This is a genomic window from Pseudomonas gorinensis (assembly GCF_042015035.1).
Lineage (GTDB): Bacteria > Pseudomonadota > Gammaproteobacteria > Pseudomonadales > Pseudomonadaceae > Aquipseudomonas > Aquipseudomonas gorinensis.
Window position 1 is genome coordinate 3,775,890 of record NZ_CP167125.1, and the last position, 230,686, is coordinate 4,006,575.

Annotated in this window: 190 protein-coding genes and 7 pseudogenes (2 of these 197 only partly in view); 79 read left to right on the forward strand and 118 right to left on the reverse strand. The window is 60.2% G+C overall.

Features of this window, described 5'->3' with window-relative positions; genetic code table 11:
- The 11 genes from AB7933_RS17245 to AB7933_RS17295 all read right to left on the reverse strand — a co-directional run.
- Positions 1-323, reverse strand: partial view of a PepSY-associated TM helix domain-containing protein gene (locus AB7933_RS17245; RefSeq protein WP_196448527.1) — the 5' end (the start) only. It extends 508 nt beyond the left edge of the window; the window shows 323 of its 831 coding nt (coding positions 1-323); the start codon lies at positions 321-323; its stop codon lies off the left edge, out of view.
- 11 nt (positions 324-334) lie between these two features.
- Entirely contained in the window at positions 335-475 is a 141-nt protein-coding gene (locus AB7933_RS17250) for a PepSY domain-containing protein (RefSeq protein ID WP_196448528.1), read from the reverse strand.
- On the reverse strand, positions 462-851 hold the full coding sequence (locus AB7933_RS17255; RefSeq protein ID WP_090515957.1) for a PepSY-associated TM helix domain-containing protein: 390 nt from the start codon (positions 849-851) through the stop codon (positions 462-464). The genes AB7933_RS17250 and AB7933_RS17255 overlap by 14 nt, the downstream gene beginning before the upstream one ends.
- Positions 852-1,129: 278 nt before the next feature.
- Positions 1,130-1,288 carry a TonB-dependent receptor gene (locus AB7933_RS17260; RefSeq protein ID WP_023628987.1) on the reverse strand — a complete coding sequence of 53 codons (159 nt, stop codon included), beginning with the start codon at positions 1,286-1,288 and terminating at the stop codon, positions 1,130-1,132.
- Between the two features lie 1,462 nt (positions 1,289-2,750).
- On the reverse strand, positions 2,751-3,611 hold the full coding sequence (locus AB7933_RS17265) for a TniB family NTP-binding protein (RefSeq protein WP_024075431.1): 861 nt from the start codon (positions 3,609-3,611) through the stop codon (positions 2,751-2,753).
- A complete protein-coding gene (locus tag AB7933_RS17270; protein ID WP_024075432.1) occupies positions 3,608-5,425 on the reverse strand; it encodes a Mu transposase C-terminal domain-containing protein in 1,818 nt (605 codons plus the stop codon). Before AB7933_RS17270 ends, AB7933_RS17265 begins: the two co-directional genes overlap by 4 nt.
- 232 nt (positions 5,426-5,657) lie before the next feature.
- On the reverse strand, positions 5,658-7,076 hold the full coding sequence (locus AB7933_RS17275; RefSeq protein ID WP_024075433.1) for an aldehyde dehydrogenase family protein: 1,419 nt from the start codon (positions 7,074-7,076) through the stop codon (positions 5,658-5,660).
- A 249-nt stretch (positions 7,077-7,325) separates the two neighbouring features.
- A complete protein-coding gene (locus AB7933_RS17280; RefSeq protein ID WP_024075434.1) occupies positions 7,326-8,102 on the reverse strand; it encodes an alpha/beta fold hydrolase in 777 nt (258 codons plus the stop codon).
- A gap of 24 nt (positions 8,103-8,126) precedes the next feature.
- Entirely contained in the window at positions 8,127-8,636 is a 510-nt protein-coding gene (locus AB7933_RS17285; RefSeq protein ID WP_024075435.1) for a cytochrome P460 family protein, read from the reverse strand.
- Between the two features lie 24 nt (positions 8,637-8,660).
- A complete protein-coding gene (locus AB7933_RS17290) occupies positions 8,661-9,734 on the reverse strand; it encodes an alpha/beta fold hydrolase (protein ID WP_024075436.1) in 1,074 nt (357 codons plus the stop codon).
- Positions 9,735-9,797: 63 nt separating this feature from the next.
- Positions 9,798-11,165, reverse strand: a complete 1,368-nt coding sequence (locus tag AB7933_RS17295) for an epoxide hydrolase family protein (RefSeq protein WP_024075437.1) — start codon at positions 11,163-11,165, stop codon at positions 9,798-9,800.
- Positions 11,166-11,793: 628 nt separating this feature from the next.
- On the opposite strand from AB7933_RS17295, the gene AB7933_RS17300 reads away from it, so the two are divergent.
- Positions 11,794-11,982, forward strand: a complete 189-nt coding sequence (locus tag AB7933_RS17300; protein WP_024075438.1) for a ribbon-helix-helix domain-containing protein — start codon at positions 11,794-11,796, stop codon at positions 11,980-11,982.
- A 21-nt stretch (positions 11,983-12,003) separates the two neighbouring features.
- Here AB7933_RS17300 and AB7933_RS17305 read toward each other — a convergent pair whose 3' ends face one another.
- Entirely contained in the window at positions 12,004-13,665 is a 1,662-nt protein-coding gene (locus tag AB7933_RS17305; protein ID WP_024075439.1) for a SulP family inorganic anion transporter, read from the reverse strand.
- A 176-nt stretch (positions 13,666-13,841) separates the two neighbouring features.
- On the opposite strand from AB7933_RS17305, the gene AB7933_RS17310 reads away from it, so the two are divergent.
- The gene (locus tag AB7933_RS17310) at positions 13,842-14,072 is read left to right on the forward strand and encodes a hypothetical protein (RefSeq protein WP_041160937.1); all 231 of its coding nucleotides are present in this window, start codon (positions 13,842-13,844) and stop codon (positions 14,070-14,072) included.
- Positions 14,073-14,211: 139 nt separating this feature from the next.
- Here the strand turns inward: AB7933_RS17310 and valS are convergent, their stop codons facing one another.
- The 6 genes from valS to AB7933_RS17340 form a co-directional block, all read right to left on the reverse strand.
- Complete coding sequence (gene valS, locus AB7933_RS17315; RefSeq protein WP_024075440.1) at positions 14,212-16,779, reverse strand: valine--tRNA ligase; 2,568 nt, start codon at positions 16,777-16,779, stop codon at positions 14,212-14,214.
- Positions 16,780-16,898: 119 nt separating this feature from the next.
- Positions 16,899-17,720: an oxygen-insensitive NADPH nitroreductase gene (gene nfsA / locus AB7933_RS17320; protein ID WP_024075441.1), complete on the reverse strand. Its 822-nt coding sequence runs from the start codon at positions 17,718-17,720 to the stop codon at positions 16,899-16,901.
- 130 nt (positions 17,721-17,850) lie between these two features.
- Positions 17,851-18,699 carry an alpha/beta fold hydrolase gene (locus tag AB7933_RS17325; protein WP_024075442.1) on the reverse strand — a complete coding sequence of 283 codons (849 nt, stop codon included), beginning with the start codon at positions 18,697-18,699 and terminating at the stop codon, positions 17,851-17,853.
- Positions 18,700-18,711: 12 nt separating this feature from the next.
- On the reverse strand, positions 18,712-20,004 hold the full coding sequence (locus AB7933_RS17330; protein WP_024075443.1) for an NAD(P)/FAD-dependent oxidoreductase: 1,293 nt from the start codon (positions 20,002-20,004) through the stop codon (positions 18,712-18,714).
- A gap of 57 nt (positions 20,005-20,061) precedes the next feature.
- Positions 20,062-20,484, reverse strand: coding sequence for a RidA family protein (locus AB7933_RS17335; protein WP_024075444.1), 423 nt, complete (start codon positions 20,482-20,484; stop codon positions 20,062-20,064).
- A 35-nt stretch (positions 20,485-20,519) separates the two neighbouring features.
- Complete coding sequence (locus AB7933_RS17340) at positions 20,520-21,659, reverse strand: tyramine oxidase subunit B (RefSeq protein WP_024075445.1); 1,140 nt, start codon at positions 21,657-21,659, stop codon at positions 20,520-20,522.
- A gap of 186 nt (positions 21,660-21,845) precedes the next feature.
- Between AB7933_RS17340 and AB7933_RS17345 the strand changes: the two genes are divergently transcribed.
- From AB7933_RS17345 to AB7933_RS17365, 5 genes are all read left to right on the forward strand, one after another.
- Complete coding sequence (locus AB7933_RS17345) at positions 21,846-22,673, forward strand: helix-turn-helix domain-containing protein (RefSeq protein WP_024075446.1); 828 nt, start codon at positions 21,846-21,848, stop codon at positions 22,671-22,673.
- A 146-nt stretch (positions 22,674-22,819) separates the two neighbouring features.
- Positions 22,820-23,566, forward strand: a complete 747-nt coding sequence (locus AB7933_RS17350) for a response regulator (RefSeq protein ID WP_024075447.1) — start codon at positions 22,820-22,822, stop codon at positions 23,564-23,566.
- Positions 23,563-24,639: an ATP-binding protein gene (locus AB7933_RS17355; protein ID WP_024075448.1), complete on the forward strand. Its 1,077-nt coding sequence runs from the start codon at positions 23,563-23,565 to the stop codon at positions 24,637-24,639. The genes AB7933_RS17350 and AB7933_RS17355 overlap by 4 nt, the downstream gene beginning before the upstream one ends.
- A 254-nt stretch (positions 24,640-24,893) precedes the next feature.
- Entirely contained in the window at positions 24,894-25,292 is a 399-nt protein-coding gene (locus AB7933_RS17360; protein ID WP_024075450.1) for a hypothetical protein, read from the forward strand.
- Complete coding sequence (locus AB7933_RS17365) at positions 25,265-26,185, forward strand: ABC transporter six-transmembrane domain-containing protein (protein ID WP_024075451.1); 921 nt, start codon at positions 25,265-25,267, stop codon at positions 26,183-26,185. The genes AB7933_RS17360 and AB7933_RS17365 overlap by 28 nt, the downstream gene beginning before the upstream one ends.
- A 12-nt stretch (positions 26,186-26,197) precedes the next feature.
- On the opposite strand, the gene AB7933_RS17370 is transcribed toward AB7933_RS17365, so the two are convergent.
- From AB7933_RS17370 to AB7933_RS17410, 9 genes are all read right to left on the reverse strand, one after another.
- Complete coding sequence (locus tag AB7933_RS17370) at positions 26,198-27,139, reverse strand: helix-turn-helix domain-containing protein (protein ID WP_024075452.1); 942 nt, start codon at positions 27,137-27,139, stop codon at positions 26,198-26,200.
- Positions 27,140-27,216: 77 nt separating this feature from the next.
- Complete coding sequence (locus tag AB7933_RS17375) at positions 27,217-27,996, reverse strand: 2-keto-4-pentenoate hydratase (protein WP_024075453.1); 780 nt, start codon at positions 27,994-27,996, stop codon at positions 27,217-27,219.
- A complete protein-coding gene (locus AB7933_RS17380) occupies positions 27,993-29,600 on the reverse strand; it encodes a bifunctional 3-(3-hydroxy-phenyl)propionate/3-hydroxycinnamic acid hydroxylase (RefSeq protein ID WP_024075454.1) in 1,608 nt (535 codons plus the stop codon). Before AB7933_RS17380 ends, AB7933_RS17375 begins: the two co-directional genes overlap by 4 nt.
- Before the next feature lie 61 nt (positions 29,601-29,661).
- Positions 29,662-30,264 carry an amino acid synthesis family protein gene (locus tag AB7933_RS17385; protein ID WP_024075455.1) on the reverse strand — a complete coding sequence of 201 codons (603 nt, stop codon included), beginning with the start codon at positions 30,262-30,264 and terminating at the stop codon, positions 29,662-29,664.
- 14 nt (positions 30,265-30,278) lie between these two features.
- On the reverse strand, positions 30,279-30,737 hold the full coding sequence (locus tag AB7933_RS17390; protein WP_024075456.1) for a VOC family protein: 459 nt from the start codon (positions 30,735-30,737) through the stop codon (positions 30,279-30,281).
- Between the two features lie 11 nt (positions 30,738-30,748).
- Entirely contained in the window at positions 30,749-31,789 is a 1,041-nt protein-coding gene (locus AB7933_RS17395; protein ID WP_041160939.1) for a WD40/YVTN/BNR-like repeat-containing protein, read from the reverse strand.
- 12 nt (positions 31,790-31,801) lie between these two features.
- Positions 31,802-32,596, reverse strand: a complete 795-nt coding sequence (locus AB7933_RS17400) for an SDR family NAD(P)-dependent oxidoreductase (protein WP_024075458.1) — start codon at positions 32,594-32,596, stop codon at positions 31,802-31,804.
- Positions 32,597-32,623: 27 nt separating this feature from the next.
- Positions 32,624-34,114: an aldehyde dehydrogenase family protein gene (locus AB7933_RS17405; protein WP_024075459.1), complete on the reverse strand. Its 1,491-nt coding sequence runs from the start codon at positions 34,112-34,114 to the stop codon at positions 32,624-32,626.
- Between the two features lie 11 nt (positions 34,115-34,125).
- Positions 34,126-35,667: an acetolactate synthase large subunit gene (locus tag AB7933_RS17410; protein ID WP_024075460.1), complete on the reverse strand. Its 1,542-nt coding sequence runs from the start codon at positions 35,665-35,667 to the stop codon at positions 34,126-34,128.
- A 248-nt stretch (positions 35,668-35,915) separates the two neighbouring features.
- On the opposite strand from AB7933_RS17410, the gene AB7933_RS17415 reads away from it, so the two are divergent.
- Positions 35,916-36,674, forward strand: a complete 759-nt coding sequence (locus AB7933_RS17415) for an IclR family transcriptional regulator (RefSeq protein WP_024075461.1) — start codon at positions 35,916-35,918, stop codon at positions 36,672-36,674.
- A gap of 10 nt (positions 36,675-36,684) precedes the next feature.
- Here AB7933_RS17415 and AB7933_RS17420 read toward each other — a convergent pair whose 3' ends face one another.
- The 3 genes from AB7933_RS17420 to AB7933_RS17430 all read right to left on the reverse strand — a co-directional run bounded on the left by AB7933_RS17420 (position 36,685) and on the right by AB7933_RS17430 (position 40,971).
- Positions 36,685-38,010: a hypothetical protein gene (locus tag AB7933_RS17420; protein ID WP_024075462.1), complete on the reverse strand. Its 1,326-nt coding sequence runs from the start codon at positions 38,008-38,010 to the stop codon at positions 36,685-36,687.
- 3 nt (positions 38,011-38,013) lie between these two features.
- Positions 38,014-39,444 (reverse strand): aldehyde dehydrogenase family protein, encoded by a 1,431-nt coding sequence (locus AB7933_RS17425; RefSeq protein WP_024075463.1) that lies wholly within the window; start codon positions 39,442-39,444, stop codon positions 38,014-38,016.
- 78 nt (positions 39,445-39,522) lie between these two features.
- The gene (locus AB7933_RS17430; RefSeq protein WP_024075464.1) at positions 39,523-40,971 is read right to left on the reverse strand and encodes an APC family permease; all 1,449 of its coding nucleotides are present in this window, start codon (positions 40,969-40,971) and stop codon (positions 39,523-39,525) included.
- A gap of 529 nt (positions 40,972-41,500) precedes the next feature.
- Between AB7933_RS17430 and AB7933_RS32505 the strand changes: the two are divergent.
- The 3 genes and pseudogenes from AB7933_RS32505 to AB7933_RS17440 all read left to right on the forward strand — a co-directional run.
- Positions 41,501-42,508, forward strand: a pseudogene (locus AB7933_RS32505) (HAMP domain-containing protein); the annotation flags it as partial.
- Between the two features lie 315 nt (positions 42,509-42,823).
- Positions 42,824-43,366, forward strand: a pseudogene (locus tag AB7933_RS32510) (methyl-accepting chemotaxis protein); the annotation flags it as partial.
- A gap of 64 nt (positions 43,367-43,430) precedes the next feature.
- Positions 43,431-44,924: an MFS transporter gene (locus AB7933_RS17440; protein WP_024075466.1), complete on the forward strand. Its 1,494-nt coding sequence runs from the start codon at positions 43,431-43,433 to the stop codon at positions 44,922-44,924.
- Here the strand turns inward: AB7933_RS17440 and AB7933_RS17445 are convergent.
- Positions 44,921-46,369 (reverse strand): APC family permease, encoded by a 1,449-nt coding sequence (locus tag AB7933_RS17445; RefSeq protein WP_024075467.1) that lies wholly within the window; start codon positions 46,367-46,369, stop codon positions 44,921-44,923. The genes AB7933_RS17440 and AB7933_RS17445 overlap by 4 nt on opposite strands.
- 222 nt (positions 46,370-46,591) lie before the next feature.
- Positions 46,592-47,566, reverse strand: a complete 975-nt coding sequence (locus AB7933_RS17450; RefSeq protein ID WP_024075468.1) for a helix-turn-helix domain-containing protein — start codon at positions 47,564-47,566, stop codon at positions 46,592-46,594.
- Between the two features lie 192 nt (positions 47,567-47,758).
- Here AB7933_RS17450 and AB7933_RS17455 point away from each other — a divergent pair, with 192 nt between their 5' ends.
- The 3 genes from AB7933_RS17455 to AB7933_RS17465 all read left to right on the forward strand — a co-directional run bounded on the left by AB7933_RS17455 (position 47,759) and on the right by AB7933_RS17465 (position 51,263).
- Positions 47,759-49,135 carry an aspartate aminotransferase family protein gene (locus tag AB7933_RS17455; protein WP_024075469.1) on the forward strand — a complete coding sequence of 459 codons (1,377 nt, stop codon included), beginning with the start codon at positions 47,759-47,761 and terminating at the stop codon, positions 49,133-49,135.
- Between the two features lie 27 nt (positions 49,136-49,162).
- Complete coding sequence (locus AB7933_RS17460) at positions 49,163-50,617, forward strand: aldehyde dehydrogenase family protein (RefSeq protein ID WP_024075470.1); 1,455 nt, start codon at positions 49,163-49,165, stop codon at positions 50,615-50,617.
- Positions 50,618-50,699: 82 nt separating this feature from the next.
- Positions 50,700-51,263 carry a cytochrome b gene (locus AB7933_RS17465; protein WP_024075471.1) on the forward strand — a complete coding sequence of 188 codons (564 nt, stop codon included), beginning with the start codon at positions 50,700-50,702 and terminating at the stop codon, positions 51,261-51,263.
- 65 nt (positions 51,264-51,328) lie between these two features.
- Here AB7933_RS17465 and AB7933_RS17470 read toward each other — a convergent pair whose 3' ends face one another.
- Positions 51,329-52,558 carry a hypothetical protein gene (locus AB7933_RS17470; protein WP_024075472.1) on the reverse strand — a complete coding sequence of 410 codons (1,230 nt, stop codon included), beginning with the start codon at positions 52,556-52,558 and terminating at the stop codon, positions 51,329-51,331.
- A 49-nt stretch (positions 52,559-52,607) separates the two neighbouring features.
- Between AB7933_RS17470 and AB7933_RS17475 the strand changes: the two genes are divergently transcribed.
- Positions 52,608-52,730: a hypothetical protein gene (locus AB7933_RS17475; RefSeq protein WP_024075473.1), complete on the forward strand. Its 123-nt coding sequence runs from the start codon at positions 52,608-52,610 to the stop codon at positions 52,728-52,730.
- 147 nt (positions 52,731-52,877) lie between these two features.
- On the forward strand, positions 52,878-53,615 hold the full coding sequence (locus tag AB7933_RS17480; RefSeq protein WP_024075474.1) for a DUF4198 domain-containing protein: 738 nt from the start codon (positions 52,878-52,880) through the stop codon (positions 53,613-53,615).
- Between the two features lie 112 nt (positions 53,616-53,727).
- Here AB7933_RS17480 and flgG read toward each other — a convergent pair whose 3' ends face one another.
- From flgG to AB7933_RS17495, 3 genes are all read right to left on the reverse strand, one after another.
- Entirely contained in the window at positions 53,728-54,513 is a 786-nt protein-coding gene (gene flgG, locus AB7933_RS17485) for a flagellar basal-body rod protein FlgG (RefSeq protein WP_024075475.1), read from the reverse strand.
- Positions 54,514-54,593: 80 nt separating this feature from the next.
- Positions 54,594-55,910: a flagellar hook protein FlgE gene (gene flgE / locus AB7933_RS17490; RefSeq protein WP_024075476.1), complete on the reverse strand. Its 1,317-nt coding sequence runs from the start codon at positions 55,908-55,910 to the stop codon at positions 54,594-54,596.
- A 177-nt stretch (positions 55,911-56,087) separates the two neighbouring features.
- A complete protein-coding gene (locus AB7933_RS17495; RefSeq protein ID WP_024075477.1) occupies positions 56,088-56,714 on the reverse strand; it encodes a dTMP kinase in 627 nt (208 codons plus the stop codon).
- Between the two features lie 912 nt (positions 56,715-57,626).
- Here AB7933_RS17495 and AB7933_RS17500 point away from each other — a divergent pair.
- The 6 genes from AB7933_RS17500 (at position 57,627) to AB7933_RS17525 (ending at position 64,396) form a co-directional block, all read left to right on the forward strand.
- Entirely contained in the window at positions 57,627-58,478 is an 852-nt protein-coding gene (locus tag AB7933_RS17500) for a sugar phosphate isomerase/epimerase family protein (protein WP_024075478.1), read from the forward strand.
- Between the two features lie 13 nt (positions 58,479-58,491).
- Positions 58,492-59,544, forward strand: coding sequence for an isopenicillin N synthase family dioxygenase (locus tag AB7933_RS17505; protein ID WP_024075479.1), 1,053 nt, complete (start codon positions 58,492-58,494; stop codon positions 59,542-59,544).
- Between the two features lie 77 nt (positions 59,545-59,621).
- Complete coding sequence (locus AB7933_RS17510) at positions 59,622-60,425, forward strand: ABC transporter substrate-binding protein (protein ID WP_041161208.1); 804 nt, start codon at positions 59,622-59,624, stop codon at positions 60,423-60,425.
- 115 nt (positions 60,426-60,540) lie between these two features.
- Entirely contained in the window at positions 60,541-62,049 is a 1,509-nt protein-coding gene (locus AB7933_RS17515) for an amino acid ABC transporter permease/ATP-binding protein (protein WP_024075481.1), read from the forward strand.
- 237 nt (positions 62,050-62,286) lie between these two features.
- On the forward strand, positions 62,287-63,777 hold the full coding sequence (gene arcD, locus AB7933_RS17520; RefSeq protein WP_024075482.1) for an arginine-ornithine antiporter: 1,491 nt from the start codon (positions 62,287-62,289) through the stop codon (positions 63,775-63,777).
- 76 nt (positions 63,778-63,853) lie between these two features.
- Entirely contained in the window at positions 63,854-64,396 is a 543-nt protein-coding gene (locus AB7933_RS17525) for an Hsp20/alpha crystallin family protein (protein WP_024075483.1), read from the forward strand.
- Positions 64,397-64,483: 87 nt separating this feature from the next.
- Here AB7933_RS17525 and AB7933_RS17530 read toward each other — a convergent pair whose 3' ends face one another.
- The 7 genes from AB7933_RS17530 to AB7933_RS17560 form a co-directional block, all read right to left on the reverse strand.
- Complete coding sequence (locus AB7933_RS17530) at positions 64,484-65,665, reverse strand: ABC transporter permease (RefSeq protein WP_236645981.1); 1,182 nt, start codon at positions 65,663-65,665, stop codon at positions 64,484-64,486.
- Complete coding sequence (locus AB7933_RS17535; RefSeq protein WP_024075485.1) at positions 65,623-67,110, reverse strand: efflux transporter outer membrane subunit; 1,488 nt, start codon at positions 67,108-67,110, stop codon at positions 65,623-65,625. Before AB7933_RS17535 ends, AB7933_RS17530 begins: the two co-directional genes overlap by 43 nt.
- Complete coding sequence (locus AB7933_RS17540; RefSeq protein ID WP_024075486.1) at positions 67,110-67,997, reverse strand: efflux RND transporter periplasmic adaptor subunit; 888 nt, start codon at positions 67,995-67,997, stop codon at positions 67,110-67,112. The genes AB7933_RS17535 and AB7933_RS17540 overlap by 1 nt, the downstream gene beginning before the upstream one ends.
- Positions 67,994-68,713 carry an ABC transporter ATP-binding protein gene (locus AB7933_RS17545; protein ID WP_024075487.1) on the reverse strand — a complete coding sequence of 240 codons (720 nt, stop codon included), beginning with the start codon at positions 68,711-68,713 and terminating at the stop codon, positions 67,994-67,996. The genes AB7933_RS17540 and AB7933_RS17545 overlap by 4 nt, the downstream gene beginning before the upstream one ends.
- A gap of 115 nt (positions 68,714-68,828) precedes the next feature.
- A complete protein-coding gene (locus tag AB7933_RS17550) occupies positions 68,829-69,083 on the reverse strand; it encodes an Lpp/OprI family alanine-zipper lipoprotein (protein WP_024075488.1) in 255 nt (84 codons plus the stop codon).
- A gap of 102 nt (positions 69,084-69,185) precedes the next feature.
- Complete coding sequence (gene polX / locus AB7933_RS17555; RefSeq protein ID WP_024075489.1) at positions 69,186-71,006, reverse strand: DNA polymerase/3'-5' exonuclease PolX; 1,821 nt, start codon at positions 71,004-71,006, stop codon at positions 69,186-69,188.
- Positions 71,003-71,641, reverse strand: a complete 639-nt coding sequence (locus AB7933_RS17560) for a c-type cytochrome (protein ID WP_024075490.1) — start codon at positions 71,639-71,641, stop codon at positions 71,003-71,005. Before AB7933_RS17560 ends, polX begins: the two co-directional genes overlap by 4 nt.
- 141 nt (positions 71,642-71,782) lie before the next feature.
- On the opposite strand from AB7933_RS17560, the gene AB7933_RS17565 reads away from it, so the two are divergent.
- The gene (locus AB7933_RS17565; RefSeq protein ID WP_024075491.1) at positions 71,783-73,150 is read left to right on the forward strand and encodes an erythromycin esterase family protein; all 1,368 of its coding nucleotides are present in this window, start codon (positions 71,783-71,785) and stop codon (positions 73,148-73,150) included.
- Between the two features lie 17 nt (positions 73,151-73,167).
- Here the strand turns inward: AB7933_RS17565 and AB7933_RS17570 are convergent, their stop codons facing one another.
- From AB7933_RS17570 to groL, 5 genes are all read right to left on the reverse strand, one after another.
- Complete coding sequence (locus tag AB7933_RS17570; RefSeq protein ID WP_024075492.1) at positions 73,168-73,875, reverse strand: phosphoribosyltransferase; 708 nt, start codon at positions 73,873-73,875, stop codon at positions 73,168-73,170.
- Positions 73,876-73,932: 57 nt separating this feature from the next.
- A complete protein-coding gene (locus AB7933_RS17575) occupies positions 73,933-74,817 on the reverse strand; it encodes a universal stress protein (protein WP_024075493.1) in 885 nt (294 codons plus the stop codon).
- A 114-nt stretch (positions 74,818-74,931) separates the two neighbouring features.
- The gene (locus AB7933_RS17580) at positions 74,932-75,471 is read right to left on the reverse strand and encodes a hypothetical protein (protein ID WP_306418524.1); all 540 of its coding nucleotides are present in this window, start codon (positions 75,469-75,471) and stop codon (positions 74,932-74,934) included.
- 191 nt (positions 75,472-75,662) lie between these two features.
- Positions 75,663-76,220, reverse strand: a complete 558-nt coding sequence (locus tag AB7933_RS17585; protein ID WP_024075495.1) for a nitroreductase family protein — start codon at positions 76,218-76,220, stop codon at positions 75,663-75,665.
- A 92-nt stretch (positions 76,221-76,312) separates the two neighbouring features.
- Entirely contained in the window at positions 76,313-77,932 is a 1,620-nt protein-coding gene (gene groL, locus AB7933_RS17590; protein ID WP_024075496.1) for a chaperonin GroEL, read from the reverse strand.
- 244 nt (positions 77,933-78,176) lie between these two features.
- Between groL and AB7933_RS17595 the strand changes: the two genes are divergently transcribed.
- Positions 78,177-78,674 carry a BCAM0308 family protein gene (locus AB7933_RS17595; RefSeq protein ID WP_024075497.1) on the forward strand — a complete coding sequence of 166 codons (498 nt, stop codon included), beginning with the start codon at positions 78,177-78,179 and terminating at the stop codon, positions 78,672-78,674.
- An 11-nt stretch (positions 78,675-78,685) separates the two neighbouring features.
- Here AB7933_RS17595 and mgtA read toward each other — a convergent pair whose 3' ends face one another.
- A complete protein-coding gene (mgtA, locus tag AB7933_RS17600; RefSeq protein WP_024075498.1) occupies positions 78,686-82,273 on the reverse strand; it encodes a magnesium-translocating P-type ATPase in 3,588 nt (1,195 codons plus the stop codon).
- 232 nt (positions 82,274-82,505) lie between these two features.
- Between mgtA and AB7933_RS17605 the strand changes: the two genes are divergently transcribed.
- Positions 82,506-83,075: a GNAT family N-acetyltransferase gene (locus AB7933_RS17605; protein ID WP_024075499.1), complete on the forward strand. Its 570-nt coding sequence runs from the start codon at positions 82,506-82,508 to the stop codon at positions 83,073-83,075.
- Here the strand turns inward: AB7933_RS17605 and AB7933_RS17610 are convergent.
- The 8 genes from AB7933_RS17610 to AB7933_RS17645 all read right to left on the reverse strand — a co-directional run bounded on the left by AB7933_RS17610 (position 83,053) and on the right by AB7933_RS17645 (position 92,325).
- Positions 83,053-84,783: an HAD-IIB family hydrolase gene (locus tag AB7933_RS17610; RefSeq protein ID WP_024075500.1), complete on the reverse strand. Its 1,731-nt coding sequence runs from the start codon at positions 84,781-84,783 to the stop codon at positions 83,053-83,055. The genes AB7933_RS17605 and AB7933_RS17610 overlap by 23 nt on opposite strands.
- A 76-nt stretch (positions 84,784-84,859) precedes the next feature.
- The gene (locus tag AB7933_RS17615) at positions 84,860-85,558 is read right to left on the reverse strand and encodes a dienelactone hydrolase family protein (RefSeq protein ID WP_024075501.1); all 699 of its coding nucleotides are present in this window, start codon (positions 85,556-85,558) and stop codon (positions 84,860-84,862) included.
- Positions 85,559-85,738: 180 nt separating this feature from the next.
- Complete coding sequence (locus tag AB7933_RS17620) at positions 85,739-86,845, reverse strand: NAD(P)H-hydrate epimerase (protein WP_305451973.1); 1,107 nt, start codon at positions 86,843-86,845, stop codon at positions 85,739-85,741.
- Positions 86,846-86,859: 14 nt separating this feature from the next.
- Complete coding sequence (gene adhP / locus AB7933_RS17625; protein WP_024075503.1) at positions 86,860-87,894, reverse strand: alcohol dehydrogenase AdhP; 1,035 nt, start codon at positions 87,892-87,894, stop codon at positions 86,860-86,862.
- 64 nt (positions 87,895-87,958) lie between these two features.
- Positions 87,959-89,395 (reverse strand): NAD(P)(+) transhydrogenase (Re/Si-specific) subunit beta, encoded by a 1,437-nt coding sequence (locus AB7933_RS17630; RefSeq protein WP_024075504.1) that lies wholly within the window; start codon positions 89,393-89,395, stop codon positions 87,959-87,961.
- Between the two features lie 9 nt (positions 89,396-89,404).
- Entirely contained in the window at positions 89,405-89,746 is a 342-nt protein-coding gene (locus tag AB7933_RS17635) for an NAD(P) transhydrogenase subunit alpha (protein ID WP_024075505.1), read from the reverse strand.
- Positions 89,743-90,879 carry an NAD(P) transhydrogenase subunit alpha gene (locus AB7933_RS17640; RefSeq protein ID WP_024075506.1) on the reverse strand — a complete coding sequence of 379 codons (1,137 nt, stop codon included), beginning with the start codon at positions 90,877-90,879 and terminating at the stop codon, positions 89,743-89,745. Before AB7933_RS17640 ends, AB7933_RS17635 begins: the two co-directional genes overlap by 4 nt.
- Before the next feature lie 63 nt (positions 90,880-90,942).
- A complete protein-coding gene (locus AB7933_RS17645) occupies positions 90,943-92,325 on the reverse strand; it encodes an NAD-dependent succinate-semialdehyde dehydrogenase (RefSeq protein WP_024075507.1) in 1,383 nt (460 codons plus the stop codon).
- Between the two features lie 398 nt (positions 92,326-92,723).
- On the opposite strand from AB7933_RS17645, the gene AB7933_RS17650 reads away from it, so the two are divergent.
- Positions 92,724-94,577, forward strand: a complete 1,854-nt coding sequence (locus AB7933_RS17650) for a response regulator (RefSeq protein ID WP_024075508.1) — start codon at positions 92,724-92,726, stop codon at positions 94,575-94,577.
- A gap of 281 nt (positions 94,578-94,858) precedes the next feature.
- On the opposite strand, the gene AB7933_RS17655 is transcribed toward AB7933_RS17650, so the two are convergent.
- The 3 genes from AB7933_RS17655 to AB7933_RS17665 all read right to left on the reverse strand — a co-directional run bounded on the left by AB7933_RS17655 (position 94,859) and on the right by AB7933_RS17665 (position 98,008).
- Entirely contained in the window at positions 94,859-95,548 is a 690-nt protein-coding gene (locus tag AB7933_RS17655; RefSeq protein ID WP_024075509.1) for a BON domain-containing protein, read from the reverse strand.
- A gap of 121 nt (positions 95,549-95,669) precedes the next feature.
- The gene (locus tag AB7933_RS17660) at positions 95,670-97,052 is read right to left on the reverse strand and encodes an MBL fold metallo-hydrolase RNA specificity domain-containing protein (RefSeq protein WP_024075510.1); all 1,383 of its coding nucleotides are present in this window, start codon (positions 97,050-97,052) and stop codon (positions 95,670-95,672) included.
- Positions 97,053-97,087: 35 nt separating this feature from the next.
- Entirely contained in the window at positions 97,088-98,008 is a 921-nt protein-coding gene (locus tag AB7933_RS17665) for a universal stress protein (protein ID WP_024075511.1), read from the reverse strand.
- A 294-nt stretch (positions 98,009-98,302) separates the two neighbouring features.
- Between AB7933_RS17665 and AB7933_RS17670 the strand changes: the two genes are divergently transcribed.
- The 3 genes from AB7933_RS17670 (at position 98,303) to AB7933_RS17680 (ending at position 101,305) form a co-directional block, all read left to right on the forward strand.
- Positions 98,303-98,950: a BON domain-containing protein gene (locus AB7933_RS17670; RefSeq protein WP_024075512.1), complete on the forward strand. Its 648-nt coding sequence runs from the start codon at positions 98,303-98,305 to the stop codon at positions 98,948-98,950.
- A 79-nt stretch (positions 98,951-99,029) separates the two neighbouring features.
- Positions 99,030-100,871 (forward strand): ATP-dependent zinc metalloprotease FtsH, encoded by a 1,842-nt coding sequence (gene ftsH / locus AB7933_RS17675; RefSeq protein ID WP_024075513.1) that lies wholly within the window; start codon positions 99,030-99,032, stop codon positions 100,869-100,871.
- An 8-nt stretch (positions 100,872-100,879) separates the two neighbouring features.
- Positions 100,880-101,305: a potassium channel family protein gene (locus tag AB7933_RS17680; protein ID WP_024075514.1), complete on the forward strand. Its 426-nt coding sequence runs from the start codon at positions 100,880-100,882 to the stop codon at positions 101,303-101,305.
- Positions 101,306-101,316: 11 nt separating this feature from the next.
- On the opposite strand, the gene AB7933_RS17685 is transcribed toward AB7933_RS17680, so the two are convergent.
- Positions 101,317-103,686 carry a phosphoketolase family protein gene (locus AB7933_RS17685; RefSeq protein ID WP_024075515.1) on the reverse strand — a complete coding sequence of 790 codons (2,370 nt, stop codon included), beginning with the start codon at positions 103,684-103,686 and terminating at the stop codon, positions 101,317-101,319.
- Between the two features lie 261 nt (positions 103,687-103,947).
- Here AB7933_RS17685 and fnr (AB7933_RS17690) point away from each other — a divergent pair.
- A pseudogene (fnr, locus tag AB7933_RS17690) lies at positions 103,948-104,687 on the forward strand (fumarate/nitrate reduction transcriptional regulator Fnr).
- A gap of 15 nt (positions 104,688-104,702) precedes the next feature.
- A complete protein-coding gene (locus AB7933_RS17695) occupies positions 104,703-105,686 on the forward strand; it encodes a zinc-dependent alcohol dehydrogenase family protein (protein WP_024075517.1) in 984 nt (327 codons plus the stop codon).
- A gap of 38 nt (positions 105,687-105,724) precedes the next feature.
- On the opposite strand, the gene AB7933_RS17700 is transcribed toward AB7933_RS17695, so the two are convergent.
- The 3 genes from AB7933_RS17700 to AB7933_RS17710 form a co-directional block, all read right to left on the reverse strand.
- The gene (locus AB7933_RS17700) at positions 105,725-105,979 is read right to left on the reverse strand and encodes an Lpp/OprI family alanine-zipper lipoprotein (RefSeq protein ID WP_024075518.1); all 255 of its coding nucleotides are present in this window, start codon (positions 105,977-105,979) and stop codon (positions 105,725-105,727) included.
- A 106-nt stretch (positions 105,980-106,085) separates the two neighbouring features.
- Positions 106,086-107,006 carry a universal stress protein gene (locus tag AB7933_RS17705; protein ID WP_024075519.1) on the reverse strand — a complete coding sequence of 307 codons (921 nt, stop codon included), beginning with the start codon at positions 107,004-107,006 and terminating at the stop codon, positions 106,086-106,088.
- A gap of 47 nt (positions 107,007-107,053) precedes the next feature.
- Positions 107,054-107,968: a universal stress protein gene (locus tag AB7933_RS17710; protein WP_024075520.1), complete on the reverse strand. Its 915-nt coding sequence runs from the start codon at positions 107,966-107,968 to the stop codon at positions 107,054-107,056.
- 210 nt (positions 107,969-108,178) lie between these two features.
- Here AB7933_RS17710 and AB7933_RS17715 point away from each other — a divergent pair, with 210 nt between their 5' ends.
- Positions 108,179-109,081 carry a GGDEF domain-containing protein gene (locus AB7933_RS17715; RefSeq protein WP_024075521.1) on the forward strand — a complete coding sequence of 301 codons (903 nt, stop codon included), beginning with the start codon at positions 108,179-108,181 and terminating at the stop codon, positions 109,079-109,081.
- Between the two features lie 9 nt (positions 109,082-109,090).
- Here AB7933_RS17715 and AB7933_RS17720 read toward each other — a convergent pair whose 3' ends face one another.
- The gene (locus tag AB7933_RS17720) at positions 109,091-110,047 is read right to left on the reverse strand and encodes a class I SAM-dependent methyltransferase (protein ID WP_024075522.1); all 957 of its coding nucleotides are present in this window, start codon (positions 110,045-110,047) and stop codon (positions 109,091-109,093) included.
- A 113-nt stretch (positions 110,048-110,160) separates the two neighbouring features.
- Here AB7933_RS17720 and AB7933_RS17725 point away from each other — a divergent pair, with 113 nt between their 5' ends.
- The 10 genes from AB7933_RS17725 (at position 110,161) to AB7933_RS17770 (ending at position 122,053) form a co-directional block, all read left to right on the forward strand.
- On the forward strand, positions 110,161-110,970 hold the full coding sequence (locus AB7933_RS17725; protein WP_041160942.1) for an ABC transporter permease: 810 nt from the start codon (positions 110,161-110,163) through the stop codon (positions 110,968-110,970).
- A complete protein-coding gene (locus AB7933_RS17730) occupies positions 110,960-112,216 on the forward strand; it encodes an ABC transporter ATP-binding protein (RefSeq protein WP_024075524.1) in 1,257 nt (418 codons plus the stop codon). The genes AB7933_RS17725 and AB7933_RS17730 overlap by 11 nt, the downstream gene beginning before the upstream one ends.
- Before the next feature lie 17 nt (positions 112,217-112,233).
- Positions 112,234-113,520 carry a polysaccharide pyruvyl transferase family protein gene (locus AB7933_RS17735; protein WP_081329283.1) on the forward strand — a complete coding sequence of 429 codons (1,287 nt, stop codon included), beginning with the start codon at positions 112,234-112,236 and terminating at the stop codon, positions 113,518-113,520.
- Positions 113,517-114,242 (forward strand): 2OG-Fe(II) oxygenase, encoded by a 726-nt coding sequence (locus tag AB7933_RS17740; RefSeq protein WP_024075526.1) that lies wholly within the window; start codon positions 113,517-113,519, stop codon positions 114,240-114,242. The genes AB7933_RS17735 and AB7933_RS17740 overlap by 4 nt, the downstream gene beginning before the upstream one ends.
- Positions 114,184-116,283, forward strand: coding sequence for a glycosyltransferase (locus tag AB7933_RS17745; protein ID WP_236645982.1), 2,100 nt, complete (start codon positions 114,184-114,186; stop codon positions 116,281-116,283). Before AB7933_RS17740 ends, AB7933_RS17745 begins: the two co-directional genes overlap by 59 nt.
- Positions 116,284-116,287: 4 nt before the next feature.
- Positions 116,288-117,400, forward strand: coding sequence for a non-hydrolyzing UDP-N-acetylglucosamine 2-epimerase (wecB, locus tag AB7933_RS17750; protein WP_041161220.1), 1,113 nt, complete (start codon positions 116,288-116,290; stop codon positions 117,398-117,400).
- Positions 117,391-118,485, forward strand: a complete 1,095-nt coding sequence (locus AB7933_RS17755; RefSeq protein WP_024075529.1) for a glycosyltransferase — start codon at positions 117,391-117,393, stop codon at positions 118,483-118,485. The genes wecB and AB7933_RS17755 overlap by 10 nt, the downstream gene beginning before the upstream one ends.
- 48 nt (positions 118,486-118,533) lie before the next feature.
- Complete coding sequence (locus AB7933_RS17760) at positions 118,534-119,499, forward strand: glycosyltransferase family 2 protein (protein WP_227496798.1); 966 nt, start codon at positions 118,534-118,536, stop codon at positions 119,497-119,499.
- Between the two features lies 1 nt (position 119,500).
- Positions 119,501-120,355 carry an NAD-dependent epimerase/dehydratase family protein gene (locus AB7933_RS17765; RefSeq protein WP_024075531.1) on the forward strand — a complete coding sequence of 285 codons (855 nt, stop codon included), beginning with the start codon at positions 119,501-119,503 and terminating at the stop codon, positions 120,353-120,355.
- A gap of 375 nt (positions 120,356-120,730) precedes the next feature.
- Positions 120,731-122,053: an OprD family porin gene (locus AB7933_RS17770; protein ID WP_024075532.1), complete on the forward strand. Its 1,323-nt coding sequence runs from the start codon at positions 120,731-120,733 to the stop codon at positions 122,051-122,053.
- 48 nt (positions 122,054-122,101) lie between these two features.
- Here the strand turns inward: AB7933_RS17770 and AB7933_RS17775 are convergent, their stop codons facing one another.
- From AB7933_RS17775 to AB7933_RS17785, 3 genes and pseudogenes are all read right to left on the reverse strand, one after another.
- Positions 122,102-122,686: a methyl-accepting chemotaxis protein gene (locus tag AB7933_RS17775; protein WP_256581238.1), complete on the reverse strand. Its 585-nt coding sequence runs from the start codon at positions 122,684-122,686 to the stop codon at positions 122,102-122,104.
- A 3-nt stretch (positions 122,687-122,689) separates the two neighbouring features.
- Positions 122,690-123,457: pseudogene (locus AB7933_RS17780) on the reverse strand (PAS domain-containing protein); the annotation flags it as partial.
- Positions 123,458-123,581: 124 nt separating this feature from the next.
- Positions 123,582-124,070, reverse strand: a complete 489-nt coding sequence (locus AB7933_RS17785) for a winged helix-turn-helix transcriptional regulator (RefSeq protein WP_024075534.1) — start codon at positions 124,068-124,070, stop codon at positions 123,582-123,584.
- A gap of 107 nt (positions 124,071-124,177) precedes the next feature.
- Here AB7933_RS17785 and fabF point away from each other — a divergent pair, with 107 nt between their 5' ends.
- The 3 genes from fabF to AB7933_RS17800 all read left to right on the forward strand — a co-directional run bounded on the left by fabF (position 124,178) and on the right by AB7933_RS17800 (position 127,959).
- Entirely contained in the window at positions 124,178-125,446 is a 1,269-nt protein-coding gene (gene fabF / locus AB7933_RS17790; RefSeq protein ID WP_024075535.1) for a beta-ketoacyl-ACP synthase II, read from the forward strand.
- A gap of 72 nt (positions 125,447-125,518) precedes the next feature.
- Positions 125,519-125,899 carry a RidA family protein gene (locus AB7933_RS17795; RefSeq protein WP_024075536.1) on the forward strand — a complete coding sequence of 127 codons (381 nt, stop codon included), beginning with the start codon at positions 125,519-125,521 and terminating at the stop codon, positions 125,897-125,899.
- Positions 125,900-125,979: 80 nt separating this feature from the next.
- Positions 125,980-127,959 carry a peptidase U32 family protein gene (locus AB7933_RS17800; protein WP_024075537.1) on the forward strand — a complete coding sequence of 660 codons (1,980 nt, stop codon included), beginning with the start codon at positions 125,980-125,982 and terminating at the stop codon, positions 127,957-127,959.
- Here the strand turns inward: AB7933_RS17800 and AB7933_RS17805 are convergent.
- Positions 127,937-128,839 (reverse strand): DMT family transporter, encoded by a 903-nt coding sequence (locus tag AB7933_RS17805; RefSeq protein ID WP_024075538.1) that lies wholly within the window; start codon positions 128,837-128,839, stop codon positions 127,937-127,939. The two genes, AB7933_RS17800 and AB7933_RS17805, sit on opposite strands and share 23 nt — an antisense overlap.
- Before the next feature lie 109 nt (positions 128,840-128,948).
- Here AB7933_RS17805 and AB7933_RS17810 point away from each other — a divergent pair, with 109 nt between their 5' ends.
- Positions 128,949-129,392, forward strand: coding sequence for an Lrp/AsnC family transcriptional regulator (locus tag AB7933_RS17810; RefSeq protein ID WP_024075539.1), 444 nt, complete (start codon positions 128,949-128,951; stop codon positions 129,390-129,392).
- Between the two features lie 389 nt (positions 129,393-129,781).
- Positions 129,782-130,240, forward strand: a complete 459-nt coding sequence (locus tag AB7933_RS17815; protein WP_024075540.1) for an REP-associated tyrosine transposase — start codon at positions 129,782-129,784, stop codon at positions 130,238-130,240.
- Positions 130,241-130,485: 245 nt separating this feature from the next.
- Here the strand turns inward: AB7933_RS17815 and xylB are convergent, their stop codons facing one another.
- The 6 genes from xylB to AB7933_RS17845 form a co-directional block, all read right to left on the reverse strand.
- The gene (xylB, locus tag AB7933_RS17820; RefSeq protein WP_024075541.1) at positions 130,486-131,946 is read right to left on the reverse strand and encodes a xylulokinase; all 1,461 of its coding nucleotides are present in this window, start codon (positions 131,944-131,946) and stop codon (positions 130,486-130,488) included.
- 16 nt (positions 131,947-131,962) lie between these two features.
- Complete coding sequence (locus AB7933_RS17825; protein WP_024075542.1) at positions 131,963-132,955, reverse strand: LacI family DNA-binding transcriptional regulator; 993 nt, start codon at positions 132,953-132,955, stop codon at positions 131,963-131,965.
- 21 nt (positions 132,956-132,976) lie between these two features.
- Positions 132,977-133,909, reverse strand: a complete 933-nt coding sequence (locus AB7933_RS17830) for an ABC transporter substrate-binding protein (protein ID WP_024075543.1) — start codon at positions 133,907-133,909, stop codon at positions 132,977-132,979.
- A gap of 34 nt (positions 133,910-133,943) precedes the next feature.
- Positions 133,944-134,912 (reverse strand): ABC transporter permease subunit, encoded by a 969-nt coding sequence (locus AB7933_RS17835; protein WP_093235470.1) that lies wholly within the window; start codon positions 134,910-134,912, stop codon positions 133,944-133,946.
- 13 nt (positions 134,913-134,925) lie between these two features.
- Positions 134,926-136,458 carry a sugar ABC transporter ATP-binding protein gene (locus tag AB7933_RS17840; RefSeq protein ID WP_024075545.1) on the reverse strand — a complete coding sequence of 511 codons (1,533 nt, stop codon included), beginning with the start codon at positions 136,456-136,458 and terminating at the stop codon, positions 134,926-134,928.
- A 154-nt stretch (positions 136,459-136,612) separates the two neighbouring features.
- On the reverse strand, positions 136,613-137,164 hold the full coding sequence (locus tag AB7933_RS17845) for a cytochrome b (protein ID WP_024075546.1): 552 nt from the start codon (positions 137,162-137,164) through the stop codon (positions 136,613-136,615).
- A gap of 181 nt (positions 137,165-137,345) precedes the next feature.
- Between AB7933_RS17845 and AB7933_RS17850 the strand changes: the two genes are divergently transcribed.
- From AB7933_RS17850 to AB7933_RS17880, 7 genes are read left to right on the forward strand one after another with little or no spacing between them, the layout of a single operon-like run.
- Positions 137,346-138,023, forward strand: a complete 678-nt coding sequence (locus AB7933_RS17850; protein ID WP_024075547.1) for a thermostable hemolysin — start codon at positions 137,346-137,348, stop codon at positions 138,021-138,023.
- Positions 138,013-139,491, forward strand: coding sequence for an AMP-binding protein (locus AB7933_RS17855; protein ID WP_024075548.1), 1,479 nt, complete (start codon positions 138,013-138,015; stop codon positions 139,489-139,491). Before AB7933_RS17850 ends, AB7933_RS17855 begins: the two co-directional genes overlap by 11 nt.
- Positions 139,488-140,162 (forward strand): TenA family transcriptional regulator, encoded by a 675-nt coding sequence (locus tag AB7933_RS17860; protein WP_024075549.1) that lies wholly within the window; start codon positions 139,488-139,490, stop codon positions 140,160-140,162. Before AB7933_RS17855 ends, AB7933_RS17860 begins: the two co-directional genes overlap by 4 nt.
- A complete protein-coding gene (locus AB7933_RS17865) occupies positions 140,149-140,958 on the forward strand; it encodes an SDR family oxidoreductase (protein ID WP_024075550.1) in 810 nt (269 codons plus the stop codon). The genes AB7933_RS17860 and AB7933_RS17865 overlap by 14 nt, the downstream gene beginning before the upstream one ends.
- Positions 140,955-141,599 (forward strand): tetratricopeptide repeat protein, encoded by a 645-nt coding sequence (locus AB7933_RS17870; protein ID WP_024075551.1) that lies wholly within the window; start codon positions 140,955-140,957, stop codon positions 141,597-141,599. Before AB7933_RS17865 ends, AB7933_RS17870 begins: the two co-directional genes overlap by 4 nt.
- 11 nt (positions 141,600-141,610) lie before the next feature.
- Positions 141,611-142,273, forward strand: a complete 663-nt coding sequence (locus tag AB7933_RS17875; protein ID WP_024075552.1) for a response regulator — start codon at positions 141,611-141,613, stop codon at positions 142,271-142,273.
- Positions 142,270-143,649 (forward strand): ATP-binding protein, encoded by a 1,380-nt coding sequence (locus AB7933_RS17880; protein ID WP_024075553.1) that lies wholly within the window; start codon positions 142,270-142,272, stop codon positions 143,647-143,649. Before AB7933_RS17875 ends, AB7933_RS17880 begins: the two co-directional genes overlap by 4 nt.
- Here the strand turns inward: AB7933_RS17880 and AB7933_RS17885 are convergent.
- The 3 genes from AB7933_RS17885 to AB7933_RS17895 are packed head-to-tail and all read right to left on the reverse strand — an operon-like array spanning position 143,642 to position 146,197.
- Complete coding sequence (locus AB7933_RS17885; protein WP_024075554.1) at positions 143,642-144,880, reverse strand: MgtC/SapB family protein; 1,239 nt, start codon at positions 144,878-144,880, stop codon at positions 143,642-143,644. The genes AB7933_RS17880 and AB7933_RS17885 overlap by 8 nt on opposite strands.
- Positions 144,877-145,092, reverse strand: coding sequence for a hypothetical protein (locus AB7933_RS17890; RefSeq protein ID WP_024075555.1), 216 nt, complete (start codon positions 145,090-145,092; stop codon positions 144,877-144,879). The genes AB7933_RS17885 and AB7933_RS17890 overlap by 4 nt, the downstream gene beginning before the upstream one ends.
- 31 nt (positions 145,093-145,123) lie before the next feature.
- Positions 145,124-146,197: an NAD(P)-dependent alcohol dehydrogenase gene (locus tag AB7933_RS17895; RefSeq protein WP_024075556.1), complete on the reverse strand. Its 1,074-nt coding sequence runs from the start codon at positions 146,195-146,197 to the stop codon at positions 145,124-145,126.
- A 244-nt stretch (positions 146,198-146,441) separates the two neighbouring features.
- Here AB7933_RS17895 and AB7933_RS17900 point away from each other — a divergent pair, with 244 nt between their 5' ends.
- From AB7933_RS17900 to AB7933_RS17910, 3 genes are all read left to right on the forward strand, one after another.
- Positions 146,442-147,365, forward strand: coding sequence for a universal stress protein (locus AB7933_RS17900; RefSeq protein ID WP_024075557.1), 924 nt, complete (start codon positions 146,442-146,444; stop codon positions 147,363-147,365).
- Between the two features lie 205 nt (positions 147,366-147,570).
- Positions 147,571-148,320, forward strand: a complete 750-nt coding sequence (gene fnr / locus AB7933_RS17905; protein ID WP_024075558.1) for a fumarate/nitrate reduction transcriptional regulator Fnr — start codon at positions 147,571-147,573, stop codon at positions 148,318-148,320.
- A gap of 99 nt (positions 148,321-148,419) precedes the next feature.
- Entirely contained in the window at positions 148,420-148,986 is a 567-nt protein-coding gene (locus AB7933_RS17910; protein ID WP_041161222.1) for a GNAT family N-acetyltransferase, read from the forward strand.
- 71 nt (positions 148,987-149,057) lie between these two features.
- Here the strand turns inward: AB7933_RS17910 and AB7933_RS17915 are convergent, their stop codons facing one another.
- The gene (locus AB7933_RS17915; RefSeq protein WP_024075560.1) at positions 149,058-150,056 is read right to left on the reverse strand and encodes a succinylglutamate desuccinylase/aspartoacylase domain-containing protein; all 999 of its coding nucleotides are present in this window, start codon (positions 150,054-150,056) and stop codon (positions 149,058-149,060) included.
- Positions 150,057-150,470: 414 nt separating this feature from the next.
- Between AB7933_RS17915 and AB7933_RS17920 the strand changes: the two are divergent.
- Positions 150,471-151,010 (forward strand): annotated as a pseudogene (locus AB7933_RS17920) (TetR/AcrR family transcriptional regulator); the annotation flags it as partial.
- Here AB7933_RS17920 and AB7933_RS17925 read toward each other — a convergent pair.
- The 5 genes from AB7933_RS17925 to AB7933_RS17945 are packed head-to-tail and all read right to left on the reverse strand — an operon-like array spanning position 150,966 to position 156,242.
- The gene (locus tag AB7933_RS17925; protein ID WP_024075562.1) at positions 150,966-151,964 is read right to left on the reverse strand and encodes a DMT family transporter; all 999 of its coding nucleotides are present in this window, start codon (positions 151,962-151,964) and stop codon (positions 150,966-150,968) included. The pseudogene AB7933_RS17920 and the gene AB7933_RS17925 sit on opposite strands and share 45 nt — an antisense overlap.
- Positions 151,961-152,659, reverse strand: a complete 699-nt coding sequence (locus AB7933_RS17930; RefSeq protein WP_024075563.1) for an ABC transporter permease — start codon at positions 152,657-152,659, stop codon at positions 151,961-151,963. The genes AB7933_RS17925 and AB7933_RS17930 overlap by 4 nt, the downstream gene beginning before the upstream one ends.
- Positions 152,660-152,666: 7 nt before the next feature.
- Positions 152,667-153,371, reverse strand: coding sequence for an ABC transporter permease (locus AB7933_RS17935; protein ID WP_024075564.1), 705 nt, complete (start codon positions 153,369-153,371; stop codon positions 152,667-152,669).
- Positions 153,371-154,210, reverse strand: coding sequence for a transporter substrate-binding domain-containing protein (locus AB7933_RS17940; RefSeq protein WP_081329285.1), 840 nt, complete (start codon positions 154,208-154,210; stop codon positions 153,371-153,373). The genes AB7933_RS17935 and AB7933_RS17940 overlap by 1 nt, the downstream gene beginning before the upstream one ends.
- A 37-nt stretch (positions 154,211-154,247) precedes the next feature.
- Positions 154,248-156,242 carry an aminotransferase class I/II-fold pyridoxal phosphate-dependent enzyme gene (locus tag AB7933_RS17945; protein ID WP_024075566.1) on the reverse strand — a complete coding sequence of 665 codons (1,995 nt, stop codon included), beginning with the start codon at positions 156,240-156,242 and terminating at the stop codon, positions 154,248-154,250.
- 168 nt (positions 156,243-156,410) lie between these two features.
- Here AB7933_RS17945 and AB7933_RS17950 point away from each other — a divergent pair.
- A pseudogene (locus AB7933_RS17950) lies at positions 156,411-156,529 on the forward strand (transporter); the annotation flags it as partial.
- A gap of 15 nt (positions 156,530-156,544) precedes the next feature.
- Here the strand turns inward: AB7933_RS17950 and AB7933_RS17955 are convergent.
- From AB7933_RS17955 to AB7933_RS17965, 3 genes are all read right to left on the reverse strand, one after another.
- Positions 156,545-156,685: a hypothetical protein gene (locus AB7933_RS17955; protein WP_024075567.1), complete on the reverse strand. Its 141-nt coding sequence runs from the start codon at positions 156,683-156,685 to the stop codon at positions 156,545-156,547.
- 11 nt (positions 156,686-156,696) lie between these two features.
- Positions 156,697-156,909, reverse strand: a complete 213-nt coding sequence (locus tag AB7933_RS17960) for a hypothetical protein (protein WP_024075568.1) — start codon at positions 156,907-156,909, stop codon at positions 156,697-156,699.
- A gap of 71 nt (positions 156,910-156,980) precedes the next feature.
- A complete protein-coding gene (locus tag AB7933_RS17965) occupies positions 156,981-157,526 on the reverse strand; it encodes a hypothetical protein (RefSeq protein ID WP_024075569.1) in 546 nt (181 codons plus the stop codon).
- 677 nt (positions 157,527-158,203) lie between these two features.
- Here AB7933_RS17965 and AB7933_RS17970 point away from each other — a divergent pair.
- Together AB7933_RS17970 and AB7933_RS17975 are read left to right on the forward strand one after the other, a co-directional pair.
- On the forward strand, positions 158,204-159,613 hold the full coding sequence (locus AB7933_RS17970) for a circularly permuted type 2 ATP-grasp protein (RefSeq protein ID WP_024075570.1): 1,410 nt from the start codon (positions 158,204-158,206) through the stop codon (positions 159,611-159,613).
- 2 nt (positions 159,614-159,615) lie between these two features.
- Complete coding sequence (locus AB7933_RS17975; protein ID WP_024075571.1) at positions 159,616-160,566, forward strand: alpha-E domain-containing protein; 951 nt, start codon at positions 159,616-159,618, stop codon at positions 160,564-160,566.
- A 308-nt stretch (positions 160,567-160,874) separates the two neighbouring features.
- Here the strand turns inward: AB7933_RS17975 and AB7933_RS17980 are convergent, their stop codons facing one another.
- Entirely contained in the window at positions 160,875-163,787 is a 2,913-nt protein-coding gene (locus AB7933_RS17980) for a hypothetical protein (RefSeq protein ID WP_024075572.1), read from the reverse strand.
- 267 nt (positions 163,788-164,054) lie between these two features.
- On the opposite strand from AB7933_RS17980, the gene AB7933_RS17985 reads away from it, so the two are divergent.
- A complete protein-coding gene (locus AB7933_RS17985) occupies positions 164,055-164,201 on the forward strand; it encodes a hypothetical protein (protein ID WP_024075573.1) in 147 nt (48 codons plus the stop codon).
- Positions 164,202-164,520: 319 nt separating this feature from the next.
- Here AB7933_RS17985 and AB7933_RS17990 read toward each other — a convergent pair whose 3' ends face one another.
- The gene (locus tag AB7933_RS17990) at positions 164,521-168,183 is read right to left on the reverse strand and encodes a hypothetical protein (protein WP_024075574.1); all 3,663 of its coding nucleotides are present in this window, start codon (positions 168,181-168,183) and stop codon (positions 164,521-164,523) included.
- 268 nt (positions 168,184-168,451) lie between these two features.
- On the opposite strand from AB7933_RS17990, the gene AB7933_RS17995 reads away from it, so the two are divergent.
- Entirely contained in the window at positions 168,452-169,963 is a 1,512-nt protein-coding gene (locus AB7933_RS17995; RefSeq protein WP_024075575.1) for a hypothetical protein, read from the forward strand.
- Positions 169,964-170,102: 139 nt separating this feature from the next.
- Here AB7933_RS17995 and AB7933_RS18000 read toward each other — a convergent pair whose 3' ends face one another.
- Entirely contained in the window at positions 170,103-172,355 is a 2,253-nt protein-coding gene (locus AB7933_RS18000; RefSeq protein WP_024075576.1) for an ATP-dependent DNA helicase, read from the reverse strand.
- Positions 172,352-174,001: a VRR-NUC domain-containing protein gene (locus AB7933_RS18005; RefSeq protein ID WP_024075577.1), complete on the reverse strand. Its 1,650-nt coding sequence runs from the start codon at positions 173,999-174,001 to the stop codon at positions 172,352-172,354. The genes AB7933_RS18000 and AB7933_RS18005 overlap by 4 nt, the downstream gene beginning before the upstream one ends.
- Before the next feature lie 187 nt (positions 174,002-174,188).
- Here AB7933_RS18005 and AB7933_RS18010 point away from each other — a divergent pair, with 187 nt between their 5' ends.
- Positions 174,189-174,413: a YgdI/YgdR family lipoprotein gene (locus tag AB7933_RS18010; RefSeq protein ID WP_024075578.1), complete on the forward strand. Its 225-nt coding sequence runs from the start codon at positions 174,189-174,191 to the stop codon at positions 174,411-174,413.
- Positions 174,414-174,917: 504 nt separating this feature from the next.
- Here AB7933_RS18010 and AB7933_RS18015 read toward each other — a convergent pair.
- The 8 genes from AB7933_RS18015 to AB7933_RS18050 form a co-directional block, all read right to left on the reverse strand.
- On the reverse strand, positions 174,918-176,342 hold the full coding sequence (locus AB7933_RS18015; RefSeq protein ID WP_024075580.1) for a lipase: 1,425 nt from the start codon (positions 176,340-176,342) through the stop codon (positions 174,918-174,920).
- A 40-nt stretch (positions 176,343-176,382) separates the two neighbouring features.
- The gene (locus AB7933_RS18020; protein ID WP_024075581.1) at positions 176,383-177,720 is read right to left on the reverse strand and encodes a TolC family outer membrane protein; all 1,338 of its coding nucleotides are present in this window, start codon (positions 177,718-177,720) and stop codon (positions 176,383-176,385) included.
- A gap of 2 nt (positions 177,721-177,722) precedes the next feature.
- Positions 177,723-179,015 carry an HlyD family type I secretion periplasmic adaptor subunit gene (locus AB7933_RS18025; RefSeq protein ID WP_024075582.1) on the reverse strand — a complete coding sequence of 431 codons (1,293 nt, stop codon included), beginning with the start codon at positions 179,013-179,015 and terminating at the stop codon, positions 177,723-177,725.
- 97 nt (positions 179,016-179,112) lie between these two features.
- Positions 179,113-180,840 carry a type I secretion system permease/ATPase gene (locus AB7933_RS18030; protein ID WP_024075583.1) on the reverse strand — a complete coding sequence of 576 codons (1,728 nt, stop codon included), beginning with the start codon at positions 180,838-180,840 and terminating at the stop codon, positions 179,113-179,115.
- A 103-nt stretch (positions 180,841-180,943) separates the two neighbouring features.
- A complete protein-coding gene (locus AB7933_RS18035; RefSeq protein WP_024075584.1) occupies positions 180,944-181,312 on the reverse strand; it encodes a protease inhibitor Inh/omp19 family protein in 369 nt (122 codons plus the stop codon).
- A gap of 49 nt (positions 181,313-181,361) precedes the next feature.
- Positions 181,362-182,795 (reverse strand): serralysin family metalloprotease, encoded by a 1,434-nt coding sequence (locus AB7933_RS18040; RefSeq protein ID WP_024075585.1) that lies wholly within the window; start codon positions 182,793-182,795, stop codon positions 181,362-181,364.
- A 372-nt stretch (positions 182,796-183,167) separates the two neighbouring features.
- On the reverse strand, positions 183,168-184,271 hold the full coding sequence (locus AB7933_RS18045) for a P1 family peptidase (RefSeq protein WP_024075586.1): 1,104 nt from the start codon (positions 184,269-184,271) through the stop codon (positions 183,168-183,170).
- Positions 184,272-184,280: 9 nt separating this feature from the next.
- Positions 184,281-185,645, reverse strand: a complete 1,365-nt coding sequence (locus tag AB7933_RS18050) for an APC family permease (RefSeq protein ID WP_024075587.1) — start codon at positions 185,643-185,645, stop codon at positions 184,281-184,283.
- A 200-nt stretch (positions 185,646-185,845) separates the two neighbouring features.
- On the opposite strand from AB7933_RS18050, the gene AB7933_RS18055 reads away from it, so the two are divergent.
- Complete coding sequence (locus tag AB7933_RS18055; RefSeq protein ID WP_024075588.1) at positions 185,846-186,631, forward strand: helix-turn-helix transcriptional regulator; 786 nt, start codon at positions 185,846-185,848, stop codon at positions 186,629-186,631.
- A gap of 506 nt (positions 186,632-187,137) precedes the next feature.
- Here AB7933_RS18055 and AB7933_RS18060 read toward each other — a convergent pair.
- From AB7933_RS18060 to AB7933_RS18075, 4 genes are read right to left on the reverse strand one after another with little or no spacing between them, the layout of a single operon-like run.
- Positions 187,138-188,217, reverse strand: coding sequence for a polyamine ABC transporter substrate-binding protein (locus tag AB7933_RS18060; RefSeq protein WP_024075589.1), 1,080 nt, complete (start codon positions 188,215-188,217; stop codon positions 187,138-187,140).
- A gap of 60 nt (positions 188,218-188,277) precedes the next feature.
- A complete protein-coding gene (locus tag AB7933_RS18065; protein ID WP_024075590.1) occupies positions 188,278-188,619 on the reverse strand; it encodes a cupin domain-containing protein in 342 nt (113 codons plus the stop codon).
- A gap of 26 nt (positions 188,620-188,645) precedes the next feature.
- On the reverse strand, positions 188,646-190,052 hold the full coding sequence (locus AB7933_RS18070; RefSeq protein WP_024075591.1) for an NAD(P)/FAD-dependent oxidoreductase: 1,407 nt from the start codon (positions 190,050-190,052) through the stop codon (positions 188,646-188,648).
- 49 nt (positions 190,053-190,101) lie between these two features.
- Positions 190,102-190,911, reverse strand: coding sequence for a helix-turn-helix transcriptional regulator (locus tag AB7933_RS18075; protein ID WP_024075592.1), 810 nt, complete (start codon positions 190,909-190,911; stop codon positions 190,102-190,104).
- A gap of 256 nt (positions 190,912-191,167) precedes the next feature.
- On the opposite strand from AB7933_RS18075, the gene AB7933_RS18080 reads away from it, so the two are divergent.
- Entirely contained in the window at positions 191,168-191,440 is a 273-nt protein-coding gene (locus tag AB7933_RS18080) for a DUF1652 domain-containing protein (RefSeq protein ID WP_024075593.1), read from the forward strand.
- 72 nt (positions 191,441-191,512) lie between these two features.
- On the opposite strand, the gene AB7933_RS18085 is transcribed toward AB7933_RS18080, so the two are convergent.
- Complete coding sequence (locus tag AB7933_RS18085) at positions 191,513-193,960, reverse strand: UvrD-helicase domain-containing protein (protein WP_024075594.1); 2,448 nt, start codon at positions 193,958-193,960, stop codon at positions 191,513-191,515.
- A gap of 218 nt (positions 193,961-194,178) precedes the next feature.
- Between AB7933_RS18085 and AB7933_RS18090 the strand changes: the two genes are divergently transcribed.
- The gene (locus AB7933_RS18090) at positions 194,179-194,874 is read left to right on the forward strand and encodes a pirin family protein (RefSeq protein WP_024075595.1); all 696 of its coding nucleotides are present in this window, start codon (positions 194,179-194,181) and stop codon (positions 194,872-194,874) included.
- Between the two features lie 482 nt (positions 194,875-195,356).
- Here AB7933_RS18090 and pgm read toward each other — a convergent pair whose 3' ends face one another.
- The 4 genes from pgm to AB7933_RS18110 all read right to left on the reverse strand — a co-directional run bounded on the left by pgm (position 195,357) and on the right by AB7933_RS18110 (position 201,692).
- Positions 195,357-197,000 carry a phosphoglucomutase (alpha-D-glucose-1,6-bisphosphate-dependent) gene (gene pgm, locus AB7933_RS18095; protein ID WP_024075596.1) on the reverse strand — a complete coding sequence of 548 codons (1,644 nt, stop codon included), beginning with the start codon at positions 196,998-197,000 and terminating at the stop codon, positions 195,357-195,359.
- A gap of 106 nt (positions 197,001-197,106) precedes the next feature.
- Positions 197,107-198,513, reverse strand: coding sequence for a PLP-dependent aminotransferase family protein (locus tag AB7933_RS18100; RefSeq protein WP_024075597.1), 1,407 nt, complete (start codon positions 198,511-198,513; stop codon positions 197,107-197,109).
- Between the two features lie 36 nt (positions 198,514-198,549).
- Entirely contained in the window at positions 198,550-199,965 is a 1,416-nt protein-coding gene (locus AB7933_RS18105; protein ID WP_024075598.1) for a hypothetical protein, read from the reverse strand.
- Between the two features lie 713 nt (positions 199,966-200,678).
- A complete protein-coding gene (locus tag AB7933_RS18110; protein ID WP_024075599.1) occupies positions 200,679-201,692 on the reverse strand; it encodes a zinc-dependent alcohol dehydrogenase family protein in 1,014 nt (337 codons plus the stop codon).
- Positions 201,693-201,958: 266 nt separating this feature from the next.
- Here AB7933_RS18110 and AB7933_RS18115 point away from each other — a divergent pair, with 266 nt between their 5' ends.
- On the forward strand, positions 201,959-202,873 hold the full coding sequence (locus AB7933_RS18115) for a LysR substrate-binding domain-containing protein (protein ID WP_024075600.1): 915 nt from the start codon (positions 201,959-201,961) through the stop codon (positions 202,871-202,873).
- Positions 202,874-203,070: 197 nt separating this feature from the next.
- On the opposite strand, the gene AB7933_RS18120 is transcribed toward AB7933_RS18115, so the two are convergent.
- From AB7933_RS18120 to AB7933_RS18130, 3 genes are read right to left on the reverse strand one after another with little or no spacing between them, the layout of a single operon-like run.
- The gene (locus AB7933_RS18120) at positions 203,071-204,138 is read right to left on the reverse strand and encodes an SAVED domain-containing protein (protein WP_024075601.1); all 1,068 of its coding nucleotides are present in this window, start codon (positions 204,136-204,138) and stop codon (positions 203,071-203,073) included.
- Entirely contained in the window at positions 204,138-204,401 is a 264-nt protein-coding gene (locus tag AB7933_RS18125; protein ID WP_227496797.1) for a Mov34/MPN/PAD-1 family protein, read from the reverse strand. Before AB7933_RS18125 ends, AB7933_RS18120 begins: the two co-directional genes overlap by 1 nt.
- Positions 204,398-204,658 (reverse strand): hypothetical protein, encoded by a 261-nt coding sequence (locus AB7933_RS18130; RefSeq protein WP_236645983.1) that lies wholly within the window; start codon positions 204,656-204,658, stop codon positions 204,398-204,400. The genes AB7933_RS18125 and AB7933_RS18130 overlap by 4 nt, the downstream gene beginning before the upstream one ends.
- Positions 204,659-205,011: 353 nt before the next feature.
- Here AB7933_RS18130 and AB7933_RS18135 point away from each other — a divergent pair, with 353 nt between their 5' ends.
- The 4 genes from AB7933_RS18135 to AB7933_RS18150 are packed head-to-tail and all read left to right on the forward strand — an operon-like array spanning position 205,012 to position 212,789.
- Positions 205,012-206,268 (forward strand): hypothetical protein, encoded by a 1,257-nt coding sequence (locus AB7933_RS18135; RefSeq protein ID WP_017530618.1) that lies wholly within the window; start codon positions 205,012-205,014, stop codon positions 206,266-206,268.
- Positions 206,265-208,181 (forward strand): caspase family protein, encoded by a 1,917-nt coding sequence (locus AB7933_RS18140; protein WP_017530617.1) that lies wholly within the window; start codon positions 206,265-206,267, stop codon positions 208,179-208,181. The genes AB7933_RS18135 and AB7933_RS18140 overlap by 4 nt, the downstream gene beginning before the upstream one ends.
- 11 nt (positions 208,182-208,192) lie before the next feature.
- Positions 208,193-209,173: an AAA family ATPase gene (locus AB7933_RS18145; RefSeq protein WP_017530616.1), complete on the forward strand. Its 981-nt coding sequence runs from the start codon at positions 208,193-208,195 to the stop codon at positions 209,171-209,173.
- Between the two features lie 7 nt (positions 209,174-209,180).
- Positions 209,181-212,789: a response regulator gene (locus tag AB7933_RS18150; protein WP_024075602.1), complete on the forward strand. Its 3,609-nt coding sequence runs from the start codon at positions 209,181-209,183 to the stop codon at positions 212,787-212,789.
- 836 nt (positions 212,790-213,625) lie between these two features.
- Here AB7933_RS18150 and AB7933_RS18155 read toward each other — a convergent pair.
- Positions 213,626-213,772: pseudogene (locus tag AB7933_RS18155) on the reverse strand (glutathione S-transferase); the annotation flags it as partial.
- 278 nt (positions 213,773-214,050) lie between these two features.
- On the opposite strand from AB7933_RS18155, the gene AB7933_RS18160 reads away from it, so the two are divergent.
- From AB7933_RS18160 to AB7933_RS18170, 3 genes are read left to right on the forward strand one after another with little or no spacing between them, the layout of a single operon-like run.
- Positions 214,051-216,471, forward strand: coding sequence for a TerB N-terminal domain-containing protein (locus tag AB7933_RS18160; protein ID WP_024075603.1), 2,421 nt, complete (start codon positions 214,051-214,053; stop codon positions 216,469-216,471).
- The gene (locus tag AB7933_RS18165) at positions 216,468-217,763 is read left to right on the forward strand and encodes an ATP-binding protein (protein WP_024075604.1); all 1,296 of its coding nucleotides are present in this window, start codon (positions 216,468-216,470) and stop codon (positions 217,761-217,763) included. Before AB7933_RS18160 ends, AB7933_RS18165 begins: the two co-directional genes overlap by 4 nt.
- A 43-nt stretch (positions 217,764-217,806) precedes the next feature.
- Positions 217,807-219,978, forward strand: a complete 2,172-nt coding sequence (locus AB7933_RS18170) for a DEAD/DEAH box helicase (protein ID WP_041161223.1) — start codon at positions 217,807-217,809, stop codon at positions 219,976-219,978.
- A 77-nt stretch (positions 219,979-220,055) separates the two neighbouring features.
- Here the strand turns inward: AB7933_RS18170 and AB7933_RS18175 are convergent, their stop codons facing one another.
- The 5 genes from AB7933_RS18175 to AB7933_RS18195 all read right to left on the reverse strand — a co-directional run bounded on the left by AB7933_RS18175 (position 220,056) and on the right by AB7933_RS18195 (position 226,127).
- Positions 220,056-221,096 carry a hypothetical protein gene (locus AB7933_RS18175; RefSeq protein ID WP_024075606.1) on the reverse strand — a complete coding sequence of 347 codons (1,041 nt, stop codon included), beginning with the start codon at positions 221,094-221,096 and terminating at the stop codon, positions 220,056-220,058.
- Positions 221,096-222,580, reverse strand: a complete 1,485-nt coding sequence (locus tag AB7933_RS18180; protein WP_024075607.1) for a hypothetical protein — start codon at positions 222,578-222,580, stop codon at positions 221,096-221,098. The genes AB7933_RS18175 and AB7933_RS18180 overlap by 1 nt, the downstream gene beginning before the upstream one ends.
- Positions 222,581-223,387: a hypothetical protein gene (locus AB7933_RS18185; RefSeq protein WP_024075608.1), complete on the reverse strand. Its 807-nt coding sequence runs from the start codon at positions 223,385-223,387 to the stop codon at positions 222,581-222,583.
- 10 nt (positions 223,388-223,397) lie between these two features.
- Complete coding sequence (locus AB7933_RS18190; protein WP_024075609.1) at positions 223,398-224,831, reverse strand: hypothetical protein; 1,434 nt, start codon at positions 224,829-224,831, stop codon at positions 223,398-223,400.
- An 855-nt stretch (positions 224,832-225,686) separates the two neighbouring features.
- Positions 225,687-226,127 carry a hotdog fold domain-containing protein gene (locus tag AB7933_RS18195; protein ID WP_024075610.1) on the reverse strand — a complete coding sequence of 147 codons (441 nt, stop codon included), beginning with the start codon at positions 226,125-226,127 and terminating at the stop codon, positions 225,687-225,689.
- A 162-nt stretch (positions 226,128-226,289) separates the two neighbouring features.
- On the opposite strand from AB7933_RS18195, the gene AB7933_RS18200 reads away from it, so the two are divergent.
- A complete protein-coding gene (locus AB7933_RS18200; protein ID WP_024075611.1) occupies positions 226,290-226,910 on the forward strand; it encodes a TetR/AcrR family transcriptional regulator in 621 nt (206 codons plus the stop codon).
- 6 nt (positions 226,911-226,916) lie between these two features.
- Here the strand turns inward: AB7933_RS18200 and AB7933_RS18205 are convergent, their stop codons facing one another.
- Complete coding sequence (locus tag AB7933_RS18205) at positions 226,917-227,711, reverse strand: SDR family NAD(P)-dependent oxidoreductase (RefSeq protein WP_024075612.1); 795 nt, start codon at positions 227,709-227,711, stop codon at positions 226,917-226,919.
- Between the two features lie 395 nt (positions 227,712-228,106).
- On the opposite strand from AB7933_RS18205, the gene AB7933_RS18210 reads away from it, so the two are divergent.
- From AB7933_RS18210 to tcuB, 3 genes are all read left to right on the forward strand, one after another.
- Positions 228,107-229,042, forward strand: a complete 936-nt coding sequence (locus AB7933_RS18210) for a LysR family transcriptional regulator (RefSeq protein WP_024075613.1) — start codon at positions 228,107-228,109, stop codon at positions 229,040-229,042.
- Positions 229,043-229,213: 171 nt separating this feature from the next.
- Entirely contained in the window at positions 229,214-230,665 is a 1,452-nt protein-coding gene (tcuA, locus tag AB7933_RS18215; RefSeq protein WP_024075614.1) for an FAD-dependent tricarballylate dehydrogenase TcuA, read from the forward strand.
- Positions 230,652-230,686 carry the beginning of a tricarballylate utilization 4Fe-4S protein TcuB gene (gene tcuB / locus AB7933_RS18220; protein WP_024075615.1) on the forward strand. Its footprint extends 1,123 nt past the window's final position, so 35 of the gene's 1,158 nt are visible here — the first part of the coding sequence; the start codon lies at positions 230,652-230,654; its stop codon lies off the right edge, out of view. Before tcuA ends, tcuB begins: the two co-directional genes overlap by 14 nt.

Genomic DNA, 230,686 nt, shown 5'->3' on the forward strand with positions numbered 1-230,686 from the left:
GGGTCGTTGCGCAGTAGCTCGCCGGTACTGGCCTTGAAGTGAATGCCCTCCCCGACCAGCGCCACACGATCACTGCCGGCGCGGTAGATGCTGACGTAGCCGTTGGCGTCATTTAGATGCTCGATAGTCAGCAGCCCGACCTCTCCCGGCATATCGCGCGTAGCCCAGATGCGCTTGGCCTCGGCCACCATGGCATTGGCGGAGGCCATCTTCGCGGGCACACCGGCCTCATCATGGGGCAAGCCGGTATGCGCCGCCTCGATCACCTCATGCCGATTATGCAGCGGTTTGAGCAAGGTCCCGGAGACCGGGAAGTAGTACATCGACGCGAAGATCACCAACCGGTGAAGGCAAAAAAGAAGTGGAACGGCAACGCCACCACGCCAGTCATGTTATGCAGGTCCAGCGCGCTGCGCTGGGTCCGCTTGCGCGGACGGAAGGTGAAAAACTCCTTGAAGATCTTACGATTGATCATCCGCTGGGTCCTTTGGCTGGTTGGGGATACCAAACTCGCCACCAATGCTCAGCACGGGATCTCGGTGGGTGGTGTAGGCATAGAGCGAGACCATGGGCATGGTTTCCGGCGCCGGCAGGTCGCCGATTACCCGCCCTTTGGTTGCCGCCATATCCACCGGATGCGGTTTGAGATCGGCAAATACCTGTTTCAGCAGGTTGTTGTAGGACGGCATAGGCTGCGGCTCGAAGCGCGTATCGGGGATCGCCCAACGATCGATCTCGCGGTCGAACACCGACAGTGCACCGAAAAAGAAGACGACCATCAGCACGAAGCCCAGCACCAAACCGAACCAGGTGTGTACCCAGGCCATGGATTGGCGAAAGTTGTTCAGCATGGCTCTGCTCCTATCCGATGATCATGCGCTGCAGCTGCCAGGCAACAGCCAGCATCAAGACGCTGCCGAGCGCCAGTACCATCGAGACCCGCCACAGACTGGCTGCGGAAACAGCGCGAGATACAGGACGAAGGCCAGCATCATCATCGCCTGCTCGGCGGCATGGTAATCGACCCCAACCCCATTCAGCGCCGCCACGCCCTAGACGAATGCATAGCAGCCGAAGATCGCGGCCAGAACACGAGATACCACCACAACAGGAGCCATTACTGACAGGCTCACCAGCTGTAGCTCAGCTTGGCGGTGAGTTCTCGGCCCGGATTGTAGTAATCCGCAGTTCCGGAGCCCACGACATGCTGCTCATCCAAAAGATTACTGACATTGACCGCCAGATCCGTGTCCTTGGCAATCTGGTAATTGAAGGCTGCATCAAACAAGGTCGTCGCCTCGCTCTCGCCGGTGTCATTGAAATACCTTGAACTGAACCGTCAGCCCAAGCGAAAGAGCAGGATTGCGCTGTTCTGGAAATCCAGCCAAGCTCTTCTGAGGAAACGAATAGCTGCGGAGTCGTGGGTATGCCGTTCTCTCCAAAGCAGCCATCGCTTAGCACCCAAGCATGCAAAAAGATCAGCATAGACGCTCGCAGGTATGACGCAGGAGGGGCAAGGCGCAAATATATAAACTGCTTTATATCAATAATATACAGGTCTTATGTCCTGATTTTCCTTAATCTCGGCATAATCCTTACATTAACTAGCAGGAAATTAAATGTTAAAAGCCCTGCGTGCATCTAGCATGTGGAGTTTTTCTCCTTGCAGCCAGCCGGCAACGATAGGCATGCGCATTTAATAGCTCATTGTGAGTATCCGAATAGACGCTTGCCAAGGACACCATCTTGAACATACGAATGTTCTTGAAGTTGAAGATGGCGATCTAGCAACGGAAAATCTTTCCTAGGGAAACCCCCTAAAAAACGGTACAAGGTTTCATAGCCTGCCCTGTTGATATATGGAAAAATCGCTGCCTTATGCAGGTCTCTTGGGATCAGCATCCCGCCCCTTCTTTTCTCACACAGTTTAGTAAATATCAAAAACCTTGAGTAGGGGATAATCTCCAGTAGTGATGCGGTTAAGACCAAACTACCAAATCTACTTGATGGATCGGCCGTGGACGCCCCCAATAATATACTCTGCTCAAAAGAGCTTGCGTCGGGTGCTCGTGCATCTTTCCTCGTTTGCAAGTGGATTCTAGCGATTCCGCCTCTACTACCACGAAAGGGACATTGAAGGAAAATATTGAATAGCCTATAAAATAAATCGTGCAATGTAGGTTGTTGATTGTCTCTACTGATCAGAGCATGCTCAATCTTTGTGAAGGTACTTGAGCAAAAACGAAAGAATAGAGTTTCCTCTATGGAGGCATTGTTTGATATCGAATTGCAGCTTTGGACAAACGCATCCCATGCCCTTGAGTAACGCGGTGTATCAACTAGTCTCACCAACTCTCGATCATGGGCAGCGCAGACACAAGAATAAATGTAACACCAGTCCTTCCGCCATATAGGCAAACGACCATTCGCCACATCATCGCGTAAGCAATCAGGGCAAAAAAAACGGCGATACCTCCATTCGACTAATTTATCGCCTCGAAGGCAAAAAAAATTTCGTAATAGTTCAGGGGTAATGTCCCCGGCTACACAACTTAATCGCTGGCTGGCGGATAAGAATTCTGAGTCTGGGTCCGAATATTTGATCTCCACACCCTCCCACCAATACGCTGGGCGTTCTGTTGATGATAATCGAGGGAAGCCAGCGGCGTTTGGATTAATGCTGCATCGAAACAACCAAGATGAAAGTGTTTCTTCAGAACTTGGTGTTGGCAAGCCAGAGAAACTCACTACTAATAGCCCCAAGGATTCTTGTTTGCTCGCCGCAGCATATCAACATCCACCTTCTCCCCCCCCATTTTTATGGCATAACAGGCAGCCGCCCTTATCAATTCGAGTGTTTTGTCCATGCGCCCATTCGACATAGATAAAATAGTGCCTACCATCTCCTCAGAGTACAAATGTGATGGCTGTTTTAGCGGTAGGGACTCCTCTACCTCCAAGAGGAATGACCTGAACTCCTCACTCTCTATCCAGTCATCAAGAGCAACTTCGTGAAAACGTCTCTTAAATTCATAATTGGATTTAAGTGCGTTGCGCGCACTAGCAGTGCCAAAGCAAAATAGTTTCAATCCATATTCAGGGCCGAGCAGCTTTTTAAGAATAGACATGTTAAAACGCTGCTCTTGCTTCGAGCGTAGCAGTGCATCATGAAACTCGTCGATCACCAGCCCCCAAATTTGCCTCAGCCTAATAACCTCTCTAATCTCGCTTGGCAGGTCAGAGCTACTTCGGCGACTTGAGCCAGAGCCAACTGGTATTCCGAGCGCTAAAGCTATCTCATCTTTAAGGCTTTTTTTGGTATCTATTTCTGGGGATGCAGCCAAGGAGACAAAAATCAACCCTGCACTCCTTTTTACATGGTTTGGAATCTTAGATATTATAGCCGTCTTTCCAGAGCCACCTGGGCCAACCACAAGCAAAGCAGGCGCACTCATACGATCTGGTACATCCGCGATATTATTCATCATGCGAAAAACAGCTGCACTAGAGTTATTGTTCACCCATATTTCTTGATGAATTAAGGCTATTCGCGTATCAATATTAGAAGACAAATATTTTCTGATGTCCGACCGGACGTGCTCATCACTCATGACTCATCCCCAGGTCGAAATTTTTTTGGAGAGGCTGAATAATTTGGCTTGATATGTTCCCTGTCAGCGTTAAAGCTACTACTTCTAGGATTTGGATTTGCCTCAGTATAGACTTTTTCAGCGGCCTCTCGGCGTCTTTCCTTCTGCGTTAACTTTTTACTTTCCTCTTCAATTTTTTGCTTCCCTCTGTAGGCTTTTAACCCGCCATCACTATCTATGGCTCCGATGCGGACTGGGTGACGATAGAGCTTGCCGGCACGATATTCCTCATAGGTAGGAGCCTCAACGGTTACGTCAGACAGGTGTATTGGGCAAAATTGGCCATCCAATTTCACCCATACAACATTCATATCGTACGGGTCATATTTGACTATGACATTTCTAGTCCCCACATGAGACCCCAATATAGGATCCCAATAAACTTGGCCATGCAAATTAATGCCACCAGGATTAATTTTTCGGTCTTCTTGAGGCATGAACCAAATCTTTAATTGCTCGGAATTCAAGCCTGCCGGGGGGTAAGGAAGCCCTCCGTTGGGCGCGAAATAGTTTGTCCACGCTTGTCGCGGGCTACACTTTAATGCGCTATGAACTGTTGAGTGATAGACAACTACTTCGCGAGAGAACCAGCGAAAAAAATCAGAGAAGGTCATGGTTGCATTTCTTTCGCTGTTAAGTCCTCTGCGCGCAACAGAATTTGACATTGTAGTCCCCGGCAAGAAATGCACCTTAGTAGTCATGAACGTGCCTATCAGCCGTTCAACATGACCGCCAAAATGTTTTCTTCCTACAGGTCGGTATTCGGGGGAAATCCCAAAAGATTCACACCCTACTTTAAATTTTGGGCTGGTGAACTCTGCGGCATTGTCCATATGAAGGACTTCAGGCTTTCCATAGTAGGGGTAGTCTTCTGGATCCAAGCCAACACTTGCCGAAAAGTTTACTTTAGGAAGGACAGAATGACTAAGAGCGCAAGCCACTGAAACAGTAGACGGGACGTAAAGGCTAAGATAGTAACCAAGAATAACCCTGGTATAGACATCAATTACAATTGTCAGCCACGGGCGTCCAATAATATTTATGCGATCATCAGCCAACAGAATTATATCGACGAGGGTGTGATCCATCTGTACCCATTGCAGCGGCCTTTCAAGATTTTTTTTACCCGGGCGAGCTGAAAATTCTTGCGTCGCGGCATCAGGACCTTCTTTAATTCTCATTCTTGTTTTTTCTGAGAGGATTAAGCGTACACGCCTCAATACCGTATCTTTGGAAGGGCATGAAAAACCTTGCTCCTTACATGCAACATCCACCTCGCTCCACACTTTGCTGTAGCTGGCTCCTTTCGACTTGAATTTTTTAGCAGCCTTGAAAATTATGACCTCAACCGACTCATCCAGTCTCGTAACGCCTTTCTTGACACCCCGTGTCTGCGCAATTAAAGATAGTGGGCCTACGTCAGCGTCAAAAATTTTAGCCAAACGATAGAAGTAACTCTTTGATACACCCAGTAAAGAACAGTACTTAGTGACTACCCCTCCCTCAACCTTCCACTTTCTGATAATTTCAAAACGCTCAGCTGCCAATGAAAGTTGATCAACGGTGTAATCATTGACATTCAAACCCTCCCCATGATCACTACCATTAATTGCCGTAACACTAGGGATTCGCTGAATGTCGCGCGCCGACACCAGTATTACTTCACCAGAGTCGACAATTGTTACCCTTATCGTTTTGTCACTAAATACCTGTTTGACTTTCGCAACTTTTCCCTTGGCGACAATGAGTTCCCCAGGGGTTAGCTGATTTGCCATGGATGTACTCTCCACAACGCTAATCTAGGCGAAGTCTGCCGAGCGGCGACTTACATCAGTCTCTATCAACGATCGAAATTGGCTGCCGAACACGATACGACGTCACGTTCAAAAAATAGACTATTGCTAGCTTTTCTGCCGCGTCAGTCTATTTTTTAAAAGTTAATCAAGGTATGTGATTGATTATTAGAGATAAATGATATTCTTTTTTTTGATCGGGCATCACACCAGGCTAATCGGACACGATGCTTTTGGCCTCAAGAAACGCTTCCAGCCCAAAGACTCCAAACTCCCGACCGACACCGGACTGCTTTACCCCGCCGAACGGCGCCAGCAGCTCTGGCGAAATTCTGTTGATCAACACCGAGCCGGCCTGCAGTTGGGTTGCCAGGCGTTGGGCACGTTCCAGTTGCCGGGTAAACACATAAGCTTGCAAACCGTAGATACTGGCATTGGCAATAGTGATCGCTTGTTCTTGCGAGTCATACGCAATGATCGATAGCACCGGGCCGAAAATCTCCTCTTGCGCGATGTCCATGTCACTGCTGACGTCGGCAAAGACCGTAGGCCTGACGAAATAGCCCTTATCCAAGCCGGTCGGTCTGCCCTCCCCGCCGATAATCAACGTCGCGCCTTGCGCCTGCCCGCGGCGGATGAAAGCTTGTACGCGGTCGAATTGGGCGCGATTGACCAGCGGCCCGAGCGCAGTGGCCGGATCCTGCGGATTGCCGACGACCATCGCTCCAACCAGGCTTTTGACGCGGTTGATAATGTCCTCGGCGTGCGTGCGTGGCACCAGCAGACGTGTGCCGGCGACACATGCCTGACCGTTGTTCATGAACGCAGCATTCAGAGCCAGGGGAATGGCGATGTCGAGATCGGCGTCATCCAGGATGATAGAGGCCGACTTCCCCGTGAGCGACAGACTCACTCGCTTCATGGTCTCGATTCCGGCGCGTGCAATGAGCTTTCCGGTGGCGGTGGACCCGGTGAATGAAACTTTCGCGATGAGTGGGCTGGCGCTGATTTCGTCACCCACATCACTGCCGCGTCCCAACAGAATGTTGAAAACCCCTTTGGGCAACTCTGCGCGATGCAACGCTTGGGCGAGCACGGTGGTCTGCAAGGGGCTCAACTCGCTCGGTTTGATGACCGAGGCACAGCCAGCCGCAATGGCCGATGCCGGTTTGCTGCATATCGTCCCGGCGGTGCTGTTCCAGGGGGCAAACAGCGCCGCGACTCCGACCGGCTCCATCACCACGGTAGCGTCACCGACCGAACGACTCAGGTCGAAGTGTTTCAACACCTGCGCCGCATTGGTAAATGACTGCGAGGCGTAGCGACTGACCCATTGCGCACGGGCAAACGGCGCACCGTACTCCTCGATGGCGGTATCGCGAATTTCATTCGTGCTCGCCAGCACGGCAGCCTGCAACTGCTCGAGCATGTCGATACGCTCGGCCTTGGAGGTGCGGCCCATCGCGACTTGAGCACGCGAAGCCGCCGCGATAGCGTGCTTGGCATCTTCACGATCAGCCAGGGTGAGCGTACCGATGACCTCCTCGGTAGCCGGATTGATGCATTGCACCGTTTCATTGCCCTGAACGGGAACGAATGCTCCATCAATGTAACTGTGATTGATCTTCCACATCGTGGCGTACCTGATTGATTGCGGTTGCCCGCGATAAGCACAACGCCCGGTATGCCCAGGCGTTGGCCTCGTCGTCGCCCCACCCTCTCCTGCTTTTCAGCCGGGCATCGGCTCACGTGCGCCCCTCCGGATGACGGGCGCGCAAATCTGCAGCCTCCCGAATGGGCCCTCTTTGGAAAGGTTACTTACGAAACACGGAGGGTGATGATCAGAGCGATGTCTCCCCACTGCCGCTTCGCCCTTGGCGTGTTACTTCGCCGTGGCGGCTTTTTCGATTAGGCGGGCAACCGGTTCCGGGTTCGATACCATCACGACATGTGAAGCGCCCTTGACCACTTCCACGGCTTTGGCAGCGGCGCGCTTGGCCATGAACGCCATGGCTTGTGGTGGAATGTTCTTGTCCTTGTCGCCGTAGATGTACCAGGACGGAATATGCTTCCAGGCAGGGCTGCCGGACGCTTCGTTGAGCGCCGCTTCCGTTACCGGACGTTGGGTGGCGGCCATCAATGCCGCCTCTTTCGCGGGGACGTCCGCGGCGAACTGGTTGTGAAATTTGTCCTGCTGGATGTACAAGTCCTTGCCCCCATCGGCCAGTGGTACAGGCGCAGCCAGCGTTGGGCCCAGCGTGCTGCCTGGGAATTTGCCGGCCAGCCCGGCGACGGTTTCCCCGGCCTCAGGTGCAAACGCACTGACGTAAACCAGGGCTTTGACGTTGACATGATCGTTGGCCGCATCACTGATAACGTTGCCGCCATAGGAGTGGCCGACCAACACCACCGGCGAATGAATGCTCGTCAGCAATGCCGAGATTGCCGAACCATCGCTCTTTACACCGCGCAATGGGTTGGCAGCGGCAACCACCGGGTAACCGTCCTTCTCGAGAATCTTCACGACGCCATTCCAACTCGACGCATCGGCAAAGGCGCCATGTACGAGCACAATCGTGGGTTTTTCAGTTTGCGACCAGGCGTGTGTCGCCATGCTCAGGCTGACGGCGACGGCCAGTGCGGTTAATACTTTTTTCATTGCTAACTCCGGGTTTGACGGGAATCAGGGGGCGAAGCGAGTGAAGACAAAGTCGTGATTCCGCACTCGCGCCTGGTGACAGGCGAAGCAGGTTTCGTGTTGGGCTTCATCGGCCGGTTTACCGTTGATAAACCGCCCGAATCCCCAACCACCGGTTGCTGCATATTTTTTCGAGTCCTTGACCATCACCTGCACGGTCGTGGCCGGCCCCGGGATGGACGCCGGCTCGAATTCCGGGGACTGCACATGTTTCCAGGCCAGCTTTACCAGCACCGTGCCATCGGGGAATGGCAGCGTTGAGTCCTGATAAGCCTTGATGGCCGAGTCATTGCCCAGCACGGCTCGCAGTTCATTCAGGGGGGCTGCTTCCTGCGCCGGCGCAATCAGCGGCCATAGGCGGTAGTTTTCAGGCAATTTCACGCCATAGATCGGTGAGGCGTCGCCAGTACTGGCGTCGCCCGAGGCAACACCGGTAGCGGTCAACGCTGCGATTGCAATGGCAGCCGACATCGCGGCAAGAAATTTCAGCTTCATCATCGCCATCCTCTCAGCCGGTGTTCAAAGATGATCGGCATCGATCACCGCCTGGGCGAAGGCTTTCGGCGCTTCCTGCGGCAAGTTGTGACCAACACCGCCGGTGAGCAATCGGTACTCATACTTGCCAGTGAAGCGCTTGGCGTACGCTTCGGCAGGTGGGTGCGGTGCGCCGTTCGCATCACCTTCCAGGGTGATGGTGGGCACGCTGATGGATGGAAATACCGCGAGTTTCTTCTCCAGCGCGTCGTATCTGGCCTCGCCCTTGACCAACCCCAGGCGCCAGCGATAGTTGAAAATCGACACGGCCACGTGATCAGGGTTTTGCAAGGACGCCGCGCTACGCTCATAAGTGGCGTCGTCGAAATTCCACTGTGGCGACGCCAGCTTCCAGATGAGCTTGGCGAAGTCATGGGTGTTTTTCTCGTAGCCCAGGCGCCCGCGCTCGGTCGCAAAGTAGAACTGGTACCACCACTGCAGTTCGGCGGCTGGCGGCAATGGCGCCTTGCCCGCCTCTTGGCTGCCTATCAGGTAACCGCTCACAGCGACCAGGGCTTTCACTCTTTCCGGCCACAGTGCGGCAACGATATCTGCAGTGCGGGCGCCCCAGTCAAACCCACCCAGCACCGCCGTCTTGATCTTCAGCGCGTCCATGAAGTCGATCAGGTCAGTCGCCAGCGCGGCAGGTTGACCATTGCGAACTGTCTTGGCCGAGAGAAAATGCGTATCGCCATAACCCCGCGCAGAAGGGATCAACACTCGATATCCCTTGTCCGCCAAAGCAGGAGCGACATCAGCGTATGCGTTGATATCGTAGGGCCAGCCGTGCAACAAAATGACCACAGGGCCATCGGCTGGGCCGAGTTCCGCGTAAGAAATGTCCAGCAGCCCCGCTTTCACATGCTTAAGAGCACCGAGAGAGGTGTGGGCTCCCGGCGTGATAGCCCCAATGGTGGACGCGGGTACATCAGCCGCGCTGGCTTGGGAAAAACCGACAACCACCGCTGCGAATTGCAGCGCCGCTGCTGCCAACAGCGATGGGGCAAGACCCCGCAGGCGGCTGGATTTATTTTGGTTGTTCAGCAAGGTCATCTCCATGGTGCTTCTCCGTAGCGAGCCGCCGAATAGCGGCCCGGTTGTGTTGACTGGATTGTGTGTGAGCTACTGGGCTGTCTTCGTTGCGCTCAGCTTGGCGCGCAGCGGCCGGAAGGCCTCCCGCAACTCTTCGCTGAACAATTGAGGTTGCTCCCAGGAAGCGAAGTGGCCGCCCTTGTTAACCTGGCTGTAGTAGGAAAGTGATGGGTAAGCGCGTTGCGCCCAGCTTTTTGGCGCCTGATAGATCTCGTGCGGGAAGACCGTGATCGCCACCGGCACCTTGATGCTTGCGGTGTTCTGCGCGGCAGCGCTGAAATTGTTGTTGTTGTTTTCCCAGTAGAAACGCGATGACGATGCGCCTGCGTTCGTCAGCCAGTACAGGCTGATATCGTCCAGCATCTCGTCACGGGTCAATACACGTTCAGGCTGACCATCACTGTCCGTCCACGCGGCGATTTTTTCGTACATCCACGCCGCAGTACCGGTAGGCGAATCGGCCAGCAGGTAACCGATAGTCTGCGGGCGCGTAACCATCATCGCGCCGTATGCTGCATTGCGGCCGAAGAAGGTGCTCAAGGAATCAAACGCCTTGCGTTCAGGCTCAGTGAGCCCGACAGGGGCCGGGTCACCACTATTGATCGGCTTGACCAATTCGGGCGGGATGGTGGCCGGCATGTTCAAGTGAATGCCCAACAGACCCGGCGGATTCAGGCGGCCTAATGCATCCGATATCACCGAACCGTGATCTCCGCCCTGGGAAACATAGTGGGTATAACCCAGACGCTTGATGAGCACATCCCAAGCCTTCGCGACTCGATCCGGCCCCCAGCCCAATTCAGTTGGCTTACCGGAAAAACCGTGTCCCGGAATCGATGGAATGATCACGTCGAACGAATCTTCAACCTTACCGCCGTAAGCAACGGGATCCGTCAGCGGGCCGATAGTCTTCAGGAACTCAAACTGTGAGCCTGGCCATCCGTGTGTCAGAAGCAGCGGCATCGCGTTGGGGTTTCGCGAGCGAACATGGATGAATTGAATATCGACGCCGTCGATAGTCGTGATGAATTCAGGCAGCGCATTGAGCTTTGCTTCGGCCTTGCGCCAGTCATAGCCGCTGCCCCAATACTTCACCAGCGCCTGGACCTGGGCCAACTGCACGCCTTGGGAAACGTCATTGACGGTCTCTTTGTCCGGCCAGCGGGTCGCCGCAATGCGCTTTTTCAGATCGGTCAATTGAGCTTCATCGACGTGAATTCGATAAGGTCGAATCGATTCGGGATTGGTCGAGGCCGAGCTGGCAACTGACGCATCGGCGGCCGGGCCAGCAGCCCAGGCGCCACCGCTGCCGGCTATCAGGGCCAACCCCAAAACGCCCATTCTCACGGAAGAAGCCAGACAATGGCGCCAGGTGAAACCGAACGTAGCTGCAGGCATTTTGAATTTCCTATAAGTCATTGGTCGACAACGTCGCGAAACGCGCAGAGATAGCCGCGAGTTAAATGAGTCATCCATTGGAGAAGGTTTGCGCCTTCTCGATGGGTTCATTTAAAGCCCCGCAGGTATCCCGTATGTGTCATCAACCGACTTAAAAGAATCGCTGTGTATCTATCCAAAGCGCAGATACAAAACAATACAAACCGACCACTCGCTCATCAGAAAAACATAAGGGCTTTTCAGCCCATCAAGCCCGGCAAAGGGCATCGAGACCGCGTCGATTGCCAGGCGGCATGACTACCCAAGGAACGGGCAGAGACCCCGCTCAACATTCGTAAAGCGCTAAGAGTCACTAAACGTGAGCCGAAGAAAATCCAGTGCGCGCGGTCGATGAACTCGATCTGGGCGTACTGGGTTTTGAGGGTATCGATCCTGCCACAACCGGTCGTCCGGTCTACAACCGATCCGCTGCGCCAGGCGCTCGACAGAGATAGCTCTGGAGTCTTTCCGGTGGCACATGACCGATCACAATCGACCTGCCGAACGCCCCTCAGTCGTAACAGTGACAGCACCGGACAAGGCAATTACAATTTGATTAACATCCAGCGATTGAGTGATTGAATACCCCATGGAAAGCAAGACTGCGCGCCTCACTGTGCTCATCGATCCCATCAAGAAAAAGGCGTTCGAGGAGCTCTGTGCAGCACAGGATTTGACGCCTTCGCAGGTGGTCCGTCAGCTGGTTCGTGACTACCTGGACACCCACGGTGCCAGCTATTCGACCAAAAGCAAGTACGCCACCAGCAACAAGTCATAACCGAACATGGGCAGTTAGCCTCTAGAGGGTCGATGTGTCCTCCACGAGACTGACAGCTTTCGCCAGCGCGGTGTTGAAGTCGGTGTGGTAATGCTCCGCGCCGATTTCTTGCAAGATGCCCACCCTATTGAGCTTGTTGAGTACCTTCGTATTCGCCTCGCAGAGTTTCACCACGATATGCCGCTTGTGCAGTTGCTGGATGACTTCTTCCAACACCTGTAAGCCCGTGATATCCATAAACGGTACGCGCTTCAAACGGATAATCAGCAGGCGCGGGTCGGTATGAGTCTGTGCAAGGACACGCTCGAACGTCTCGGCCGCCCCAAAGAACAGCGGCCCCTCAATCGTATAGATCAATACCCCCGGCGGCAGTTGAGCATGGCCATTAGCTTTCAGCTCTTCTTCAAGCTCGTACTCGACGACCTGTTGCACCTCCACGGATGAGGCCATGCGGCGTATGAAGTGCAGCATCGCCAGAATGACGCCGATATTCACGGCGATCACCAAATCACTGAACACGGTGAGGCCGAAGGTGATGAGCAGGATCGATACGTCCGCGCGCGGGGCTCGCTGGACCATGCGCTTGAAATGCTTTAGCTCGCTCATGTTGTACGCGACCACAAAAAGTATCGCGGCCAGTGCGCACAGCGGGATGTTTGAGGCCAGAGGGGCCAGAAACAGAATAATCAGCACCAAGGTGACTGCGTGCGTAATGCCGGCCAGCGGGCTTGTGCCGCCGTTACGGATATTGGTGGCCGTGCGGGCAATGGCCCCGGTAGCGGCGAAGCCGCCGAACAAAGGCGTGACCAGATTGGCCACCCCCTGACCGATCAGCTCCTGATTGGAGTCGTGCTTGGTACCTGCCATGCCATCGGCCACCGTCGCGGACAACAGTGATTCGATTGCCCCAAGCATGGCGATAGTGAACGCCGGACCAATCAGATCGATGACCCGCGACAGCGTGATTTCAGGCAGTCTCAACGCTGGCAAACCTTGAGGTATGCCACCAAATGCACTGCCAATCGTGGCGACCCCGTCGAAGTGAAAGGTGGACTGGATCGCTGTCGCGACCGCCATGGCGATCAGTGGGCCAGGCACTTGTTTGAGACCGGGAATTCTGGGCGCAGTGATGACCAGTAAAAGGCTGAGTACCGCCAGCAGGGTCGTGGCCATATGAAGATTCGGCAGGGCCTGGAGCAGATGCCAGAGCTTTTCATGGAAGTGCTCTCCTCCGACCTTCGGTAATCCGAAAAAGTCTCTCCACTGCCCGACCCAGATGATCACGCCGATGCCCGCAGTGAATCCGACGATCACCGGGTCGGGGATAAACTTGATGATTGCACCGAGCCGGGCCATCCCCAGCAGTAACAACATGCCCCCCGCCATCATCGTGGCGATCTGTAGGCCGTCAACACCATGCTCGGCCGTGACGCCCGCAAGAATCACGATGAACGCACCTGTCGGCCCGGCAATCTGCAAGCGGCTTCCGCCAAAGAGCGAAACCAGCAGGCCACCGATGATGGCGGTGTAGATGCCTTGCTCAGGTTTGACGCCAGATGCAATGGCAAACGCCATGGCCAGCGGGAGTGCCACGATCCCGACGATCACGCCAGACATCACATTGCGAAGCCAGTGTCCTCGTCCCAACAACCCCGCCTTCCATGCCTCACCTATCGCAATCATGGCTAGCTCCTCAGTGGATGCATGTGCATAATATTAACATCCAGTGATAATTGAAATCCCCTGGCGCCACTGCTTCGTGCGGCTGGAGATGTCTAGGGTGGAAGCTCAGAGGGAGCTGAGCGAGCATGCACTGCCAATAGAGAATTTTTGAAAACGCGCGTAGCGTGGTGACAGACATGAATCGTCAAGCTGTGAAAACCAAACATGCCGAAGGCGTGACCTTCGACACGCATGTGATCGCAAACCCAACCAACCCCAAGGAGTGGATTGTGTTCTTCAAGAAGGACGCCGGGAGAAGTTATTTTTTGGTTGATGACAACGAGGAGGTCGAGTCTTTCGGGCATCTGGATGACTTGGTCGCAGAACTTCGCGACTTGGGCCTCAAGGCGGCTGAAATCCACTTTTAACCCTGGGGACTTCATGCAGCCAACACGCCGTCCCTGTTCCAAGCCCTTCAAAGCCCAAGTGTTTGCTGGACGACTATAGACGTGCTCGCGAAGCGATCTCCTTGATCGCTCCGCGAATTGACTTGCCCTCAGGTCTACGTCACTTCAGCCATACATCGACCCGCTGCTCAGTTCCCTCTATAAACACCAAAGCCTCAACCTGACCTGCTTCGATCAAGTCCTGGCGAACGCCTTTTATCCTTTCAAGCTGCACAGCCCCGTCAACCAGTTCAACACGTGCTACCGAAGCCTTCATGGATTGGCGGGCGTCAGATTTTGCTTTGCGAATCGCAGATAGCACGGCACTGACACTCATCAATAAGCTTTCAATAGACGCGTCAGGACAAGCATCCCCTTGCGGCCAAGGCGCATTGTGCACTGAGCCGCAATTCCAGGATTGCCAGACTTCCTCACATACAAATGGCAGAAATGGCGCAAACAGTCGCTGCTGCACGCTCAGTGCATGTGCAAAAGCATTACGGGCCGAATGGCCTTCTGGTCGATAGGCGCGACGCTTGACCAATTCGACGTAGTCATCGCAAAACCACCAGAAGAACCCTTCGATACGTGACAACGCCACGCTATAGTCGTACGCCTCCAACGCACACGTAGCATCATGGACTACGCCGCCCAGGCGTTTGAGCATGGCCTGATCCAGCGGCTGGTCGATATCCCCGTTGTCATCCTTTGCAAAGCCTTGAACCAACCTCGATAGATTGAACAGCTTGACGGCCAAACGGCGGCCGATCTTCATCTGCTGTTCTTCAAAGGCTGTATCACTGCCGAGCCGCGCTGAGGCTGCCCAGTAGCGCACACCGTCACTTCCATACTGGTCGAGCAAGGCTTGTGGGGTTACCACGTTACCCTTGGATTTAGACATTTTCTTACGGTCGGGATCAAGGATCCACCCAGAGAGCGCGACATTACGCCATGGCACGCAACCGTGTTCAAAATGGCTGCGTACCAGTGTCGAAAATAGCCAGGTGCGGATGATGTCGTGACCTTGAGGCCTGAGATCCATGGGGTATATTTTGGCGAACAACGCGTCGTCCTCTCCCCAGCCTCCGGCGATCTGAGGCGTCAGCGAGCTGGTGGCCCACGTATCCATGATGTCCTGTTCGCCGACAAAACCATTCGGTTGACCACGTTGCTCGGGGCGATACCCAGGCGGAGTATCCAGGCTCGGATCAACGGGCAGGCTTTCCTCACAGGCAATAATCGGCGCGCTGTAGTCTGCTTCGCCTTGTGCATCCAGCCTATACCAGAACGGAATTGGTACGCCGAACGTACGCTGGCGACTGATGAGCCAATCTCCGTTCAAACCGCCTACCCAATGCTCGTAACGCCTGAGCATGTGCGGCGGATGCCAGTCCAGCGTCTGGCCTGAGGCACGCAACAAGTCCTGCAGGCTTGCGTCGCGTCCGCCATTACGCAAGTACCATTGCCGAGTGGCAAGAATTTCCAAAGGCCGGTCGCCTTTCTCGAAAAACTTTACCGCGTGTTGAATCGGTCGGGGTTCATCCTGCATGGCGCCGCAGTCGCGCAACATCGACACGAGCTGTGTGCGAACCTGGGACAAATTACGGCCAGCCAGGCCTGCATAGGCCTGTTGGCTGCGGGGTGTCGTCAACCAGGGGGGCGTCTCAAGCAACAGGCGCCCATCTTTTCCCAGTATTGACCGCGTTGGCAACTGCAACTCCCGCCACCAGATCACATCGGTAAGATCGCCAAAGGTGCAGACCATCACCAAACCGGTGCCCTTGTCAGGATCGCCCAAAGGGTGTGCCAGCAGCGGTACGTCCACGTCAAAAATCGGCGAGCGCACGGATTGTCCGAACCGCGCCTTATAACGAACGTCGTCCGGGTGAGCCACCAGCGCCACGCATGCCATCAGTAGCTCAGGCCGAGTGGTAGCCACCCTCAATGGGGCGCCATCAGCCGTCTCGAAACGGAGTTCGTGATACGCACCCGCGATCTCACGCTCTTCAAGCTCTGCTTGAGCCACGGCTGTCTGGAACGTTACGTCCCACAGGCACGGGGCTTCCTGGCTATAAAGTTCGCCACGCTGATAGTTACGAAGCAAAGCGCGCTGACTCGCTCGTTGGGAGCGCTCATCAATGGTGGCATATGAAAGGCTCCAATCAACGGACAAGCCCAGTTGCACGAAGAGTGCACGGAACGCTTGCTCATCAATGGCCGTCAGTTCGTGGCACAACTCGATGAAGTTGCGCCTACTGATGACAGTAAAGTCACCTCGCTTTAATGGAATGGGCTCAGGTGGCCTGAAACCAGGCTGATAAGCTGCCAGCGAGTCGCAACGTACGCCATAGAAATTCTCGACCCTGCGTTCGGTCGGCAAGCCGTTGTCGTCCCACCCCATGGGGTAGAACACAGCCTTACCTCGCATGCGCTGGTATCGAGCGATGATATCTGTATGGGTATAGCTGAAGACATGACCGACATGCAGCGAGCCTGAGGCCGTCGGCGGGGGTGTATCGATGGAGAACACAGCGTCGCGTTGGGCTGTGTGGTCAAAGGCATACGTGCCTTCGAGCTGCCAACGTTGAGACCAGCGTGTTTCAAGGTTTTCGAGCGAGGGGGTGACAGTTTGATCGTTTAGAACTTCATCACGTTTAACGGTGACATAGCATCCTCCTGTTAATATCAAAGGGCACGACAGTGAGTGCGCGCCGGGCTGATTTTATATTGAATCGCCTTTGAAAAGTAAACCCCCTAATCCAGTGAGATCAGTCTGAACAAGGACATCCCTGGTTTTGTTTTAATGGCTCAGCGAAGCCCAAATCCCATTCGTTTCAGCTCTTCCACCAGCTCTTCTCGCCCATGGAGGTTTGCGACACTGCGAAGCCTATTGACCACCTGCTCCGACCACCCGGACGCCTTCATGCCCTCACGTTGGTAGAAGGCGCCCAAGCGCTCATCGTATTGAGCGACCGCAGCCACATCTGTCGCTGCCGAATAGGTCTCATGGTGTAGCACGGCGCGTTGCGGGAGCCTTGGCTTCACTTCCGCTGGCCGTTCGGTAGAGGGGTGGCCGACACAAAGGCCGAAAACGGGATAGACCTGCGCAGGGAGACCAAGCTCCTTGGCCACGCCTTCAATGTCGTTTCGGATGGCGCCAATGTACACACTGCCCAGCCCCAGCGATTCCAGGGCAACCACGGCGTTCTGAGCCGCCAAGGCGGCGTCGATCGTGCCGAGCAACAGGCTCTCGAGGTAAGGGACGGCTTCCAGCTCCACCTCTTGCTGCTCAGCCACTCGAGCGATCCGGGAAAGGTCAGCAAGCCAGACCAGAAACAGAGGCGCCTGGCGGATATAGGCCTGGTTTCCCGCCAGGGACGAGAGACGCGCCTTGCGGTCGCTGTCCTGAACAGCGACGACGCTCCAGACCTGCAGGTTTGACGAGGTTGAGGCTGATTGCGCCGCGGCGACCAGGGTCTCGAGGGTGCCGTCAGGCAGTGGCTGATCAGTAAAGGCACGAACGCTGCGATGGTCGAGCAGCAGGTCGATCGTCTCGTTCCAGGGCTTGAGGGGCGAGATGTCCGCCGCGCCATAGCGGGCAGCCAGTTTCGATTGGGCGTTGGCTGTCATTCGATATCTCCAAATAGAAATCGAGGCTACCAAATCCCCGGCAGCGCAGCACGCCTCCCGGGGGAAGTTTCATCTACCACGCAAACCAAACCGATCCACACAGGTACGTTCAGTGTGTCAGCCAAACCGCTCACTGACCTGCATGCACCAGGCCGCTCAAAAAGCCGGCGACCAAACGATTGAACACTTCGCCTTGATCATCATGAACATAGTGACTGGCATCCGCCACTTCCACGGCTTGGACGTGCGGGTTGCTGGCGCACATGGCCTGCAGCATCACAGGGGGTAGAAAGTCCGAGCGGCCACCGCGAATGAACAGGCTTGGGCAATCCAATGAGCGCACCGCCGGCCACAAATCAGTGGGTTCGATACTCAGTCGTGCCTCGGCAATCCCTTGCTGATCATGGCGCCAGCCAATCACTCCGTCGCGCTCCTGCATCGAATGCGCCAGCCTTGATTCCACGCCCTCCTCCGACAAACCTGGACGTGAGGCCTTCCAGAATGCACGGGCCGCGTCCCAGCTTTCGAACTGCAATGGCGTCTGGGCCATCTCGCGACGAATACGCGCAGCGCCATCGCCTTGGGTTGAAGATCCGGGGCCGATATCCTCGATCAGCAAGCCCATCAAGCGTCCCAGGTGTTGCCGCGCATACTCGAGGGCGTTGGCGCCGCCCAATGAGTGGCCCAGCAATACAAAACGCTGTAGGCCAACATGCTCGATCAAATCCTCCAGATCCTCGACATACGATTGAGTGTGGTAACTGGCGGGTTCGGCCCAGTCGCTCAGCCCCCGGCCGCGCTGGTCCAGGGCATAGACGCAGTAGCCCTCCCCCAGGGCCTGTACCAGCGACTCCCAGGTCTGTGCATAGGCTCGCAAGCCGTGCAATAGCACCAGGGGCACGCCTGTCGAGGCGCCCCAGCGCAAATAATGCAGGCGCAAGCCCGAACGATTGGTGAAGAAACAGCTCTCAGCAGGCATGGCCTTGCTCCTTTAGAAACGGTCGAAGCGATAAGGGCTCGGGTCAATGATCGGCGTATGCCCACTGACCAGGTCCGCCGCGAGATGGCCCGCCGCAGGCGACGTACCGAACCCGTGCCCCGAGAAGCCGGTGGCCACGGTCAAGCCTGGGATCTGCGCTACCGGTCCGATCACCGGATTGGAATCGGGTGTCACGTCGATAGTGCCCGCCCAGGCATGCGCGATCCGGGCCTGTTCGAACACCGGCCAGGCGGCAATCAGATTGTTCAGCGCGTCGTTATTGAGCTGCGGATTGGCGGCCGGATCCTGCACCCTGATGCGCTCGAACGGGCTGACACTGTCGGCGTGCCAACGACGTGCCAGCATCAGGTCGTTAATAAACGGCTTGCCCAACGACACATTCAGCACGCTGCGTTGCGCACGAAACTGCGGCATATATTGCTTGGCAAGCAACAGGTGGTCGAGGGTCAGGAAAGCATCCAACTTGCCGCGCTGGGTAATGATGAAACCGCCGTCCTTGTGCTTGCGAAACGAAAAATCCGGGGCGCCGACGGCAATCTGCGTCGGCCCTTCCATCGGTTGGGTACGCAGCACAGAGCAGGTCAAGGGCAAGGTCGGCAACGACACCCCCAGATTGCCCAGAAAGCGACGGGACCACATGCCGCCTGCGAGCAATACGTGATCACAGCGAATTTCACCTTTTTCCGTGACCACGCCACTGACCGCACCTGCGGACATCTGCAGCGTACGCACCGCGCACTGCTCGATGATCACTACGCCCATGGCCATGGCGGCGTTGGCGATGGCGCTGCTGGCCAGCGTCGGTTCCGCACGTGCATCGGAGGGTGTAAAAATACCGCCGGCCCAGTCACCCACGCCGCCCGGCACCAGCGCATCAATCTCACGCTTGCTGAGCAACCGCGAATCCAGCGACAAATGCTCTACCGACTTGAGCCAGCTCTCATGCATTGCCATTTGCGCCGGGGTACGGCCTAAAAACATGATGCCTTCCTGGCGATACCCCACATCCGCCCCTACCCGCTCAGGCATCTGCGCCCACAAGCGGTCAGCGGCCAGGGCCAGCGGTATGTCGGCCGCGTGACGGCTGGTTTTGCGCACCCATCCCAAGTTACGAGATGACTGCTCGGCGGCGATCCGGCCTTTTTCCAGGACCACCACCGCGATATTGCGCTCAGCCAAGGCGAGCGCAGCCGTCAGGCCGATGATCCCGCCGCCAATGATGACGACGGACGTCGCGCTGGGAAACACGGTGGAGGTTGTGACGGGCGCTATTATCGGTGCCATGGTCAAGACTCGGTTAGCGAATTAGGGAAGCCACGCATGCACATCGCCACGTGATGATTATTGCGACAGGCGAATGACGTCGACCTGCGCCTTCGAGGCGTTGCGATACGCAGTCACTTCCAGCTCAACCTTGTAGACCGTCGAGCCCAGTGGCGGGCAGGTAACGGTGCTGGCCGGATCGACACCGCGAAACTTTTCGCCGATCAACCCCATCACGGCCGGCACGTCCTTGGGGTCCTGGATAAACACCCGCGAACACACCACATCGGCCAGGCTCGCATCGACTGCCTTCAGGGCTGACTCGATGTTGGCAAACACCTGGAGAGTCTGCTCCAGGACATCTTCGGGAATCAGCTTGGTCTGCGGGTTACGGCCCGCGGTGTTGGAAACGTAGATCCAGTTGTCCACGGCGACCAGGCGCGAATAGCTGGCCTGGTCTTCGAATGGGGAACCGGTCTTGAGCTTGGTGATTTTTGTCATGTCGGATATCTCGTCAAATGGGATGAAGATGAGGCTTAGCGCAGTACCGGGGTTTCCCACAGGTTCAACGTCACGCCGATGCCTTTTTCGATGGCGTTGCGATACACGACCGTGCCCCAGGCCACGTCTTCGACGGGCATGCCGCCCACCGACATGATGATGATTTCTTCATCGTTTTTGCGGCCTGGTGCGGCCCCGGCGATGATCTTGCCGATGTCCTCGACTTCATCGAGTTGCATCTTGCCCTCGGCAATCATGTCCATGAAGCGCACGCCAATCACCGGCACGTTGTGATGCGCAGGCTTGGGTAACTCTTCGAACCAGGCCTGGTACAGACCGGTGTTGTCCAGCACCTTGCGCACGTCGGGTTCTTCCATGCCTGCGTCCAGCGAGCAGGCCGCCGGCATCGCGAGGAACGCACCTGGCTTGACCCATTCGCGCCGCACAATTGGGTAGGTCGACGGGTCACCCGTTTCCCCGGAGCTACAATAAGTAACAAGGTCCGAGTCGCGGACCACCGCTTCAAGGGTATCGACCACGGTAATCGTGGTGATCTGCGGATAAGTTTCTTTGACCCACGCGATAAAGTTGTCGAGGCTCTTCTGGCCACGCCCCTTGATCTTCAGGGTGTCGATATGCGGGCATACCGCGATGAATGCCGCCAGCGTGGTCTTGCCCATGACACCCGGGCCAAGCAGCCCGACGACTTTCGAGTCCTTGCGTGCCAGGTGGCGTGCGCCCACGCCAGGAATCGCACCGGTGCGGTATGCGGACAACAGGTTGGCCGACATGTGCGCCAACGGCGCGCCAGTGTCGGGATCATTGAGCGTGAACATCAGGATGGAACGCGGCAGGCCTTTTTCGCGGTTGGCGATATTGGAGCCGTACCATTTCACGCCGGCAGTGCAGAAGCTGCCGCCCAGGTAGGCCGGCATCGCCATCATGCGCCGGTCAGCCGTGGGCTTGGGCATGTTCGGGAACGGCGAATCCTGCGGGAAAATCACCATCGCACCATGGGAATCATTGTTCGGGCCGGCCATGCGGTAGTCACCGGCATACAGCAAGCCGAACATCTCCTCCATGGTATTCACGCAGGCCAGCATGTCGGTCACTCCCGCGCGGATCATGTCCTGCTCGGAGAGGTAGATAAAGTCGATTTTTGTAGTTGTAGACATAGTTATTCTCGGACTGAAGGTGATATCACTGCGGTAGGCGCAGCTCCACGCTGTCGAGATCGAGTATCAGGCGGGAGATGTTGGCGGTATTGTAAATTTCGGACATGCCGCTCAGTCTGGTAGGACGATAGTTGGCGCGATAAATGCGTTAAACTTCCCGTAGCGCTGCCTTCCCAAGGTGCAACCATGATCAAACAGAACGTGCCGACTCCCCGGCACCACACCGCGAACGAACAGCCTTGGTTCGTGCTCAACTCTTCACGCTATTCGGTGATGCCTTGCGCACATCCGGCGATTTCGCACTTCTATGCCTTCGATGTGGCGCAATCGGCCAACCTGCTGGCCGTCCCGGACGGCTGCGTAGATATCTTGTTCGACTGTGATGCGACGCGCCCTACCGCGCGGATCTGTGGCACGCCGTTGGTTGCCCAGGCGGTCGAGTTGCACCAGCACCACCATTACTTCGGCGTACGCTTCTCACCGGGCGTTATTCCGGGCTTCGTCAATGTGCTCGCAGAAGAGTTGACCGAACGCGAACTGGACCTGCTGGAGGTCTCCGAGTTCGCCCAACGCATCTTCGAAAGCATCGTCCAGACACCGCTGCTGGGCGATCAGATGCGACTGTTCAACGACTACCTGACCCCACGCCTGATGGGCAAGACCTCGAAACTCACCGCCATGATCATCCAGCAGGCGATGCGCCATCGCGGCGATATTCGCGTCCAGCAACTCGAAGACCTCAGCGGCTACACCAGCCGCACCTTGCACCGCCAGTTCAACCAGGACACCGGTATGTCACCCAAGACGTTTTGCCGGATCATCCGCTGCCAGGCGGCCCTGGACACCCTCAATACCCAGCACGATGTGTCGTTTTCGCAGTTGGCCCTCGACCTGGGCTTTTCCGATCAATCTCACTTCCTGCGCGACTTCAAGAAACTGGTCAGCACCACCCCCTGCGACTACCAGCGCAAGATGACGCAAAACGCCTACAGCGACAGGATCAGCTACGCCTGATCAGGCTGTTGGCAAATAAACCCGCGTCTCCATCGTTTCTCCATAAAACCTCCCATAAAAGCGCATGCTCGTGGTGCACAGTAGCCTTCGTCGTTACAGGGTAATTCGCCATACTGTAATGACCGAACAGCACGACCGAGCCAACCATGACTGAATCGCACCTTGAATCGACGCCAACGGACTTCGCGGATAAACGCCAGGCGTTGATATTGATCGCTGAAGACGAGCCCGAAATCGCCGACATCCTGACGGCCTATCTCAAGCGCAGTGGCTTCCAGATCGCCCATGCCCTGGATGGGCGCCGTGCCCTTGAACTGCATCAATCGCTCAAGCCCGACCTGGTGTTGCTGGACGTGCTGATGCCGAAACTGGACGGTTGGATGGTACTGGCCGAGATCCGCCACCGGGGTACCACGCCGGTGATCATGCTGACCGCCCAGGACCAGGACGTGGATAAGTTGATGGGGCTGCGTATCGGTGCCGACGACTACATTGTCAAGCCGTTCAACCCCGCCGAAGTCGTCGCCAGGACCCAGGCAGTGCTGCGTCGTTCGCTCGATCATGGCTACGGTGCGCGCCAGAGTGTGCTGCGGGTAAATGCCTTTGAAATCGATATCGACAGCCATGAAGTCAATGTGCAGATCGGGGCACATAAGCATTCGCTCAACCTGACCGTGACGGAGTTCAGGCTATTGGCACAGCTGGCCAAGGCGCCCAAGCGCGTCTTCAGTCGCGCTGAATTGCTGGCCCTGTGTTCGCCCGAGAGCGACAGCCTGGAGCGTACGGTGGACAGCCATATCAGCAAGTTGCGGCGCAAAATCGAAGACCTGGGTCTACAGGGCGTACCGACCAGTATCCGTGGGGTCGGCTACCGGTTCGGGAACAACCCATGAAGATCGCCAACAGCTTGAGCCGACAGATCATCTTGTCGATGTCTACCGTGGTGCTCTGCGTGATCGCACTGTCGGTGGTCGGTTCCTACGTGTTTTACGCGCTGCTCTGGATGTTCTGGCCGCCGTCGGATCTGGACATGGACGAATGGCTGCCCTCCGGCATGGAGTGGGCATGGATGGCACTGATCACCTGCATCAGCCTGGCGGTGGGGGCCGTGGTGGCGATCAAACTGTCCCGACGCATTCTGATGCCCTTGAACTCGGTCGCGGCCAGCCTGCGCCGCCTTGCCGACGGTGACCTCGATGCCCGGGCGACGGCCTCCGACCGCTCATTGGCTGAGGCCTCCCTGTTAGTGGATGACTTCAACAGTATGGCTAAACGCTTGAAACGCATGGCGGAAGAACAGTCTTTCTGGAACGCCGCGATTGCGCATGAACTGCGCACCCCGCTGACCATCCTGCGTGGCCGCTTGCAAGGGTTGGCAGAAGGCGTGTTCACGCCGGACCAGGCGCAGTTCTACAGCCTGCTGAACCAGGTGGAAGGCCTGACGCGCCTGATCGAAGACCTGCGGGTCGTGGGCCTGGCGGACAACGGCTACCTCGAAATCCAGATCCAAAGTGCCAACCTGGCCGAGGAAATCGAGGCAGACGCCCGCCTGTTTGAACCAGGCCTTCTTGCCGCCGGGTTCGTGCTGCATCTGGACCTGCTCGAACGGCCCATCCAGTGTGATCCGGCCAGGATCCGCCAAGCGTTGCTGGCCATGCTGGACAACCTGAAACGGCATGCAACCCCAGGCAATGTCACGGTGCGCCTGAGCAGCCAGGATGGCCTGAATGCCCTGAGTGTCGAGGACGAAGGCCCAGGGATTGAAGAAGCGTTTGCAGCGCACATCTTTGAGCCGTTCCAGCGCGGGGAAAGCTCGCGATCCCGCGCCCAGGGTGGCAGCGGCCTGGGGCTCGCCGTCGTGCGCGCAATTGCCCTCTCCCATGGGGGCAGCGTGACCTGCCGGAACCTGGACAACGGCGGCACCTTATTCGAACTGAGCTGGCCCGACCAACTGGTCGCCATCTAAACCCCAACCGTCCCGGGTGACGACATGCGCTTGTCTATTTTTAGAGTCAATAGCGTTCAGCAGTACCGCCACTTTGCCTTACTCGACACACAGGGACGCTGTATCGCTTTCAAGAGCTGCGAAGGGACTCCACAGAACGGCGAATGGGTGCAAGTCAACGAAGTCAACCTGGCCTGGTTGTACAAGGCGCTGCCTGCGCACGCCTTGGCCAGGTCAAACACCCGCACTTTGTAGTTCAGCCTGGGATTGCATGTATGTCTACTAACTATCGCGATCGAAACTTGATTGACGTGACCCTGCTTGAAGACTCCGTACGGCTCTATAGCGCGAAGCTCAGGAGGCTGCAACGTTTCTGGATTCCCTTGCAGAAACAGGCGCCCCGGCTGGTGCTGTCACTGTGGATCCTCGGTGTTATCGCCTCGCTGGTCAGCCAGTCCTATTACCACTGGCTGTTTACCGCGCCTGCCATTTGCCTGTTGATCATCCTGGAAATCGTTATCGAAGAAGTGCAGATCGACTTGTTACTGATGACCGAGGAGACACGTTATCTGCTCGACGTCACCCACGGTCTGTATGCCGGAACCCTGAGTTCCCACCCCCGTACTTTGCACAAACCAGGTGGCCCATGCCCTCCGTCACACCTCCACTACTGATTGAGCACAGCCGCAAGCTCGGTCAACAGTCCGCCAGCCAGACGCTCAAGGCGATCGCCAAGGCCTATCCCGGTAAGTTGTTTTGTACCCTGTCGCTGGTGGCGTTGGAAAACGCGCTGCTGCTGGCCTACCCGTTGTTTGCTGGGTTTGCCGTAGACGCCATGCTCCGTGGCGACGCCGGCAACGCCTTGTTCTATGCCGCCGTGGTATTGGGCTTCTGGGTAGTGGGCGCGGCCCGACGCGCCCTCGACACCCGCACCTTTACGCGTATCTACGCTGACCTTGCGGTACCGGTGATTCTTAACCAGCGCCTGCAACGTCATAGCACCTCGAAGGCCGCCGCACGGGTGGTATTGGCACGGGAATTCGTCGATTTTTTCGAAAAACACGTGCCCACGATTGCCACGGCGCTGGTCTCGATCATCGGCGCGGCCGCGATGTTGCTGGTGATTGAGCCTTGGGTCGGCCTGGCGTGCCTGGTGGCGCTGGGGCTGTGTCTCGCGGTGGTGCCAGGCTTTGCGCGGCGCAACCAGCGCTTGCATGAGCGCTTGAACAACCGCCTGGAAAAGGAAATCAGCCTGGTGGAAAAGGTCGGTGCCCACACCTTGCGCCGTCACTATCAGGTGCTGTCACGGCTGCGTATCTGGCTGTCGGACCGTGAGGCCATCGCCTTCCTCACCATCGGTATCCTCGCGGCCTTGCTGTTTGTGGTCGCCATCAGCCAACTGGCACTGGCGCCTGCGGTGAAGGCCGGGCATATCTATTCGGTGATGACTTACCTGTGGACGTTCGTCAGTTGCCTGGATGAAGCCCCCAGCGTGGTCGACCAATTGGCTCGGCTCAAGGACATCGGCAAACGCGTGGATCCGGGGTTGGATGAGGCGTCTACCTGATCCTTCGTCTGTTCAGACGATCGCCCGCTGGGTTTCCGACGGTGACTGGCCAAACAGTGCGCGGTAATGCGCGGCAAAGTGGCTCAGGTGGAAAAAGCCCATCGTCACCGCTACATCGCCGACGTTTTGGCTGCAGGCCGGCGTAGCGATCAGGCGTCGACGCACCGCATTCAGGCGCAGGTTTCGCAGGTACTCAACCGGGCGCATGCCGGTCACCGCCTGGAAACTGTTCTGCAGGGTCCGCCGGCTCACCCGCAGCTGTTCGCACAGGTCGAGAATGCTCAATGGCGTATCGCCGCTGGCATCGATCAACTCCTGACTACGCTTGACCAGGTAGGCACTCACGGCGAAATTGCCGCGCCGGCAACGCACCTCATCGGTGGCGTTGCTGAACAGGTCCAGGAAGGCGCCAAGCAGTTCGTCTTCGAGCATCTTTTCGGCGCTCGTGCTGATAGCCTCCGTCTGTTGCAATAGGTGACGAAACAGTGGGTAGATACGCCGCCGTATCCGCAGCAGTAACGCATCGTCCACGCAAATCTGAGAACGGGTGGTTATGCGTTTGAGCTGGTCACTGGACAACTCGAAGGCCGCCAGTTTGGCAAAGCGTACGGTGTCGACGTTAAGCGCGAAGAAATCTGTGCCTTCGGGCGCATGCAACACAAACTCCTCGCCGTCACGCAACAGCACCACGTTGTGCGCCCCCACCTGCTGCCCCTGTACGACCGGCGCACTGCCCAGCGACATGGCCACGCACAGTCGCCCTGTGGGGGCAAAACCGCGCTGCACCACGCGTTTGTCCAGCACTTCCTGGAAGATCTGAAAGCGCTCGGCCGACAACTGGCGCAGCCCGCTCGTCAGGCAACCACGCCCCAGTTGGTCATACACTTGCCGCCAGCCCTGAATGGAGCCGGCATGCAGTTGAGGGTCATTGAAGGTTCGAACTTCAGCAAGCATGGTCGTCGTTCCTCGGGGGCCCCGTTGTCGTCATTGGCCTGAAGGGGACTGAAGTCATCCTTGACGGCAGCGATGGTTCACACCGCGGTTTTGTCCGTGGTGAAAAGCAAAGCCAGTTCCGTGCCAAACATATGCAGGCGGTACGTGGCAGGCTGGATATCCATCGGCGCCAGCAACGCACCGGACAGCACCACCTGCCCGGCCTCCACCGGCTGACGGTCGGCCAGCAGGCGGCGAATCAGCCAGCAAAGGTTGGTCAGCGGCGGGTCCTCGCGGCCCTCGGTATCGCCTTCGCCACAGAGCGCGCCGGTACATTCGAGGCGGTACGCCACATTGGCGTGCTTGACAGGGTCGAACGCGATTCTGGGGCCCAGGCAATAAAGGCCCGCCGCCGCGTTATCGGCGAGAAAGGCCCCCACCCCGAACGTCCAACCCTGCCAACGGCAGTCGGCAATCTCGAACGCCGGTGCCACCTCGGCAATCGCGTCCAGGATCTCCTCATCGCTGTACTCGCCCGGCGCCAGGCTGCGCCCCAACACAATCGCCACCTCGATCTCCAGCTTGGGCTGGATCAACCGCGACAGCGCCACCGCTGTGTTCGGCTGTACGCACATCTGGTCGGTCAGGCCGCCATACACCGGTTCGTCAATGCCGAAGCGCCGTTGCGCGGCGCTGCCGGCGAAGGCGATCTTCCAACCGCTCAGTTGTTCGCCCAAGGCCTGGCGCAAAGCCAGCCCCTGGCGTTGCAGCGCGTACCCGGCGTTCAGGTCCAGCGCCTCCGGGGGGAGCGGCGCAATGGCTTGCACCCTGCGCATGGCCTGGTCCAACTGGCTCAATACGCGATGATCGGCAGTCATGACAGCTGCTCCGCTAACTTGCGCAACACCGATTCAAGCCGCTCAGGCGTGGTAATGGCGGCGACAAACCGATCCGGACGCACCACAACGACGCAATCGCGCACCCTCGAGAACCATTCGCCGAGGCGGTTATCCACGTCCTCCACGCTGATGGCATCCGTGGCCGTCAATGGCTGGTTGCGCCCCATACCACTGCGCGAACGGTTGACCTGGATAAAGCGCGTGTCCCAGCGTGCCCAGAACGTGGCCATTTCTTCGCTCAGTTGCGCGCGCGGATTGACCCGATAACCCAGCACCGCATAGGAATTGCCAAGCACATCATCAAGACGCCGACGCTGCCCCTGGGCATCTTCGATATACGGCTGCACAAACAGCTGGCCGACCAGGTCGTCTTCGCGCAGTTCGGCACGTTCGTGATAGACCAACCCTTTGGTGATGGTGGCCTTGGGTTTGAACTTGAACTCCAACAGGTGCGAGCGCAGGTTATCTACGCTGTTCACCGCCTGGAACAACCAGTCACGCACGCCGGCCATCAACGGGTTGGTCAGCCCCAGTACCGTGCCCATATTGTCGGCCAGGGCGACCAGTTCGGTGGCGTGCCCACGACGTTCCTGGTCATAGGTGGCGAGGATCCCATGGGCAGCGCGCCCGTGGATGATCGCCGCCAGTTTCCAGGCCACGTTGGCCACGTCACGCAGCCCGGAATTGAGGCCCTGCCCGGCCCACGGTGGCGAAATATGTGCGGCATCGCCCACCAGCGCCACGCGCCCTTGGACGAACCGCGCCGCCACGCGGGAATGGTGGGTGTAGGCGCGGATACGGATGATGTTCAACGTGTCCACCGCGTCGCCGATATGCCCACGAATCAGATCGCGGATGGTGCTCTCTTCGCACATCTTCGCCTCGTCTTCGCCCTCCATCAGCATGAACTCCCAGCGCCGCTGCTGGTACGGCAGATAGATGCATACGAATGGCCGCTGCGGGTCAGCGTGCAGCGCGGTATAAGGCGCATCCAAGGTGTCATTGGCGGTGTCGACCACTACCCATTTTCGCGCATGGGTCAGACCGATCAGTTCAACACCGAGCTTTTTGCGTACGGTGGAGCGCCCGCCATCGGCGCCGATCACGTAATCGGCGCGCAGTTGGTAGACCTCGCCCTGGGCATCGCGCACCTGCAAGGTCACGCCCTCCCCATCCTGCTCCAGCTCGAGCATTTCATGGCCTTGGCGCAACACCACACTGCTGCGCTGCCCGAGCGTTTCGCGCAGCGTGCCTTCGAGCAACTGCTGCATGAAGATGTTGCGCATCGGCCAGCCGTAATGGGCGGTACTCGGCTTGACCTCGGCAAAACACACGCCGCGTGCGTTGTAATAGCGCAGCGGCACATCGCAGATCATGTCGCGCACCGCCAGTTCAGCGATGCCGATTGCCTGGAGAACGCGCAGCGCTTCATCATCCATGCCCACCGCGCGGGGGTAAGGCAATATGCAGTCGGCAAGCTCAAGGACGACGCAGTCGACACCGTACATTCCCATATAGTGCGCGGCCGTAATGCCGTTGGGGCCACCGCCCACGATGACAACTTGGGTCTTCTCCTGCTTCATCGCTATTCACCGCTTTTTTTGTTGTGGTTTGAGTCCAGCACCGCTTGATCCTGCGCGCTTATCAGTGCAGACCGTCAAGGCCTTTTACGTCTTCGGCTTTCAGCCCGCCCAAGCGTGCATGCAGGCGTCCGCGCGTGGCGAAGGCCCAGATCACGACGATCTCATCCGGCGAAGGACCGTCGCCGAAGGTCAGCGAGAAACTGTCGTAGTGCGAGCGCACGTACAACGCGTCCTTGTGCGCCAACGGCACGTCGATGGTCGAACCTGGGCCACCACGCTTGCCGGTGGACGGCACCCACGATTTGCCGCCGCCCAGCGCGACGCGAATCGGATCGGCGGCCGGGTTGGTCAGGAACGCATTACCGTGCTCGTACTCGCCTGCGCTGCCCACCAGGATAGCCTTGCCATAGCTTTGAATCTGGCGCGAACCGGCCAGTGCCTGGATGCGCCGGCCAAACTCTTGACCCAACAGCGGCGACGGCTCGATCAATTGCGACAGGTCTTCACTGTAGCGGCCGGCATATGGGTTGGCGATCACAGCAGCGACGGCGTATTTGAACACCGGCTCGCCATCGGCCAACTGCCCGGTTTCATTGGCCAGGGTCTCTTCAACGAAGCTGTACCATTTGCGGATGTGATAGCTGGCGAAATTTGCGGTTTTCATCAGTGTGCCTCTATTCAAAGGGGTTCGAGTGGATCAAGCGTGATGTTGCGACTCGGCGCACCGGCGGCCTTGAAGCGGGCCTTGCCACACGCATCGTCATGCTCGGTTTCAAGAAAGAATTCCATGCGATTGCAATCGGGGTCGTTGAAATACAGGCCGTTGCCGATTTCGTGATCGGTGATCTTCACCACCTCGACGCCCTTGCTCAGCAACATCCCGTACAGCTGACGCAAGGTTGTCATGTCCCCGGCGATTTCCAGGCCGTAGTGTTGCAACCCGAGCCCACCTTGATGGGCACCCGGTTCGGCACGAATCAAGGCGATGTCGTGGTGCTTGCCCCCAAATGCCATCATGACCCAGCTCTCGCCTCGGGCACTTTCGTGCATGCCCAGGATGTCGGCGTACCAGCGTGCCGATACGTCAGGGTCACTGACCCAGAGCGATAAGTGAGTACGCAGGATCTCGACCTTCATGGCGGTATTCCTCAGTGTTTTTTGACGATGGATTGGTGCCCGGACTTGATCTGCGCAACCGCAGGCGTCCAGAGCACATCAGCGATCTCGCTGAATTCCCGCCAATGCTTCTGCCAGCCGTCACCGCCGTTGTCGGAGGTGAACAAATGCCCGTACTTGGTGCCCGCCACGATCTGGCGCGGGTTGGCCGGGTTGAAGGCAATCGCCCAGACGCAGGAGTTGGGCTGCTGTGGCAGCGGCAGCACGGTCCAACTGAGCGCGGCATCACGGGAGACCAGAATCTTGCTGGTGGTGCCCGGCGTACCGTCGGAAATACTCAGGTACAGCTCGTTCTGTGTGCCCAACGGCGCGTTCATGGCGCGTATGTAGTACAGGCCGAAGGCTTCCCGGCCGATAATGCCGGTCCAGGTCAGTCCTTCATCCAGGCTGCGATAAACCGCATTGACACAGACCACCACGATGACTTTCTCGCCGTGGTTGGGCAGTACCAGGATGTTGTGGATGTCCGAGTTGTAGTCCCACAGCAGCCGGTCGTCGATGCGTGCCCAACTGTCACCGCCGTCGCGGGAATGAAACAACCCGCCCTCCTCCAGGCCGAACCACACCTGGTTGCGGTCGGTGGGGTCATAGGCGAAGGCCAGCAGGCGTGGACGGCTGACGCCGTCGCAGAACTCGGGAATCTCCACCGGGGCGCGATCCCAGCTGGTGCCGCCGTCCAGGGTGCGCCAGAGCACAGCGCGCGAAGGTGCACCCGTGCCGACGAAAATCCGCTGTGCATCCTGGGGATCCACCGCCACCTTCCAGACGGTCTCGCCGTTGAACGGTGAGTCGACCTGCTGCCAGTGCCCGCCGGTGTCATGGCTGACGCACAAACCGATATCGGTGCCGGCATAGATCACTTCCGGCGCGTCGGGGTGCATGCTCAACGAACGGGTGATCGCGTCAAACTCCAGGTCCTGCCCCAGGCCCAGGCGATGCCAGCTCTTGCCGTCGTCGGCACTGCGGATCACCGCTTGGCCGACGGTGGCGACTAAAAGGGTTCCGTTACTCATCACAGATGCTCCTCAGATATAGATGCCACGGGTCAAACCACCGTCGATACCGATGGACTCGCCCGTCACAGCGGCGGCCTTGGGCGACGCGAGGAAACCAATCAACCAGCCCATTTCAATCGGTGCCAGGGTGCGGCGAATCGGCGTTGCGTCGATGTAGGCCTGTTCGACCTGCTCCGCAGTCTTGCCTTGCTTGACCGCTTCGCGCTCGTACAGCTCTTGGATATGCGGGGTGTCCACCACGCCAGGGTGAATCAGATTGACCGTGATGCCCGAAGGGCCGAGCTGGTCGGACAAGGTTTTAGTCATATGCGCGATCGCCAGGTTGCGCATGCCCGACAACACCTTGCTGCTGCGCCCGGTGAGCCCGCCGATGTTGATGATGCGACCGAAGCCGCCCGCCTTCATGTGTGGGGTCACGGCCTTGGCGCAACGGAAGTAACCGATCACCTTGGTGTTGAGATCCGACAGCAGCTCATCGTCGCCGGCATGCTCGATGTCATTGCGCACGACACCGGACGGCGCCGCGGCACCGTTGACCAGGATGTCGATACGGCCGAAATGCGCGTACGCCGCCTCGACCATCTCCGACACAGCCTTCATGTCATTGGTGTCGCAGAACAGCGGCAGTACTTCATTGCCGGTCTGTGCGCTGATTTCTTCGGCTGCCAGTTGCAGGAACGCCATGCGCCGCGCGCAGATCACCACCTTGCAGCCTTCCTCGGAGAGAAAACGTGCGACTTCCTTGCCGATGCCCATACCACCACCGGTGACAATGGCCACGCGGCCTTTCAATTCCAGATCCATAGCAATTACCTCTTGTGATTATTCAGTTCAGGCCAGATCGACAAACACACTCTTGGTCTCGGTGTAGGCATCGATCACGTTTTTACCCATCTCCCGGCCCCAGCCGGATTGCTTGTAGCCGCCGAACGGCGATGCCGCGTCGACCACGTTCCAGCAGTTGATCCACACTGAGCCAGCCTTGAGCTGCGCCGCCACGCGGTGTGCCGAGCGCAGGTCGCGGGTCCACAGGCCGGCCGCCAGGCCATATGGCGAATCATTGGCGCGCAGCACCAGGTCGTCGATTTCGGTCCAGCTCATGACGGTCAGCACCGGCCCGAAGATTTCTTCGCGGGCGACACAGGCACGCTCGGCGCGGTCAAGAAAAACGCTGGGCGCAATGAAGTGGCCGCGCTCCAGGTGGGCTGGGCGATCGCCACCGCAGATCAGTTCGGCGCCCTCCTCCTGGCCGCGTTGCAGGTAGCCCTTGACCGTGCTGAGTTGGCGCCCCGACACCAGCGGCCCCATGCTGCTGGCCGGGTCCAGGCCGTTGCCGAGCACATGGGCGGCGGCATGCCGCTCAAGCTCTTCCAACACCTGGTCCAGCACGCTGGCGTGCACGTACAACCGCGAGGCCGCGGTGCAGACCTGGCCCTGGTTGTAGAAAATCCCATCGGCGGCACCTTTGGCGGCGCGCACGATATCGGCGTCCGGCAAGATGATGTTCGGCGACTTGCCGCCCAGTTCCAGCGAGACTTTTTTCATGTTGCTGGTGGCCGCTTGCGCGATCAGCCGGCCGACCTGGGTCGAGCCGGTAAAGGCAATCTTGTCGATGTCGGGATGCTGGGCCAGCGGCGCGCCTGTTTCGGCGCCAAGGCCGGTGATCAGGTTGACCACCCCGGCCGGGAACCCGGCGGTCTCGATCAACTGCACCAAGCGAATCGCCACCAGCGGGGTCTGTTCGGCAGGCTTGAGCACCGCCACGCAACCGGTCGCCAACGCTGGGCCGAGCTTCCATACACACATGTTCAGCGGGAAGTTCCACGGCACGATCAGCGCACAGACCCCTACCGGCTCACGCAAGGTGTAGTTGAGCATCGGCGCGCCGCTGGCCGGCGATACCGGCAGCGTGCTGCCTTCGATCTTGGTCGGCCAACCGGCGAAGTAACGCAGGATGGTTGCCGCACTGGCGGCTTCACCGCGAGCGGCAGCGATAGGCTTGCCGTTCTCCAGGGTGATCAACTGCGCCAGCTCCTCGCGGTGCTGGTCCAGCAGGTCCGCCAGGCGGAACAGCAACAGGCCGCGCTGGGCGGGAGACTGCAGCGCCCAGGCGCCGGTGAATGCGGCGCGAGCCGCGGCGACCGCTGCATCCACGTCACGCGCATCGCCTTGGGCGACTTCGGTCAGGGTTTCTTCAGTCGCCGGGTTTTCCACGGCAAACCGTCGGCCAGCGGCCGCGTCCTGCCAACTGCCGCCGATAAACAAGCGGCCCGGTTGGGACAGAAAGGCCTGGACAGCGGGTAGCACTTCGAACTGTTTCATCATCGACTCCTTCACAGCGCCATTTCGATCAGGCAAGGACCACCGTCGGCCTTGGCATTGGCCAGTGCCCGTTGCAGTTCGGCATTGGTTTGCACCGTGCAGGCCGGTACGCCGTAGCCTTTTGCCAGGGCTTTCCAGTCAATGCGCGGGCTGTCGAGTACGGTCAGGCGCAGGGCTTGCGGGTCCATTTCGGTCATGCCGAAACGACGCAACTCGTTCTGCAAAATCGCGTAGCGATGGTTAGCGGCAATCAGGATCACCACCGGCAACTGCTCGCGGGCGATGCTCCACAGGGTTTGGATGGTGTACTGCGCACTGCCGTCCGATTGCAGGCAGAACACGCTATTGCCGCGTTCCGCCAAGGCGGCGCCGAACCCCACCGGAATACCCTGGCCAATCGCGCCACCGGTATTGGTCAATACCCGATGCCGCGCGGCACGGGCGGAGGCGGTGAAGAAGGGATAACCGCAGGTGCCGCCTTCAACCGAGACAATGCTGTCGTGGGGCAGTGACGCGGCCAGCACTTGGCCGATGGACTGCGGCGTCAACTCGGCGTGGCCGGGCGGCAGTTCGATACCCTCCGGGGTCGGTACGTAGGCGGGTGCATCGAGGGCATCGGCCAACGCCGTCAGCGCGCCGGCGACATCGTCACCGACTTCGGCCAACGTCAGCAGGCGCTCACGTTCGGCGAGGCGCGACGGGATGCCTTCGTAGCCAAAGTAACTGATGGGTTCGGGCACGCCAGCACACACGACCAGGTCGTACTGCTCAAGAATTTCAATCGCCACTTCCGGGAAATACGGCAGGCGATCCAGATCCGGCAAACCACCGCCACGGTAGCTCAGGCGCGGAAAGGTCTCGGCAAACAGGCGTACACCCGGCAGTTGCGCCAGGCGCCCCGCCGCTTCCAGGCCCGCAACCGACAAACCCTCATCGCCGACGATAAACACCAGCCGCTTGCCGTCACGCAATGCCTGCGCCACGGACTCGACCCGGTCACCGGCAAATCGGCGAACCGGCGCGCGCAACGGTGCGAACACACCGTTGTGGGTCACCGCGTGAGCTTGCAGGTCCATGGGCAAAATCAAACTGGCGATCTGACCTTTGGCCTGCCACGCCGCGCGTACCGCTTCCTGCAAATCCTCACCGATACCTGCCGCCGTGCGCGAGGTGCGCACCCAGCCCGAGACAGTGCCGGCCAAGGCCTGGATGTCACTCGCCAACGGTGGGTCGTAGTTCACATGCCATGAGGCGTGATCGCCGATGACGTTAACGATGGGCGTATTGGCCCGACGTGCGTTGTGCAGGTTGGCGATGCCATTGGCAAAGCCGGGGCCCAAGTGCGTCAGGGTCATCGCCGGCTTGCCGGCGATACGGCCATAGCCGTCCGCGGCGCCCGTGCAGACCCCTTCGAAAAGCGACAGCACCGGCTTGAGAGCAGGTGCGCTGGCCATGGCGGCCACCAGGGGGATCTCGGTGGTCCCGGGGTTGGCGAAGCAGTACTCGATACCGCTTGCCGCTGCCGCATTCACTATCAGTTGCGCACCATTCATTTTCAGCCCTCTTGCTTGAGCATTTGCAGTGATGAGATTTATCACACAAAAGCCTACGAGCAACAAGCATTTTATTAGTGTATTTCTCAATAATTGAGATAAATGCAATTTTAATCAGGGAAAACACCTGCCCAAGATTGCGTTTTTCTCTCACTGAGGTAGTGTTGCTCCAGCGCTTGGGGCTCGCGTGGGTGGCCGGATCCCTGCCGGTACGCAACAACCGCCCTTCCCTTTCTTTTAGGAACACAATGAGCAGCCTGAGCAAATTGCTGAGTATCCTGGACCTGTTTGGTCCACAGACGCTGAAGATCGAACCCGACACCATCGCCGAACGCATGGGCCTGTCACGAGCAACCGTGTACCGCTACGTCAAGGACTTATGTGACGCCGGTATGCTCACCCGCGTGGACGCCGGCAGCTACGGCCTGGGGCCGCGTGTGATTGAGCTGGATTGGATGATGCGTCAGTACGACCCGATCCTTATCGCCGGACGCGAGTTGATGCACGAGCTGTCCGCACAAACGGGCCTGGCGGTGTTTGCCAGCGTGTTTTACGACGGGCGCATCATCAACACCTATATCGCCGAACCCACCGACACCTATCACTTTGCGTTCGGGCGCGGGCAACCGTTGCCGTTTTTCCGCGGGGCGCAATCGAAGGTTCTGATCGCCTTCCAGAAAGGTCGCCGCCTGCAACGCTTGTTCGACGAGCACATGGCCAACGACCCGGACAGCCCGTATGACTGGGCAAGCTTCTCCAAGGCCGCGAAAAAAATCCGCAAGGACGGTTACTGCCTGACCCATGACGAACTCAACCTGGGCCTGACCGGTATCGCCGCGCCGATCATCCAGGCGGACCTGGACGAGGTGGTCGGCAGCCTGTCCGCCGTCGGCAGCAGCCAGAGCTTCAAGCTGCTGCGCCAGGAAACCGTGATCGAAATGGTCATGGATACCACCCGGCGCATTGCCGAAAACATGCGCAACCCGCCGAGCAGCACCACGGCCTAGCCCGTCACGCTCAGAACGGTACGGCCACCGACAACTGGCTATACAGGTTGGTGCCATTGCCGCCGACTTGATTGCCACCGGTGGTCGAGTCCTGGTTGGGTTTGTAGAGCCCCACCAGCGGGGTGATGATCAAGTGCGGGTTGACGGCCCACTCGGCATACACGTCCAACTCGCGGCCATCCAGGTTCAGCGCATTGCTTTTACGCACGGTGGCGTAATCGAAATACAGCGCGCCCAGGCTCAGGTTTTCCAGTGGGGTTGCCTTCAACCCGACATGGTGGATGCGCGTATTGGTGTTGAACGGCCCGGCGTAATTACCGGCCACTTCGCCCTGGAACCAGGTGCCGTAGCCTGTGCTCAAACCGGTGAACAGCGCATCCCAGTTCTGCGAATAGCGGGTGTAGCGATAAGTCACCTTGGGGGCCCAGGCGGTATCCGCGAAGGTGTAGCCGGCTTCGCCGTACCAAGCCTTCTCAGGCCCCGTATCCTTGTCCTGCCAGGCGTACTCGAACGCCAGGCTGACGTTCTTGATACCTGCATCGCCTTCACCGCGCACGCTGTAGATGTTCATGCCCTTGCGCTGGCGCTGAAAGTCGCTGGCCCATTGATCGTTCACGTCGAGGCCATGCACCCAGGTCAAGCCGAGCGTCCCCGGTTGGGCGGTGTAATCCAGGGTGCCGGCGGCCAATTCGGTCTCGGCCTGGATGCGGTTGTCCGACTTGAGCCACAACACGCTGCCATGCAGGCCATCCTGGCCACCCAGGCGCAACACGGCGGTCTGATCGAACGAGTGCCGGGCCGCCAGGTAGTAAGCGCCACCACGGTTCAAGCTGCCATCGGCCGGGCCCTTGCCCGGATTCAGGCCGTCATCGTTGATCAGGAACCCTCGACCGACCTTGACCACTTGGCGTCCGCCGGAAATATCCACGCCGTCTTTGCCCAACAGCGGAAACAGATCACCGGAGCGCCAGCCCAGGTAGGCGTCTTCAATCTTTGTTGTACGCTCGGTACCGACGCTATTGCCCCCCGAATCACCATCACCCCACGTGGCGGAGCTGACCAGGGCGAAAGCCCCATAGGCAGTGCCATTGCCGGCCAGGGACTGGTCGCCGCTCAATCCATACTTGATGAAACCTTCGCGCCAGGTGGAACCGCCCGATGTGCCGTCATAGTTCTTGCGGCTGTTGAACATGCCGAACACGGCGGTCATGTCGGCATTGAGATGCCGGCCCTCATCGCTGTACAACTCATAGGCGTGCACTGGATGGATGACGCCAAGTGCCAAGGTGCACACCAGCGTGCAACCGAATACGGGATAACGTGTTGGAGTGTGCATGGTTCAAACGCCTTGTTCAGTGGCGCGCTTGCGCACAAACAACAGTTGCTGGCCGGTGAACTCCAGCAGCCCCTCAAGGCCGAACTCGACGCCAAACCCCGACATCTTGCTGCCGCCAAACGGCGTGTTCGGCTGGATCTGTGCGTGGCAATTGACCCACGCAACCCCGCTTTCCAGGCGACTGGCCAAGGCCTGGGCCTGCTCGGTATCTGGTCCCCAGACCGATCCGCCGAGCCCCATGTCACCGGCATTGGCGCGGCGCAGCACATCCCCCACGTCCCGGTAAGCAATCAAGGGCAGCACGGGGCCAAACTGTTCCTCGTCCACCAGGCGATGCCCGTCGGTAACGTCCGCAACCAGCGTGGGCGGATAGAAAAACCCAGGCTTATCCAGGCGCGCACCGCCGCACAACACCCGTGCACCGTTTGCCCGCGCGTCGGCGACCAACGCCTCCACCAGTTCCAGTTGCTCAAGGTTCTGCACGGGCCCGAAGGTCACACCGGCCTCCAGACCATCCCCCACCACCTGGCGCGCGGCAATGTGCGTCAGCGCATCGGCAAAGGCCTGGTACTGCGACTCGTGGATATACAGGCGCTTGAGGGCCGCGCAGGTCTGGCCCATGTTGAGAAAGGCCGCCTGGAAGATCTCCTCGGCCACCGCCTCCACCGACGTTCCTGGCAATACGATTGCCGCATCGTTCCCGCCCAGCTCCAGGGTCAGGCGCTTGAGGTTGCTGGCGGCGCCACGCATCACGCTCTGCCCGGTAGCGGTAGAACCGGTAAAGACAATCTTCTGGATACCGGGGTGCGAGGTGATCGCGCTGCCGAAGCCCTGCTCACCGGTCACGCAGTTGATCACGCCCTGAGGCACGTGACGGGCAATGATTTGCGCCAGACGCAAGGTGCTCAGCGGCGTCAGGCTCGACGGTTTGCTGATCACGCAGTTACCGGCACGCAGCGCCGGCATGATGTGCCAGACGGCGATCATGAACGGCCAGTTCCAGGGTGTGATCGACGCCACGACACCCAAGGGTTTACGGTGCAGTTCGACGCGTTGCGTGGGGGTTTCCTCCACCAGTTCCACCGCGATCTCCTGAGCGGCCGCGTAGCGGGTCCAGGCAGCGGCCCCCATGACCTCGGAAAACGCCAGCTCCAGCGGTTTGCCTTGCTCCAGCACAATCAGCCGGGCCAGTGAATCGGCCTCCTGCTCGATATCCGCCGCAATCGCCAACAAACGCTCACAGCGGTCAGGGTGGCTGCTGTGGCGCCAGCTTTTGAATGCCTGCTGCGCAGCGTCGACTGCCTGGTCGAGTTGCCCCAGGGATCCTGCCGGGCATTGGGCAAATGCGACACCCGTGGCCGGGTTGATCACGTCAAACTGACCTTGTTCGCCGGCCACTTGAGCGCCATCGATGAGCATCTTGTAGTTGTGCATTTGAAACCTTCCTTTCACGTGCAGACCCACCCTGTCGAGCAACGACAGGCGGTAATTGTCTGATTAACTGGAGCGTTCTTAGAGCTTGTGGCTGCCCAAGGCGAGAAACCGTTGCGGGGAGATCCTTCGCAGCCGCGCGGCGAGCACGATGCCGATGATCAGGGCCGCGGGAATAATCGCGCAGAGGCTGTATGACAGCAGTTGGCTGGCACCGGTCAGTACATCGAAATGCACCACCGCCAGCACCAGCACCAGGAACAACGCCAGGCAGGAGAAACCGGGCAGGATACGTCCGCGCAAGAGCCCGACGTTAAGCTCGGGATGGCGATGGAAGTAGACGCACACCGCCACAGAGGTCAGTGCCATCAGCAAAATCACGCACAGCGTGGCCAGGTTGGACAGCCAGGCAAACAGTTGCAGGATCGGATCGGCATCCATCGCGGCGAAAATCAGCACCACCACCGCTGCGATCAGGCTCTGCAACGCCGAGCCCATATGCGGGCTCTGGTGCACGCGGTGGGTCGTGCCCAGCAGGCTGTGCAACAAGCCATCACGGCCGATGGCATAGAAGTAACGCGCGGCGGCGTTGTGAAAGGCCAACAGGCCGGCATAGATACTGACCATGAACAGCACGCGAATGATCTGGGTCAGTTGCGGCCCGACAAAGTGGTCGGACATGCCGTAGATAAACGTGGTCGGGTCCTGCAAGGATTGCAGCAGCGGCACGATCTTGTCCGAACCCACGCCCACCACCATCGACCACACCGACAATGCGTAGAACGCCCCAATCAGCAACACCGAGCAGTAAGTCGCAATCGGAATGGTGCGCTTGGGGTCCTTGGCCTCTTCGCCGTAGATGGTCGTGGCCTCGAAGCCGATAAAGGCGGCGAAACAGAACAGCAGGCCGATTGACGGCGTGCCACTGAACACATGACTACTGCTGAACGAATCAAGGTTGATGCCGCTGTCGCCGCCGGACTTGAGGATGGCGAAGTCCAGGACCAGGATCGCCAGGTATTCGGCGATCACCATCACCGACAGCACCCGTGCTGACAGGTCAATCTTGCGATAGCCCAGGATCGCGATGCTCGCCATCGCCATCAGCGAGTAAGCCCACCAGGGCAACGCCAGGCCGAAGGCAGCCTCCATGGTGCCGCTGACCACCCCGCCGAACATCCCGTACAACCCGACCTGCAGGATGTTGTAGGCAAACATCGCCAGCACCCCGGCGGCACCGCCCGCCAGGCCACCCAGGCCTCGGGACGTGAACGCGTAAAAACCACCGGCATTGGTCACGTGGCGCGACATGGTGGTGTAGCCCACCGAGAACGCCAGCAGCACCAGCAAGGCGAGGATCAGCAAGGCCGGGGTACCGGCACCGTTGCCCAGCATGATGCCGATGGGGAAACCGCCGGCGATCACACTCAGCGGGCTCGCCGCCGAAATCACGAAAAAGATAATGAAGCCCACACCCAGGGCACCACGCTTGAGCTCCGTGGAGCTGTTGACCGGGATAGATACACTCATGTTGTTGACCTTATTCTATGAGGCAGTCGCTTTAGGGTTGGCCCGACCACACCGCATCGGCACCGGTTAGCGTTTTGTTTTAGTTGCGCGCTGAATTTGATCCTATGCCCGCCCTTGAGCCGCTCGCTATCCCAAATCGGTAGCATCCGAAGCCCCGCCCCAAAACAGGTCGAGGCGGCACGCTCAATCCCGGCGCAGTTGCCGATTTGGGATAGCCGCCTGGCCTGTCATGCCTGCAACCTAGCCTCAGCCGTGCTATGCCCGGATGCCGGCAACCAGAATAAGAATGAGGGCTCGCCCCCCAGCCCATCATCGCGAAGCCCACTTGTAGGACGCCCCGACCATGCATCTAGCTCACCTCACCATTCAATGGCGTATCACCCTGCTCAGCGGGCTCTGCCTGCTGACAGTAGTGGCGGCCCTGATTGGCGCCAGCGCGTATCAGAATCAAGCCAGTGCAAAGCTGCTTAAAGAGCAGAGCAGCGAGTTGCTCGCCCACGCTGCGCTGGAGCGCTTGCAGGCCCAGGCCATGGCGCATGGCCAACAGGTGGAGCGCTTTTTCAGTGAAACCGCGCTATATGGCGAAGGGTTTGCGCAACAGGTTCTGCAACTGCGCGAGCAAACGCTCAACGGTCGCCTGACGGTCGCGCAATTGCGCGAAGCCCTGATCAGCAGCGCCCGCGAAGCCCTGAAACAGCGCGAAAAAGTGCTCGGCCTGTACGTCATCATGCTGCCGGATGCGTTGGCCGGCACTGACGCCGCCTGGCGCGACCAACGCGCCATGGCAGGCAATGAAACCGGGCGCTTCGCGCTGTATTGGTCACAGAGTCAGCCGGGGCAACTGGTGCAAGAGGTACTGAGCGAGGCACAAATCGCCGCGAACACCGCGCCCCCCGGCAGCGAACCGGGAAACGCCTGGTACGCTTGCCCTCAAGCACAAAGACGGGTGTGTGTGGTCGAGCCGTACACCATCGAAGTGGAAGGCCAGAAATCCCTGATGAGCAGCATTTCCATCCCCTTGATCGTCAACGGCAAAGTGCTCGGTGTGGTGGGCATGGATATTAGCCTCGACACCCTACAGAAGCTGGCTGCCGACCTCGGTCAGGACCTGTACCAGGGCAACAACGAAGTCACCATTATGTCGGCCGCGGGCCAAGTGGCAGGACGCAGCGGCAACGTCTCGGGGGACACGCTCGATATACGCCAGCCCCTTCAGCCCGTGGCGGGCAACCCGGCCTGGCAACTGGAGATCAAGGTTGCGCAAGCACGGGTGCAGGCGTCTGCCCGACTGATGCAAAGCGAACTGGACGCTAAAAGCCGCGAGGCCAACTGGCTTAACCTGGGCTTGGGCATTTTTGCCAGCATCCTGGGTATGCTGCTGATCTGGCTCGCCGCTTACGGCGTGACACGTCCATTGATCAAAATGGCCGAGCTGCTCGATGCCATTGTCGAAGGTGACGGCGACCTCACCCAGCGCCTGCCCGCCGGCAGGCGCGACGAGTTGGGGCATTTGGCCACTGGGGTCAATCGCTTCCTGGACACGTTGCAGCCCATTATTCGCGATATCCAGACCGCGTCGATGGACACCCGAAACAGCGCCGATACATCGTCAGGCATTGCCCGCGAAGTCAGTGTTGGCATGCAGCGTCAATACCGCGAAGTCGAGCTGGCGGCGACCGCTTTGCACGAAATGAGCGCCAGCGCCCAGGAAGTGGCACGTCACTCCCACAGCGCCGCCAACGCAGCTACCACCGCAGAAAGCGCGAGCCGATCAGGCCAGGCGGTGTTCTCAACCGCCGAGCGCGGCATTGAGGCCCTTGATCAGCGCCTGGAAACCACCCTCCAACAAGTCAACGCGCTGGCCCATAGCAGCGCCCAGATCGGCCAGGTACTGGACGTCATCAGCGCCATCGCGCAGCAGACCAATCTGCTGGCGTTGAATGCAGCCATCGAAGCGGCCAGGGCCGGCGAACAGGGCCGTGGTTTCGCGGTGGTGGCCGACGAAGTCAGGCACCTGGCGAGTAACACCCAGAGCTCGGTCGAACAGGTACGCACGGTGATCGAAACCTTGCAACAGCTGAGCCAGGATGTGGTGCACAGCACCCAACTAAGCCGCGAACAAGCCGGCGGCAGCGTGATCCAGGTACAACAAACCCGGGTGGCGCTGGAGAGCATTTCGAAGGCCGTGGATGTGATCGAACAGATGAATCAGCAGATCGCCAGCGCGGCACTGGAGCAAAGTGGCGTGATAGACGATATCAGCCATCGGGTCAGTGACATTCGTGGCATCAGCGAAACACTCGCCGGCCGGATGAACGAGGCGTCGGAGGCCAGTGATTTACTGCATCAAATGGCCAATCACCAGCAGCAACTGGTCAGGCACTTCCGCGTGTAAAGGGTATGTCGCCTGACTGAGCTACAGTGGCCGCCCTCCCATTCGCCTTCAATGAGCACCACCCATGACTTTTTCACGCCGCTGGCTGATCCTCGCGATTATTTCCAGCGCATTGCTGCTTATCGTCATCGACATGACGGTGCTCTACACCGCCCTGCCCACGCTGACCCGAGAGCTGAATGCTTCAGCCTCGGAAAAGCTCTGGATCGTCAACATCTATGCGCTGATCGCCGCTGGCCTGCTGCTGGGCATGGGGACACTCGGTGACCGTCTCGGGCACAAACGCCTGTTCATCGGCGGGCTCGGTGTGTTCGGCCTGTTCTCGCTGATGGCGGCGTTTTCAACCTCCGCCGCTGTATTGATCGGTGCACGTGGTTTCCTCGCAGTCGGCGCGTCGATGATGATGCCCGCCACGCTGGCGATCGTGCGGGTGACGTTCACCGACCCGCGTGAACAGGCCATGGCGTTCGGCATCTGGGCCTCGGTGGCGTCAGGCGGCGCGGCGTTCGGCCCGGTGATCGGCGGTTTGCTGCTGGAGCATTTCTGGTGGGGCTCGGTGTTCCTGATCAACGTGCCGATTGTGCTGGTCGCGTTGGTCGTCGGCGCGCTATTGATCCCGAATAACCCCGGGGATGCGAGCAAACGCTGGGACTGGCTGGGATCGCTGCAGGTGATGATCGGCTTGATCAGCGTAGCGTATGCGGTGAAGGAACTCGGCAAGCGCACGCCCTCTTTCGAAGGCATGCTGATCGCACTGGTGCTGGGCGCGCTGTTCCTGACGCTATTCATTCGGCGCCAGCGCCGCGCGATCCAACCGATGCTCGACCTGGCGCTGTTCAGTTCCTCCGGTTTCAGGAACGCGGTGATTGCGGCGGTTGTGTCGGCTGCTGCGTTGATCGGCATGGAGCTGGTGTTCAGCCAACGCCTGCAACTGGTGCTGGGCCTGTCGCCACTGGAAGCCGCATTGTTCATCCTCCCGCTACCGCTGGGCTCGTTTATCTCCGGGCCGCTTGCCGGTTACTACCTGCCTCGCCTGGGGAACCAGCGGATGCTGTTCTGGACGCTGCTGCTATCCGCGGCGTCGATGCTGGCTTACCTGCTGTTGTATGAGGCGGCGGTGTACCTGCAACTGATCGTTCTTGGGCTGCTGGGGCTTACCATTGGCGCAGCACTGACGGCGTCGTCCAGCACCATCATGCTCAGCGTACCGGCCGATCAGGCCGGCATGGCCGCCTCCGTCGAGGAGGTGTCGTTTGAATTGGGCGGTGCCGTCGGTGTGACGCTGTCGGGCAGCCTGTTGTCGGCGATTTATGCGTACTCGGCGGGCCTGGCGATTCCAGCGTGGCTGAGCCGCAATCCCGCGACATTCGACAGTCTGGACGATGCGCTGGTGGTCGCCGAAACCTTGTCGCCCGAAGGCGCCGCGATGCTGCGCGCATTCGCCCGCTCGGCATTCGATGCGGGCTTTGTTGCGGTGCTGGTGGCGTCGGCAGCGCTGCTTTTGATCGCAGCGCTGCTGGTCAAGCTGAGCCATCAACCACCGCGGGCCGCGCCTTAGAGCTTGTGGCTGCCCAAGGCCAGGAACCGCTCTGGCGATGCCTTGCGCAACCGCGCCGCGAGGAATACGCCGCCCAGCAAGGCCAATGGAATAATCGCGCAGAGACTGTAGGACAGCAATCGGCTGGCGCCGGTGAGCACGTCGAAATGCACCACGGCAAGGATCAGCACTGCCAACAGGGCCAGGCAAGAGAAACCGGGGAAAATCTGCCCACGCCAAACCCCGACCTTGAGCTGCGGTTGACCTCGGAAGTACATCAGCACCGCTGCCGAAGTGAGCGCCATCAGCAAAATCACGCAGAGCGTGGCCAGGTTGGACAGCCAGGCAAACAGTTGCAGGATCGGATCGGCATCCAGCGCAGCGAAAATCAGCACCACCACGGCCGAGATCAGGCTCTGCAACGCCGAGCCCATATGCGGGCTCTGGTGCACGCGGTGGGTCGTGCCTAACTGGCTGTGCAGCAAACCGTCACGGCCGATCGCATAGAAGTAGCGCGCGGCGGCGTTATGAAAGGCCAACAGCCCGGCGTAGATACTGACCATGAACAGGACACGGATAATCTTTGTCAGGTGCGGGCCGACAAAGTGGTCGGACATGCCATAGATAAAGGTGGTCGGGTCCTGCAAGGCCTGCAGCATCGGCACGATTTTATCCGCGCCCACGCCCACCACCATCGACCACACCGACAATGCGTAGAACGCCCCAATCAGCAACACCGAGCAGTAAGTCGCAATCGGAATGGTGCGCTTGGGGTCCTTGGCCTCTTCGCCGTAGATGGTCGTGGCCTCGAAGCCGATAAAGGCGGCGAAACAGAACAGCAGGCCGATTGACGGCGTGCCACTGAACACATGACTACTGCTGAACGAATCAAGGTTGATGCCGCTGTCGCCGCCGGACTTGAGGATGGCGAAGTCCAGGACCAGGATCGCCAGGTATTCGGCGATCACCATCACCGACAGCACCCGTGCTGACAGGTCAATCTTGCGATAGCCCAGGATCGCGATGCTCGCCATCGCCATCAGCGAGTAAGCCCACCAGGGCAACGCCAGGCCGAAGGCAGCCTCCATGGTGCCGCTGACCACCCCGCCGAACATCCCGTACAACCCGACCTGCAGGATGTTGTAGGCAAACATCGCCAGCACCCCGGCGGCACCGCCCGCCAGGCCACCCAGGCCTCGGGACGTGAACGCGTAAAAACCACCGGCATTGGTCACGTGGCGCGACATGGTGGTGTAACCCACCGAGAACGCCAGCAGCACCAGCAAGGCGAGGATCAGCAAGGCCGGGGTACCGGCGCCATTGCCCAGCATGATGCCAATGGGGAAACCGCCGGCGATCACGCTCAGCGGGCTTGCCGCCGACACCACGAAGAAGATAATGAAGCCCACACCCAGGGCACCACGCTTGAGCTCCGTGGAGCTGTTGACCGGGTTAAATACACTCATGTTGTTGACCTTATTGTATGAGGCAGTCGCTTTAGGATCGGTGCAGCCGGCTACGCAGCGTCACCAAACAGCTTGTCGTTCTTATTGCACGCTGGCACTGATCCTATGCCTGCGCCGCAACGCCCCGATATCCCAAATCGGTAACTCAAGCACCCACAGCGAAGCTCCTGCGCATTCAGAGCTGATGACGCAGGCTATTTCAGGTCTTTCTAGCGTTGTTTGTCAGGCCCGCACACAACTCGTGATGGCGGCGCGGGCAGTCTGGGATGGCAATTCCGCGAACAGCTCTTGGTATTCCGCGGCAAAATGGCTCAGGTGATAAAAGCCCCACTGGGCCGCGGCATCGCCAATCGACAGCTCGCAGGCGCGGGTAGACATCAAGGCTCGACGGACACCGTTAAGCCTCACGGAGCGCAAGTAATTCAGTGGAGTGGTCTCGGCGACCGAGCGGAAGCTGTTCTGCACCGTGCGTCGGCTCACCTGAAGGCGTTGGCATAAATCGATCACGCTGGGCACGTTGATCATTTCGCCGGTCGCCAGGCGGTGGCATTTCTCTACGATAAAACTGCGCGTGGAGCTGGGACTGCGCTGTTGCTTGTCGCAGGCTGGGTCGATCATCAGTTGCAACAACTCGCTGAGCATCGCCTGCTCCAACGCCGCCTCGCGCTCTTGATCCAGCGTGCTATCGAGATCTTCGTACACCAGTGCCTGGGAGAAAAGCGCCAGCAATCGGCGCCGGGCCTGTGCAAATCGCTGGGGGGAAACCCTGATCACCGGCTGGCGCAGCAACCGGTTGAGTTCCTTCGCCGAAGCGGTCTGCTCCAACGCCTCATCGAATAATTCACGCTCGAAGGTGATGGAAAGCAGCTCCATGCCCATCGGCATATGGAACATGAATTCCTCGCCGCCATGGAGAAAGAACAGGCTGCTGTCATCTACCTCGCGCCCCTGCATGCGAATCGATCCCGGGACGTTGATCGGCACGGCAAAGCACATCTTGCCTTTAGGCGCCACGCCGTTCTGTACCACGCGCTGGTTGATCTGTTCGAGAAACAGGTGGCAACCCGAGGTTGTCAGTTGCATCAACGTGCTCTCGGCGCAGCCCGAGGTTAACTGGCTGTAGTCCTGGTTCCACTGCTGGATGGTGGCTGCATGGACATGGATATCGCGAAAATGGCTGATCGTTTGGTTTTTCATTGGGACATGCCTCTACCAATATTTTTGTTTTTTTTAGATCGGCGATCCAATTGATAGTCGCACATCGCAAAAGTCCTGCAAATTGTTTATGTGCTGGAATGCAAGCAAACCATGTGCCGATTCGGGATACCGGCCTGGAACGCGCGCCGGAGATGATCGGCACACTTAAATAGACATTCCAGAGAGACCGTCATGAGTGAAGCCAAATTTCAATCCCTGCACTTTGCAGATGCCCCGCAGATTATTTCCGGCGAACTGCCCGGCCCCAAGACCCGCGAAGCCCTGGCGCTGTCGGCGCGCACCGAGTCGATGGCGCGCGGCGGCGGACGTATGCCGGTGGCCATGGACCGTGCCTTCGGTGCGACCTTCAAAGACCCCGACGGCAACACCTACATCGACCTGTCCGCAGGCGTCGGTGTCAGCAGCGTGGGCCGCTGCCACCCCAAAGTGGTGCAAGCGATTCGCGAACAGTCCGAAGTGCTGATGCATGCCCTGGAAATCAACAGCACCCGGCGTACCGAGTTGGCTGCCAAGCTTTCCGAAATCGCGCCCGAGGGTTTGCGTGGCGACTGCGTTACCTTCTTCACGCAAAGCGGCAGTGATGCGTTGGAGGCGGCGATCAAGTTCGCCAAGCGCGTCACCGGGCGGCACCAGATCATCGCCTTCCACGGCGGCTACCACGGCGTGTGGCACGCTTCCGGTTCGCTGACCACCGGCACGGCCTACCGCAAGGGCTTTGGTGCCCAGATGGGTGGGGTGATTCACGCGCCCTACCCTTACGCCTACCGCTTCCCTTTCGACACCACCCACAAGAGCGCCGAGCAGATCGCTGGTGAGTACATCGACTATCTGTTGAACACCCCCTACACCGCGGCCGATGACGTGGCTGCCGTGATCGTGGAGCCGGTACAGGGCGAAGGCGGCTACGTGCCACCCTCTGCGGAGTTCCTGCAACTGCTGCGCAAGGCCTGCGACCGCAGCGGCACATTACTGATTGTCGATGAAGTGCAATCGGGTGCCGGTCGCACCGGCAAGATGTGGGCGGTCGAACATTCCGGCGTGAAGCCCGACATGCTCACCTTCGGCAAAGGCATCGGCAGCGACCTGCCCATGGCCGGCCTGATCATGCGCTCGGACCTGGCGGCGCAGATTCCCGACGGTTCCATGCCCAACACGTTCGCCGCCAACTCGTTGTCGGCCGCGGTGGCACTGACCAACATCAGCATCCTCCAGGACCCGGACCTTGACCTCCTCAACCGCGCCCACACCCTGGGCCTGGAGGCACAGGCGCATATTCGCGCCTTCAACAGCCCGTTGGTCGGCGAAGTGCGCGGGCGCGGCCTGATGATCGGTATCGAACTGATCGAAGACCCACTCACCAAGGCGCCCCTGGCGGGCGAGAAGATCGGCCAACTGATGGGCTACCTGCTCAACCACGGTGTGCTGATGATTCCATGTGGCCGCTACAGCAACGTCATGCGCGTCATGCCTTCGCTGACCATATCTCGCGAGCTGTTCTTCAAGGCCCTGGATATCTTCGGCGACGCCCTGGCTTCTCTCAAAGCATGACCTTGCCCATTACTCGAGGACCGCAATATGACTGAGCACTTGAATCATTTCATCGAAGGTGTGTCCTGCGAAGCCTTCGACCGTCGTCGTATCAACCTGGTCAACCCCGTGAATGAACAGGTGTACGGCAGCTCCGCGCGAGGCACCCGCGAGGATGTCGACCGTGCGGTGGCCGCTGCACGCCAGCAACTGGAACGCGGCGAGTGGAGCCAACTCGACGGCGCCGCGCGTGGCCGACTGTTGTCGAAACTGGCCGACCTGGTTGAGCGCGACACTGAACTGCTGGCCGATCTGGACGCCAACGCTATCGGCCGCTCCCCCATCGAGCCGCGCCGGATGGACCTGCCCAACGCGATCGCCAACCTGCGCGCCGCCGCGGGCTGGGCCAACCAGCTTGAAGGTCGCACCATTCCCACCGGGGGTTACTTCGGCACCAAAACCCTGTCTTACACGGTGCGCGAGCCGGTCGGCGTGGTGGGTGCCATCGTGCCCTGGAACTCGCCGTTGATGATCACGGTGTGGAAGCTCGCTGCGTTGCTGGCGGCGGGCTGTACCGTCGTGGTCAAGCCATCGGAAGAAACCCCGCAGTCGGCTCTGCACCTGGCGCTGCTGGCGCAGGAAGCGGGCTTCCCGGACGGCGTGATCAACGTGGTCACCGGCTACGGCAATGAAGTGGGGCGCGCCCTGTGCGAACACCCGGATATTGCCAAGATCAGCTTCACCGGCAGCCCCGAGGCTGGGCGTGAAATCCAGCGCACCGCCGGTGTGTTGTTCAAGCGCGTGGCCTTGGAATTGGGCGGCAAGAGCCCGCAGATTGTGTTCGATGATGCGTCCTTCGACGACGCCCTGCGCGGCTGTACCCTCGGCCTGTTCGCCAACCAGGGCCAGGTGTGTGCGGCCGGTTCGCGGATCCTGGTGCAACGCAGCCTCGCCGACCGTTTTGGTGCAGCGCTGGCCGAAGCCGCACAGGCAGTGAGCGTGGGCGACCCTCGCGAGCCCGGCGTACAGATGGGGCCGGTGGCCAAGAAGGCTCAATTCGATCGCGTCAACCGCTACATCCAACTGGGCATCGACCAAGGCGCCACGCTGCTGGCCGGCGGCGTCTCGGCACCCAAGCAGGGCTGGTTCGTGCGTCCGACGATCTTCGCCAACGCCCGCAACGACATGGAAATCGCCCGGGATGAGATCTTCGGCCCCGTCGGCACGCTGATTACGTTCGACAGCGAAGACGAAGCGGTCGCCCTGGCCAACGACAGCAGCTACGGCCTGGCGGCCACGGTCTGGACCAGCGACCTGGTACGAGCGCACCGCGTTGCTGCGGCGGTGAAAGCTGGCGCCGTGGGCATCAACTGCTGGAGCCCATTGGACGCCAACCTGCCTTGGGGCGGCGTCAAGACCAGCGGTATCGGACGTGAAGGTGGGTTCAGCGGCGCGCTGGCCTACACCGAGGAGAAAGTCATCACCGTCCTCCTGCCCGCCTGAGCCTATTCGTTGTCCTGACCGAGCCACCCTCCAACGTTGAGGGTGGCCATTCAACCGTGCATCGATCCGTGGAGAACCTGACATGAACCCAATAGATCAACCGACAATCGATCGGTACCCGACCTCCCTGCGCGTGTTGCACTGGGTGCGTGCCGTGCTCGTGCTGGGCCTGCTCTGGGCCGGCTGGCATATGACTGGAATGAATGATGAGGTGGCGAGCAAATTCGAGCTGTATTACCCCTGGCACAAGTCCTTCGGGGTGTTGACGTTCCTGGTGGTCCTGACTCAGCTCGCCGTGCGCTTTCGCACCCCCAATTTGCCGCAGCCGCTGGAAACCCTGGCGGGCTATGAAAGGTTCCTGTCACGCCTGATTCAGCGCGCCATGTATGTGCTGTTGGTGATCGTGCCGTTGATGGGGTACTCCATGTCGAGCACGTTCACCATGAGCGACGGCGTGTTCTTTTTTGGGGTTAACCTGCCCGAGCTGTTGCCAAAGAATGACGATTGGTTCGTCGTGTTCCAATGGCTGCACAAAGTCCTCGCCTATAGCTTGCTTGTCCTGATCGTGCTGCATGTGGCGGGCGCCCTCAAGCATCGCTTCTACGACCGCGACCCGCGCAACGATGTGCTGCGCCGCATGCTCTGAATGGATGAGGCGTTGACGCAAAACGTCAACGCCTGCCTGGCCCCGCAACAGCCCTCAATGACAACTCAGAACGTCGCCCACACAATGAACTGCATGTACGTGTTGGTCGACGCGCTGCCGCTCTGCCCGCCCCCGTTGCCTAACCACTTCTCAGGTTTATAGAGGCCGATCAACGGCGAAAGCGTGATGTTATCCGTGACCATCCAATCCAGAAACAGGTCGACCTCCCGCGCCGCGAAGTCCCGTTCATTGCGACGGGACAGTTGATGGTAGTCGAAGGCCATCGCGTTCAGGGTCAATTTCTCGGTGGGCCGGACAGAGAGCAGCACGTCGTTGATCTGCATATTCGACGTCACTGAACCGGCGTAGTTGGACGCGACTTCACCCTGGTAGCGTTTGCGAAAGCCGCCCTGGAACAGGAAGTCCCATCCTTCGGAATAGCGCGAATAGCGATAACTGACCGTCGGCTGCCATCGCACATCGGTGAAGGTGTAGCCCGCGTCGAAGAACATCGCCCGCTGTGAACCGGAACGTTTTTCCTGGCGCGCCACCTCGAATGCGAAGTCGGCGTTCTCAATCCCGGCGTTGCCCTGCCCGCGAATGCTGTAGACATTCATGCCCTTGCGTTCAAGCCGATCTGCGAAGGCATATTTCTCATCCACATCCAGGCCGTGTATGTAGGTCGAACCGATCGAACCGATGGCGGTGGTGTAGTCGATAGTGCCCACTGCCAGTTCGGTCTTGGACTGCCCGGGGTTATCGGATTTCAACCATATCAAGCTGCCGTGCAGCCCTTCCTTGCCGCCCAGCTTCAGCACCGCCGTGTTGCCAAACGCCAGGCGTTGGCCAAGGTAAAAGGCGCCCCCCCTGTCGAACCGGCCATCGCGCACGCCCTCGATGGGGTTGAACGCCTTGCCTGGGTTGTAGCCATCATCGGTGATCAGGAAACCGTCCACCGTCACCAACTGGCGACCGAAAGAGAAATCCACACCGTCCTTGCCCAGGGCGGGCAGCAGGTCGCCTGATCTCCAGCCGAGGAAAGCATCTTCCACGTCAGTACGGCGCTCATTGCCCGCGGTGATCGCCCCTGCGTCCCCGTCGCCCCAGGTGCCGCTGCTGAGCAGGCTGAAACCGCCATAGACGGAGCCCGCGATGATCTTGTCGGTCGTGCCGTTGAGGCCATATTTGGCGTAGCCCTCCTGCCAGCGCATGCTGCCGGGCTCTTTCTCCGGGTCACCGACGTAGTTACGGGTACTCCATAAGTGGGCGCCTGACGCCAGGATTGCCCAGGCCATCAAGGACGGCGGCGCACGCCTGCTGATCCTGGATATCGGCAACCCGGGCATGCTTGCCAACGCAGCCAACGGCTACGAAGCGCTGCTGAGTTCCAACCTGGATGCCTTGCTGTCGGCCTTCGCGCCGGCCGGCGCTCCCGCGGCTGGCGTTCAAGCCGCGACGCCGCAGTGATCAACGTCGACCCTGGAGACTCAAGCCTGATGAAAACCCGAGATCTGGCCCACCCGCTACTGCTGGCAGGTGCCCTGCTGTTCTGCCAGGCCGCCTTGGCCCACGGCCCCGTTTTCGACTGCTATATCGAGCACGACGACTGGGTGAATGTACGTGGACGAAACGGCGCTGCCGCGCGCGGACAACCTGGAATTCGCCATCGTATTCACCCACCCGTTCTCTGCCGGGCCGACGATGAACATGGGGCAGCCCCTCGTCTTCAGCCAGGTCAGCGCTCACGGCGGGGAGAAAATCGACCTGCGTAAATACCTGCGACCCGTGCAGTGGCAGAGCCGCGATAATCAGGCGAACGCCTATCGTGCATCGATTCCACGGGAATTGGTGCGCTCCCTGGGGGACCATGTCTTTGTACTTGAACCCGAGCCCTACCTGGAAACCGCCGAAGACGTGTATATCCAGCAGTTCACCAAGCTGATCGTGAACGTCGGTGGCGTACCCGGCAACTGGTCGGAACCGCAAGGCCTGCCGGTTGAAATCCAACCCTTGAACAAGCCCTATGCCAACTGGACCGGCGGCGTGTTCCGCGCCTTGGTGCTGGCCGACGGCGAGCCCGTGCCGTTCGCCGAGATCGAAATCGAATACCTCAACCATGCGGTCGATATCAAAGGCAACGCCTTCGGCCAGCAGGACTATGTCACGGCCCCCCAAGCCTCGTTCAAATCCCTGAGTACCTATTCGGATGCCCAGGGCGTCGTCACCATCGGCCTTCCCCGTGCCGGCTGGTGGGGAATTGCAGCGCTGAACATTGGTAAGACTAAAACCTATAAAGGCAAGCACATCTCCCAGGACGCGGTGCTGTGGGTGCAGGCCAAGGATATGAAATAACCTGCTCCAGGGCAGGGCTCCTTGACGGCGCCCTGTCCTGCCTGCCACCCATGATGCACCTCCAGCATCGCCCCTCGTATTGCGCTGCAACCGTGCTCAAATCCAACCACCATCAGAGCTTCTGGGTAAGGTTGCTCAGCATCCCGTCAGCCGCCTTGATCACCTTGGCGTTCATTTCGTATGCACGCTGCGTCGTGATCATGTTGACCATTTCTTCAACCGTGCTGACGTTGGACGTTTCCAGGCTGTTTTGCAAAAGGGTGCCCAACCCCGCCAGGCCAGGCGTACCGACCTGCGGGGCCGAGCTGGCCGCTGTTTCGAGAAACAGATTGCCGCCGATCGCCTGCAGCCCCGCCGGATTGATGAAGTCAGCCGTTTGAATATTGCCGATGACCTGGGTCGCCGGGTTCCCGGCCACACTGATGGAGACCGTGCCATCGCGGCCAACCGTGAAGGTCTGGGCGTTGGCTGGAACCACAATGGCAGGCTCAAGCGCAAAGCCGTTCGCATTCACGATGCGGCCATTGGCGTCCAGGTGAAACGTGCCGTCGCGCGTATAGGAAGTCGTGCCATCCGGTTGCTGGATCTGGAAAAAACCGCGACCGTTGATCGCCATATCCAAGGGTTGCCCGGTGGCCTGCAGACCGCCCGCCGAGAAGTTTTTCTGCGTGCCCACAATGCGTACGCCGGTGCCCGTTTGCAGGCCGGAGGGCAACTCGCTGTTTTGTGTGGACGCTGCACCGGGCTGTCGATGAGTCTGGTACAGCAGGTCCTGAAACTCAGCGCGGTCACGCTTGAAACCGGTTGTCGAGACATTCGCAAGGTTATTGGAAATTGTAGTGAGGTTGGTGTCTTGGGCGGACAGACCCGTCTTGGCTACGTAAAGGGCTGGAAGCATGTTGACTCCTGAGCGCGCGACTCAGCGCACACTACCTGGCTGATTGATGGGGATTGAGAACGGCACGACGGGTGAGCGAGTTACTTCATCTGGATAACGGTCTGGAGCAATTTGTTCTGGGTCGTCAGGGTCTTTGCATTCGCCTGATAATTGCGTTGCGCTTGGATCAGGTTGACCAACTCATTGGTCAAATCGACGTTGGACGCCTCCAGCGAGTTGGACACGATTACCCCCGCAGAGTCCGCCCCAGGCGCGTCGATTCCGGGTAGGCCCGAAGCGAATGTCTCCTTCCATCGCGTTCCACCCGCAGGTTGCAAGCCCTGCTCATTGGTGAAACTGGCCAGTGCCACTTGGCCAATCGCCTTGGTTTGCCCGTTGCTGAAATTCGCATTCATGATGCCGGTGGCGTCGATCGTCAGGCCGCTGATCTGCCCGCTGGGATAACCGTCCTGCGCCGGCGCCGTATGAGTAGACGCGGCCGCGAACGAAGTGGTCTTGCCAAAATCAAGCGCTATGCCCGGCACGGCCCCGCGAGCGCCGTTAAGACTCCAGCTCGGTGGATGACCGCTGGCGTTGTTCATCACGCCGGGTCGCCACCCCGTCAACGTCAGCGTGTTTCCGGTTTTGCTCCAGCCTGTCCCCGCCGTCAGCGAGCCGAGGGTGCCGTTGGCGTTAAACGTGAGGTCGGCTTTGAGGCCCACGGGGGGTTGCTGAACAGGATCTGCCGGGCTGCGCCCGTCGATGAAGGTGTGTACCGTCCATGAGTTGGCGAGCGGAAGTTTGACGTAATACTGTTCCATGGCGTGCCTGTTGCCTTGTGAGTCATAGACAGGCGTGGCGACCATGTGGTTGTAACTGTTGGGATCTGCGGGATTAAATGTCGCCACGCTGGGGAGGCGTTGCGCTGAGTTCAGATTCACGGTCTGTTCGACACGCGTGGTGGCGTGAGGTGCAAGGTGGGACTTGTCGATCTTCAGATCAGCCAGCGCACCCTTGGCGATATTGCCGTTGAGATCCGCGCCATAGCCTTGAAGACGGTGGCCGGTGTTGTCGACCACAACGTTCTCGGCATTGACCTTGAACGCACCCGCCCGTGAGTAACTCAGTGATCCATTGTCGCCCAGCACAAAAAAACCGCTCCCTCGAATGCTGAGATCAAGGGCGTTACCGGTATTTTTGAGGTCACCTTGGTTGAACTGCTGGGAGACATTCGCCAGGCGCACGCCCCGGCCTATCGCACTGCTGACCGTCCCCAGCAGTGTTGTTGAATAGACATCGGCGAATTCAGCACGGGACGATTTGAACCCCGTGGTTGCCACGTTCGCGATGTTGTTGCCAGCCACGTCCAGTTGCTTATTGGCTGCGTTAATACCGCTAAGACCGTTAGTGAAAGACATGAGCCACTCCTCTGTGTAAGGAGCGATTGTACGGACGGGGTGTGGAGACTCAGCTGAGTGCGTGTGGAGGAACGGTGGAGATCACCGACCCAGACGCCGAGCCAGATCATCCAGAAGCCAGCGACCGGCTTTGCCCAAGGCACGATGTGCAGGTGTGCGGTGTAGGTCTGCACGCCGTTATCCACCTGGCCCCAGCCCTATCAAAGGGTAAATCCTGGAAATCACCCGCCTCGTGGCCTCTTCGATCGTTCCTTCATTGCGGCATAAAACCCAGTCGTTGTCGGCCATCGCGCGTTCAAACGCCTGGGTACAGGCACTATGTTCTTCCAGTGTCTGGGTCACTGTACTGCCCAGCCCACGCCGTCGCGCGGCTGCCCTGCCCCATGAAATCTCGGGGGCGGTGACAACGCCGACATGCAGGTCTGGCACTCGCACGTTTCGATCGATGTTCAATTGCAGGATATGTGCAAACGGGATTATCCGGCGAAACGCGGCATCGGAGGGGTACCAGCGGTCTATCAAAATGATGCTGCCTGGCGGCTGTTTATCCAGCACGTGCCGGGAGATCCAGGCACGGCTATCAGCAAAGCGCTCACACACCTCCCATTCCAGATCCCGGTTGGGGTCCCTGACGAGTTGGTTGACGAGGGCCATTGTTTCACCCCTGGAGGGATCGCTTTTTTTCTCGCACAGGCGGATGACCTTTTGGTTGTCTGCCCTCAGTACTTTCGTCACGGCCTCCAGCAACGTGGTTTTGCCGGCGCCCTTGGGGCCATCGAGAGAAACAAACAGCGGACGATTCATATTCCAGACAACGATTGATAGACGGTTTTTTGGGCCCTGTTCGTTCGCCGGAACGGCTTGGCGCGACGACGCGAATCGAGTGAAGGGGGCTGATGAAAAGGTATTGATGAACACTCTAACCTGGTTTCTGGCCAAGGGTTCTCAAAATCCTGGGTTACAGCCGATCAAGCACACGCCTCTTCTTCATGACCCGGCTCAGGTCGAGAACGGGCCCATCGCGGGGCAAGCCCTAATGCCGTTCAGTTGAGCGTACATCGCCTTCTGTAGGAGCGAGCTTGCTCGCGAAAAACCTCAACGATAACGCGTGTTGCCTGAATCAACGCGGCGCCTGTGAGTGCTTCGCGAGCAAGCTCGCTCCTACAAAAAGCCTTAACTGAACGGCATAAGGGCAAGCCTTAATGCCGTTTCAATTAAGCGTACATCGCCTTCTGTAGGAGCGAGCTTGCTCGCGAAAAACCTCAACGATAACGCGTGTTGCCTGAATCAACGCGGCGCCTGTGGGTTCTTCGCGAGCAAGCTCGCTCCTACAAAAAGCCTTAACTCACTGAGGTTGTCACCCTGCTTGAAAGCTACCTTCACAGGCCGACGGAGAATTGAGGAGAGGCACTTGAAGGTTTCTTAACGACTGGCTTGCCACTGGGCCGATCCGGGGCCTTTGAAGCCCTCCTCCCCCCTAATTCTTCCTATAGACCTGCGCGCAATAGTTTAGAAATCTCTGAACTATCTTTTTGCGCTGCCCTATTCTTTTCGCTCCTCGCCCTTCCCTATCATCGACGCCAATAAAGGAGCCCTCCCCTAGAGATGCGGCCCGAAGTTTGCCTTTTCTGATAGTCACTGCCGTTTGTCGTGCGTTTCGGTTTGCGCCGCAACGCCGCTGTGTCAATCACACGAAGGATTCTTTGGGGCACATCGATGAAACTGGAAATATTCCGCACGCTGTGGGGCTACACCGCAAGCAAGGCGCAAGCGCTCGAGGAGTTGCTTGAGGCCGGTTTCGATGGCATGGAAGCTCGCCTGCCCATGACCGCCAGCGAGCGTGCCGAGTTCGCAGCCTTTCTACGCGCTAACCATGTCAGCTATATCAGCACCGTCTTCAGCGCCTACGACGTCCTGCCGGAACAATCGGCGAGTGTCGACGAACACCTCCTGGACCTGGATAAGAAGCTCAGTTGGGCCGCCGAGTTGTCGCCGCGCTTCGTCAACCTCCTGGCGGGCAACGACCGCTGGCCACTGGCACAGCAAGTCGACTTCTTTGGCCGCGCCATGGACCTCGCGCGCAAGCACGACCAGGTGTGTGCTTTTGAAACCCATCGCGCTCGCTCGTTGTTCAACCCGTGGGTCACCCTCGAGCTGATTCGTCAACTGCCGGACCTGCGCTTCACCAGTGACATCAGTCATTGGGTGGTCACCTGCGAGCGCCTGCTCAACGATCCGTTCGACGACCTCAGCGCCTTCGTCGAACGCGTTCACCACATTCAGGCCCGGGTCGGTTATGACCAAGGGCCGCAAGTGCCCCACCCCGCCGCCCCCGAGTACGGCCCAGCGCTGGCCTTCCATCAGCAACATTGGGAGGCCGTCTGGCGCGCCCAGGAACTCCGCGGCTATCAAATCAGCACGCTGACACCCGAGTTCGGTGCCGACGGCTATCTGCATCACCTGCCCTTCACCAATGTACCGGTAGCCGATCTGTGGTCGCTGAACGTGTGGATGGCAAACACCGAGCGCGAGCATTTCCGGCGTTTCACCTGCGCCTCAACCCGATAAGGAGCGTTCCCTCATGCCTGACAAAACGCCCAAGAGCGCCAACTTCAGCCGCATTCCGGTGGTGGACATCGCCGGGCTTTACAGCGACGACATCACACAACGCCAGGCGGTCGCCGAAGAACTCGGTAACGCCGCCCGCGCGGTGGGTTTTCTGTACATCAAGAACCACGGCATCGCGTCGTCACTGATCGACGGCTTGCGCCACGCGGCGAAGGCGCTGTTTGCGCAATCGCTTGAGTACAAGATGCAGCATTACATCGGCACTTCCCGCAGCCACAAGGGGTTTGTGCCTGAAGGTGAAGAGGTCTATGCCAAAGGCAAACCGGATCACAAGGAGGCCTTCGATATCGGTTTTGAAGTGGGCGAAGACGATCCGCTGGTCATTGCCGGAACGCCGTTGATCGGCGCCAATGAATGGCCCGACCTGCCGGGTTTCCGGCCCGCGGTCGAAGCGTATTACGCAGCGGTGTTCGCATTAGGTCGTCGCCTGTTCAAGGGCTTCGCACTCGCATTGGGCCTGGATGAAGACTATTTCGACGCGTTGGTCACGCGCCCACCGTCGAAGCTGCGGCTGATTCATTACCCATTTGATACGGCGGCACAAGACGCGCCAGGCATTGGTGCGCATACCGACTATGAGTGCTTCACCATTTTGCTCGCCGACAAGCCAGGCCTCGAGGTGATGAACGATCAGGGGCAATGGATTGATGCGCCGCCCGTAGACGGTGCGTTTGTGGTCAATATCGGCGACATGCTGGAGGTCATGACCGCGGGGACGTTCGTCGCCACGGCTCACCGAGTGCGCAGCGTCAGCGAGGAGCGCTACTCCTTTCCACTGTTCTACGCGTGCGACTTCCACACCCAGATCAAGCCGCTGCCGCAATTTCTGGCGGGGGGTGAGGATTACGAGGAAATCACCATCGGCGAACACATGTTCGGCCAAGCGTTGCAGACCTATCAGTACCTGCGCCGCAAAGTCGAACGCGGCGAACTCAAGCTGTATGAGAAGGCACGCAAGCCCTCCAGCTTCGGCCACCTGAAGAACCAGGCGCAGAACGCGTCCTGATGCAACCCTCGACCGGTTCCAACAACCCTGTTTTAAAACCCGCCCAGTCCTACTTTACCGACGTGGAGTCATCGATGATGCGCAATCCAATGAATAATGTTGTTCGCTTGACCCTGCTTGCCGTCGCAATCCTGGGTTCGACTGGCGCCCATGCGGCGACCACGGTGACGCCCGGCATACTCAAGGTCGGCATGGAGATCACCTATCCGCCCTTCGAGTCCTACGACGAACATAAAAACGTCGTCGGCTCCGACCCCGAACTTGCGCACTTGCTCGCCAAGCACCTGGACCTCAAGGCTGACTTCGTTGACACCAAGTTTTCCAACCTGATCCTCAGCCTGAACGCCGGTCACTACGATGCGATCATCTCCGGCATGTACATCACTCCCCAGCGGCAGACTCAAGCGCAAACCATCGCATACGCCAAGACCGGTGCCGCAATCATGGTGCTGAAGGACAGCCCACTGAAACCGAAAGTACCGGAAGACCTTTGTGGCCTGAAAGTCGGCCTGGAAAAAGGCACCACGTGGGTGGCGCAGTTCAACACGCTCTCGACTGACTACTGCACCCCGAATAACAAGGGCGCGATTATGGTCAGCGAATTCCCGTCCGCCCCTGAAGTGACCCAAGCGCTGCTCTCCGGCAATGTGCAGGCTCAGGTAGAGATCGACGGCGCCGCCGGCATGATCGCAGAACGTACCAAGGGCCGCGTGGTCGTCAGCACCGAGCACTCGATCTACCAACAGACGCTGGGTATCTACGTCAAGAAAGGCAACGACGCGCTCTATCAGGCACTGCTCAAGGCCTTCGATGCGACGAAAGCGTCGGGGGAATACGCCACCCTGTTGAAGAAATACAACCTGGAAGCACCGACTAACTGACTCAGTACAGCCATGGCCTTCTGTAGGAGCGAGGGGGACGCCTAGTTCCTACAGAAGGCCATGGCTGACTGGCATTGGGGTAAAGCCCCGTCGGCGCGAGCAGTTGGAGATACACATGCAATTTGAATGGCCCTACTTTTTTTCTCTGTTTTCAGTCTCCGACTTCTGGAGCGCCTGCGTTACCGTGGTGCAGCTCAGCACGCTGGCCTGGTTCATCGGCATGCTATTGGGGTTCCTGCTGGCCTCGGCCAAACTCTCGGCCACGCGTTGGGTCAGCGTGCCGGCGTCGATTTATATCTGGTTCTTTCGCAGCGTGCCGCTGCTTGTCCTGGTGGTGTTCGTCTATAACCTGCCGCAGATGTTCCCGGTCACCCGTGAAGTACTCTCCAACCCCTTCTATTCCGGCCTGTTGGCCCTGGTGGTCACCGAAGCGGCGTACATGGCGGAAATTCACCGTGGCGGCTTGATATCCGTTGCCAAAGGCCAGAAAGAAGCCGGCCGCGCGCTGGGCATCGGCCTGCTCGGGCTACAGCGTCTGATCGTGATCCCGCAGGCGTTTCGCATTTCCCTGCCGACGCTGATCAACGAATATATCACCGTGGTGAAACTGACCTCGCTGGTCTCGGTGATTTCCTTGACCGAACTACTGACCGTAGGCCAGCGCCTGTACGCGCAAAACTTCCTGGTCATGGAAACCCTGTCGGCGGTGGCGGTGTATTACGTGCTGATCGTGACCGTGCTGGGCTGGCTGTTTCATTGGCTGGAACAACACCTGGAACTCAACAACCGCAAACCACACACCCTGGATGACATCAGCGTGCAGCGCCTGCGTGCGTCACAGGTGGCCCCGCCTTCCACGGGCGCTCGTACCGCGTTGGGAGCCGGCTCGGCGCCCGCCCTGCAACTGGTCGATATTCACAAGCGCTACGGCCAGCACGCGGTGCTCAAGGGCATCAACCTGAGCATTGATGTGGGTCAGGTGATTTCCATCATCGGCCCGTCGGGATCGGGAAAAACCTCGCTGATTCGAACGATCAACGCCCTGGAGAGCATCGACCAAGGCGAGATCATTCTGTTCGGCGAAAGTTATATCCACGCCGGTGACAACCCCCATGCGCAACAAGTCCGCCGTGGGGTGAAGCGCATCGGTATGGTGTTCCAGAGCTTCAACCTGTTTCCACATCGCACCATTCTCGACAACGTCACGCTTGCACCGCGCTATCACGGCGTCGACACGTTCGTCAGTGAGCAGCGTGCCTACGCCCTGCTGGACAAGGTCGGGCTGCTGGCGCACGCGCAAAAATACCCGCACCAATTGTCTGGAGGCCAGCAACAACGGGTGGCAATTGCCCGCGCATTGGCCATGGATCCCCACATCATGCTGTTTGATGAGCCAACGTCAGCCCTCGACCCGGAACTGGTGGGCGATGTGCTCAAGGTGATCGGCGACTTGGCCAAAGACGGCATGACCCTGTTGATAGTGACCCATGAGATGGACTTCGCCCTGTCAATTTCCGACCGGGTGATTTTCATGGAAAACGGTTTGGTTGCGCTGGATGCGGCGCCCGAGAGCATTCGTGCCGATCAGTGCGGGGACAGAATCAGGCAATTCATGCAGGTTTGAAGTCGACGGTCTAAAACGCGAGACGGTGGGTGGCTTACACCCTGCGCAAGCCAGCGGGACCCAGATCAGCGATTTTTTTTATAAACCCATTCAATCAGTTAGGTATTCCCACTGACCCGACGACACCTACATCTGATTTAAATCAACCAGGCCCTGGCCCTTCACGCAGAAATTAAGCGCAGCAGTCGCACCTTCGTACTCGATGGTGCAGAAACGCTAGTTTCCTGGAGGTTCGTCATGGCTACGCATCTACAAGGCTCCCAACCGATCGCCCCGCCGTCTGCCCAACCCGTTGCGGGCAGTCTGCACAAGGTTGAACCCAAGCGCCTGTCGTTGAGTCTGTTGATCGCCCTGGTGGTCGGCTCGATGATCGGCAGCGGCATTTTCAGCCTGCCACAAAACATGGCGGCCGGTGCGGGCGCTGGCGCGATCCTGATTGGGTGGTTGATCACCGGCGTCGGCATGCTGTCGCTGGCCCTGGTCTATCAGACCCTGTCCAACCGTCAACCGGCGCTGGACAACGGCGTATTTGCCTATGCCCGTGCGCTGGGCGGTGAATACCTGAGTTTCAATTCCGCCTGGGGTTACTGGATCAGTGCCTGGATCGGTAACGTCAGTTACCTGGTGATCCTGTTCGCGGCCCTGAGCTACTTCTTCCCGCTGTTCGGCGATGGCAATAACAAAGCCGCGATCGCCGGTGCATCCGTGGTGCTGTGGGCGTTGCACTGGATGATCCTGCGGGGGGTGCGCACCGCTGCCCGCGCCAACGCGTTGACGACCCTCGCCAAGATCGTGCCGTTGCTGCTATTCATCGGCCTGGTGATCGCGGCGTTCCAGCGTGAGACCTTCAGCGTCGACTTCTGGGGCGCACCCGCCTTGGGCAGTACGTTGGATCAAGTCAAAAGCACCATGCTGGTGACTGTCTGGGTGTTTATCGGGATCGAAGGCGCCAACGTGTTTTCTGCCCGGGCTGCGGAGCGCGCGAATGTCGGGCGCGCCACGGTGATCGGTTTTGTTATCACGCTGTTGCTGCTGATCGCGGTGTCGTTGCTGTCGCTGGGGGTTCTCAAACAACCGGAACTCGCTGCCCTCAAGAACCCATCGATGGCGGGTGTACTGCAGGTAGCGGCCGGGCCATGGGGGGCGGTGCTGATCAGTATCGGCTTGATCATTTCGGTGGGCGGCGCCCTGCTCGCCTGGACGCTGCTGGCCGCCGAGTCGGTATTTACGCCGGCCAAGGAAAAGGTCATGCCGGGCGCGCTGGCCACGGAAAATACCCAGGGCGTGCCCGCCAATGCGCTGTGGCTGACCAACGGCTGCATCCAGGTATTCCTGCTGTTGACCCTGTATTCGAGCGCCAGTTATCTCGCGCTGATCTCCCTGGCCACGTCGATGATCCTGGTGCCCTACCTGTTCAGCGGCCTCTATGCATTGAAACTGACCTGGCAGGGCACCACCTACGCCGGCCACCGCGCCCTGCAACTGCGCGACATGGCCATCGCGGCGGTCGCCACGCTGTATTGCGTATGGCTGCTCTACGCCGCCGGGCCTAAATACCTGCTGCTCAGCGCCCTCCTCTACGCCCCTGGCTCGTTGATCTACCTGGGCAGCATGAAAGCCCGTCAGGGGCAACCGCTCAGCGGCCCTGAAACCGGGCTGTTGATCATCATCTGGGCGGCCGCTGCCTACGCCGGCTGGATGCTGTGGTCGGGGACACTGACCTTGTAAGAGACCCCGTGTTCTGTCCTGGCAGGCCACGCCATGGATCTGCGTTGCCTGCCTTCTATCTGAGAGGAGTATCAAGATGAGCAATTCCGCAAAAAAAATGCCGGTCACGACCGAACATAAATCCGACCGGCTCCCCATGACGACAGACCTGTGGCGGCCACTGGAAAAACTGCGGCAACAGGTAGACCACCTGTTTGAGGACTTTAATCTCGGTACCAGCCTGTCGCCCTTCAGCCGGGGCCTGTTCGACGTTGAACCGTTCTGGCGTCGCGAGCTGATAGGCCATGGCATGCCCGCCGTGGACATCACCGAGAAAGACAAAAGCTACGAAATTACCGCCGAAGTGCCCGGTATGGACCAGAAAGACATTGAGGTCAAACTGTCCAATGGCAGCCTGATCATCAAAGGCGAGAAGCAGGAGGACAAGGAAGAAAAACGCAAAGGCTACCACCTTAGCGAGCGTCACTACGGTTCCTTCGAACGGGTGTTCAACCTGCCTAAGGGAATTGACGCCGATAAGATCGACGCGAGTTTCAGCAAGGGTGTGCTGAGCATCTCGTTGCCGAAAAAGCCTGAAGCCATGAAAGCGGATAAGGTCGTGCCGATCAAGGGCGAGTGAATCCCAGGCCATCTTGCCCCTCGCCGGGAAACCGGCCAGGGGCTTTTTTTGTGTACGCTCCGGCGTGGCCACCGCGCTGCATGCGCCTCAGCCGCGAAAGATATCGTACGGCTCAATCCTCAGGACCTTGCGGATCCCCAGGTAACTGGAAAATCCCGCGATCAACAACACCATGCCAAACGCCAACCCGAGGTTCCAGAAGGTGATGATCGCCGCGTAGTTAGGCAAGTAAGTCCGCGTGACGCTGATCAGCAGGGTCACCAGGGCGATGCCCAGGCCGTAACCGGTCATGGCGGTAAACAGTGCCATGAACAGGATCATGTACACCAACTCCCGGCTCTTGGCGCCAATGGCTTTGAGGGCGGCGAACTTGTCCAGGTTCTCCAGGATGAAGGTGTAGAACGTCTGGCCGGAAATCGAGAGGCCGACCAGAAAGCTGATGACGGTCATCAGCAGGATGCTGGTCCCCACCCCGGTCTGGTAGATGTAGAAATCGGCAATGCGCTGGTTGAATGCCTCCTTGGTCAAGGCGACATAACCCAGGCGGGCCACTTGCTGCTCGATCGCGGCTTCAGCCGCACGGCTCCTGGGCTTGAGCAAAATGTAGGAGACCGTAAAACGGGTGGTCGGAATGTACTCGATGGCTCGCCGGTAGGTGGTGTACAGCGTCGGTACGCCAGTCAACCCGCCGACCAGGACTTTAGCGATGCCCACGATAGTGCCGCGGTGATCGTTGAGTTCGAACGAGGTGCCGATACGGGGGTTGCCCAGCTTCGAAAACTCGGCATCGTGGACCATGATGAAGGCATTCTCGGCGTAGATGTCCTCGATGGCCCCCTGCTCCAACGCCGGGCGGCCAAACAGGCTCGTATCATCCAGGCCGATCACGCTGACGCCCTGGTACGTCCCGTCGGCCAGCCGCACCTGTGCACTGCCAATGAAAATCGGCACGGCATATTCAACCTCGTCCATGCTGCGCACCGCATCCAGCAAATAGTCCGGCAGAGGAATGACGATGGTGGGCGTGTTGACCGACGGATCGATGATCCACATGGGCGCCCCGATGTTGGTGACCGTCGAATACGCCCGATTCAGAATGCCGGCGAACATCGCGGTCATTTGCATCATCAGGAACACCGAAAAGGTGATCCCGACCAGCAGCGCAGAGAACTTGGCGCGATCATTCACCAGCAGCTTGTAGCCGATGCGCAGGATGCCGGCGTACTTCATGGCGCCGGCCTTTGCGCTGCCGCGTCCGGACGGTTCCACCACCCGCCTCCCAGGGCGACGAACAACCCCACCGTGTCCTGGTGACGTTGGGCCAACGCCTGCAAGTAAGCGATGTTCACCTGGTGCAGTTGCACGTCGGCGGCCAACAGCTCCAGGTAGGTCACCAGGCCCGCGCGGTAGTTGGCTTGCAACAAGCGCAATGCCTCCTGCGCCGTGGCTTGTGCCTCGGCTTGTTTTTGCACGGCCTGGGCATCGAACTCCAAGGCCTTGAGGGCATCGGCGACTTGCGCGAAAGACGCCAGCACCACCTGCCGATAATTCGCCGCCGCTTGCTGATACGCATCGATGGCGGCCTGGCGTCCGTACCACAGGCGCCCGCCCTGGAACACGGGGATATCCATCGAAGGCCCGACACTCCAGAAGCGTCCGGCGCCGGCGAACAGGGAACCGGCGGAAGCCCCGGCGGTACCGTAGGTACCCGTCAGGCTGAAGCTGGGGAACATCGCCGCCGTCGCCACCCCGATATCGGCGCTGGCCTGGTGCAGCTGCGCTTCAGCGGCGAGGATATCCGGGCGCTGGCGCACCAGCATGGAAGGCAGGCTGACGGGCAGGTCCTTGGGCAGGGAAAGTCCGCTCAGCGGGATGTCGGGAAGGAACAGTTGGCTGGGCATCGCGCCTTCAAGCGTGGCGAGTAGATGCTCGGCCTGACTGACTTTCTGCTTCAACGCCGGCAATGACGCCTCATTGCTGGCGATCAGGCTTTGCACGCTCAAGCTCGAGGAATACGGCGCCGTACCACTGCGTACCTGGGCCTGGGTCGATTGAAGTTGCTGCTTTTGCAGCTCAATCAGTTGCTGCGTGGCTTCGATTTGCGCGGTATAGGCCGCACGCGCGATGGCCGTATTGACCACATTGGCCGTCAACGTCAGGTAGGCCGCCTGCATCAGCCACTGTTGCTGGTCGACCTGCGCTTGCAGGCCCTCAACGGTGCGCCGCTCACCGCCGAACACATCCAGCGTGTAGCTGATGGTGCCGCTCAAAGTCAGCACATTGAAGACCGAGCCGGGCGTCGACTGGCCTTGCTGAATGGGCGCACTGCGTTCCCGGCCGGCACCGAAGTGGGCATCCAGCTGCGGGTAGAACACCCCATATCCGGCCATCAGCGTGTCCTGGCTTCGGCGCAGACTGGCCTCGGCGCCCTGCAAGGTCATGTTGTGAGCAATCGCCTGGTCCACCAGTGCGTCCAGCGGCGCGGACTGAAACAAACGCCACCAATACGGTGACACCTCACTGCCCGGCAAAAACCGTTGTTCCTGCCCCTGCGCCGCGACCGTACTCGGCTGCGCATCGCGCAGGTAGCCGGATGGCGTGGGAGCCGGCGGGCGTGAAAAGTCCGGGCCAACCGTACAGGCGCTGCCCAGCATCAGCAGGCTCAGGGCGAGCCAACCGGCGCATACGCGGCCAAACCAAGCGAGCCTGTGCATTATTTCTGACCTATGAAGACATCCACCAACTGTCCTGGATACACCCTCGGCAGGTCTTTTTTATCAAACCGGAAAATCACCGCCAGCACCCTCAGGTCGACTTTTTCCTGGCGCTGATTGGACAACTCGATCTTCGGCGATACGTAAGGCTGCAAGCGCACGAACTCCAACGGAACCTTGATATCCGTGCCGTGGATCAGCATCTGCGCACGCATGTGTTCGGGGGCCGGCAGCCGGGCAATCAGGATCTCGTCCACGTAGCAGCGAACGGCCAGATACGCCTGGTCGGCACTCATGACCACCAGCGGGCTGAACCCTTGGGTGTAGGTGTCGTAGGCACCTTGGGACGACACATAACTGCCAACGGTGCTGTTGATCGCCAGGATGACCCCGCTCCTGGGGGCCTTGATCACGTATTGCGCCAATGCCGCGGCGGCCACGTTGAGCGATGCCTGCGCCTGGGCCGCCGTGCCCTTCGCGGTATCGAGGGTGTCCTTGCTGATCGACTTGGGATCCAGCGCATATGAGGCCAGGCGTTTGTTGTACTGATCCCGCGCCGTGCTCATATTGGCTTGCGCCAGTTCGAAATTGGCGCGGGGCAATGCGTCATCGATCATCACCAACGGTGTGCCGCGTGTGACCGTCTGCCCCTCGCGCACCAGCACTTGCGTGACCGGCCCGGCGACCTGCGGATAGATCACGATATTGCTGCCACCGGACTGCTCGCTTTCGATGATGCCGTTGGCATAGATGGCGCTCTCGTAGCTGCTGCTCGCCGGCGCAAAGGCCGGCGGCAGCGTTTGAGGGGTGCGTCCGAACAGGTAGGCGGCGACCAGCCCGGCGAGCACGCCGAGTATCGCCAGCGCAAACAGGATCGGCTTTTTCACAGCGCAGCCCTGGTGGGCTCGGAGATACGGCCGTCTTCCATATAGATGATGCGGTCGGCGTACTCGTTGATCCGCGCATCGTGGGTAACGATCAGGATGCAGCGCTGCTGATTGAGGATTTTTTCCTTGACGAAAGCGATGATCATTTTCCCGGTGTCGCCATCCAGGGACGCCGTGGGCTCATCCAGGATCAATATCTGCGGGGCACCGACAATCGCTCGGGCGATGGCGACACGCTGCTGCTCGCCGCCCGACAGTTTGACCGGCAGGATGTCCCCGCGGTCCTTGAGCCCGACGACCTCCAGGCTTTGCCTGGCCTGCGCAATTGCGTCATTCCAGTCGTGGTGCTGGAGAATCAAGGGAATGGCCACATTTTCAGCGGCGGTCAGCCGCGCGAAGAGATGATAGTCCTGGAACACGAAGCCAATGCTGTTGAGCCGCAACTCGGCCAACTGGTCGGTGCTCAGGCTCCAGATATCCTGCCCATTGATCGTCACTGTGCCGGCGTCGGGGCGCAATATCCCGGAGATCATGCTTAACAGGGTGGTTTTGCCACTGCCGGAAGGCCCGACGATAAAGACCATTTCGCCAAACTGCGCGACCAGCGCCACCTGATCGACCGCCGTCATGCGCGCACTGCCCTCGCCAAACCATTTACTCAGACCGTTCGACGCGATGGCCGGGTGTGCGGCGGCAGTGGTGGGGACGCTACTCATGACTTCTCCTGCCCTGCCCGGCACCGGTCGGAATACCCAACCCTGTGTCGCTGCCGCCCGCGTTGGAGCGGCCTTGCAGCAAGCCCGACGAGGCGTCGGGTGCTGCAACCGTTCACTACTTGCGGCTCGCCTTTTCGAGTACCCGGCTGGCACGCTCATTGGCTTGGTCGGCGGTCTGTTGCGCTTGATTGGCGGCTGCCGCCGCCTGCTCGGCTTTGGAGTAGGCTTCATCGGCCCTGGCTTTCGCCGACAGCGCATTGCTTTGGGCCGACTCCAGGCGCGCATCCAGCTCTTTGGCGGACTTACTACTGCAACCGGCCGACAGCGCCAACAGGATGCTGAGCAACACAACGGGTAAACGCATATTCATGGGAATCTCCTTGAAGGTCATGGCAGGAAAGCACCTGCTGCGGTTCAAGTATCCGGCGCTGTGGTGGTGGCACTCTGATTTTTGTCAACTATCGACCAACAATCAGTCCCTGGCCGCGTCGGCGCGCCCTCCCCGCGCCTTGGCCAATAAAGACTTCAGCGCCCTCAGTGAGCGGGTATTGAGTACGTCATCCTTACCTAGCCAGGCACGCCGGGCTTGAGCGACGCCGTAGCGCAAATACGAAAAATCCGTGGCGCGATGGGCATCCGAATTGATGCTGATAAGCACGCCCTGGTCTTTGGCGTATTGGCATTGCAGATCGAACAGGTCCATGCGTTGGGGTTGCGCGTTGAGCTCCAGGCAGCAGCCGCGTGCGGCGGCGGCCCTGATGATGGCCGACAGGTCCATATTCAACGGCGCGCGTTCATTGATCAGGCGACACAACGGGTGCGCCAGAATCGTGAAATAACGATGATCCATGGCCCTGAGCAGGCGTTGAGTCTGTTGGCGCAGTGTCAGGCCGAAATGGGAGTGGACCGCCCCCACCACAAGATCCAGGCGCCCCAGGATCGTATCCGGTAGATCCAGGCTGCCATCTTCGAGAATCTCGACTTCCACGCCCTTGAGCACGGTGATGCCCTGAAGGCGGGCGTTGAGTGCATCGATCTGGTCGATCTGCTTCAACAACCGCTCGCCAGCCAGACCATGGGCCACTGCGAGTGCGCGGGAATGGTCAGTGATCGCCAGGTATTCCAACCCGGCTTGCTGCGCGGCCAATGCCATCTGTTCCAGGCTATTGCCGCCATCGGAGTCAAGGCTGTGCACGTGCAAATCACCCTTGAGGTCACTCACCTCCACGAGCCTCGGCAAACGCCCGCTGAGTGCCGCCGCCACTTCACCGCGATCTTCACGCAACTCCGGCGTGATCCAGCGCAACCCGAGCGCCTGATAAACAGACACCTCCGTGGCCCCCGCCAGCCGCTCCTGCCCCTTGAACACCCCATATTCATTCAGCTTGAGCCCTAGGTCCCGCGCCTGCTTGCGGATCGCGATGTTATGCGCCTTGCTGCCGGTGAAATACACCAGCGCGGCGCCCAAGTCCGCGGGTTTGACGACCCGCACATCCACTTGCAGACCGGAGTCCAGCACGACGCTGGCCCGTGTACGACCTTTCACCAATACGGTGGAAACCTCCGGGTGCTTGACCAAGTGCGCCGTGACACCCACCGAGGGCGCAGCGGTCACCAGGATGTCGATATCCCCCACGGTGTCGCGCATACGCCGCAGACTGCCAGCCAACTGCGCATCTTCGACCCCAGGCAGTTGGCGCAAGTATTCGATCAACCGCAGCGCCACGGGCTCGACAACCGCCAGCGGCAATCGGCGATCCTTTCCGAGCCCCTTCTGCGCGGCGCTCAATAAGCGCGCCTCCAGCCGTTCGCCAAAACCGGGAACGTGACGGATATGACCCTGCTGGGCGGCCTCGCACAGTTGCTGCGCGGTGGCGATGCCCAGGTCATGGTAAAGGTGCTTGATGCGTTTGGGCCCCAGGCCGGCGATGGACAGCAACTCCACCAGCCCAGGCGGCAATGTCGAACGCAAGCGCTGACGCAGGGCACAATTGCCGGTCGTGGCGATTTCACTGATCTTGCCCGCCAGGTCCACGCCAATCCCCGGCAGTTTTGGCAAGGGTTCGCCACGTGCGATGAGCGGCGCCAGTTCGACCGTCAGCGCCCTCACGGTGCGCGCCGCCACCCGGTAAGCACGGATGCGAAACGGGTTGGCGTCATCGATCTCGAGCAAGTCGGCGATATCGTCAAACACCGCGGCAATCTCATCGTTACTGATCGCCTGCGAGCGTTCGGCCGTGGGGGTCGGCGCGCCGAGCAACGCTTCCCGAGGCGGTACAGCCGTGAGTTTCATGGCCCCAGCCTCGCCATGTAATGCGCGACCGCCTCGGCATCGGCGTCCGACAGCGTATGCGCAATCTGGCTCTCCAGGTCCCCCCGCTCGCGCAGGTCAGCCTGTTGAAACACCTTGATCTGGCTGATCAGGTAGGCGGCATGCTGGCCGGCCACGCGCGGTGTCCGACCTTGGCCCTGCCCCTCGCTGCCATGGCAGGCGCTGCACTGGGCGATACCGGCTGCCGGCACGCCGTGGCGAAAGATCCATTCGCCCCTGGCATCCGGCGTTTCGCTTTCTGCCTGCATGGGCCGCTGCTTTGAAAAATAGTCCGCCAGGTCAGCGATCTGCGCGTCGGTCAAATGGGTGAAGCCCCACATGTACTGAGTCGTGGCCTTATCCATGCGCACATGGCCTTTGAAATCGGCCAACTGGGCCTTGAGGTAGTCTTTTTGCTGACCGGCCAACTTGGGAAACGACGGCGACACCGACTCCCCCGTCAGCCCGTGGCACAGGGAACACACGTCGTTCACCAAGGCAAGCGCGGGCATGGACGCGGTTTTTTGCGATGCCCGATCACGGGTGCCGGAACAGCCCACAAGCACCACCACGCAGACGGCAAGCGCCAGGTGTGATCGGTTGATAGAGCACCTCATGGCACATGCCTCCATGATCAGCGTCGGTTGTCGGCGCGTAGCGGGTTCAAACACCTTCGCTCAAGGTCGTGCAGGCTTTATTGACAAAACTCAATGATTCGCCTGGGTCAGGGTATAGGAATAGACAAACCCTGGATGAGGATGACGGCCGTGAACACACCCGCCCAACGCCTGCTGGATAAACACTATGGCGCGGCCGACAGGGCGGCCATCGTGCCGGTTCTGCGTCAATTTGCCGAGCCACTGCCGGCACTCGATGCGGTGGCGTTTGGTGAACTGTTCGATCGCTATGGGGAGGCGCGGGTGGTGCTGATTGGCGAGGCCAGCCATGGCACCAGCGATTTCTATCGAACCCGGGCCGCCATCACTCAACGGTTGATCGAGCGGCACGGCTTCACCATCGTCGCCGTGGAGGCCGACTGGCCCGATGCCGGCCATGTCGACCGGTATGTCCGAGGGTTGGCCCCGTCGGCGTGGACCCGCCACATCTTCAGCCGCTTCCCGACCTGGATGTGGCGCAACGCTGAGGTCAAGGCCTTTGCCCATTGGCTGCATCGCTACAATCATCAACGCGCCAGCGAAGATCGCGTCGAATTCCGTGGCCTGGATGTGTACAGCATGCGCAACTCGATTCATGAGGTGCTGCACTATCTGGACAAGGTTGATCCGCCATTGGCCGTGGAAGCACGACGGCGCTATGGCTGCCTGACGCCCTGGCAGGATGATCCCGCGTTGTACGGTCACTTCGTCGAACGCAACGGCCTGATGCCCTGTGAACCTCAGGTGGTCGAACAACTCAACGTGATGCTGGCCAAACAATTGGCCGGGCTTATCCAGGATGACGAAGGGTTTTTCAATGCCGCGCAAAATGCCCGGGTGGTGCGGGCAGCCGAGCAGTATTACCGTGCCGTTTATCGTGGTTCGACCGCTTCCTGGAACCTGCGTGACCGCCACATGTTCGACACCCTTCGCGCCCTGCTTGAGCATCGTGGGCCACACGCCAAAGCCGTGGTCTGGGCGCACAACTCCCATATCGGCAATGCCGCGGCGACGGAAATGGGCTGGAAGGGCCAGTTCAACATCGGCCAGCTCTGCCGCAGCGCCTATGGGCGCAATGCGGTGTTGATCGGCATGAGCACCGACCGTGGCCAAGTGGCGGCGGCCGATGACTGGGACGCCGACATGCTCATCAAGGAGGTGCGGCCCTCTCGTCCCGACAGTTGGGAGCATCAGTTCCTCAAGGCCGGTGTGCCGGCGTCGCTGACCGACTGGCGCGACCCGCAGCGCAGCGAGCTGCGCACCGCGTTGTCCAATACCCTGCTGGAACGTGCCATTGGGGTGATTTACCGCCCCGACACCGAACGTGACAGCCACTACTTCGAAGCGGTACTGGCCGAACAGTTCGACGCCATGATCTGGATCGAGCAAACGCAAGCGGTGAAGGCCCTGGCACTGCCCAAAAGCGAACACCTGGAACCGGAGGACGAAACCTTTCCGTTCGGTGTATAGGGTTCGCTCCTCGCGGTTCAGGTTTCGAGGCGGTTCTCCCCCGAGTGCGCTTCAGTCGATTCGCGTTGCCAGGCCAGCTGCAATAACTTGATGACCTCTTGATCGGTGAGCTGCGGGAAATTCGCGTACCAGTAACCGATGGACATCATCCGCTCAGGCGTCAGCGGGCAGATCACTTCATTGACGATACAGCGCAGGGTCTCCACCGTCTCCAGCGGCGCTACCGGCACCGCCACGACGATACGCGCCGGGTGCTGCAACTGCACCGCCTGGACCGCGGCGAGCATCGAGGCCCCCGTCGCCAGGCCGTCGTCGATCAGGATGACCACCTGATCCTTCAGTTGCAGCGGCGCTCGGGCGCCCCGGTAAACCTGCTCACGGCGCGATAACTCGCGTGTTTCGCGGGCGACTACGGCGTCGTAACGGTCTTGATCAATCGGATGATCGCGCAGCATCTCTTCGTTGCGTATATGGATACCGCCACTGGCAATGGCGCCCATGGCGAATTCCGGATGGGACGGCATGCCGAGCTTGCGTACCACGAGGAGGTCCAGACGCACCTGCAGCGCGGTAGCCACCTCATATGCCACGGGGACTCCGCCACGGGGTAAGGCGAGGATGATGACGTCGGCTCGACCTGCGTATTTGAGCAACGGCTCCACCAGGCCTTGACCGGCCACTGACCGATCGGGCCAGAGGGTTTGCAGTGAAGGGCTATGAATCATGGGGCACCTCATCAGACGCTAGCGCCTGTTGGTTGATTACACCGGGCCTTCGCCGCGCTAGACCGCCAGTACGCTGCAAGGCACTTGGTAGAGGATGTGTTCGGTGGTACTGCCGAGCAGCTTCTCGATGCCGCGGTACTGGACCCGGCCCATCACGATCACATCCACCTGGTGTTCCTTGGCGAATTGACTCAGCACCGCAACCGGGTTGCCCGACACGAAGTGATGACGGTCCGACGGCACGCCATAACGTTTGGCCAGTTCGAGGAATCTTTTTTCCTCGTTGCTCGCCAGCTCCTTGCTGAGGTTGGAAAGCGCCATACCGCCCATGTCGCCCATGTACAGCGCGGACATATCGCAGGCATACAGCATGTGCAGCTCAGCATTGCATTGCAGTGCCAGGTTGATGGCCTGATCAATGATGCGCGCGTTCAGCTCGCTGTTCGCCTGCTGGATATCCGACACGTCAACCGCAGCCACGACGATACGCGGCAAGGCATGGTCCCGGCCGCCGACCAGGTACACAGGAATCGGGCACTCGCGCAGCAACTGCCAGTCCAGCGGGGTGAAAAACGCGCGCCTGAGCGCAGACTCGTGCTGCACCTGTTTGATCAACAGGTCGGGCTGCATCTCGCTGACGTAATCCAGGATGTCTCGCTTGATGTCAGTGGCCCATGCCACCTGCGTGGTCACGTTCAGGCCAAGCGCGTGGAGACTCTTGACCTGGGCTTCCAGCCAGTGGTGGTGATCCTCGAGGTAGCTTTCGCGGGCTCGGTCGCGCACGTCGCCTTCCAGCAACGCCAATATTTCCACCGGTTTTGCCAACGCGGCAATGTGCAGGCTCGCGCCACTGGCCTTGGCCAGGGCACCGGCATGGGTAATCGCCGAGGCATCCCGCAGGGCGGGGTTGATGATCAGTAACAAGCAGGTGTATTGGCTCATGATCGATCTCCAGACAGGAAGGAAAAACCACCCCGGCGCTTCAACGTATCGGGCCAGGCGGTATCGCGGGAACCCTGCGCAATGTTCATGATGTTCACCCCATGGCGCCGCGCATTACTCTAGGGGCTGGCTTATCTGGCAGGGCATGTCGTTGGTTGTCGGCCATGACATCTGCATGGGCATGTGCATGGGCATCTGCCACGCAGCCTGACCGGCCATTCTGCGGTGCATCACGCGCCAGAACAGGTCGAAAATGGTTTTTTGCTGCACGTCCAAGGCGTCATAAAAGGTCTGGGTCCGAGCCTGGGCGGCATCCAGGCGCACCAATTGCGCCTGCATCCAGTTGGTTTGCACACGCAGGCGCTCGATGCCGTTTGCCATCCGTTCAGGCGTCGTTTGATTGTTCGAAGCCTGCCTGGCCGGCGCTTGGTCACTGTCGGCGGCCCTGCCCTTGTCGGCTTGCTGATTGGCATCGGTGATGACGCCCGATGCCCAGGTTTCCCACGCGGGCATTTGTTCCGGCTTGAGCATCAGCTTGCCCTTGAGGTCGTCCAGGGTCCGCTGCGTGTGCTTGACCCAATCGAAACCAGCGGCGTGATGAAACATCGGACCAGGACCGGGGCCCGGCATCACCGGGTTGGCGAAGACGCTCATGGACGGTAACAGCAGAATGCTTGCCGTGATCAACAAACACTGGCCAATCAAGCGCGGTCTGTTCATTTCAGTTCATCTCGACGTTATGGGGCATTTCAAGCATAGGAGCCGCCCTGGCAACGGAGCTGATCCACATCAGAAAACCCATAGACAAACCCGACGCAGGATCGACCGTGGCTGCCGCCCTCTGATCAGCCTATCCAGTGAATGGACGGCGCCTTGTGCGCGATAGGCGCGGGCGCAGACTTTGGATGACCGACGATGATTGGGGCCACAGGCGTCCATTCGGCGGGAAGCCCCAATGCGTGCTTACCCTGCGGCGTATTCAGATAGCCCTGGGCGAAACCGATCCAACAGGTTCCAAGCCCCTCGGCATAAGCCGCCAGCATCAGGTTCTCGGCAGCCAGGGCGCAGTTTTCAATACACTGGTTGGGCTCGTTACCGGAGATCAGTACCAATACCGGTGCGTGGTAGAAAAGCTGAAAGTCTTCATCACTGAGCAACGTTTGGAAGTGACTGGAGTGCTCTCCCACCGGAGTCGTGGCAAGCACCCAGGCCTTGGCTTCCTGGGAAATCCGCTCCAGCAGTGCCTGGTCACGGATCACCGTGAACGTCCAGGGTTGTTGGTTCATCGAGCTGGGCGCCTGGACGGCGGCGTCGATCAAACGAAGAATGAGTTTTTCATCGACGGCTTCTGTCGTGTAGTCACGTGTCGAGCGCCGGCCGGCAATGGCTTTGGTCAGGTTCATGTGTGCGGGCCTCCATGAGGGTGTTTCACCACGGTGTCCGCCTGGACGAACGCTCGGGTGACTCGAATAAAAAACCAGGCGCGCCCCGGCGTTCAAGCGTCCGGGAACGACGGTTGGGCTGGCGCTTCTTTTTCTGGGATATCGGTGATGGTGGCCTCGGTCAACAGCAGGATACTGGCCACTGACACCGCGTTCTCCAAGGCAATACGCACGACTTTGGTCGGGTCGATAATGCCGGCTTCATACATGTCGACATACGCATTGGCGGAGGCATCAAAACCAATGTTTCCGGGCTCCGCCAGCATGCGCGCAACGACCACGCCGGCGTCTACCGCCGAGTTTTCCGCAATGCGCCGCGCCGGCGCTTCCAACGCCCGGCGCAGTATCTGCAGGCCGGTGCGCGCATCGCCCTCCACCTGGGTTTCATCGGCGGCGATCAGCGGCACGGCCTTGAGCAGCGCGAGGCCGCCGCCGGGGACAATCCCTTCGGTGATGGCTGCACGGGTCGCCGAAATCGCATCGTCCAGGGCGTCCTTGCGCGCTTTCATTTCAGCCTCGGACGGCGCGCCGACGCGGATCACCGCGACGCCGCCGGATAGCCTGGCCAGCCGCTCCTGCAGCTTTTCACGGTCATATTCGCTGCTGGTCGCCGCCATTTGCCCGCGAATCTGTTGCAGGCGTGCGTCGATGGCTTTGCGGGTACCGGCGCCGCCGATCAGCGCGGTGCTGTCCTTCGAGACCACAACCCGATGCGCGCGGCCCAACTGTTGCAGTTGGACCTGCTCGAGGCTGATCCCCAGTTCGTTGGAGATCACCGTGGCGCCCGTCAATACGGCCATGTCCTGCAGCATGTCCTTGCGTCGATCGCCAAAGCCAGGGGCCTTGATCGCCACGGCTTTAAGCACGCCGCGAATGTGGTTGACGACCAGGGTGGTCAGGGCTTCACCTTCGATGTCATCGGCGATCAATACCAGGGGCTGACCGCTTTTGGCGACCTGTTCCAACAACGGCAGCAAGTCTTTGAGTACGCCGATCTTGTGGTCACAGAGCAGCAGGCAGGCATCTTCGAGTTCGACCTGCATCTTTTCGGTGTCGGTGACGAAATACGGCGAGACATACCCCCGATCAAAGCGCATGCCTTCCATGACCTCGACCACCGTTTCAGTGGTCTTGGACTCTTCGACGCTGACCACGCCCTCGACCCCGACCTTTTCCAGGGCGTCAGCCACCAGTTGCCCGATGACGGGATCGTTATGGGCTGACAGCGTCGCGACCTGGGCCTTCTCCTTGGGCGTACTGACGGGGCGAGACTGCGCGGCAAGTGATTCCACGACCAGCAACAGGCCACGGTCCAGGCCGCGCTTGAGGTCGATCGCGCTGGCCCCGGCCACCACGTTGCGGATGCCATCGGCCAGGATGGCATGGGCCAGCACCGTTGACGTGCTGGTCCCGTCGCCGACTGCCTCACCCGTGCGCTCCGCGGCCTGGCGCAGCATCTGCGCGCCGAGGTTCTCCTCGGGGTCTTGCAGGTCAACGCGTTTGGCGATCGTGACCCCATCATTGCAGACCGTCGGGTTTCCCCATTTATTCTGCATCAACACCGACTTGGACTTCGGCCCCAGCGTTACGCGCACTGCGTCCGCCAATTGGGTGGCACCACTGAGGATTTTTTCGCGAGCAGGCGCGCGAAACACGATTTTACTGTGAGCCATCAGGGGGGCTCCTCTCATGTCGACGGAGCCTGCATGCTTGTCTGAAGCGCCGGCAACCAAGTTGACTTTTATCAACAAAGTCACACGCCTTGCCGACACGGGTCGCGAAGCGCTCACCGACTGTCGCCGGGCGCTCCCCGAGTTGATAAAAATCAACGCGCTCGATGGCAAACAGCGTCCAAATCAACCCGTGAAATCCACGCGGCCTTCATTACTTTTTCCTCGATGCGCCAGGAGAAACGCCATGGACAAATATCAGCAGAGTCAGAAAAACAAACTGTTCAAAACCCAGGCCCATGATCCCTATTGCCTGCAGCGGGTTGAAGGGGCGGCTATGTGCCCGCAGTGCGACGCGGTGTATGAAGCCGGTAACTGGCATTGGAACCGAGCTGAAAATACCGGGGTCCACAACGCCCAATCCGTGACCTGCCCTGCCTGCCGCCGCATTGCGGAGAATGCCCCCGCCGGCACTGTGACGCTGTCGGGCAGCTTCTTGCGAAAGCACTATGACGAAATCATCCACCTGATCAAAAACACCGAAAAAATGGAAGCAACGGAGCACGCGCTGGAGCGCATCATCCACCTGACGGATAGTGAGGACGACCTGGTGGTGACCACCACCGGGATTCATCTCGCGAATCGCCTGGGGCATGCGCTGGAGGCTGCGTTCAAAGGCAAGGCCCAATATCGCTACGGCGACACTCAGTACGGCCTGAGTGTTACGTGGACACGCAATGAATAGTCCCGACGCGGTTAACGCAACGCCGTATCGCGAGCGCGACTCAACCGCTGGCGATGGTAAAACAGCCGCTTGACCCACTCAGCCGCACCCATGTAGACCAGGCTGATTGCCAGCACTGTCAGCAGGATCGGCAGTGGCAAAGGCACCAGCCCGAACCACGGCGCTATCGGGCTGTAGGGTAACCCGACAGCCAGCAGGCCGATGGCCGCGGCGCTGCCCAGCAGCAGGGGCGCCGGGCGGCTTTGGTAGAACGGCCTGTAGGTGCGCACGATGAATATGGTCAGCAGTTGGGTCAGCAGCGACTCCACGAACCAGCCACTGCGAAATACCTCGGGGCCCTTCTGCGCCATCAGGTACAGGGCCACGAAGGTGAGGACATCGAACAGCGAGCTGACCAGCCCGAACACCACCATGAAGCTGCGGATCTCGCTGATGTTCCAGCGGTGCGGGGTGCTTTCCCATTCACGGTCAACGTTGTCGCTGGCGATGCCCATGGACGGAATATCGGACAGGAAGTTGTTGAGCAGTATTTGCTTGGCCAGCATCGGCAGGAACGGCAATACCAGGGATGCCAGGGCCATGCTGATCATGTTGCCGAAGTTGGCGCTGGAGACGATCGAGATGTACTTCAAGGTATTGGCAAAGGTATGCCGGCCCTCCTCGATGCCTTCGCGCAATACGTCAAGGTTGTGCTCCAGCAACACAAAGTCGGCGGCTTGCTTGGCCACGTCGGCGGCGTTGTCCACGGAAATGCCGATGTCGGCCACTTGCAGTGCCGGCGCATCATTGATGCCATCGCCCATATAGCCGACCACATGCCCGGTCTTTTGCAGGGCGCGGATGATGCGTTCCTTCTGGTTGGGGTCGACCTCGGCAAAGAGCATGGTCAGCGGCGCCAGGTGCATCAACGCTTCGTCCTTCATGCTGGACAGTTCGGCGCCGGTGATGATGCGTTCCACCGGCAGGCCCACTGCCGTGGCCACATGCCGGGCGACCAGATGACTGTCGCCGCTGATGATCTTGACCTGCACCCCCAACCTGTCGAGGCTGGCGAGGGTGTCCTTGACCCCCGGCTCCGGCGGGTCGAAGAACAACAGAAAGCCGCGAAAGGTCATCTCGGTTTCCACCTCCCGGCCATAGTGCGGCTGGTCCGGCACGGCCCGCGTGGCCAGGCCCAGCACCCGGAACCCCTGCTCGCTCCACGCCGCGAAGCGCTGGGCGATCGTCGCCCGTTCGGCCTCGGTCAGCGCCAGGTCCTGCGCGCCGTGACGCACCTGGGTGCAGACTTCGAGCACGTTATCCAGCGCGCCCTTGGTCACCACCAACCGCTCGGCCTCAGGTGCATGGGCGACCACCACGCTCAGGCGCTTGCGCACGAAGTCATACGGCACTTCATCGAGCTTGCTGGCCGCGGGGCACGGCGCCAGGGTTTTACCGGCCAGGGTAATGGCCTCGTCCATCGCGTTGCGCATGCCGGTCTGCAGGCTGGCGTTGAACACCGCCAATTGCAGCACAGGGGTGGCGGGATGGCCCTCGACATCCATGGCGCCGTCCAGCACCACGACACCGCGGGTCAAGGTGCCGGTCTTGTCGGTACACAGGATGTCCATTGCGCCAAGGTTTTCAATGGCATTGAGGTGACGCACGATCACGCCCTTGGCCGCCATGCGCTGCGCGCCCTTGGCCAGCGTAATGCTCAGGATCGCCGGCAACAGTTCCGGTGACAGGCCGATGGATAACGCAATCGCAAACAACAGGGTGTCGAGGGTCGGACGGTGCAGCAGGATATTGATGCCGAACACCACGATGGTGATCACCAGCATCACCCGCAACAGCAGGCCGCCGAAGCGTCGCAGGCCGCGCTCGAACTCGGTCTCGGGCGGGCGCAGCGCCAGGGTCTTGGCGATACGGCCGATTTCACTCTGCGCGGCATAACGCGTGACGAGTACCTCGGCGGTACCGCTGCGCACCGAGGTGCCCATGAACACGCAATTGTGGCGCTGCCCCAAGGTGGCATCCGGCGCGCAGTCCCCCGCCAGTTTTTCCACCGGGAAGGTTTCGCCCGTCAGCAGGCTTTCGCCGATAAAACAGTCGAGTGCCTGCAAGATTCGCCCGTCCGCCGCGATCAGGCTGCCCGCGCTGAGCAGCAGAATGTCCCCTGGCACCACCTCGCTGGCGGCAACGTCCACGGGTTTGCCCGCGCGCCGCACCGTGGCGCGTAGCGCGATCTTGCTGCGCAGTTGTTCCACCGCGTGGCTGGCGCGGCTTTCATACCAGGCGCTGAGTACCGCGCTGATCAGCACAATGCAGCCAACAATCGCCGCATCCAGCCAGTCCCCCACCACCACGGCCACCAGCGCACCCACCATCAGAATCAACACCAAGGGCGTGCGCATTTGCTCCAGCACCAGCCTGCCCAGGCCTTGCGGGCGGTCCTTGGCCTGGGGCGGGGCCCTGCGCAGGCGGGCGCGGGCCTGGGCATGGCTCAAGCCTTGGGGCGTGCTGTGCAGGCTGCTCAATACCTGGCTGAGCGCTGGGCTCCAGTAATCGGCGTCGACCAAGTGCACGGGTTGCCTGGCGGAGGACTGCCATTCCCGATGGGCCAGCCAGAGGCCCGGCAACATCGGTAACCAGAAGGTCAGGCCCCGGAATAACAAGGTGGCGGACAGCGCCACGGCAACATTCACCCCCACCCAATGCAGCGTCACTACCGCCGCGGCTTCGAACGCGCCAAGACCGCCCGGCACAATGCCGATACTGCGCAGCACACTGGCAAGCATAAAGCCGGCAAACAACCCCAACGGCGGTGCGGACACCCCCAGCGCACGCACCAAAACCCACAAGGTGGCGCTGTCCAACAGGATGATTGCCAGTTCCAGCACGGTAATGCGCCACAGCAACCCTCGGCTGCGCACCAACTGGCGGTCGGCGCCCGTGAGCAATGAAACGATCCTGGCAACCATCGCAAAGCGTTGCCCCGGTAAACGCGCCGCCAGGTGAGTACTACCGGCCAGCCTGGGCGTGACGACGGCCAATACCAGGCTGACGGCGACAAACACCAGGCACGTCGTCATCACCGTGGGTGTCGCATGCCCCTGCAAGACCACCACCGGCAACGCCACGCCGACCGACAGCGCATACGCGAGGAAATAGCCGGATAAATCCAGCACCAGGCTGGCCAGCACCACCGGTTTGGCAAACCCCAGGCGCACAAACGACGCCACCACTGCAAAAGCGCCACTGATACCGGAGGACGGCAGGGCTTGATCGACAAACAGCTTCATCAGGCTGAGCTTGCCCGCGTCCCACAGCGACAGACGGTGTGCCCCGGCCTTGAGCACCAGCCGAAACACCTGCCCCTGCGCCATATACGTCAAGGCTTGCAAACCCAGCGCAGCCAGCAGCCACAACGGTTCGGCCTGGGTCAGTAACTGGGTGAAGGATTCAACGTCGGTGAACTGCAACGCCACGCCGACCACGGTCGCAAACATCGCCGCGCCCAACAGCCAGGTCAGCCACAGCGCAGAGCGGCTGTAAGGCTGTTTTTCTTCACGCACGGGGGGATGGGTGACACCTGGAATGGACGGTTTGACAGACATGCCGTGCCCCGGATCGAACCAGCGGAGTGTCCGATTCTGCCGCGGCGACCAGACGTGCGTTTGATTCAGGTCAAACACCCCGGATTGACCGTGCCGCTATCGGGATGGCCGGGCCCTTTGCACCGGGCTTTGTGACTTTAATCAATAAGCCCGCGCTGCCGAAGCCGCACTGTGATGCAGGTCGTTCCGCGAGGCCACCGACTTCACTACCTGCCCTGCACTGGAGCCCCCCATGCTGACCAACCCGCACACTGCCGCGCTCATCGCCGAGATGGATAAAGCGTCACCCGAAGAGCACTGGCTGGAGAAACTGCGCGACGGAACGCATGTGCTGATCCGTCCGCTGTCGACCGACGATCACGCACGCCTGCTGCGCTTCTTCCAGCGTTTGTCGCCGCTGTCACTGCGCTTCCGTTTCCTGGGGGCGGTGACCCATGTCGACGAGCGCATCATCGACTCGCTGCTGAGCGTCCCGGGGGATATCAGCCGGGGTTATCTCGCCTTGATCCACCATGACGGCGAATTGCAGGTCATTGGCGTCAGCCGCTACAGGCAAGCCATGGATAGAGACGACTGCTGCGAATGCGCGGTCGCCGTCGCCGACCCCTGGCTACGCAAGGGGCTGGGGCATTTATTGCTGGGGCACCTGATTGATGCGGCCAGGCGCAACGGCTTCAGCGTGATGCGCTCGACGGATTTATCGACCGATTACCCGATTCATGGTTTGTATAAGCAGTCGGGGTTTACCTCGGTGTACCAGGGGCGTGATTTCGATCGCATTATTCATGAGTTGGCGCTGTGACCGGGGCGGCTCCCGGCGCATCAACCTGCTCAAGGTGGTAGCGCGATTGCACGAGGCGGCTGATCTGTTCCAACGCCACCTGGATGGATACCGCGTCGTCGTTTTCAATCAGGCGGGTTTTGTTGGCCAGGACATCGTCGCGAATCACCTCGCGGAACCAGTTGGAAAAATCCCCAGCCCTTCGATGTTCGCCAAACGCCCGAGCGTCCAGCTGCGCCAGCGCGGATAGAAACTCCGTCAGGTTGGACGCGTGCTTGCCCAGCGCGGGAAAGTAAAACGCGCGCCATGCGCCGACATTGCCGGCAGCGTATTTGCCGCTGTGGCGGTGATGCTTTTGATGCGGCTGCAACTGCTCCAGAAGCACAACCGCTTCACCCTGATGAAGGTCCCAGAGGCATACCGGTTCAAGCCCCGGTGGGTGTGCCGGGAACGCGGGGCACGTTCGCTGCGTGTGATGGGCGAAGCGTTGGACCAATTCCCTCGCGGTGCTGCCCAGGGTCACCAGCATATCGACCCCTTCGAGCAACGCCGGGCAGACTTGGTCGAAGTCCAGGGCCACGATGATCGCCCCCATATTGGCGAGAAACCCCAAGGGCCACACCGCGCGCTGAGGCAGCATGTAGTGGGCTTCGTCCACGATCAGCCAGTAGGGTCGACCGGATGTGCTCCGTAGACGCTGGATAAACGGCAGCAGTTCGCCAAACAGTTGCACCCGGGCGGGCGGGTCCAGGGCGAGCGTGCTCACTACCACGTTGAGCCGGGCCTGTAACAGAAGGCGCAGTGATTCTTCTGTCGTGGGGGGCGTGGTGAGGCCGCCCACGGTAACCGCGTCCTCCAGGCACAGGTAATCGCCCTCGGGATCGATGATGCAGAAATCCTGGCGCGCCTGGACCATGCGTTCTGTCAGCCAGGTCACGTAGCTCGATTTGCCGCACCCCGAATTACCAATGATCAGCAACACCGAGCCTGGCGGTAGCCAGACCGGACGCTCATCGTCGGTCTGGCCCAACTGCAAGCCGATGCGTTCGATCTTGCCCAGCGCCGCGTCTTGTTGCAGCAGCCTTTCTATCAGCTCGCAGACACCCCGACCATGATCCTGTGTCAGGCAGATATCAGCGCGCGCCTTGATCGATTCAATGGCATTGCTCACCGCCGCCGCACAGCCGCAGAGTGCCAGAAACGCGTGGTCATTTTCAGCATCGCCCACCCCCACCACGTTCAGCTCGCAGATCCCCAGCCTCGACAACGCGGCACTCAGGCCCGAGGCTTTGTTCACACAGGACGGCAAGATCATGATCGCATCCTTGTTGAAACTGATCTGCAGCTCCAGGCCAAGCTCGCGGATGGTACTGATCACCGCCTCTTCGAACGGGTGCCAGGTGGCGACCACGGACCGGCCGACGGACAAGGGCGACACCCCCTTTTCGCGCAGGCGCCCCACCAGTTCGGTCGAGGCGGGATCTGCGATGAGTTCCTCGGTATCGGTAGTGGGGTCATACAAGAGCGCGCCATTTTCCGCGACGACCAGGTCGAACAGCGACAGTTGCGCAAAGTGGTGCTTGAGCGCTTGCAACTCGCGGCCGGTAATCAACAGCAGCTTGCGACCGCTGTGTTTCAGGGCGGCGAGCGAGGCACAGACTTCCGGTGGGACGCTGCCGTTTTCGGCAATAGTGCCGTCATAGTCGACCGCCAAGGCTAAGAAGTGCATGGGTGCTCCTTGAGGAGTTGACCTCGACAAAAACCGGCCGATTGGTGGGCCATCGCTCAGGGCGCGAACTTCACGTTCAGGGCCTATGGAGGGGTGGGCAAGGGTTCGGGTGCAGGTACTTTTCAAACCAATTGCCGGTCAACCTCGCCACGTCCGCCAGGGCGCCTGGTTCTTTGAACAGATGGGTGGCCCCTTTCACGACCTCCAGGTGTTGCGTGCAGTGCAACGCCCGGCAGGTCTGTTCATTCACGTGCAGGATCACCGGGTCCTGCGCGCCGACCACTTGCAAGGTGGGCGCCCTGACCCGGCGCAACGCCTGCGCCGCGAGATCGGTGCGCCCTCCTCGGCTGACGACCGCCTGGACCGTGGCCGCACGGGTGGCGGCGACCAAGACGGCGGCCGCGGCCGTACTGGCGCCGAACAACCCCAGGGCGAGCGGGCGTAACTCGGCATCGTGGGCAATCGCCTCGATGACCCTGGTCAGTCGATCGGCGAGCAAGGAAATGTCGAAGCGCAGCACGCCGGTCAGGTTATCCCAGCGTTGCTCGGTCCGCGTCAGCAGGTCGAGCATCAAGGTCCCCATGCCGTGGCGAGCCAGGTACTCCGCAATATAGTGGTTGCGCGGGTTGGAATGGCCCCCGCCGCTCCCATGCACCAGAATGACCAGGCGCTCGGTGCCTGGCGGCAATCGCAAATCACCTGCCAGCTCAAAGCCGGAAAAGTTGAACTTCCTGTATTGGAGCCCAGAGACCGTAACGCCAGCGGGAGAAGCCATTGGTTGAATACCTTCGTATGTAATCTTTTGGGGGGGGCAAGGTACTTCAGACGTGGCTTCATCTTTGTTCTTTCATCAAGTCGATCACCCTGCCGACCTGGAGCCGCTGCGGGCTAACTTGCCTTTTTTTGGCAAGCGCTCCTTGATAAAAATCAAACCCGCGCCGATCGAGGGGCCAAATCAATTGACCAGGCCACGCAACAGCACGGGCAGCACGGCCGGCCAGTCTTGTGCCGAGAACCCCGGACCGAACTCGGCAATGGCCGCGCCGTGCAGCCACATGCCCGCCGCTGCCGCCGACAACGCCGGCATCCCCTGGGCCTGCAGGCCATGAATGATCGAGCGCGATACGACGCTGGCACCCGCCCGGTTCGAGGGTGTATTGCTGTTGATGATGGCTTGGCCATCCGGCGCAGCAATGACCGTGTCACCACCTTCAAGGACCACCACCCTTGAGCAGGACTGGGCAGCGGCTCGAGTGCGGGTCAGCGAGTCGCCTGAAAACGCGAATTTCTGTCGGAATTCGTCCTCGTCGAGGGGCAGCACGCCGGCGCATCGGGGGGCACGATCCTGGGTGGCGATGGGCGGCAAGTCGCTCAGCCACAACCGGGGATGGTTCTCATAGGTCTGGGGGACGAGGGTGTCGAGCACCGTTTCGGGGGTACCGATATCGGCAACGACGACATCGCCACACAGTGCCCGCCCAGGTTGCAACAGATGGCCCGGTTTCTTGCGAAAAAACGGCACGGTCAGCACGGCCGCGACCGCGCCCAGGCTTTCACCGGTATCGCCCATGACCCCGCTGGGTATATCGATCGCGATAATCGGAGCATTGCCACGGCCCGCGGCGGTCAGCGTCTCGAGGACCGGCCCTTGCAGGGCGCGGGCAAGGCCGGCGCCGAACACCGCGTCAACGATCAGTTCGGCCCCCTCGAGCACCGCTGGGCTCAGCGTGTGAACCGCGCCCTGCCAGCGTTGTGCGTGCTGCTTGGCTTCGCCCTTCAGGGCCGATGGATCGCCCCATATGGCCAGCGTCACCGGCCAGCCTGCCTCGGCCAGACGATGCGCGGTGACAAAGCCATCCCCTCCGTTGTTGCCCGGCCCGCAGAGCACCACCAGCGGCCTGGGCGTCCAGCGGCGCTGGATTTCGCGCGCCACGGCCTCACCGGCATTGCTCATCAACGCGAAAGACGACACGCCAGCGACAACCGAGAGCCGGTCGGCTTCCGCCATCTGACTCACCGTCAGCAACACGCTCTGGCGCCGATCTCTGTCAAACGTATGCATGCTTTTTCACGCTCTCAACGGCCACTGAAATCGATCACCACCCGCGCGGGGACATCGCCATGCTCAAGGCGCTCGAACACCTGGTTGATCGCAGACAACGGCTGCAGTTCAATGTCGGCCTTGACCTTGCCCGCGGCGGCGAACGCCAGCGCCTCCGCCATGTCCTGGCGATTGCCGACGAACGAGCCGCGCACCGTAATGCAGTTGGCGACCACGTCGAACAATGCCATGGGAAACTCGCCAGGGGGCAAGCCGACGAGCACGCAGGTCCCCAGTTTGCGGGTCATCGCGACGCCTTGCTTGAACGCGCCGAGCGAAGGCGCGGTAATGAGCACCCCATGGGCACCGCCCTGGGTGGCGGCAATGACCGCGGCCACCGGGTCCGCACCTTTGGCGTTCACCACTGCTTCAGCCCCCAGTTGCGTGGCATGGGCCAGCTTGCGCTCGTCGATGTCGACGGCACACACCCGCAGCCCCATGGCCTTGGCGTACTGAACCGCGAGATGGCCCAGGCCGCCCACCCCGGAAATGACGATCCACTGCCCCGGCCGCACATCCGCCTCCTTGATGCCTTTGTAGGTGGTCACCCCGGCGCAAATGATCGGCGCGGCCTCACACGGTGTCAGGCCGGCGGGGATATGCGCCACATACTCAGGGTCTGCCAGTATGTATTCGGCAAAGCCACCGTTGCGCGTGTAGCCGCCAAACTCGGCCTGGGCGCAAACGGTTTCCCAGGCTTGCAGGCAGTATTCGCAATGGCCGCACGCCGAATACAGCCATGGCACCCCCACGCGCTCGCCCTTCTGTACGGCCGTCACGCCTTCGCCCAGCGCCACCACGATGCCGATGCCCTCGTGTCCAGGGGTAAAGGGTAAGGAAGGCTTGAGTGGCCAATCCCCCCGCGCCGCATGCAGGTCGGTGTGACACACCCCGCAGGCTTCCACTTTAATCAGGATCATCCCCGGCCCCGGTACCGGAATATCCACCTGGCGCATGACCAATGGTTGTCCAAATGACTCGACGACGGCGGCTAACATCTTACTGTTCATCTCGCGACCCTCTTGCAGAGTGGTGTTTGCCGGCCCGGCGAGTGCCCGGCCAGCCCGAAAAGCCTTAACCCAAACCTCTGACCGCCTCGATCATCTTGACCAGGACAGCCTGTGCATCGCCGTACACCATGTTGCAGTTTTCTGCGTAAAACAGCGGGTTCTGAATACCCGCGTAGCCCTTGCCTTCCCCGCGCTTGACCACATACACGTGATGCGCCTTGTCCACGTCCAGGATCGGCATGCCATAGATGGGCGATGCCTTGTCATTGCGTGCCGCGGGGTTGACCACGTCGTTGGCGCCGATGACCAGCACCATATCGGTGTCGGGGAAGTCGGTATTGATGTCTTCGAGCTGGAAAATCAGGTCGTAGGGCACCCCCGCTTCTGCCAGTAACACGTCCATTTGCCCCGGCATGCGCCCCGCCACCGGGTGTACCGCGAAACGCACAAGGACACCGTGGGCCTGCAACAGCTTCACGAACTCATAGAGCTTTTGCTGGCCCTGGGCGACAGCCAAACCATAACCCGGCACGATGATGACTTTAGCGGCGTAGCGCATGGCGACCCCGGCATCACTGGCGGCGGTCGGCTTCAGCTCGCCCGTGATCACCGCGCCTTTGCGAACGGGCTGATCACCAAAACGGGCAAACAACACATGCGCCACCGTGCGATTCATGGCGTTGGCCATCAACAATGTAAGCAACACACCGGCGGCGCCCACCAGCATGCCCGCGATCATCATGGCCGGAACCTGCAACACAAACCCTTCGAGGCCGACCGCCAGGCCGGTAAAGGCATTGTAGATGGAGATCACCACCGGCATGTCGGCACCGCCGATGGGCAACGTCATCAACACGCCAAACAGCAACGCCCCCGCGAAGAACCCGGCGATCAACCAGGGCACATGGCCAGGCACGCCGTCTGCCGCCTGCATGGCGAGCATCAGCCAGCTGCCGGCAGCCAGGGTCAGCAGCATCACCGCCGCGTTGATCAGTTGCAGGCCCTTGAGGCGCAGGGGTTTATCGAGGCGACCATCGAGCTTGGCCCAGGCGATCAACGAACCCGATAGCGAAACCGCGCCGATCAGTGCGCCGAACAACGTGCCGGCCAAGGTGGGCAGGTCGAGCGCCCGCGCGCCGAACAGTTCCATGGCCGCGATGGCGGCGGCGGCGCCACCGCCCATACCGTTGTAGATCGCGACCATCTGCGGCATGGCGGTCATTGCCGCCTTGCGCCCACTCCACCAGGCAGCGCCACCGCCCAGCAACAAGGCCACCAGCGCCAGGCCGATGTTGGTGGGCAGATGCGGTCGTGCCGCCTCGCTCACGGAAAACACATAGAGGAAACTCACGATCACCGCGCCCGCCATGCCCCACCCGGCCACATGGATACCGCCGGGGGCCGTGACAGGCGACGACATGCGCCACAACCCGAAGAGCAGTAAAAACGCGGCGAAGAAGTACACCAGCCCTATCAGCCATTGCGACGTCATCATCAACATGATCAAACCTCAGGCCTTCTCAGCCTTGCGGGTGGCGGAGTGATGGGCTTTGCGCCGCTTGGGCTCCGGCGCGCTGGTCTGGAACATGGCGAGCATCCGGCCGGTGACGGCGTACCCGCCCGCTGCATTCCCCGCCCCGAGCAGCACCGCGACGAACCCGGCCACTTGCTCTGGCAGTGTCGCGGCGTCGAGCAAGCCGATCAGGCCACCGATCACCACGATGCCGTGGATAAAGTTCGAGCCCGACATCAACGGTGTATGCAGGATCGCCGGGACCCGGCCAATGATGACCCAGCCGGCAAACGCGGCGAGCATGAAAATATACAGGCCGATAAAACCAACGTTGCTCATGAGGTTTTCTCCTTGGGCGCATCTGTCGGGCTCAGCGGTGGCATGAGTTTGCCGGCGTGGGTGAGCGCCGTTTGCGCCAGTAACGGATCGTCCCAATCAATGTGGATGACGTTGTTTTTCAACATCAGCGCCAAGAGGTTGAACTGGTTTTTCGCATACAGCAGGCTGGCGTCCTGGCTCAAGGACGAAGGCAGGTTCAACGGCGCCAACAGCGTGACCTGACCGACCTTGACGGTCTGGCCGGGGACGCAGCCCTCGCAGTTGCCCCCGCCTTCGGCGCCCAGGTCGACGATCACGGCGCCAGGCTTCATCCCGGCGAGCTGTGCGGCGCTGATCAGGCGTGGCGAAGGCCGCCCCGGTACGGCCGCCGTGGTAATCACCAGGTCTGCCCGTTGGATATGCTCAGTCAGCACGAGCGCGACCTGGTGTTTTTCCGCGTCACTCAACTCCCGTGCATAACCGCCTTTGCCCCGCGCATCGACCCCCACGTCGACAAAACTGGCGCCCAGGGAGCGCGCCTGCTCGGCGGTTTCCGGGCGCACGTCGTACCCTTCGACCACCGCGCCCAACCGATGCGCGGTGGCGATGGCCTCCAGCCCCGCGACACCCAGGCCCAGCACCAGCACCCGAGCAGGCCCGACGATGCCGGCCGCGGTGGTGACCTTTGGCAGTATGCGAGACAGATGCACCGACCCCAGTTGCACGGCGTAGTACCCCGACAATGCCGATTGGCTGGACAACGCGTCCATCGACTGGGCCCGCGTGGTCCGCGGCAGCCGCTCCATGGCAAAACACGTGATTTGGCGCTCCAGCAAGCGTTGCACCAGGGCCGGGTTGTTCTGCGCATACACAAAACACAGGAGCAGCGAGCCCGGCTTCATTTTGCCGACCACCTCCTGCGAAGGTGCCTGCACGGCGAGGACCACATCGGCCTCATGCAGCCACTGCCCGTTGCCGGAGACGAACACCACGTCCGTATAAGCCGCGTCGGGCAGGAAGCTCGCGTCCCCTGCCCCCGTTTGCATATGCAGCTTGGCGCCCAATGCACATAACTTCGCACACAGGCTCGGTACCAGGGCCACCCGCCGTTCGTGCGGGTGGGTTTCTTTCATCACAGCCACATTGACGTACATCGCGCGCTCCATGGGGGGCGCCCGCCTGTGTGCGCGCGCCCGGGATAGGGACGGGATAAGGCTTCAGACCGGTGCCTGGGCCGACACGTAACGCACGAGTTTCTTATTGACGAACTGTTGGATGCCCATGTCGCCCAGTTCGCGGCCATAGCCCGAATCCTTGATACCGCCAAAGGGCAGTTCGGCATCGCTCCAACTGATGTTGTTGATAAACATCATGCCGGTCTCGATCCGGCTGGCCACCCGACGTCCCCGCTCCACATCACGGGTGAACACCGACCCGCCGAGGCCAAAGTCGGAATCGTTTGCCAGGGCGATCGCGGCTTCTTCGTCCTTGACGCGGAAAAACAGCGCCACGGGGCCGAAGAACTCGTCGCGGAATGCCGGATTGTCGGGGGCGATATCGGTGAGGATGGTCGGGGTCATGAATGAACCGGCGCGATCGATACGCCCGCCCCCCAGCAGCACCCGTGCCCCGTGGGCCGTCGCCGTGTGCACCTGGCCAAGTAACTGCAACAAGGCGGCTTCCGAAGACAGCGGGCCCAGGGTGGTGCTTTCCTCCATGGGGTCACCGGGTTTCAAGGCCGCAAGCCCGGCCTTGAAGCCTTCCAGGAAGGCATCGGCCATGGATTCGACGACAATGAAGCGTTTTGCCGCGCAGCAGGTCTGCCCGCAGTTATACATCCGCCCCCAGATCGCCCATTTGATCGCCAGGTCCAGGTCAGCGTCCTCAAGCACAATGAACGCATCGCTGCCCCCCAGCTCCATGGAGGACGGCTTCAGGTTCTGTCCCGCCCACGACGCCAGGCTGCGGCCAGCGGCGACACTCCCGGTCAATGCCACCCCACGCACACGCGGGTCGTCCACCACCTGCCTGGACTGCTCGTGGGATATCAGCAGGTTGGTATAGAGCCCCGCCGGTGCGCCGGCTTCGAGCAGGACCTGCTCAAAGGCAATCGCACATTGCGGCACACAACCGGCATGCTTGATCACCAGCACGTTACCGGCCATCAAGTGCGGGCCCGCCACGCGCGCCAACTGATAGAAGGGAAAGTTCCACGGTTCGACGCCGAAGACCACGCCGATGGGGCTGCTCTCCATATGCGCCTCGCCCGCACTCGGCTCCAGCGCCTGCGGCGCCAGGAAGCGCTCGGCGTTCTTGGCGTAGTACGCCATGATATCGGCGCTGAACTTGACTTCGCCGCGGGCCTCGTTGATTCGCTTGCCCATCTCCAATGTGATCTTACGGGCCAGGGTGTCGAAGCGCTGATGCATCAATTCAGCCGCTTTGGCGATGACCGAAGCGCGCTGGGCATACGTCTTGGTTTTCCACGTCGCGTAGCACTGCGCCGCGACGGCCAGTTTGCGCTCTAGTTGCTCAGCCGTCAGCGTATCGAATTGTGCGAGCAACTCGCCGTTGTATGGATTGATCGTCGTGTAAGCCATAACGGTTGCCTTCCCCTCAAATTGAGTCATTCAACGCAGAGCGCACGGCCTGCATCCGCCCTGCCCATAAGCCTGGATTACGATGGTCGCTATGGGGGCAGGTGACTAGCGTCGGAATCTACCCATAAGCCTTTATCAAGGGCTGCTGGCGGGTGATGGCCGAGCACCTTAACGGTGCCGGGGGCGCACTTCGGTGGTGCGCAGACGAGCGAGTTGACGTCTCGCACAGGCTGGTGTCGCGCTTCGTCTTTACGCGCTGTCGATTGGCGCCAGGCAGAAGGCCCTGGGAGGGATGGGAGCTCGGAAAATACTTACATAGATCAATTAAAGCGTCGGACAAAACGCATAGGATTGCGCGGCAGGCAACGCACCATCGGGTCTTGTCAGGAGGGTTAGTCATGCACGTCAACCAATCCATGTCGGAGGACGCCTTACCGCACACGGTATCTGGGAGTGCACCGCCTGCGGCTCAACAACCCTTGGCCCTCAAGACCACGCCCAGCGTCGAACGCTTGCGCGGTATCGACCAGACACTTCGCCAGACAGCACAGTTGGTCTCACTGATCACGGGGCAGCTCGAGGCGAATGAGCTGAATCCGGCGACACCTGCCCAAGGGCTGCTTGAACAGTTGGATGCCACGGTGGAGCACTTGTTGAGCCGGTTCAACACCCCGCTCGACCTGCCCTCCTCCCTCACCGAGAGAGATCGGCATGATGCCGTGGACTTCCCCGTGCAAACCCTGTTCAAGGCACTGGCCCAAGACTGTTTACCGTTGGCCGTCGCCCGGCGCATCAAGCTGCGGATCGTGCCGTGTTCGGCATGGGTCAGGAGCCTTCCCGAGGGCCTCAGGCAAGTACTGAGCAGCCTGATGTACAACCTCATGCACGCGAACCGCAACAGTCGCCTGACGCTGGGCGCCCGGCGCCATCGGCAATGGCTGAGCCTGGAACTGTGGTGTTCGGGCTGTGAAAGCCGCGAGGCCGCCTTGCGCATCGTGTCGATGCCTGTGCATGCGCCCTTCCTGCCGGATGCCTATGGCCGCGCGGGCGCGCTTTCAACCTATGAGTTGAGCGCAATGCTGGGGGCGCAGTTGCAGGTCCGGTACGCGCCCGGAAAAGCCACGCTCATTTCCATCAGCGTACCGTCAGCGCGGTCGTCGGTACGCCCAAAAACCGCGATCAAACCGCCGATCACGGCGTCCCATCGGCTGTTGCTGGTTGTCGAGCCGCAGGCCCTGCTCCGCGAGATGCTGTGCTGCGGCTTAGGTTCGTTGGGCTATCAAACGGCTGCGGTCAGTGATGGTGCCGCCGCGTTGGCGTGGCTGGCACGCTCAGGTCTCCAGCCCGACCTGGTCTTGACCGAACATGCGCTGGCCCCCGCCATGGACGGTGTGCAGTTGGTGCAGCGACTGCGCGATCAATTCAACCGAACCACGCCGGCTATCGTACTGACCGCCGACACCCAGCGGCAGGTTGCCCACGCGGTCCTCGCCGCCGATTGCATGCTGCTGCGCAAACCCGTGAGCTTGAATACGCTGCGCGCAACCCTTGGTACCGCACTGAGCGCGGCAGCCACAGGCCATTCGCCAGGTGCCCTGCCGGTGTCTTCGGGCGCGGTGATCTACCTCGTGGACGAGGACGAGGCGTTGCGCAACAACTTGCGCAGGGTATTGGAGGCCCAAGGTTACCCCGTGCGTGACGCTGCTGGCGCCGAGCAGTTTTTCGAGCGCTATCCCGGCGATCAACGGGGCTGCCTGGTGATTGAAGCACGCCCCTCCGGCATCAGCGGGCTGGAGGTGGTTGGGCGTCTGAGGGCACGGGGGGACGAGTTGCCCATCATCATGATCAGTGGCAACAGCCGCGTCGCGGATGTCGTGGATGCGATGAAGGCCGGCGTGTGCGACTTCATCGAAAAGCCGTTCCGTTACCAGCAGCTATTGACCAGCCTGACAAACGCCTTGGCCAACCAAGCGGATACCCAGGGCTTCAAGGCGCTTCGCCAGGCCGCCATTGACCATATCAGTCACCTGACTCCCCGCCAGCGCCAAATCATGGAGATGGTCCTGGACGGCCACCCCAGCAAGAACATTGCGTTCGAGCTGGGTATCAGCCAAAGGACGGTTGAGAAGCATCGCGCGTCGATCATGAGCCGGACCGAAGCCAAATCGATTCCCGAACTGGCTCGCATCGCCCTGGCGGCCGGTGAAAAAGCCCTTTCAGCCGCGGTTCATGGCAAAGGGCTCACCCCGTGAGCATGATTTTCAGGCCCTGACAAATTCCCCTGTGGCGAGCGGGCTTACTGTGGTGAGCGGGCTTGTCTGTGGCTAGCGGGCTTGTTGTGGCGAGCGGGCTTGCCCCGCGTTGGGCTGCGCAGCAGCCCCAAAGCCAGGCACTGCGGTGCGTCAGTTAAAAACCCATCGCCGGTAATGGGGCCGCTTCGCGCCCCAACGCGGGGCAAGCCCGCTCGCCACAGACAAGCCCGCTCGCCACAGTAAGCGCGCTCGCCACGGAGGGCGATCCGCTGCCCCGTGAGTCAAGCCGCGCCACCTGGGCCATTCGTTTGTTGGGCGGTGGGCGCGACCACCAGGTTGTCGACAACCTTCTGCACCCCGGCCGTGCTCGAGGCCGTCAAACGCGCCATGTCGCGTTCGGGAAGCGACCCGACAACGCCCGAAAGCGTGACGTCCCCGCCGTCCACGCGCACATCGATACCGTGGGCGTCAATAATCGCTCTGCGGCGAAACGCTGATTCGATATCGGTCTTGATGGTTTGCGCAGAGGCATGGGTCTTGACCACGATATCGTTGCTGATCCCCTTGATCCCCGGCAGATAGCGCACTGCATAGCCTGCCGCCTGGCGCTGATGCTCCGAATCGACTTCACCGCTGAGCACCAGCCAGCCATCCGTCACACTGATGTTGACGCGGTGTTCCGCCAGCGAGGTGTTCCCTTGCAACGCTGAAGCGACCGCGGCGACCAGATCGCTGTCGGTACGCACATGGCTGGAAGGCAGAACCACGTCGATGCGGTTGATCAGGTCCACGACGCCAGCCACATGCGCCACAGCCTGTTCGGCGTGCCAGCGCTCGGCATGACTGGTGACATTGCCAGAGAGCGTGACGATACCATCGGACACCTGGACCAGAATCTGATCGGCTTTCAGCGCCAGGTCCCAGTTCAGTTCGTCGATCACCTGCTGCCTCAGCTTTTCATCGCTATTCATAAAAAAGCTCCGGAATGTTTGCAAACGTCTCAAGCCGCCCAAGCGTAGCGCGTTGCCACCCGCCCGAGCAGGTCGGAAAGTACCTATTCCAAGCACTACCCAGACGCCGCACGTACGTGCGCTAAGCGCTCAATTGCCGCTCCACGGCGGGCAGTTCCACACAGTCCCGATACTCAGGTACCGACACCGACCAGCCCAGCTCCTGGCTGATGCGCCGGCGCAGCACATCCGAGGCGTTGGGTTCACCGTGGACGACATAGGTATGTTTCGGCGCGCGCTTGAAGCCGCGCAGCCATTGCATGATTTCATCGGCATCAGCGTGAGCAGAGAGGGTTTGCATGGGCACGACCTCTGCGCGGATCGGCACGTCCTGGCCATGGATACGGACCGACGGCGCGCCAGCGACAATCTGTGCGCCGCGTGTGCCACCGGCCTGGAAACCGGGGACCAACAGGGTGTTGAGTGGGTTGGGCGCCAGCGCCTTGAGGTGGTGCAACACACGCCCACCGGTGGCCATGCCACTGGCAGCAATGATGATCGCCGGGGTGCGTTGCTGGTCCAGGTCAATCGACTGTTGCACGGAACACACGAAGTGCGTGCCATCGCACATGCCCTGGCACTCTTCCAGCGACAACCGATGCTCCGACCGAAAGCGCTGGTACAAACGGGTGACGTCCGTTGCCATCGGGCTATTGAGGTAGATCGGCAGGTCCGGGATCGCATGCCGTTGTTTCAGGCGATACAAGTGATACATCAGCAGTTGCGCGCGCCCGACGGCAAACGACGGTACCAGGGTGATGCCGTGGCGCAGCGCGGTGCGGGTGATCACTTGCGCCAATTGTTCCTCGGGCGGCTCCACGGGGTGTTGACGATCGCCATAGGTCGACTCCACCAGCAGATAGTCGGTTTGCTTGATGGTTTGCGGGGCGAACATCAAGGGATCGTTCGGGCGCCCCAGGTCACCGGAACACACCAGCGTGACGCCATCGGCAACGATTTCGATCGTCGCCGCACCAAGAATATGCCCGGCATCACGCAGCAGGATGCTCAAGCCTGGGGCAATCGCGACGCGGTGCTGCAGTTCGATCGGCCGCAGCAGTTTCAATGCCCGCTCGGCGTCCTGTTCGGTGTAGAGCGGCAAGGCCGGAGTGTGCTTGGAGAACCCGTGGCGGTTGGCGAACTCGGCCTCTTCTTCCTGCAAGCGGCCGCTGTCGCGCAGCAGGATTTTGGCCAGTTCACAGGTGGCGGGCGTGGCGTATACGGGACCGCGATAGCCATTGCGTACCAGCAGCGGCAGGTAGCCGCTGTGGTCCAGGTGGGCATGTGTCAGCACGATAGCGTGCAGGTCGCGCGCCGGCAGCTGGAACGCATCCCAGTTGTGCAGGCGCAGTTGCTTGTAGCCCTGGAACAGGCCGCAATCGACCAGAATGTGCAGGTCTCGATGCTCCAGCAGGTATTTGCTGCCGGTGACCGTGCCAGCGGCCCCCAGAAATGTCATGCGCATGCTTGTCTCCTTGATCGTTTAAAAAATGGGCCGTTTCAATCAGACCGGGGCAGCGGCTTGACGATCATCAAACTGCAGGACGTGCGGTTCAGCACGCTTTCGGCGGTGCTGCCCAGCATCCGATCGAGCCGGTCGCGATAGACCGTGCCGAGCACGACCACATCGAATGCATGCTGGCGGGCGAACTGGCTGATCACTTTGTGGGGCATGCCGCTGAGCACATGTTGGCGTTTTTTTTCGATGCCATGGCGTTCGGCAAGCTCATCAAAGGCTTCCGCCTGGGCGTCGTTGACGGCTTCGCTCAAACTGCTTTCCAGGCTGTGGGTAGGCACGCTCAGGGCCGTATCGCCCACCACCGCCCAGTTGCTGACATTCAACAGATGCAGTTGCGCTTCGCAGGCCCGCGCCCAGGTGGACGCCATTTCGACGACGCGCTCGTTCAGCCCGAAGGTCAGCTCTTCCAAGTGCGACAGATCAACGGCGGCGAGCACTTTCAACGGCTTTGGGCGCTTGGCGTTGGTCACCAGGTGCAGGCAGGCCGGGCAGTCGCGCAACAACAGCCAATCCAGGGGGCGGTGGAAGGTGCGCTCGAGCGCCGAAACATGTTCCACATCCTTGACCACCAGGTCTGGGTGGAAGTCGTTCACGTAGTCCAGCACCTGCGACAGGCTTGGCTTGGCCCACACCACCTCACTGGTCATCTGCAACCCGGTGCGCCGCAGGAAACGTATCTGCTGTTCCAGCCAGTGACGGTGGACCTGCAGGTAGCCTTCCCTGGCCTGGGCCATCGCGTCATGGTCAAACACGCCAGCCAGCGCCAGCGGCGTGACATAGTCGAACGCCACAATATGCAGCAATGCCCCACTGGCAGTGGCCAGTGCCTGAGCCCTATCAAAGGCCGGGGTGCGCGTCATCTCGGAGGGTGCGATCAATAAGATACGTTTGAGTTTGAGCATCACATACCTCAATCCGGGCCGGCGTTACCGCCTGACTGCCACTCAACTGCCTGTCGAGCCCCATGCCCCCTTCATCCAGATTGAAAAGTCGTGGTTGAAGTATCAGACCCGGAAAGGTACGCACTCTGACTTTTGTCAAATAATGGCTGGCTTTCACGCAAACCGTGGATCGACCTGCGGCTCACTCACCCCTTGTTGATATAGCTCAATGATTTCCCGTGGCGCGGGCGTAGAAACCAGTGACTGGCCACTGACGGCCCGTCATGAGCCACGAACTGGACGGAGGACACCATCATGAGCGACTTGAGTTTGCGCAAAGCCATTTTGGAAGAGCTGGAGTTCCAACCACAGATCGATGCAGCCAACATCGGTGTTGCCGTGGAAAAAGGCGTAGTCACGCTGACCGGACATGTCAGCAGTTATGATCAAAAAGTCCGCGCCGAACGCGCGGTCAAAGCCGTCAAAGGCGTGCGCGCCGTCGCCGAGGAGATCCAGGTCCGGCTGAACAAAGGCGCCGGCACTGCGGACGACACCATCGCCGCCCGCGCCCTGAGCATCATCAGTTGGAGCGCCGACGTGCCTCCCAATGCCGTTAAAGTCATCGTTCAACACGGCTGGATCACCCTTGAAGGGGAAGTTGACTGGCAATACCAGAAGGAAACCGTAGAAAAAGCGGTGCGCAAGCTATCCGGCGTACTCGGCGTAGACAATCGGCTGACCCTGAGCCCCCGAGTGGACATCGTCGATATCCGCAAACGCATCGAAGAAGCGCTCAAGCGCAATGCCGAAGTGGACGCCAAGGATATTCACGTCAGGGTCGACGGTGATGTGGTCAGGCTCGACGGCAAGGTGCACCTGTGGCGTGAGCGCAAGCTCGTGGAGCGGGCGGCCTGGTCGGTGCCTGGCGTCAGGCGGGTGGAAGATCACTTGCTGCTTGCATGAGGTGAGGAATGCCCCTGGGTATCAACCGGGGCATTCAACGGTTGTGTCTGCTTTGCGTGCCTTTTTTTGAGTCAAGGTCATGAAAAAGAACCATCAATGGAACCTGTCTTACTTTCTGACCGCGTTTGTCGTGTTCACCGTTGCGCAGTTTCTGTGGACGGAGCATCGGGTGGTGCAAAGCATCCCCTACAGTCAGTTTCTGCAATTGTTGAACGAGCAGAAAGTCAGCGACCTGCTGGTCGAAAAAGACCAGATCAGCGGCAAGCTGCAGGTACCGATCGATGGCCACAACCTGTTCTCCACCGTGCGGGTCGACCCCGCGCTGGCCGCGAACCTGGCGCAATCGGGGGCGAGTTTTACCGGGGTCAATGACAATACCTTTTTGAACGGCCTGCTGGGCTGGCTGCTGCCTTTTGTCCTGATCATGGTGGTCTGGCACTTCCTGTTTCGCGGCGTCGCGGAAAAACAGGGCCTTGGCGGGCTGATGAACATCGGCAAGTCGAGGGCCAAGGTGTTTGTCCAACGGGACACCGGGGTCACCTTCGCGGATGTCGCCGGCATCGACGAGGCCAAGGCCGAACTGGTGGAAATCGTCTCGTTCCTCAAGGACAAGGACAAGTACGCACGGTTGGGGGCGCATATTCCCAAAGGCACGCTGCTGGTCGGCCCGCCAGGCACCGGCAAGACCCTGGTGGCCAAGGCCATTGCGGGCGAGGCCGGGGTGCCGTTTTTCTCGATCTCGGGTTCGGAGTTCGTCGAAATGTTCGTGGGCGTCGGCGCCGCGCGGGTCCATGACCTGTTCGAACAGGCGCGGGGGGCCGCCCCCTGCATCATTTTCATCGATGAGCTGGATGCCTTGGGCAAGATGCGCGGCGTCGGGGTCCTGGGCGGCAATGACGAAAAAGAGCAGACCCTTAACCAGCTGTTGGCCGAACTGGACGGCTTCGACCCCCGTGAAGGCGTAGTGCTGCTGGCCGCGACCAATCGCCCGGAAGTGCTCGACCCGGCGCTGTTGCGCGCCGGCCGGATCGACCGCCAGGTCCTGATCGATCGCCCCGACCGCAAAGGTCGACAGGCGATCCTCAAGGTCCACCTGCAAAAAATCACCGTGGACCCCGCGCTCGACAGCGAACAGATTGCCGACATCACCACCGGTTTCACCGGCGCCGACCTGGCCAACCTGGTCAACGAGGCGGCGATTGTGGCCACCCGCCGTGGCGCCAACACGGTCGGCCTGGAGGATTTCACCGCGGCCGTGGAACGTCTGGTCGCCGGCCTCGAACGCAAGAGCAGCGTGTTACGCCCGGAAGAACGCCAGGTCGTGGCCTACCACGAGATGGGCCATGCCCTGGCGGCGAGTCACCTGCCGGACATGGACCCGGTGCACAAGGTCTCCATCGTGCCGCGGGCCATTGGCTCCCTGGGCTACACCTTGCAACGCCCGACCGAAGACCACTTCCTGATCAGTTGCCAGATGCTCAAGGACCGCATGGTCGTGCTGATGGCCGGGCGTGCCGCCGAGTTTCTGATTTACGGTCAGATCTCCACCGGGGCCGCCGATGACCTGGCCCACGCGACGGATATCGCCCGGCAGTTGGCGACCCGCTTCGGCATGAGTGCCGAACTGGGTCAAGCAGTGCTGGAGCGCCAGAATATGACGTACCTGGGTGAGCGCATGCAGGGCAGCGGCGAGAAGGATTATTCGGAGCAGACCGCCAGGGAAGTCGACCTGTGTATTCGTGCCCTGCTCGATGAAGCCTATGGGCGCGCCAAGGTCCTGCTCCAAGCGCACCGCGCCGACCTGGATGCCGGTGCGCACTTGTTGATGCAAAAGGAAAGCCTGACCCCGGAGGACTTCGCGCCGCTCATGCCGCAGCAGCAACGGGCACCGCTGAGCATCGGTTCCGACGCCCCCCACTGAGGCTTGCCATGCTGGCTGTCACCCTGATCAACATGCTGGTGGTCATCCTGGCCGTGGTCATTCACTACGAATGCCTGTTGCGGCTGAACGACTGGCTGCCGCGGCTCAGGGTCTGGAGCCGCTTCAGGATGGTCATCGGCGTCTTTGGTGCCCTGCTGGCGCACGCGATCGAAGTGTGGTGCTTTGCGCTGGCTTATTACCTGATGACGCGCTATGGCGAATGGGGCCGCCTGTCGGGGCGCTTCGACGGCTCGTTCATGGACTGTGTGTACTTTTCCTTTACCACCTACACCACGATCGGTTTCGGTGACATCACCCCCGTGGGCCATCTCAAGTACTTGACCGGCCTGCAAGCGCTGACCGGTCTGGTGCTGATCACCTGGACAGCTTCGTTTCTGTTTCTCGAAATGCAGAAGTACTGGAAACGCAAGTAGCGGCCCCTCCACTAGGTGGCCGGCGTCCATTGCCAGTTGAGGACTTCGGGCAGGTCTTCGCCATGCTCGATCAGGTGCAACTTGTGTTTCTCCATCATCGACCAATAGCGCGATTGTGCGGCGTGGCGTTGTTCCTGCAGGCGAGGTACACGCTCGACGACGTCCAGCGCCAATCGGTAGCGATCCAGGTCGTTGATCACCGCCATGTCGAACGGCGTGGTGGTGGCGCCCTCCTCCTTGAAGCCACGCACATGGAAGTTGTCATGATTGGTGCGTTTGTACAGCAACCGGTGTACCAGCGCCGGGTAGCCGTGGAAGGCAAAGATCACCGGTTTGTCGGGGGTGAACAACACATCGAACGCGGTATCCGACAGGCCATGGGGGTGCTGGGACGGCGATTGCAATACCATCAGGTCCACCACATTGACGACCCGTACCCGCAGGTCCGGGACGTACTCGCGCAACAAGGTCACGGCGGCCAGGGTTTCCAGGGTCGGCACGTCTCCGGCACAGGCCATGACCACGTCCGGGTCCTGATCGTCGCGGCAGGCCCAGCCCCAGCGACCGATCCCCGCCAGGCAATGACGCACGGCCGCGTCGATATCCAGCCACTGCCACTCCGGTTGCTTGCCCACCACAATGACATTGATGTAATTGCGGCTGCGCAGGCAGTGATCGGCCACCGACAACAGGCAGTTGGCGTCGGGAGGCAGGTAGATACGCGCCACGTCGGACTTCTTGTTCGCGACCAGGTCGATAAACCCGGGGTCCTGGTGGGAGAAGCCGTTATGGTCCTGGCGCCACACATGGGAGGTCAGCAACAGGTTGAGCGAGGCCACCGGCTTGCGCCAGGGCACGCCGGCAGCGGTTTTCAGCCATTTGGCATGCTGGTTGACCATGGAATCGACGATATGGATAAACGCCTCATAGCACGACAGCAAGCCATGGCGCCCGGTCAGCAGATAGCCCTCAAGCCAGCCTTCACAGACGTGCTCGCTGAGGATCTCCATGACCCGCCCCGAAATCGCCAGGTTCTGGTCGTCGGCCTCCAATGGGTCCATCCACGCCTTGGCGGTGACCTCGTAGACCGCGTCCAGGCGATTGGAGGCGGTTTCATCCGGGCCGAACAGGCGGAAGTTGCCGGCACCCTGGGCATTTTTCATCACGTCGCGTAGAAAAAAACCCAGGACCCGAGTGGCCTCGGCGCGACGGCAACCGGGCACTGGCAGTTCGACGGCGTAATCGGCAAAGCGTGGCAAGTCGAGCGGGCGCAATAACAGCCCGCCGTTGGCGTGGGGGTTGGCGCTCATGCGGCGGTGTCCGGTGGGCGCCAGGGCCGCGATTTCCGGCAGCAAGGCCCCGTCGGCATCAAACAATTCGCCGGGGCGATAGCTGTTCAGCCACTCCTCCAGTTGCTGCACATGGCCCGGCACCTGGAAGTTGGCCAAGGGGACCTGGTGGGCGCGCCATGTGCCTTCGACCCGGCAGCCATCGACAAATGCCGGCCCGGTCCAGCCTTTGGGCGTGCGTAATACCAACATGGGCCACAGCTGGCGCTCCGGCGCCGCGTTGCGCCGTGGCTGGCGAGCTGCGTGCTGGATCTCGCGGATCTTCAGCAGCAGGGTGTGCAAGGTGCGGGCCAGTGCTTGATGGACCTGCGCCGGTTCATCGCCTTCTACGAAGTAGGCATCGTAGCCATACCCATACAGCAGGGCTGACAGCTCTTCTTCGCTGATCCTGGACAGAACGGTGGGGTTGGCAATCTTGTAGCCGTTGAGGTTCAGGATCGGCAGCACCGCGCCATCACGCGCCGGGTTGATGAATTTATTGGCGTGCCAACTGGCGGCCAGCGGGCCGGTTTCGGCCTCGCCGTCACCGATCACGCAAGCGACGATCAGGTCCGGGTTATCAAACACCGCGCCATAGGCGTGGGCCAGGCAGTAACCCAGTTCACCGCCTTCATGGATCGAGCCTGGGATCTGTGCCGAGACATGGCTGGAAATGCCATAGGGCCAGGAAAACTGTCGAAACAGGCGCAGCAACCCGTTGGTATTGCGCTCCACGGACGGATAGCACTCGGTGTAGGTGCCCTCCAGGTAGGTCTGCGCGACGACCGCCGGCCCGCCATGGCCAGGCCCGGCGACGAACAGCAGGTTGACATCGTACTGGGTGATCAGGCGGTTGAGGTGCGTGTAGAGCAGATTGAGCCCCGGCGTCGTGCCCCAATGCCCCAGCAAGCGCGGCTTGATGTGCGCCTGGGTCAAGGGAACCTGGAGCAAGGGGTTGCTCTTCAGGTAGATCTGCCCCACCGCCAGGTAATTGGACGCGCGCCAATACGCGTCCAGCCCTTCCAGTTCCTCGGCACTCAAGAAATCGCTCATAACCCCCTCCCTCCGCCCAGGCTCGAAACATGGATTGTCATTCGTCGATTCTGTGGGCCTCGAATGCGCGAGACTTGATGTACGTCAAGTCTTGAAGCCGGGGCTCAAGCTCAATGAACGTGGGAAGCGGGCAGACCGAACAAAGGGTGCAGACAGTGCCATTTCCCTTTCGTCCCTACACTCAGGCTCAGGCCTGGACGGAGTGCATGTATGACAGTCCATCATTTGTTTGTGGTCGACAATCCGACGGCCTTACGTTCCATGCCTCAAGTGCGCCCGCAGCCACTTCGCCCCCTCAAGACGAAGTGCTCCGACTGCGCCCTGTCGGCGCTGTGCCTGCCGATCGGCCTTGGGGGGCACGAGGTGGCGCAACTGGACACGCTGGTCGCGCAACGCTTCAAGGTAAAAAAAGCGCAGCCCTGTTCCGTACAGGCGATCCGCTGCGCTCGCTGTACGCGGTGCGTATCGGTTCATTCAAGACCGGCATGGTCTCGGTCGACGGCCGTGAACAGGTCACCGGCTTTCACATTGCCGGCGACATGCTCGGCCTGGACGCGATCAGTGCCGACGCGCATGCCTGCACAGCGGTGGCCCTGGAGGACAGTGAGGTCTGCCCCATCCACTATACCCACCTGGAAAACCTCGCCCGCCAGTTGCCTTCGCTGCAGCACAACCTCACCCGGCTGTTGAGCCGTGAAATCGTGCAGGATCACACCCTGCTGATGCTGATTGGCAAGATGAACTCCGATGAGCGCCTGGCGGCGTTCCTGCTGAGCCTGTCGCAACGCTTGAGTGCTCGCGGGTATTCCGCCCGGCACTTCGTGTTGAAGATGCGCCGCGAGGAAATCGGCTCCTACCTGGGCCTGCGCCTGGAAACCATCTGCCGTGGCATCGCGCACCTGCGCGATCAGGGCTTGGCCCATGTCGAGGGGCGAAATGTCACGATCCAGGACCCGGAGGGCCTCAAGCACCTGGTCGCAGGCTGTCATCGCCCCCTCTAACGCTGGAGATGCGTCATGCGTGCCATGGTCCTGCACACCCCCGGCCAGCCGTTGCAACTTGAGCAACGGCCGATCCCGACGCCTGCCGCCGGGCAACTGTTGATCAAGGTGCTGGCCTGTGGCGTGTGCCGTACCGACCTGCACCTGGTGGACGGTGAGTTGCCGCAAGCGCAACTGCCACGGGTGCCGGGCCATGAAATTGTCGGAGAAGTGACCGCCGTGGGCGCTGCTGTTGACGCGGGTTGGATCGGCCGGCGCGTGGGGGTGCCCTGGCTAGGCTGGACCTGTGGCACCTGTGACTTCTGTCGCAGCGGCCGCGAAAACCTTTGCGATCGGGCGCAGTTCACCGGTTGCCAGCTGGACGGCGGTTACGCCGAATACACGCTGGCTGACCCACGCTTTTGCCTGCCGATTCCCGCCGACCTTTCCGATGTTCAAGCCGCGCCGTTGTTGTGTGCCGGGCTGATTGGCTTTCGCGCCTTGCAGATGGCTGCCGACGCCCGCCACCTGGGGCTTTACGGCTTCGGTGCGGCGGCGCACCTGGCGATTCAGGTCGCCCTGGGCCGTGGGCAAACCGTGTACGCGTTCACCCGCCCGGATGACAGTGCCGGCCAGGCGTATGCCCGCTCCCTGGGCGCGGTGTGGGCCGGCCCTTCGGACCAGGCCCCTCCTCACCTGCTGGATGCCAGCCTGATTTTCGCCCCCGTCGGCGCCTTGGTCCCGCTGGCGTTGGCGGCCACCGTGAAAGGCGGCTGTGTGATTTGCGCCGGGATCCACATGAGCGATATTCCGGCCTTTCCCTATCGGTTGCTGTGGGGCGAGCGCAGCGTTCGTTCGGTGGCCAACCTGACGCGGCACGACGGTGCGGCATTTTTCGAAACCTTGCAGCACACGCCCGTGCATTGCGACATCACCCGCTTTGCCCTGGAGGAGGCCAATCAAGCCTTGGCGCATTTGCGTTCGGGGCAGTTCAACGGCGCGATCGTGCTGACGCCATGAACGGCGGCGCGCCGGCCGCCGAACACAGGCCGCGCCGGCTATTTCTTGGTGGCGGTCGTCAGCATGCGGATCGCCCGTTCATTGGCTTCGTCCGCGGTGCGCTGGGCCTGGCTGGCCAACGCCGCCGCCTGTTCGGCCTTGAGGTAGGCTTCATTCGCGCGCAGGCGCGCCGTGGCGGCCGTGTTTTCCGCGGCTTCCAGGCGCGCATCAAACGTTTTGGCGGCTTGATGACTGCAGCCGGCGGAGGTTGCCAGCAATACTGCCAGCAGTGAAATGGACAGGTATTTGTTCACGGTGCATCCCTCGTTTCAGGTCATTGATCGATCAGCGGCATTCGTTTCCAGTATCTGGCGCGGGGCCTGTGTCCCTCTGATCTTCGTCAACAAGTGGACAGTCGCCCTACCCGTCGATGCTCGCTGGCGGCTGCCTGATCGCCAGAATGCTGCCCGGTACCGAATACAAAGCGCGTTCGGTGTTGCTGCCCACCAGTCGGTCGAACCCGACCCGGTGAACGGTGCCCATGACCACCACATCCGCCAGGTACTGCTCGACAAACTCCTGGATCACCGGCACCGGTTGGCCCATGACAAAGTGCCGCCGCTCCGGTGGCACCCCATAGCGGTCGGCCAACGACACGAACGCCTGATGCAGGGACTGGCGCAACTCTTCGACGAAGTCCACGCTCCAGCCGCCCATCACCAGCGGCGCGTCACCATTGAACGCGGGCGACAGGTCGTAGGCGTACAACAGGTGCAACGGCGCATCGCATTGCAGGGCTAGGGCGTAGGCGCACTGAATGATGGTGTCATTCAAGCCGCTGATCTGCGTGTCGGGATCGAACGGATCAACCGCTGCCACTACGCGGTGGGGCAAGCCATAGCGGGCCTCGCTCACCAGGTGCAGCGGCGTTGCGCACTCACGCAGCAGTTGGCAGTCAAGGGGGGTGATGAACACGCGTTTGAGCAGGGGTTCGAGCTTCACATCCTTGATCACCAGGTCCGGGTTCAAGTCAGCGACGGTGCGCAGGATGTCGAGCAAGGGGTGGGTGGTGAATACCAGTTCCACCGAGACCTTCAGCGCTGTGCCGCCCAGGCGCTGGATTTCTTCGACCAACCAGTGGCGATAGCGGCTCAGGTAGTCCTGATACACCGACTCGTCCACGCGCTCCTCCCACAAGTGGATAATCGGCGCGGGTTCGATGAACGCCCGCACATCGAGGGTCGCGTTACACGCCTTGGCCAGTGACACCGCCCGGAGCAGCGCCGGGGAGTGATACAGCGTGCGATCAGTGATCAGCAGCAGACGTTGGTACTGGCTCATTTCACACCTCTTCGGGCGCCGGCCACGTTGGCGGCGGGTTCAATGGCTCAACCCCGTGCGGGTTTAATCGCCCACACACTGCAGGGCGCGCGTTGCAGCAGGCTCTCGGCGGTGGTGCCGAGCAGTTTGTCCAACCCCCAGTGCTGCACGGTCCCCATCACGATAATGTCGCTCTGATGCGTGTGGGCGAAGTCGCAGATGTTGAACAGCGGTACGCCTTCGATAAAGTGGCGCCGTTCAACCGGAATGCCCTGGCGCTCGGCCAGGGACGAGAAGGCTTCGTGCTGTGCTTCGTTGAGCGCCTCATAGAGCCCGGCCGCCAGGGGAACCGCGCCAAAGCCCATGTCCTTGGCGTACACCGCGGCCCAGTCATACACATGCAGCAATTCCAACTGCGCCTCACACTGGGCCGCCAGCTTGACCGCGGCTTCAACGATCTGGTCGTTAAACACCTGGTCCTGTTCCTCACTGCGCAACACGTCGACAATCGCCAGCACCTTGCGTGGCAGCGGATGGCGTGAATCGGTGACCAGGTGCACGGGCACCGGGCAGTCGCGCAGCAGTTGCCAGTCCAGCGGGGTAAAGAACACCCGTTTCAACGCCGGCACTTGCTCGGCATCCTTGATGATCAGGGCCAGCGACATTTCGTTGACGAAGTGCAGGATTTCCTCATAGGGATGCTGCACCCACACCACCTCGCTGGTGACCACCACCCCGTGTTTGCTCATCTGCCCGGCTTGCTCGGCCAGCCAGTGACGGTGTGCGTCCAGGTAGCCTTCGCGGGCCTTGCTGATCTGTTCGGGGGCGAACAGGCCCGCGACCGCCAGGGCCTGCAAATAGTCGAATGCCACGATGTGCAACGGCAGGTGCATCGCGCGCGCCAGTGCGGCGGCACGATCGAACGCCGGTGTGTGCGTCATGGCGGAAGGGGCAATCAACAGTAAACGTTGGGGCTGCAACATGGGGCACCTCGGCGCGCGGTCATTTCACGACGTGACTAGACCTACAGAGTGAGCGTTTCGAGGCGCCATCGATTGATCTTTGTCAGTTTCACGCCGGCTTTTTCGCTGGGCAGGGGCCGATAAAAGTTGATGTTGATCAACCGCAGCCTGGTGCTTTGCCCCTAGCCTGAATCAGGGCCTACGGCATCATTGGCGGTATCGGAGGGGGCAATGAACCACGAAGATCAGCAAGTATTGGTCAGGGCATTGGACGCTGCGACGAACCCGGTATTGATCACCGAGCGCACAGGTTGCATCGTCTGGATCAATAAGGCGTTCTGCCTGCTCAGCGGCTACTCCAAGCCGGAACTGGTGGGGAAAACCCCTCACCTGCTGACCTCCGGCCGGCACACCACCACGTTCTATCGAGAACTGTGGATGACCATCCTCGCCGGCGTGACCTGGCAAGGCGAGATGGTCGAGCGCCGCAAGGATGGCGGCAGTTGTACGGTCAACCAGGTCATTACCCCGGTCCTCGATCCCCACGGGGTGGTGACGCATTTCATCGCCATCCTGCACAACTTCAACGTCATGGACGAAGAGCGTGCCTACATGCAACACCTGGCGTTCCACGACGCCCTCACCGGCCTGCCTAACCGCAACCTGTTCACGAACCTGCTCGATCAAGCGATCAAGCATGCGGCAAAGCAGCGTCGGGCCCTGGCGTTGATGTTCATCGATGTGGACCATTTCAAATCGGTCAATGACACGTTGGGCCATGTCTGCGGCGACAAACTGTTGATTGCCGTGGCCGAACGCCTCGGCCAGACCGTACGCCGGTCTGACGTGGTGTGCCGGCTGAGTGGCGACGAGTTCGCGGTGCTGATCAATGGCATGGACCAGGCCGAACAGGTCGAAGGGTTGGCCGGCAAGCTGATCGCCGCGATCGACCAGCCGTTCATGATCGACAGCCATCGGGTGAGCACCCACATCAGCGTGGGCATCAGCCGCTACCCGGCGGATGGCGCGTGTGTCGAACAGCTGCTGGCGCGGGCGGACGACGCGATGTATCAGGCCAAGAAAGGTGGGGGTAATGCCTGTCGCTTGAGTTGGCTGCAAGGGCCTGTTGAATAGGCGACCGGCTCAGGGCGTGGTGTCGGCGGCACGCTGACTGCGCCCGTCGTACTCGAACCAGAAACTGGCGCCGCCGCTTTCGCAGCGACCCCGCATCAATTCCGTGAGCAGTTGGTCATTGAAATGCTTGTGGTAGGCGCTGCCGAACAGCAGCTTGGTCCGCGGGTTATCGATCAGCAGCGCAAGCAGCAGATACTGTTCGGTCCAATAGATCTGATGATCGATCGCCCAGTGCTGCGGCAGGCCGAACGGCAGGAAGACGTCATGGACATGCACCGTGATTTTGCGCGTGATCCGCGGCAATAAGCGCAGGTAGATGTGCGCACAATCGCTGCCGGTCTTGACCGTATGCGTGGAGTCGATGAACAGGATATCGCCGTCTTCGAGCATCGCATTCAGGGTGTCGGCGGTCACGTCTTGAGCGCGTTGTGTGTGCAGGTCCAGCGCGCCCTCCTGGCCGAGTGCAGTGATGAAGGGACGCGGAAACGGTTCGATACAGCGCAAGCGGCCCATGCCGTTATGACCCAAGGCTTCCAAGGCAATCAGCGAGGAAAAGCCACTGCCGATCTCGACAATGTTCTTCGGGCGTATACGCCGGATATACGCGTAGTAAGACATGGCATCGCTGTACATGAACTGGCCGTTTTCCCAGAAGTACGAACGACAGGTGTGCATATTCCCGGCATGGGCCGGCGTGAAGTCCTGTGAGTAAGGCAACAGTTCGAGCAGTTCAGCCCGCAGGTTTTCCGGCTCGAATATCCCACAGTTCAAATAAGGCGGTGTTGACTCCGTGTACTCGTAGGCGCTCAGCGTCTCGGCGATAGAGGGCGTGTTCGAATAGAAATTAACCGGAATCAGGTTAATCCCGAGCGCTTGCAGTCGTTCTCGGTCTTGCTGGTGTCCCCACAGCAGTTTCTGCATCACCGGTAGAGCGGCATTGAATTCCCTATCGGTTACGCGCGTCATCTTGTGTATTTCCTTTTATGAACTACTTTTAGTCGATTACCGCCCTCTCTCCAGGCCATACCTTTGATGACCCCGAACAACGCACGCCATATTAGGGACACGACTTGCCAGCTATGATCAAGGCGTCAGGCGGTTTTTTTTCCAGCCCATGGAGGTACCGTGAGCTGCTGATATCGATGATCAAGCGCGATGTGCTCGGCCGTTACCGGGGCTCGGTGCTGGGAGTGCTGTGGTCTTTCCTCAACCCCCTGCTGATGCTGCTGGTGTACACCCTGGTTTTCAGTGTGATGTTCAAGCAGCAGTGGCAAGGCGGCAGCGGATCGCGTACGGAGTTCGCACTGCTGGTGTTTGCAGGGTTGCTGGTCTTCAACATCTTCGCGGAATGCGTGCAGCGCGCGCCCAGTTTGATCCTGCATAACACCAACTACGTCAAGAAAGTGATATTCCCCCTGGAGATACTGCCTTGGATGTCCCTCGGCTCGGTCCTGTTGCACGCGACGGCGAGCCTGCTCATCTGGTTGTTGTTCCATTTCCTGTTGATCGGCACTCCGCCCGTGACCGCGTTGTTGCTGCCGCTGGTGTTGTTGCCGTTGATACTGTTTTCCATGGGTATTTCATGGCTGCTGGCCGGCCTCGGGGTGTACCTGCGAGACGTCGGTCAAGTGGTGAGTGCCTTCACCACCGCCCTGTTGTTCGTGTCGGCGGTGTTCTACCCGGTCAACGTATTGCCTGAAGCGTACCGCTCGCTGTTGTTGCTCAATCCGCTGGCGATGCTCATCGAGCAGGCGCGCGACGTGCTGTTCTGGGGTGTGCCCATTGAACCGCAGTCCTGGGCGATCAGCCTGGTGACATCGTGTGCGGTGGCGTGGGTGGGCTTCCAGTGTTTCCAGTGGATGAGAAATGGATTTGCCGATGTCCTCTGAGGTTGCCGTACAGATAACAGGTTTGGGTAAGTGCTTCCGGATATACGACAAACCCCGAGACCGGCTGAAGCAATTGCTGTTGCCCGGCGGTAAACCGCTTTACCGCCCGTTATGGGCTGTCAAAGACGTCGACCTGACCATCCTCAAGGGGGAGACGATCGGCATCATTGGCCGCAATGGCAGCGGTAAATCCACCCTGTTGCAACTGATCTGTGGGACGCTCGGCGCGACCACCGGATCCGTGGTGTGCCACGGCCGTATTGCTGCGCTGCTTGAGCTGGGCTCCGGGTTCAATCCCGATTTCACGGGGCGTGAGAACGTCTTTCTTAACGGGGCGATATTGGGGCTCAGCCGCGCCGAGGTCGAAAAACGTTTCGATGAAATCACCCACTTCGCCGCCATTGGCGACTTTATCGACCAGCCGACCCGGACGTACTCCAGCGGGATGCTCATGCGCCTGGCGTTCGCGGTCTCCGTATGGGTGGACCCCGATATCCTGATCGTCGACGAAGCCCTCGCCGTTGGCGACGCTTCCTTTCAGTTCAAGTGCTTGCAGCGCCTTGAAGTGCTGGCCGAGCGCGGCACGACATTACTGTTCGTTTCCCACGACATGAGCATGGTCAAGCGCTTCTGCAAGCGGGCGCTCTACCTTCGTGGCGGCGAAGTCCGCGCCAACGGGCGGCCCGAGGACGTTGCCGAGCGCTACCTGCTGGATATGCGTGATGAGCAGCGCCGCGGCGCCAGCGAGGATACCGTGGCCGTCGTGCCCAAGGTGCATTTGAGCAAGGCGGACGGCATCGCATTCGGCACCGACGAAGGCGGCATTCTGAGCGCCTGCTTCACCAACACCGGCAGCCTGCACTCCACTTTTGTGCATGATGAAGTGATTGAGTTGAGGGTCGAGGCTCGGGTGCGGGAGTCGATCACGCTGCCCAGCCTGAGTATCACCATCCAGGAACCGCGCTTGCTGGTGATTGGCGGTGCCAACCTGGCCCTTGTGCTCGAGCAACCCTGTGACGGTTGGTGCAAGGCCCACCTCACGGCCAGGTTCCGCTCGCGCTTTGCCGCCGGCAAGTACCACATCACGTTGAAACTCATGAATGGCCATACCGAGGAAAGCGCTCACTTGATCGAGAAACAGGTCGCGCTCCTGACCTTCGACACCCTGACGCTCGACAGCGATTTTCTCGGCATCGTCGACCTCGGTATCGAGGCGATAGCCCCTACAGAGCCCACAGCCCAGTGAACAAGGACACCACTCGCGTGCATAACGATAAAGACAACGTCTGGCAGATAGCGATTCACGGCACATTTGACGTGGAGAACTACGGCGACCTGTTGTTCCCGATCATCGCCGAGGCAGAGCTGGCCCGGCGCCTGGGCGCGGTGAATATGCACCGGTTTTCCTATCACCGGAAGTCCGCACGCAAATGGCCCTATGCCGTGACCTCGTTGACCGAACTGCCTGCGCTTGCCCACCAGATGGATGCGACGCTGATCGGCGGTGGCTTTATCATCCGATTCGACAAGTGTGTCGCCGACGGTTACCTGCCCCCCGATCCGTCTATCCATCACCCCACCGGGTATTGGCTGGTACCCGCGCTGATGGCGTTGCAAAACGGCGTGCCACTGATCTGGAATGCCCCCGGCATGCACTGCAATGAAATCCCCGAATGGGGCCGGCCGCTGTTGGCGCTTGCTGTCGAGCACAGCCCCCATGTCAGGGTACGGGATGCTTTGACACAAAAGGCCCTGCAAACATTGAGCGCGCATGCCGATATCAAGGTACTGCCCGACACGGCCTTCGGTCTGGCCCAGGTACTGGATGTACACACCCCGTCGGCTGAATTGCGCGATATTTTCAGGCGCTACGACCTGGCAGGCCCCTACGTGGTCGTACACGCCACCCAAGGCTTGCAGAGCTTTCTCGCGCTTTGGCGCAGCAACAGTGATGTGTTGGCCGGGGTGAAATTACTGGTCCTGCCCATTGGACCGGTCCTGGGCGATCACCCGTCAGCCCTCGGGGCACCGCTGGACCGCGCAGTCACCCTACCGTTCTGGCCGTCGCCGTTGCTGCTGGCCGAACTGATTGCGCACTCGGCAGGCGTGGTGGGCCACAGTTACCACCTGGCAATCAGCGCAATCGCTTTCGGCCTGCCGGTCTTCTGCTCAGCGGACCTGGAAGTCGGCAAATTCACGGCCTTGCCTGCCTACGGGCGGGTCTTCCAGTTGCGTCATGACCAGACGTTGGACCCGCAGTGGCTGGTCGATCAACTTGGCAGGCGGCCCCTCTCCGCTGCCACTTGCCAAGCCGTCGAGCAGTTGCGTGAACACTGGGACCAGGTGGCGCGGCTCATCGTTTCCCGACGGGCGGCCGCCCCGGAAGTCATCAACCGCCTCTGGCAATTCCTGCCCGCACTGCTCGAAAACATGCAAGGGCCACAGCAGGCGGCGGTGGAAACCCCGCGCCCGTTGGCGCAGGCCACGCAGCCCGATTGGCGCAGCGCCTACCACCGCTTTAAACGACTGATTTCAAGGAGCACGTCATGATCAACCTGGAGAAGATCGCCCGTCATCACCTGCACCACCAACCGTTCCGTTGGGCCCAGGTCGACGGTTTATACAGCCCGCAGGACGCCGCGGCACTGGCCGAGACCTACCCCTGCGATCATTTCAAAGTGGTCAAGGGCTACGGCGGAGAAAAGGACTACGAGTACGAAGCCAGGCAATTGATCGCCATGACCACCGGCCAAGTGGTCAACCCTCAGGCCCTCAGCCCGCATTGGATGGCACTGGCGCAGGATCTGCGCTCATCGGCCTACCGCCAGGCATTGAGCGCATTGACGGGGCTGGACCTGAGTGTCGCGCCCATGGAAGTCAACCTGTTCCATTACGGTCCCGGCGCCAACCTTGGCCCGCATCCGGACCTGGCAGACAAGGTCGTCACCCATATCCTCTATTTCAATGACAGCTGGAACCCGGCGCGCGGCGGTTGCCTGCAAATTCTCGGTTCCAGGGACCCCGACAGCGTCTTCGAGCAGATTCCTCCCGTGGTCGGCAACTCGGCCGTACTGGTGCGTAGCGACACCTCCTGGCATGCCGTGTCACGGGTGGTCGACGACAGCCCGGTTTCCCGGCGCAGTATTACCGTAACGTTCTATCGCCCGGGCTCGACCAGTTCCATGTGGCCAGAGGGGGACGACACCCCGCTGCATGACTACTCGCCCCATCGCCAAGGCGTTACGCATGGCGGAGCGGATTGGTATGCGTAAGGTGGCGACAGCGCTGATGACGGGTCTGCTCACGTGGCTGCGTGGGTTGCCGTTGCCCCCTTGGCTGCGCAGGCGCCTGAGCGTGATCTACCGTGGCGCCTGGTTCCGGCCGGTGCGTCGGTTAAGCCAGTGGCCGCAGGTGCGCGAAACACCCCCGGTCAAGCAGTTGCAACTGCTCGCCGACACCCAGTACCCGGACTACATCATCTGGGGGGTGATCGACTGGAGCTTCCGCCATCAGCGGCCGCAACAACTCGCCCAGGTACTGAGTGCCAGTGGGCGACGGGTGTTTTATGTCTCCAGCACGCTCAAGGCCTCGAATCAGCCAGGTTTCTCCATCTATCCGCTCAATGAGAGGGGGAACCTGTTCGAAGTCCAATTGCACCTGAGCGACCCGCCTTCCATTTACTCCACCGTCCCCTCATCGATCCAGGTGGCGCAGCTGCGCTATGGGTTGGGCGAACTCTTGCTGTGTACCCGGCCCCGCGCGGTGGTCGGGATCGTGCACCACCCTTTCTGGCTTGACGTGGCCAAGGCCGCGCCGAATAGCCGCATGGTCTATGACTGCATCGATCATCACCAAGGTTTCAGCAACACCGATGCCGGCATTCTGAAGCTTGAGCAGCAGTTGGTGCTGGAGGCCCAGGCAACCGTGTTCACTTCCGACCGGCTCGCCCAGCAATGGGGGCAGACGCCCTCCGCGCAGCGCACGGTGATTCGAAACGCGGCGGACTTCGGTTTTTTTTCAAGGCGCCCCGTCTCGCTGTTCAACGACCCGCAAGGGCGCAAGATCATCGGCTATTACGGCGCGATTGCCGAATGGTTCGATACCGAACTGGTTTCAGCCATTGCCGATGCCTTTGCGCACCACCTGGTGCTCCTGGTCGGTGAGGACACCACCAACGCCCGGCATAAGCTGCGCCACCATCCCAATGTGCAATTCACCGGCGAGGTCAGCTACAGCACCCTCCCCAGCTACTTGTATGCGATGGACGTGTGCCTCCTGCCGTTCCAGGTCATACCGTTGACCCTGGCGACCAACCCGGTGAAAGTCTACGAATACCTCAGCGCCGGCAAGCCGGTGGTGGCCATCGATTTGCCAGAAACCCACCAGTTTGGCGCGCTGATACGTCGGGCCCAAAACCCGGCTGAATTTATCGACGGTATTGCCCACGCACTGGCCGAACCACCTGACGAACACCGTGCGGCGCGCCAGGCGTTCGCCGCCGCCCAATCCTGGGAACAGCGCCGTGACGCCTTGCTCAGCGTCACCGAACCCCAGCACGTGCCGCGCGAGATCAGTGTGATTGTGGTGACCTACAACAATCTGGCCCTGACCCAGGCATGCCTGGCCAGCCTGACCGCCAATGCCCAGGCCGCCGCGCTGGAAATCATTGTGGTCGACAACGGCTCCAGCGATGGCACACCGGCGTTTCTCGATCAGTGGGCCAAGGCCAATGGACAGGTCGTCATCCTCAATGCCGACAACCGTGGTTTTGCCGCCGCCAACAATCAGGGGCTGGCAGTGGCTACCGGGGACTACTTCGTACTGCTCAACAACGATACCCAGGTGACCCCAGGCTGGGCAGACACCCTGCGCAGGCATCTGGACCGCAACCCCGGTATCGGCCTGGTCGGCCCCGTCACCAACAATATCGGCAACCAGGCCAAGATCGATCTTACGTACTCACTGGCAGACATGCCTGATCGGGCCTGCGGGTATACCTACAGGCACCTGGGAGAGTGGTTCGTACTGCCGACCCTGGCTTTTTTCTGTGTGATGTTGCGACGCAGCACCTATGCTCAAGTGGGACCGCTGGACGAAGCGTTCGGCTGTGGCTTCTTCGAAGACGACGACTACTGCCGGCGCGTCGAGCAAGCGGGTTTTTTCAATGCCTGTGCTCGGGATGTGTTTATCCACCATCACCTGTCGGCGAGCTTCAACCTTATGGATATTGACCAACGCCAGGCCCTGTTTGATCGGAACAAAGCGATCTACGAGAAAAAATGGGGCACCTGGATACCCCACCGTTATGGATAACGACATGCCCGTAAGCAAGATAGTTGTAGTAGTGGGCACGCGACCGGAAGTCATCAAGATGGCCCCGGTCATCCATGCCCTCAAGCGTTCGCCCCAGTTCGCCTGCCACGTCGTCGCCACCGCGCAACACCGCGAACTGATGGACCAGGCATTGCGCGAGTTCAATATCGAGCCCGACCTGGACCTGGACCTGATGCAGCCCCAACAGTCGCTCAGTGCCCTCACCTGCCGCCTGCTGACGCAGGTCGAGCGACTGCTGCTGGAGTGGCGTCCGGATGCCGTGCTGGCACAGGGCGATACCTCGACGGTATTCGCCACCGCCCTGTCGTGTTTCTACCAGCAGGTTCCTTTTGGCCACGTGGAAGCCGGGTTACGCACTGGCGACCTGGGCAATCCGTTTCCCGAGGAACTGAACCGGACAGTCACCAGCCGCATTGCCAAATGGCACTTCGCACCGACCCCTAGGGCTCGCGGCAATTTGTTGGGCGAAGGCATTGCCCCCCAGGCCATCCACCTCACGGGCAATACCGTGATCGACGCGCTGCACCAGAGCCTTCGCCGGGGTGACGAACCGACCGAGGGCGCCCTCGACGGTGAACGCCGCCTGCTGGTGACCTTGCATCGCCGGGAGAGCTTCGGCGCGCCCCTGCTCGACATCTGTACCGCAATTCGCCACCTGGTCGACCGCAATGAAGATTTGCGCGTGATTTTCCCGGTGCATCCGAACCCCAGCGTCAAAGTGCCTGTCGAGGCGGCGCTGGGAGGACATCCACGGATCGAGCTTTGCCCGTCCCTGGGCTACCACCACTTTATTCGCGTCATGAAGAGCGCCTTCCTGGTACTCAGCGATTCGGGCGGCATTCAGGAAGAGGCGCCGGCCCTGGGCGTGCCCGTGCTGGTGTTGCGCAACGAGACCGAACGCCAGGAAGCCATAGAGCATGGCATGGTGAAGCTGGTGGGTACCCGAACTGCCGATATCGTCCAGGCAGTGCAGCATCTGCTCGACGACGAGGGGCTCTACTCGAGCATGATCAAGGATCAATCCCCCTATGGGGATGGCATGGCCGCAGAGCGGATCGTGCAGGTATTGACGGCGCATTTCTCCACATGCGCCTGATCTATCTCTCACCGATGCGCTGGCATAGCTTCAGCCAGCGACCCCATGAACTGGTGCGCTGCTTCCATGAAAAAACCGGCGCCCCCGTCCTTTGGATAGACCCCTACCCCACGCGTTTTCCGACACTCAGCGATTTCAGAAGGCTGCGGCCTGCACCTGCCGTCGCACAGGCGCCCTTGCCGGCATGGTTGACCGTGCTCGAGCCTCGCGCCTTGCCAATCGAGCCGATGCCTGGCTCAGGCTGGATCAACCGCCCGCTCTGGCAATCGCTGATTGTGAAAGCGCGGGAGTTTGCGCAACAGCCCACGGTGCTGGGAATTGGCAAGCCTTCGCACCTGGCGTCGAGACTGCTGCAGGAGCCTGTTTTCGAAGCCAGCTTTTACGATGCCATGGATAATTTTTCCGAGTTCTATACAGGGCTGTCACGCCGGGCCATGGAACGCCGCCAACGCCACACGGCTCAATCGGTGTCCACGGTACTGGCTTCTTCCTCGGCGCTGCTGACGCAAATGCTGGCCTGCTCGGACAACGTCAAGCTGCTCGGCAATGCCTGCGCCATCGAGCGCCTGCCCAGCCGCCAGCATTCGCATGCAGGCCGAGGGAATACACCCGTCCTGGGCTACGTCGGCACCATCGCCAAGTGGTTTGCCTGGGATGTCGTGATTGCCCTCGCCGAGGCGTTTCCGCATGCCGACATACGCCTGGTCGGCCCGCTGCACACCCCTGTGCCTGCTGGTCTGCCCGGCAACATCCACTTGAGTGGCGAGGTATCCCACGAGGACGCCTTGAAAGCCATGGCGGCGTTCGATGTCGGGTTGATTCCCTTCACCAGCGACGCGCTGACACGGTATGTCGACCCGATCAAGTACTACGAATATCGGGCGCTTGGCCTGCCAGTGATCAGTACGGTATTTGGCGAGATGGCCCACCGAGGTACGTGCCCGGGCACTTTTCTCGTGGAGGGGCCCGGGGACATCCGGCAGGCCATGGACAAGGCGCTGAACTTCAATGAATCAGACGCATACACGCGCAGGTTTCGCCACGAAAACTCCTGGACGACTCGATTTTCCGTGGCGATACCTTGAGCGACCGGGCGTGTACGTGAATCGATAACCAGACGGGACGAACAGGGAGTGACACCGTTGGAAGTACAGGAAGTACAGGTTTTCGATACGCAGGCCAACGCGCCGCCAACGCGCGAATGCGATGTGATCATCGTCAATTACAACGCGGGGGCCCTATTGCAGGCATGTGTGAAGTCGGTGCTTGACGCCGGTGCAACCCGAGTCATCGTGGTGGATAACCACTCCCATGATGACAGCCTGGCCAGGTTGCTGAGCACCTGTGCGGTGGGCGATGCCCTGCACATCATTCGTAACGATGCAAACCTGGGCTTCGCCGTTGCCTGTAACCAGGGCGCACGGCTTGCAAGTGCACCCAACCTGCTGTTCCTGAACCCGGACACGGTTATTGCTCCGCAAGCCATCGAGCGTTTGCTGACGGCCTTGCACGGGGCGGCCGATATAGGTGCGGTAGGCGGCCTGCTGTGCAATCTCGATGGTACTGAGCAGGCCGGTGGCCGACGCGTATTTCCCACGCCCAGGCGCGCATTCATGCGGGCGTTCGGGCTGTCGCGTCTGGCCAGGTTCTGGCCAGCGCTGTTTTCCGACTTCCTGCTGCATCAGGAAGCCCTGCCCCCGCAGCCCATTGCTGTCGAAGCCATTTCCGGGGCGTGCATGTTGGTCAAGCGCGAGGCGATCGAACACATTGGTTTATGGGACGAAGACTATTTTCTGCACTGCGAAGACCTGGACTGGTGCATGCGTTTTCACCATGGTGGCTGGAACGTCCTGTTTGTACCGGATGCCCAGGTGACGCATGTGTTCGGAGGCTGCAGTCGGAACCGCCCGTATTTTGTGGAGTGGCACAAGCACCGTGGAATCCTGCGGTTTTACCGCAAATTCTTCCGCCGGCAATATTCAGTGTTCTTGTGGGTGTTCGTGGTGATTGGCGTCTGGTTTCGATTCGGCCTGATGGTCGGGCGTCACGCGTTCACCCGGTGTCTGGCGGCGTTGAACAACCGCCCCAGGGAGCAATGAGGTGCGCATCGGCCTGCTCGGTGGTTCCAGCTTCCTCGGTGAGCATCTGTTGCGGGCCCTGGCGCGGGAAGGCCATCAGGTCGTCGCGTTCAGCCGTCAAGGCGGCAGACCCTGCCAGGAACACGTGACCTGGCTGCCGGCCGAGACCTGGCCGGAGCTATGCCTGGACGCGTTTGTTTCGCTGGCCCCGGCCTGGGTGTTACCTGACTACCTGGAACGTTTGGCCAGCGCTCACGTAAAGTGCGTCGTGGTCCTGTCTTCGACAAGTCGCTTTACCAAGCAAGCCTCGCCTGATCCTCGCGAGCGTGCCCTGGCGCAACGCCTGGTCAATGCCGAGCAACGCTTGCAGCAGTGGGCGGTCGAACACAACACGCAGTGGGCTGTTCTACGCCCGACCCTGATCTACGGGCATGGGAAGGACAAAAGCATTTGCGAGATAGCCCGGTTCATTCAGCGCTACGGTTTCTTCCCGTTGGTCGGTAACAGCGTGGGCCTGCGTCAACCGGTCCACTGTGACGATATTGTCCAGGTATGCGTTGCCGCCCTGGAAACCAGGGGCTGGCCAAGTGGCAGCTACAACCTGTCAGGCGCACAAACCTTGCCCTACCACGCCATGGTCAGGCGAGTGTTCCAGGCCGTAGGGCGGCCGGAACGGACGCTCAACGTTCCGGCCTGGCTATTGCGCCAGGTGATCGCGCTCGCACGCTGCCTGCCGCGTTATCGCCACCTTTCAAGCGCCATGGCGCAGCGCATGAGCCAGGACCTGACCTTTGATCATTCAGCGGCGCGTGAACAATTCGGCTTTGCGCCGAGGGCGTTTGATTTGAGCGCTGAAGACTTGCCCCCCGTCGGCTAAAAAACCTGCGCCTTGAACTTGGCAGCGAGCTGCCCGACATAAAGGCCGCAGAACTTATCGACCAACCAAGCACAGAAAAAATCCGCCGTAGCGACTACGGCGGCAACCAAAGGTTTTTGTCGAAGCAGAGCGGCTAAGACAGCTTCAACGCTACACCCATGACCGATTAAAAAACGTGAAGTTTAATTAATCGAGTTTAATCAAATGCCGGCTGCAGGCCGCGGAAACTGTGCTTAGAATCGGCTTCGACAAACACGTCGAGCACAATAAAAACCAGTCTCTCTTACCTGAAACATCTGCCCAATAAAACTTCATGCGCCCTGTAAAAAGTGCGGTGTTTCTGTGCGCGTCAATCATTTCGGGGAAGTAAATAACATGGTCAAACAGTGGAGCCTGTTAACACTGGCGATATGCGCCAGTATCAGCCAGGTGGCCCTCGCCGAGTCCGTGACGGACCAGGCCGACGCCAAAGGTTTTATCGACGGCAGCAGCGTCACCGGGCTGTTGCGCAATTACTACATGAACCGCAACCGCGAAGGTGGCCGGGCCGACAACCGGGACTGGACTCAAGGCGCCATGCTCAATTACGCCTCGGGCTTCACCCAGGGCACCATTGGTTTTGGCGTGGATGCCTACGCCTTTGGCGGTTTGAAACTGGACGCCACGCACCAGGATGCCGGTACCGGTAACTTGCCGACCGACCGCCACGGCGATCCGGAAGACGCCTATGGTTCCGTGGGGGCTGCGGTGAAGGTGAAAATATCCAAGACCCAACTGAAATTCGGCGACATGCAACCCACCGCGCCCGTCTTCGCCACCGGTGGCACTCGCCTGTTACCGCAGACGGCCACCGGCTTTGACCTGACCAGCAGTGAAATCGCGGGGCTGGACCTGGAGGCCGGGCACTTCACCAGCACCAACAGTGGCATGACCAGCAACCATGACCACGACATCTACGCCACCTACGCCAACGTGCCGGCTTCCAGTGCGAGCTTTGTCGGTGGCAAATACACCTTCAGCCCGTCGCTGAGTGCAACCGTGTATGCCGGTGAACTGGAAGATATCTGGCGCCAGTACTACACCAACCTCAACTATGTGCTGCCGTTGGGGCATGACCAGTCGCTGGCGTTGGATGGCAACCTGTATCGCACCCTCGATACGGGCAGCGCCAAGGCCGGAGCGATCAACAACACCACCTATTCGCTGGCGGCGGCCTATTCGTTCCTGACGGCCCATACCCTGACGCTGTCGTTCCAGAAAGTGCATGGCGACACGCCGTTCGATTACATCGGTACCGGCAACAACGGCGCGGGTGAAGGCGGCGATTCGGTGTACCTGGCCAACTCGGTGCAATGGGGTGACTTCAACGGCCCAGGCGAGCAATCCTGGGGGATTCGCTATGACCTGAACCTGGCCAGCTACGGCGTGCCGGGCTTGAGCTTCATGGCCCGCTACATCAACGGTTCGGACATCGATGGCACCCACACGCCGGCCAACAGCGCCTATGCCGGTGATTACGGTGCCGATGGCGCGCACCACGAAACAGATGTGGAAGCCAAATACGTCGTCCAGAGCGGCCCGGCGAAAAACCTGTCGCTGCGCGTGCGCGATGCCATCGTGGCGTCGAATGCCGACCAAGGTGACGGCAACTTGAACGAACTGCGGCTGATCGTCGACTACCCGTTCACCCTGTTGTAAGCGGCGGCTGCGCGCCGGCCAGCGTCATCGCTGGCCGGCGCACAGCGGCTAACCCACCCAGCCGACCGCTGTTTTCGGAATCACTTCCGACTCATCCATCTTGGACGCAAACATACTCACGGCTTTCACCGCGTCACTGGTGCTGGTGCGGATCTGCAGGATCACCGAACCCGCCTGGTCAGCCAGGCTGACCCCACGCTGCGCGCCTTCCTGGGTGGCATTCATGCTGGTGACTGCATCTCGGGTCTCCGACAGGATCATGCCGATCATCTCGGCGATCTCCGCCGTGGAGCGGCTGGTGCGTCCCGCCAGCTGCCTGACCTCGTCGGCCACCACGGCAAACCCGCGGCCCTGGTCGCCGGCCCGTGCCGCCTCGATGGCGGCGTTGAGCGCCAGCAGGTTGGTCTGGTCGGCGATGCCGCGAATGGTGTTGACGATAGCGGTGATCTGCTCGGAACGATCGCCCAGTTGCCCCACCAGTCGCGCCGAGGCACCAATGTGCTCGGCAATCCGGCGCATTTCCGTGGCCGTGTCGTGGATCACCTGGGTACCGTGCTCGGCGAAGCGTTCGGTTTCGGACGAGATATGGTAGGCACGGGAAGCGCCACGCGAGTCTTCCTCGAACTTCTCCACCCGTTCAGTGATGTCACTGGCAAACTTGACGATCTTGACCAGTGTGCCGTCGCCGTCGTAGACCGGGTTGTAACTGGCCTCCAGCCACGCGACACGGCCATGCTTGCCGAGGCGCTTGAATTGCCCAGTGAAGAATTCACCGTTGTTCAAGCGGCGCCAGAAATCGGTGTACTCGCTGCTGTTGATCAGGCTGGGCTCGCAAAACAGGCGGTGGTGTTTGCCTTTGATTTCGGCCAGCGTATAGCCCATGACGTGCAGAAAGTTCTCGTTGGCGTCCAGTACCTGACCGTTCAAGTCGAACTCGATCACTGCCATTGCCCGGTCCACTGCGGCCAGTTTGCTGCGGGTCGCCGCCTCCTGTTCGACTTTGCTCGTGACATCCAGGGCGTACTTGACCACTTTCAGCACTTGGCCACGCTCATCCAGCACCGGGTTGTAGCTGGCTTCCAGCCAGACGGTCTTGCCGTGGGCATCCACCCGCTTAAAAGTGCCCGACACGAACTTACCGGCCTTGAGCTCACCCCAGAACTGGCTGTAGGCCGGGCTGTTGGTCAGCGCTGGCAAGCAAAAGTCACGGTGGGATTTCCCCGCCAACTGGTCGCGGCTGTAACCCAGGGTTTTCAGAAAGTTGTCGTTGGCACGCAGTACCTTGCCGTTGAGGTCGAATTCGACCACTGCCATGGAGCGTTCCAGGGCGCTGATCAGTCCTTTGAACTCGGTGACTTCGGCCGTCCTGGCCGCCAGTTCGGTTTTGAGCGTTGTGTTGAACATGACGTACCTCAGCCGTGCGGAAAAAACCTATGTCTTCATTCGCTATCGGCTGGGAAATACGCGACTTAACCGCGCAAAAATGATTATTTTCTGACGTCAAGTTTTTTGCGCGAGCCGGCATGATTCAAGGCTTTGCGGCGAGCGAAGCCAACCGCTCACGCATGCCGGTGCTGGCCGCCGGGCCGGCCTGCAACACACAGCGATCCAAGGGCACGATGTGGCCCTCGGCGCTCGCCAGCATAGGCTGTAGCGGTCGCCCGGTGTCCCGCTCGACCAACTCGACACTGGTGCCCTCTTCGGCGTAATGCCGGTTGCCCCACGCCACCAGCGACATCAGCACCATGCGGAAATCCTCACCCTTGGCGGTCGGTACATATTCGTAGCGCGGCGGCCGCTCGCTGTAGGCCCTGCGTTCCAACATCCCCGCCTCCACCAACGCAGTCAGGCGGCGCGTGAGCATGTTGGGAGCGATGCCCAAGCTGCGCGAAAACTCATCGAAGCGGCGCAGCCCCTGCAGCGCGTCGCGCATGATCAAAATGCTCCACCACTCCCCTACCCGGTCGAGGCTGCGGGCGATGGGGCATTCGTCGCGGGTCAGGGACTTGCGTTGCATAAAGGTTCCTAGGGGCCGGTGCAAAGTTGTGTGACGCCATGTTACTTTCATCATGATAGTGACGTCCATAGGGTCTTAACCCTCAATGCAACCGGAGTCGATTGATCATGAGTAAACGTATCGTTGTGACAGGCATGGGTGCGCTGACACCGTTGGGCGCTGACGTGGAGTCAACCTGGAAACGCCTGTTGAACGGGCAGTCGGGCATTCGTCGCCTGCCTGAAGACCTGATCGGCGACCTGGCCATCAGCATCGGCGGCCAAGTGCAGAGTGTGTTGCAGGACCCCGAAGCCGGGTTCGATCCTGATCGCCTGTTGGCTGCAAAAGAGCAGCGCAAGATGGATCGTTTTATCCTGTTCGCACTGGCGGCCGCCGATGAAGCGTTGAAGCAGGCCGGCTGGGCACCGAAGACCGTGCAGGAGCAGGAACGCACCGCAACCATCATCGCCTCGGGCGTCGGCGGCTTTCCGGCCATCGCGGAGGCGGTACGTACCACCGACAGCAAGGGGCCGCGACGCTTGTCGCCGTTCACCATCCCATCGTTCCTGAGCAACATGGCCGCCGGGCATGTGTCGATCAACTATGGCTTGAAAGGCCCGTTGGGCGCACCGGTCACTGCCTGTGCGGCGGGTGTGCAGGCCATTGGCGACGCCGCGCGGATGATCCGTGCGGGCGAAGTGGACGTGGCAGTGTGCGGGGGAGCCGAAGCGGCGATCCACCGGGTCAGCCTGGCCGGCTTTGCGGCGGCACGGGCCTTGTCCAGCGACTTCAACGACGCCCCCGAGCGCGCCTCGCGCCCGTTCGATCAGGCACGCGACGGCTTTGTCATGGGCGAAGGCGCCGGCCTCCTGGTGATCGAAGAGCTGGAACACGCCCTTGCACGCGGTGCCCAGCCGATTGCCGAACTGGTGGGCTACGGCACCAGTGCCGATGCGTACCACATGACGGCTGGCCCGGAAGACGGTGACGGCGCGCGCCGGGCGATGACCCAGGCGCTGCGTCAGGCGGGCATCGAGGCGTCCGAGGTGCAGTACCTGAATGCCCACGCCACCTCGACGCCGGTGGGCGATAAAGGCGAATTGGCAGCCATCAGGACCGTGTTCGGTGACGGTGGCCGCCTGGCAATCAGCTCGACCAAGTCCGCCACCGGCCACTTGCTGGGGGCTGCGGGCGGCATCGAGGCCATCTTCACCGTGCTTGCCCTGCGCGATCAGGTAGCCCCGGTGACCCTCAACCTGGAAAACCCGGATGAACTGGCCGCCGGGTTGGACATGGTGCGCGCAGATGCGCGGCCAATGGCGATTGAATACGCGCTGTCCAACGGCTTCGGCTTTGGTGGCGTGAATGCCAGCGTGCTGTTCCGCCGCTGGGTATAAGCCGGCGGTTTGCCCCTGGGATTATTTTCGGGGACCATGGCGCCTTTCTGTCACTGCCAACAAGAGGCGCCCATGGCTAACCACGACCTGTCCTACACCCCCGATCCGGATGCCGACTCGATTTCCTCAGATGTCGTCGGCTTCAACGGCATCCTGGTCTCCACCCAGATCCCGACCCGCGCCGACGGCAGCCTGGAACTGGGGGATATCACCCTGCAAAGCGAATGCACCCTGCAAGCGTTGAAAGTCGCCCTGGAAAAGGCCGGCAGTTCCATGGACCGAGTCATGCACCTGACCATCTACCTCACGGACATGGCCGATCGCGGTGCATTCAATGAGGTCTACAAGCGCTTTTTCGCCAAGCCATGGCCCGTGCGCGCGGCGGTTGGGGTGGCTGCACTGGCGGTTGAAGGGATGCGCGTGGAAGTCACGGCGATGGCTGCCAAAGCCTGACAGCCCTGTGGTAGATGCCGGTCAGGCGTTTCGCAGCTACAATGCCCGCCTCGACCGTGACAAGCCTGACTAAAAAAACTATGTCCTTGCCCAAGCATCACCTGGAATTGCTCAGCCCTGCCCGCGATGTCGCCATCGCACGCGAGGCCATCCTGCATGGCGCCGACGCCATCTACATCGGCGGGCCCAGCTTCGGCGCCCGCCACAATGCCTGTAACGACGTGAGCGATATCGCTCACTTGGTCGAATTCGCCCGGCGCTACCACGCCCGTGTGTTCACCACCCTCAACACCATCCTGCATGACAACGAACTGGAACCCGCGCGCAAGCTGATCCATCAGCTCTACGACGCCGGCGTCGATGCGTTGATCGTGCAAGACCTGGGCGTGATGGAGCTGGATATTCCGCCCATCGAACTGCACGCCAGTACCCAGACCGATATCCGTACCCTCGGGCGCGCCAGGTTTCTTGACCAGGCGGGTTTCTCGCAGCTGGTCCTGGCCCGTGAGCTGAACCTGCAGGAAATCCGCGCCATCGCCGATGAAACCGATGCCGCCATCGAGTTCTTTATCCACGGCGCGCTGTGCGTGGCGTTCTCCGGGCAGTGCAATATTTCCCACGCGCAGAATGGCCGCAGTGCCAACCGTGGCGACTGCTCCCAGGCCTGCCGCCTGCCATACACCTTGAAAGACGACCAGGGCCGCGTCGTGGCCTTTGAAAAGCATCTGCTGTCGATGAAAGACAACAACCAGAGCGCCAACCTGCGCGCCTTGGTGGAAGCCGGTGTGCGTTCGTTCAAGATCGAAGGCCGCTACAAGGACATGGGCTACGTGAAGAACATCACGGCCTATTACCGCCAGCGTCTCGACGAGATCCTCGAAGACCGTCCGGACCTGGCCCGCGCGTCCAGCGGCCGTACCGCACACTTCTTCCTGCCCGACCCGGAAAAAACCTTCCACCGTGGCAGCACCGACTACTTTGTCAGCGACCGCAAGATCGACATTGGCGCCTTCGACACCCCGACCTTTACCGGCCTGCCGGTGGGTGTGGTGGAAAAAGCCGGCAAGCGCGACTTGCAAGTGGTCACCCACGAGCCGCTGTCCAACGGCGATGGCCTCAATGTGCTGGTCAAGCGTGAGGTGGTCGGGTTCCGCGCCAATATCGCCGAGCCCAAGGGTGAATTCGAGGAAGACGGCGAGAAGCGCTACCGCTACCGCGTCGAGCCGAATGAAATGCCGGCCGGCCTGCATCAGTTGCGCCCGAACCACCCGTTGAACCGCAACCTGGACCATAACTGGCAGCAGGCGTTGCTCAAGACCTCGGCCGAACGCCGTATCGGCCTGTCATGGGTCGCACGTTTGCGCGAAGAACAGCTGGAAGTCACCGCCACCAGCGAAGAAGGCATCCGTGCCAGCGTCACCCTGCCCGGCCCGTTTGGCGTGGCCAACAAACCGGAACAGGCGCTGGATACCCTGCGCGACCTGCTTGGCCAACTGGGTACCACCGAGTATCACGCCACCCGTATCGAGCTGGATGCACCCCAGGCGTTCTTCATTCCCAACTCGCAGCTCAAGGCATTGCGCCGCGAAGTGATCGAAGCGCTGACCGCCGCCCGTGTTGCCGCACACCCGCGTGGCGGGCGCAAGGCCGAGGCCACGCCGCCGCCGGTGTACCCGGAAGCGCACCTGTCGTTCCTGGCCAACGTGTACAACCAGAAGGCTCGCGACTTCTACCACCGTCACGGCGTGAAGCTGATCGACGCGGCCTTCGAAGCCCATGAAGAGACCGGCGAAGTGCCGGTGATGATCACCAAGCACTGCCTGCGTTTCTCGTTCAACCTGTGCCCTAAACAGGCCAAGGGTGTCACGGGCGTGAAGACCAAGGTTGCGCCGATGCAGTTGATTCATGGCGACGAAGTGCTGACCCTGAAGTTCGACTGCAAACCCTGCGAGATGCACGTGGTGGGCAAGATCAAGGGGCACATCCTTGGACTGCCGCAACCGGGCAGCGTGGTGGAGCATTTCAACCCGGAAAACCTCATCTATCAGGGCACACACTGACCCTGTGGGAGCGGGGCCACCACCAGCCCCGCTGCAACCCCGCCGCTGCCAGCAGAATGGCCGCTACCCCGAGCCATTGCAGCCAGCCCAGGCGATGCCCGAAGGCAATCCAATCGACGAAGATCGCCGCAATCGGGTAGATAAACGACAGTGCGCCGGTGATGGCGGTGGGCAGTTTCTGGATCGCGCCATACAGCAACACATACATCAACCCGGTGTGCACCACGCCGAGCGTCGCCAGTGCCGCCCAGGCGTTGGTGGTGACCGGCAAGCTATGCCAAGGCACCAGCGGCGCCAGCAGCAGTGCGCCCGTCGTCACCTGGATCAACGCCATCAAATGCGGCGGTACGTCCTTCAAACGCTTGATGATCAGCGCGGCAATCGCGTACAGCAATGCCGCGCCCAGCGCCAAGGCGATGCCTGCCAGGTAATCGTCGCCGGTTGGCTGGTCGCCATGGGCGGTGACAATCGCCAGCATTCCCAGGAACGCCACGCTCAGCCACGCCAGTTTCTGCACGGTGATTTTTTCACCTAGAAACACGGCCGCCAGCATCACCAGCATGAACGGCTGCACGTTGTACACCGCCGTGCTGATGGCGATCGATGCGCGGGAATAGGATTCGAACAACAGCAACCAGTTGCCGACGATGGCCACGCCACTGAGCATCGCCAAGCCCAGCTTGGCCCAACTGAGCAGGTCCAGCCGCAGGTAGCCCAGCAGCGCGCACACCAGCAGCAGCGTCAGCCCGCCGATCAAACAGCGCCAGAACACCACTTCGATGACCGACACGCCCGACACCAGCACAAACCAGCCGATGGTCCCCGAGATCAGCATGGCGGCGACCATTTCCCACGACCCGCGACGGATGGATGTATCCATGATTGAAGCTCCTCAAGTGAGGCTCAATTATGGCAATCTGCTCGTGATCGGCTCCAGCGACTAAAAAAGGCAAAAACCCGAAATTACCTTTTCTTATTAGGCGAACTCCATGATCGACACCATCGACCAGCAACTTATCGCCGCCTTGATGGATGACTCGCGGTTGTCCCTCAAAGCCCTGGCGGGCATCACCGGCCTGTCGTCGCCCAGCGTCGGCGAACGCCTGCGTCGCCTCGAAGAGCGTGGCGTACTGACCCACTACACGGTCGATATCGACCCCAGGCATTTTGGCTACCTGCTGCAAGCCATCGTGCGCATCCGCCCCCTGCCCGGCAAATTGCAGGAGGTGGAGCGCCAGATCCAGGCGATCCCGGAATTCACCGAATGCGATAAGGTCACGGGCGAAGATTGTTTTATTGCCCGCTTGCATGTGCGCACCATGGACCATCTCGACAACCTGCTGGACCGGATCAACGCCTACGCGGAAACCAATACCGCCATCGTCAAGAAAACCCCGGTGAAACGGCGCCTGCCGCCGCTGGGCAACGACTGAACCGTAACAAGCCGATTCCTGCACCTGGGGGGGCTGTGGCAAGCGGGCCTGTTGTGGCGAGCGGGCTTGTTGTGGCAAGTGAGTCTGTTATGGCGAGCGGACTTCCTGTGGCGAGCGGGCTTGCCCCGCGTTGGGCTGCGAAGCAGCCCCAATAAGGCCACCGCGCTTATCCAGGTACATTAAATCGCCAGGTTTTGGGGCCGCTTCGCGCCCCAACGCGGGGCAAGCCCGCTCGCCACAACAGGCCCGGCCCACTCACAACAGACCCGCTTGCCAGAATAAGTCGTGTCCGCCTGTTGCAATGCAATAAAGGGATACGCAACTCAAGTCAGCTATTTCGCCTCCGCTGCTAGCGTGAAAGCTTCTTATCTACGCGAAGGAGCAACGGATTGCCTCGTCAGCCAAACTCTCACCTATTGCGACGTGGTCGCTATTCAGAAACCGGCCGGGCCTATCTGGTCACCGCTGTCGTGCATCACCGCCACCCATTGTTTCGCGACTTTCACCTGGGGCGGTTATTAGTCGCCGAACTCAAGAGAGTTCATGATTCAGGACAGGTCAATTCCCTGGCGTGGGTGATCATGCCGGACCACTTTCATTGGCTGTTCGACCTCAACGGTACGACGTTGCCTGATGTGATGCGCCAGACCAAGTCGCGCAGCACCTTAAGCATCAACAAAGCCCGTGGCAGTCGGGAGAAATTCTGGCAGCGTGGCTACCACGACCGGGCGGTGCGGGCTGAAGATGATATTCGGAAAATGGCACGCTATATCGTCGCCAACCCCCTGCGAGCAAGGTTGGTGGAGCGGATTGGCGATTATCCGCTTTGGGATGCAACCTGGTTATGACCCCGCTCGTTGTAATAACGGGACTGGTGTGGCGAGCGGGCTTGTTGTGGCAATGGGGCTTGTTGTGGCGAGCGGGCTTGCCCCGCGTTGGGCTGCGAAGCAGCCCCAATAAGGCCACCGCGTTTATCCAGGTACATTAAATCGCCAGGTTTTGGGGCCGCTTCGCAGCCCAACGCGGGGCAAGCCCGCTCGCCACAACAGGCCCGCTCGCCACAGGAAGCCCCCTCGCCACAACAAGCGCCGTATTAGTCGTGAAGGGCTTTTGCCGCGTTCAGCAGCCCCTGGAACTTGCGATAACGGGCTTCCAGCATCGGCTGCTGTGTCAGGTCAGGCGCGTACCGCGTTTTTACCGGCATGCCCGCTTCCAACAGCGCGGCGCCTTGCCCTATCGCCAGGAATCCCAGCTTCGCCGCGCCCACGCAAGCGCTCAATTCGCTGCCGTGCAAGGTGTAGATTTCACGCCGCAGGATATTGGCCAGCAACTGCGCCCAATACTCACTGCGCGCACCACCGCCCACCAAGGCGCACGAGGTCACGTCGGCGCCGGTCGATTGCACCGCGTGCAACGCGTCCAGCAAGCCGAAACCCACCCCTTCCATCACTGCGTAGCCGAGCATCGCCGGGGTGCAGTCATGGCCCAGGTTCATGAAGCCGCCACGCAGCAGCGGATCGTTATGGGGGGTGCGTTCACCCGCGAGGTACGGCAAAAACAACGGTGTGTCCAAAGGCACCGGCTGCCCGATGGGCAACTGCGCCTGCACCTGGTCCAATAGTGTTTGTTCATCTGAATGCCCCGTCAGTCGCGTCACCCAGCGCAGGCAACTGGCGCCAGCCAGCATCGCGCCCATGGTGTACCAGCGATTAGGCAGCGCATGGCAGAAGCTATGCACGGCGCTGGCCGGGTTGCCGGCCGCATGGTCGGTGATGGCGACAATCGCCGCGCTGGTGCCCAGGGTAATGAAGCCATCACCGGCGTTGATCGCGCCAATGCCGACCGCTGCGACAGGGTTATCGCCACCGCCCCCGGCAATCACCACGTCAGTTGATAAGCCCAGCCCCGTGGCCGTCAACAAAACGCTCGCCGCGCCCCCCTCCACCAGCCTGGGCAGTTGCTCAGGCGTAAGGCCGGTCGCCCGCACCATCGGGGAAAACCATTCCCGTCGTGCCACATCCAGCCATAACGTACCCGCCGCATCGGACATCTCGCTGATGCGCTCGCCACTCAGGCGCAGGCGCAGGTAATCCTTGGGCGACAGCACGCAATCAATCGCCTGGAACATCTCGGGTTCATGCTGTTGCAGCCACAGCAGTTTCGGCGCGGTCAGCCCGGCCATCGGCAGGCTGCCGGTGACGTCGGCAAAGCCGCTCCCGAGTTGCGCGGCTTCGGCCACGGCGCGGGAGTCGTCCCACAGGATCGCCGGGTACAACACGCGGTTGTCCGCCCCCAGCAACACCGCGCCATGCATCTGCCCCGACAGGCCGATACAGGCCACGCGTGTAAACGCCTCGTGTCCGCGCAGTTGCACCAACGCCTGCAAACAGGCTTGCCACCAGTCTTCCGGCGCCTGTTCAGACCAGCCGCTGTGCCGCCGCGACACGTTCAAGCGCACGCCGGCATGGGCCAGCACCGCACCACTGGCGTCCATCAGGATGGCTTTGAGTTCCGAGGTGCCCAGGTCGATGCCGAGGGAAACAGGACGGTTCATGCGTGTGTTATTCCAATCAATGACAGCCACAGGAGTTACGTAACTGCAGGGTCGGCGCCAGGCGCACACTCTGGAGGGGTGCGTCAGGCGACGCCATACGTTGCAGCAACAGGTCGACCGCTCGGGCGCCGAGGGCCTTGACCGGCTGCGCGATCAGGCTCAGGCGCGGCACGAAAAAGTCCGCCCAGTCAAAATCATCAAAGCCCACCAGGGCCATTTGTCTCGGCACTTCGAGCTGCGCGTCACGCAAGGCGTGCATCGCGCCGAGGGTCATCAGGTTATTGCCGGCCATGATCGCGGTGGGTGGCGCAGCCAGGCCCAGCAACTGCACGGTGGCCTGGCGCGCCGGCTCGCTGTTGGAACCGCCATTGACCAGCAGCTGCGGATCAAACGCCAGCCCTGCCGCGTGCAAGGCGGCGCGGTAACCGGCGACCCGTTCATCCGTGGTGCTGAACCCCGTACGCCCGGCAATAAACCCAATCCGGCGATGCCCATGGGCGATCAAGTGCTCAATCAGCGCCTGAGTGGGTTGGGTATTCTCGACCCCGACCTGGTCAAAGTGCTCGCTCATCATCCGATCCACCAGCACCGCCGGTATCTCGTTGGCCTTCAGGTACTCCAGGGCCAGCGAGCCGTTCGACGGCGCCAGCACAATGCCGTCGACGCGTCGGTGATGCAGCGCCGTGACCACCCGCAGCTCCTGCTCGGGGTCATCATGGGTGTCGACGAACAGCATCATGTAGCCGTGTTTAGCGCACTCGGTTTCAATCGCGTGCACCGTCTCGCTGAAGTAATGGTTGGACAGCGCCGAGATCGCCACGCCGATCGTGCTGGTGCTCGAGCGTGCCAGCGAGCGTGCCAGGGTGTTGGGGATGTACCCCAACTCCTGGATCGCGCGCTGTACCGCCTGCACCGTGGCCGGGCTGACTTTGCGGGTGCCGTTCAACACATGTGACACGGTCGATGTCGACACCCCCGCCCTGCTTGCGACGTCATCCATGGTGACCACGGCGCCGTTCCTCTCAATGAATCAATGTTTGCTCGACCAGCCGCTGTAGGTGCCGACGTTGTCACGGGTGATCAGTTTGGGCGTGAGCAGGGTCACCGCTTCGGCCGGGGCCTTGTCATTGAGCAGGTCATTGCCGATGTTCACCGCTGTCTGCGCCATGGCCCACGGGTCCTGGCTGGCGGATGCCTGGATCTGTGTGTCGGTCTTGAGCGCATGTTCGATATCCGGCGCGCCGTCCACCGACGTAATGATGATGCCGCTGCGCTTGAGCTGCTTGGCCGCCAGGTCGCTGCCGATGGCTTGCGGGTCGTTGATCGCGAACAGGCCGTCGATGCTCGGGAAGCGGGTCAGGTAACCCTGCATGGCGTTCAGGCCGCCTTCGCGCGAGCCCTTGCCGTCCTGGTCGTCGGACAGCACCTTGATGTCGGGTGCCGCGGCCAGGGCGGCCTTGCAACCTTTGACGCGATCGGTCACCGCCGTGACTTGCGGGCCGTTCTGGATAATCACGTTGCCCTTGCCCTTGAGCTTGTCCACCAGGAACTGGCAGGCCAGCTTGCCGGCTTCGACGTTGTCGGTCTGCACGGTGGCATTCACGCCCTTGGCGTCCACGTCCACGGCCACCACGACAATACCGGCGTCGCGCGCTTTCTTGATCGCCGAGGCCATGGCAGAAGGGTCGACGGCGTTGATCAGGATCAGGTCGACCTTGGACGAGATGAAGTTGTCGATCTGCGAGAACTGCTTGCTCAGGTCATAGTCGGCCGACACCGAGGTCACCTTGACGTCGGGGTTCAGGGCCTTGGCCCTTGCGGTTGCGCCGTCGGCCAGGGTCACGAAATACGGGTTGCCGAGCGAGCCCATGCTGATGCCGAGGGCTTTGAGCTCACGGGCTTCAACGGCTTGGGACATCAGGGCGGCCAAGGCCATGACGGGGAACAGATGTTTAAGGTTCATGCGGGTCTCTCTTGTGATTGTTGTATGAGTGAATTCAGGTGCGCGCACCGGATTGGCGATAACGATCCAGCGCCACTGCGCCGATGATCACGATGCCCTTGATGATGTACTGCCAGATATCCGACACCCCCAGCAGCACCAGGCCATTGGTGAGTACCGCAATGATCAGGGCGCCGATCAACGTGCCGCCGATGGTGCCGACCCCGCCGGTAAAGCTGGTGCCGCCGAGGATCACGGCGGCAATCGCGTCCAGTTCATAGGATTGCCCCAGTTGCAGGCCGTTGGCGGCGAACAGGCGCGAGGCGCTCATCACCGCACCGAGCCCGGCCAGCGCACCGGACATGGCATAGACAAACAGCAGCACTTTCCACACCTTGATTCCGGAGAGCCGCGCCGCTTCGGGGTTGCCGCCCACCGAATAGATCTGCACGCCCATCACGGTGCGACGCAGGATGAACCACGACAGGGCCACCACCGCCACGGCGATCACCACCAGCCACGGCACGCCGAGGATCGAGTCATTGCCGATAAAGGCAAAAGGCAGGTCGGGGTTGAACACCGTCTTGTCATCGGCGAGCAAGCGCGCCAGGCCGCGCATGGCGGTCAAGGCCCCGAGGGTGACGATAAACGGCGGCAGGCGCATGAAGGCAATCAGCCCGCCGTTGACCAGGCCCAGCAACAGGCCAAAGCCGATACCGGCGGCGATACCGAACATGCCGAACTGCGGCGACATCGACGCCTGCAACGCCACCACGGCCGACGCCGCCAGGATCGCCCCCACCGACAGGTCGATGCCCGCCGTGAGGATCACAAAGGTCATGCCCGCTGCCAGCACCACATTGACCGACGCCTGCTGGGTGATGATCGACAGGTTCTGCATCGTCAGGAAGTTTTCACTGGCCAGGGCAAAGCCCACCAGCAGCAGGATCAGCACCGGCAGCATGCCGACCGTGCGCATCAGCCCTCGGACGCGTTCGGCCTTGCCGACAGCCGGGAGGGTCATCGTGTTGTGTGAATCAGCCATGGGCAACCACCTGATCGCCACCAGTGGCGAGGTCAATAATACGTTCCTGGGAAATGACGTGGCCGGAAGCCCCGCCGACTTCGGCCACCAACTGGCCTTCGCGCATGATCAGCACACGGTCGCAGGTGCCGATGATTTCCGGCAATTCGCTGGAGATCACCACGATGCCGACGCCCGCCTGGGCCAGTTGGTTGATGATGCGGTAGATCTCGGACTTGGAGCCGATGTCCACGCCCCGCGTCGGTTCGTCGAGGATCAGCACATGCGGCTTGACCTCCAGCAGCCGCGCCAGCAAGACCTTTTGCTGGTTGCCACCGGACAACGCCCCCACATTGACCTTGCCCGAGGCCACGCGGATCGACAGTGACTTGATCGCGTCATTCGAGCGTTGCGCGGCATGCCGGCGATCGAGTACGCCACCGGCATGGGCGTCGGGCACACAGGCACAGACATTGATGTTGTCGGCCACGCTCATGTCGAGGAACAGGCCCTGGGCCTTGCGGTCTTCGGTGAGGTAGACCACGCCGGCCCGAATCGCATCGGCCGGGTTGCGCAGTTGGGTCACGCGCTCGCCCACCACTTCCAGGGTGCCGGAGGTGCGCGGGTCGGCGGCGAAAATCAGTCGCGCCAGTTCGGTGCGCCCTGCCCCGACCAAACCGGCAATGCCCAGCACTTCACCGGCATGCAGGTCGAAACTGCAATTGCGCACGCGCTTGCCATCGGCCATGTCACGCACGCGCATCACCACGTTGCCGGGGTTATAGGCCGCGTGTTCCTTTTTGTAGAAACCGGAGAGGTCGCGGCCCACCATCATTTTCACCAACACCTCGGCCGACAGCGCGTCGCGGGTCAATTCGCCGATGTATTGGCCGTCGCGCAGCACCGAGACGCGGTCCGACAGCTCATAGATCTCGGCCATACGGTGGCTGATATAGATGATCGCCAGGCCCTGGCTGCGCAGTTGCTTGATCAGCGCGAACAGGCGGTCGGTCTCGCGGGACGACAGCGGCGTGGTCGGCTCGTCCATCACCAGCAACTTGGCGTGGGCATGCAAGGCGCGGGCGATTTCCACCAATTGGCGCTCGGCGATCGACAGGCTGCTGACCTGGGTTGCCGGGGTGAACTCGGCGCCCAGGCGTTGCAGCACCTCGACGCAACCGGCCTGCATGCCCTGGCGGTCGATGGTCCAGCCACGACGCAGTTCCCGGCCCAGGTAGATATTCTCGGCCACGCTCAGGTTCGGGCACAGGCTCAGTTCCTGATAGATCACGGCGATGCCGAGGGCTTTGGCGGTGGCGGGCGTGAAGGTGGCGACACGCTGGCCGGCGATGCGGATTTCGCCGCCGGGATCGGCCTGGTAGGCGCCGGAGAGGATTTTCATCAGGGTCGATTTGCCGGCGCCGTTCTCCCCCATCAAGGCGTGGATTTCGCCGGGGTAGACCTTCAGGCCGACATTCTTGAGCACACGCAAACCGTTGAAGGTTTTGCTGATGCCCTGCATCTCAAGCAAGGGTTCAAGGCTCATGACTGAGCTCCTGGTTTTATTATTTTTGTCTATCGACCCCTTGGATCAGAGCCGATTGCCACCGACTCTAATCAGATACATTTACTTACGCAAGCGCTTGCGTGCGCCGTTTGTCGCTAGAAGAAACGTTTCATCAAGCGCTTTAATCGCAATTTCAGCCTTTGTAGCGTTTCGGCAGCATGCGCACCAGGGTGTTATCACGCACCCAGTAATGGTGGAACAGCCCCGCCGCCGCGTGCAGGCCGATCAACCAATAGCCGGCGCTACCCAGCCACTCATGCCAGTGCTTGAACTGCCGGGCCAGGTCCGGGTCCGGTGCGACCAGCGAGGGTAAGCCGAACTCGAAATACGGCACCGGCTTGCCTGCGGCATTGAGCATCAGCCAGGCCAGCAGTGGCGTGATGATCATCAGGCCGTACAACGCCAGGTGCATCAGGTGCGATGCAGCCGTTTGCCAGGCGGGCGGTCGCGGCACAATCGCCGGGCGTGGCGCCAGGCGTCCCAGCAGACGCAGCCAGACCAGCACGAATATGCCAATCCCGAACAGCGCATGGCCACCGAGGAACACGCCCTTGAGCGCATGCCCGCGGGGCAGCAGGCCTTTGATTTCGATACAGGCGTACACGCCAACGAACAGCGCGAGCATCAGCCAGTGCAGGCTCATCGACAGCCTTGCGTAGCGCGTTGTCATCTGGTTTTCGGTCATGGGAAAGGAGCCTTATGCAGGAAGGGTGGCCGGTCTCGGCCTCGAAGCGTCGGCGTCACCCTGCCTGCGAAGTCTTAAGGCAGTCTGAAGATCGGCCGATCGATCATTTTCACCACCTTCAGACTTCGTTAAGAAATGCCTCCGATACTCCACCCAACTTCACTTGGGAGACGTATCGCCAATGCCCGACATCGATTGGAGCGATCGCTTGCCGCTGCTGTTTGGCCAGGCCGACAGTACGCCGCTATGCCTCGCCCGTGCCCTGCCCCAAGACCCTCAGCGCGCGGAATTCGAGGCGTTTATCCAACAGCGTTTTCGCATTGCCCACGGCGCCGATATCCGCCACTTCATGCCGCAGTTGTTTGGCGTGAGCCAGGCCAACGGTGAACTGTGTGCCGTCGCCGGGGTGCGCCTGGCGAACGCAGAACCGTTGTTCCTGGAACGTTACCTGGACCATCCGATCGAGCCACTGATCAGTGCCGCCGCCGACCAACCGGTGGAGCGCGGGGCCATTGCCGAAGTCGGCAACCTGGCCGCCAGCGATACCGGCAGCGCCCGCCTGAGCATCATCGCCATCACCTGGCTGCTGGCCATGGGTGGCCTGGAGTGGGTGGCGTTCACCGGCAATATCGGCCTGGTCAACAGCTTCCACCGCCTCGGCTTGAAGCCGGTCACCCTGTGCGCCGCCGACCCGCAGCGCCTGGGCGATGACCGCCATCACTGGGGCAGTTACTACGAAAGCCAACCTTGGGTGCATGTCGGCAATATCCGCGCCGGCTTTATCCATTTGCGCAACATGGGCCTGTTCTCACGCCTGGGGTTGCCTACCACGATTGAGGACGCCAGCCATGTCGCCTGAAACCCGCCGCTTCCACGCCGTGCTTCGCGGTTACGCCGAGCGCAATGACGGTGCTATCGCCTTGTGGGGCGACACCTTGAAGATGGATTACACCTCACTGTTCGCCGAAGTCGAGTACCGCCGCGAACGCCTGCGCGACGAAGGCGTGAAAGTGGTCGCCCTGGCCTTGGACAATGGCGTCGAGGCCATGCTGTGGGACCTGGCGGTGCTGTTCGAGGGGCTGACCTGCCTGACCCTGCCGCCGTTCTTCAGCCCGGCACAGCGCGCCCACTGCCTGCAACAAAGTCACGCTGAGCGGGTGCTCGCCGAGCCCCACCTGGAGGCTGAACTGCTCGCCAGTGGCTACCGTCAATCCGGCGAATTCTGGTGCCGTACGTTTGAAGGCCGCCCTTCGATGCCATCGGCTACCGCCAAGCTGACCTTCACCTCCGGCACCACCGGGGCGCCCAAGGGCGTGTGCCTGAGCGCCGACAGCCTGTTGCGGGTGGCCCGTGAGTTGTACCAGGCCAGCCACGTCACCGACCCACGCCATCACCTGGCCTTGTTGCCCATTGCGATTTTGCTGGAGAACCTCGGTTGCTACGCCGCGCTGTATGCCGGCGCCACCTTGAGCCTGCCCAGCCAGAAGAGCCTGGGTATCCAGGGCGCCAGCGCGGTGGACGCAGCGCAATTGCTCGGTTGCCTGGCGGCACGCCAGCCCCACAGCCTGATCCTGGTGCCGCAGTTACTGTTGATGTTGGTCATCGCCGCCGAGCAAAAGGCATTCAGCCCCCTGGGGCTGCGCTTCGCCGCGGTCGGCGGTGCGCGTGTGTCCAAGGCCTTGTTGCAACGGGCGCACCACTTGGGCATGCCGGTGTACGAAGGCTACGGGCTCTCGGAATGCGCTTCGGTGGTGTGCCTGAACCGCCCTGAGGCCAACCGGCCGGGGAGTGTCGGCCGGCCCCTGCCCCACGTGGAAATCCGCCTGGCCGAAGACGGTGAAGTGCTGATCAAGGGATCGACCCTGCTCGGCTACCTGGGCCAGCCCGGCCAGCCCGAACAATGGTGGCCCAGCGGCGACCTGGGCGCCTTCGACGAAGACGGTTTTCTCTACCTCAAGGGCCGCAAGAAACATCAGTTCGTCACCAGTTACGGGCGCAACGTCAACCCGGACTGGGTCGAGGCCGAGCTGACCCAGGGCGGGGTCATCGCCCAGGCGTTCGTGTACGGCGAAGCACTGCCGCAGAACCATGCCCTGCTGTGGCCCCATCGCGCCGACTGCAGCGACGCCCAACTGGCCGCCGCCGTGGCCGAGGCCAATAGCAGCCTGCCGGACTACGCCCAGGTGCATCGCTGGACGCGCCTGGCAGAACCCTTCACCGCCGCCAATGGCTTGCTCACCGCCAATGGCCGGCCACGGCGCGACGCCATCGTCGCCCGTTATCAAACCCAGCTTGCCCCTGCACTCAACGAGGAAACCTCATCGTGAATTTTTTCGACTCGCTGCAAGAAGCCACCCAACAGGAACGCAACGCACTGTTCAACCTGCCGATCATCCGCGATGCCATGGAAGGCAAGGTCAGCCTGGAAAGCTATCGCGCATTCCTGGCCCAGGCCTACTACCACGTACGGCATACCGTGCCGTTGATGATGGCTTGCGGCGCGCGCTTGCCCTCGCGCCTGGAATGGCTGCGCAAGGCCGTTTGCGACTACATCGAAGATGAATATGGCCATGAACAATGGGTGCTGGATGACATCGCCGCCTGTGGCGGCGACAAGGCGGCGGTACGCGATGGGCGCCCTGGGTTGCCCATCGAATTGATGGTCAGCTACCTCTATGACCTGATCGCCCGTGACAACCCGGTTGGCCTGTTCGGCATGGTCAATGTGCTGGAAGGCACCAGTATCGCCCTGGCCACCCATGCCGCCGATAGCATCCGCGATCGCTTGCAACTGCCGGCCACCGCGTTCAGCTACCTGAGTTCCCACGGTTCCCTGGACATCGGCCACATGGAAACCTACCGCCGCTTGATGAACAGCCTGGATGATCCTGAAGACCAGGCTGCCGTGATCCGCGCATCCAAGGTGGTGTACGCGCTCTACACCGATATGTTCCGCAGCCTGCCGCGCCTTGGGGAGGCTTCCCATGCGCCTGTCTGACGCCCGCGTGGTGCTGACCGGCGCCAGCGGCGGGATTGGCCTGGCGATTGTGTCCGCCCTCTGCGCCAGTGGCGCGCGGGTGCTGGCCGTGGCCCGTCATCGTGGGCCGTTGGAAGGTTTGCTTGAACGCTATCCGCAGCAATTGTGCTGGGTAAGCGCCGACCTGACCTTTCTCGCCGACCGGCGCAAAGTGCTGGCCGCCGCCGAAGCCATCGGCGGCGTGAACCTGCTGATCAACGCCGCCGGTATCAATCACTTCGCGATGCTGGAGCAACTGGACGACAACGAAATCAACGGGATGCTGGCGCTGAACATCACGGCGCCCATCTGCCTGACCAAGCTGCTGTTACCCATGCTCAAGCAGGCGCCAAGCGCCATGGTGGTGAACGTGGGCTCTACCTACGGCTCCATCGGCTACCCCGGCTATGCCACCTACTGCGCCACCAAGTTCGCCTTGCGCGGCTTTTCTGAAGCGCTGCGCCGGGAACTGGCCGATACCCGCGTCGGGGTGCTGTACGTCGCCCCGCGCGCCACCCATACCAAGATGAACAGCCCCGCCGCGCAAGCCTTGAACGATGCGCTCAAGTCCAACGTCGACGACCCGAACACCGTGGCTTCAGCCGTGATCCAGGCGATTGCCAACGAGCGTCGCGATCTGTACCTGGGCTGGCCGGAGCGTTTCTTTGTGCGCCTTAACAGCCTGCTGCCCAACCTGGTCGACCGAGGCTTGCGCAAACAACTGCCGTTGGTACGCCGCTTGAGCGACAAACCCGAGAATGAGGACCTGAAACCATGAAGCGATTTTTCGTTGCGCTGCTGCTCACCGCCCTGAGCCCCTTGACCTGGGCGCTGGAGGCCGCTGACCAGCAACGCCTGAACGACATCCAGACGCGCTGGGCCCAGATCCAATACAACCTGCCTGAAGAGCAGCGAACCCAGGCGTTCGAACAATTGGCCACCCAGGCAACGGCCTTCACCCAGGCCCGCCCCCAGGCTGCCGAGGCGTGGATCTGGTCGGGGATTGTCACCAGCAGTTGGGCCGGTGCCCAGGGCGGGCTGGGCGCGTTGAGCAAGGTCAAGGCGGCCAAGGTCGACCTGGAAAAAGCGCTGGCCCTGGACCCCAAGGCCCTGCAAGGCTCGGCCTATACCAGCCTGGCGGCCCTGTATGATCGCGTCCCCGGTTGGCCCATTGGCTTCGGCGATGCCGACAAGGCCGAACAGTTGCTCAAACAGGCCTTGCAACTGAACCCGGCGGGCATTGATAGTCTGTACTTCTGGGGTGACCACCTGTACCGGCAAAAACGCTATGGCGAAGCCCGTGATGCCCTGCAAAAAGCCCTGCTGGCCGCCCCCCGGCCGGGTCGGGAAACCGCCGATGCCGGGCGGCGCAAAGAGATCGAAAGCGTGCTGGCCGACATCAACAAAAAACTCAACTGACAGGAGTCTGCGTGCGCCTATTACTGATCGAGGATGACGTGGCATTGGGTGAAGGTATTCACCAGGCGCTGGTGCGTGAGGGCTACACCGTCGATTGGCTGCAAGACGGCAGCAGTGCCTTGCATGCCTTGCTCAGCGAAACCTTTGACGTGGTGGTGCTCGATCTCGGCCTGCCGCGCATGGATGGCTTGGAGGTGCTGCGACGCCTGCGCGACAGCGGCTCGAACCTGCCGGTGCTGATCCTCACGGCGCGGGACGCCACCGAAGACCGCATCGCCGGGTTGGATGCCGGCGCCGACGATTACCTGGTCAAGCCCTTCGACCTGGCCGAACTCAAGGCGCGCCTGCGTGCCCTGCTACGGCGCAGCGCCGGACGTGCGCGGGTGATGATCGAACACGCGGGCATTTGCCTGGACCCGAGCACACAGCAAGTCAGCTACCACGGCGAACCGGTGCTGCTCACGCCCAAGGAATATCAACTGCTGCACGAACTGCTGTCGCCGCCAGGCCGCGTGATGACCCGTGACCAGCTGATGCAACTGCTCTACGGCTGGAACGAAGAAGCCGAAAGCAACACCCTGGAGGTGCACATCCATCACCTGCGCAAGAAGTTCTCCAGCGAACTGATCCGCACCGTTCGCGGCGTCGGCTACCTGGTGGAGGAGCGCGGATGACCTCGATTCGGCGGCGCACCCTGACCCTGATCATCGGCCTGATGCTCGCCGGATTGCTGGTGATCAGTGTGCTGAACCTGCACGACAGCAATCACGAAATCGCCGAAGTCTACGATGCACAACTGGCGCAGAACGCACGCCTGCTCCAGGGCGTCATGAGCATGCCGCTGGCGAGCAAAGACCAGACGGAGCTGTATCGCGCCTTCAACAAAGCCTTGGGCGAAGCCATGCCCAAGGTGGATGGGCACCCTTACGAAAGCAAGATTGCCTTCCAGGTGTGGAACCCCCAGGGCGAACTGCTGGTGTTTACCGCCAGTTCACCGTCATTCGCCACGCCCCCGGAACAACCGGGCTACAGCAATATCGACGACCTCAATGGCCGGCAATGGCGCGGCTTCGTGCTCAAGGACAAGGACAATGGCCTGCGCATTTGGGTGGGCGAGCGCGACGATGTGCGCTCCGACCTGGTCCAGCGCATCGTGCGGCATACCTTGTGGCCGAATGTGCTGGGCAGCCTGATCCTTGCCGCCATGGTCTGGCTGGCGATTGGCTGGGGGCTCAAGCCCTTGGCCGACATGGCGGCCACCTTGCGTGCACGGCATTCCGGTTCCCTGGAACCGATGCAACTGACGCCCTTGCCCATGGAGCTGGAACCGATGCAGGCGGCGTTGAACCGTATGCTCGCGCAAATCCAGGACATGCTGGGTCGCGAGCGACGCTTTATTGCCGACGCCGCCCACGAAATGCGCACGCCCCTGGCGGTATTGCGGGTGCATGCGCAAAACCTGCTGGAAGCCGGCACCGAAACCGAGCGGCGCGAGTCCCTGGCCTTCCTGATCGCCGGTGTCGACCGCACCAGCCGCCTGGTCAACCAGTTGCTGACCATGGCACGCCTGGAACCGGCCGCCGGGCAGCCAGCGGTACAGGCGATCGACCTGGCGACAACGGTGCGTGAAACCCTGATCCAGTTGACCCCCTGGTTGCTGAGCAAGGACTTGGAACTGGTGTTCGAGGTCGACGATGCGCCGTACCAGGTGACGACCGACGCCGGCGCGATCGATATTGCCTTGACCAACCTGGTGACCAACGCGGCGAATTTCTCCCCGAAACATGGGGTGATCACCGTGGGTTTGTGCAAAAACGCCGAGTATTTCGCCCTGACCATCGACGACCAGGGCCCCGGCATCGATGAGGCCCAGCGCGACCGGCTCTTCGAGCGGTTTTACAGCCGCGGCAATGCCAAGGGGGCGGGCCTGGGCCTGACGATCGTACAAACCATCGCCCAGCGCCTGGGGGGGCGGGTGCGCCTCGAAAACCGGGAAACCGGTGGCCTGCGAGCGACCCTGGAGATCCCGGTGCGCGCGCACGTTACCTGAGCAGTGTGCCCAGCCACATTGCGCCGGTCAGCAGCACTTGCCCGGCGATCACGTAGGCGGCGAATGTGCGGCCGCCGCTGACCCAGGCCACCAGGCACTTGCTCAGCGCGTTGCAACTGACCACCAGCAATATCGGAATGGACGCAGCCTCCAGGGACAACTGGCCGCTGGTGGCCAGGGCGGCAATCGAGGCGATGGACGCGTGAGCGTCGGCGAAACCACTCAAGGTCGCGGTCAACATCACCCCCACCTGGCCGAAGTGATGGAGCATCACTGACGACAGGAAGGTAATGCCGGTCAGAGTCAAGACCATGATCAGCGCCAGCTTGAGGTCGAATGCGCCGCCGACCTTGATGATTTGGCTGGCCGCTGTCGTCGGCGCGCGCAGCATCAGGGCTGCCCCATACAACGCGGTGGTGGCAAACCCGGCGAGCAGCGGCCAGGCCATCTGCGAAAGCAGCCTCGGCTCCACGGCGCCGAGGATCAGCGCCATTTGGGTCACGGTGGCAATATTCGAAAAAATCGCCGCTGCCGCGAGGGTGCGCAGGTGCTGCGGCTCCTTGCCGACGATCTGGCCCATGGCGGCCACGGTCACCGTGCTGGAAGCGAACCCCGAAGCAATGGCGCCCACGACGTAGCCATACCGCGGCCCAAGCGCGCGCACCGCCACATGGCCCACCGCCCCTACCGCCATCAACAACACCGTCAAGGTACAGATAGTGCGCGGGTTAAGCGCACCATAGGGGCCGATAAAGCGATCCGGCGCCAGCGGCAACACCACCAGCGCCACGATCAGCAGCAACAGCCCGTCACGCATTTCGATGTCGGTCAATTGGATGCGGGCAAAGTTATGCAGTTTGTCGCGGTAGGCCAGCAAACCGGCGACGACGACGCCGATGGCGATAGCCCGTTCGGGGGCGTCCCCACACCCTGCGCCCAATACCAGCACCATGAGCAAGGTGACTTCGCTGGTGATGCCTGGGTCTTTATCCTGGCTCTTCCAGTACGCCGTGCTGGCGATCACCGCCAGGCAGCCGGCGATCAGCCCCAACAACAGGCCGCCACCGACTTGCTGTGTCACATAGCCTAATAACGCGGTGATGGAATAAGTGCGCAAACCCGCAAAAGCGCGCAGTTCGCCCTGCCCCTTGCGACGTTCGCGCTCAAGCCCGATCAGCATGCCGATACCCAGCGCCGCAGCGGCACCGGCCAGGTCGAGGGTGTGCGTCATCCATACCCGCCGGTGCGAATCAAAGCCGGTGCAGAACCTGTGGTGCCGCTTGGCGCGGCGACGCTTGGCCAGGGATGAGGTGCGTCCAGCCGTGCCCGCAGGCGGTGCACGAAGTCTTCGGCTGCGGCCAGGCTGGTGAAATGCACGAACCAGGCGTCCATATGTACTGTCCAGCGCAGCGGCGCCTGTTGTTGTGTGATGGTGATCAGCATCCTTGGCCTCGGCTGGCGCCCCCAGGCGCCTTCAGGGAGTAATCGCGACCTTCATGACGCCATCGCGTTGATGGGCAAACAGCTCATAGGCCGCCTCGATATCGTCGAGCTTGAAGCGGTGGGTCACCAGGGGCGACAGGTCCACCCCGCCGCTGGCAACCACGGCCATCAAGCGGCGCATGCGCTCCTTGCCGCCGGGGCACAGGGTCGACACGATGCTGTAATCCCCCAGCCCCGCACTGAAGGCGTCATAGGGAATGTGCAGGTCACTGGAATACACCCCCAGGCTGGACAGGCGCCCACCGGGGCGCAGCACGCGCAAGGCCGACTCGAACGTGCCCTGGGTGCCCAGGGCTTCGATCGCCACGTCGACCCCACGGCCGTCCGTGAGCGCCATGATTTGCTCGACCACATTGCCTTTCTTGAAATCGACGATATGGGTAGCGCCGAGGCTGCGGGCGACGTTCATGCGTTCACTGACCCCGTCGACCCCGATAATCATGGATGCGCCTTTAAGGCGTGCCCCCGCCACCGCGCACAAGCCGATCGGCCCCAGGGCGAATACCACCACCGTGTCGCCAATGCTCACCTCGCCGCGCTCGGCCCCGGAAAACCCGGTGGACATGATGTCCGGGCACATCAGCACCTGTTCGTCACTTAAACCGTCAGGGATCGGGCACAGGTTGGCCAGCGCATCGGGGACCAGCACGTATTCGGCCTGGCAGCCGTCGAGGGTATTGCCGAATTTCCAGCCCCCCGCCGCGCGAAAGCCATGCCGTGTATCGGGGCCGTCCTGGGAGCCACACCCGCACAGGCAGGCGTAGCTTTGCCCGCTGGGGGTGATGGCGCCGGCGATCACCCGCTGGCCTTCGACAAACCCGCGAACCTGGGAACCCAGTCGCTCAATCACGCCCACCGGTTCATGGCCCACGGTCAGGCCTTTGGCGACCGGGTACTCGCCGCGCAGGATATGCACGTCGGTGCCGCAGATGGTGGTGGTGGTAATGCGCACCAAGGCGTCCAACGGACCGACTTCGGGAATGGGTTTGTCGTCCAGGACGATACGGTTTTTTTCAACGAAGACAGCTGCTCTCATGGTTGCCATGCTGTGACCTCCTGGGCCGGGAAAAGGCTGATTGGCGACCAGACTGCACCGCGAATGCGCTGCGCAAGTTGATCATGATCAACAATCTCCCGATTGATCATGGCCCCCTGACCGCGCATCGTTGACCTGCCCTCCGCTCAAGGCGACTTGATGCAAGTCAAACCGCCACCGGCGCCCGGCGCGATGATGTCAGGCAGGCACCATTGCCCGCTGCTATCCGCCGCTTACCCAAGGGAGATTGCCCATGTCCACTCAAGCCCGTTACTTGTTGCTGGTTTCACCATTGATGGAGCGCAGTCCGGCCTTTGACAGGGCTGCGGCCTTGGCCAAGGCCGAAGGCGCCGCGCTGCATATCCTGGCCTTCGATTACCTGGAAGGCCTGGCCACCGCGGGCCTGGTCAATGAACAGGCGCTGGAACAGATGCGCCTGGGCTACGTCGAGCGTCATCATCAATGGCTGGAGGACCAGGCCCGGCCGTTACGCAATCTCGGGCTGACGGTCACCACCGAGGTGGCCTGGGTGGAACGCCCGCTGCAGGAGATATTGGTGCGCCTGCGGGAAGAGCCGATGGCCGTGGTAATCAAGGCGCTGGAGCATGAGTCGCTGCTGTCGCGGCTGATGTTCACGCCACTGGATGTGCACCTGATTCGCGAATGCCCGGTGCCACTGCATTTTGTCAGCGGTGCGCAACATGCCTTGCCGCGCAAGATCGTGGCCGCCGTGGACCCGTTCCATCGCAATAAGCACTATGACGACCTTAACGACCGCATCCTGCATGAAGCGGTCAAGTTGGCCACCGCCTGCGATGCCGAGGTGGAAGTGGTGTACGCCCATGACCTGTCCGACCTGGGCGCCCAGGAGTACGGGTTTGGCAGCGGCGCCGGCTTCTTCTCGTCGGTCGCCGCCAAGCGCTTGTTCGACGAACAGGGGCAGGCCTTCAATGACCTGGCCGCGCGCAACGGGATCCCGCCAGCACAGCGCCATATGATTCTGGGTAACCCGGCGAAAGTGCTGTCCAGCTACGCCGATGCCTACAATGTCGATGTGATTGTCATGGGGCGGGTCGGCCATCACGGGCTGTCGCGCTTACTGGGTAGTACAGCCGAATCGCTGTTGTACAAGATGCCGTGCAGCGTCTGGATGGTGAAGCCCGAAATCGTTGATTGATCACACGCACTTTGCTCGCCCCCGCGGCACTATTCGTCGCGGGGGTACTTCGCGTCAAAACAATTCATTTGGATACCTCAGCCTGACGCCAGGCATTCGGAACCCTCCAGCCGTCTAAATATATAAGTCCGCACCTAGCTTTTTTCATCACGTGTTGTTTAGTGTTATCTAGACAACCGGCAAGTGTGCAAGAGGCTTTTTTAAAATGAAGTCGACACCAATACTTTTACAAACGCAAAATTTAAGGACAGCTTGCGCCAATTGCAGCGTCCTAGAGTTGTGTTTACCCATCGGTCTGAACGATAGCGAAGTGAGCCGCCTGGATACACTTATTCCCCAACGGGTCAAAGTTAAAAAAGGCGCCTCGCTGTATCGCACCGCAGACCCGCTGCGCTCGCTCTATGCCGTGCGAACCGGCTTTTTCAAGACCTGCATTGTCTCCCTGGACGGTCGCGAACAAGTCACCGGCTTCCAGATGGCCGGGGAAATGCTCGGCCTGGATGCCATCAGCGCCGAGCAGCATGCCTGCCATGCCGTGGCCCTGGAAGACAGCGAAGTGTGTCCGATTCACTTCCACCAACTTGAACGGCTGGCCAGCCAGATTCCATCGCTGCAACATAACTTGAACAAGATCATGAGCCGCGAAATAGTGCGTGATCACAGTATGTTATTACAAATGGGCAATATGAATGCCGATGAACGACTGGCCGCGTTTGTATTGAATCTATCGGCGCGCATGAGTACGCGCGGTTATTCATCCCGCTCTTTTGTATTACGGATGAGACGCGAAGAAATCGGCTCTTACTTGGGCCTGCGCCTGGAGACGGTATGCCGCAGTATCGCGCAACTGCGCAAACTGGGCCTGGTGCATATCAGCGCTCGCAATGTCGACATTCTCGATATGCCGCAACTCAAGATGTTTATTGCCGGCTGTCATCGGCATGGGCCGGAGTGATGCTGATCTGATCCAGGTCAGCTTTAACGGTCGGTAAAGGCGTACAAACCAATGGAAAAGACGCTGTTTCAATCCCGTCCAACCTTCGGAGGTCATGCCATGCCCACCCTCGCAGAACACAACAGGCAAGCCGATGCCGCCTATAAGGAGGCTGCCCCCCACGAACACTGGATCGACGAGCTCAAAGACGGCCGCCACGTGCTGATACGTCCGTTGACCGCCGCCGATCGAGAGCGCGAATACGATTTCATCAAGAACCTGTCCCCCGAGTCGCGGCACGCGCGCTTCCTGGGTGAAATCAACGAGCCCGGCAAGCGCCTCATGGATCAGTTGATGAATGTCGATAATCAGCACCGTATGGCCTTTATCGCCCTGGTGCACGACAACGGCAAGCTGATCGAAATCGGCGTGGCTCGCTACGCCGAAGCCAAGGAGCACGAATGCGAATGCGCGGTCACCGTGGCCGATGACTGGCAACAACTGGGCCTGGGGTACATCCTGATGCAGCACCTGATAAAGGCGGCGCGCGCCAACGGGTTCAAACGCATGTACACGATCGACGGGGCCACCAACTCCCGGCTGCGCGACCTGACCCGTGACTTGGGATTCCATAGCGTGATCGATCCGAATGACAGTACCCAGGTGATCAGCAGCATCGAACTTTGAACCGCATGGCCCGCAGACGGGGCGGTTTGCCGCCCCGTCTGCCAATACGCTCGTTGGAGGGCATTCGTTGTCTAAGGGTCCAGCACGCCGCCGCTGTAGCTGTCGGATAAGCGTGTGCCGGTGAATTTGGCCACCACCGCCCCCTGGGCCACCAGGCGTTCGCGATGCCGGGTGACCAGGCGCCCGGTTTGTGCGGCATGCAGCGTTACCTCCGTATCCGGGTCACCAGGGCGCCCGATGATCCTGGCAAAACGCTCCCCCTCCTCGACCTGATCACCCAGGCTTTTTTCGAACACCAGCACACCGGCGCGAGGGGCGAGGACGGTTTCCATGCAGCCCATGTCCACTGCGTCGCCCTGCCATTCGCTGATCGCCGCCACCTCGTCGACTACGCCATTGATGCACAGCCAGGCCCACAGCCCGTCGGCATCCTGTTGTGCCAGGGCATCGCTGACATCCGCTTGCCCACGCAACTCGACGGTCGCGGCCAACTGCGGCGCGGCGTGGTTGATGAGGGTTTCTTCAAAGGAACCATCACCGCCGTCCTCCCAGACGATCACCACGTCCACCTGCAACGCGGCCGCCAGTGCCAGGCCTTGCTCGGGCCAGAAGCTGCGGTGGATGTAGAGGTAGGGCAGTGCTTCGTCATCGGTGTGCAGGTCCAGCACCAGGTCGGCATCGGCGGCCAGTTGCACCAGGCTCTTTTGCCATTGCGCCAGGTTGCTCGCCGGGCGCTCCATGGCCAGGGAGTGGTCAAATGCGCGGTTGAAATTCTGCCCACTGGCTTCGTGAAAACGCCCCAATAATTTGCCCTGGCGAAACTGGCCGATGCCGAACGGGTTGGCCTGCGGTACCAGCGTCACGCAGCCCTTCAGGCGGCCTTGCTGCTGACAGCGTTGCAAGCGCGGCAGCAGGTGGTGCAGCACCAGCATCCCGGCGATTTCATCGGCGTGAACGCCGGCTTGCAAGTGGACCCTGGGTCCGCTGCCGTCGCCTTCGAAGCGCCAGGCGTTGATAGACAGCAGGTTGCCAGCGTCGCCGGGCACCTGCCACGAAAGATCGATTGCCATGCCTTGCCCTCCTCTTATCCAACACGAATAAACGACCGTATTTTTGTGGCCAGTGGGCTTGCCTGTGGCCAGTGGGCTTACCTGTGGCGAGCGGGCTTGCCCTAATGCCGTTCAGTTAAGCGTACATCGCCTTCTGTAGGAGCGAGCTTGCTCGCGAAAAACGTCAACGATCACGCGTGTTTCCTGAATCAACGCGGCGCCTGTGAGTTCTTCGCGAGCAAGCTCGCTCCTACAAAAAAGCCTTAACTGAACGGTATTAGGGCAAGCCCGCTCGCCAGAACAAGCCTGCTGGCCAGAACAAGCCTGCTCACCACAACAGCCAGTTTTAGCAGGACCTCTTATCACTTAACCGGTAGAGATTGAACGGCCGTTCAACTAACCTTGACACTCCGGTGTTTGATCAAAGGCCTTTCCATGACCGTCGTCCCTCCCAAACTGCGCCGTGCCGACCCCGATGAACGCCGCGACCTGCTGGTTGCCGCCACCCTCACCTGCCTCGCCCGCGACGGCCATGCCGGGATTTCGGTGCGGCGTATCGCGGCGCAGGCCGGGGTTTCCGTGGGCTTGCTCAATCATCATTTCGGCAGCATCGATGCACTGATCGCCGAGACCTACCACAAGCTGGCCAACGAGCTGACCACGGCCCTGTGGGCGCAAGTCGAAGCGGTCGAAGGCGCCGCCGCACGCCTGGACGCCTTTCTCAGCGCATCGTTTTCGCCACGGGTCATGGACCCCGATCTGCTCGGGGTGTGGGTGGTGTTCTGGAGCCTGATCCGTCATTCACCCCACGTAAACCAGTCCCACGAAAACAGCTACCGCGCCTACCTGGGCTTGATCCAGCGATTGCTGGATGATCTGGCGCGCAGCGAAAACCTGCAGATTCACGACACCCACCTGGCCGCTATTGGTCTATCGGCGATGCTTGACGGACTCTGGCTCGAGGGCTGCCTCAACCCCGGCACCTTCAGCCCCGCCAACGGGCTGCACATCTGCCGCTGCTGGGTACAAGGGTTGCGTCACGGCGCATTCGGCGCCAACCACGCCCTGTGACACCGGGCGCCGTGCGCTGAGCATGGCCAGGGTGCCGCTGACGGCGATCAGTACCGCGCCGATGATCAGCGAGACGTCCATCGACGCGCCCCAGATCAGGCTCGACAGCAGGAACGCCCAAACCAGCCCGGTGTACTCGAACGGCGCGAGCAAGGTCGCGGTAGCGCGACGAAAACTGGCAAACAGCAGGAACTGGCCGATACCACCCACACACCCCGCCGCCCACATCCCCAGCCAGGCCGGCGTCGGTGACGGCGTATGGGTCCAGGGCAACGTCACGGCCATACAGATCACGAACACGACATTGGTGATCAGCATCTGCTCCAGCACCGAGGTGGTCAGGTCGACCTGGCGCAGTTGGATATAGGTGAACGCCCAGCATAGGGCCGCCGCCAGGGTCAGGGCGATCGGCAGCGGGTCGACCCGGTGGCTCGGGCGGCAGGCAATGACCACGCCGATAAAGCCGATGATCAACGAAACCCACTGGCCCCGGCTGGCGCGCTCCTTGAGGATCAGCGCCGCGAGCAAGGTCACCATGATCGGCGCGGAGAAATACAGGGTGGTCATTTCCGCCAGGGTCAGGTCCCTGGCGGCGGTGTAGTACAGCAACCAGGCAAGCAGCGACAACAGCCCACGAACGATCAACAGCCTACGGCTGAGCGAGCACCAGGCGCGGCGCAACAGCCCCATGCGCCCGGCGATCACACACGCGGCGACCACCACCAGGCTGCGCCAGAACAGGATAGTGAATACCGAATAATCGGCCACCAGCCATTTGATCGCCGCATCCTGCAACCCCAGGAACGCGTAGGCCAGGGCGCACAGGGCAATCCCTTGCAGCGAGCGGTCCTGGCTCATCCGGCAGCCCTGCGCAGCGGCGTACCGCGTCGCTCGGCGATGGCGTACAGCGCTTCAATCAAAAAGGTCAGGCACAGGTAGACCCCGGCCACCAGCAGCAACGGCTGGTAGATCTGCAAGGTCTGCGCGCGCACCACGTTGGCCGCGCCCAGCAGGTCGACCACGGCAATGGTCGAGGCCAGCGCGGTGGACTTGAGCAACATCACCGTTTCCCCCGCCAACGTCGGCAACAGCAGGCGCATCGCCCTGGGCAGACGCACGCGCCACAGCGCCTGGCGCGGGGTCATGCCAAACGCCGAGGCCGCTTCCATCTCCCCCTTGGGCACGGCCAGCAAGCCGCCGCGAATCACTTCCCCCACATAGGCGCCCACCGAGAGCACCAGGGCGAACACGATGTACCAGTAGCCGTCGCGCAAAAACGGCCAGAGGACACTGCCCCGGATCACCGGAAACTGGGCGAACAGGCTGCCCAGCCCATAGTAGAAGATGTAGATCTGGATCAGCAGCGGCGTACCGCGCAACACACTGGTGTAGGCCAATGCACTGCGCGCCAGCCACTTGCGCCGCGACAACCGCGCCAACGCCACCAGCACCGCCAGGGCAAACCCCAGCACCGCGCTGATCAGCAACAATGACAAACTGGTCTGCAAGCCCTTGGCGATCAGCCCCGCGTAATAACTTATCCACTCAGGCATGTGGCCCTCACTCGACACTCGGCATCCAGCGACGAATACGTCGCTCCAGGCGCCCCGACAGGTGGTTGGAAGCCAGCGTCACCAGGTAATACAAGGCGGCGGCCGTGAGGTAGAACAGCAGGTATTGCCGGGTCGAGCCCGCCGCCTGCTTGGCGGTGTACAGCAACTCATTGGTACCGACCACGCTGATCAAGGCGCTGTCCTTGATCAGGTTGATCCAGAGGTTGGACATGCCCGCCAAGGCATACGGGGCCATGATCGGTAACGTCACCCGGCGAAACAGGCCCAGGCCGCTCAAGCCAAAGGCCCGCGCCGCTTCGATCTGGCCGTGGGGAATCGCCAGGATCGCGGCGCGGAAAATCTCCGAGGCATAGGCGCCCTGCACCAGCCCCAGCACCAGGATCGCCACCAACGGCCCGCTGATATTGACCTGCGCGCCGCCCAGCCACAGCATCAGCGCATTCAGGCCCATGGACCCCGCGTAATACAACAGCAGGATCAGCAGCAGTTCCGGCACCGCGCGAAACACCGTGGTGTAACCGCGCATCAGCAGGGCAATCGGACGGGGTGCGCTGAGCTTGGCGCAGGCCACCAGCAGGCCGATCAACACGCCCACGGCAAAGGCTCCCGCGGAGATCTGCAGGGTCATCCATAACCCCTTGAGCAACGCCTGGCCCCACCCGTGTTCGCTGAAACTGAGAAGGTCGAACATTATTCAGACTTCTGGGCAACGGATGGGTACGGGCTGTCGCAGGTCTTGCTGACAAACGCCGGGGTATCGCCGCGCTTGCACGGGCTCACCGACAGGCCAAAGTAATGCTGGGACAGGTCGTCATAGTCCTGGCTGACCAACAGCTCGCCGATGGCCTTGTCCAAGCGCGCTTTCAACGCGGTGTCTTCCTTGCGTAGCCCGGCGCCGACACCCCGCCCGATAATCGGGTCGTACGGCACGCTGGCGATATGTGCCAGGCCACTGGCTTCCGGGGTCTTGACCATCATCGCGATGGCCGTGTCGTCGGCCATCATGTAGTCGATGCGCCCGGCAATCAGGTCGGCATTCGCCGATTCCTGGGTGTCGTAGTACTTCAGGTCGGCGATATTTTCGTAGTACTTCTTCAGGTAGTTGGCACTGACGGTGGAGATCTGCACACCGATCAACTTGCCCTTGAGGCCCGCCGGGGAGATCTCCACTTCGCTGCCTTTGGGCCCGGCGACGCCCAGCAGGGAATCGTAGTAGGCGCGGCTGAAGGCGATTTGTTTTTCGCGCTCCTCGGTGACTGACATCGAGGAGAAGATCACGTCGATTTTCTTCGCCAACAGCGAAGGAATGATGCCATCCCACGCCACCTCCTGGATCTGGCACTCGGCTTTCATGCCTTGGCAAAGCTTGTGGATCAGGTCCACTTCAAAACCAGACCATTGGCCATTGCCGCCTTTTACGGTGAACGGCGGGTAAGGTTCGGCTGCGACCGCAAACACGATGGGTTTCTCTGCCGCCAGGGTAAAACCTGCGGCCACCATCAACACTGCACTGCTCAACCACCTTGCCATGGGTTTGAAAGTCATGATTTGCCCCGTCTTTTTGGAGTTAGCGCGTTTGGTGTGCGTTGACGAACTGTCGGCAACGTTCACTGCGTGGGTCGATGAACACCGAATCCGGCGAACCGGCTTCTTCGATCAAGCCTTGATGCAGAAAAGCCACTTTGGACGACACATCCCGGGCGAAGGCCATTTCATGGGTGACCAGGATCATGGTGCGGCCTTCTTCGGCCAGGGAGCGGATAACGCGCAGCACTTCGCCCACCAGCTCCGGGTCGAGGGCCGAGGTGGGTTCGTCGAACAACATCACTTTGGGGCGCATGGCCAGTGCGCGGGCAATCGCCACCCGTTGCTGCTGGCCACCGGAGAGAAACGCCGGGTACTCGTTGCGCTTGGCGGCCAGGCCGACGCGGTCGAGCAAGGCTTCGGCGCGTTCGATGGCCTCGGCACGGCTTTCACGCAGCACCTGGGTCGGGGCTTCGATCAGGTTCTCCAACACCGTGCGGTGCGGCCACAGGTTGAAGTTCTGGAAGACCATGCCCAGGGTCGAGCGGATGCGCACCAGTTGCCGGGCGTCGGCCACCAGCGGCGCACCGGGGCGGCCATAGTTGAGCTTGATGCTTTCACCGTCCACGTGAATGCTGCCCTGGTCCGGGACTTCAAGCATATTGATACAGCGCAGCAAGGTGCTCTTGCCCGAGCCGCTGGCGCCGATCAGCGAGATCACCTCGCCTTCGCGAGCGGTAAGGGAAATACCCTTGAGCACTTCGATATTGCCGAAGCGCTTATGCAGGTCAATCACTTCGATCATCTTTTTCGCCTGCGCAGGCTGCGCCACTTCGACCCTGGGCGCCGCCGCGACACGCGGTTCACCGGCCAGCTTGTCGACAAACTGCACGATGCGCCGGCAGGCTTCGGCCAGGCGCTCTTCACTTAAGGTGAAAGACAGGCGCACAAACCCTTGGGCGGGCTCGCCGAATGCTGCGGCGTCGAGCACCGATACACCCGCCTCGCGGAACAGCCGCCAGGCAAAGTCCAGCGAACTGAGGCCCGTGCCGCGCACATCGACCAGTACGAACATCCCGGCCTGCGGCGTCAGGACCTTGATCCCCGTGCATGCGCCGAGGCCCGCCACCACCAGGTCACGGCGCCGGCGATAGATGTCGCGCATGCCCACGGTGACTTCATTAAAGGCCAACACCGCTGCGGTCGCCGCCTCCATCACGAAGCCGGGCAGACCATAGAGCATGCTCAGCACCAGGGTTTGCGCGTGGGCGATCAGCGTGGGTTCGGCGACGATCCAGCCGATACGCCAGCCGGTCATTGCGTGGGACTTGGACAAGCTGCCAATCACCACGCAACGCTCGGCCATGCCCGGCAGCGCGGCCAGGCTGTGGTATTGGCCTTCGAACACCAGGCTTTCGTAGACCTCGTCGACCACCACCCACAGGTCATGGGCTATGGCCAGGTCGGCGATGGCTTGCAGTTCCTGCGGGTTGAGCACCACGCCGGTGGGGTTGTTCGGGTTGGAAAAAAACAACGCCCGGGTGCGTGGGGTAACTGCGGCGGCGAGCTGTTGTGCGTCGAGGCGAAAGCCTGACTCGGGTGAACACGCCACCCGCACCAATGTCGCGCCGCTGGCCTTGAGCGTGGCCTCGTAGGTGACGTACATCGGGTCGAGCACCAGCACTTCGTCCCCCGCCTGCAACAGGCACAGCGAGGTGACGAACAAGGCGTTCTGCGCGCCGGCCACGCTGATCACGTTGTGGGCGTTAACGGGCCGCGCCAGGGTCTTGCTGTAGCGTGCGGCGATTGCGTCACGCAGGGCCGGGCGACCGGGAATTTCCGTGTAGTGAGTGTCGCCTTGGCGCAGCGCGTCGATAGCCGCGTCGGTGATGAAGGACGGCGTGGCGAAATCGGGGTCGCCGACGCTGAGGATGATGATGTCTTCGCCCTGGCTGGCGGCCTGGTAGGCGGCGTGATGGATATCCCAGGCGGCGACGCCTTGCCCTGCAATACGCTCAACGAAGGGGGAAAACCGCATGCCAAAGCCTCTCGTTCAAGAAGAAACTGCGCAAACCCGTGGAGCCGCAAACGGGTGGATACGGTCAACATAGTTGAAACTGAACAGTCGTTCAATGGATGGGATTGGGCAGATGTCGTTTATCGGTCAAATGGGTCGCGAATGACCCGCGGCCAGTGGCGTCCTGGCCATGGGCTGATCGGCACCGGCAGCGAAGTGGCGGTGAACCTGACGGTGGCGGTGATCGCCCTAAGCCTCGTCATTCATGGCCTCGGCGGGTGTGGTATGAACGACGTGCCAGGGCGCAGGATCAGTCTTGGGGCTCACGGTCCCCCCCTATTCTCCGCTTCATCGACATCGCTCAGCGGCACTTCGGCATCATCCATCAGCGACCCTGGGTCTTCATTGCCCGGGTCATTGAGTTCTTCTTCCTCTTCATCTGCTTCTTCGCGTTCTTTGGACATGACCGTCTCCTCTAACCGCCTTGGGTGTCGATATCGGCATCGGTTTCAGGCTTGGGCTCGCGCTCGGGCTTGAAGTCTGGACTGTAGTCGTTTTCCTTGGCCTTGGGGTCGACGGCGGGCTTGGGGTCTTTCGGCGCATCGGCGGCAGTGGCTGGGGCTGGTTCGCCGCCGTCGATGGCGGGGTCGTTGCGGTCGCTGACGTGTGGATCGCGGTCTTTGCTCATGGGGCACCTCGGGTGAAAACGCAACCTGCGTCAAGGTAAGGTCCCGCGCGGGTTGCTGAAGTTCCAATGGCTTAAGAAACGGGATTATCGATCTGGATATAAAAGGCGTAGGCGCCGAGCAACACCCAGAACACCATGAACAGCCATGGCGCGCGCATGGAGAACAGCAGCGACTTGCGATAGCCCTTGTGGGAGGACTCCATCTCCGAGAACAGCGGCGATTCATCGTAGGCCATGCCCATCACCGGTTCGCTGCGCAGCAATTCGCTCTGCTTGTAGTGCCAGTGGTCGATGATCTCGTACGCGGCACGGATCCCCGGCCAGGCATTCAGGGAACTGAGGATGCCGAGGAAAGCCAGGAACACCGGCACCACCAGGGTGAACAACTTGCCCCACTCCGGGTTGAGGTTGCCCATGCCCGAGACGAAGGCAATGACCAGGAACGATTGCGCGGTGAGGTAGGCGTCAGTGCGGTTGGCCAGGATGCTGGTTTCGTACTGGATCTCGCGGCGGTAGAAATCCAGGCGGTCCTTGGGCGAGCCGAAGATCTTGGCGTTGTGTTCGCTGTGATCGATCAGGCTCGATTCGGGGGTGTCGGGTGAAATGATTCTGGGCACATCGGTGCTCCATGCCGGGGCTGAACCCCCTTAGAAGAAGGCAGTGGGGGTGAAGTTCAAGTTTGTTCATGCACCAATCCAGGGCGCCGCATGCCCTTGCGGCGAGCGGGCTAGCCCTAATGCCGTTCAGTTAAGGCTTTTTTGTAGGAGCGAGCTTGCTCGCGAAAAACTCACAGGCGCCGCGTTCATTCAGGAAACACGCGTTATCGTTGACGTTTTTCGCGAGCAAGAACTAGGCGTCCCCCTCGCTCCTACAGAAGGCGATGTACGCTTAACTGAATGGCATTAGGGCTAGCCCCGCGTTGGGCCGCGAAGCGGCCCCAATCAGGCCACCGCATTTATCCAGGCCGATTAAATCGCCAGGTTTTAGGGCTGCTGCGCAACCCAACGCGGGGCCAGCCCGCTCGCCACCGTTACAGTGTGCCTCCTTGACTGACTGGCATCAGGGCTTGCCACCAGGGTAAATCAGCGCGGTATGCGCGTTCCGGCACAAGCATTGCTTTATCCATTCATCTGCCCCGATACAGGAACATTCGTTACCCCCTGACCCAGAGCCGACCCCATAAGAAAGTAAGGACCAGGCCTGTTGGCACCCTCTGCCACGGGCTCATAAAAAATGCGTTTTTTTAAGCGGCAGTGCCACCCAAGGTTGTCCTCGGCACTGACAAGGTACTGGAATGGCTCGATCTTTCTTCGATGAAATGAATGACGCAAACGGCGTGTGCCGTGCGCACTATCAGGATTTCTCCCGCTGGCTGGCCAATACGCCGCCGGAATTGCTGGCCCAGCGTCGCCGCGAAGCCGATTTGCTGTTCCATCGCGCGGGGATCACCTTCACCTTGTATGGCGACGAACAAGACACCGAACGCCTGATTCCCTTCGACATCATCCCCCGCAGCATCCCCGCCAGTGAATGGAGCGTGATCGAACGCGGCTGCATCCAGCGCGTCAAGGCGCTGAACATGTTCCTTGCCGACATCTACCATGACCAGCGCATCATCAAGGCCGGGATCATTCCGGCCGACCAGGTGCTGGGCAACGAGGGTTATCAAAAGGCCATGGTCGGCCTGGACCTGCACCGCGACATTTATTCCCATATTTCCGGTGTGGACCTGGTGCGCGACGGCGACGGCACTTACTACGTGCTCGAAGACAACCTGCGCACCCCCAGCGGCGTGAGCTACATGCTCGAAGACCGCAAGATGATGATGCGCCTGTTCCCCGAAGTGTTCGCCAAGCAGCGCATCGCGCCGGTGGACCACTACCCCAACCTGCTGCTCAAGACCCTGAAAAGCGCCAGCCGCCTGGACAACCCCAATGTGGTGGTGCTGACGCCTGGGCGCTTTAACAGCGCGTTCTTCGAACATGCGTTCCTGGCGCGGGAAATGGGCGTGGAACTGGTGGAAGGCGCCGACCTGTTCGTGCACGACCTCAAGGTGTTCATGCGCACCACCGACGGGCCCAAGGCGGTGGATGTGATCTACCGGCGTATCGACGATGCGTTCCTCGATCCGCAGGCGTTCAACCCGGACTCGATGCTCGGCGTGCCCGGCCTGGTCGCCGCCTACTGCGCCGGCAACGTCGTGCTGGCCAACGCCATCGGCACCGGCGTGGCCGACGATAAATCGATCTATCCCTATGTGCCGGCCATGATCAAGTTTTACCTGGATGAAGAGCCCATCCTGCAAAACGTGCCGACCTTCCAATGCCGCAAGCCAGATGAACTGTCCCACGTGCTGGCCCACCTGGGCGAACTGGTGGTCAAGGAAACCCAGGGCTCGGGCGGCTACGGCATGCTGGTCGGCCCGGCGTCCACCGCTGCCGAAATCGAGGACTTCCGCCAACGCATCAAGGCGCGCCCCCATGCGTATATCGCCCAACCGACCCTGAGCCTGTCCACGTGCCCCACTTTTGTCGAAAACGGCATCGCACCACGGCATATCGACCTGCGGCCCTTTGTGCTGTCCGGCAAGGAAACCCGCCTGGTGCCGGGTGGCCTGACGCGGGTGGCCCTGCGTGAAGGCTCGTTGATCGTCAACTCGTCGCAAGGCGGCGGAACCAAGGACACCTGGGTGGTGGAGGGCTGACCATGCTGAGTAGAACCGCCGCGGATTTGTATTGGATGTCCCGTTACCTGGAGCGCGCCGAGAACCTCGCGCGCATGCTTGAAGTCAGCTACTCGCTGTCGCTGATGCCCCAGGCCGGGCGCAGTGATGGCTTGGATGAACTGGCGATGTCGTTGCTCAGCAGCGGCACCCTGGACAGTTACCTGGAGCGCCACCAGCAGCTGGACGCCGAGCGCATGCTGCACTTCTTCGCCCTTGATGAAGAAAACCCGGCCAGTATCTATAACTGCCTGCGCGCCGCCCGGGGCAATGCCCACGCGGTACGCGGGCGCATCACCGCCGACATGTGGGAGAACCTCAACGCCACCTGGCTGGAAATGCGCAGCATCGCCGCCGGCGGCCTGGCGCGGCATGGCATCAGCCACTTCTGTGATTGGGTCAAGCAACGTTCGCACCTGTTTCGTGGGGCCACATCCGGCACCATCATGCGCAATGACGCCTACCGGTTTATTCGCCTGGGCACCTTTGTCGAACGCGCGGACAACACCTTGCGCCTGCTGGATGCGCGCTATGAGATGTTTGGCGAGGAATCGGAAGAAGTCAGCGACTTGTCGGCCCGCGGTTATTACCAGTGGAGCGCCCTGCTCCGTGCGTTGTCGTCGTTCGAAGCGTATACCGAGCTGTACCCGAATGCGTTGAATGCGCGCTCGGTGTCGGAGCTGCTGCTGTTGCGCAGCGATGTGCCGCGTTCGCTGCATGCGTGTATTGAGGAATTGAGCCATATCCTCGCGGACCTGCCCGGCAGTTATGGCCGCGCGGCACAGCGCTTGGCGGCTGAGTTCGAGGCGCGGCTGAGGTATACGGGGATCGATGAGATTCTGGAGGACGGTTTGCATAGCCGGTTGACGGAGTTTATTGACACGGTGAGGGAGTTGGCGCGGGCGATTCATAGTTCTTATCTGGAGGTCGTGTAAACGGTGGGAGGGGGCGTGCTCCCGATTGCGTCAGTTAAGCAAATCACCGTAAACACATCAGCTACATTCTGGACCAGGATCCGCTCGGTATTGGCGGTGCTACGCCTAGATCAATCTTGGTAGCTTGAGACTCTGCTCCGCTTGAGGTCGGCAGCGAGAGAGAGTGGCAGGCGTTTTTACACATTCAGGGTTAAAAGCAGCGAGTACCTATCCGTTTGAGGCAGTGGATAGGTACTCGGTTATTTTGTTAACTCAGTCTGTGCCGATTACTCCGTCTTGGCTGTTTCGCTGTTAAGCGATGTGTGTCGCTATAGCATTGTCACGACTATGTTATCTAGGGACACTGTATTTACTGGCCCTCTAATATGGAAAGATATTGATACTCCAATCGCAGTTGATGGTATATCCATAATAAATTTAATGTTCCTCCAGGTAGCTGAAGTTGGGAATATAGGGCTTTCACGTACTCCAAGCCCGGGCAATATACTCCCCCGAATCTGTAGGTCATTCGCGCCAGACTCATGTCTATAATCGAAGGATATTTCGATGGTATTGGTGGCCATAAAGTTATAGCCGCTATACAACTTTCGAAGCCAAGAAGCAGCGTATTTTTCTACCTTTACGCTTCGCCAATATATATTTTCGCCTTCTTCTACAAGAGCACCGGCCCCATTAACATTGTACCACCCATTCCAGCTATAAGTGTTGAAATCAGTCCTATCTACTGTAGGCACCCTTTTTACTTTATAAGTAGTAGGAGCAAAACTAACCGCTCTCAAAACATCAGCACTGCCATCAAGTGTCACCTTAATTTCTACGGAGATGGGATCATCAGGCGGTATTTTCTGCAACCAATCACGTGACACTGGCTTGTTCGTCAGTCCGTTCAACTCCGATGAGAGAATTGGATAATTGCTTAATACCGGCAACGGTTCATGTCTGCTGGACTTGAGTGTTATCCACACGCGTTGTCCGGTGGCCATAAACGGCCACTTGAGCACGGCGGCCAAGGGGTTGCCGGTAATAGTGTTCAAGTCCAGCAGGCCGTTATGGGGCACACGGTTGATGATCACCTGTGGTAAAGCCGACACCGGTATCGGCTTCACCGTCACCGTCAGCTTCGCCGAGTGTTTCGTATCGTCGCCCCGGGTCACGGCATACGTGAAAACCACCGTGGCATCACGGTCCCGAATGTTGGCGCTAATCGCGTCACGCGTAATATCGAACACCACCTCCTGCAACACCCGATTACCCGGCTTGGCCGGAATATCCGGCGAGCCGCCATCGCCCTCGCCCTCCATATAAGGCTTGATCCAATCATCGTCACGCATGCCCACATAACGCACCACCAACTGGGCACCCTGCTCCACTCGCAGCGGCTCCAGGTCGGCGGTGTCGGGGCCGGTTATCTGCGCCTCAAGCAATGTCGGCGCCAGCAGTTCACCCAGGTTGCGGCTGATCAGCACCTCCGTGACTTGCGAATAACGCGGCAGCTCGTCGCCACGTGTCAAGGTGTAGAAGACCGCCACGGTTTCATTGAGGTTGTTGTTGACATAGAACTCATCGATATGGTGCTCGGTGATGCTGTTATCGACCGCCACCTGCACCGGCACATTGGTGCGGACAAGCGGGCCGTTCCAGTACATGCGCACCCAGTCTCCACGCTTCGTATCGCCGGCCGGTGCAAACACCTTGGCGTAGCCCTCGATATCGTCCGGGTTCAACTGGCTTCCAATGACCTTTTCAATGATCGGCGCAGGCAGTGTGCGTTGAATCTCACCCACGAGGATTTTCAGCCGCAGCGACTCTTGGGGCCGCCCGCCTGGCCGTGTGTGCGCGTAAAACACCTCCACCAGGTGACCGTCGAAACGCTGCAGCTCGGCGGGGTACACCGTGAACAGCATGTCGCCTTCCGGTGTGGGTTCCACATCGTCGACCTCGCGGCCAACACGGTGCTCGATCGTGTTATCGGGGCTGCTGACGAGGAAGATAACCTCCAGATAACCATCGGGCGGCCAGCTCCCTTGCAGAGGAAACCGCACAGTCGCCTCTTTACTCGGCTCAATCTTGCCGCCCTTATCCTCGTCAATCGTGGGTGGCGGCCATCTTACGACCTTGCCGACGATCTCGAGGTAGAGTTTTTCCGAGGGCTGCTCCACCACGCCTTTCTGGAACAGCATATGCACGCTGACGGTCCCATCGGCAATGGCGACGACCAGCGCGTTGGGGACCTCGAAGGAATGCACCCCCGCTCTGTTCAACGGTTTGATCGGCGTATGGGGGAACGGGTTGCCCTCACTGTCGACACCGGCCCAGATCAAGCTTACGTAGTCATAGGTGCTGGCTTCCGCGTTAGTCACCCAGGTTTCGATTTCCACGTCCCAACCGCCCAGTTCGGCCAGGTCGACCACCCTGTCAGTGTCGGGGAACGCCAGCCACGGCGCCTCTGGCCGCACCTGGTGCAGATGCACATCGATCAGCGATACCGCCGACCAGCGCGCCCATTCATCCGGCAGAGTGCCGACGGCGTTCTTGACCTGATAAGCCACGCGCGTCAGGGGGTTGTTGCCGGCGGCGCTGATCGTGGCGTAGTCAACGGTCAGGGTGATATCGCGTCCCACCTCCCCAGGCTGAACCCGATGCAGCACCTGCTGCGACCCCCAGGCCAGAATGATCAGGTCGTAAGCATGCATGTGCAGCCAATGGTGGATAAGAATCTTGATCCCGGCCAGCGCCCTGGTTTCGTTGACACCATCGAGCAACACTTCCGGCGGCACTACGTAGGACAGGCCCTGGTGCCCGGGGAGCGCGTCGTCGGGGTCGCGCCCTGCGGGGCGTGTCAGCATGACCCGGTACTTGCGCTCTTCGGTGAAGGTTTCATTACCGCTGGCGCGCCGCAGCTTGCCCAACACCGGGTTGGCCCAGAACTCGACGATCCGGTGCGCAGGCACCGTCAGCGGGATAAGGTCCAGGTTCTCCTCGCCTTCGCGAATAGGCGTAGACGCCACTGGCACATTCCGGTTCCCCCAGTAGAGCGAGGCGATGCTGCCGGCACTGACACCGTCTTTGGGATTGACGAGATACACCACCAGCGCCGACTCGGTGTGACGCAAGCCGATGCCGCCGTCGGCAGCGTCAATATCCCCGGCGATAGGTGGCTCCGTCAGCGGCACCACGATGGCAGGCAGGAGAGCAGCTTTCGACTTATCTTTTTTGGACATGGTGAGAGTCCTTGCAAGCAGGTGCGGTGGTTTGCCTCCATCAAACGCCCCCTGCGATGGCTTGCCTACTGTCAGAGTTAACAGGTGGCGACGGGCGGTCAATGATCGCTGATCGATTCATCGAAAACCGCCATGACGCTGACAGGACCATTGGTCGCTACCTGTCAACTCTGACAGTAGCGCATGCATTTATTCCGGTATCTGATGACGGCAAACGCACCGTTTGACGTGCGATCACGTGCACTGATGCCTATCAGGAGATCAATCATGCCCGCCAAGAAGACTCAGCCTGCAGCCGCACTCGAAGAAGCGCCAAGTGCGACTGAAAGTTTGCATAGCCGGTTGACGGAGTTTATTGACACGGTGAGGGAGTTGGCGCGGGCGATTCATAGTTCTTATCTGGAGGTCGTGTAAACGGTGGGAGGGGGCGTGCTCCCGATTGCGTCAGTTAAGCAAATCACCGTAAACACATCAGCTACATTCTGGACCAGGATCCGCTCGGTATTGGCGGTGCTACGCCGAGATCAATCTTGGTAGCTTGACACTCTGCTCCGCTTGAGGTCGGCAGCGAGAGAGAGTGGCAGGCGTTTTTACACATTCAGGGCTAAAAGCAGCGAGTACCTATCCGTTTGAGGCGGTGGATAGGTACTCGGTTGTTTTGTTAACTCAGTCTGCTCCGGTTATTCCGCAATTATTCCGTCCCGACTGTTTCGTTGTTAAGCGATACGCGCCGTTATAGTATTGTTACGACTATATTGTCTATGGATGTAGAATTTCCTGTTAAGTTTTGAATATAGACATCCACAGAAAACGATCCATTAATTGAAGGGCCACTTACGGTAAATTTCATATTCCTCCAGGTGGGTGAATATGGGAATGTAGGGCTGTCATAAGTAGCGCGGCCGGGAAATGTTATCACCCGAAAAACCGTATCGTTCGCGAAAAACTCATGTCTATAATCGCAAGATATTTCAATGGTCTTTATGCTTATATGGTTGAAATAGCCATATCGCTTTGAAAGCCTTGGCAATCTGTTTGGTACACTTATGCTCCGCCAATATATATTTGTGCCCTCTTTTATAAGAGCTCCATCCGCACCAACGTTGCGCCACTCATTCCAGTCATAGTTGCTGAAGTCAGTCCTATCTACTGTAGGCACCCTTTTTACCTTATAAGTAGTAGGTGCAAAACTAACCGCTCTCGAAACATCAGCGCTGCCATCAAGTGTCACCTTAATTTCTACGGAGATGGGATCATCAGGCGGTATTTTTTGCAACCAATCACGTGACACTGGCTTGTTCGTCAGTCCGTTCAACTCCGATGAGAGAATTGGATAATTGGTCAATACCGGCAACGGTTCATGTCCGCTGGCGTTGAGTGTTATCCACACGCGTTGTCCGGTGGCAATAAATGGCCACTTGAGCACGGCGGCCAAGGGGTTGCCGGTGATAGTGTTCAAATCCAGCAGGCCGTTATGGGGCACACGGTTGATGATCACCTGTGGCAAAGCCGACACCGGTATCGGCGTCACCGTCACCGTTAATATCAGCGAGCTTCGCGTTACCCCGGCACGAGTAACCTCATACTTAAGGGTAAACGTCTTGTTTGCCTTACCGATGTTGGCGGCTATCGCTGTCTTGGGGATATCAAAAGTCACCACGCCGCCGGCCAAGCCATTTTTCTCGGCAATCACCGGCGAACCGAGTCCCGATGTCCCAACCATCGTGACCTTGATCTTGTCGGTGGTATACATCGGTGAGAACGCTACCGATACCGTGCCGCCATTTTGCGCATTCAAGGGCGCAAGGGTCACCGGAGAGCCGGTACCGGTGGCCTCGGTCAGTATGGGCAGCGGGTATTGATCCGGTATCTCGATGGTATTGACGATGTACTCCACCAGCGGGAAAGACAGGGCCTTGGCTTCAACCTTGCTCAGGCTCACTGCGGCCTTGAACTCCATCTTCAGCGTGGTGCCATTCCCCAACCCGTTCAGGTACGTCCGAGGGAGCGGATATTCGATTTTTCCGGTGGAAATCCAGGTCGGGTTGACCTTCGACTGGCCCGCACCGTTGAACAACAAATGTTCATGACTGACGTTGTCCTTTGTTCTCCCCAGAAACCTCAACCAGACGGGGTAAGGTGCTGTGATGAACGCCCAGACGCCTACATGGGCGGTGGCGTCGCCAGTAAAGCGCGTCAAGTCCAGGACCCTGGTCGCCTCATTGGCTTCATTGAGCTTGAGCACGGTCTGCGCCAACTCATCCGGCGGAATCGGCTTCACCTTCACCGTCAGCTTCGCCGAGTGCTTCGTGTCGTCACCCCGGGTCACGGCATACGTGAAAACCACCGTGGTATCACGGTCCCGAATGTTGGCGTGAATCGCGTCCCGCGTAATATCGAACACCACCTCCTGCAACACCCGATTACCCGGCTTGGCCGGAATATCCGGCGAGCCGCCATCGCCCTCGCCCTCCATATAAGGCTTGATCCAATCATCGTCACGCATGCCCACATAACGCACCACCAACTGGGTGCCCTGCTGCACTCGCAGCGGCTCCAGGTCGGCGGTGTCGGGGCCGGTTATCTGCGCCTCAAGCAATGTCGGCGCCAGCAGTTCACCCAGGTTGCGGCTGATCAGCACCTCAGTGACTTGCGAATAACGCGGCAGCTCGTCGCCACGTGTCAAGGTGTAGAAGACCGCCACGGTTTCATTGAGGTTGTTATTGACATAGAACTCATCGATATGGTGCTCGGTGATGCTGTTATCGACCGCCACCTGCACCGGCACATTGGTGCGGACAAGCGGGCCGTTCCAGTACATGCGCACCCAGTCTCCACGCTTCGTATCGCCGGCCGGTGCAAACACCTTGGCGTAGCCCTCGATATCGTCCGGGTTCAACTGACTTCCAATGACCTTTTCAATGATCGGCGCAGGCAGTGTGCGTTGAATCTCACCCACGAGGATTTTCAGCCGCAGCGACTCTTGGGGCCGCCCGCCTGGCCGTGTGTGCGCGTAAAACACCTCCACCAGGTGACCGTCGAAACGCTGCAGCTCGGCGGGGTACACCGTGAACAGCATGTCGCCTTCCGGTGTGGGTTCCACATCGTCGACCTCGCGGCCAACACGGTGCTCGATCGTGTTATCGGGGCTGCTGACGAGGAAGATAACCTCCAGATAACCATCGGGCGGCCAGCTCCCTTGCAGAGGAAACCGCACAGTCGCCTCTTTACTCGGCTCAATCTTGCCGCCCTTATCCTCGTCAATCGTGGGTGGCGGCCATCTTACGACCTTGCCGACGATCTCGAGGTAGAGTTTTTCCGAGGGCTGCTCCACCACGCCTTTCTGGAACAGCATATGCACGCTGACGGTCCCATCGGCAATGGCGACGACCAGCGCGTTGGGGACCTCGAAGGAATGCACCCCCGCTCTGTTCAACGGTTTGATCGGCGTATGGGGGAACGGGTTGCCCTCACTGTCGACACCGGCCCAGATCAAGCTTACGTAGTCATAGGCGGCGGCTTCCGCGTTAGTCACCCAGGTTTCGATTTCCACGTCCCAACCGCCCAGTTCGGCCAGGTCGACCACCCTGTCAGTGTCGGGGAACGCCAGCCACGGCGCCTCTGGCCGCACCTGGTGCAGATGCACATCGATCAGCGATACCGCCGACCAGCGCGCCCACTCATCCGGCAGAGTGCCGACGGCGTTCTTGACCTGGTAAGCCACGCGCGTCAGGGGGTTGTTGCCGGCGGCGCTGATCGTGGCGTAGTCAACGGTCAGGGTGATATCGCGCCCCACCTCCCCAGGCTGGACCCGATGCAGCACCTGCTGCGACCCCCAGGCCAGAATGATCAGGTCGTAAGCATGCATGTGCAGCCAATGGTGGATAAGAATCTTGATCCCGGCCAGCGCCCTGGTTTCGTTGACACCATCGAGCAACACTTCCGGCGGCACTACGTAGGACAGGCCCTGGTGCCCGGGGAGCGCGTCGTCGGGGTCGCGCCCTGCGGGGCGTGTCAGCATGACCCGGTACTTGCGCTCTTCGGTGAAGGTTTCATTACCGCTGGCGCGCCGCAGCTTGCCCAACACCGGGTTGGCCCAGAACTCGACGATCCGGTGCGCAGGCACCGTCAGCGGGATAAGGTCCAGGTTCTCCTCGCCTTCGCGAATAGGCGTAGACGCCACTGGCACATTCCGGTTCCCCCAGTAGAGCGAGGCGATGCTGCCGGCACTGACACCGTCTTTGGGATTGACGAGATACACCACCAGCGCCGACTCGGTGTGACGCAAGCCGATGCCGCCGTCGGCAGCGTCAATATCCCCGGCGATAGGCGGCTCCGTCAGCGGCACCACGATGGCGGGCAGGAGAGCAGCTTTCGACTTATCTTTTTTGGACATGGTGAGAGTCCTTGCAAGCGGGCGGGAGTGGTTTGCCTCCATCAAACGCCCCCTGCGATGGCTTGCCTACTGTCAGAGTTAACAGGTGGCGACGGGCGGTCAATGATCGCTGATCGATTCATCGCAAACCGCCATGACGCTGACAGGACCATTGGTCGCTACCTGTCAACTCTGACAGTAGCGCGCGCATTTATTCCGGTATCTGATGACGGCAAACGCACCGTTTGACGTGCGATCACGTGCACTGATGCCTATCAGGAGATCAATCATGCCCACCAAGAAGACTCAGCCTGCAGCCGCACTCGAAGAAGCGCCAAGTGCGACTGAAAACGACACCCTGACGCTGGAAAAAAAGGACAACCCGAAGCGTCTGGATCGACTCAACGTCCCCGGCATGGTCGATCACGTCGATGGCGAGGACGCAGGCATCGCAGCATGGTTGTTTGAGTCCGGCCTGACCCTCGAGGTGCAACGCAATTGGATCGCGAGTCCCGGGGATATCATCACCGTGGGCTATCTGATCGGCGAAACGAATGTGGTGATCCTGGGTACAAAGATCCTGGAGCCCGGCGAGGAAACCCGTAACAGTTACTTCTTTGCCGCCCAGCAAAAAGACCTGCCGGACGGTCGATATGCCCTAGTCTACCTCGTTCACTATAAGGGTGGCGCCGACTACGATATGTCCTATCCGCTGCTGACATTGGTCAAGACCGACCTCCCGGCCGGCGATGACAACAATCAAGTCGAACCGGGGCACTCAGAGCTGAAGGTCAGTCTGTCCGAGAAAGTGATCGTGCCAGGGAACGCCACGAAAGGGGTGGTGGTCACTCTTCAGCCCTACCCTAATCACCACCCGAAGGACACCGTCATTCTCCACTGGGGGAACGTCATCATCAGCCAGACAGCGGCTGGCCCCCTCCAGCCGACCGTGATCGATGTGACCTACCAGCACCTTGTCGACGCCGGCGACAGTCCCAATATGGCTGTGTGGCTTGAGGTCATTGACCTGGTGGGCAACATTTCTACACCAGGGTCAGCCACCATTCGCGTGTCGGTCGACCTGGACGCGAATGCACCTGATGGTCCGGTTTTTTCAGACGCTGGCCCAGTTGGCTATATCGATTTGGAACTGGTGGATGAAAAACCGGTGGAGCTGCAAATGCACACCCGGGACACTGTCGGCCTGAAAGATGAAATATACGATGTCATGATTCGTATCTATCCTCCCAAAGGTGGGGTGAAGGTCATCCACAAGTTTGTCCCTATCACCAGGCCCGGACGAGTGCATTCGACCTTCATCGATTACGTTGACGTGCGCGCCGCCGCCGAGGGCCACATAGAAGTCAGTTTTGTCTTGAGGAAGTCCGTCCCCCCTTTCGAGGTCTACTCCAAGAAAAACACCGCCGAAGTCCGCGGGTACATTGCCCGGCTGGAAGCGCCCTCCGTAGAGGGCTACCCCAACGATCACATCGCGGATGACCCGGCGCATGTGATTGTGTCCATCCCCTATTATGCGTGGCGCCAGGCGACCGACCAGATTGCCGTGATCTTGCGTTATGTGCGGTCATTGAACGACGTGATCCTGCATATCGAAACAAAGGAGGTCGGGCTCTCCTGGCCTGCGGGCGCCCCCGTCAAACGCCTGATTTACCGCGAGCAGTTGCAGCAATTCAAAGGCTACCGTCCTGAGTTTTATTACGTGATATTGGCGACGGGGTTCACCCGCGCACGCGCGGTGAACCTGAACGAATCCCTTCGGCGGGTGTTGACCATCAGTTGAATGACGGTCAATCGGTGCGGTCGGCGGTTCAACTGACGGTACATTCCCCTGGCTCTGGGGCAAGGATCCTGTCCCGGACGCGTCGGTCAGTTATGCGGGCGCGCGTCTCTATCCTCTGAGCGGGGTAGAGACCGCCGTCCTATACGAACGCCCACCAGCGCGGCAATAACTGGCGCACCTGGGGTTGGCCAAACCGATCATCGATCAGCATCACCACGCCCCGGTCGTGTTCGCTGCGGATCACCCTGCCCGCCGCCTGCACGACTTTTTGAATGCCGGGGTACAGGTAGGTGTAGTCGTAACCCGCACCGAAAATCGCGCCCATCCTGAGCTTCATCTGCTCGTTGACCGGGTTCAGCTGCGGCAGCCCCAAGGTGGCAATAAAGGCGCCGATCAAACGGCTGCCGGGCAAGTCGATGCCTTCGCCAAACGCTCCCCCCAGCACCGCAAACCCGATGCCTTGGCTGTGTTGGGTGAACTGGTCGAGAAAGGCCTGGCGTTCAGCTTCGGCCATGCCTCGCGCTTGCAGCCACAGGGCAATCGCCGGGTGCCGCAGCGCCAGCAACTGAGCCACTTGTTGCAGGTAATCAAAGCTTGAAAAAAACGCCAGGTAGTTCCCCGGTTGTTGCGCGAACTGGCTCGCGATCAAATCGACGATGGGTTCCAGCGAGGCTTGGCGATGCACGAACCGAGTGGAGATTTCATCGACAATGCGCACCCGCAACTGCTCGGCCTTGAACGGTGATTCCACATCGACCCACGCCGTGTCTGCCGGCAAGCCCAGCAGGTCGGCGTAGTAGTGGCGTGGGCTGAGCGTGGCGGAAAACAGCACGCTGCTGCGTGCCGCCGTCAAGCGCGGCCGAATGAATTCGGCGGGCACCACATTGCGCAGGCACAAGGTCGAGCGGCTGCGTTTGCCGCCGAGCGAATGCTTGCTGATGTCGAAGATAAAGTGCTCGTTGAACAGCTCCGCCACTTTGGCAAATTGCAGCGCTTCGAAGTAGAAGGCTTGCAGCTCGCCCGCCAGGGATTCGGGGTGGTCATTGAAGTAGTCGCCCATGGCGCTGATGCACAGGCTCAGGGCCTGGAGCAGTTTGTCGGGCCGGGTCGCATAGGCCTGGTACGGTGCGACCTGTTCCTTGTGCAACGCATTCCACTCGCGGTTGAGGCGCTGCAAGGGTTTCTTCAGTGGCTCTGGGGCGCTGTCGCGCAGGGCCTGGAGACTGAACTGGCTGAGGCTTGCGCTGTACATCGAGCGGGCGCGTTCCACCAGGTTGTGGGCTTCATCCACCAGCACCGCCGCGCGCCATTGGTTGAGCTGGGCGAGGCCGAACAGCATGGCGCCGAAGTCGAAATAGTAGTTGTAGTCGGCCACGACCAGGTCGGCCCAGCGCGCCATTTCCTGGCTCAGGTAATACGGACACACATGGTGGGCCAGGGCGACTTCGCGCAGGTTGCGCTGGTCCAGCAGACGCACGCTTGATGCCGCCTCACGGGCGGCGGGCAGGCGATCGTAAAACCCCTTGGCCAGCGGGCACGAATCGCCGTGGCAGGCTTTGTCCAGGTGTTCGCAGGCTTTGTCCCGCGCGACCAGTTCAAGGACGCGCAGGGGCAAATCGCTGCTGGCGTGCAGCAGCTTGGCCGCATCCAGGGCAAGTTTGCGGCCGGGGGTCTTGGCGGTGAGGAAGAACACCTTGTCCAACTGCTGCGGCGCCAGGGCCTTGAGCAGCGGGAAGATCGTGCCCACGGTCTTGCCGATACCGGTGGGCGCCTGGGCCATCAGGCAGCGGCCAGTGCTGACGGCCTTGTACACCGACTCCGCGAGGATTCGCTGGCCGGGGCGGAACTCGGCATGGGGGAACCCCAGGGTTTGTGCGGCGTGGTTGCGCGCTTCGCGGTGCTGCATTTCCTGATGGGCCCACTCCAGGAACCGCGCGCATTGCTGGTTGAAGAACGCTTCCAGGTCCGCCGCCTGGAAGCGTTGATTGAGCAGGGTCTCACCCTCGCCGACGATGTCGAAATACACCAGCGCCAGGTCGATCTGCGTCAACCCGAGCTTCTGGCACATCAACCAGCCGTAGACTTTGGCCTGGGCCCAATGCAGTTGCCGATGGTTGGCAGGCTGGGCGTCGAGGTCGCCGCGATAGGTCTTCACCTCTTCCAGGCGGTTGTTGTCCGGGTCGTAGCCGTCCGCCCTGCCCCGCACCTTGAGCTGCTGGTATTCGCCCTCCAGCGCCACTTCGCTCTGGTAGTGCGCACTGCGCCGCGCGGCAACGGTGCGGTGCCCGGCAATGCCTTCCTGGGCGCTGGGCGAGGGGGTGAAACGCAGGTCCAGGTCGCCGACCTTGGCGGTGAACTCACACAGCGCCCGCACGGCCACGCTGTAGCTCAAGGGGTTGGCTCCGCCCAGCGCACGTAGCAAACCGTGACTGGCATCTGGTATTGGCCACAGAACTCCAGCCAACGCAGCTGGTTGTCTTGCAAGCGGTCGCCGGGGCCTTTGACTTCGATCATGCGGTAGGTTTTTTCGGCGGGCCAGAACTGGATCAGGTCCGGCATCCCCGCACGGTTGGCGCGGATATCCAGCAGCAGCCGCTCGAACCAGTGCCGCAGGTGTTCAGCGGGTAAGCAGGCCAGGGCCTGTTCGAGCAATGCCTCGCTGAGCAGGTTCCAGAACACGAACGGCGACTGGATCCCCCACTTGTCCACGTAGCGCTGGCGAATGGTTGCCTTGTAGCGCTCATCCTGCAATTGCGCGAAGGCAGCCGCAAACAGCGGCGCACGCCGTGAATGGAAATCCTCGCTGTGCAGGTCCGCCGGTCCGCGCTGGAACGGGTGGAAAAACGCCCCCGGCAACGGTGCGAAGATCGCGTCCCAGCACAACAGGCCGAACAGTGAATTGATCAGGCCGTTCTCGACGTAATGCACGGGTGCATCGGGTTCGCTCAGGTGCGCCTGGACGCAGTACTCCACCGACATCAAGGGCTCCGGCGGGGCCAGTGCCAGGTCCAGGCGCGGGACGTCGCGCGGCTTGGCCTTGGGCAAGCGCGGTTGCCCCAGCTTACGTTGCAGGCGCGGCAAGACGCGCAACAGGTGTTGCTGTTCGGCGGCACTTTCCGGCGCCTGTTGGGCGGCGCAGGCCAGCGCCAGCGCTTGAGCATAAGCCTCCTGGCGCTCCAGCACGCGGATCAGTCGCGCGCGTGCGCCGGGGTAGGCGCACGCGCGGTAGATCTGCTCGGCCATGGCCAACTCGGCATTGCGTTCGCAATACTGGCCGACCTGGAACAGCAATTTGGCCCGGCGCTTTTGCAGCCAAGGGTTGTCGGTGTGCAGCGTGGCGACCTGCGCCAGTAGCGTGTCCAGCGCCTCGCCGGCTTCAAATGCCTGTTGGCACTGGTGCAGGAACAGAAAACCGAGCACATCGTCGCGCGTGCGCAAACCACGGGACTCGGCGCAGAACTCGACCTTCTCATAGGTGTAGATGCCCAGGTCCGCCAGCACGAATTCCGACCAGTCCTGGTGCAGGTTGCCGAAGAACATCAGACGCAGGCGGTCACACAGGTCCATCACGGTCAGGCTGTACAGCCTGTCGGCCAACTCGGGGCACCAGTGGGCGAAGCTGCGGCTTTCGGTGAATTGCGCCGCCAGGGGTTCAAGCCAGTCGGCCTTGTTGCCTTTGGGCTGGTCGATCCACGCCTGGAACACCGCGAGCATTTCGCTTTTTTGCAGCAACGCAAACAACTCGTGGAAGGCCAGCGGGCACTGGTCGTCGACCCAACCCAGTTCCAGCAAGGGGCGTACAGCGGCATGGGGGCAGCCGATCTCCTGGTAGGTGAGCTTGCCCGCGCGAAAATGCACACCCTTGCGCATCACCATGCGCACCAACAACGCCTGGGACGCCTGGGGCAACCTGTCAAATTGCTGAATGAAATGCTGTTCATCCGTATCGAGTAAATCGGCGTAGCGATGCCCCAGCCAATCCAGCACTTGGCGGAAGTTATGCAGGTAATACAGGGGATCGTCGAGGGGATTGGCCATGGCGCGCAGTGATCAAATACTGGTTATGCATACAGAGTGCCGTCGCAAACGCGTTGTTGCAATCGGTAATAGATAAATGGCCCACGCAACTTTTTGCATAAAAGTGATCAGATGGAGAAGTTGATGGCGTACCATTTATTGCCCGCAGCCACAGGCGCGGGACTTTTTCAGGGTTAAGGTAAGGGTTATGAACATGAAGAATTTGAGTCTGCCACTGGTTGCACTCACTTTTCTGGTATTGGCCGGTTGCGCGACGCAAACCGTAGTGACGCTGCAAAATGGCACGCAGTATTTGACCAAGGACATTCCAAAAACCAAGACCGCCGACGGGTTTTATGAGTTCACCGATATTGCCGGCAAGCACATCCGCGTCAAGGCCGACGATGTGGCAACGGTGCGCAAGGAAGACTGATTTCCAGCGCCAACACTGATCAAATGTGGGAGGTCCTTAGCGCTGTCGCACAGCAAACTGGCCGCCCTGTGGCGAGTGGGCCTGCTGTGCTGAGCAGGTTTGTTGTGGCAAGCAGGCTTGTTGTGGTGAGCAGGCTTGTTGTGGTGAGCAGGCCTGTTGTGGCGAGCGGGCTTGCCCCGCGTTGGGGCGCGAAGCGGCCCTACCCCCAGGCACCGCGGTTTTTCAGAAAGAACAAAGAACTTGGCGACTTTGTTGGGGGCTGCTTCGCAGCCCAACGCGGGGCAAGCCCTAATGCCGTTCAGTTAAGCGTACATCGCCTTCTGTAGGAGCGAGCTTGCTCGCGAAAAACGTCAACGATAACGCGTGTTTCCTGAATGAACGCGGCGCCTGTAAGTTCTTCGCGAGCAAGCTCGCTCCTACAAAAAAAGCCTTAACTGAACGGCATTAGGGCAAGCCCGCTCGCCACAACAAACCTGCTCGCCACAACAGCCCCCTCCCACAGTTTCAAGCGATAACAATCCCCTCCCCCGACAGCCCGACCACCCCCACCAACGTCACCGAATCCGCGCCAAAACTGATCACCGTATCCGCGCCTACCACCTTGGCGTGATCACGATAATCCGCACTGCCCTGCACATCCGTGAACACCAGCTTGTCGGTCGCTTGATAGCCGATAACCCGGTCCTGGCCGAAATGCCCGTTGAACAGAAACGTGTTGTGGCCGCTGCTGTCGCGGATCGTGTCATTGCCCTTGCCGCCCTCGATAAAGTCCGCGCCCTTGCCGCCCTGGATCAGGTCATCGCCGTCGCTGCCAATAATGAATGTGTTGCCCTTGTGCGCCTCGGCATTGCGGTTAAGGTCCTGCACCCAGGTGTTAGCCCGCGCCGGGTCGGACTGGTTGGCGACGATGATCGTCGAGTCGCGGCTCATCTGCGCATAGAAACCTGACTCCACAATGCGCGTCATCCCATCGCCATACCCCGTGGGCAAATGCGAGATCCAAGTCGGCAGGTTGGTGATGGAAAACGGCAGCACATTCCATAGCGTCGAGGCGTAGTGGTCGTTGAAGCTGACGATATTGTCGGTGGTCGATTCATGGGGTTGGTCATGCACGCCCAACGACGACCAATTGAAGGAGGAGCCGTCCAGCGCACGGAATACCGGGTCGTTTTCATAACCGATATTGAGCACCTTGTCGCCGGCGCTCTGGGTCGGCGAGGCGTAGGCCACGTAGTTGGCGTCCTGGTAGAAACCCGCCCATTTGCCGCTGCTCAAGTCGGCCATGCTGTTGACCGCCAGGCCGCCCAGGCTATGGCCGCTGACCACCACGTCGTGGCCACTGAGGCCGTGGGCGCTGGCATAGTCGGCGACGTTCTTGAGCAGGCCGCCAAAGGCTTCGCCGGCATAGTTCTTCGCGTAATCCTTGGGGCCCAGAGCGGCGAGCAGATCGCTGACCAGATCCCCTATGGAGTCGCTGATCAACGTTTCCCGAGGGCCTGAAGTACCGCGAAAACCGATACCGATTTCCAGCAACTTGCCGGCGTCATCGTACTTGCCCAGTACCTCGACCTGGGCCGTGGTGTAGCCGGCCTTTTCGCCGAAGAACGTGCCTCGGGCGTCGACCTTGCCGGTATAGCCCAGGGCGCTCGCGCTGATGGGCGTCCAACCGGCCTGTTGCACAGCGTCCAGGGCGGCTTTTTCCGTGTCCGGGTTCCAGGGAATGCCGGGAATCACGCCCTGGGAATCCGTACTGCCCAGCAGAGCACCGACCAGCGTGGCAGGCAAGCCGAGCCCCAGGCCGTTGTGCTGGTAGCCCACGGCAAAGCCGTTATCCAGGTTGTGGTAGGTATACAGCGTGATCGCCATGGCATCGGCGAACAACGCTTTGGAGCCTTCGGCCCCGAGGTTTTTATAGTCAAACACGCCCATGGTCTTGCCTCTCTGTTGTTGGAATTGTCGAGAAAGTCAATTACTGCGGTGCCGGCCCGAACGCCTCATCCACCTTGGCCAGGTCGGTGTCGCGCAGGTTGCCGGCGTAGTAATGCAATTTGGTCCAGGCCATCAGGTAGTCATAACGCGCCTGGGCCAAGTCGCGCCGCGTGCTGTAGAGCTGTTGCTCAGCGTTCAACGCATCGAGGTTGACCCGCTCGCCACCGAGGATGCTTTGCCGGGTCGACACCACCAGCGCTTGCGCCGAGGTCAGGGCCTTTTGGTAAGCGCGCAGTTTGCTGACCCCGGACAGGCAGGCACTGAACTGCCGACGCAGCTCGATCAGGGTTTCGCGGGTCTTGCCTTCCAGTTCGTACTCGGCCTGCTCCATGGCGCGGCTGGCCTGGCGGGTGGACGCCGAAGTACCGCCACCGGCGTACAACGGCAGGCTGACTTCGACGCCGATGGTGTTGGTGTCGTAGCGCTGGTTGTAGGTGTTGCCGCTGTCGGACTCCTGCTGGCGCGAGCTGGCATACGCCATGACCTTCGGCAAATGCCCGGCGCGGTTGCGCTCCACTTCGTAACGCGCCACTTCCAGGGCCTGGCGCTGGGACGCGAGTGTGGGGTTGTTGCTCACCGCCAGTTCATGCCAGCTGTCGTAGTTGGCCGGCGTCAGCGTGAAGGCGGCGAAGCTTGGGTTCAGGGGCGCCAAATCGGTGATATTGACGCTCTGTACGCCGATCAAGGCGCCCAGCTCTCTCAACGAGGCGTCCTGCTCATCCAGCGCCTGGATTTCTTCAGCGGTGGCCAGTTCATAGCGCGATTCGGCTTCGAGGATATCGGTCCGCGTGCCTTCGCCTTGCTGGAACAGGTGCCGGTTCTGCTGGAACTGCTGCTCGAAGGCTTTTTTCTTGGCGCGGGCGATATCGATCTGGTCCTGGGCAAACAGTGCCTGGGTGTAATAACTCAGCACCCGCACCAGCAGCGCCTGGCTCTTGTCGCGAAAACTCTCATCGGCAAACAACGCTTGGGCCACGCCCTTGCGGTAGTTGGCGTAAGCCTCGTAGTCGAACAACGGCTGTTGCAGGCTGAACGTGGAGCCATAACTGTTGTAGTTGCGGTCATCGTGATAATTGCCGCCACGCCCATCGGGCAAGGTGGCCTGGGAGTTGTTGCGGCCCTTGTTGTAGGTGTACGACAGCTTGGGCAGCAGGCCGGCGCGACCGATGGTGCGGTTTTCCAGGCCGGCATCGCGCTCCTTGATGGCGCCGAGAAACACCGGATCGTTACGCAGCGCCTGTTCATACACATCGAACGGGCCCATGGCGGCCTGGGCATTGGCGCAGGCCAGCAGCAAGGTGATGAACACTGGTTTCATGCTCATTCCTCGGTCAACGCTGAGCCGGCGCGATCGAGCAACGGCTTGAACAGGTAATTGAGCAACGAGCGTTCGCCGGTGCGCACGAACATCTCGGCAGGCATGCCCGGCTTGATCACCAGGCCGTGGAGTTTCTCCAGGGCCGCCTCGCTGACGGCTGTGCGCAGCACGTAATACGGGGCGCCGGTTTTTTCGTCGAGCATCTGGTCGGCGGAAATCAGGCTCACTTCCCCCGGCACACGTGGGGTGCGGCTCTGGTTGAAGGCGGTGAACAGGATATCGACCGGCAAGTGGGTGCCGACCTTGTCCACCAGGTGCACCGGCAAATGCCCTTCGACTTCCAGGCGCGTGCCCTGGGGCACGATTTCCAGCAGGGTTTCACCGGCACGCACCACGGCGCCCTCGGTGTGCACGCTGAGGTTGACCGCGATGCCGTCGGCCGGTGCGTTGATCTCGCTGTGTTGCAGATCGAAGCCGGCGGAGGTGAGTTGCTGCTCCAGGGTCAGGCTGCGCAACTGTGCGTCGGCCAGTTGGCTGCGGACTTCCTTCTGGTATTCCTCGCTGTGCTGCTGCAGCTTAAGGCGCGATTCAAGGATGCCCTGCTCCACCCGGCCGCTTTCGCCGGTGTTCTGCGCCAGGTCCTGTTGCACCTGGGACAACTGGCGTTGGTACTCCATCAAGCGGTTGCGCGGGATATAACCGTTGTCGGCCAAGGGTTGCAGGTTGCTCAGTTGGTCGCGCAGGGACTGGGCCTGGGCGGTCAGGTCGCTGCGCGCACGGCGCATGCCGTTCAGTTGCGCGCTGGCACCCTCGATATTCGCGCGAATGCCCGCCTGTTCACGGGCAAAGGCTTCGCGGCGGCTGCTGAACAATTGGCGCTGGCCTTCCAGGACCAGCGCCAATGCCGGGTCGGGGCTGTTGCTCAGCTCAGCGGGAAAGGTGATGGCCGATTGATTGTCGCGTTCACTCTGCCACCGCGCGACGCTGGCCCAGGCCATGCGGTACTGGGCTTGCAGGGACTGCACGTCGGCCTGGTGCTGGGTCTGGTCGAGACGGAACAGCGGCTGGCCTTGCTTCACCCACTGCCCTTCCTGCACCAGAATCCGACTGACCACGCCGGGGCTGAAGGTTTGCACCGCCTTGCGTTTGCCCGACACCACCACCGTGCCCTGCACCGGGATGCCCTGGTCCAGGGGCGCCAGGCTGGCCCAGAGGAAAAAGCCACCGGCACCGACCACGCTCAGCAGCCAGCCCATGCGCGCGAAGAACCGGGCGTCGCGTTGTTCATGAATCATGCTGACATCCTTACTGCTTGACGCAAAACCTGTAGGAGCGAGCTTGCTCGCGAAAAACTCACCGTCACCGCGTGTATCCAATCAGGGCGCGTCATCGTTAACGCCCTTCGCGAGCAAGCTCGCTCCTACCTTGGGGCGGGTGCTCCCTGTGGCCGGACAACGCCCGCAGTACTTCCTGGCTTGGCCCGAATGCCTGCAAACGCCCTTCGTTAAGCACCAGCAACTTGTCAGCCTGGGCCAGCGCCGAGGACCGATGGGTGACCAGGATCACACTGCTGCCCTGGGCCTTCATCTGCACAATGGCGCTGGCCAGGGCGGCTTCGCCGACGGTGTCGAGGTTGGAGTTGGGTTCATCGAGCACAATCAGGCGCGGCTCGCCATACAGTGCACGGGCCAGGGCCACCCGTTGTTTCTGGCCACCGGACAGGCCGCCGCCGTTGTCGCCCAGGACCGTGTCATACCCGTGGGGCAAGCGCAGGATCAATTCATGCACACCGGCTTGTTGCGCAGCCTTCACCACACGCTCGGGGTCGGCATCGCGAAAGCGCGCGATGTTGTCGGCAATGCTGCCGCTGAATAGCTCAATGTCCTGGGGCAAATAGCCGATATGCGGGCCCAGGTCGCCGCGGTCCCAGCGATGGATATCCGCGCCATCCAGGCGCACCGTACCGGCCAGGGTCGGCCACACGCCCACCAGCACGCGGGCCAGGGTCGACTTGCCAGAGCCCGAGGCGCCGAGCACCCCCAGCACGTCACCGGCGCCCAGGTTGAAACTGACTTGATGCAAGGTGGCGATGCGTCGCCCTGGCGGCCCAGCACTGACCTGCTCAAAACTCAGCTGGCCCTTGGGCGCGGGCAACGCCATGTGCTCGACTTCAGGCGGGAACTCGCGCAGCAATTCATCCAGGCGCTGATAGGCCAGCTTGGCCGAACTCCATTGCTTCCACACCGCAATCAGTTGGTCGATGGGGCTGAGCACGCGGCCCATCAGGATAGAACCGGCGATCATCATCCCGGCGGTCATATCCCCGCGGATCACCAGCAGCGCACCCAGGCCCAGCACCAGGGATTGCAGGCACAGGCGCAGGGATTTGCTCACTGAGGTGACCACCGAGCCGGTGTCACTGGCCTGGTTCTGCAAGCCGAGGAACTGCGAGTGCACGGCAAACCAGCGCTGGCGCAGGGCGCCGAGCATGCCCATGGCCTGGATGGTCTCGGCGTTGTGTAAATGGCTGGTGGCCAGTTGGGTGGATTGCTGGGAGAAACCACTGGCCTCCCCCAGCGGCTTTTTGGTCAGGTATTCGTTAAGACACGCTAATGCAATCAGCAACACTGCGCCGGCCGTCGCCAAGACGCCCAACCACACGTTGAACAGGAAGATCACAAACAGGTAGATGGGAAACCACGGCGCATCGAAAAAAGCGAACAGCGCCGGCCCGGTAATGAATTGGCGGATATGGGTCAGGTCGCCCAGGGCTTGCCCGGCATGCCCTTGGCCACGTTGCAGGTTGCGTTCGAACGCGGCTTTATAAACGCGCAAGTTGAAACGTCGTTCTAACTGGCTGCCGATGCGGATCACGATAAAACTGCGGATGACTTCCAGTGTGCCAATAAACGCAAAGAACCCCACGACCATCAGCGTCAACATCACCAGGGTCGTTTCATTCTGGGAAGACAACACGCGGTCATACACTTGCAGCATATAAATGGACGGCACCAGCATCAGCAGGTTAATCAAGGCGGTAAAACAACCCACGCTGATCAAAATGCTCTTGTATTCACCCAGCGCCTTGAATAAGGGCGCAACGCCTTGGGGTTTGGCCATATCTCTTGTTCTTCCCTGAATCAAATTACGCGCATAAGTTGCCCGAGCCCCTGGTCGGGGCCAGTCAACTAATAACATCGAGTGATCGCGTTATAACCCATAACTAAGGGGCGCGTTGCAATACCACTTCCGTTCCGGATGGCGTACGGCCTTTGTATTCGCCTTCCTTCTGGCGATTCAAATGGGTGATCCCGGTGCCTTCGGCATTCATCAGCCAGATACCGTCGGGCGTCGGCGACCAGCTCAGGGGTTTGTCACCCAGCCATTGCGTCACACAAGCCACATCACCGCCCAGGGCATTGGCCGGTTCCAGCAGGTCGAGGGCACACACCTGGTCCTGCTGGTGCAACTGCCAATGCCCGGCCAATTGGGCGCTCGTGGGTAAAACAAGACTGCTCGCCATTGCGTGGGCTCCTGCCGACATGACCATCGCCTGCAACACGCAGGCGATCAAGTTGAAAAAACGCTGCATCTTCACGCTCCATCCAACAGGCGCGGCGCCGAAACGCCGCGCCCTTGTATCACGCGACGATATCGCTGACCGCTGCCTGGCCGACCGTGGTGACGAGGAAGTCCGCCACGCCGTGCCCGGAGAAGTCCACCGCCAAGGTACCCAGGTTGGTGCCCGAGGCATAGGTCAATACCGCATCGCCGGCATGCCCGGTGAACGCGTTGACGAAGGTCAGGCCCGCGCCTTTGGTGATGCCGGACAGGTCGATCTTGTCCGAACCCGAGGTGAAGTCAAAGATCTTGTCCGCCGCCCCAGGCTTGGAATCGGAACTGGCACCGAACACAAACGTGTCGTTGCCGGCGCCGCCCCACAGTTGGTCGGCACCGCCGCCGCCGTAGATGAGGTCGTTGCCGGCCCCGCCCTTGATCACGTTGGCGGCGTTGTTGCCGATGATCAGGTCGTTGCCCGCGCCACCGAAGGCGTTCTCGATGGTCACGCCCTTGGCGATCGAAACGTTACCCACCAGGCCGCCCACATCGGAGAACGAGGCTTCATTGAGGTTGATCTTCTGGTTCTGGGTAAAACCGGAGAAATCCAGGGTGTCGTTGCCACCACCGTCCCATACCGAAAACACCAGTTTGTCGGCGTTGGAGGTGGCGCTGAGGAAGTCACGCCCGGTGTTGGAGTTGAACCCGTAGGTGGTATCGCCGGCGCGGGTGTTGTAGTTGGCACCGTAGAGCTTCTGGATCGCGGCGATGTCGTCGATCAGCGGGCCGGAGGCATAGGCTTCAACCCCGCCTTTACTGAAGTTCTGGTTGGTGTTGCTTTCGCTCCAGTAGCTCATGAGGCTGTAGCCGCGCGTGTCCTGTCCATAGGTCGCGTCGTTGTAGGTCGGGTTGCCGTTCCCGGCGTTGTAGTCGCCAGGGTGCGCCAGGCCCAGGGTGTGGCCGATTTCGTGGGTCAGGGTCTGCCGGCCGTAGTTGTTCAGGTCCGGGGTCTTGTTCGGCGTGTAGCTGTTGTTGGTCAGGTACCACGACGTGCCGTCATAGCCCGCCCCGGTGCCAGGCAGGTAGGCAAAGGCTGCCGCGCCGTCCTGGCCGCTGCTGTAGTTGCCGAACGTCATATGAGCGTCACCGCCGCTGGCCTTCTCGGTGAAGGTCACGTTGGCCACGTCCGACCAGGATTGCATGGCCAGGGCGGCCTGGGCTTTCTGCTGGGCGTTGAACTGGCTGAAGCCCGAGATACCGTGTTTGTTCAGGGTGCTCGAGGAGGCCGAGGTCAGGAAGGTGTAGGTCAGGTCGATCTTGCCGTTGCCGTCAACGTCCCGGTACGCGGCGCCGTCACGCAGCAATTGGGTGGCTGCCTGGTCAACGGTATAGGAGGGTTTGCCATTGATCGTGAGGTTGCCGCCACGGTCATACAAATGGCTGAAGCTATCGATTTGCGAGTAAGCGGTGCTGGCTTGCGCCGCCGACACAATAGCCTTGTCTTTTACTTTTGACATAAACGTACTTCCTTGTTTGCAAGTGCATCAGTTTTTATCGATAGGAACCCCGCGGGCGAGATCGTCCTATCACTCGCCTCTTTTGAAGGCGTATCGAAACTGACACAATTTGAAAACTTTCGTCTACCTCTATTTACACAGTGGAAAAATCATAGAGGAGCAACTTAGGGAAGTCATAAGCCGTGTTTGTTGGGGGCCGATTGCTTTTGTCCGACAAAATAACCAGGGCTGTTATTTAAATATTAAATACGGGTAAAGCCGCTCAAGTAGAGCGGCAAACCCCATTAAGGGATCCACTGTATTGTCACGGTGTCATTGGCACTATTCATCTAGCCCGTTATTACACTTACATCATTAAGTACATGCCCCCTATTACCGGGACACACTCCAGCCGGTTTTGCCCAATGCCTGTAACAGTGTTTCGCCGTTCAAGCCCGGCACTTGCACACCGTCGTCCGTCATCATGTCTTCGCCAGCCAGCATGGCGTTGATGATCGCCTCCTCCACTGCCTCCGCCGCCGCGAGGAACAACGGTGAAATATGGTCGTTATTGACCATCTGCAACGCGGTGCTGAACGGCAGGCCCTTGCGCCCGTAATCCGCGGGCGGCAAATCCTGGTTGCCAGTGGCGAAGGCCAGGAACAGGTCGCCGCTGGAGTCCTCGGTACCCCCGCCGGTACGGGCGATGCCTATGGAGGCGCGCTGTGCCAGGCGCTGGCATTGATGCGGCAACAACGGCGCATCGGTGGCCAGGATCACCACAATCGAGCCCATGCCCGGCGTGCCACGCTCGGCAAACGGTGACGGGATGTCCATCAAATGGCGGCCTGCCGGGTAGCCGTCGACCCGCAGTTCCTGGCGCTTGCCGTGGTTAGCCTGCACCAGCACGCCGACGGTCCAGCCGCCCTGCTCCGCTGGCAAGCGGCGCGACGCCGTGCCGATGCCACCCTTGAACTCATGGCAGATCATCCCGGTGCCGCCGCCCACAGCGCCCTCCTGTACCGGGCCCGGTTCGGCGTTGTTCACCGCCTCGCGCACATGCGCAGGCTTGATGTGCTGGCCCCAGATATCGTTGAGCAGGCCGTCATAGGTTTCCATCACCACCGGCATGCACCAATACACCGCCGGGTCCGCCAGGCGTTCGCGCTCCAGGGCGATCAACGTATCGCGCACGATGCCGATGCTGTGGGTGTTGGTGATCGCCAGCGGCGTCGTCAACAGACCGGCTTCGTTGATCCATTCCAGGCCGGTGGCGTCACCGTTGCCGTTTAGCACGTGGTAACCGGCAAAACACGGCTGTTGCCGCGCCTCCCCGGCGCGCGGCTGGATCACGCTGACACCGGTGCGCACCTGCTTGCCGTCGATGCGGGTCTTGAGCGTACTGTGGCCGACGCGAACGCCGGGAACATCGGTGATGGCATTCAATTCGCCGGGCGTGCCCAGCCCCAACGTAATGCCCAATTGACGTGCACGCATACCCACTCCTTACAATTTCTGAAACGCCGGACTCAGCCGGCCACTGATGCAATACAGGATCACCGACACCGCCAGCAAACCGATGATGATCATGATGTCGCGAACCGAAGACGCCACCAGCAAGGTCACCAGCAGGTACCCCGCGCCCAGCACCGCGAGCAACGCCGGCAGCGGCCACAGAGGCATGCGATAGGGATGCTCGCGGTCGCGCAGCCGCACCCGGCTCATCAGCGCGCTCAAGGCCACCACCAGGTACACCAGCATGATCAGCAGCACGCTGAACGACGTGAGGTCCGCCAGGTTGGAGCTGAAACTCAACAACGCCGAGGGGATCGCCAGGAACAGCGTAGCCAACCACGGCGAGTCCCAGCGTGGATGGATGCGCGTGAACAACTGGTTGATGCGCGGCGTCCACAGCGCATCGCGGCCACTGCTGAAGACCACGCGGCCGATCTGGATGACGATGGCGACAATGGCGTTGAACACCGACAGGAAGATCCCCGCACTGACCAGGCGTGACAGGGTTTCATTGCCGTGGCTGGTGAGCAGGTAGCCGATGGGGTCAGGGCTGCTGATCATCGCGCTCAGGGACGGTGCGCCAATCAACAGCGCGGTGATCGGCACAATCTCGATCACCACCACCAGCCCGAGGGACCACAGCACAGCCTTGTGCACGCCCTTGCCGCCGCATTTCATGTCTTCGGCGAGCAACACCGCCGGGCCATAGCCATTGAACGAGAACAGGCCAATGCCCACCGCACCGATCACCAGGGCCCAGGGCGCCAGATGCAACACACCGTTTTCGACGATCTGCGGCTGGAACAACACACTGACCGGTTGCACCGGGTGGCCGAAGCCGATAAACACGATGACCAGCAAGGCCGCCACTTCCAACAGCAGGCAGGTGCCGGTGATCCAGGCGTTGAGCTTGATATTGAGGATGCCCAGGGCGTAGCTGCCGACCACGATGACCAGGGCGACGGTTTGCGCGTCGAATTTCGTGCCCAGGGCGTTGTTGAGGTAAGTCGCTGCGCCTGTGGCCAGCACCGGCGGAATAAACAGCAACATCACCAGCACCGTCAGAAACGTCGCGTAGCCGGCCATGCCACCGAATACGCGCTTGGCGTACACGTACTCACCGCCGGCACTGTTGTGCGCCCGACCCAGTTCGGCGTAACAGAAGGCGAACATCAGCGCGAGCAAACCGGCCATCACAAACGCCAGGAACACACCACTGCCCGCCTGCTGGATGGCAAACGGTGCGATGACAAATACGGAACTGGCCGGGGTCACCGCCGAAACGGTGATGGCAACCACATCGAAGACGCTCAGGGTGGGCTTGAGCACGCCGTCTGGCGCGGGAGAAGTACTCATATCGTTATCCTCTGTCGTTGTTTTTGGTGTGAGGCAGAAACGAAAAATGATGATCGTCCGGGATATGTTCCCCGTTGACTGATGGCGACGTTATCGGCTGGGGGCTTGTCAGCCAATTCCCCTATTGGCGTACTCCCCTTGACGACACCCGGTAAAAAGCCGAACCCTTGGCCGATCTTTTGATGGCGGGAGCCTGACTCATGAGCCTGTTCAGGGAAATCGGCATGCATGCGGGGCTGGGGCGCACGCTGGCACACATCGGCACCGAGCGCTTCTGGAAACAGCTGGTGCTGTTGTTGCACCAATGCCTGCCCTTCGATAACGCCCTGGCGATTTTCTACCCCCTGGAGGGCCCGCCCCAGGCGCTGGAGGAGTACGACGCACAGCCCAGCAGCAAGCCGGCGTCGATGCTGGTGTACCTCAATGGCCTGTACCTGATTGATCCGTTCTTCCAGGCCTGTCGCGAAGGCTACGCCAGCGGGGTGTATCGCCTGGAAGAGGTGGCGCCGGATCATTTTCGCCAGAGTGAATACTTCCTCAATTACTTCCACGACAACGTGCTGGAAGACGAGGTGCAATTTATTCTGCAACTGCCCGGTGCGGGAACGTTGTCGCTGTCGTTGGGCATGCAGCGGCGGTTCAGTGGTGACGAAACCGGGCTGATGACCACCCTGGCGGCATGGGTATTGCCATTGATGCAGCAGCATTGGCAACAAAGCACCCAGCGTGCGCCGGCGATGGACAGCCAGATCAGGGATGCATTGAGCCAGTTCGGCTGCGGCGTGCTCTCGGACCGCGAACTGGAAATCGCCCGCCTGGTGCTGCGTGGGTTCTCCTCCAAGGCCATGGCCGAGCGCCTGAATATCTCGCCTGATACGGTGAAAGTGCACCGTCGGCATTTGTACGCGAAGCTGGACATCTCGTCACAGCCGGAGCTGTTCTCGTTGTTTATCCAGTCGTTGGGGCATGACCTGGAAAACCCGTGAGACCGAGGTTGTACTCAATCCAAATGTGGGGGGGCCTCAGATAGCTGTGGGTCAGTTGCAGATGCATCAACTGACACGCCCTCATCGGGGGCAAGCCCCCTCCCACATTTTTAATCGAGTACACCAGCCCAACTCCAGTTGGCTCCAAGACCGCAAAAGCCAAAGTAAAAGCCAACTGAGGCCTACCTGATGAATGCAGATCAAACTGTGGGAGGGGGCTTGCCCCCGATAGCGGTGGGTCAGCCACACATGCATCAACTGACACGCCCTCATCGGGGGCAAGCCCCCTCCCACATTTTTAACTGAGTACACCCGCCCAACTCCCGTTGGTTCCAGGACCGCAAAAGCCAGGGCAAAAGCCAACTGAGGCCTACCTGATGGATGCAGATCAAACTGTGGGAGGGGGCTTGCCCCCGATGGCGGTGGGTCAGCCACAAATGCATCAACTGACACCCCCTCATCGGGGGCAAATCGAATCGCCGCACCGCCCCTCCCACATTAGTTCTTCAGCGACCCGTGCGAATGGTGTTCCACACCCGCGTGCGAATCCGGTCGATATTCAGTGGCATGGCCTCCAGCGCGAATAGCTTGCCCATCATTTCGTCGCTCGGGTAGATCTTGGTGTCCGCCTTGATCTCAGGGTCTACCAGGCTATCCGCTGCGCTGTTGCCGTTGGCGTAGTGCACCGAGTTGGTGATGTCCGCCATTACCTGGGGTTCCAACAGGTAATTCATGAAGGCGTAGCCGGCTTTTTCATCGGGCGCATCGGCAGGCATGGCCACCATGTCGAACCAGATCGCCGCGCCTTCCTTGGGAATCTGATAACCGATATTCACGCCATTCTTGGCTTCCTTGGCCCGGCTTTCGGCTTGCAGCACGTCGCCGGAGAAGCCCACTGCGACGCAGATGTCGCCATTGGCCAGGTCGCCGGTGTACTTCGAAGAGTGGAAATACGCCACATAGGGCCGCACTTTCATCAACAGCGCCTCGGCTTTCTTATAGTCCTCAGGGTTCTTGCTGTGCGGCGCCAGCCCCAGGTAATTGAGGGCGATCGGCAACAGTTCCGGGCCGTTATCCAGGATTGCCACTCCGCACTTGCTGAGTTTTTCCATGTATTCGGGCTTGAAGATCAGGTCCCAGGAGTTCACCGGCGCGTTGTCACCGAGCACGGCCTTGACCTTGTCGATGTTGTAGCCAATGCCAGTGCTGCCCCACAGGTACGGAAAACCGTGGGCGTTGCCGGGGTCGTTGTTTTCCAGGGCCTTGAGCAGTACCGGGTTGAGGTTCTTCCAGTTCGGCAACTGGCTCCTGTCGAGCTTTTTCAACGCGCCACCCTGGATCTGCCGCGCCATGAAGTGGTTGGACGGGAACACCACGTCGTAGCCGGAATTACCCGTCATCAACTTGCCATCGAGGGTCTCGTTGCTGTCATACACGTCGTAGCTGAAACCGATGCCGGTTTGTTTCTGGAAGTTCTTCGTGGTGTCCGGCGCGATGTAGCTCGACCAGTTGTAGATCTTCACCGTTTCGGCGGCCTGGCTGATAGAGGCTACCAACATCAAGGGCAACAAGGCAATGGCTTTCATGGTTCGATTTCCTGGCGGTTTTAGGGCTGTTTTTATGGCAGGCGATCAAGGATCAAAGCGTTACAGGATCAATACGTAGGTCTTGCGCACGGTTTCCTGGATATCCCAGATTCCGGTGCTGTTGGCCGGCAACATCAGTGCATCGCCGGCTTCTATATGCAGGACTTCACCGTCGTCCGGGGTGAAGGTGCAGCGGCCCTGGATAAAGTGACAAAACTCCTGGGATTTGATCTGGCGGCGCCAGCGGCCCGGGGTGCAGGCCCAGATGCCGGTTTCGACGCCATCGCTGCGTTCCACGCTCAAGGTCGACGCCACCGCGATGGGCTCCCCCAGGGGTACGGCGACCGGTGACGAGTCCGGCAGGTGGGTGTTCAGCGCGTCTTTGAATTGAGTAATGCTCATGGGTGTACCTGTGTGAGTGAAACGGCTCAGTGCATGAAACCTTCCATGAAGCCCGCCACGCCGGTCGCCAGCTTGCGGCGCCAGGGCGCGGTATTGGGGTTGGCCAATACCTGGTCTTCATGGACAAAACTACGAATGATCGCGTTGTAGCCCAGCCACCGGCACGGTTCGGGCTCCCAGGCCCTGAGCGCCTCCAGGCCGCGGTCGCGGATCACCCAGGGTTGATGGGTCAGCGGGGTGTCGCGGCCCAGGATCAAGTCGGCCAGGGTGCGACCACCCAGGTTGGTGGCGCCGACGCCCTCCCCGCCATAACCGCCGGACAGCGCGATACCGGTCTTGTGATCGCACAGCATGTGCGGCTGAAAACGTCGCGACATGCCGAGGTTGCCGCCCCAGGAATGGGTAATCCGCACGTTCTTCAACTGCGGGAACAGTTCACCGAACAGATAGCGACGCAGCTCGACTTCGCTGTCGGTCAAATCGAAGTTGTGGCGCAATTTGCCGGCAAACTGATAACCGCCGCGCGCGCCGAACACCAGGCGGTTGTCGGCCGAACGCTGGCCGTAGGTAACTTGCCGGCTGCTCTCGCCGAAGGCCTGGCCGTGATTCAGGCCGATCTCATCCCAGGTGCTGGCGGGCAACGGTTCGGTCGCGACGATCAGGCTTTGCACCGGCAGCTGATAACGCCCCAGGGGTGGCAACGTCGGCGCATAGCCCTCGATGGCCGGCACCACCCAGCCGGCGCGCACGCTGGCTTGGGCCGTGCGCAGGCTGCCGGACTGCCAATGGGTCACCGGGCTGTTTTCATAGAGGGTCACCCCGAGGCTTTCAACGACGCGCGCAAGGCCACGTACCAGCTTGGCCGGGTTGATCGTCGCGACATGGGGGGCGTAGATGCCGCCATAGGGCTTGGCGATGCGTATCTGCTCGGCCAGCTGTTGCGGGTTCAGCCAACGGTAATCGGCTTCGGTGAGGCCTTGGGCGTAGAGCTTTTCCAGGTAGCGGCGCAGGCTGCCTTCCTGCTCCGGGTAACGCGCCGCGCAATACAGCGCACCGCCCTTGCGGTAGTCACACTCGATGCCTTCGCGGGCCACTACCTGGGCCACTTCATCGGGGATGCCATGCAACAGGTCAAACGCGGCGCGGCGTTGCTGCGGCGCCAGGCCCGCCAGCAGGCGGTCTTCGCCCAACAGGTTGCCCATCAGCCAGCCGCCATTGCGCCCGGACGCACCGAAACCGGCGGTTTGCGCCTCGATGATCGCAATTTTCAGCTCGGGCGCCTGGCGCTTCAGGTAATAGGCGGTCCACAGGCCGGTGTAACCGGCGCCGATGATGGCAACGTTGACGTCCAGGTCATGGACCAGGGGCGGCCGCGCCTGCAGCGGGTCGTCCAGTTGATCCATCCATAAACTGATATTGCGCCATGCCGGCATGCCAGGTTCCCCTACCTCGTTTCGATAGGCTGGATCCTAGAGCGCGGTGTCAGGGGCTGTCTTGCGCGCGTGCACGCAGGGAAATTTGTTTGACGTAGGCCTTCGGCGATTGGCCCGTGTGCTGGCGAAAAGCACTGTAGAACGCCGAGAGCGAATTGAAGCCGGCGGCAAACGCCAGGTCGTCCACTTTGATCGGCGGCGCGGCCTGTTCCAGCGCGACGAGCAAATGCTGGAGCCGCGCCTGGTTGACATAGCGATAGAAGCTTTGCCCCAGCACCTGGTTCAACAGGTAGGAAATCTGATTGCGGCTATAGCCACATTCCTTGGCGACCCGTTGCAGGTCCAGCTCGGGGTCCAGGTAGGGTTGCTGCTGCTGGAAGTATTGCTGCAGGTCATTGGCCATATGCCCCAGTTGCTGAGGTGACAGGCCCAGGCGGCTGACGGTTGGGCGCGTGGCTTGGGGCGTCTGTTCGTGGACCAGCGAAGCGTACTCATTGACCCGCCAGATCAGCCCATCGCGCACGGTGATCGCCTCGCTGGTACGAAACGACACCAGGCCCTGGCCGCCGCGCAAGGTAATTCGGTACTGGATAAACGCAGTATCGCCATCGGCGCGAATACGGTCCATGTGCTCAATGGCTTCATCCGGGCCGCGTGGCATGCTGGCTTGCAGGTACTCACGCAACTGCGCGTAATCGACGACACGGTTCTGGAAGAAATCGTGGTACTGGATGTGCGGGTGATAGTAGGACATCACCCCGTCCAGGTCCCGATGACGCCAGCATAGGTGGTGACGCAGCACTAATGCCCTCGTGGCTTGGGTGTGCTGGCAATCATCGTCAGGGGCGTTGTCGGGCATGAACGGCTCTGTGGCGGGAAAACCGTGGAGATTGCCGAATTTCGACACAGCCTTCAATGGGCAGCCGCCACTTCAGACTAATGGCCTTTTGCCCAGATTCAAGTACGACATGACCCACGTCAAACAATGGGAAAAGAACCGCCGAACGGATCGAAAAAACTCACATTGTGGGTGTGAACGGATGCTACTTTTAAGCTCTCACGTGCCATGACCAGTGACGGTCCTGGCCCTTGCCGCGAGCTAAAGGAAGCGCTCAATGAACAAGGTGCGCAACATGAGCAAAGTGACGTTCCCCAACGCTTGCCAGCTGATGCGCTGGCATTTTCATCCAATGGGCTTCGAGGGCAGCATGGACGCGCCCGGCAGCATGGTCGCGCGCCTGTTCGATCGGGCCAGCGGCGAGACGTTAATCGCCATCGCCGGCATCCCCTGTGCCACGGTGATGAATGCCGCCGATGTCGAACGCATCATCGAGGCGGTGGAAGATGAACTGGCCTCGTTTGTGCCGCCGCAGTCGCTGAGGGCCTGAGGCCGATCCAGCACACGGCAAACCCCTGTGGGAGGGAGCCAGTCCCCCCCACATCTGAGGTGCATTTACCGGCTAATTGCGTTGATCATCGAAAAACGCTTTCTTGCCATCCACCCGCTCCGACGCCTTGGGCACATTCACCGCTTGGCCCTCGGGTTGTTCCACGTACCAGTAGCAGTGGCTCACCGCCCGGGTGATGCCCACATAGGCCAGGCGCAGTACCTCATCCTTTTGTGCCGTGTCATAGGGCTCGCTGTCACCGTCCTTGCCCAGGCCCGCCATGCGATACACCTGGTTCTTGTAGGGCGAGCTGGTCACGTGCTGGCAATCGCCAAGCAGGAAAACCGTATCCGCCTGCAGCCCCTTGGCACTGTGATACGTCAGTTGCTTGAGGCGTCGCGCGGCGGGCGGCAAGCTGGAATCCAGATTAACTACAGACTGAATATGCTCTTGAATCAGTAGCTTATCGCTGCTTTTTCGATACAGCATTAATACCGACTCGCCCTTTTCATAATGCGCCTGCAACTGGCGTCCGAGTGCGGCATCATCCCGCGCCAGCACGGTGACCGGCACCAACGCCCTCGGCGCCCCGCTGGCCTTGGCCCTCTTGCCCGGAATGGCCGGCGCCGCCCGCACGATATGTTCAGCCGCATCAATGATGTGCTGGTGACTGCGGAAGTTCTCGCCGAGCATCACGCGGGTGGTACTCGGTGACGGGAATTCCTGGTTGAACGCCATGAAGTACTTGGGCGAACTGCCGCGCCAGCCGTAGATCGATTGCCAGTCATCGCCCACGCATAGCAGCGAGGAATGCTGAGCCGCACGCCCCACGTGCATGGCCGGTCCACGGCTGCGGATTTCTCGCAGGCTGGCACGGATCCAAGACACGATCTGCGGCGATACGTCCTGGAACTCGTCGATCATCAGGTGCGACAACGGCCGCAACAGCGGATCACTCAGCAGCTTGAGGTTTTCCGGGGTGTTTTCGCCGAACAGCGAGAACATCCGGTTATAGGTCATGATCGGTGGCGTCTGGTCCAGCAGGTGATCTTCCAGGGCTTTCCAGAAGATGCTCAAGGCCTCGAAAAACAAGCGGTCCGGATCGTCCTTGGCGAAGCTCATCTGGCCGACAGCGGTGGGCACGTCCAGACCGAGGTTCTCGATAAAGCCCGCCGCCATGACAAAACTGTCCAGCAGCGGTGCCGACGACAACTCACCTTTGACCTTGTAATCAAAGCCGGGCCCGGCGCTGGCATCACCGGCGAGGCTACTCAGAAGTCGCTCGGATGATTGGTAACTATCCAGCCATATCAATGGCTTACGGCAGAAAGCTTGAAACAGCGTGCGCTTCACTGCCCACTCTGCGCGTACCGACAACTTGGCATTGGGGCGGCTGACCTGAGCGTTTTCCCGCGCGTCGAAGCCCAGCACCACCCAAGCATCCAGCTGGGGGATATAGCCATGGCAATGAAACTGCGCACCATTGATCTCAACGGTCTGACGGTTGGGTTCAATGCCTTTGATCGGCCACGCGCCCGCGCGAAACCACAGGTCCTCGATCACATCGCACAGCTCTTCATCGCGCTTGGCTGCCAGCTCGGTCACCGCCATACGCTTTTGTACATCCGGGTGATCGCGCTCCAGCTCCTTGAGCTGCAGACCATGGCGCGCCAGCGGTGCGATCAGCTCGCGGAAACGTGAATGCCGCCCCTGCAACTGGTGATAACAGGCGTTCAACTGATGGCGCTGTGCTGGGTTGATGCGCAGGTCGAACGGGTTACTGTCGGCGTCCTCGACGCTGGCCCCGAGGTTCTCGAATGCCTGCAGCCGCTCGAAGCCCGGCAGGCTGCGCACCATGGGTAGGATGCGCGAATGAAAGGTACGCACCACCGCTTGGGCTTCTTTCATTTCAATAGGTTGGCCCCATAAGCTGAGAATCTCCATCAGCTTTTGAATGAAGTCCTTGCGCGACTCACGGGTAAAGGTCACCACGGTCATCGAGCTCAATTCATAGCCCAGGTAATGGGTGAGCAACAGGATACGCAGCACCAACGAGGTGGATTTTCCCGCGCCGGCGCCGGCAATCACCGAGGTGGACGGCGTGTCGCTGAAGATCATCTTCCACTGGGCAGTGCTGGGTTGGGCATGGGCCGACAGCAATCGCGCCACGTCGGCCTTGATGCGCTTCTTCAACTCGGCGGTGAGGGGCAGGCGCCAATCGTCGAACAGGTTGTCATCCACGCCGGGGGCACGGTGTTCGTCCGGGCGGAAATCACGGATCAACAGGACCTGGCGGCCTTCCTCAAGGCCATCGGCCTTACCCTCGCGATACCCATACTCCACACCCGCCTCATGCCCGCTGCGAAAGCCATCGGCCTGCCCATGCAACCAGGAAAACCGGTGCTGCGCGCGCAGGCGCGTCAAACCGTGGCCGAACAAACGGGCCGCCAGGCGTTTCAGCAGCGGCATTTCAGCCAAAGGGCGAAGTTCTGGGGGCAGTTCAGGCTGTTGTTGCGGCACGCGGACTCCTGGGGTGAGCTTGGCTTTGACGAGTGCGCCATGGTCGCCGGAATCGGCGCGCAGTTCCAGCCAATTGCTTTGCGCTCATGCAGTTAGGCGATGAAGTGAAAGTCAAAACGCCACTAATCAATCGGATTTACAGATAGGAATAAGGCAGTTTTTACGCTTTTTATCGATCATGTGCTCAGGGAAGATAGGCTCATCAATAGGAGACCGTCATGCTTGAACTTCGACCTTTCAACACTCTGGGTGGCGCCCATCATGGTTGGCTTGACGCCCATCATCACTTTTCCTTCGCCGAGTACCACGACCCCAAGCGCATGCACTGGGGCAACCTGCGGGTGTGGAACGATGACATCATCGCCCCAGGTACCGGTTTCCCGCAGCACCCGCACCGCGATATGGAAATCATCACCTATGTGCGTGAGGGGGCCATCAGCCATGCAGACAACCTCGGCAACAAGGGCCGTACCGAAGCCGGCGACGTACAGGTCATGAGCGCGGGCACCGGGATCGCTCACAGCGAATACAACCTGGAAGCCACGCCGACCAAGATTTTCCAAATCTGGATTATCCCGAACGAGGCCGGATTGCCGCCGTCATGGGGGGCCAAACCGTTTCCCAAGGGCGATCGCGAGGGGTTTGTCACGTTGGCCAGCGGCAAGGCCGGTGACAGCGAAAGCCTGCGTATTCGGGCTGATGCACGGCTGGTGGCGGCGACCCTGAAGGCTGGGGAAAGTGCCGAATACCGGCTGGACAGCGGGCGTCGCGCCTACCTGGTACCGGCAACGGGAGTGATTGAGATCAATGGCTTGCGGGCGCAAGCTCGAGATGGCGTAGCGGTGGAGGATGAGCAGGTATTGCGCGTGACCGCGATAGACGACAGCGAAATCGTGCTGGTCGACCTGGCCTGATCTGACGCCCTGCCTGAATCAAACCTGGGGGGGGGCAAGCCCCAATGCCCGTCAGTCAAGAGATAGAACGGGCAAATGGCGAGCCTGATTGTTGTGGCAAGCGGGCTTGTTGTGGCGAGCGGGCTTGCCCCGCGTTGGGGCGCGAAGCGGCCCCAAAACCAGCCAATGAGTTCTGCCTGAAGGAACGCGGCGCCTGGGTCAGGGCTGCTACGCAGCCCAACGCGGGGCAAGCCCTAATGCCGTTCAGTTAAGCGTACATCGCCTTCTGTAGGAGCGAGGGGGACGCCTAGTTCTTGCTCGCGAAAAACGTCAACGATAACGCGTGTTTCCTGAATCAACGCGGCGCCTGTGAGTTTTTCGCGAGCAAGCTCGCTCCTACAAAAAAGCCTTAACTGAACGACATTAGGGCAAGCCCGCTCGCCACAGTTACAGCGTGCCGTCTTGACTGGCTGGCATTGGGGCTTGCCCCCTCCCACCTGGCGTTATTGAGTAATGGCGCCGTCTACCAGCACCTGCGCCTCTTCCACCAACTGCTTGAGGTGATCTTCGCCAATGAAACTCTCGGCGTAGATCTTGTAGATGTCCTCGGTGCCCGATGGGCGCGCGGCGAACCAGCCGTTTTCGGTCATGACCTTCAAGCCGCCAATCGCCTGGTTGTTGCCGGGTGCATGGCTGAGGATCTGCTGGATGCTTTCCCCCGCCAATTGGGTAGAGGTCACTTGCTGCGGCGACAGTTTGCCCAGCAGGGCTTTCTGCGCCGGCGTGGCCTTGGCGTCGACGCGGATGGCGAAGGGTTCGCCCAGGGCGTCCGTCAGGCCACGGTAGATCTGGCTTGGATCCTGGCCTTTGCGCGAGGTCATTTCTGCCGCGAGCAACGCTGGGATCAGGCCGTCCTTGTCGGTGCTCCACACCGTGCCGTCCTTGCGCAGGAACGACGCGCCGGCGCTTTCTTCGCCGCCAAAGCCCAGCGAGCCGTCGAACAGGCCGTCGGCAAACCACTTGAAGCCCACCGGCACTTCGTACAGGCGACGGCCGATGCGTGCGGCCACGCGATCAATCAAGCCGCTGCTGACCACGGTCTTACCCACGGCGGCGTCGGCGCGCCAGTCAGGCCGATTCTGGAACAGGTAGTCGATGGACACCGCCAGGTAATTGTTCGGCGCCAACAGCCCACCGGATGGGGTGACGATGCCATGGCGATCGTGGTCCGGGTCACACGCGAAGGCCACGTCGAAACGCTCCTTCAGGCCGATCAGGCCCTGCATGGCGTAGCTGGAGGACGGGTCCATGCGAATCTGGCCGTCCCAGTCGACACTCATGAAGCGGAACGTGGCATCGACCTCGGTGTTCACCACGTCCAGGTTCAGGCGGTAATGCTCGGCGATGGCCGACCAGTAGCGCACCCCTGCTCCGCCCAACGGATCGACACCCAGACGCAGATCGGCACTGCGAATCGCGTCCATGTCGATCACGTTGATCAGGTCGGCCACATAGCTGTTGAGGTAGTCATGGCGATGGGTGGTGTCGGCCTTGAGCGCCTGGGCGTGGGTGATGCGCTTGACCCCGGCCAGTTTGGCGGCCAGCAGTTCGTTGGCCTTGGCTTCGATCCACTTGGTGACGTGGGTATCGGCCGGGCCACCGTTGGGCGGGTTGTACTTGTAGCCACCACTTTGCGGCGGGTTGTGGGACGGGGTAATGACAATCCCGTCGGCCAGGCCATGGGTGCGGCCCCGGTTGTAGCAGATGATCGCGTGGGAAATCGCCGGGGTTGGCGTGTATTCATCGCCTTCGGCCAGCATCACATGGACGCCATTGGCAGCCAGCACTTCCAGGGCGCTGGCTCCCGCGGGCGTCGACAGCGCATGGGTGTCCAGGCCGACAAACAGCGGGCCGTCGATGCCTTGGGCTTCGCGGTACAGGCAAATGGCCTGGCTGATGGCGAGTACATGCCATTCGTTGAAGCTCAGGTCGAACGAGCTGCCACGGTGACCGGAAGTGCCAAAGGCCACGCGCTGGGTGGAGATCGCTGCATCAGGCTGACCGGTGTAATAGGCCGTGACCAGTCGCGGGATATCCACCAGCAACTGGGCTGGCGCCGGCTTGCCCGCAAAAGGACTGATTGTCATGCATAAACCTCAGAGAGATGGATTCGGAAAAAATGACAGTTTACTGAGAGTTGGACTACTGCGCGACGGTATCGATCCTACAAGCCTAAGAGAATTTTTTAACATCCTAGCCGGTCTGTGCCTGCAACAGCGCCTGCGCCAGGGTATCCAGGGCAATGTCCAGGTTGGGCTGCCCATTGAACGTGTGGCTCAGTCGCAGATGCTGGTGATGCAGGCCACTGAGGCTGAACAATTCACCAGGGGCGATCACGACCTGCTGGGCCACTGCACGCTGGAATACCTGGCGCATGTCCACCGCCGCCACCGACTGCAACCAGAAGCTGGCCCCGGCGACGGGCATTCGATAGGTCACGCGCCCTTCCAGGCGCACATCCAGGCGTTCACTCATGGCCGCGGCCTGTTCCCTCAAGCGTTGGCGCAATGCCTCCAGGTGCTGGTCCAGCCGCCCGCTTTGGTACAGGCGCGCAATCGCATGCTGGCGCATCGACGACAGGCGAAACGCGCGCAACAGGAACTGGCGCTGCAACTCGCTGGCCAGATGACGAGACAGCACATACCCGAAGGGCGCCTCCGGGCCGAGCATTTTCTCGAACGACGAGAACACGATCAGCCGCTCAGGGTTGATCAGGTCACGCATTGCTCTCTGGCGTGGCGCGAAGCACAGCTCACCAAAACAATCATTCTCCAGCAACCAACAGCCAGATTGGTCCAACAGGCTCGCCAGTCGTAGCTGATCATAGGCAGGCAAGGCGTGGCCCGAAGGCATGCTGACCACCGACGACAGCAGCACCAGGTGCACCGATTCGTGGCGCAGCCAGTGCTCGAACAACGCCAGGTCCGGGCTGCCATCGGCCTGCCAGGGCCATTCGACGACCCGTACGCCAGCAGCCTGCAACAAGCGCAGGATCAAGTAATCGCAGGGGGATTCGACCACGACCGTCTTACCCTTCAGGCCCAGCACCTCGATCAGGATCTCCAGTACCCCGCGCAGGTCCGCACCGATATAGACGTCATCCGCCTGCCAGCAGCGCGTCGGCGACGAGGTATAACGGGCCGCCAGCGCCGCGCGCAGCTCCCACACCCCGCACGGTTGCGACCAGGGCTGCAGGTGGCGCGGATGCAGGCGCACCAGTTGGCGCTCGAGCGTCAGCAAGGCGCTATCCAGCGAGCCCAGCAGCGTCGGCTCATCGCCGCTGAGCACGCTCATCCCCGGTCGCCGCGCGGCGGCATATAAGCGCTCGAGCAGGTCGCCTCCCACCGCCATCAGCGGGTTAGCCGTTACGGGCCAGGCGAAATAGCCCGATTTGGCCACCGAGTAGACCCGGCCCTCCTTTTCCAGCAGCGAGTAGGCGTACTGGATCGTCGAGATCGACACATTCAGGCGCGTCGACAATTGCCGCAGGGACGGCAGTTTGGCCGGGGTATCCAGGCTGACTTCGTTGATAAGGTTGATCATGTAGCGGTACACCGCCTGGTAGGCAAAGTCCGCCTGCCGCTCACCACGCAGGGTCATTGCCACGCACCCGGACCAATACGCCAGCGCACGGACTCAACGCCCGGACAACTGAAAGGCTTGCGCCTCGGCATGCGTACCGCGCCGCCCCCGCGCATGCCCGGCCTCCAGGGGCCGCTTGCGGTACAGATGCTGCAACAAGGACAACGGCAAGCCACTGGCGTCAATGACCCACTGCAACAGCATATCGGCGACGGGTTTGCCTTGAAGCGCCTTGTGCAATTCGGGGAGCGCCACCAGCATGCCCGGATGGCATTGGCGCAGGTAACCTTCCAATCGCTCGCCATGGTGAATGAAGGGCGAAAACAGCAGGCAGGTCAATTGGCTCTCATCCAGGCCAAAGAACGCCTGGGCATAGGCCGTTGACAGGGCACGACCGTCCCCCGTCGGCGCTTGCGCGATCAAGTGTTCGGGAATCTGCCGGCTACACATGTAATCCTGCGCCTGCCGGAGAAACGCCTCCACCCCATCCTCATAGGCAAGATCGCGCAGACACTCGGCCTGCAAGCCTCGCAGATGGGCCATCAGCAAAGGGTTCGGGTAAGTGGGATGGCTGAAGTGGACACCGAATGGATCAGGCCTATAGCTCAAAAACTCGGTAAGCAACGGCGCTGTGGCCGGGTTCATGCCATTGAGCAAGTCGGCAATCCCGATATACGCCAGATGGCGGTGCCCACCCCGACCGGGACTTTCCGGGGGCGTGTATTGGTCGCCGTAGAGATCCTGGTAACAGCCGTTGCTCCACTCTTCCATGCAGGCAAACAGACGGTTGAGCGACGAGGGGCTGCCGGGGGGAATGACGACACCCGCCGCCAGCGCGTTCTTTTTCAGCCAGGCCAGGTACTGGCCCTGCTTGCGCGGGGAGTCGCCGCTGACCAAGGCATGCACGCCTGCGTTCCAACTGGTGACGCGCGGGTAGAAATCCGCCAGGGCCAGGTAAGTGTCATTGCACAGCGTGGCGCGAACATCCCCGGAGGTCATGTGCCCCACCATCACCCTAGTGCGCTGACTTACGGCGGTGCCAGCACTGGAGGGCGGGCGTTGGTGGTTGAAAGGCAGCACTTCCTGATTTTCCACCATCAACAACTCCACCCGGGGGTCGTCATGGAAAAACAACATGCCGTAGCCATGATGCAAGGTATCGAGCGTGGCCTGGGTCATGCCCGTATGCCGCAAGGTGGCAACCCGTAGCTGGAACGTCCCGGGGGCGCGAACGGCGATACTCAGTTGCGCCGCACGCAACAGCGCCAGGGTGTAGCTGCTGACCTCGCCACCCCCATGGGCCACCATGATCTTGTATTGCCCCACTTGCTCCATGCCGCCGGCCGCCACGACGATTCGCTGAATAAGCAATTGAAGTGCTGTACGTTCGGCACGCGTAAAGTGCCCGATTAAACGTTGCAGAACTTGATGATAAACATAGTTCATGGCTTGTTCGTGAATAGAGCTCATCGTTCTACTACCTGAGTTGAAGTATCAGTTTCAAGCAACTATTGAGCATATTTGCTCGACTTATTACATATGTAGACGCGTGGTCCATCGCGCGGTATGACGTTGGATAAACTTTAGCACGCTGCAACAAAGTCCCAGGGCTTGCCAATTACGCACCCGTCGCGCCCTTCTTCCCTGAAACCCTTGTACCAAGGCCCTGATTAGGCCCTAGGAACGCTCTGACAGCGTCCTACACTGGCTTATCCGGAAAACTAAAGAAGTTTCCGACAACTATAATTTATCCGACTAAATGAATTGTTCTTGAAAGAGCGGGGATCGCCTGCCGGGACACCCACGATCTTCCTCATCGGTAACCGTCGAGAAGTTCCAGTTTCATACATTTGAAGCGCAAATGTCAGATATTCAATCATTGCTCAATCCTTGAGATGACAGTGAAGACACAATTATCAGTGCTGGAATAATGATTAACAGATACAGAACAGGACGAGAAATCCGTTCAGATGGTAAATGGGTACAGCGAAGCTGACGCAAACGTAAAGATGCCGCACTGGGATTCAGGGCGGCATTGGGGAGAAAGGTCGGGTTTTGCGGGACGATGTGCCTGAACGATGGCTCAACCCTCGCGCGGGTTAAGCCCTGACAAATGGCACATTTGCCTCATTCATCCAGACGACCGAGCATTCATTTGCGAATACTCCTACAGCTCAAACAGCTTAAACCTGCAATGCAACACGCTCTCGGCACGGGCATTCGTCCATATAGCGGTGCGCTTCGACGAACTGGTTGAACGGAAACACCGTGGTTTTGAGGGGCACCAGCACACGGTCGGCGGTCAACTGGTTGATATCACGCAATGCTCGTTGCAGCGCAACCTGGTCCTGGATGATGCCCAGCTCCGGTTTACCCGTGAAGTTGCCGATGCAATGTACAAAGAACTGAATGTTCTTCTGGAACGCGGCACACGCCGGGAAGGGTGTCTGGTTGCCACCTTGCAAGCCGTACAGCACCAGGCTGCCACGCGGAGCCAGTACATCGCCGAGCAGCGACATTTGTGGGCCACCCAAGCCATCGAACACCACGTCGACACCGCGGTTGTCGGTGATCTTGTTGACCTGCATGAGCAGGTCCTGTTCTTCGGTGACGATGACCTTTTCGGCGCCGAGGGACAGCAGGTACTCGCGCTCAGCGCTGTCCTTGGTCGCGGCAATCACCCGAACACCCAAGGCTTTGCCCAGTTGCACGAAGGACGGACCGGCACAGTGGCTGGCGTCAGTCACCAGTGCAAACTGGCCGGGTTTGACCCGCGCCAGGTCGACATAGGCAAAGTAGGCAATCAACAGCGGCGTGTAGTGCACGCTGGCTTCGATCGGGCTCAAGACATCCGGATAACGGGTCAGGGCGGTGCGTGGCAAGACGATCTGTTCGCCATACACCGGATAATCATTGGGGCTCTCGGCCGGAAAACTGGCCACCTTATCGCCCACGGCCAAATCATCCACGCCGTCACCAAGCGCCACCACAACACCCGCCATTTCATGGCCAAGGCCAGACGGCAGGCGTGCATGGGAGGACGCCAGGTTCTGGCGCCACAAAATGTCATACCAACTGATGCCAATCGCCTCGACACGCACCTGCACTTCGCCCGGTGCAGGCTGCGCGGCTGCATGCTCTTCGCATTTGAGCACCTCGGCCGGACCAAACTTGTGAAAACGGATCGTGCGGGACATCGCAAACCTCGTCAAAGTAACCTCTATTGCCACGAACTCTATCTGGGCTTTCCGGGTAAGACCACCGGTCGCCGTTAATAGTCGACATGTCTGCCATTGATTCCGCATCTGAGGAATAACTCTCAAGTATCGTAGGAAAACTCAATTAGCCGGTGCAGAGTACCAGCCTTTCCCCGTAAGATTCATGCCGGTCATGCTTCCAAGTAGAACCCAAGGGCTCTATATGGCCGCTCTCGTCAAGTTTGCTGACTCTTCCAGGACACAAGATGAACCGTAACGACCTGCGTCGTGTCGACCTGAACCTCTTGATCGTATTCGAAACCTTGATGCACGAGCGCAGTGTGACCCGCGCGGCCGAGAAATTGTTCCTGGGCCAACCGGCCATCAGCGCAGCATTATCGCGCCTGCGCGGCCTGTTCGACGACCCGCTGTTCGTGCGTACCGGGCGCAGCATGGAGCCATCGGCCCGCGCCGTGGAAATCTTCGCCCTGCTCTCCCCGGCCCTGGACTCTATTTCCACCGCCGTCAGCCGCGCCGCCGAGTTCGACCCGGCCACCAGCACCGCCGTGTTCCGCATCGGCCTGTCCGACGACGTCGAGTTCGCCCTGCTTCCGCAATTGCTCAAGCGCCTGCGTGCCGAAGCCCCTGGCATCGTGCTGGTGGTACGCCGCGTCAACTACATCCTGATGCCAGGCCTGCTGGCTTCCGGAGAAATCTCCATCGGCGTCAGCTACACCGCCGACTTGCCGGCCAACGCCAAGCGAAAGGTGCTGCGCCGCAGCCTGCCCAAACTGCTGCGCGCTGACAGCGTACCCGGCGCCCTCAGCCTGGACGACTTCTGCGCCCGCCCCCATGCGCTGGTGTCGTTTGCCGGCGACTTGAGCGGGTTTATCGATGAAGAGCTGGAGAAGCTCGATCGCAAACGCCATGTGGTGCTGGCCGTACCGCAGTTCAATGGCTTGGGTACGTTGCTGGCGGGGACCGATATTGTCGCCATCGTGCCGGACTACGCCGCCGAAGCACTGACCGCCGCGGGCGGCTTGCGGGCTGAGGAACCGCCGTTGCCGGTGCGCTCGTTTGAGTTGCATATGGCCTGGCGGGGATCGCAGGACAATGATCCGGGGGAGCGGTGGTTGCGGTCGAGGATTCAGATGTTTTTTGGCGACCCTGAGAGTCTTTAGGCGTCGTCGGGCAGGCTGTTCATCTGATCATTTTTGCCTTTCCACAAACCATGGAGCTCCATTCACTTCCGGTGGATTGCTACATTGGGGGCACATCTGAGGGCATGCTTTGGATGGTTTGAAAAGGATGCCCCCACTGCCCGCAATCCTGCCTAAGCATCAGTGTGTCGCTAAGCGCCAAGAGAACTTTAGCGACATCATCGGTGCACTATTTCCGGCTGGAGCACCCCCGCTACAGGCATGCGCACTACCCAAGGGAATCGTTTGGGATCGGCCTGTTCGTACTGATTGACCTCCAGGCGAGGGAGATTCCGCTTGTCATACAGCATGCCTAGCCGCAATGCCAGGCTTGCAGGGGCAGCCAGAAACAAAGTTATTTCTGTAACGCCTTTTCGAACCAAGGAAATCACTGTATCGAGAAACAGCTGAGCGAGTTGTTGTTTCAACTCGGACCAATGCGTGTCGGTACCACGGCCTTCCAGATCCATCCGGATAATGGGCGTTACTGCCTCAGTGATCTGCACATCAACATCCAAAACATCGTACGAAGCGGACACACAGAGCGCCACGCGGGTCGCCCCTGCTTGCAAGGTATCCAAGCCTGCCACCACAAAGCGTTTACCGTCATCATCAACGGTCAACCCACGCCTGGCACGCAGTAGCCGATCCCAGTCCATGATGACCGTGTTTGACTCGTCGACGACGATCACTCCGAGGAGAAAAAGCAATGGCACCGGTGCAAGCCCACCGAGCACAAACGATATATCGGATCGATCCAACCCATCGCAACGTCGTGCAATGTCATCAGGCAGGCTTGAAATTCGACGTACTGCAGCCTCTGGGCTCACGATCTGTCCGTCTACAATTCCTTGCCTCAAGTCGATGATCACCTGCTCACGGCGACCGAGTATTGATGAGGGAACTGCTGAAGCCAGAGGTTGACCTTGCCAATCTCTCAACCCTCTGGCCTTGATCACGATGACCTTCTTACGGCTCTCTCGGCGGATATCACGAACGACCAGCCATCCACCTAGCAATACAATCACACAAGCTCTCGCGAACACACCCCAACTCAATGCACCGGAGCTTCCAGAGGTATCCCAGCTAAAGTTAAACGGCACCTGGGAAGTTGGAATCGTAATGCCGACTGTCAGTCCTACGAGCACCAGACCAAAGAGGGGCACGCCTACTCGAATCAGTGTGACGCCCGGCAAACATCGCCTGAAGACCCAATCGATAAGCGATTTAATGAAGTAATTTATCACTATCTATGCTCCAGAATGACAACCGGTGATGGGCTAAAATGGCGACGAAACAAGGTGCAAGAACATGAGATCTTCCGCCACCATTGCAGCCGAACGATCAGCAGTACCGCAAAATCGATACCGCGCTCACCGTTGACAAGATCGACCATAGACTCAACGTCCTGAGCACTAGGCGTCACCGGGAATCGAGGGTGCGAATGCCACTCACCCAAGTAGTTGAAGCGATCATATTGATGCCCGGTTTCGCAGAAGAACGCATTCATGCCTCGGCATGGGCTTCCGAGCTCCGGACGAAATGCGCTTGCCCTCCCGTCTGGCTGTCAATCATCAAGTCAACAACTCGGAAATGACCGGGCTCAATCTGCTCCCCCATCAACACACTGCCAATCTCTCGACTACCCGCCGCTCTGAGCGCCTTTCGCAACTGCTCCTTGACGCTATCCGCAAATTCAACTTGCATCGTTGGCTTTTGGTAGAAGGTCTGCGAAGAATTCCTTGAAGGCCTCAACGTCGCCATCATGTACCTCCATGCTCCGACCATCGGTTGGGCCAAGATCGATCGGCCTAACATCGAATGGCGCCGTAAAGAGCCATCTTCCAGACAGGCCAATCAAATAAGCGGAGTATGGGAAGATCGTCGCTTCGGGACGAGCAAGTAGGTCAGTGGCAAAGCGAGACGGGTGCGCAGCAATCACAGTGACGTCTTCTTGGACTTCTAAGGCCGGGATGGAGATGGTCTGGACCTTAGAGCATCTTATGATTGTTCGCCGAAATGGCTTTCTGCCACTTCTCTTTTCCCCTAATTGCTAAGATTATGGGCGGCGTGGCGATATGCCATCCGATTTAACGCTGCCAGCATCCAGAGGACGGACGATGAAAATCATATTCGTGCACGGCACGGGCGTTCGTTTGCCCGCATTCGAAGCCACCTTCAATACGGTCAAGGCTCATGTGGCGCACTTTCTGCCCGCTGCATCCGTGACGGGTTGTTATTGGGGCGACCATGGCAGTGATATCGGCAAGGGCTTGTCGGTGCCGCTGTATGACCAGGCCAGGGCCATCAACCAGCAAACGCCCGAAGACGAAGCCCTCGCCGAATGGGCACTGTTGTACGACGATCCGCTGGTCGAGTTGCGGTTGCTGGCCGCCAGGACGAGTGGTGACATAGCCTTCGACGGCTTCGGCGACAGCCCGGTGATTAAAGTGCGCAAGGCACTGGCCGAACTGCGGAATGCAATCGACACTGGCACCTGGCCCCCCGTGCCCGGCAAGGTCGACGGTAGCGCCGTCGCTGCGATAGAAGCGATCGATAACTTACCGGAACTCGATAGCGCAATCGCCGAGGGCGTCCAGTTCGGCAAGAACAGCGGCAAGGGGCTCGACCCTCTCATCGAGTTGCTGGCCCGGGCCGTGACAGCAGGTTGGGTGCAGGCGCAAATGACTACGGGGTCACCCGTGGTTCCGTCCACCACCCGCGACGCGCTGCAACTGGCGGCCTTCCACCTCATGGGAGGAAGCGGCGCTCAGGTCAGAGGAGTGGTCGGCGATATCGTCAGCTTCGTGACCAAGCCGTTACGCACCTTCCTTGGCGCAGTTGTTGCCGACCCGGTGCTTCAGGTCGCCGCTTGGGGCGGACGGACCTATCGCCACAGCATCGCCAATGCAGCGACGCCTGCCGTTGGCGACATCCTGCTCTACCAGGCCCGGGGCGAAACAATTCGCTCGATCATCGCCAAGGCGGTTGCAGACGCGGGTGAGACGCCAGTGGTGCTGCTAGCCCACAGCCTGGGTGGCATCGCTTGCATCGATCTGTTGATCTCGTCGCCGCCACCTCAGGTCAAGGCCGTGATCACCGCCGGCTCCCAAGCACCGTTTCTGTACGAGATCGGCGCGTTAACCCAACTCCAGCAACCCGCCGCATTGCCGGGCCATATGCCCAGTTGGCTGAACATCTACGATCGTGACGACCTGCTGTCCTTCAAGGCAGAGGCCATCTTGGGCAACGGCGCCAGGGTCAGTGACTGCGAAATCCGCAGCCATCAACCCTTCCCTGCATCGCATAGCACCTACTGGGACAACGTCGAGGTCTGGAAGCGGATCGCCGGATTCCTGGAAACCCTTGGCACATGAAGCTCGGCTCGGCAGCGAATACCTACGCTATCGTGGTCGGTATCGAGTGCTACCGACAAGCCGGCTGGACGCTCAACGGCCCGGCGATGGATGCGCTGCGCATGGCCAACTGGCTGCTGGAAAAAGGCGTCCTCCCAGGCAACATGAAGGTCTTGATCAACGAGGACACCGACATCAGCGAAGCGCTGGGCGAGCAACGCGAGCAGTTGAAGGCCTGTTTGCGCGACGCAGGCGTCGAACTGCGACAGAACCCCACACGCCAAGAACTGGACGACATCCTGGAGCCCCAGAACCTGCTCACACCGGACGGTGTCGGCGTGAAAACCTTGGTCCTTTACCTGGGCGGTCATGGCCTGTGGGAAGGTGGAGAAGCACCAAAGCGCTACCTGGTTACTGCCGATGCCTCCGAGCGCCAATGCCACGTGGTGAACCTGACAGGGATTGCCAACCGGTTCGCCTACTACACCGGCGCGAACCGCTTCCACCGCCAGTGGATCATCCAGGACATCTGCGCGACCCTGCCGGGAGGCCTCCCCCTGAAATGCCTGGCCATTCAAGATTCACCAAGGACGGTGCCTGATAGCCATCAATATATCTTCAACGCCGCACGTCCCGGCCAATCGGCCGGCAACGATCAAGTACGACAGACCGGGGGGTTTTCCTCCGCCCTCATGAAGGCCCTTGCAGGCCAGGACACATTGGAAGGGCTGAATATCGAAGAGGTGCGCAAGGCGATGGACGCCTCTCCCTGGGCTCTCAACAACCGGATGTCCGTCTCCTATCGCGATCACAACATGGAGGAGCAGTCGCAAGTCTTGGGTTCCCTCGCCACCGACCAAGGCGCTCTGGCGGAACTGGAACGGATACTCGGCACAAGCCAAGGGATGACCACGGATTTTATCCAGGCCATCTCCCGACGGTTCCGGCGCGGAACATCAGAGCGCCCGACCCGCCCCCTGTCGCTGCTGCAGTTGCTGGACGGACTGGTCGCCCCCGAGGATTGCGGGCTGACGAACATTGAACAGTTCGCGATCCACCTGCATTCGGTGATGGTCCAGCTCAAGGAGAACTGCGGCAGCACGAATTGGGACGCCGACATCGAGAAGGTCTTTAACTGGATCCTCAAATGGCCCGGCGCTCACGACAGGCCCGCTGTAAACCAGTTGAAGGGCCATTTCGAGAACGAGGCGATGGCAAGAGCAGACCTCATCATCATCGACCTGCGCGGTAGCCAAAACCCAAACGAAACTCGGGTGTGGACGTACTCTAATGACGAGCCCACCGACATGGAGCCCTTCACGACGCCTCAGTCCAGCCTGACCGAACGCCTGCGTAGTGTGCTGGAGCAACTCTGCGCCAGTCCATGCGTGTATCGCACCACCCTGTTCGAAGTCGTGGTGCCGGCGGCGGATCTTTTCCAGCCCTATACCGGCCTTGAGTTCATCCGGGATGAGGTACCCGCGTACCTGGGCCATGGCGAGTCGCTGCTGGCGTTGCGCATTCTGGAGCGCTGGACCGACGAGCGCTGGAATCGTGTGTGGAAACGCCACTGGAAGGACGCCAAGGTCAACAGCGGGCGACCGCCGAAAATGGCCTGGCTCTCCTCCGGCACCGCGATGCCCCGCAGTGACTGGCTTTGGCACGGCACAGCGCACCTAGACACCCAGAGGGCCGACCTCGAGCGGTTGCTCAAGCAAGGCGCAGCCTGTGCCACATGGTGCGAGCCTGCGCATATGGAGCAGGTCACTGCGATCGTGGAAAGCGGGCTGTTTGCCTACCTGCACCAGACCCGCACCGAGTTGGCCACACTCAACGCCCAAGGGCAGCATGGCATTACCTGCATATTTGACAACCCCGACCAGATTCCAGACGGTGCTGGCGGCTTTTCCAGTCGCTTCAAGCAACCCTCCTAAAGGACATGAACATGACCCAGTGGCACATTTTTTCGGGTGAGCGCAAACCTGCGACCGTTACCCTGCCTCCCGCACCACCGTGGCGCACTTTCGTCGAACCGGCCGCCGATCAACTGTACGACTGCGGATCAGTCGAGGATGACGACCGCTACTGGGATCATGCTAGGGCCTACCAGACGCCGCCCGCAATCATCGATGCGATCAACGCCGCCCTGATTCTCCGTCGTCCATTATTGGTCACCGGCCCTCCAGGCACCGGAAAAAGCTCGCTGATCTACCGTATCGCCTACGAACTGAAACTGGGCCCGGTGCTGGTCTGGCCGGTGAATTCGCGCACGACCCTGGAAAATGGCCTGTACGACTACGATGCCATCGGCCGCCTGCGCGACCAGAGCCTGAGCGGCGGCTCGGCGCCGGACATTGGCAAGTACATTCGCCTGCAAGCCCTCGGTACAGCGTTGCTGCCGTCGAAGCGCCCGCGGGCGCTGCTGATCGATGAACTCGACAAGGCAGACCCTGACCTGCCCAACGACCTGCTCAACGCGCTGGAAGAGGGCTGGTTCGAGATCCCAGAGTTGCAGCGAGATGAATGCGAAGAGGTGGAGGTACGGGTCGCATCGTCCGCCAAGGTCATGACAGCACAGGTTGAGAAAGCCAGGATCAGGGGCGGACGGGTGCAGTGCCATGAGTTTCCGTTCATCGTCTTCACCAGCAACGACGAACGGGAGTTCCCTGCGGCATTCTTGCGCCGCTGCATTCGCATCGAATTGCAGGCACCGGATGACAAGGCGCTGACGAAGATCGTCGAAGCACAGATGGGGAGCGAGGCCGCCGCCAAGGTGCAGAAGTACATCTCGGAATTTGCCGAGAACGATACGGTCAGCGCCACCGACCAGCTGCTGAACGCTGCCTACCTGATCCACAAGGTCAACCAGGGCACGCCTGACGAAGCGCAGAAGTTTTACGACCTGCTGACCCGCCCACTGAGCTGACACGACCATGCTCGACACGTTGATAAAGGCGTTGCGCGAAAGTGGCGCGTCGGTGGACAGCGACAGTATCGCCAACACACTGTGGCTGCGAATGGCCATGGGCGCGCATAACGCCGCAGAGAAGCCGCTCGCGCAGCGCCCCAGCGAGCCTGCATGGCAGGAAGACGTGGAGGCGCCCATCGACACGTCTACTAGCACGCCCGCCCTGCCGGCCACGGTCGAGAGCCCGCCTCCAACCTCGCCAGTCGTCGATGACATCCCGCTCGTCCCGACTGCCGCAAGCCCGGTCGCGGGACAGACGGCAGCGCTTGGCGTTCTTCCCTCGCTGCCCGAGCGCGCCGCGTTCAAGCGCGCAGTGAAGCAACTGCGCTCACAACACCGCCAACCTTCGCAACGGCTCGACGAACGGGCGATGGTCCGAAGCGTCGCCGAGGACAGCCTGCAAGCACTGAAGCCGGTGTTCATGCCAGGTTCGCGCCGCTCGCTGCGTCTGAGCCTGATCAGGGAACGCAGCGGCACCAACGCCCTGTGGACGCAGCCGTTAGATGAGCTGGCGGCATTGTTCCATGGCCAGGGCACCTTCAAGTTGCAGCGCGAGTGGTCGCTGGGCGAGCGCGAAGCCGGCGCAGAAGCGCCCATGGCGGTGCTTAGTGAACTCGACCGGCAAGGCCAGCCCATCGGCGTCGAGCGGTCGGCAGAGCGCATCAAATGGTGGCCTGGGGAGATCATCCTGATCGCCAGCGACTTCACCAGCAACGGATGGTGGGACGGCACCTACCTGAAACTGCTGCGCGGCCTGGCGGCGCGCCAGCCGGTTGCGCTGCTGCACACCCTGCCCGGCCGCTTATGGTCACGGACCTGGACCGGCACCCCGGACGCCTCAGTCAGCAGCGCACGGGCATTGGTTCCTGCACGCGCGCTGGATGTCCGCGTACTCCACCTCAGCAACGCTGCGGTACGCGACGATGCCCGGCTGGCCATTCCCTTGGTCGAACTGGCGGTTCAGCCCTTGAGTGCTTGGGCCAGGCTGCTGATGGGGCGCGCAGGGTCGATGGCCGCCATCCTGCTGGATGAGCGTGAACCGGAAGTGCCAGCGGCGGATGAGGTGCAAGAGCAGACGTCGCCTCCTGTGGACGCCAAGCGCCTGGCCATGCAATACCGCATGGCGTCGTCCCCCCTTGCCCGACTACTTGCCCAGCACCTGTCGGTGACCGCACCGCTGAGCTTCCCGGTGATGCGCTGGGTACAGCAGGCGATGCTGCCACACTCGGATACCTCGCATTTGGCCGAATTTGTCCTCGGTGGCTTGCTGAAAGTACAGCCCTCATCCGCTGACACCCCAGCCGATACCCTGACCTACGATTTCATCGAAGGCGTGCGCCCCCTGTTGCAGCAAGGCATGCCCAAGGTCTTGGGGCTGGAGACGCAGTTGCTCGTCGGACGCTATCTGGAACGCATGCATGACAGCACCCTGGACATGCGTGCGGTGGTAGAGACCTGGAGTGACGAACAGTTGCACGAGCTGTCGTCCGAGCACCAAGCATTCGCCATGGTTTCCCGGGGGTTTCTCGAACGGATCGGCCTGCGGCCGCGCGCGACCAGCAGCACAGCGCAAAAACCCGGAAAGCCGACACCAGTACATTCTACGGAGCCCGACCCGGACCAAGGATCACCTGCGCCCAAACCAGCTCCACCCTTGCAGTCCGCACAGAACCAGTGGACACGCACGTTGCGTGAACCGGTCCAGGAACTGCAATGGTCGCCTTTCGATGAAGAACGCCTGGCGATTCGCACCTTCAGCGGGATCGATCTCTGGCGACCGGCCCACGAAACCGACAGCAGGACCCTGCGCCAGCAGAAAAACGTCGCCAGCATCAGAAAACCGACCTTGGTCCTGTACTGGTGGGTGCCGGCAGGGCCTGAGGACGAAGGCGGAAAGCTCGAAGCCATCAAGATGATCGTTCGTCGCCTCAGCGAAGCACTGATGGCGCGCCTGCCGGGTCGTGTCCGGATCAAGCGGCTGCGCAATCCCATCGTGTTGAACAACCGGCGAAATCCGGCTCAGGCCTTGTTGATATTCCAGACGAGCGAGTATTCACGCTGGGCCCATGCCCAACCGCTGCAGTTTACCGCGATAGAACGTTTCATCGCGCGCAAGAACATCCTCTCCTCTTGCGTGGAGATGGGCGCAAAGCGTTCCGCCCATCCTCTGATCCACAAAACCATTCACCTGAAAGAGCGTGATCTGCAGGCATCTGGGTACCTATCGACTTCTGAGTTCTGGGCGAAGCTGAGTTGGCTGACCAATACACTTTGCAAACGAATACAGCGGTTGTTACCTACGGAGAACGAGCCGATAACGGCCATGACGTGGCTCTCGGAGAACCAGATCGGCATCGCAAGCCATGATGGTGCGGCAACGACAGTGGCCGCATTGAATGTGGGTCGCAAAAGCCTGAGTGGCGACATCGACAGCGGGCTGCTGGCCTTCCATCGTTCGTCAATTCCGTTGACTCACCTGTTCGTCCGTCCCGCACTCGAAACACCTCGCGGGTCTCGAAACGAGCAGCCCGGTGCGGAGCAATTGGTCTGCATGGATGCGCAAGGCTCGACCTACATCAAGCGCGACCGAGAGGATCAAAACGCCCCTCTGAAAGAGGTGATTTCAGGTGAAGGCATCCCACGACGACCGGTCTTTTCACCCTTGGACCGGCGCTGGTGGATCGCAGGAGAGGAACCCCGCTTGCTGTCCCCCAGCACTGCCAGAAAACTCCACCCCCCCGAAGTCCCCCTGCTGTCCATCTGCGACCTGCGCAAGGAGGACAACGTGCATACCTTGTTGCATGACCAGATATTTGCCGGCTGGACGCTGGATGACTCCGTCTTCGCCATTACCGCGGCAGGCTTCCTGCACCAGGGTTCGATCCATGATATGCGGGTTTCCAACCGCACGTCGCAGCCGTTGCTCGACCGGCAACCCCGGTACCTTAACGGCATCTTGCGAGAGGCGGCGGCAAGCGCCGATGGCCATCGCTTCGCCACGTTGACTGCGTATGGACGTCTGGACCTATGGGACACCCTGAGCATGACCCGACTGAACAGCTGGCAGGTCATCACCGCGCTCGCCGAGGTCAGGCATGTGAGGCTGGGACTTTCGGCGACCGGGCAACGCATCGCGTTCAGCGATGGCAGGACGGTGAGGGTGTTCGAGGAGCCACTGTCGGCCATTAGCGACAGTCGCTGGATGCGTCAGGTCCTGTGGGTCGACGATCGGCCGGGTAACAACGAGTGGGAGCGCCACGCTCTGGCCTCCCAACAAGTGCGCTGCACCTTGGCGCTGTCCACCGACGAGGCCTTGGAGACGCTTGAGAAGCGCCGTTTTGCCGTGATCATTTCCGATATGGGCCGTAGGGAGGGATCGGCTGAAGGCTATGTCTTGCTCAAGGCCCTGCGCGAAGCAGGCAACCTGACCCCTTATTTCATCTACGCCAGCTCAGATCTGCCTGAACACCACGATCTGGCGCTGCAGAATGGCGCTCAAGGGTCCACGAGCAAGTCGGACAAACTGCTGCGGTGGGTCATGGAGTGCATCGATGGCCCCAGCGTCAAAGCGTAAGTGCCCTGATGCCCACAGCGCTGTCAGCTACTAGCTCTCGATCAGCCCTCCAGCCCCGCGTTTAACTGCTCGCTATGAAGGGTGAAGTTCATTTCGTTCAACAGTATCGGCTCAGGCGGATTTCACGCCGGCTTCGGCGCGCCCAGCAAGTGCCGTGGCCGTTGCAGGCCAGCGCGACATAAACGTTCGGTCGTAACTCGCAGAAGAACGGAATCACGCTCCAGAAGTACGATACTCGCCTGTTCAGCTGCGGCCATCGGCAGGTCAGGGTGCCGTAGGGGAAAATCGACAGCATGCGCCCCAGAAGTAAGTTGAAATAAGCACCGGGTGGATAGTTGGCGAGAATCAGCTGGTTGATAAAGGGGGCAAAACTGGGGGCACGATTCGATTTTTTCGGGTGATAACTACCGTCCTAGAGCCCAGTCAAAATGTTTTTCGGCGATCCTGAGAGTCTCTAGGCGTCGTCGGGCAGGCTGTTCATCTGATCATTTTTGCCTTTCCACAAACCATGGAGCTCCATCCACTTCCAGTGGATTGGTACATTGGGGGCACATCTGAGGGCATGCTTTGGATGTTTTGAAAAGGATGCCCTCAGTCTAAGGCTCAACAGTTCCGTTCTCGAAAAGTCTCCCCGGCGTCGTTCCCAGCCGCCGTGAGCGCTAGTCGATAACTTCAGTTAATAGCTGAGAACCTCCATACGAGAAGAAGTGAGGAGTCGTGTGATCGACAATGATGGTAGCGCACCATCATTCGGCCAAGACGACAGCGGCACGTGATCGTTTCCAACGATGCCGAGGGCCAGCAGGACACTGCATCAGGGCGCCCCTACGCCACCCCGTGGCACCTATGCCCTGCAGGAGGGATCCGGCAAGTTCGCTCAAGCGCTGGAAATAATCCGCCACTGCCGGCAACCACGGATGCTCGAACGGCGTGTCGAACCAGCGATTAACCGAGCGTCCCACAGGAATATCCGCCTGGGTATATGGTCCGTATCTACTAATGGGGGCGGAAGGCTTCGTTAGACTCAAGTTGTTGTCAGGCAGGTCTCACTACTGATGCTTGAAATTACTGAGGATGGCTCACGTAAACGCCGTGACGTTCAGATGAAATGCGTTAAGCATCAAATCTTGAGCTGAAATGACCTACATCCAAGATCGTTCAACTTTCCGATCATCTGCTCAGCCAAGCCATTGGCTCAAGCGTTAGAAATATTGGATACTGCCATTGCGCCAGCACCCATTTTTCAAGGTTGAAATGACACATGGCAAGGAAGAAAGCAAAAAACTCCGGTGGCACCGGCATACTTATTATTTTTGCTCTGGCATTCAGTGCTCTCGCTGCTATCCCAAAAAATGCCTGGATAGCGATCGGTGTCATAGCGGGTATCGGCACCATTATGTGGCTGCTGGCCGAACGCGGAAAACGCCGGCTCAATCAGCTTCAAGCATCCGCTGCAAAGAATGTACGCCCGCAACAGCCACAAAGCTTGGGCGTAACGTTTTCCATGCGTGAAGTCTCGACGAGCAATAGGGACAATGAGGAAAGCCCCGAGTTTTATACGGTGCAACTCGGCTCTCCCCCTGCCAATACCTTTAAAATTCCAAGTATCAGCTCACAGAAGGCCGACGCCCGCTGGGTGCCTGCTGGCGAAATCATCGAAGTTGCCGGCTTCTCCCTGCCTGGCGGCATGTTTTATATCGGGAGCACACTCGGTAGCACACATGATGCTCAAGAGCCTTCACTGATCAACCCAAAGCTTCGGATTGCCAAGAACTACGTCGACCTCAATGAGCGACTGATGTCTTATTGGCCGAGCTTTCACTCCATTACACCGCAAGCGCGACGCGGATACCTGCAATGGCTCGCAGGTGGGCGTAGTGATCCGTTGGCGGATACCGGCTATGTATTTTTGTTTTTCTACGGTTTAGAACGTCGAGCCCTCATTGATCCCATTTACGATTCAAAGGTCATTAATGAGGTTCCTCTAATAGTCGACGAGGTCCGGCGTCTACTGAGTATTTATAGAGGAAATGGGTCATTCCGAGGCTATGCAGAAGGCTTCCTTGACTACCTAGGCAACCGCGTTGTTGACGCGAATCTCTACCTTGGCCTGCCACCCAATGTGGCCGAACACAGCTACGAAATGCCTTTGCCGCTGCGCATTGGTTTAGGTCAGCACGCAGCCAATAAGCATCCGCTGAATGCCGATTGGGCACTGGCATGGGCGTTGGCTGACCCCAACATCAGTAAACGCACGCCAGTCATACGCTGCAAAGATGTGTTTTCACGCTTGTTCAAGCTCAAGTACGAAAACACTTATCCTGCGGGCCTGACATTGGCGCAGAACAAAACCAAGCTGAAGGCCAGCTATCGCCCTGCCTCTGCCGTAATAAAGGCCCCCACGCTTACCCTGGGGGATCTACCTGACATCATGGCAACCTCGGGCACACGTAAAATTTTGCAACTGCTGGTCGAGCAATGCACCAACGAAGTTGAGCCCTACAGCCGTTATTTGGGAAGAAACCCTGAAAGCGCAGAGGCACTTGAGGGGCTCCTGCAGCTTCCTGTCGCGCTCTGGCCGAAGGCAGCCCACGATGAATTGGATGAGTTGCGGTCTAGGATTGGTAACGACCTGATCGTCATGAGTTTTGGAGAGCTCGCAGGACGCTTTAAAAGCGCGGGCGCGTTGTCTCGAGACAAAGTACTCGCTCTGGCCCGCGCATTGGAGTCGCTGCATATTGGAATGGAACCCGACGTACTGGGTGGTAGCAAGACGCCAAAAGCCCAGGACCGGATCGCGTTGTTTGTAACCCAGCCTGAAGATGGATCACTCCGTGCGTCTGCTGCATACAACGCTGCATCGGTAACCCTTGATTTGGCCAGTGCGGTGGCTTCGGCCGACGGTGATACCTCCAACGAAGAAATCACACTGCTTGCTCAGCATATCGATTCATGGAGTCACTTGAGCGGTGCCCATCACAAACGCCTCAAAGCACATCTGCAAATCCAACTCCAACAACCACCCACGCTTGCTAGCCTTAAGAAAAAGCTCGATCCCTTGCCCGTCGATGCAAAACGCACCATTGCCGGCTTCCTCGCTCATCTGGCGCAGGCCGATGGCATCGTCAGCCCTGCGGAAGTGAAGTTGCTGGAGCGTGTTTATAAGGCACTGCAATTGGATAGCCAGTTGCTTTACAGCGACCTCCATGGGGCGGCAGCCGGTGTGGGTATCGCCGTGACGCCTGCCACCACTTACCCATCCGCCGAACCCGGCGCGCAGCCTGCCTCATCTTCGAAACAAGGTTTCGTCCTTGATCATGATCGGATTGCACAGCTTCAGCGGGAGACAGCGGAGGTCTCCGCCCTCCTCGCCAAGGTGTTCACTGAGGATCAGGTTGAGGAGCCGGAGCGGCCGACTGAAAGCGCTGAACCGAATTCGGAGTCGAGCGTGGACGTGCCTGGGCTTGATCTGGAACACTCGGCCTTCCTCCGCCTGTTGATCTCTCGCCCGGAATGGACCCGCGCAGAACTGGAAATCGCTGCCAGCGACATGGAGCTGATGCTCGATGGCGCTCTGGAACAAATTAACGACATGGCTTTTGAACGATTCGACATGCCCGTCACAGAAGGCGACGACCCGGTCGAGATAAACACAGACATCCTGGAAGAATTAGCCCTATGAGCACTATCAGAGCCAAGGATCGCGATGCGGTCATTCAATCGTTACGCGCGGGCGTAGTGCCACGTGTTGGTCAGCACCTGATTCAGGTTGGCCGTGTAGGTGAGCTTGATGCTCTGATCAAGGATGTCGAACGCCTGGTGGAAAGCGGATCAGCGTTTCGGGTGGTGATAGGCGAGTACGGCGCAGGTAAAACGTTCTTTCTGAACCTGGTTCGTGCTATCGCCATGGAACGAAAACTCGTGACCATGCATGCCGACTTGAACCCTGACCGCCGGTTACACGCCACTGGGGGGCAAGCTCGCTCGCTTTACTCCGAACTGGCCAAGAATATGTCAACGCGCACAAAGCCTGACGGTGGTGCCATGCAAGGCATCGTGGAGAAATTCATTTCCCAGGCCAAAACAGAAGCCAAGGCAGCGGGTACCGACAGCGAGACAGTAATTCGTAAACACTTGGCCGAATTGACCGAAATGGTTAATGGCTATGACTTTGCCGAGGTGATCGCTGCCTACTGCCGCGGCTTTGAGGAAGGCAATGAGCAACTGAAGGCGGACGCCATTCGTTGGCTACGCGGAGAATTCACCACCAAAACCGATGCCCGCGCTGCCCTGAGCGTGCGGACGATCATTGACGACGCCTCCGTCTACGACCAGCTCAAATTGCTTTCCAGGTTCGTCAGACTCGCAGGGTTCGGTGGCCTGATGATATGCCTCGACGAACTGGTTAACCTCTACAAACTGGCGAATACGCAGGCTCGTAATGCCAACTACGAACAGATCCTCCGCATCCTCAACGACTCATTGCAAGGGTCATCCGAAGGATTGGGTTTCGTGCTAGGCGGCACGCCCGAGTTTTTGATGGACACTCGTCGAGGGTTATTCAGCTACCCCGCCCTGCAGTCGCGATTGGCTGAGAACTCGTTTGCCAAAACCGGACTGGTGGATCTCTCGGGGCCGGTCATTCGCCTTACCAGTCTTACCCCTGAGGACTTCTACGTACTGCTTCAAAAACTCCGCCACGTATATGCCGGCGGCGATGCCGAAAAGTATTTGCTGCCTGACGAGGCGCTTCCTCTGTTTATGGCTCACTGCAACCAACGCCTAGGGGAAGCCTACTTCCGCACACCGCGCACCACAATCACAGCGTTCATCAATCTACTGGCCATCCTGGAGCAAAACCCAGGGGCCGATTGGCGAACACTGCTAGGGGCGGTCGAGGTCGCCAAGGATTCCGGCGGTGAGGATGATATGAAGGTCGATGCGGACGATGAACTTGCCACCTTCACACTCTGATTCATCAGGCTTCGAACAGCTAGAGCCCCGAATCCAGCGCTGGATTTGGGCTGAAGGTTGGACCTCCCTTCGCGACGCCCAGGAATGGGCCGTGCCTGTTTTGGTGCACGCCGATCAGGACGTCATCATCGCCGCAGCAACAGCCGCTGGCAAAACCGAAGCCGCCTTCTTGCCCATCCTGACGAATCTGCTCAATAACGATGATCCGCCTGGCGCGGTGCTGTATATCAGTCCGCTCAAGGCCTTGATTAACGATCAATGGGACAGGTTAAGCCGACTCTGTGAGCAGCTTGAGATCCCTGTTGTCGCTTGGCACGGAGATGTTTCATCCAGCAAAAAACACCGTTTTCTCAAATCATCTGAAGGCGTGCTGCTGATCACTCCCGAATCTCTTGAAGCATTGTTCGTCAACCGTGGCTCAAGTCTCGGCGGGGTATTCCAACACCTGCGCTATATCGTCGTGGACGAACTACACGCTTTCATCGGCAGTGAGCGAGGCAAACAACTTCAGTCATTGATGCACAGGGTTGAACTTGCTGCGGGGAGGCGCCTTCCTAGGGTTGGGCTTTCAGCCACCCTCGGCGATATGCAGATGGCGTCAGCGTTTTTGCGCCCAGCCAATGCCGATAACGTTACCGTTATTGAATCGAAAAACGCTAACCAGACACTTCAGGTGCAAGTTCGCGGCTACATTCAGCCGCCAATGAGCGAGCTTAAAAAGAAACCTGCTCAACCCAATGAGCATGAGGGGAATGAAGACGAAACGGAAAATGAGGCAAGCCCCGACTTCGCGATTGCGGAGCATCTCTACCAGGTACTACGCGGCAGCAATAACTTGATATTCCCGAATAGTCGGTCCCAGGTTGAATGGTACGCAGACCAACTGCGCCGACGATGCGAGAAAGACGGCGTGCCCAACGAGTTCTGGCCTCATCACGGCAGTCTCTCGAAAGACTTGCGGGAGCAGGCTGAACATGCGCTGAAAGCCGGAGACCGGCCAGCATCGGCGATTTGCACTACAACCCTTGAACTCGGAATAGACATCGGCAGTATCAAAACGGTGGTGCAAATTGGTGCCCCACCTTCCGTGGCAAGTCTGCGTCAACGTTTAGGGCGTTCCGGCAGACGCCCAGGAGAGAAAGCAACGTTACGCGTTTACTGTAAAGAATCACCGCTCACGGATAAATCTGGCTTATCCGACCAATTACGCCAAGGGTTGGTACAAACAATTGCCATGGTTCGACTGCTGACCAGAGGTTGGTTTGAACCTCCCAGAGCGCAGGGCATTCATGCCTCCACCTTGGTTCAGCAATGCCTTTCTATCATTGCTCAATGCGGCGGCGCTTCGGCTGCCGACCTATGGAAAAACTTGATTGCTGAAGGCGCATTTCAAGGTATTGAAAAACCGGACTTTGTGAAACTACTCAAATCTCTTGGGGAGCACGAATTGATTGTCCAGGACAGCTCAGGATTGCTGCTGCCTGGAACAGTTGGTGAGCGCATGATCAATCACTATGAGTTCTACAGCGCATTCACTAGCGATGAAGAATTCCGTCTGGTATGCGACGGTAAAGCCTTGGGCTCGGTCCCCGTTAGCCGTCCGCTGACCAAAGACCAACGCATTATCTTCGGTGGCCGTCGATGGCAGGTGCGTGATGTTGACCTGCAGGCCAAGGTCATCATCGTCTCAGCGGCACGCGGCGGTGCTCCTCCACAGTTCGATGGCTTGGGCGCAATGGTACATGACGCCGTACGCGCGGAGATGCGAGCAGTCTTAGCGGACTCCAGCCCCTGCCCTTTTATCGATCATGGTGCCAAAGCTTTACTCGAAGAGGCCCGGAAAACTTTTGCCTTATTGGGGCTTGGTGAGCGGTACCTTATCGAGTCGGGTGGGAAATGTTATTTGATTAGTTGGTTGGGTGATTACGCTAATGATGCATTAAGGCTGCTGCTTAATCATGCGGGCCTTTTTTGTGATAACTCGGGTCTGGCTATAGAAATCGATGCGAATATCGATCAGGCAAAAGAGGCACTTGCGGTTGTTGGAGGCCTGGACCCAAGTGACCTCAATTCGATTTTGGAGGACGTACAGAACATGTTGCGCGAAAAGTGGGATTGGGCGTTGCCGGAATCGTTGCTCGTGAAGTCTTTTGCTTCCATATCGCTCGATATCTCAACCGCTGTTTGCTTTGCCCAAAGACAGTCGATGAGCTGAATCTAAACCTTGAGAGGTTGGTGTTGTTCGGACAATCTCCTGTCCGAACAACACCACGGTATTTCAAGACGAATCCCTTACCGCCTGACTTCCACTTTGTAAAATAAATTCTCAACTGTCAGCCGGCGCCGATCAGACGTAACTGCATCCTGAATCTGGCTAGCCAAACGCACGTAGTACTTACACTCTTTTTGTGAACCCAAATCCGATACCGGTTTAGCCGCTTGAATAAAGCTTTCATAGGTGCGGGTGGTAGAGGACATCAACTCGCCAATACCTGGCAGCGCCATCGCGTCCTCCTGACGGGCAGGCGGCCAGGCAGGTTCGAATGTGAGATTGTTCTCACTGAGTTTGACCGTGAGGAACATCTCCGGCTTGCCCGTGACCTCATTCACCCAACACGGTGGAAGGTCGCCGCCGCGCCCCTTATTTAAGCGGTTCTGCAGAAACTGAACTTGGCCCCGTAAGTCTTTATTCGCTCTCTGCAACTCAACCGGATTTACGCCACTTTTTTCTGCCTGAATCAAGGCCACAGCATGCTTGATTGTTTGCTGGAGTTGATCATTTGTTGTCCCGAAAGCTGCCCCTAGCATGTCTTCCTGAGCCTTTAACGCCGCGACACGCTTCACCACATCGGTAGGCTGCGCGTCGCTTTCGTCATCAGGATCGACAACCAGCTTTTTCAACTGCTCAAACGACATCATGGTTTCTAGTATCAGTTGCTTGGCGTCATCACCTTTCTTCTGGCCAGCCACTTCCATCAACGCTTTTTCGATGGCTGCAAGAGCAGTCAGCTCTTGATCTTTTTGGGTCAAGAGCACTTTCAAGCGATCCAGCTCTGCATTGGCTTTGGAGGCATCTATCAGTTTGCTGATGATCTCATCAGGCTTACGCACACCTAATGCGGTCATACGTGCCTTCAAGGCCTCGGCTGCTGTACTGATCGCCTTTTCACGTATATCCAGATCTTGGAAGGCGGCCATTTTCTCATTCAACGCCTGATTTTTATGGGTTAACTTAAAAATCTGGTACCCCATTAGCAACAACAAAATAAAGCAGACGATGATAAAGATTTCGGTAAGTGAGAGCTGAAAAACCTGATCGTTCTTTCCGCTCATCAGGCGGTTCTCGCATCAGCCGGGCGGGCAGGCTCAGCATGTTGATTGGCCGACTCCCCAATCGATACGTCGCCGATCTTAGTGATCAGGGCATCCATCTGGCTGTGAACGGTTTCGATCACACGATTGTGCTGCTCCATACGTGCAGCGATCCCCTGATTCCTTTCATTACTCTCAACCAGTGCCTGGATCAGCGGCGCCAGGCTGAGCTCAAGACGCTCAGCCAAAACGTCTCGGTTGGTCTGAGTGACCTCACGTACACCCTTCAGGGTATCAGTGACTTCAGTACTCAGTCGCTCTACCGTATCGGCGTTTTCGATTCGAATGCTCAGGGCCTCCAGCTTGTCTGCAATGCGTTCAACCGATTGCTGGCGAGTCTTGATTTCGTTGAGGTACTCCTCTTGTTGGTCGTCCAGCGAATCCAGGTACTCTTTCTGCACACGCTCAACGCTGTCCATGACCTCTTTGCTCTGCTGTTTCATCGCATCCACCAGACGCTCCTGGCTGGTCACAATGGCACCTACAGCAACCAGATTCTCATCCAGCGTCTGAGTTTTGGCGTTCAGATTGCGTATGGCCGTGGTGACTTGGCGGGTGGCAGTTTTGACATCTTCGGCGAGGCATGCAACACCTTCACTGACACTGTCCGTTGTGCCTGCCAAGGTATCGATTGAACCACCCAATTTGCGGGTGAACAGGTCATCTGGAAAGATCATTTGCTCTACACGATCACGCGCCATCGTGCCGAAATCCAACGCGTTATCTTCCATCTGACGCAACGTGATGGTGCTCTTTTCGGCCAGTTCATTGATAGTGATCAACAATTTGTCACTGGCTTGCCGAGTGTTTTCCAGGATGAGCGAGAAGGCTTCATTGCTCTGCTGCGTAGCATTGGCAAAGTAAGCATCGGTGGCGGTGATGTTGTGCTCATACAGCGCCTTGACCTGCTCCTTGACACTCTGCACCGCCTCTCGGGAAGCGACACCGACTTTATCCCGGAACACTTCGAGCTGCTGAAAGCTATTGTCAAAGGAGATCGCGAGGTTTTCGGCCGCGTGAATCGCCCGCTCTTCGACACTTCTGACCGCGTCGTTAGCGTCGATACGAAATCCGGTATGAGTAACCCGCGCCAACATACCCAGCGCGGTACTGACCATTGCGGCGCCAAACCGAGTAGCCATTCCATTCAGGTTATCGCCTAGGCTCTCAATATCCAGCAAGCAGATGATGATGCTGGCCACAGTGAATAGAAAGCCCAGGTAGTAAACCGAGTCGGCAAATTTTGCCAGGGTGAGTTGCTTGTCCCATTTTTGTCGAACCGTATAGCCAATGGCCCAATAGCCCACCATCACCGAAAGTGGAAAAACAAACCCTAGCCACTTAGGGTCTTTTAGCAACAGACTGGCAATCGACAGGCTGATTTTCAGTACTACGGCGATCGCAAAGTAGGTGCTGACGCGCCTGATCCATTTATTGACGTCCATTTACAGCCCCTCAACCCGGGAAAACCCTTCCACGGATACACCGTTATCTTGAAAATATTGCTCCCAGAATACGGCCAACTTGTTGCTCTGCAGCGCTTTTTGATCAGCCGCCAACAAATTGATCGCCACACTGCTACCGTTCAGGCCCGGCGCTGCAGCATTTTGCCCATAAGCAGTCTTGCGAAACTCCGCGTACTGCGGCAAGGAGGCCTTATACATGCTGAACTCCGGCATGTTTGCCAGCATGTCCGAGTAAATCACCAGCCTGCGCTCACCTGACACATGCGCACGCTCAAATCCATTGATGCCTACCAGCTGCAGCATCTGGAAAATGGGCGAGTTTTTGCTGCGTTCTTCCAGCGAGATCTTGTGCACGATGTCATCGAACGGCTTTACGAATTTCTGGTTAAAGTCACGATCAACAAACTTTTTGTTATTGGTCTGTTGGTTTCTATCCTTCCACTGCCCAGGATTGCAGCGTTCAAATAACGGTTTTTCATTGCTTTTGAAGTCTTCACCGAGCAGAAACACCGAGAGCAGGTAGCCCTCGGGCAGCTCCTCAGTGACCATTGTTTTCAGCCGTTGGCCCAAAGCAACTTTCTGAGTAAACGGGAACGGCGAGGTGTTGTCGATCAACACCACGTATTGCCCTTTAGGCCCTGTAGACGGGCAAAGAGTCTCCTTATCGAAGGTTTCACGGGTGAAGTTGATATAAATCATCGCGCTGGCCGCAATCAGGGCGACACCACCGAACATTACGCCGACAACTTTACCGGAAAGCCCTTTTTTCTGGGCATAAATTGCCATTCTGCTCTCCTTAAAATAGCTGCTGCAGCGGCTGTACTTGATCGTATTTCTGGTTAAAGGACGATTGGATTCGGGCTCTGATCGTCTCGAGACTGGAGATCATTTCGTGCATCAAGCGTTCTTGTTCGGCCAGTTTTAGCTCGTCCTTTTCGGTGCCAAAGTCGGGCATCTCAGCCTTAACAAAAGTCACCGGCTCGTCGAAATAGGCCGGCGGTGGATTATCGCGAGGGCGGGCCATTTCGTTTTCAATTCGGTATGTCCGAACCAGACTGGTCAGTGTTTCGTCAGCCAGCACCATGCGCTCATCCACAACTTTCTTGATGACCGCTTTTTGGCTCATACTTCGCTTGAAGTTTTGGATGGCGGATGAGGCACGATCAACGTTCTGGTCGATCAGCAGCAAGGATTCGACCTTGCGCTGTTCAAGCACTTGTCGTAACGCCTCAATTACAAAAACATAACTCCGTTGCGCGTCTTCGTAAGCCAGGTAAACCCTCGCGTACCCTGGATAACGATCTGTCCAGGTATAACCTTTATAAACAGCCATCAGCCCGAAAATAACCGTCAGGGCAAATAACGCGCACGTGCTGATGTCCTGAAATGGAAGGACCGACGTGTGGACATAGCCGAGAATCAGCGCAATCGCTGATTGCGATTCATCTTCCAGTTGAGGCAACACAAAACGGAAATACGCAGTTCCTAGACCAACAGTGACCATGCTCAGCAAGGAGGCAACGAACGCGAAATATCCTGCAAAAGCCAGAGAGGATTTTATATGGTTTTTATAAGTACTGGCCCTACCGAGAAAGAAGCATACAAATACGTTAAATGCCGAAAGCATCAATGCAGTTACAAATCCGCCGACATAACCGCTGGCGATGCCCTCTGAAAACAAAAAGGCGTTTCCCGCCCCCTCAATGACAATCATCGCGATCAGCAGGCCGCCATTCTTCCATTTCGCATCTCCATCGGACGCCTCTGCAAGCCGACCTTGCAACTTGTGCTGCTCGCGAAACGCCTCCAGCGCACGGGCCTTATCCTCAGCTACCTGCTGAAGCTCCGTTAGCTCGCCGTCCATTTTTGAAATGTCTTGATCAGCGTTTCGCTCAAACTCCTCACCCAATGCAATCGTGCGCTTGATCTCCCGGGTCACATCAATCGAGTCCAAGCGGTTATCCAGAATTTTGAGCGACCGCTCGCCGTACTTGAGTATCTGCTCGCGCATTCTTCCGAGCGTCCCTCGAATACTGTGCTCAACATCTGACAACTGGGTCGCTGTACTAGACGGCACACCCGCTGCTCCACGCAGCTTTGCTAGCTCAACAACACGAAGTTCCCGTTGGATTTTCTCAGGATCAATGTTCGGCAGTACATCGCTATCCGGCTCATCCTTCCGACTGAATAGTTGGACGATGAAAGCCAGCAGCTTTCGAAAAAAACTCATTTATGTGAACCACAAAAATCAGAAATGGAGGGGATGCAGAGATAGGAAGGCACTAGGCTGACGCCCAAGAGGACGCACAGAAATAGGTGAGTGTCGCGGCCATCCCTGCGCCAGCGTCGAGTAATGGCCAAATAATGCCAAGCGCTACAGATAAGGGCAACAAATCAGCACAAAAATGTTTAATTTTGGACAAATGGTCAGTGCTGTTCTGGGAATACCAGCCGGCCTGTTCTAGCAAGCCTCGCTTAACAGGCGATCCGCTGGATATTGCCGCATTAACCCCATACTGTCCCGCAGCAGAGAGGCCTCAGCCAATCGCCATACAGCCCTTTGGGCAGGATGACGACTTATGCGTTTTCCATCCTCGGGCCGATGAAAACTGCGCATTAGCGCGTTTGCGTATGCCTTTCTGAAGGGCGTCCTCACTCGCCTGCCGATGCAGCGGGCGAGTGAGCAAGGAGTTAACTTATACGCAAGACGAGATACCCGTCTGCTTACAACGTGTCTAGAAAATCCGGGACGATTCACGTGATGGATGGACGCACACTGAAAGCCACCTAGCTGCACCTTGGTTTTCGGTCAGAAATTGCCATTCGTAATCGATCGCATATTGGCTGCGATTGGGGGCATAGCCAGGGATAAATTTCGACCTTAAAAAAACGCCGCCCCGCTAATTTGAGGTCCCCATCCCGGAACGGCCCGTCAGGACGCTCCAAACGAAAAGCCGCGATTGACTGCACATTCGATCACACCGCAAGTGACCCCTTATTGGTACGACCGCCCGATGTCGTTCACATCGCGTTGCCTAAGCCCGACCCGCCGCTCCTGCCCGGAACGGCGGGTAACCCAGGCGATCTAGCCGACTTTCACATTCATGGTGATGCGTGCCGTAAAGACCTTCACCCCGGCCTCGTCGAAGATATCGACCGGAACAATCTTGTCGCCCGAGGTCTGCCAGTCGATTTCGCTACCGTCGGCAATCGCGTGGATGGACGTTTTGGCCTTGGCCAAATATTCGACGCTCATGCCTTTAGGAATCCAGCGAGCGCCGCTGGGGATGGACACTTCGGTCATCATGCCGCCCGCCAGTTCTGCCGCGTTGCACAGCGCGATGGCGTGAACGGACGCCAGGTGATTGGTGATTTCCTTGCGAAACGGCACCTTCACTTCACCGCGGCCGGGGGCCAATACAGAAATTTCCGGGTTGATGGTGCCGAAGTACGGTGCCATCTGGCAGGCCATATTGCTGAAAGCGGACGGACCAACGCTTTGGTACATGCTGAGAGTCTGGCTCATGGGATATCTCGGGTCAGGTGGCTGGAGTCATGGACAGAACATTACTCAATTACAGAATATTGCTCTGTTACAGAACAATATTCTGTAAATGCTCAGCCTGTCAATCTCTCGTGCCAAGCCTCGGTTTCAATTACCATGGCCCCTTTTTGCCTGGGCCGAAAAATGGAACCTGTCGATCTCCTCGAACGCTGCTACCCAGGCCGTCGTGCCGAGTCCAAGCGGCACATCCTTCGATGTGCCCTGGCGCTGTTCAACCAGCAGGGCATTGAAGCGACCACCATCGACATCATCCGTGTCGAAAGCCAGATGAGCGTGGGGGCCATTTATCATCATTTCGAGAACAAGGAAGGCTTGGTCGCGGCGTTGTACATGACCGCCCTGGACGATCAGGCGCGGCTCAGGGACAGCTACCTTGCCGCTGTGACGTCGACCAAGGAATGGGTACATGCCCTGGTGTTCAGCTACGTGGATTGGGTGGTCAGCCAACCCGATTGGGCGCGCTTCCAGTACCAGGCGCGCTTTGCGGTTGCCCGCAGCAGCTTCAACGAGCGGCTCGCCGAGGCGAATCTCGCCAGGAACGCCGCACTCAAGAAGTGGTTCAGCGACCCGGCCCACCGGCAGAATTTGCAGGCCCTGCCCTCCGAGCTGATACCGTCACTGATCATCGGTTCGGCGGAGAGCTACTGCCGCGCCTGGCTCTCTGGCCGCGTCCAGCGCAACCCAGGGCTCTTGCGGCAGCAGCTTGCAGATGCGGCCTGGCGCGCAGTAGGGCGTGAGGACTAAAGGCCGTCAGACAATATCGTCTACCACACCACCGTCGACTCTGAGCGCAGCGCCAGTGGTGGCTGATGCTTGCGTCGAGCAGACATAAACGATCATGTTGGCCACTTCTTCCACGCTGGATGCGCGCTGGATGATCGAGCTTGGGCGATGTTGCATGACGAACTCGGTGACCACCGACTCAAGGGATTTCCCGCTGCGCTCGACCTCGCCCTTCATCATTTCAGCGACGCCGTCGGACAGCGTTGGCCCAGGCAGCACGCTATTGACGGTCACGCCACTGCCCGCGACGCGCTTGGCCAAGCCACGCGCCAATGCCAATTGGGCGGTCTTGGAGACGCCGTAGTGGATCATGTCTGCGGGAATATTGCGGGCGGACTCGGAAGCAACGAACACCACCCGCCCCCACCCGCGCGCAACCATGGCCGGCAGCAGCGCACGGCTCAAGCGCACGCCCGACATCACGTTGGTGTGCCAATAGTGGTCCCAAACGTCATCGCCGGTCTCAAAGAAGTCCTGAGGCCCATAGATGCCTGCATTGTTCACCAGGATGTCGATATCACTGACACCGGCCAGCAAGGTGGCGACACCTTCGGCGGTGCTCAGGTCTGCGGCCACACCGCTGACACTCGCATCGGGCACTGCCAACAGCAGACGCACTACCGCCTCGTTCACCGAACGCTCACTACGGCCGTTGATAACAACGGCAGCGCCCGCTTCGGCAAGCCCTTTGACCACTGCAAAACCAATGCCGCCCGTCGAGGCGGTAACCAGTGCGCGTTTAGCCTTCAACTGAATATTCATGATTTCTCCGTCAGGCATGGACGGGCTTTTATGCCCGCCATCAGTTCCAACCGTTATGTGAAACAAAGCGACCCCTGTATGGCTTAGCCGCTCCTGGATAAATGTCAATTCAGGTGGGTGAGCCACGAAACTCGGGGGTGAGGGGCTGCGAGGGAAACTATTACTTTGCCATCAGTGGCCGCGAGCATAGTCTGAACGTGCCCGCTTCGCGCTCGGTCGTGGAGGATGTCAGCCAACTGAGCGACCGGCAGGCTCACGCCGCGAGCCGCGCCCACTCCATACTGCCAATTCCAGAAACGCCCCGTCACCTTTATCATCGCGCGGCGCGGAGTGGTTGGATGTCTCTTCCCCACCGTCACTTGGACCGGTATCAATTTGAAATGGAGCCGTAACGCTTGGAATTAAGACAACTGCGCTATTTCGTAAAAATTGTCGAGCACGGCAGCCTGGGGCGTGCAGCCCTTGAATTGGACGTGGGGGTATCGGCGCTGAGCCAGCAAATCGCCAAACTTGAAAGCGAACTCTCGACTCGCCTGCTGAACCGCTCGACCACCGGTGTCACACCGACCCCTGCCGGAATGGCCTTCCTGCACCCTGCCCAGCTGTGCCTGCGGCAAGCAGACAATGCGATCCTCGCCGCGCACCGTGGCCGGATGAGTGGCTACGTGACCGTTGGATTACCGCCCACGACGGCCACCGTACTTGCGCTGCCATTGATCAGTGCGATGCGGGCGCGATATCCAGATATTCAATTGCACCTGATTGAGATGCTCTCCGGGCACCTGGCCACACAGCTGAATGCCCGCCAAATCGATCTGGCCGTTCTGTTTCAACTAGAAGGCGGCAAGCGCTGGAGCGTGACGCCTTTGCTTGACGAGAAACTATTTGTCATCTGCTCGCCACACCTGCCTGATGCGCCGCAAGGCCCCCGTGTGCAAATGGCCGACCTGGGGCAACTTCCCCTGGTGATGCCCAGCGCGCAACACGGTTTGCGCTCAACGCTGATGGCGGCCTTTGAACGGTCGGGGTTGACGCCCAACATCATCATGGAAGTGGATGGCCTGGCCGTGTTGATGAACGCTGTACGCGCGGGTCACGCCGCGACCATCCAGCCCGGCGCCGCGGTGGCGCTCAAAGGTGAATCGGGGCTTTCGGTGGTGGAAATCGCCGATGCTCACGTGGGTCGACGAAACCTGTTGGCGACACTGCCGGATGATGAGCTGGCGCCCGCCGCACTGGCCGCGCGACGGGTCATCACCGACGTGGCGCGACAGCTGGTCATGGATCGGCAATGGCCCGGCGCCTCGTGGATCGAAGACATCACACCCTGATCTCAAGCGTCCCCCTCTTATCTTTCACGGCATGCGCTAACCCGCAAAGCCTTTACGAAAACTAAACACCCCAACCGATAACGCGCCTTTCGACCCCACGCTCGCTGCCCTAAGGTCTCGCCACTCGCGAGGAGCCCTTCGTTCATGCCTCCTCGCGATCGAGGAGTGATGATGATCGACGTATTAGTCATTGGCGGCGGCAATGCCGCCTTGTGCGCGGCGTTAATGGCCCGAGAGGCCGGCGCCAGCGTTATGTTGCTTGAAGGTGCGCCCAAGGCCTGGCGCGGCGGCAATTCGCAACACACCCGCAACCTGCGCTGCATGCACGACGCACCGCAGGATGTATTGGTCGACGCCTACCCCGAAGAGGAGTATTGGCAGGACCTGTTGAAAGTCACCGGCGGGATGACCGACGAAAAGCTCGCGCGCCTGGTCATCCGCGCCTCATCGAACTGCCGTGACTGGATGCGCGCCCATGGTGTGCATTTTCAGCCGTCGCTGTCCGGTGCGCTGCACGTCGCGCGCACCAATGCGTTTTTCATGGGTGGCGGCAAGGCCTTGGTCAACGCGTATTACCGCAGCGCCGAGCGGTTGGGCGTGACCATCCGCTACAACGCTCAAGTGACCGACATTGAATTGAAGGATGGAACCTTCGTCGCGGCCCACTTGAGTGAACGTGACGTCGATGGGCAACGCGTGCCCGCCGAACGTATCCAGGCCGGGACCTGCGTACTGGCGGCGGGAGGGTTCGAATCCAACCGCGAATGGCTGCGTGAAGCGTGGGGGCAAAACGCGCGCGGCGAGTGGCCTTCGGACAATTTCCTGATTCGCGGCACGCGCTTCAACACCGGCGTACTGCTTCGGCGCATGCAGCAACTGGGCGCCGACTTTATCGGTGACCCCACCCAAGCGCACATGGTGGCCATCGACGCCCGCGCGCCCTTGTATGACGGTGGCATCTGCACCCGCATCGACTGCGTGTCGCTGGGCGTAGTGGTCAATCGCGACGGCGAACGTTTCTATGATGAAGGCGAGGATTTCTGGCCCAAGCGCTATGCGATCTGGGGTCGCCTGGTAGCGGGTCAACCCGGCCAACAAGCCTATTCGATCATCGACCAGCAGGCCGTCGGCCGTTTTATGCCGCCGGTATTTTCAGGGACCACCGCCAACTCTCTGGAAGCGTTGGCCCGCCAATTAAACCTGCCCGTCGGGCCGTTCGTTAAAACCATCGAGGCCTACAACGCGGCCTGCCGCGTCGGCACGTTCGACCACACCGCCCTGGACGATTGCCACACCGAAGGGTTGACGCCCGCCAAAACCCATTGGGCTCGCCCCTTGGTGAAACCGCCTTTCTGCGCCTACCCGCTCAAGCCAGGCGTGACGTTCACCTATTTAGGCCTCGCGACCGACGAAACGGCCGCCGTTCACTTCAACGGCAAGGCCAGCCCGAACCTGTTTGTCGCCGGAGAAATGATGGCAGGCAATGTATTGGGCAAGGGCTATACAGCCGGTATCGGCATGGCTATTGGTACCGCATTCGGTCGCATCGCCGGTGCGCAAGCCGCCGCCGCGGCCGGCTTCATGTCCCCTTCACTCCAGGAGCCGCACCATGCAGCTGTTTGATCCCCAGGCACCGGGCACGCT

Coding starts and splice junctions, on each gene's coding strand:
- AB7933_RS17895 (WP_024075556.1), bottom strand. CDS start 146,197: ATGGCAACCATGAGAGCAGCTGTCTTCGTTGAAAAAAACCGTATCGTC.
- AB7933_RS17265 (WP_024075431.1), bottom strand. CDS start 3,611: ATGAGTGATGAGCACGTCCGGTCGGACATCAGAAAATATTTGTCTTCT.
- AB7933_RS17515 (WP_024075481.1), top strand. CDS start 60,541: ATGCAATTTGAATGGCCCTACTTTTTTTCTCTGTTTTCAGTCTCCGAC.
- AB7933_RS17565 (WP_024075491.1), top strand. CDS start 71,783: ATGACGGCCGTGAACACACCCGCCCAACGCCTGCTGGATAAACACTAT.
- AB7933_RS17505 (WP_024075479.1), top strand. CDS start 58,492: ATGCCTGACAAAACGCCCAAGAGCGCCAACTTCAGCCGCATTCCGGTG.
- AB7933_RS17940 (WP_081329285.1), bottom strand. CDS start 154,210: ATGGCAAGGTGGTTGAGCAGTGCAGTGTTGATGGTGGCCGCAGGTTTT.
- AB7933_RS17910 (WP_041161222.1), top strand. CDS start 148,420: ATGCCCACCCTCGCAGAACACAACAGGCAAGCCGATGCCGCCTATAAG.
- flgG (WP_024075475.1), bottom strand. CDS start 54,513: ATGCTTCCAGCCCTTTACGTAGCCAAGACGGGTCTGTCCGCCCAAGAC.
- AB7933_RS17835 (WP_093235470.1), bottom strand. CDS start 134,912: ATGACCCTCCCGGCTGTCGGCAAGGCCGAACGCGTCCGAGGGCTGATG.
- AB7933_RS17305 (WP_024075439.1), bottom strand. CDS start 13,665: ATGATTGCGATAGGTGAGGCATGGAAGGCGGGGTTGTTGGGACGAGGA.
- AB7933_RS17810 (WP_024075539.1), top strand. CDS start 128,949: ATGATCGACACCATCGACCAGCAACTTATCGCCGCCTTGATGGATGAC.
- AB7933_RS17730 (WP_024075524.1), top strand. CDS start 110,960: ATGTCCTCTGAGGTTGCCGTACAGATAACAGGTTTGGGTAAGTGCTTC.
- AB7933_RS17885 (WP_024075554.1), bottom strand. CDS start 144,880: ATGACGCACACCCTCGACCTGGCCGGTGCCGCTGCGGCGCTGGGTATC.
- xylB (WP_024075541.1), bottom strand. CDS start 131,946: ATGAACCGTCCTGTTTCCCTCGGCATCGACCTGGGCACCTCGGAACTC.
- AB7933_RS17360 (WP_024075450.1), top strand. CDS start 24,894: ATGTCTACTAACTATCGCGATCGAAACTTGATTGACGTGACCCTGCTT.
- AB7933_RS17660 (WP_024075510.1), bottom strand. CDS start 97,052: ATGCGCATGACATTTCTGGGGGCCGCTGGCACGGTCACCGGCAGCAAA.
- flgE (WP_024075476.1), bottom strand. CDS start 55,910: ATGTCTTTCACTAACGGTCTTAGCGGTATTAACGCAGCCAATAAGCAA.
- AB7933_RS17250 (WP_196448528.1), bottom strand. CDS start 475: ATGATCAATCGTAAGATCTTCAAGGAGTTTTTCACCTTCCGTCCGCGC.
- AB7933_RS17455 (WP_024075469.1), top strand. CDS start 47,759: ATGAGTGAAGCCAAATTTCAATCCCTGCACTTTGCAGATGCCCCGCAG.
- AB7933_RS17575 (WP_024075493.1), bottom strand. CDS start 74,817: ATGAGCCAATACACCTGCTTGTTACTGATCATCAACCCCGCCCTGCGG.
- AB7933_RS17385 (WP_024075455.1), bottom strand. CDS start 30,264: ATGAAAACCGCAAATTTCGCCAGCTATCACATCCGCAAATGGTACAGC.
- AB7933_RS17930 (WP_024075563.1), bottom strand. CDS start 152,659: ATGCCTGAGTGGATAAGTTATTACGCGGGGCTGATCGCCAAGGGCTTG.
- AB7933_RS17495 (WP_024075477.1), bottom strand. CDS start 56,714: ATGAATCGTCCGCTGTTTGTTTCTCTCGATGGCCCCAAGGGCGCCGGC.
- tcuA (WP_024075614.1), top strand. CDS start 229,214: ATGATCGACGTATTAGTCATTGGCGGCGGCAATGCCGCCTTGTGCGCG.
- AB7933_RS17945 (WP_024075566.1), bottom strand. CDS start 156,242: ATGCGGTTTTCCCCCTTCGTTGAGCGTATTGCAGGGCAAGGCGTCGCC.
- AB7933_RS17580 (WP_306418524.1), bottom strand. CDS start 75,471: ATGAGCGTCTTCGCCAACCCGGTGATGCCGGGCCCCGGTCCTGGTCCG.
- AB7933_RS17325 (WP_024075442.1), bottom strand. CDS start 18,699: ATGCCTGCTGAGAGCTGTTTCTTCACCAATCGTTCGGGCTTGCGCCTG.
- AB7933_RS17400 (WP_024075458.1), bottom strand. CDS start 32,596: ATGGATCTGGAATTGAAAGGCCGCGTGGCCATTGTCACCGGTGGTGGT.
- AB7933_RS17665 (WP_024075511.1), bottom strand. CDS start 98,008: ATGCTCAAACTCAAACGTATCTTATTGATCGCACCCTCCGAGATGACG.
- AB7933_RS18145 (WP_017530616.1), top strand. CDS start 208,193: ATGACCCAGTGGCACATTTTTTCGGGTGAGCGCAAACCTGCGACCGTT.
- AB7933_RS18090 (WP_024075595.1), top strand. CDS start 194,179: ATGCTTGAACTTCGACCTTTCAACACTCTGGGTGGCGCCCATCATGGT.
- AB7933_RS18190 (WP_024075609.1), bottom strand. CDS start 224,831: ATGAGTTTTTTTCGAAAGCTGCTGGCTTTCATCGTCCAACTATTCAGT.
- AB7933_RS17755 (WP_024075529.1), top strand. CDS start 117,391: ATGCGCCTGATCTATCTCTCACCGATGCGCTGGCATAGCTTCAGCCAG.
- AB7933_RS18030 (WP_024075583.1), bottom strand. CDS start 180,840: ATGGCCAAACCCCAAGGCGTTGCGCCCTTATTCAAGGCGCTGGGTGAA.
- AB7933_RS17770 (WP_024075532.1), top strand. CDS start 120,731: ATGGTCAAACAGTGGAGCCTGTTAACACTGGCGATATGCGCCAGTATC.
- AB7933_RS17800 (WP_024075537.1), top strand. CDS start 125,980: ATGTCCTTGCCCAAGCATCACCTGGAATTGCTCAGCCCTGCCCGCGAT.
- AB7933_RS17720 (WP_024075522.1), bottom strand. CDS start 110,047: ATGACGCGCGTAACCGATAGGGAATTCAATGCCGCTCTACCGGTGATG.
- AB7933_RS17270 (WP_024075432.1), bottom strand. CDS start 5,425: ATGGCAAATCAGCTAACCCCTGGGGAACTCATTGTCGCCAAGGGAAAA.
- groL (WP_024075496.1), bottom strand. CDS start 77,932: ATGGCTCACAGTAAAATCGTGTTTCGCGCGCCTGCTCGCGAAAAAATC.
- AB7933_RS17850 (WP_024075547.1), top strand. CDS start 137,346: ATGCCCGACATCGATTGGAGCGATCGCTTGCCGCTGCTGTTTGGCCAG.
- AB7933_RS18080 (WP_024075593.1), top strand. CDS start 191,168: ATGAACAAGGTGCGCAACATGAGCAAAGTGACGTTCCCCAACGCTTGC.
- AB7933_RS17285 (WP_024075435.1), bottom strand. CDS start 8,636: ATGAAGCTGAAATTTCTTGCCGCGATGTCGGCTGCCATTGCAATCGCA.
- AB7933_RS17670 (WP_024075512.1), top strand. CDS start 98,303: ATGAGCGACTTGAGTTTGCGCAAAGCCATTTTGGAAGAGCTGGAGTTC.
- AB7933_RS17255 (WP_090515957.1), bottom strand. CDS start 851: ATGCTGAACAACTTTCGCCAATCCATGGCCTGGGTACACACCTGGTTC.
- AB7933_RS17865 (WP_024075550.1), top strand. CDS start 140,149: ATGCGCCTGTCTGACGCCCGCGTGGTGCTGACCGGCGCCAGCGGCGGG.
- AB7933_RS17340 (WP_024075445.1), bottom strand. CDS start 21,659: ATGTCTACAACTACAAAAATCGACTTTATCTACCTCTCCGAGCAGGAC.
- AB7933_RS17410 (WP_024075460.1), bottom strand. CDS start 35,667: ATGAATGGTGCGCAACTGATAGTGAATGCGGCAGCGGCAAGCGGTATC.
- fabF (WP_024075535.1), top strand. CDS start 124,178: ATGAGTAAACGTATCGTTGTGACAGGCATGGGTGCGCTGACACCGTTG.
- AB7933_RS17985 (WP_024075573.1), top strand. CDS start 164,055: ATGCCCGCCAAGAAGACTCAGCCTGCAGCCGCACTCGAAGAAGCGCCA.
- AB7933_RS17645 (WP_024075507.1), bottom strand. CDS start 92,325: ATGGCTTACACGACGATCAATCCATACAACGGCGAGTTGCTCGCACAA.
- AB7933_RS18185 (WP_024075608.1), bottom strand. CDS start 223,387: ATGGCAATTTATGCCCAGAAAAAAGGGCTTTCCGGTAAAGTTGTCGGC.
- AB7933_RS17280 (WP_024075434.1), bottom strand. CDS start 8,102: ATGAAAAAAGTATTAACCGCACTGGCCGTCGCCGTCAGCCTGAGCATG.
- AB7933_RS17330 (WP_024075443.1), bottom strand. CDS start 20,004: ATGGCACCGATAATAGCGCCCGTCACAACCTCCACCGTGTTTCCCAGC.
- AB7933_RS17830 (WP_024075543.1), bottom strand. CDS start 133,909: ATGAACCTTAAACATCTGTTCCCCGTCATGGCCTTGGCCGCCCTGATG.
- AB7933_RS17955 (WP_024075567.1), bottom strand. CDS start 156,685: ATGTCCAAAGAACGCGAAGAAGCAGATGAAGAGGAAGAAGAACTCAAT.
- arcD (WP_024075482.1), top strand. CDS start 62,287: ATGGCTACGCATCTACAAGGCTCCCAACCGATCGCCCCGCCGTCTGCC.
- AB7933_RS17475 (WP_024075473.1), top strand. CDS start 52,608: ATGCTTGCCAACGCAGCCAACGGCTACGAAGCGCTGCTGAGTTCCAAC.
- AB7933_RS18060 (WP_024075589.1), bottom strand. CDS start 188,217: ATGAAAGCCATTGCCTTGTTGCCCTTGATGTTGGTAGCCTCTATCAGC.
- AB7933_RS17365 (WP_024075451.1), top strand. CDS start 25,265: ATGCCCTCCGTCACACCTCCACTACTGATTGAGCACAGCCGCAAGCTC.
- AB7933_RS18010 (WP_024075578.1), top strand. CDS start 174,189: ATGAACATGAAGAATTTGAGTCTGCCACTGGTTGCACTCACTTTTCTG.
- AB7933_RS18175 (WP_024075606.1), bottom strand. CDS start 221,096: ATGAGCGGAAAGAACGATCAGGTTTTTCAGCTCTCACTTACCGAAATC.
- AB7933_RS17935 (WP_024075564.1), bottom strand. CDS start 153,371: ATGTTCGACCTTCTCAGTTTCAGCGAACACGGGTGGGGCCAGGCGTTG.
- AB7933_RS17615 (WP_024075501.1), bottom strand. CDS start 85,558: ATGGCTTCTCCCGCTGGCGTTACGGTCTCTGGGCTCCAATACAGGAAG.
- pgm (WP_024075596.1), bottom strand. CDS start 197,000: ATGACAATCAGTCCTTTTGCGGGCAAGCCGGCGCCAGCCCAGTTGCTG.
- AB7933_RS18125 (WP_227496797.1), bottom strand. CDS start 204,401: ATGAATGCGTTCTTCTGCGAAACCGGGCATCAATATGATCGCTTCAAC.
- AB7933_RS17560 (WP_024075490.1), bottom strand. CDS start 71,641: ATGAGGTGCTCTATCAACCGATCACACCTGGCGCTTGCCGTCTGCGTG.
- AB7933_RS17480 (WP_024075474.1), top strand. CDS start 52,878: ATGTACGTGGACGAAACGGCGCTGCCGCGCGCGGACAACCTGGAATTC.
- AB7933_RS17715 (WP_024075521.1), top strand. CDS start 108,179: ATGAACCACGAAGATCAGCAAGTATTGGTCAGGGCATTGGACGCTGCG.
- AB7933_RS17525 (WP_024075483.1), top strand. CDS start 63,854: ATGAGCAATTCCGCAAAAAAAATGCCGGTCACGACCGAACATAAATCC.
- AB7933_RS17795 (WP_024075536.1), top strand. CDS start 125,519: ATGGCTAACCACGACCTGTCCTACACCCCCGATCCGGATGCCGACTCG.
- AB7933_RS17310 (WP_041160937.1), top strand. CDS start 13,842: ATGAATCGTCAAGCTGTGAAAACCAAACATGCCGAAGGCGTGACCTTC.
- AB7933_RS17845 (WP_024075546.1), bottom strand. CDS start 137,164: ATGACCGAAAACCAGATGACAACGCGCTACGCAAGGCTGTCGATGAGC.
- mgtA (WP_024075498.1), bottom strand. CDS start 82,273: ATGTCTGTCAAACCGTCCATTCCAGGTGTCACCCATCCCCCCGTGCGT.
- AB7933_RS17395 (WP_041160939.1), bottom strand. CDS start 31,789: ATGAGTAACGGAACCCTTTTAGTCGCCACCGTCGGCCAAGCGGTGATC.
- AB7933_RS17650 (WP_024075508.1), top strand. CDS start 92,724: ATGCACGTCAACCAATCCATGTCGGAGGACGCCTTACCGCACACGGTA.
- AB7933_RS18105 (WP_024075598.1), bottom strand. CDS start 199,965: ATGAGCTCTATTCACGAACAAGCCATGAACTATGTTTATCATCAAGTT.
- AB7933_RS17990 (WP_024075574.1), bottom strand. CDS start 168,183: ATGTCCAAAAAAGATAAGTCGAAAGCTGCTCTCCTGCCCGCCATCGTG.
- AB7933_RS17725 (WP_041160942.1), top strand. CDS start 110,161: ATGATCAAGGCGTCAGGCGGTTTTTTTTCCAGCCCATGGAGGTACCGT.
- AB7933_RS18035 (WP_024075584.1), bottom strand. CDS start 181,312: ATGCAGCGTTTTTTCAACTTGATCGCCTGCGTGTTGCAGGCGATGGTC.
- AB7933_RS18045 (WP_024075586.1), bottom strand. CDS start 184,271: ATGCGTGCACGTCAATTGGGCATTACGTTGGGGCTGGGCACGCCCGGC.
- AB7933_RS17380 (WP_024075454.1), bottom strand. CDS start 29,600: ATGAAGCAGGAGAAGACCCAAGTTGTCATCGTGGGCGGTGGCCCCAAC.
- AB7933_RS18025 (WP_024075582.1), bottom strand. CDS start 179,015: ATGATTCATGAACAACGCGACGCCCGGTTCTTCGCGCGCATGGGCTGG.
- AB7933_RS18205 (WP_024075612.1), bottom strand. CDS start 227,711: ATGAATATTCAGTTGAAGGCTAAACGCGCACTGGTTACCGCCTCGACG.
- AB7933_RS17640 (WP_024075506.1), bottom strand. CDS start 90,879: ATGTACGTCAATGTGGCTGTGATGAAAGAAACCCACCCGCACGAACGG.
- ftsH (WP_024075513.1), top strand. CDS start 99,030: ATGAAAAAGAACCATCAATGGAACCTGTCTTACTTTCTGACCGCGTTT.
- AB7933_RS18200 (WP_024075611.1), top strand. CDS start 226,290: ATGGAACCTGTCGATCTCCTCGAACGCTGCTACCCAGGCCGTCGTGCC.
- AB7933_RS18100 (WP_024075597.1), bottom strand. CDS start 198,513: ATGACCCTGCGTGGTGAGCGGCAGGCGGACTTTGCCTACCAGGCGGTG.
- AB7933_RS18065 (WP_024075590.1), bottom strand. CDS start 188,619: ATGAGCATTACTCAATTCAAAGACGCGCTGAACACCCACCTGCCGGAC.
- AB7933_RS17370 (WP_024075452.1), bottom strand. CDS start 27,139: ATGCTTGCTGAAGTTCGAACCTTCAATGACCCTCAACTGCATGCCGGC.
- AB7933_RS17425 (WP_024075463.1), bottom strand. CDS start 39,444: ATGCACAACTACAAGATGCTCATCGATGGCGCTCAAGTGGCCGGCGAA.
- wecB (WP_041161220.1), top strand. CDS start 116,288: ATGCCCGTAAGCAAGATAGTTGTAGTAGTGGGCACGCGACCGGAAGTC.
- AB7933_RS17745 (WP_236645982.1), top strand. CDS start 114,184: ATGACTACTCGCCCCATCGCCAAGGCGTTACGCATGGCGGAGCGGATT.
- AB7933_RS17500 (WP_024075478.1), top strand. CDS start 57,627: ATGAAACTGGAAATATTCCGCACGCTGTGGGGCTACACCGCAAGCAAG.
- AB7933_RS17510 (WP_041161208.1), top strand. CDS start 59,622: ATGCGCAATCCAATGAATAATGTTGTTCGCTTGACCCTGCTTGCCGTC.
- AB7933_RS18180 (WP_024075607.1), bottom strand. CDS start 222,580: ATGGACGTCAATAAATGGATCAGGCGCGTCAGCACCTACTTTGCGATC.
- AB7933_RS17870 (WP_024075551.1), top strand. CDS start 140,955: ATGAAGCGATTTTTCGTTGCGCTGCTGCTCACCGCCCTGAGCCCCTTG.
- AB7933_RS18050 (WP_024075587.1), bottom strand. CDS start 185,645: ATGAGTACTTCTCCCGCGCCAGACGGCGTGCTCAAGCCCACCCTGAGC.
- AB7933_RS17610 (WP_024075500.1), bottom strand. CDS start 84,783: ATGCACTTCTTAGCCTTGGCGGTCGACTATGACGGCACTATTGCCGAA.
- AB7933_RS17705 (WP_024075519.1), bottom strand. CDS start 107,006: ATGAGCCAGTACCAACGTCTGCTGCTGATCACTGATCGCACGCTGTAT.
- AB7933_RS18110 (WP_024075599.1), bottom strand. CDS start 201,692: ATGTCCCGCACGATCCGTTTTCACAAGTTTGGTCCGGCCGAGGTGCTC.
- AB7933_RS18070 (WP_024075591.1), bottom strand. CDS start 190,052: ATGCCGGCATGGCGCAATATCAGTTTATGGATGGATCAACTGGACGAC.
- AB7933_RS17995 (WP_024075575.1), top strand. CDS start 168,452: ATGCCCACCAAGAAGACTCAGCCTGCAGCCGCACTCGAAGAAGCGCCA.
- AB7933_RS18115 (WP_024075600.1), top strand. CDS start 201,959: ATGAACCGTAACGACCTGCGTCGTGTCGACCTGAACCTCTTGATCGTA.
- AB7933_RS17470 (WP_024075472.1), bottom strand. CDS start 52,558: ATGGCCTGGGCAATCCTGGCGTCAGGCGCCCACTTATGGAGTACCCGT.
- AB7933_RS17695 (WP_024075517.1), top strand. CDS start 104,703: ATGCGTGCCATGGTCCTGCACACCCCCGGCCAGCCGTTGCAACTTGAG.
- AB7933_RS17420 (WP_024075462.1), bottom strand. CDS start 38,010: ATGCACACTCCAACACGTTATCCCGTATTCGGTTGCACGCTGGTGTGC.
- AB7933_RS17595 (WP_024075497.1), top strand. CDS start 78,177: ATGGACAAATATCAGCAGAGTCAGAAAAACAAACTGTTCAAAACCCAG.
- AB7933_RS18165 (WP_024075604.1), top strand. CDS start 216,468: ATGAGCACTATCAGAGCCAAGGATCGCGATGCGGTCATTCAATCGTTA.
- AB7933_RS18020 (WP_024075581.1), bottom strand. CDS start 177,720: ATGAAACCAGTGTTCATCACCTTGCTGCTGGCCTGCGCCAATGCCCAG.
- AB7933_RS17685 (WP_024075515.1), bottom strand. CDS start 103,686: ATGAGCGATTTCTTGAGTGCCGAGGAACTGGAAGGGCTGGACGCGTAT.
- nfsA (WP_024075441.1), bottom strand. CDS start 17,720: ATGACAGCCAACGCCCAATCGAAACTGGCTGCCCGCTATGGCGCGGCG.
- AB7933_RS18195 (WP_024075610.1), bottom strand. CDS start 226,127: ATGAGCCAGACTCTCAGCATGTACCAAAGCGTTGGTCCGTCCGCTTTC.
- AB7933_RS18150 (WP_024075602.1), top strand. CDS start 209,181: ATGCTCGACACGTTGATAAAGGCGTTGCGCGAAAGTGGCGCGTCGGTG.
- AB7933_RS18055 (WP_024075588.1), top strand. CDS start 185,846: ATGAGCCTGTTCAGGGAAATCGGCATGCATGCGGGGCTGGGGCGCACG.
- AB7933_RS17900 (WP_024075557.1), top strand. CDS start 146,442: ATGTCCACTCAAGCCCGTTACTTGTTGCTGGTTTCACCATTGATGGAG.
- AB7933_RS17785 (WP_024075534.1), bottom strand. CDS start 124,070: ATGCAACGCAAGTCCCTGACCCGCGACGAATGCCCCATCGCCCGCAGC.
- AB7933_RS17445 (WP_024075467.1), bottom strand. CDS start 46,369: ATGAGTGTATTTAACCCGGTCAACAGCTCCACGGAGCTCAAGCGTGGT.
- AB7933_RS17290 (WP_024075436.1), bottom strand. CDS start 9,734: ATGGAGATGACCTTGCTGAACAACCAAAATAAATCCAGCCGCCTGCGG.
- polX (WP_024075489.1), bottom strand. CDS start 71,006: ATGAAACTCACGGCTGTACCGCCTCGGGAAGCGTTGCTCGGCGCGCCG.
- AB7933_RS17855 (WP_024075548.1), top strand. CDS start 138,013: ATGTCGCCTGAAACCCGCCGCTTCCACGCCGTGCTTCGCGGTTACGCC.
- AB7933_RS17375 (WP_024075453.1), bottom strand. CDS start 27,996: ATGACTGCCGATCATCGCGTATTGAGCCAGTTGGACCAGGCCATGCGC.
- AB7933_RS17635 (WP_024075505.1), bottom strand. CDS start 89,746: ATGAGCAACGTTGGTTTTATCGGCCTGTATATTTTCATGCTCGCCGCG.
- AB7933_RS17345 (WP_024075446.1), top strand. CDS start 21,846: ATGATCAAACAGAACGTGCCGACTCCCCGGCACCACACCGCGAACGAA.
- AB7933_RS17585 (WP_024075495.1), bottom strand. CDS start 76,220: ATGAACCTGACCAAAGCCATTGCCGGCCGGCGCTCGACACGTGACTAC.
- AB7933_RS17335 (WP_024075444.1), bottom strand. CDS start 20,484: ATGACAAAAATCACCAAGCTCAAGACCGGTTCCCCATTCGAAGACCAG.
- AB7933_RS17915 (WP_024075560.1), bottom strand. CDS start 150,056: ATGGCAATCGATCTTTCGTGGCAGGTGCCCGGCGACGCTGGCAACCTG.
- AB7933_RS17355 (WP_024075448.1), top strand. CDS start 23,563: ATGAAGATCGCCAACAGCTTGAGCCGACAGATCATCTTGTCGATGTCT.
- AB7933_RS18160 (WP_024075603.1), top strand. CDS start 214,051: ATGGCAAGGAAGAAAGCAAAAAACTCCGGTGGCACCGGCATACTTATT.
- AB7933_RS17550 (WP_024075488.1), bottom strand. CDS start 69,083: ATGAATATGCGTTTACCCGTTGTGTTGCTCAGCATCCTGTTGGCGCTG.
- AB7933_RS17710 (WP_024075520.1), bottom strand. CDS start 107,968: ATGTTGCAGCCCCAACGTTTACTGTTGATTGCCCCTTCCGCCATGACG.
- AB7933_RS17925 (WP_024075562.1), bottom strand. CDS start 151,964: ATGAGCCAGGACCGCTCGCTGCAAGGGATTGCCCTGTGCGCCCTGGCC.
- AB7933_RS18135 (WP_017530618.1), top strand. CDS start 205,012: ATGAAAATCATATTCGTGCACGGCACGGGCGTTCGTTTGCCCGCATTC.
- AB7933_RS17975 (WP_024075571.1), top strand. CDS start 159,616: ATGCTGAGTAGAACCGCCGCGGATTTGTATTGGATGTCCCGTTACCTG.
- AB7933_RS18140 (WP_017530617.1), top strand. CDS start 206,265: ATGAAGCTCGGCTCGGCAGCGAATACCTACGCTATCGTGGTCGGTATC.
- AB7933_RS18075 (WP_024075592.1), bottom strand. CDS start 190,911: ATGCCCGACAACGCCCCTGACGATGATTGCCAGCACACCCAAGCCACG.
- AB7933_RS17655 (WP_024075509.1), bottom strand. CDS start 95,548: ATGAATAGCGATGAAAAGCTGAGGCAGCAGGTGATCGACGAACTGAAC.
- AB7933_RS17570 (WP_024075492.1), bottom strand. CDS start 73,875: ATGATTCATAGCCCTTCACTGCAAACCCTCTGGCCCGATCGGTCAGTG.
- AB7933_RS17295 (WP_024075437.1), bottom strand. CDS start 11,165: ATGCCTGCAGCTACGTTCGGTTTCACCTGGCGCCATTGTCTGGCTTCT.
- AB7933_RS18130 (WP_236645983.1), bottom strand. CDS start 204,658: ATGATGGCGACGTTGAGGCCTTCAAGGAATTCTTCGCAGACCTTCTAC.
- AB7933_RS17890 (WP_024075555.1), bottom strand. CDS start 145,092: ATGCTGATCACCATCACACAACAACAGGCGCCGCTGCGCTGGACAGTA.
- AB7933_RS17460 (WP_024075470.1), top strand. CDS start 49,163: ATGACTGAGCACTTGAATCATTTCATCGAAGGTGTGTCCTGCGAAGCC.
- AB7933_RS17465 (WP_024075471.1), top strand. CDS start 50,700: ATGAACCCAATAGATCAACCGACAATCGATCGGTACCCGACCTCCCTG.
- adhP (WP_024075503.1), bottom strand. CDS start 87,894: ATGAACAGTAAGATGTTAGCCGCCGTCGTCGAGTCATTTGGACAACCA.
- AB7933_RS17980 (WP_024075572.1), bottom strand. CDS start 163,787: ATGTCCAAAAAAGATAAGTCGAAAGCTGCTCTCCTGCCTGCCATCGTG.
- AB7933_RS17430 (WP_024075464.1), bottom strand. CDS start 40,971: ATGAGTGTATCTATCCCGGTCAACAGCTCCACGGAGCTCAAGCGTGGT.
- AB7933_RS17605 (WP_024075499.1), top strand. CDS start 82,506: ATGCTGACCAACCCGCACACTGCCGCGCTCATCGCCGAGATGGATAAA.
- AB7933_RS17545 (WP_024075487.1), bottom strand. CDS start 68,713: ATGAGTAGCGTCCCCACCACTGCCGCCGCACACCCGGCCATCGCGTCG.
- AB7933_RS18005 (WP_024075577.1), bottom strand. CDS start 174,001: ATGGCCAATCCCCTCGACGATCCCCTGTATTACCTGCATAACTTCCGC.
- AB7933_RS17300 (WP_024075438.1), top strand. CDS start 11,794: ATGGAAAGCAAGACTGCGCGCCTCACTGTGCTCATCGATCCCATCAAG.
- AB7933_RS17620 (WP_305451973.1), bottom strand. CDS start 86,845: ATGCATACGTTTGACAGAGATCGGCGCCAGAGCGTGTTGCTGACGGTG.
- AB7933_RS17390 (WP_024075456.1), bottom strand. CDS start 30,737: ATGAAGGTCGAGATCCTGCGTACTCACTTATCGCTCTGGGTCAGTGAC.
- AB7933_RS18040 (WP_024075585.1), bottom strand. CDS start 182,795: ATGTCAAAAGTAAAAGACAAGGCTATTGTGTCGGCGGCGCAAGCCAGC.
- AB7933_RS17350 (WP_024075447.1), top strand. CDS start 22,820: ATGACTGAATCGCACCTTGAATCGACGCCAACGGACTTCGCGGATAAA.
- fnr (WP_024075558.1), top strand. CDS start 147,571: ATGAAGTCGACACCAATACTTTTACAAACGCAAAATTTAAGGACAGCT.
- AB7933_RS17450 (WP_024075468.1), bottom strand. CDS start 47,566: ATGAAAAACCAAACGATCAGCCATTTTCGCGATATCCATGTCCATGCA.
- AB7933_RS17440 (WP_024075466.1), top strand. CDS start 43,431: ATGACTTTTTCACGCCGCTGGCTGATCCTCGCGATTATTTCCAGCGCA.
- AB7933_RS17805 (WP_024075538.1), bottom strand. CDS start 128,839: ATGGATACATCCATCCGTCGCGGGTCGTGGGAAATGGTCGCCGCCATG.
- AB7933_RS17415 (WP_024075461.1), top strand. CDS start 35,916: ATGAGCAGCCTGAGCAAATTGCTGAGTATCCTGGACCTGTTTGGTCCA.
- AB7933_RS17405 (WP_024075459.1), bottom strand. CDS start 34,114: ATGAAACAGTTCGAAGTGCTACCCGCTGTCCAGGCCTTTCTGTCCCAA.
- AB7933_RS17960 (WP_024075568.1), bottom strand. CDS start 156,909: ATGAGCAAAGACCGCGATCCACACGTCAGCGACCGCAACGACCCCGCC.
- AB7933_RS17840 (WP_024075545.1), bottom strand. CDS start 136,458: ATGAGCCTTGAACCCTTGCTTGAGATGCAGGGCATCAGCAAAACCTTC.
- AB7933_RS17680 (WP_024075514.1), top strand. CDS start 100,880: ATGCTGGCTGTCACCCTGATCAACATGCTGGTGGTCATCCTGGCCGTG.
- AB7933_RS17880 (WP_024075553.1), top strand. CDS start 142,270: ATGACCTCGATTCGGCGGCGCACCCTGACCCTGATCATCGGCCTGATG.
- AB7933_RS17970 (WP_024075570.1), top strand. CDS start 158,204: ATGGCTCGATCTTTCTTCGATGAAATGAATGACGCAAACGGCGTGTGC.
- AB7933_RS17535 (WP_024075485.1), bottom strand. CDS start 67,110: ATGCACAGGCTCGCTTGGTTTGGCCGCGTATGCGCCGGTTGGCTCGCC.
- AB7933_RS17630 (WP_024075504.1), bottom strand. CDS start 89,395: ATGTTGATGATGACGTCGCAATGGCTGATAGGGCTGGTGTACTTCTTC.
- AB7933_RS17275 (WP_024075433.1), bottom strand. CDS start 7,076: ATGTGGAAGATCAATCACAGTTACATTGATGGAGCATTCGTTCCCGTT.
- AB7933_RS17740 (WP_024075526.1), top strand. CDS start 113,517: ATGATCAACCTGGAGAAGATCGCCCGTCATCACCTGCACCACCAACCG.
- AB7933_RS18015 (WP_024075580.1), bottom strand. CDS start 176,342: ATGGGCGTGTTTGACTATAAAAACCTCGGGGCCGAAGGCTCCAAAGCG.